Source organism: Streptomyces sp. NPDC002643 (genome assembly GCF_053592555.1).
Window position 1 is genome coordinate 57,672 of sequence record NZ_JBSFVY010000008.1, and the last position, 230,686, is coordinate 288,357.

Sequence of the window (230,686 nt, forward strand, 5' to 3'; positions counted from 1 at the left end):
CCGCTCCCCCGGCCGCGGTCGGCTCCGGCCGCTCGGCCACGGAGGTGATCTGCTCGGCGGTCATCCCACCTGCTCCTTCCCGCGCTTGAGCTGCTCGTTCATGGCCGAGTTGAGGCGCCCGGCGAGGGTGTCGACGGATATCTGGCCGGTCATCGCCGGCGGGGCGTACTGGTTGAACAGGGCCTCGAACGCGTCCGCCGTGGCGTACGGCGTGAAGGCGATCACCGAGAAGTGCGCCAGCTCGGCCTCCTGCACCTCCAGCGCCCGTTTCTGGTAGTCCTCCTTGGCCGGCATCAGGGGCCGCAGCGACTTCAGGGTCGGGATGCCCCAGCCGCCGGACGCGCGGGCCTTGGCCGGCGCCTCGCCGAAGAACCACTCGAAGACCCGCCACGCGGCGTCCTTGTTGCGCGCCTTCTTCGGCATCCACAGGCCGGTGCCGGCTTGGCAGGGGCTGATCCTCGGGCCGCCCTCGAAGATTGGGGCGGGGGCGAGGCGTGACACCTCCGCCAGCTTCGGGTCGGAGTTGATCAGGCCGCCGAGCCAGTAGCCGCTGCCCGACATGGCCATCCGGTTCGCCGTGTAGGTGGGGCCGTCCCAGGTGTTGGGGTCGGGCTGGATGGCGCTCGGCCCGACCCTGGTCCCGCAGTAGTCGATGTACCAGCCCAGAGCCTTGCGGGCCTCGGGGGCGGTGAAGTCGACGCGCGTGTAGTCGTCGGTGAAGAGGCTGCCGCCGGCCGCCGCCGTGAGGCTCGCGAGGAGGCTCGCCTTCATCACGCCGTTGTAGCTGCCGCCGAAGACGGTCGTCTGGCCGTTCTTGCGCTGGGTGAGGCGCTTGGCGTTCTCCAGCCACTCCTCGTAGGTGACCGGTTCCGTCTCCGGGGGCAGATCGACGCCCGCCTTGTCGAAGAGGGAGGTGTTGTACCAGTACATCGAGTCCTGGGAGAAGTCCTTCGCCATGCCGAAGCGCGGGCCCTTGCCCTGGGTCCGGCCGTCGTAGCGCCACAGGTCGTTGGCCGGGTCCAGGTCGGACAGCCTGAGGACACCGCTCCGGGCGAAGTACGGATCGAGGTCCTCCATCAGGTCCCGCGCCGCGAAGTACGGGGCGTCGATGGCGCCGACGCCGCGCACCAGGTCGGGCGGGTTGCCGGTGGTCATCATCGCGATCAGCTTGGTGACGTCGTACCTCACCAGGACGATCTTGATGCCGAGGTCCTTGTACGCCTGCTTCACGTCGTCATCGGTCAGCTCCCCGGACTTGACCATCACGGTGACGGTCTCGCCGGAGCCGCTGACCCCGCTGGAGACCTGGAGGGCGCAGCCGCTCAGGGCGGCCCCGCCCGCCGCGATGCCTCCGGCGGAGAGCGCGAGAAAACGGCGGCGACTCATGGGAGCACCGGCAAGGGTGTGCACTGGGACGCCTCACCTTCCGCGGCGGCCGGTTCTGGCCAAGCCCTGGGGCCCTGGCTGAAACAACCGGTTTCTATCGTTGGACGGGGCAGAGCTTGTTCCTGTCGGCAAACGACGTCAAGAGGCTGGGCCAATTTTCGAAAACTCCGAGTAACACGCAGGACATGGCCGAGTGGGGTGATCCACGACACCCACGGCGGTAAGTCCGCAGGTCAGACAACCGGTTGCCGAAGCGGAGGTCGAGGCGGGACCGAAGCCGGACATCGGCGCGGAGTCAGTAACCGATTACGCCATGCTCTACGCATCACACACGGTTTCTTCGGAAGTGCTTCACAATCAGGCGGCCGACTCCTCCGGTCACCTTCTGGCCAGTCTCCGCCCGATACGGCCGCGACCTGCGCGTTTCCCATCGGTGCGAAACGGGGAGCCTTCGATGCCATCCGATCACGACGATTGACCGGCCCTCGTCTGCGGATCTACGGTAGAAGACGTTTTCTTAAGTTGCTGCTGCAGCTCCTGCTCGTAGCCGCTCGGTAGCCGCCTCGTAGCCGCTCTTCGGCTGCGCTGCGGCCGGTGGGCGGCCGACGGGCGGCTGCTCGGTGGCGACAAGCGGTGACCGACCGTCGTCACCGCTGCCGTAACCACTGCCGTAACCACTGTCACAACCGCTGCCGTAACCGTTGCCGTGCAGGGCCCGAAGCGTTCATCGCCGTCGTCCCCCTCAGCGCACCCAGGAGAGTCATGACCAGCGCCCAGTCGCCGCGCGCCGTGTTCGCCATGGATTCGGTGCATCTGCCCCTGCTGTTCCCGCCGCCGCTCATGGCCCGGCTGCGGCAGGTGGCCGACATCGACCCGGAGTTCGTCGTACGGGACTTCACCGATCCCGCCGCCGCCCGGGCGCTGGCCGGGGCCGAGGTGCTGATCACCGGCTGGGGCTGCCCGCATCTGGACGAGGGGGTCCTGGCGGTGGCGCCCCGGCTGCGCCATGTCCTGCATGCCGCGGGCTCGGTCCGCGCGCTGGTCGGCGAGGCCCTGTGGCAGCACGGGGTCACCGTCTCCAGCGCGGTCGCCGGCAACGCGCTGCCGGTCGCCGAGTACACGCTGGCGATGATCCTGCTGGCCGGGAAGGAGACGTTCGACCAGCGCGAACGCTTCCGGAAGACCCATGCGTACCCCTCCCCCGCCGAGACCGCGGCCATCGGCAACGTCGGCCGCCGGATCGGCATCATCGGGGCGTCACGGGTGGGACGCCGGCTGCTGGAACTCCTCCGCCCGTTCGACTTCGCGGTCTCCTTGTACGACCCGTACGTCGACCCGGCGGACGCGGCGGCGCTGGGCGCCGAACCGATGGCGCTGGACGACCTGTTGCGCACCTCCGACATCGTGAGCCTGCACGCGCCGGACATTCCCGAGACGTACCGCATGCTCGACCGGGGCCGGTTGGCGCTGATCCGGGACGGCGGCGTCCTCATCAACACATCCCGGGGCGCCCTGGTCGACCCGGACGCCCTCACGGACGAACTGCTCTCCGGCCGCCTGAAGGCGATCCTCGACGTGACGGAGCCGGAACCGCTGCCGGCCGGTTCCCCGCTCTACAACCTGCCGAACGTGTTTCTGACCCCGCACATCGCGGGGTCACTGGGCAATGAGCTGGAGCGGTTGGGGCGGACGGTTGTGGAGGAGTTGGAGCGGTTGGCTGTGGGGGAGCCGATGGGGCATGAGGTGCGGCATACGGATTTGGCGCGGGTGGCCTGAGGGGGGTTGGTGGGCGGCCCGCGGGCGTCGGCCGCCGGGCGGCTTGGCAGCGCGACGGCCCGGCGGCCCGGCGGCCCAGGGATCGGGGCCGGGAGCCTGAGGGAGTTGGAGGGCAAGGGGCCCAGAGCCCTGAGGACTAGGAGGCCAGGGCCCAAGGCCCGTCGGCCGGGGGCCGGGAGGCCGAGGGCCAGCAGCCCAGGGCCGGGAGGCCGAGGGAGTTGGACGGCAAGGGGCCCAGGGTCTGAGGACCAGGAGGCCAGAGCCCAAGGCCCGTCGGCCGGGGGCCTGGACTGGCGGCCTAGGAGCCGGGGGGCCGCAGGGGGCTAGCCGCCGGGCGGCCCGGCAGCCCGGCAGACCGGCAGCCCAGGGACTCGGTATCTGTCCGGGTGACGTTTTGTCCTCGCCCCCGCCGCCCCTACCCGTCCCATCCCCAGGGGCTGCGCCCCTTCGACCCGCTCGGGGGACTTGGGGGCAGTTCTTTGGCTGCGGGTGGGTGGGGGCTGGTCGCGCAGTTCCCCGCGCCCCTTTTTTTCGGGCCTACGGCCCTCAAAAGATCGGCTTGGGGCCGTGCAGGACAGCGCTGCGGCGCGTGCACACTGACCTGCGGCGCGTGAATATGGCCTGCGCGGCGCGAACAGGGACCTGCGGCGCGTGAATGCGGGCCCGGGGCCGGAACCCGAGTGCCAAGAGCCCAGGGGCCCGACAGGCCGAGGCCCGACAAGCCGACGCCCGACAGGCCGAGGAGGCTGGTTGGGCGAGGGGGCTGGTTGGGCGAGGGGGCTGGTTGGGCGAGGGGGCTCGGGACGCTGAGGGTCAAGAGGCCAGGGTCCGGTGGCCTGGGGACCGGGGGGCTAGGGATCGGCGGCCCGGGGAACCGGGACCCTGGGGATGCCCAGGGGCCCGCATCGCGATTTTGGGTTGCCGGTGCCTCCGCGTCCCGGCAGCCTCTTCGCATGATCGAGTTGCAGGTGTTGACGCCGGAGGACTGGCCTCGGTGGCGTGAGTTGAGGTTGGCCGCGCTCGCGCAGGCCCCGTACGCGTTCGGGTCCAAGCTCGCCGACTGGCAGGGGGACGGGGACAGGGAGCAGCGTTGGCGGGACCGGCTGAGCATCCCCGGGTCGCGGAACTTCATCGCCGTACTCGACGGCAGACCGGTGGGCATGGCCAGCGGGGTGCCGGGCGCGGACACCGGCGTCGGTGAGCTGATCTCGCTGTGGGTGAGCGAGGAGGCACGGGGCCGGGGTGTGGGGGATCACCTGGTGAGGAGCGTCGTGCGGTGGGCCGTGGAGAGGGCGGCGGACAGCCTGCGGCTCACCGTCGCTCCCGCCAACGAGCACGCGCTCGCGCTGTACCGCCGACACGGTTTCGAGAAGGCCGAGCAGTCCGGCGACCCGCTGTCGGCCGGGGGGAGAGAACTCGTCATGGTGAAGAGGCTCTGATCGGAGCGAGCTGACGGCTCGGCACCAGCAGCGTCCCCCCTTCCCCTTGGCCCACCAGGTGGTGGCCGCGCGGGGGCGCACCGTACGCAATGGCCCGTGGAGTCGAGTGGGCGTGCTCACGGGTGCTCACCGCGCGGTGCGCCGGCTACTCCCCGGCGCCCGGTACGTCCCACCCCGCGAGGTCCTTCACCCAGATGTCCGCCGTGGTGTCCGACGGCGCCCGCCAGTCCCCGCGAGGCGACAGTGAACCGCCGGCGAGGACCTTCGGGCCGTTCGGCATGGCGGAGCGTTTGAACTGGGAGAAGCCGAAGAAGCGGCGGCAGAAGTTCTCCAGCCAGTGCCGGATCACCGGCAGGTCGTACTCCGTGCGCTCGCTCTCCGGGAAGCCGGGCGGCCAGGCGCCGGTCGACGCGTCCCGCCAGGCGTGCCAGGCCAGGAAGGCGATCTTCGACGGACGGAAGCCATGGCGCAGCACATGGAAGAGCGTGAAGTCGTGCAGCGCGTACGGGCCGATCTTGGACTCGGTGGACTGGAGCTCCTCGCCGGGCACCAGCTCGGGGCTGATCTCGGTGTCGAGGATCGCCGCCAGCGTCTCGTTCGTGTCGGCCCCGAACTGATCGCTGCTGATCACCCACCGGATGAGGTGCTGGATCAGGGTCTTCGGCACTCCGGAGTTGACGTTGTAGTGGCTCATCTGGTCGCCGACGCCGTAGGTGCACCAGCCGAGGGCCAGCTCGGAGAGGTCGCCGGTGCCGAGGACGATCCCGCCGCGCTGGTTGGCGAGCCGGAAGAGGTAGTCGGTGCGCAGGCCGGCCTGGACGTTCTCGAAGGTGACGTCGTACACCGGCTCGCCGGAGGAGAAGGGGTGGTCGATCTCCTGGAGCATCAAGCGGGCGGTCGGTGTGATGTCCAGCTCGGCCGCCGTCACCCCGAGCGAGGCCATCAGCTTGTGGGCGTTGCCCTTGGTGTGCTCGCCGGTCGCGAAGCCGGGCAGGGTGAAGGCGAGGATGTCGCCGCGCGGCCGTCCCGCCCGGTCCATGGCCCTGGCCGCGACGATCAGCGCGTGCGTGGAGTCCAGGCCACCGGAGACCCCGATGACGATCTTCGGGTCGCCGATCGCGGACATACGCCGCTGAAGGCCCGCGACCTGGATGTTGTACGCCTCGTAGCAGTCCTGGGCGAGGCGGGCGGGGTCGGCCGGTACGAACGGGAACCTCTCGACCCGGCGCCGCAGTCCCAGGTCGGCCGTGGGCGCGTCCAGTGTGAACGACACCTCGCGATAGCCGTTCGTCCGCGCCGCGTGGGTTCGGCGGTTGTCGTCGAAGGTGCCCATCCGCGCCCGCGCCTGCCGCAGCAGGTCCAGGTCGACATCGGCCACCGCGTACTGGTCGTCCTGGGGGAAGCGGTCCGTCTCGGCGAGCAGGGTGCCGTTCTCGTAGATCATGGTCTGGCCGTCCCAGGACAGGTCGGTCGTCGACTCGCCCAGTCCGGCCGCCGCGTAGACGTACGCGGCGAGGCAGCGCGCGGACGCCGACTGGCACAGCAGCCGCCGCTCCTCCGCCCGGCCCACGGTGATGGGGCTGCCGGAGAGGTTGACCAGCACGGTCGCCCCGGCGAGCGCCGCCTCCGCGCTCGGCGGCACCGGCACCCACATGTCCTCGCAGATCTCGGCGTGCACGACGAGACCGGGGACGTCCTGCGCCGCGAACAGCAGATCCGGCCCGAACGGTACGGTCGCGCCGGCGACCCGGATCGTGCCGCCCCGCTCGTCGTCTCCGGCGGCGATCTGCCGCTTCTCGTAGAACTCGCGGTAGTTCGGCAGATACGACTTGGGGGCGACCCCGAGGACGCGGCCCCGGTGGACGACCACCGCGCAGTTGTAGATCCGGTGGCGGTGGCGCAGCGGAGCGCCCATCACGATGACCGGCAGCAGTTCGGCCGACCCTGCGACCACGGTCCGCACGGCCGCCTCGACCTCGTCGAGCAGCGTGTCCTGGAGGAGCAGGTCCTCGATCGAGTAGCCGGACAGGCACAGCTCGGGGAAGACCGCGATGGCGACCCCGTCCTCCGCGCAGCGGCGGGCCTGCGTCAGCACGGCCTCCGCGTTGACGGACGGGTCGGCGATCGCCGCGTGGCCGGTGCACGCGGCGACCCGCGCGAAGCCGTGCTGATAGATCGACCTGAAGTTCACGATGTGCTGACCGGCCTTTCGAAGATGTCTCCCGTACCCACAGTCGCACGGGTCCGGCCCACGCCCCCACGACCGGTCCCGCTCACGCCCGGACGCTTGTCCCGCTCACGCCCGTACGACGTTCCCGCTCACACCTTCGATCGCGGGCACCCGGTGTCCACCGTCGTCCGCGACGCCTTCGTCCGTCCCCGTGGGGCTCAGCGTATCCGCAAGGGCACACATCATGATCATGCCGAGTCGGGTCGACTACGCCGCTGAGGGCCGTGGACCGGACTGGCCCGGCTCGGTCCTGTGTCACGTCATTCGGGGATCAGTTCCTGGATCAACGCTCGGACGCGTTGTTCGATCGCGTCGCGGATGGGGCGTACCGCCGCTACGCCCTGGCCCGCCGGGTCGTCGAGTTGCCAGTCGAGGTAGCGCTTGCCGGGGAAGACGGGGCAGGTGTCGCCGCAGCCCATGGTGATCACGACGTCGGAGGCCTGGACGGCCTCGGTCGTGAGGATCTTCGGGGTTCGGGCGGAGATGTCGATGCCGACCTCGTGCATGGCCTCGACCACGGCCGGGTTGACGGTGTCGGCGGGGGCGGAACCGGCGGAGCGGACCTCGACGCGGTCGTCCGTGAGGTGGGTGAGGAAGGCGGCGGCCATCTGGGAGCGCCCGGCGTTGTGGACGCAGACGAACAGGACGGAAGGGCGGCGCGGGGCCGAGGCCGGAGAGGGCGAGGGTGCGGTCACGGTGGGTGTCTTTCGGTGGGTTCAGCTGGTGGTGGCCAGGCCGGGTTCGGTGTCGGGGGCAGTGGGTTGGGTGGGGCTGGGGGCGGCGGATCGTACGGTGCTGCGGGCCGGGCGGCCGAAGAGCACGGCGGCCAGGGCCGCGCCGACGGCGGCTCCCGTCAGTTGGGCGGCGATGAACGGGGCGACCGAGGCGGGGGCTATGCCGGCGAAGGTGTCGGTGAAGGCTCGGCCGATGGTGACGGCCGGGTTCGCGAAGGACGTGGACGAGGTGAACCAGTAGGCGGCGCCGATGTAGGAGGCCACCGCAGGTGGGGCGAGTGCGGCGCGGCCGGTCCGGTCGAGGCCGAGGATCAGCAGGATCAGACCGGCCGTGGCGACGACCTCGCCCAGCCACAGGTGACCGCCGGACCGGTCGTGCGTGGAGAACCGCACCAGCGGCTCGGCGAACATCGCGTCGGCCAGGATCGCGCCGCCGATCGCCCCGGCGATCTGGGCGGGCAGGTACGCGGCGACATCACGCGGGGTCGGGCCGTCGGGACCACGGCGGCCGGTGAACCACGCGGCGAGGGTGACGACCGGGTTGAAGTGGGCACCGGAGACGGGCCCGAGCAGAACGATCAGCACACCCAGGCCGAAGACGGTGGCGAGGGAGTTGGCGAGCAGTTGTACGCCGACATCGCGGGACAGGGCCGTGGCCTGGATGCCGGAGCCGACCACCACCGTCACCAGCAGCCCGGTCCCGATCGCTTCGGCGGCGACTCGGCGACCGAGGGAGGCGCTCATACGCGGGCCCCGGCGGATCGCGTGGACTGTGGGGATTGCGGGGACCGCGAGGTGGTCAGGAACCCGGCGAGCCGGTCCAGGACGCCGGGCCGCAGCCAGTAGTAGACCCACGTTCCCCGGCGTTCGCAGTCGATGAGTCCGGCCTGGCGCAGGAGCTTGAGGTGGTGGGAGATCGTCGGCTGGGAGAGGTCGAAGGCGGGGGTCAGCTCACAGACACAGACCTCGCCGCCCTCCCCTCGCGAGGCGATCATCGACATCAGCCGCAGCCGGACCGGGTCGCCGAGGGCCTTGAACACCTTCGCCAGCTCGGTCGCCTGATCCTCGTCCAGGGGGGCGGTGGACAGGCCGGGGCAGCATGCGGCGTCGTCCTGGCCGATCACCTCAAGCACCTCAAGCACCTCAAGCTCTTGTTTCGACATACTTCTATGTTGACGTTCTTCGATTCAAGGCGCAAGGTTGAAGCCGGGAAGCTGAATCGAAGAACGTCAATACAGGTAGGAGTGAGTGAGTCATGAGCGACCAGTCCATCGCCCTGCGGGAGACCGTCCGCCGGCGGTACGCGGCAGCGGCACTGAAGGTCACCGAGGGCACGAAGGGCACCGAGGGGACGCAGGGAACCGGCGGGGGCGGCGGCGTCTGTTGCGGGCCGCAGCCGGTCGAGGTCGACGAGAGCTTTGGTGCCACGCTGTACACCGCCGAGGAGCGCGACACATTGCCCGTCGAGGCCGTCGCCGCATCCCTCGGCTGCGGCAACCCCACCGCCGTGGCCGAGCTGCGCGAGGGCGAGCGTGTCCTCGACCTCGGTTCCGGCGGCGGCATCGACGTCCTGCTCTCCGCCCGCCGCGTCGGGCCGGGCGGCAGGGCGTACGGGCTGGACATGACCGAGGAGATGCTCGCCCTCGCCCTGGCCAACGCGGCGAAGGCCGGCGCGACGAACGTGGAGTTCCTCAAGGGCACGATCGAGGCGATCCCGCTGCCGGCGAACACCATCGACGTCGTCATCTCCAACTGCGTGATCAACCTGTCCGTCGACAAGCCCGCCGTCTTCGCCGAGACCTTCCGCGTCCTCAGGCCCGGCGGCCGGATCGGCGTCACCGACGTCGTCGCCGATGACAGCCTCACCGCCGAACAGCGCGCCGAGCGCGGCGACTACGTCGGCTGTATCGCCGGCGCCCTGTCCTTCGCCGAGTACCGCGCGGGTCTGGCGTCCGCCGGCTTCACGGACGTCGAGATCACCCCGACCCTCCCCCACTCTCGGCTCCGCTCAAGCGGGGGGACCCCCATCGTGGCCGACGGCATGCACTCCGCCGTCGTCCGCGCCACAAAGCCCACCACCACGGCAGCCGCCGCCGCTGCCGCGGCCACGGGGTCATCCTGTTGTTCGATCCGACCCTCGGGAAGCTACGTTGTCACTTCGCCGTAGCCATTGCGGGAGGCCCGTCCCGTCAGCCGACCAAGCGTCACGGACAAGGGGTTGAACTTGGATTTACAGGACACGCAGGGCACGGCCAAGAAGCTGCGGGCCATCAGCGACGAGCTGTCGGACCGTTTCTACGAGCGTGCCGACGTCGTACGCACGCTGCTGGTGACGCTGCTGGCCGGTCAGCATTCGCTGGTGCTCGGCCCGCCCGGGACGGCGAAGTCCGAGATGGCCCGGGAGCTCACGGGGCGGATCGAGGGGGCGGCCTACTGGGAGATCCTCCTGTCGAAGTTCACCGCGCCGACGAGGATGTTCGGCCCCATCGACGTCGCCGCGCTGGCCCGGGGCGAGTACCGCCAGGTGTACGACGGCCGCGCCACCACCGCGCACATCGCGTTCATCGACGAGATCTTCAAGTGCTCCACGGCCGCGCTGAACGAGACGCTGGGCTTCCTCAACGAGCGGATCTACCACCCCGAGAACGGCGGCGAGCCGATCCGCTGCCCCCTGATCGGGGCCATCACGGCGAGCAACGAGCTGCCCAGCGGGGAGGATTCGGCCGCGATCTACGACCGGCTGCTGGTGCGGATCGAGGTCGGATACCTGGAGGACCCCTCGAACTTCGCCGCGCTGGTCCGCTCCGCCGTCAGCCGCCCGGCACCGCCGACACGGACCACCGTCGAGCTGGCCGCGTTGCGGCACGCCGTGACCGAGGCCGTCCCGGCCGTGGACGTCCCCGAGGGAATCGTGGACGCGGTGTGCACGCTGCGGGCCGCCCTGCGCCGCAAGGAACTCGTCGCCTCCGACCGCCGCTGGCGGCAGGCGGTGGGCCTGCTCCAGGCGTCCGCGTACCTCGACGGCCGCCCGGCGGTCACCGAGACCGACCTGTCGGTGCTGACCCATGTGCTGTGGGACTCGCCCGCCGAACGCCCGACCGTCGAACGCGAGGTGCTGCACCTGGTCAACCCCGACGCCAAGGAGGCTCTCGACCTGGCCGACACCATCGACGAGCTGGAGGCCCAACTCGACGCCATGGCCGGACAGTCCCGCGAGGCGCTGAGCGAGTGGGTCATCAAGAAGGCCCACAACCAGCTCGCCATGGCGGGGAAGCGACTGGAGCGGCTGCGCCAGGAGGCGGCGAGCGCCGGCCGTTCCACCGCCGCCATCGACCGGGTCACCGGCCGCCAGCGCGCCGTCCGCGCCCGCGTTCTCACCGAGGCCCTCGGCGTGGACGCGAGCACGGTCCAGGCCCAGCTCTGAACACCGGCGGGACAGAAACATGGACGCGGACGCCGAGACGAACGCCAACGCGGACGCCGAGACGGACGCCGAACCGAGCGCCGAAACGGACGCCGACGCGGGCACCGAGTCGGACAGGGCGCCGCGCGGGCTGGACGAGCTGGCGGGCCGGGCCGGGAGGTGGCTGGGACTGTCCACCACCGCCCCCGAGCGGCACACGGCAGCCGTGGTCGCGGACCGGTTCGACCGGATCACCTGGCGCGACACGTACGAACAGTCGGCCGGACTGCGCGATCTGGCCGAGGAGCTGAACAGGCGCTACGACTACGCGCCCGGCCTCACCGCCGCCTTCGCACCCGGCCTCGCCACCGACCTCACCACCAGTCCCGCCACCGGCCCCACCACCGGCCCCACCACCAGCCCCACCACCGATCTCCTGACCGACGTGTTCCTGGCTGCCTACAAAGCCGGCCCCCGGTTGCGCGAGCGCGCGGACATGGACCCCTCCCGGCTGGTCAACCACCTGGTCATCACCTCACTGATGGAGTCACCGGAGTTCACCGAGCTGCGCCGGGAGACGGCCGGCGACCCCTACGCCGCCGCCATGGCCGTACTCGCCCAGGCCTCCGCGCTGCGCCGCATGCTGGAGCGCTCCCAGCTCGCCCGGGAACAGGCCGAGCGGGCGAAGCACGCGCAACAGACCGCCGAGGACGCGGCCACAGCCGTGACCGAGGCACTCCGACAAGCCGCCGACGCCACCCACACCAACCACCCCGCCCACGCCCCCGACACCCCCGACGCCCCCGACAAGGGAGGCACGCCCCCGCCCCCGGCCGCCGCCGACGCCGTACAACAGGCCATCGAGGCCGCCGAGTCCTCCGACGCCGCCGCGCGCCAGGCCGCCCAGGCCGCCGCGCGAGCCCTCACGACCGCGGCCCCCGGTATCCGCACCGCCGCGCGGACCGCGACGGCGAAGGCCACCGAGGCCGTCCGGCAGGAGGCCGCGCTGATGCGCGCATGGGGCGTCGCTCCCGGCGAGCTGGAGCGGATGCCGTTCCACCGGCGTGCCCGGCTCGCCGAGCGGCTGCGCACCGGCCGGCTCGCACAGTGGGCCGAGCTGATCGGCCGCTTCCGGCAGATGGCCGACGGCGCGCGCGCCCGGAAAGTGGAGAACGCCACCGGGGAACTGGTCGGCGTCACCCTCGGCGACGACCTCTCCCGTGTCATCCCCTCCGAGCTGGCGAATCTCGGCCTGCCTGAGCTGCGTGCCGTGTTCGCCGTGCGATACGCCGCCGGGGAGCTGATGCTCTACGACAGCCAGGGCGAGCAGAGCACCGGGCGGGGCGCCGTCATCGCGTGCGTGGACACCTCGCACTCCATGTACGAGGCGGGGCCCGGCGGGGTCACCCGGGAGGCGTGGGCCAAAGCGTGTGCCCTGGCGCTGCTGGACCAGGCCCGCCACGCGGGGCGTGACTTCGTCGGCATCCTGTTCTCCGCCCCCGGCAAGCTCCAGGTCTTCCGCTTCCCGGCCGACGAGCCCGCCGCCATCGCCCGGGTGCTGGACTTCGCGGAGACCTTCCTCGGCGGTGGGACCAGCTACCAGACGCCGCTGTCGGCGGCCGGGGAACTGCTGGAGGAGGAGTTCAACGACGCCGCCCGTATGCGCGGCGACATCGTGATGATCACGGACGACGACTGCGGTGTCACCGAGACGTGGATGCGCGGCTGGAACGAGGCCAAGCACCGGTTGGGCTTCCGGGTCTTCGGCGTGGCGGTCGGCGCCCCACGCGTCGCCGAGGCCGACTCGGTCCTTCGGGCGTTGTGCGACAACCTCCGCTCCATCGAGGACCTGACCGACGTCCACGCCGCCGCCGACCTCTTCCGCGTGATCTGAGCGCCGCACGGCAGCGTCCCACAGCAGCGCCACACGGCAGCGCGCCGCGGCAGCGCGCCGGACTCCGAGGAACGGCCCGGCGCGGAAGCCGGTACCGCCACGAGTACAGAAACCGGTACCGCCACAACTCCATCCCCCATGGCACCCAGGCCCCGCTCAACGACGAACCCACGTAAGCGTTTTCACCCCCGTGAGCCCTCGCGGGCCACTCCCCCGCGCCGACCTCCCCCCGGCACCCACACCCCTCTGACCTGCGCATCCACACCCCGCCGCCGGTCACCCCACGCCGCACCTCCCCGCAACCCACCGGACAAGCCCGCGTAACAATTTCTCTTCTCACCCTTGCGTGAGCCGATCAGGCCACCTACGTTTCATAGCAACCGTTTACTACGCCTTACCGCAGGGGTCCGAGACGCCGAGCTGACGGTACGCCTCGCTCGCTGTCGCCCCACCGAGCCGCCCCTCGATCCTCCCGCTTCCGCGCTCGTCTCTGTCTCGAAGGATGACCGTCGATGAACTCCATCAGCCCCCGGAGAAGGTTCGCCCGTATCGCCGTCGCGGGTATCGCGCTGACCGGTCTGCTCTCCGCGTGCGGCGGAAACGACTCCGGTGACGACGGGGCCTCGGCCTCCGGCCCGGTCACCCTGCCCTTCTGGGGCTGGGCCAACGGCCAGGAGAACCTGGTCAAGATGTTCAACGCCTCCCACAAGGACGTCCAGCTCAAGTACACCAAGGTCACCGACCAGCTGACCATGCAGAAGCAGCTCAGCAACGCGGTGAAGGCGGGCAACGCACCCTGTCTGGTGCAGAACACCGCCGAGTATGTGACGACCTGGGTCTCGCAGGGCGCCCTCGCCGACATCACCGAGTACGTGGGTGACAGCAAGGACAAGTTCAACGCCGGCGCCTGGGCCGGTGTCCAGGTGCAGGGCAAGGTCTACGGCGTGCCCACCAGCTCCGCGCCCGCGTTCACGATCTACCGCACCGACATCTTCAAGAAGTACGGGCTCGAAGCCCCCGCGACCTGGGACGACTTCATCGCCGCGGGCAAGGAGCTGAAGAAGCACGACGTCTATGTCACCAACTACGCCGGTGAGGACCCGAGCACCCTGGAGGTGCTCGCGATGCAGGCCGGGGCGCACTGGTACGCCATCGACGGCGACTCCTGGAAGGTGAACTTCCAGGACGAGGGCAGCCTCAAGGCCGCCGAGGTGATCCAGCAGATCATCGACAACGACCTCAACTCCAAGCTGTCCTTCGCCGACTACGCGGCCGTGCAGCGCAACTACGACAAGGGCGGCACCGCCACCCGGCAGATCTCCACCTGGCAGATGTCCGGCATGGTGCAGAACTTCACCGACTCCCTCGGCCAGTGGGCGCTCGCCCCGTGGCCGACGTACAAGGGCGAGGCGGCGAAGACCCCGGCCGGTACCAACCAGAGCGGTGGCATGAACCTGGTCACCGAGCAGTGCAAGTACAAGGAGCAGGCCGCCGAGGCCGCGCTGTGGCTGTCCACGGACACCGGCGCCGTGAAGTCGATGGCGAGCCCGGAGACCGGCAGCGGTGTGATGCCGGGTCTGGCCGACAGCGACGCGTATGTCGCCGAGGCGATCTCCGACAAGCTGCTCGGTGACAACTACGAGCCGGCCAAGAAGATCGTCACGGACAGCCTCGGTACCGTCACCACCGACTGGGTCTTCGGCCCGAACTGGACGGCGATGTTCACCGAGCTGCAGAGCCAGTGGGGCAAGGTCGTCAGCAAGGAGCAGAAGGTCACCGACCTGCTCGCCCACATGCAGAAGTGGACGGTCGACGACCTGAAGTCCCGCGGTATCAACGTCAAGGGCTGAGGCATCTTTCGATGATTCGCTCCCAGCGCTGGAAGGGTGCCGCGTTCACGGTGCCCTTCCAGCTCGGATTCGTCTTCCTCTATCTGCTGCCCATCGGGTACGCCGTCTACGAGTCGCTGTTCCAGGAGAAGCAGTCCGGGCTCGGCCTCGGCGGCGCCACGCGCGAGTTCTCCGGACTGGACAACTACCAGCAGGGACTGACCGACTCGGCGTTCATGGGCTCGATCCTGCGCGTGGTGCTCTTCGCCTGTGTGCAGATCCCGTTCATGCTGCTCGTCAGCCTCGTACTCGCGCTGCTGCTGGACGCGGTCACCGCGAAGGCCGCCGGCCGCTTCCGGATCGTGCTGCTGGTGCCGTACATGATCCCGGGTGTCGTCGCGGCGATCGTGTGGATCAACCTCTACAGCCCCGAGGTCGGCCCGCTCACCCCGCTCGGTGACTTCTTCGGGTTCGACTGGAACTTCTTCGCGCCCTCGATGGTGTGGCCGTCCATCGGCAATCTGCTCACCTGGCACGGCATCGGCTACAACATGGTGATCATCTACTCGGCGCTCCAGGGCGTGCCCCGTGAGCTGTTCGAGGCCGCCCGGCTGGACGGCGCCTCCGAGGCCCGGATCGCCCTGAGCATCAAGATCCCGTTCGTACGGGGCGCCCTGGTCCTGACCGGTCTCCTGTCGATCATCCAGATGCTGCAGATCTTCAACGAGCCGGCGCTGTTCCGGCGCATCACCCCGGAGACCGTGGACGACAGCTTCACCCCGATCATGATCATCTACAACCAGGCGTTCAACGCGGCCAACTACCACTACGCCGCCGCCCTCTCGGTGCTCCTCGCCCTGATCCTCGGCATCGCCTCCTTCCTCTTCTACCGGCTGACCTCGAAGGAGGTCGACTGATGGCCACGACGACCACCACCGACTCCCCCAAGAAATCCGGGAAATCCTCAGGGTCCGGCGCGCCTCCCGTACGGCGGATCACCCGTGCCGACACCTCCTCGCGCGGGCGCGGCGGCCAGCGGTTCATCCTGCTGGGGCTGATCCTGGCCAGCGTCTACAGCCTGTTCCCGGTGTGGTGGCTGATCGTCGCCTCCACCAAGGACCGGGTCGGGCTGTACCAGAGCAACGGCATGTGGTTCTCCGGCATGCACCTGTGGGACAACCTGCATCAGCTGTTCACCTACGAGGACGGCATCTTCCTGCGCTGGACGGCCAACTCGTTCCTGTACTCCGGTGTCGGCTCCCTCGGTGGCACGCTCGTCGCCCTGGCCACCGGCTACGGTCTGGCCCGCTTCGACTTCCCCGGCCGCAATGTGGTCTTCGCGGCCGTGGTGGGCTCCTTCCTGATCCCGATCGCGCTGCTCACGCTGCCGCTGTATCTGATGTTCTCGGAGATCGGCCTGGTCGACACCCCCTGGGCCATGCTGATCCCCTGTCTGATCAACCCCTTCAGCGTGTATCTGGCGAAGGTCTACACCGAGGCGACCATCCCCTTCGAACTCCTCGAAGCGGCACGTCTCGACGGCGCCGGCGAGCTGCGGATCTTCTTCAGCATCGTGCTGCGGATGATGACCACGGGTGGCGCGACGGTCTTCCTGCTGGCCTTCGTCAACACCTGGAACGCCTTCTTCCTCCCGCTGACCGTGCTGCGCGGCGAGGAGAACTGGACGCTCAACCTCGGTCTTTACAACTGGACCGGCAAGACCCTGGAGTCCGGCATCGACGTGACCAGTCTGGTCCTGACGGGCGCCCTGCTCTCCATCGTCCCGATGGCGATCATGATGACCGCCATGCGCCGCTACTGGCGCACCGGCGTCACCCTGGGAGCGCTGAAGTGACCGTCCACCGCACAACGCCGCCGGGAGCCCTGGGAGTTCGCCCGTGACCGTGGCCCACAACCCCGTCATCAGGGGCTTCGCCCCGGACCCCTCGCTGATCCGCGTCGGGGAGTGGTACTACGTCGCGACCAGTTCGTTCGAGTGGTTCCCGACGATCCCGTTGTACCGGTCCAAGGACCTGGCGAGCTGGGAGTACGCCGGTCATGTCCGCGGCGCGGTCCCGGGCGGCTCGCTCGCCGGGGTCCCGGACTCGGCCGGCATCTGGGCCCCATCCCTGAGCTGGGACGGGGAGCGCTTCTGGGTGGTCTACGCGATCGTCCGCTCGGTCGGCACCCGCCACTTCGATCTTGATGTGTACATCAGTACGGCCACGAAGATCAACGGCGATGGCGATGGCGATTGGACCGTTCCCGTACGTGTCGCGAGCCATGGCTTCGACCCGGCGCTCTTCCACCACGAGGGCCGCCTGTATCTCCTCAACATGCAGAGCGACCACCGCCCCGGCGGCAAGCGCTTCGACGGCATCGTGCTCACCGAATTGGACCGTTCCACCCTGCGTCCGCTCGGCGAGACCCATCTCCTGCTCCAGCACGACAAGTTGATCGAGGGCCCGAAGCTGCTGGTCCGCGACGGCTGGTTCTACCTGGTGCTGGCGGAGGGCGGCACCGGTTTCGAGCACGGGGTGCGGGTCGCCCGCAGCCGTGCGCTGACCGGCCCGTACGAGCTGGACGAGCTGCCGCTGCTGACCACCCGCGACGATCCGAAGGTGCCGCTGCAGAAGGCCGGGCACGCCGAGCTGGTCCAAACCCCCGGCGGCGACTGGTACTTGAGCCATCTCACCGCCCGCCCCCTCCGCACCGAGCACGGTATGCGCTGCCCGCTGGGCCGGGAGACCGCCGTCCAGGCGGTGACCTGGGACGAGGAGGGCTGGCCCCGGCTGCGGCAGGGGGGTTGGCATCCGCTGGTCGACGTGGAGGTGCCCACGGTGGCCGGGGCGGCACCGGCATCCGTGGCGAGCGGGAGCGCGCCCGACGCCGAGCCCACCTCACCCTCACCCTCACCCTCACCCTCACCCTCGCCCTCGCCCGCGCCCTCGCCCGCGCCCGCGCCCGCCTCTTCGCCGGCCGAAGGCGGTGGCTCGCTGTCCTGGCCCTGGAGCAGTCTGCGCGCCGAGGTCGACGCCTCCTGGGCCGACGCGGCCGTACGCCCGGGCTGGGTCCGGTTGCGTGGGCGGCAGGGCCCGGAATCCCTGTGGAACCAGAGCCTGTTGGCGCAGCGGCTGACCGAGCACCGGGCGGAGGTGGAGGTGACGGTCGAGGCGAACCCCCGGTCGTTCGCCGAGGCCGCCGGTCTGCTGCTCTGGTACAACACCTCGTCGTACATCGCCCTCGATCTGACCTGGGCCGAGCCCGAGGGGGAGCCTCAGCGCGGCCAGCAGTGGAGGGGCGGGGGACGTACGGTCCTCAGCCTGGTGGAGCGCGACGAGGAAGGCGCACGGCAGGTGGCCCTGGTCGAGGTCGCTCCGGGTGAGCCGATCGCGCTGGGGGCGACGGTCGACGGACCGGAAGCCCGCTTCTGGTACGTACGCGACACCGGCGAGCGCACGCCCGTCGGTCCGCCCCTGGACTTCACCCGCCTCTCCGACGACTACGGCGGAAAGCTCCGTTTCACGGGCGCGTTCGCGGGCGTCCACGCCCAGGATCTGGTGAACGCGGGCTTCACCGCGGACTTCGGAGGGTTCAGGTTGGCGCATCCCGACGCCGGATCGGAGCCTGTCGACCCGTCCCACCACTGAGAACGCGACCGGCCCGGCCTTGTTCGAAGTTTCGAAAGTTTAGGCCGGGGGGCGTCCTTTGATTCTCAGCTTCTTCCTGCCGCGTTGAGTTGCCCTTACCGTAGGAAGCGCTTGCTATTCGAAAATTTCACGGCCCTCGGGACGGGGCCTGGGAAATGGAGTCGCGATGGTGCGTGGCGGGAGCGCGACGGCCGGGCCGACGCTGGCGGTGGTGGCACGGGAGGCCGGGGTGTCCGTGCCGACGGCCTCCAAGGTGGTCAACGGCCGGGAGGACGTCGCCCCGGAGACCAGGCGCCGGGTCACCGAGGCACTGGACCGGCTCGGCTATGTCCGCAGACCCAGGTTCGAGGCGTCGAGGACACCGCGCATGGTCGATCTGGTGGTGCACTCGCTGGGCAGCTCCTGGTCGGGCGCGGTGCTGCACGGGGTCGAACAGGCCGCGCACGACGCCGGTCTGGAGGTGGTCGTCTCGGCCGGGCTCACCCGGACCCGGGGCTCCCGCCCCGAGCGCGGCTGGTTCGAGAAGCTGACCGCGCGGGGCTCGGCGGGTGTGCTGTTCAATCTGGCCGAGCTGTCCCCCGCCCAGTACTCCTGGCTGGCCCAGCACCGTATCCCGTTCGTGCTGATCGACCCGGTGCTGGAGCCGCCGCCGGGTGTGGTGTCGGTGGGCGCGGCCAACTGGCAGGGCGGACTGACCGCCACCGAGCATCTGCTGGCCCTCGGGCACGAGCGGGTGGCGGTGATCGCCGGGTACCGGCGGAAGATGTGCAGCAGCGCGCGGGTCGCCGGATACCGCTCGGCCCTGACGGCCGCAGGTGTCCCGTACCGGTCGGAGTACGTCCGCTACGGCAACTTCATGGAGAGCACCGCGCACAACCGGATGCTCCAGCTCCTCGACCTGCCCGAGCCGCCCACCGCCGTCTTCGTCTGCTCGGACAAGATGGCGCTCGGTGTGTACGAGGCGCTTGCCGAGCGGGGGCTGAGGGTGCCGGACGACATCAGTGTGGTCGGCTTCGACGACCTCCCGGAGGCCCGCTGGGCGACCCCGGCGCTGACCACGGTCCGCCAGCCCCTCTCCGAGATGGCCTCCACCGCGCTGCGTCTCCTGGTCCGCATGATGGAGGGCGACCAACCGGAGGGCACACGCACGGAGTTGTCGACGCGGTTGGTGGAACGGGCGAGCACGGGGGCGCTGCGCTCGGCCTGAGCGTGTGACAGATGAGGCTGGAGGTCAGCTCGAACGGCGGCTGCGTGCTCTGGACGACCGTGTCGAAGCCCACCGCCTCGCCGTACGCGAGGTGCGGTGACACCATGCAACGGGGACACGCCCCTCGATGGTTGCGCGCTGTCCGCACGTCCCCGTGGCTTCTACCTGTCCTGTCCCCCCGAGGTCGGTGCGCCCTAGTCTTGGTGCCATGGCGATCAATGACGCGGTCCTGGCGTGTCACGACGGTGCGGAAGTCGCCGGGATGCTGGAGGAGTTGTGTGACGTGTACGCGGATGCGTACGGCGTCGAGCGGGGTGAGGGGAAGACGGCCGCGTTTCGCCGCCGGGCGGAGAAGCAGTTCTCGCGCCCCGGCTTCGCCCTGGTGGCGGCGCGCGACCGGGGCCGTCTGATCGGCTTCGTCTTCGGCTACCTCCTTCCGGCCGGGGATACGCACTGGTGGGGTGGGGTGCAGCCGAAGCCGTCAGCGGAGTTTCTGGCGGAGACCGGGTCGCGGACGTGGGTGCTGTCGGAAATCGAGGTACGGCGGGAGTGGCAGGGCAAGGGGATGGGCCGGGCACTGCATGACGCGGTGCTCGGTGCGCGAGACGCGGAGCGGGCCACGCTGGCGACGGGCCCGGATGCTCCGGCCCAGGCGATATACGAGTCCTGGGGGTGGCGGCGGGTGGGCCGGATTCCCGGAGACGAGGGCGACTATTACTCTGCCTACGACTTGTTCGTGCTGCCGCTGCCGGTCAGCCGGTAGTGGGCGAGCAGGTCGTCGAGCTTGCGGACGGCCCGGGTCCGCTGCCAGGGGGTAAGGGCAGTGCGAAGACCGGCGATGCGCTCGGTGATGCGCGGGGAGCGGTTGACGCCGGAGATGCGGGCGATGTCGCCGACGATGGCGCTGGCCTCGGCAATGTCGCCGTGCTGAAGGTGGGCCTGGCTCTGCATCGCGAGGGTGTGCGCGTAGTTGTGCACGTTGGTCGGGTCAATCATCGGAAGAGAGGTGCGGGCGGCGGCCAGCGCCTTCTCGGGGGCGCCGAGGACGAGGGCGCATTCCGCCTTGGTGCCCCAGTAGAACGACTCGTCGTAGAAGTACCACCAGGAGGCGAGCGGGAGCCCGGCGGCCATGTCGCGTACGGCGTCGTGTTCCTGTGCGAGGGCGCGGTGGGCCTTGTCGTGCTGCTGGGCGGCGGCGAAGGCGCGTGCGGCGACATCGGCGGCGTAGCCGCGGGCGGCCGGGCTGTCGGTCTGGGCGGCCCAGGCCTGGGCGGCGATGGCGTGGTCGATGCCTACGCGGGGCTTGCTCTGCCAGGTGGCCAGCTGGCTCATGGTGCACAGGACGTAAGTGACGAGTTCCGTGTTCTCGGCGTCGTGGGCGGCGGTGCGGGCGTCGTCGTAGTAGTACTGGGCGGCCCGGTAGTCGCCGAGGTTGTACAGCTGCCAGCCGGCCATCTGGCTGAGCTCGGCGTACACGGTCAGTACACGGGGGCGGAGGGCTTCGCGGGCGCCGGGGAGGAAGCCGGCGACGACCTGTCGCTGGGCGAGAACGGTCTGAAGAGCGATCTGCGGGCCGAGGACATCGCCCTGGCGGCGATAGTGCTGGAGAACGCGTTCGGCATGGGCGATGGTGGCCAGGTCCAAGCGACGCGGGTCATCGAGGACGGCTGCGATGCGATCGCGTTCGTCGGCGTCGGCGATGTCGAGGAGCGGAGCTGCGGCGGCCACGGTGAGCGCCGTGCTGATCTTCAGCAGAAGCTCGCGGCGGTCGAGCCCGGGGTTGGCCTGCTGAACCCACATGATCAATGCCTGTGCCAGTTCGTCGAAACGGAGGTCGTGCAGCCGGTGGACCAGGGTGCTGGCCAACTGTGAGGTGAGCAAGAGCGGTTCGGCGGCCAGGGCGTCCGGGAAGACGGCCTCGGCTGTCGATACGGCCGGCGAGCCGGGTGCGCGGTCCCCGGGAATCGGCAGTGCCTCTGACGACACGTGCCCGTAGTGGGGAAGGTCGGCCAGCAGGTCCGCCACGGAACATTCGTAGAGCTGGGCGAGCCGGTCCAAGGTGTCGAGCGATGGAGCATGTCCGGTGCTGGCGGGCCACAGCTCCCAGGTGGAGATGTTCTTGAAGGTCTTGGGGTCGTCCGGCCAGCGCCGGTTCCAACTTTCGGCGACTTCGCGCTGGCTGAGGCCGCGAGCCAGCCGGGGCGCTGCGCGGGCGTTGACCCGGTAGCGGTGCCGGATGGCGATCGCCACCTCGGTCCAGCTCTTGCCCGCCGCGCGCAGTTCCATGGCGAACTGTGATTGTTCCTGCCTGCGGCTGCGGGGTTGCGCTGTCACTGAGGCACCTCTCGGTCGTGCGGTGGATCACGCTCTCATCAGCACGGTAGCTGGTGGCGAGGTGCGTCAACATGCCTGCGTTCTTTCCCGGTTGAACCGGGAGATCATGGCCGTCACTTGGTGGTTCGGCGGGATGGTCCGGGCTGCCGGGATGGCGCGACCCTGGGACCCCGCTTCATCGGCGAACTTGTTCCATCGGTTCGTGTGGTGTCGCTCGTTCCTGCTGCCGCGCCTCGGGGTGATGCACCGCCATGCACCTGACTACCCGCTCTGATTCGGCCCTGACACGGGCTGGTTCCCCCGCCGCATCGGCTCCAGCACTTTCGATAACGATCACTGAGGACAAGGCGCTGGTCGCCGAGGTGCGCCGCTCCGTACGGGAAGCGTTGATGACCTGGAACGCAGGCGAGATCGCTGACGACATGTCGGTGGTGACGTCCGAGTTGGTCTCCAATGCCCTCAGCCATGCCGAGGGGAAGGTCTCCGTTCGGCTGTGGGTCGATGAGGGGCAGGCGCTGCTGGAGGTCGATGACGGCTCCACGCTGTGGCATGCACCACGCCCGGTCCGCAGGGAAGCCGAATCGGGTCGAGGCTTGCTGTTGGTGGCGGCCCTGGCCTCAAACTGGGGCTGGAGACTGCGAGGGCGGAGCGGAAAGACCGTGTGGGCATCGCTCGCACTGCCCGCTGGACGTCGGGCATGAGGGCGACGTCCAACCGCGACGAACCGGTGACCGCTGTGGGCACACAGGCAGGGTTCTGGTGCGAATGTCTGCTGGCCCGCACAGAGTCGAACAGCACAGTACTTGTCGGCTCCTTCGATGCCCCCACTGCTCGCGACGCCGTCCGCTGGATTCGCATCGCCGTGCGCATGTTGGTCTCCTTGGCCGATGAGGTCGAGGCCGAGCCGGTCCACGAGTGGCTGCTGTTCGGTTCGCGTCCCACCGCTGCCGCGCTGGAGTGCGGCAAGCCTTTCGCCGTCACTCTGCGGCACGAGCAAGTGCAACTGACCTGGAGTGCGCGGCCCGTGCGGTTCCTGCCACTGGCCCACCGCTTTGGCCATGCGCTGCCGTCATGCGCCTTGGAGTGGGCCCAGCCCGCAGCGTTGCGGGCAGCCCTGACGGCTTCAGAGAACACCGCCCCGTCCGCAAGCCGCTGAGCGGCCCTCCTGATACGAAGGAGCGATTCGTGAGCACAGCCGCAGTACATACGTCGCCAGGACCCGTCCCGGGAGTGGACGAGGTCTTCGCCTACGCCCGCGACGCGATCGGCTCGGCCGCTGCCGAGCTGTGGGCCGGCGCCCACATGGAGCCGACCGCGCACGTCCCGAGCATCACCGGCTACGTGCAGCGCGTCCGCGTGGACGGGCGGGAGTTGTACGCCAAGTACTCGTTGCTGGGGATGTCTCTGGTGTCCGTTCTGCGCGGCGTTGCCGGTGACTGGGGCGCTGTGCGGCACGCTCAGGCTCTGTACGTGCGGCGACCGGACGCACTGCCTGTGCGGGAGGCGGCGCAGCTGCGGCTGCTGGCCGACCTGGGGCGGCCTCGGGTGTGCGAGGTCGCCGGGCTGGCTCGCGGAGTGCTGTTCACCACGCCCGTAGCCGGACCGAATCTGGCCGCTCTGCTGTTTCGGGACCCGGCGAGCACGGCCGCATTGTTCGAGTCTGTCTTCACCGACCTGCACCGGCTGCACCACTCGCACACCACACAGCGGCTCGAACCCATGGGGATGATTTCCGAGCGGAGTGTGACGGCCACGTTCCAGCGGAAGTTCAATGGCATCAGTGGCCAGACCTATCTGAGCCGTCTCGGTGCCGAGCGGTGCACCGAGGCCGAACGGGCCGATGTGGTCGCGCTGCTGCGGGCGGTCGTCGCCCGGTTGCATCGGACGCGTCCGCTGACACTCGTGCCGGGCCATGCCGTGCTCACATACGGCGATCTCAAGCCAGAGCACCTGGTGTTCCCCGACGGACCTGACGGACGGCCGGTCCTGATCGACCCCGGGCTGCTGCGGGCCAGTGCCTCGGTTGACGCCGCCAAGCTGACCAGCCGCACCGTGCTCCTGCTCGCCACCGCCCGCCCCGGCATCGCTGCCGTCGAGCAGATCGTGCACGGGCTCGAAGCGTTCGCCGAGCGACGGATGCGGCCGATGGCGCCCAAGGGGGCCCGCTTGTGGCTGCGCGAGCTGCTGATCGTATGGTTGATGGACACCGTCAACATCCTCGCGACGTTCCTGTCCGCCCCGGCAGCGCTGCCGCTGCCGGCGTGGGGGCGATCACTGGCCGAGCGGGCCGTGGCGGTGTGCGTCATGGCCGACCGCGTCAGCACCGCTCTGGGCAGTGGGCTGGACGTGCGCAGCGTGTGGGACACCGCGCTGGCCCAGGCCAAGGAGTTGGCCGAATGACTCGGCCCGCCACCGTGGACGCGATCGGTCTGGTCGGGGCCGGGGCAGTCGGTCAGGCCGTGGCCACCGCGCTGTGCACGACCGGGTTCTGTCGCCGCCTGGTCATCGCCGGCCGTACCGCGGAGCAGGCCACCGCCCTGGCTGCCGATATCGACGACATGCGACAGGCCACGAACTCGACGCTCCGCCCCTACCCGAGCCATGTGGCCCATCTTGTCGACTGCCGTGCGGTGGTTGTCGCTGTGCGGGCGTCCTTCGACAACACCCGCCGCACCGACGTCCGTATGGGTGGCACGCTCGCGAACGCGCCCATCATCGGTCGGCTGGCCACCGCGCTGCGCGGCTACTCGGGCACCGTACTGATGGTGACCAACCCGGTCGACCTGATGACCCGGCTGTTCGCCGAACTCTCCGGCTGCGAGCAGGTGTTCGGCATCGGCTCGAACCTGGACAGCGCTCGCTACCGAGCCTCCCTCGCACGGCACCTCCAAGTCCCGGCCGGCACGGTGACCGGACACGTGATCGGCGAGCACGGCGACGCCGCCGTGGTGTGCGCGTCTTCGACGACCGTCAACGGCCGGCACGTCCCACTACCGCTCAAGCAACTCCGCGACGAGCTTGCCGCCCGGGCCGGGCAGATCAGCTCCGGCATCGGCCGCACCCGCTCCGGGCCCGCCGGTGCCGTGCTCTCCGCCCTGCGCAAGACGCTCGCTGTGGACGACGGAATCGAGGAGCTGTCCGCTCCGTACGGGGGCGGCTGGTTGGGAATTCCGTTGCGCTTCACCCAGGGACGGCCCGTAGCGTGCCTGCCCTCCCTCGACGCGGCCGAACAACGACAGTTCACGGCGGCCGACATCAAGCTCCGCAACGCCTACCAGGCCTTGCGGTCTCTGCCCGAGCTGGAATCTCCCGCCGACGAAAGGACTTCATGAACACCCTCACCGCCACGCGGCTGCTCGCCGCCGACGTCAACATCACGATGGTCGGCAACACCCCTGCGGTCACCGACTACGCGCGCCGCTACTTCGGCCCCTGGTGGAACGCCTTCGAGGTACCGCCGGAGAGTGTGTGCGCCGCCCCGGTGGTCTTCGCCGACGTCGACGCCGGCCAGTACGCCGCGCTCCAGGCTCTGGTAAATGCCTGCCCCCACGAGGAGACCACATACGCCAAGGCGGCCACACTGGTGGCCCGCGACGCCGAGGGCACCGTCACCGCTGTGAGCCCCACCCAGAAACTGGCCTACCGGCACGAGCCCGCCACCGGTCGGCTGTCCGTGGTCGGTACCCGGAGCGAGCCGGTGGCTCTGGCCGCCGCGCGGATCGCCCGCGACGCCATGCGCGGCATGCTGCTGCGGGACGGCTGGACGCTGCTGCACGCCTCCGCCGTGACCGACAACTGCCGTACCGTACTCACCTTCGGCCAGAAGGGCGCCGGCAAGACCACCACCGCCCTCGCCCTGGCAAATCTGGGCTGGCGACTACTGGCCAACGACCGGATCTTCGTCCGGCCGGACGAAGCCGGGCGGCTGGACGTCCTGCCCTGGCCATCGGCGGCCGCGATCGGCCTCGGCCTGCTTGACGCGCTGGGCTGGTACGACGTCGTCCGCGAGCGCCTCCGAGCCGGAGAGTCCCTGCACCCCACCCAGCACCCCCAGGTCACCGACGCCGTTCTGGCCGGGCGGCGAGAACCGCTGTGGGAGCCCGGCGGCAAGCGTGAGCGCAAGGCTCAGGTCTACCCCGACCAGTTCGCCGACTGGTTCGGCCTGAAGCTGGCCACAAGCGGCCTCGCCCAAGCCGTACTGTTCCCGCGTATCCAGTACGACACCGCCCCGGCCGTCGAGGACTGCCACCGCACGTTCGGCGACGCCGACTTCATGCACGGCGCGACCGAGGACCGCTACCTCGACATCCTCGGCCTCGCGCCGTCCGGGGGCGGCGGCAGCGGCAACGCCCGTCAGACCGTCACCGACCGCCTCACCAAGCTCCGCCGGCACACCGTGGTCCTCGGCCACGATCTTGCGGCCAATGCCGCCTTCCTCCACCAGTTGCTCAGCGAGTAACCCCAGGGCGTGGTCCGCCAAGGCCGACTGTCCGGGCGGACCACGGCGGCGTCACTGCGGCTGCTCAGGGTGTCCCGGCCCCATCCGTCCCTCGCGAAACTTTCGGTCCTTGGGGCCAGGCGGGACTCGAACATAGGCTCGTATCATGTCACTCACGTCCAACCCCCGCATCCTCGTGTACTCCCGTACGACCGGCTACCGTCACGACTCCATCCCGGCCGGCGTCGCCGCCGTGCGCACGCTCGGCTTCGACGTCGATGCCTCCGAGGACCCGGCGGTCTTCGAGGGTCCGCTCGACGCGTACGCGGCGGTCGTGTTCCTGTCCACCAGCGGGGAAGTGCTCACCGGCGCCGGGCGGGAGCGGCTGCGGGTGTATGTGGAGGAGGGTGGCGGTTTCGCGGGGGTGCACGCGGCGGCCTGTACCGAGTACGAATGGCCTTACTACGGCGAGCTGTTGGGCGCGCGGTTCGCCCGGCACCCCGAGTACCAGCCCGGCAAGGCGCTCGTCGAGGACCGGGAGCATCCGGCGACGCGGCATCTGCCGCCCGTGTGGGAGTTCACCGACGAGTGGTACGACTTCCGCGCCAACCCCCGAGGAGCGGTCCAAGTTCTGGCGTGCGCGGACGAATCGTCGTACGAGGGCGGGGAGATGGGTGAGGACCATCCCTTGGTGTGGTGCAGGGAGCAGGGTGCCGGGCGGGTGTTCTACACCGCGCTCGGGCACGCGGCCGAGGCGTACGAGGACCCGGACTTCCTGGCGCATCTGCGCGGCGGGATCGCCTGGGTGGCGCGCGAAGGTCTCTGAGGTCGTCGGCGGATCGTGAAAGCATCGGCGGTGGCGGGGAGTTGACCTCGCCGTGGTGTGGTGTGGAACGGTCCATGTCGGGTGCGGACGAGACGAGTGGAGTGCGGGGCACATGACGCGAGTACTGGTCATCGGCGGCGGAATCGCGGGGTCGGCGTCGGCGCTGGCGCTGCACAAGGCGGGGTTCGATGTCGAGGTGTACGAGGCTCATCCGGACACCGCCGAAGACGTCGGGGCGTTTCTGACGCTGGCGAGCAACGGGATGCGGGCCCTCGGGCAGATCGACGCCACGGCCGCGGTCACCGCGATCGGGTTCCCGCTGACATCGATCAGGGTCCTGGACGCCGACGGCACCGAGGCGGCCCGCGCGCCGATGGGCGAGGCCCACGACCCGCTGCTGAACTTCCGCTGTCTGCGCCGGGGCGAACTCAACGCGGCGCTCCAGGCGGAGGCCGTACGCCGAGGCATCCCCGTACGGCACGGCGCCCGGCTGACCCGGGTGGACGACCATGACGGCGACGGCGTGACCGTCCACTTCGACGGCGGCGGCACGGCATCGGGCGATCTGCTCCTCGGCGCCGACGGCCTCAACTCCACGGTCCGGCGTACGGTCGCGCCCGGCGCGGTGCCAGAGTACGCGGGCCAGCGGGTCTTCTACGGCTACACCACCGGGGTCGCTCCGGCCGGGGAGAGCGACTGTTTCACCATGGTCCGGGGCAGCGGGGCCGCCTTCGGCTTCGCGTGCTCGCCGGACGGGGAGACGTACTGGTTCGCGCGGGTCATGGGCGAGGCGCTGTCCGCGGAGGAGATCGCCGGGGGCGGGGCGGCCGACTGGCGTGAGCTGCTGCTCCCCCTCCTGCGCAAGGACGGCACTCCCGCCGCCGATATCGTCGCGGCCACGGACGGGCAGCTGATGGTCACCAACGCCACCGAGCTGCCGGTCGGCATGGTGTGGCGCTCCGGCCGTGCCCTGGTCCTCGGGGACGCCGCCCACGCCGCGTCGCCGGCCACCGGGCAGGGCGCGGCCATGGCCCTGGAGGACGCGGTCGTCCTGGCCAAGTGCCTGAGGGACCTGCCGGACCCCGACACGGCGCTCACCCGCTACGAGTCGCTTCGCCGAGCCCGGGTGGAGCACAACATCACGGCGAGCGGCGCCCTGTCGCGCGGCACCGCCGCCCAGTCCGACTCCTCGGGCCGCCCGACCGGCAAGACCCGGCCGGGCGAGGACACACTGACCGGGCTGCTGGACTGGGGGACGCCCGTCGGGGAGGGGTGACACGGCCCTGCGTACGACTGGCGGACGGCATCGGCTGCTCCCCTGCCGGTACCGCTCAGCCACCGCCCCCGGCTACGGCGTACCGCCCGGCTGCCCCGTGCCCTCCGGGCCGAACGCCGTCATGAAGCGGTCGCGGAACTTGTCCATGCGCCAGACCGGGGTGTCATCGGCGGGCTGGAGACCGTCCGCCCACCCCCAGTCGGCGATCCTGTCGAAGACCTCGGGGTCCTGGGCGACGATCGAGACCGGTACGTCGTGGACGGGGTCGTCGCCGGTGACCGTCTTGTTGGGCTGGTGGTCGCCGAGGAAGATCAGCACGGTGTCCTTCTTCTTGCCGTACTTCGCCATGAAGTCGACGAGGCTGGTCACCGAGTACTCGATGGACTTGCGGTACTCGTCCCTGACGTCCAAGGGGTTCTCCCAGACCTCCTTGGGGTCCTTGCCCTCGGCCTTCTGGAGGTCGTGGTAGACCGTGCCGTCGCCGATCTCGTCCTCGGGAATCGTGCTGGGGATCGGCGCCCAGGGGTTGTGGCTGGAGGTCAGGATGATCTCCGCCATCATCGGCCCCCGGTCCGCCTTGCCGTGCTCCAACTCCTCGAAGGCCTTGAGGGTGTACTGGTCGGGCATGGTGGACCAGCTGAACTTCGGGCCCTGGTAGCCGAGTTCGTCGGAGTCGTAGATGTGGTCCAGGCCGAAGTACTTGCCCTCCGGCCAGGCCATCTGCGTCCCCGGCACGATGCCGACCGTGCGCCAGGCCCCGGTACGGCGGAACGCCTCGGTGAGGGTGAGCCGGTCGCCGGCGACGAGATGGGCGTACCGCGACTGGTTCTTGATCCACAGCCCGGACAGGAATGTGGAGTGCCCGAGCCAGCTGCCGGCGCCGGTGATGGGCGAGCGCAGCCAACCGCTCTTCGCCGTGAACCCCGCCTCCTCCAACTCCGCGGTCCGCTCCGCGAGGGTCCCGCTGAGCGGCTTCCCCATCTGCGGGTCGTCGAGCGCGGAACGGCCGTAGCTCTCGATGAAGGTGATCAGTACGTCCTTGCCGCGCAGCCCGGTCAGCAGCTGGTCCGGCGGTACGTCCGCGAAGGCGTCGACGGCGGCCTGCTTCTCGAAGGCCTCCCCGTCCTTCAGGCCGTCCCGCACGGACTCGATACGGTTCTCCACGAGGGTCGCGGCGCTGCGGGAGGCGACCGGGACGCCGGCGATCTCCAGGGTCAGGGTCGAGCAGGTGATCCAGGCGGTGCCGAGAACGAGGAGCGTACGGCTCGCGAGGGGGCGGTGGCTCTCCATCAGCCGGCTGATCCGTGCGACCGCCCAGATCATCAGGACGGGCAGCGCGAGGGCCAGCGCCACGACGCCGACCGTCGCCGCCAGCGCCATCGTGCCGCCGAGCGAGTCCTTCATGAACGACTGCGCGTCGTCCAGCAGAATCCAGTCCAGCACCAGGTCGAAGGGGCGGTCGAGGGTCCAGTACGACCCGAGGTCCAGCACCTTGACGATCATCAACAGCCCGAGCAGCACACCGACGACGACCACGGCCACACGCCGCGCCCTCGGCCGCAGGACCAGCAACAGGGCCCCGACGAGAATCCCTTCCGCCGGTATCCGCAGCAGCCGCCCCACTTCGAAGTCGGTCATGTCATTGGGCATGAGCAACGCGAACACGACGAGCGCGATGGCCAGTCCGGTGGCGCTCCGGGTGAGTACGGAGGCGAGCCGGGGGTGCATGGCTCCCACATCGACCGTGGCTTCGGCCTTGGCCTCGGGCTCGGCCTCGGGCTCGGGCTCGGCCTCGGTCGCCTCCGCTGTCGGCCTCGGTGGGCCGGAGGGCTCGTCGTCGTCCGGGGCCTCGGTCGGGCCCGGAAGCTGCGGAGAGCGTATGTGCGACAACCCGAAGGTCCTTCCCTGTGGAGCAAATGCGAAGCTCGGTGCTACTGGTGCGACTGGTGTCGCTGGTGGTGCGACGAAGAGGTTCGAGGGGCGGCGGAAACGCCGGCCCACCCGTACGGCCGCCACTACGCGTACGGTCCCATGACGCCCGTCGTTCACCCGCACCAGGGTCCTTGCCACCGCTTGACCGAACCGTGGGGAATCCGTTGGCACGCCCCATAGGGTCGTACGACGAGCGGTGAACGGGTGTCGACCGTCGAATGGGGGAGCCCATGCCGGAGCCGGAGATCGAGCTGATCGAACTGTCGGACGGAGTCATCGAGTACCGGGACACCGGGGGCGAGGGGCCGGTGCTGGTGTTCGGGCACGGTGTGCCGATGGACGGGGAGCAGTGGCGGAAGGTGGTGCCGCTGTTGAAGGGGTACCGGTGTGTGCTGCCGACGCTGCCGCTCGGGGGCCATCGGCGGCCGATGCGGCCCGGCGCCGATCTGTCCCATCGTGGAGTGGCCCGGCTGCTGGGCGAGTTCGTCGAACGGCTGGGGCTGGACGATGTCACGCTCGTGCTCAATGACTGGGGCGGCGGCCAGTTCCTGGTGCTGGAGGACGAGGGGCGGCGGCGGGTCGCGCGGATGGTGCTGGTGGCCTGCGAGGCGTTCGACAACTTCCCGCCGGGACCGGCCAAGGCGATGGCGACCGTGTGCCGGGTACCGGGTGGGGTCCGGCTGTTGATGTGGCTGATGCGGGTGCCGGCGTTCCGGCACAACCGCAAGGGCTATGGCGGGATGAGTCTGCGGGGGATTCCGGACGACGTCCTGGACGCCTGGTTCGCACCGGCGACCCGCAGCAGGGCCGTCCGCCGGGACTTCGCCGCGTTCGCCACCTCGGCGCCCGGCCGGGAGACCTTGCTCGCCTGGAGCGAGGGCCTGCGCGCGTACGACCGCCCCGTACTGGTGGTCTGGGCGACCGAGGACCCGCTGATGCCGCGCGAACACGGGCCCCGCCTGGCCGGTCTCTACCCTCGGGGCCGCCTCGTGGAGATCTCCGACTCCTCCACCCTCGTCCCCGAGGACCAGCCCGAACGCCTCGCCGAGGTCATCGTCGACTTCCTGAGGGACACCGGGGCGAAGCCGGCCCGCCACAACGGCTGAGCGGCCGGGGAACACGCCCCCGGGGGCACCTCAACCCGACGCCCCCACCTCGTTGTTCGGGGCCCCGTCACCGTACCGGGGCAGATCACCGCGTTCGAGCGGTATGCCGTGGGCAGGTGACCCGACCTCGCCGTCGCCCGGTGGCGGGAACTTGCCATCGCCCGGTGGCGGGAACTTGCCGCCGGGGCCGGGCGGGAGCAGGCCGGCCAGTTCGGCGTCGGACGGGGGACGGGCGGCGAGGGCGGCGGTGCGCAGGGCCGCGCGGTCGACCATGCTGGTGACGGCGCTGATCCGGAGCACATGGCCCCGCGCCGGTACGGCGTACTCGTGCTGCCCCGCCGAGGTGCGGTACCAGGTGTCTCCGTCCCGCTCGCAGCTGACCCGCCCACCCGCGCCCTGGCCGATCGGCTGCTCCGGGCAGCTCTCGGCGGTCATGGTGCCCCGGTCGACCAGGAGCAGCAGTTGGGCGCTGTTCCGGCGGGACCAGTAGGCGGAGGAGAAGCCGTCGTCGCCGTACACGCCGATGGACTGGCGGGCGAGGACGAAGCCGGGGGCCTCGGTGACGTAGACCAGGCCGGGGGCGAAGCCCAGTCGCTCGGCGCGGGCGTGGAGTTCGGCCCGGTCGGGGGCGGCTGCCAGGGGTTCGCGGCCCGTGGCGACGACTTTCTCGGTCCCGCAGGCCGTCAACGGCAACGACAGCAATGCCAGAGGGAGCAGCATGCGCGCGGTACGGAACATGGCCACATTTTGCCGCACAGATGTTCCACAGGTGAGCCAAAGAGTCCATTCTCACGCTCGGTGGCCGCGTCGGTGCCCGCTCGCCGCCGCCTCCGCGCCCGCCGGCTGCCCGCTCGCCGCTCACGCCGGTGCCCGCCGGCCGGCCGCCCGGTGTCCGATTCCTTCAAGACCGGCCCTCCCCGCCCCTCCTACGGTGGCCGTATGACTCCACGACTCGATGCGATCGGCATGGTGGCCTCGGACATGGCCGCCTCCGTCACCTTCTACCGCCGCCTCGGCTTCGCCTTCCCGGAGGGTGCCGAGAGCCTGCCGCACGCCGAGGCCGAGCTGCCCGGCGGGTTGCGGCTGCTGCTGGACACCGAGGAGACCGTACGGTCCTTCCACCCCGCGTATGTACGGGGGAAGGGCGGCGGCGCGGGGCTGGCCCTGCTGTGCGACAGCCCGGCCGAAGTCGACTCGGTGTACGAGGAGTTGACCGCCGCCGGGTACCACGGGGAGCTGAAGCCGTGGGACGCGGTGTGGGGCCAGCGGTACGCCGTCGTACTCGACCCCGACGGCAACGGGGTCGACCTCTTCGCCCCGCTACCGTCCGCCGCCGAGTAGTTCGCCGAGCGGAAGTCCCGCCAACTCCCGTACGTCACGGGCCAGATGGGCCTGGTCGGCGTATCCGGCCCGGGTGGCGGTCTCGGCGTACGCCACGCCGTCCCGGGCCAGGGCGAGCGCCCGCCGCAGCCGCAGTACCCGGGCGAGCGTCTTGGGTCCGTACCCGAACGCGGCGAGCGATCTGCGGTGCAACTGCCGGGCGCCGAGCCCCAGTTCATCGGCGGTGGCGGCCACGGACCGTCCGGCGTCCAGCGCGAGGACGACACCGCGCAGCAAGGGGTCGGGGGGCTCGGGCAGTTCCCCCGCCCGCTCCAGAGCCACCTGTTCGAGCCCGTCGGCCGGGTCGTCCGCCGCGTTCACCCGGGCGGTGAGCCGCCGTACGAGCGGGGCCGGCCAGAGATCGTTCAGCTCCACCCGCCGGTCGCGCAGTTCGTGGGCGGGCACGCCGAGGAGGGTGGGCGCGGTGCCGGGGTAGAAGCGGACTCCGGCCCACCGGCTCGGTTCGCCCTCGGTGAGGTGCGCCCGGGTGTCGGGGCCGGCGACCAGCAGCCGTCCGTCGTGCCAGAGCAGATCCATGCATCCGTCGGGCAGGACCCGTGCCGTACCGGCGGCGCGGGACGGCGTATTGGTCCACACCACAGCCCCGGACAGCCTGGACGGCCTTTCGGCGTACATGGGAACGAGGCTACGCCTGTGGCCGCCGGGCGCATGTCGCGCTGTGCGGCAGTGGCCGCCGGGCGCATCTCGCGCTGGGCGGCGCGGCCCCTACTCCTCCCCCTTCTTCACGGGTGACCGCAGTCTCGACGTCACGTCCTCCGGGGGCAGGAAGCGGGACCAGCGCTCCGGGAACTCCGAGGGCATGTCCGGGTCCTCGGGGTCGTGGGAGCGGGCGGCGGCCGCCCGGGCGACGTACTCGGCGGCCTGTTCCTCGCGGAGGCGTTCGTTGGCGGCGCGGGCGGCGGCGGTGGCGGCGGCCGGCCAGACCCGGTCGATGGCCGCGTTGACGGCGGCGCCGACCAGCACGGCGAAGGCCGAGACCCCGATCCAGAGCAGGACGGCCACCGCCGCGGCCAACGAGCCGTAGATCGTGGCGCCTTCGATGGTGCTGGTGAGGTAGATACGGAGCAGGAAGCTGCCCAGCACCCACATGCCCAGGGCCACCAGCGCGCCGGGGACGTCCTCGACCCAGGGGGAACGGACGGGGACGGACACGTGGTACAGGGTCGTCAGGAAGACGATCGACAGCACGATCACGACCGGCCAGTACAGGACTTGGACGACCGTCGCCGACCAGGGGACGATCCGGACGACCGCGTCCGGGCCGGCGACCATCAGCGGCAGGGCGATCGAGCCGATGAGCAGGGCCACGAGGAACAGCAGGAACGCCATCAGCCGGGTCTTGACGATGCCCCGGACGCCGTCGAGACCGTACATGACGGTGATGGTGTCGATGAAGACGTTCACCGCGCGGGAGCCGGACCACAGGGCGAACAGGAACCCTATGGAGATGACATCGGGCCTGCCGCCCTTCATCACATCGTCCAGGATGGGCTGCGCGATCTGGCGGACGCCCTTGTCGGAGAGGACCGTACGGGAGGCCTCCAGGAGGTTGGCCTCCAGGCTGGCGATGGTGTCGGCGCCGGTCCAGTCGTCGACGTAGCCGAGCAGGCCGATCATGCTGAGCAGCAGCGGGGGCACGGAGAGCAGGGTGAAGAACGCCGCCTCCGCCGCGAGGCCCAGGATGCGGTACTCGATGCAGGAGTTGACGGTGTCCTTCAGGAGCAGCCAGGCGGTCCTGCGCTTGGAGACGTTCCGGTAGAGGGCACGCGCACGGTGGAGGCGCCCGTGCGGGCTCTCGGATTGTTGAGGTGACTGGCTTGCTGACTGCACGCCCTAAAGGTATCCGCCTGTGGCTGACCTCCTCACCTCCCGGTCCCGCCCACCGAGACGCCGGCCACGCGGCCCGCCCGTGCCGCAGGCTCCCCTCCGGTCGCGTCACGGGGCAGAAAGCGTGGAGAAACCCAGCAGAAATCAAAGGTGATTCCGAATCGCCTTTTCTGTCATGAACGTGCTGGCCGAATCATTCGAGGACGGAAAGCGGAACGGCCCCGCGCGCTTGCACCCGCCCTTGGGAAAGTTCCCCGCTGAAGCGGGCCAGGGGACGAGGTCCGACAGGTCGGAAGAGATCGGAAAAGGGGCGGGAAAGCGTCAATTAACCGATCTCCCTTGACCTGTTCCCGAATGTACCGAAAGAATCCGATTGCATTCTGCGGCGCCCACCTCGACCAGGACCGGACGCGGCATCCATCGGGGGATTTCACCAGGCTCCGACCAGGCCTGATCGATTCCGCCACAGCTGTCACGGCCCTCCGTCCCCGCTCTCCCTCCCTGCCCTCCCTCCCCGCCCCATCTGCCCTTCCACCCTCTTTTCTCCTGTCATTCCGCGCGCCGTCCCGTTCACCCCCGGGCGCCTTCCATCGCAATACCGTCGCGGAGAAATTCAATGACACTGCCAGTACCACGACACGTGGCGGAAAAACCGGGTGAGGTCCAGGGGGCCGAACCGGACGCGGCGGAAGCGTACACCGCCACCGAGCAACTCCTCGCCGAAGTTCTGGCCGACGTCACCCATATCGAACAAGTGCCCGTCGACGGTCATTTCTTCGAGGATCTGGGTGCCAACTCCCTTACGATGGCGCATTTCTGCGCCCGCGTCAGGAAACACCCCGATCTGCCGTCGGTGACCATTCGGGACATCTACCGCCACCCCACACTCCGGGGCCTCGCGGCGGCGCTCGCCGAGGCGCCCGCCCCGTCACCCGCGCCCCCCGTTCCGGTCGAGCCGCCCGCCCCGGGCAGCACACCCCGGTATCTCCTGTGCGGGGCGGCGCAATCGCTCCTGTTCATGGGGCACTGTCTGCTCTTCGCCTTCGCCTCCATCCGCGGCTACGAGTGGATCGCGGACGGCTCGGGAATCGTCGAGGTCTATCTGCGCTCGGCCGTCTTCGGCGGACTCGGCCTCCTCACGCTCTGCCTGCTTCCGGTGATCGCCAAATGGCTGCTCATCGGGCGCTGGAAACCCGTGGAGTTCCCGGTATGGGGACCGGCCTATCTGAGGTTCTGGCTGGTCAAAGCACTGTTGCGGACCAGCCCCATGATCCTGTTCGTCGGCAACCCGCTGTACGTGCTCTACCTCCGGGCCCTCGGCGCCCGGATCGGGCCCGGCGTGACGATCCTCAGCCGCCATGTCCCGGTCTGCACCGACCTGCTGACCATCGGCGCGGGCACACTGATCCGCAAGGACGCCTATTTCCTGGGCTACCGGCCGCGCGCCGGCCGTATCCGCACCGGCCCGGTCACCCTGGGCCGGGACGTGTTCGTCGGCGAGCACACCGTCCTCGACATCGGCACCACCCTGGGCGACGGCTCCCAGCTGGGCCACTCCTCCGCCCTGCGTACCGGCGACACGGTCCCGGCCGGCCAGAGCTGGCACGGCTCCCCCGCCAGGCGCACCCACATCGACCACCTACGCGTCGGCCCCCTCCCCTGCGGCCCGCTCCGACGGGCCGGATACGGGATCACCACCCTGCTCCAGACCTTCCTGCTGTACATACCGCTCTCCGTCGGCGGCACCTATCTGCTGCTCGCCGCCGCCCCCGAACTCGACGTCCTGCTCGACCCGGCGGCCCAGCACATCGACTCGGCCCGCTTCTACGCCGAGGCACTGGCCCTGTCCGTGGTGCTGTTCCTCGCCACGGTCGTCATCGGCGCCGTCTGTGCCCTGGGCCTGCCCCGGCTGCTGAGCCCGCTGATCAAGCCGGACCGCGTCTATCCGCTGTACGGCTTCCACTACGGGGTGCACCGGGCGATCGTCCGACTGACCAACATCAAGTTCTTCACATGGCTGTGCGGCGACAGCTCGTACATCGTCCCGTACCTCAAGGCCCTCGGATACGACCTGGGGCGGGTGGAGCAGACCGGGTCGAACTTCGGTACGGACGTCCAGCACGAGTCGCCGTATCTGTCGGCGGTCGGCAGCGGCACGATGGTCGCGGACGGGCTGTCGATGATGAACGCCGACTACTCCGGGACCTCGTTCCGGGTCTCCCGCACGGAGATCGGCGGGCACAACTTCCTCGGCAACTTCATCGCCTACCCGGTGGGCGGGCGCACCGGCGAGAACTGTCTGCTGGCGACCAAGGTGCTGGTCCCCCTCGACGGAGAGATCCGCGAAGGGGTCGGACTGCTCGGCTCACCGCCGTTCGAGATCCCGCGCTCGGTGGAACGCGACAGCCGCTTCGACCACTTGCGCGAGGGCGAGGAACTGCACCGCCGACTGACCGCGAAGAACCGCTACAACCTGCGCTCGATGGGGATCTTCCTCTTCCTGCGCTGGCTGCACACCTTCACCCTCACCGTGCTCGGCTTCGCCGCCTACGACGTCTACGGCCACTACGACGGCGTCGGCTTCCTCGCGCTCGCCGCGATCCCGCTCACCGCGATGCTCTTCACGGTGGCGTACTACGTCCTCATCGAGCGGATCATGACCCGCTTCCGGCCGCTGGAGCCGACCCTGTGCTCCATCTACGACCCGCTCTTCTGGCATCAGGAGCGCATGTGGAAGCTGCCGGACCACTATCTGGAACTCCTCAACGGCACCCCGTACAAGAGCCTGGTCTGGCGGCTGACGGGGGTGCGGATCGGGCGGCGGGTCTTCGACGACGGGGTGTACATCACCGAGCGGACGCTCACCGCGATCGGGGACGACTGCACGCTGGCCGCCGGCAGCAAGATCCAGAGCCATTCGCAGGAGGACGGCACCTACAAGTCCGACCACATCACGATCGGCGCGGGCTGCACGCTCGGCGTCGGGGCGCTCGTCCACTACGGCGTGACCATGGGCGACGGCGCCGAGCTGGCTCCCGACTCCTTCCTGATGAAGGGCGAGGAGATGCCCCCGCACGCGCGATGGGGCGGGAACCCGGCCACGGAAACCACCGGAGAACGGTGAATCGGGGGAAGACGATGGATCAGTTGGAGACGGGTGGCAGCCGTGCCCGCATGACTGCGGGCGGCGCTACCGGCAATGCGACGGGCTCCGCTGCCCGGGAGTTCTGGCGCGGGGTGCTCACCGCCGGAGGGCGGGCCTCGGTGCCGAGGTGGAGCGCCGATCCGGCGAAGGGGGTGGGTACGTACGAAGTGGCCCTGCCCGACGGGGTGTTGACCTCATCGGACAGTGCTCAGAGGCTGCTCGCGGCCCATGCGCGGGTGCTCGCCGCGCTGTCCGGGGAGCGCGAGGTCACCGTCGGCTGGTCCCGGGACGGGCGGCCGCTGCCGTGCCGGATCACGACCGCACCCGGCGAGACCTGGCACGACCTGCTGCTCCACACCCACCGGGTGACCTCGCGGGCCCTCTCCCACGCCGAGTTCCCGGTGGACGTACTGCGGCGCGAACTCGGCCTCGACGGGCCGCCCTTCGAGACGGTGCTCGACACCACCGGCACGGACGGCGACCTCGACGAGGACGTGGTCCTGCGGGTGGGAACGGTGTACGGCGACGACGGGCCCGCGCTGCGGCTGCGGTACCGCACGGAGGTCCTGGACGAGAGCGGGGCCGCCCGGATCGCCGGGTACCACGTCACCGCGCTCACCGGGCTCGCCATGGAGCCGGAGGCCGAGTACGGGCGGCAGAACCTGCTGTCCGACGACGAACTCCGCCTGCAGATCGACGGATTGGCGGGCCCGGAGCGTGAACTGCCCGACCGCCGGGTGCACGAGCTGTTCGAGCAGCGGGTCGTAGCCCACCCGGAGGCGGTCGCGGCCGTCCATGGTGACCGGGAGTGGACGTACCGGGAACTCAACTCCCGTGCCAATCAGCTCAGTCGGGCCCTGCTCGTACGCGGGCTCGGCCGTGAGGGCGTGGTCGCCGTGGTGACCGAGCGGAACCTCGACTGGATGGCCGCCGTCCTCGCGGTGTTCAAGGCGGGCGGGGTCTATCTGCCGATCGAGCCGCACTTCCCGGCCGAGCGCATCGCCCGCGCCCTCACCCGCGCCGGCTGCGAGCTGGTCCTCACCGAGGAGGGCAGCACGACCAGCCTCGACGAGGCGCTGGCTTCGTCCGAACTGAGCGGCGTGCAGCGGTTGTCGGTGGGGGACGCGTACGACGAGGCGCACGCCGACTCCGACCTCGGCATGGAGATCGGGCCGGAGCGGCTCGCCTACATCTACTTCACCTCCGGGTCGACGGGCGAGCCCAAGGGCGCGATGTGCGAGCACGCCGGCATGGTCAACCATCTCCACGCCAAGCTCGACGACCTCGACATCGGCGAGGGTGACGTCGTCGCCCAGACCGCCCCGCAGTGCTTCGACATCTCCCTGTGGCAGCTGCTGGCCGCGCCCCTGGTCGGCGGGCGGACGCTGCTGGTGGAGCAGGAGGTGATCCTCGACGTCGGCCGGTTCGTGGACCGGATCGCCGAGGGCCGGGTGAATGTGCTCCAGGTGGTGCCGTCGTATCTGGAGGCGGTCCTTGCCCACTTGGAGCAACGGCCCTGTGAACTGCGGGCGCTGCGAGGGGTGTCCGTCACCGGGGAGGCGCTGAAGCGGGAGCTGGCCGAGCGCTGGTTCGCCACCATGCCGACGATTCCGCTGGTCAACGCCTACGGTCTGACGGAGACCTCGGACGACACCAACCACGAGGTGATGCACCGGGCACCGGAGGGCGACCGGGTGCCGCTCGGCCGGCCCATCGGCAACGTCCGCGTGTACGTCGTCGACGAGCACCTCGCGCTGGTGCCGCTGGGCGCCCCCGGGGAGATCGTCTTCTCCGGGGTGTGCGTCGGCCGGGGGTACGTCAACGATCCCGAGCGGACCCGGCCGGCCTTCACCACCGACCCCTACCGGCCCGGTGAGCGGCTGTACCGCAGCGGTGACCAGGGGCGTTGGCGGCCCGACGGCAAGCTGGAGTTCCTGGGGCGCCGAGACACCCAGGTCAAGGTGCGGGGCTTCCGCATCGAGATCGGCGAGGTCGAGAACGCGCTGCTCCGGGTGGACGGTGTGCGGGACGGGGCGGTCGTGGTCGTCCACGGGGACCGGCTGGTCGCCTTCCACTCCGGGCGCCCCCTCGATGGTGAGGCGCTGCGGGAGCGGCTGGCCGTCTCGCTTCCGGAGTACATGGTGCCGTCGGTGTTCCACTGGCGCGAGAGCCTGCCGCTGACCGCCAACGGCAAGACCGACCGGCGCTCGCTCACCGCGCTGGCGGAACGACTGGACGCCGAGGAGGGCGAGTCGGGGGCCCGCCCGGTCACACCGACCGAGGAGCGGCTGGCGACCGTGTGGGCCGAGATCCTCGGCGTGCCCCGGACCCGGATCGGCCGCCACGACCACTTCTTCGACCGGGGCGGCACCTCCCTGTCCGCCGTGAAGCTCGCCATCGCCCTGGACCGGGCGGTGTCTCTGAAGGACGTGGCCGGACATCCGGTCCTGGCCGATCTGGCGGCGCTGCTCGACACGAGGGCGTCGGGGGCGGGGGCCGACGGGGCCACCGCCGGGGACGCCGGTACGGGACGAGCCACCGGCCTCGACACGCGCACGAACACCGAACGGAGGGCGTCGTCATGAGTTTCCTCAGCCGCCGCGGCTTCACCGGCCGCCGCCGGAAGGACCAGCCGACACCGGAGCAGGCCGCACCGGAGGCCGCCGCGCCGGAGGCGCGGTCGACGCCGACCGCCCCGTACGCGGAGGGTGTCGAGGTGGCCCGTGACCGGCCGCCGCTGCTGCCCGTCTCCCCCGGCACCGATCCGGTCCGCTGGGCCGCCGACCACCGCAACGCCCTGCGGGCGGTCGTCGCCGAGCACGGCGCGGTCCTCGTCCGGGGGCTCGGCCTCAGGGACGCGGACCAGGTCGGCGCGGTCTTCCGGCAGCTGACCGACGACCTGATGAGCGAGCACGAGGCCTTCGCGCCCCGCCGCGCCCACGGGGACGGCCTGTACTCCTCGACGGCCTGGCCGGCGAACCAACCGATGTGCATGCACCACGAGTTGAGCTACCGCGTGGAGTTCCCCGGCCTGCTGCTCCTCGCCTGTCTCAAGGCCCCCGAGGAGGGCGGGGCGACGGGCATCGCCGACGCCGAGGCCGTACTCGCGGCGCTGCCGCCCACGCTCGCCAAGCGATTCGAACGGGACGGCTGGCTGCTGACCCGCTCATACAACGAGGAGATCGGCGCCTCGGTCGCCGAGACCTTCGGCACCGACGACCGGACCGTCGTCGAGGCCTACTGCCGGGCCCACGCCATCGACTTCGCCTGGCAGCCCGACGGCACCCTGCGCACCCGGCAGCACCGCTCCGCCGTACTGCGCCACCCGGTGACCGGCCGCCGCTGCTGGTTCAACCAGATCGCGTTCCTCAGCGAGTGGACCATGGACCCCGAGGTCCGCGAGTACCTGGTGGAGCTGTACGGCCCTGACGGGCTGCCCTTCAACACCTGTTACGGCGACGGCCGGCCCATCGGCGAGGACGTGGTCGGGACCCTCAACGAGATCTACGAGGCCCACACGGTCCGCGAGCCCTGGCAGGCCGGTGACCTGATGCTCGTCGACAACATCCGCTGCGCCCACGACCGCGAACCCTTCGAGGGGCCGCGCGAGGTGCTGGTGGGCCTGGCCGACCCCGTACGGCTGACCGGCGATGTCGCCGAGAACTCCGGCACGGGCGGCACGAGGAACGCCAACCGGCGGGACTCCGACACGAAGGACGAGGTGAGCTTCGCATGACCGAGGTTCCGGGTTTCGCCGTGATCTCCGGCGCCCAGGTGCAGGGAGCCCTCAGGGGCCGTGAGCGGGAGATCGTCGAACTGGTCGAGTCGGCCTATCTGTTGCACGGCGCCGGGGACACGGGCGACACCGTCAACCCGCCGTCGTACTTCCTCCGCTTCCCCGACCGTCCATCCTCGCGGATCATCGCACTGCCCGCCTCGCTGGGCGGGAAGTTCCAGGTGGACGGCCTGAAGTGGATCTCCAGCTTCCCGGAGAACACGGCGAGCGGGCTGCCGCGCGCCTCCGCCGTGCTGATCCTCAACGACCATGCCACCGGCTATCCGTTCGCGTGTCTGGAGGCCTCGGTCATCAGCGCGACCCGCACGGCGGCGTCGGCGGTGCTGGCGGCGGACCGGCTGAGCGCGGGCCGGGAGCCCTCGGTGCCCCGTCCCACCCGGGTCGGCTTCATCGGCACCGGTCTGATCGCCCGCTACATCCACACCTACCTCGCGGCGACCGGCTGGTCCTTCGAGGAGGTCGGGGTGCACGATCTGTCCGCCGACAGCGCGGCCGGCTTCCAGGGCTATCTGGAACGGTCCAAAGCCGGGGGGCGCGTGACCGTGCACGACAGCGCCGAGGGGCTGATCCGGGCGAGCGACCTGGTGGTCTTCGCGACCATCGCGGGCGAACCGCATGTGCGCGAGCCCAAGTGGTTCGCGCACCACCCGCTCGTCCTGCATGTCTCGTTGCGCGATCTGGCCCCCGAGGTGCTGCTCGCGTCGGCGAACTTCGTCGACGACGTCGAGCACTGCCTCAAGGCCGCCACCTCACCGCATCTGACCGAACAGCTCACCGGCGGACGGGACTTCCTCGATGGAACGCTCCACGACGTCCTCACCGGCCGGGCGACCGTGCCCACGGACCGTCCGGTGATCTTCTCGCCCTTCGGCCTCGGGGTCCTCGACCTCGCGGTCGGCGGCTTTGTCCACGACGAGGTGGCCCGCTCGGGCGGGCTGCGGATCGTGGACGACTTCTTCCACGAACTGCGCCGCCACGGCTGACCGGCCGGACGCAGTCGCACTTTGCACAACCAGGGGGGCCGCAGTGCCAGTCATATCCGTTCCCACGGACTTCAACGAGGAGGAGCTGTACGTCGACCTGCGACCGGTCGTCGGCCACAAGCTCTTCCTGAAGTGCGAGGGTTTCAACTTCGCCGGCTCGATCAAACTCAAGGCCGCGACCGAGATGGTGCGGGCCGCCGAACGGGACGGACGGCTCCGGCCGGGCTCGACCCTCGTCGAGTCCTCGTCCGGCAATCTCGGCGTGGCGCTGAGCATGATCGCGGCGAGCCGGGGCTACCGGTTCCTGTGCGTGACCGACGCCCGCTGCAACCCGGCGGCCGAGCACCTGATGGAGGCGCTGGGCAGCCGGGTGCACATCATCACCGAACCGGACCCGATCGGCGGCTTCCTCGGCGCGCGGCTCGCGTACGTCCGCGCGCTGTGCGCCGCCGACGAGCGGTACGTCTGGCTCGACCAGTACACCAACCAGGCCAACTGGCGGGCGCACTACCGCACCACCGCGCCCGCCGTCGCCCGGCAGTTCCCGCGTCTCGACGTGCTGTTCGTGGGGGTCGGCACCTCGGGGACGCTGATGGGCTGCGCCCAGTGGTTCTGGGAGCACCGGCGGCGGGTGCGGATCGTGGCGGTGGACAGTGTGGGCTCGGTGGCCTTCGGCGGGGTTCCGGGCCGCCGGATCATCCCGGGCCTGGGCACCAGCGTCACCCCGCCGCTGCTCGACGCGTCGTACGTGGACGACGTGGTCCGCGTCGAGGAGGCCGACACCGTACGGGCCTGCCATCTGCTGGCCCGGCGCGGCTTCCTCTTCGGGGGCTCCACCGGCACGGTCGTCAGCGGCGCCGTCGACTGGCTGACCCACGACGGCAACACCGACATCACCGCCGTGGCCATCGCCCCCGACCTCGGCGAACGCTACCTGGACACCATCTACCGGCCCGGCTGGGCCCTGGAGCAGTACGGGGAGGCATTCCTGGGTAGCGAAGAACTGGGCAGCACGGGCGAACTCGGCACGGGCGAGCTGGCGGCGCCCGTCTGAGACCCTCTGAGACCCCGACCCGGACCCACGAGCGAGGGGCCCGCCCCGTCAAGGGGCGGCGCCCCGGCAAGGGGCGGCGCCCCGGCAAGGGGCGGCGCCCCGGCACGGCGACGGTTCCACCCTGTTTGAACCGTTCCAAATCCACTTCGCCGTATGCGAACGAGCCGTAGACCGCACCCTCCTGACCTGGCCTGGTGATGACCGTCGCTGCCCCAGATCCCGCCCCCACGGTCGACAGCCGTCTGCCCTCCCTGACCGGCTACCGCTTCCCCCTGGCCTTCATGGTCCTCTTCTGCCATGCCTTCTACGCCGCCCAGGTGTTCGACTCCGACCCGCTGAACGACCCCATGGCACTGACCGTTCCCCTCGCGGCGACGGCGGTGTCGTCCTTCTTCGTCCTCAGCGGATTCGTGCTGACCTGGTCCGCGCGGCCCGGGGACCATGCCCGCGCGTTCTGGCGGCGCCGCGCGGTGAAGATCCTGCCGAACCACGTCGTCACATGGGCCGTCACCGTCGTCTTCCTGCTCACCGCCGGCACCGCCTCACCCGTCCTCGGCGCCACGGCGGACATCCCGTCCGACAAGGCGATCGCCAACCTGTTTCTGCTGCAGACCTGGGTGCCACGACTGGACTACGCCCTCAGCGTCAATGTCGTGAGCTGGTCGATCTCCTGCGAGGCCTTCTTCTACCTCGTCTTTCCCTTGCTGCTGCCCGTCTTCCGGAGAATCCCCCGGCACCGTCTGCGGCCATGGGCGGGCGCAGTCGCCGCTCTGATCGTGCTCGCACCCGCCTCGACCCATCTGATGCGGGGACCCGACGCGGACATGGTGGTCCCCCTCTCCGACGCGCAGTTGTGGCTCGTCTACGTCTTTCCCCCGGTACGTCTGCTGGAGTTCGCGCTGGGCATCGTCCTGGCCCGGCTCGTGCGGACAGGGCAGTGGCCCGACCTGCCCTTCAGGAAGGTGGCCGTACTGCCGGTCTGCGTCCTCCTGTGCACGCCGTTCCTGCCGGCCGCCTATCTGTTCGGCGCGGCGACGGCCATTCCCATGGCGCTCGTGATCCCCACCCTGGCCACCGCCGACCTCGCGGGGCGCGGCCGACGGCTCCGGAGCCCCCTCATGACCGCCCTCGGCAACTCCTCCTTCGCCCTCTACCTGATCCACTACCCCGTACTCATCGTCGCCCGGACCATGGTCGGAGCCGATCACCGCTTCGCCTGGTGGACCGGAACCCTGCTGCTCCTGGGCGTGATGGGCGTCTGCCAGGTACTCGCCTGGTGGCTCTACCGGTACGTCGAAACCCCTTGCGTGCGTCGTTTCGCACGCGCGGCCCCGACACCGTCAACGGCTCCTCTGCCCCGCACCGGCGAAGCATGACCGGGCCGTGCGACGCCGACGGCAGAGCGGCGATCAGCGATCGGCCGATCGGCCGATCGGCGTCACGGTCGTCCCGGCGGGAAGAAGCCCTCCCCTCCCCGGAAGAGGGAGGATGTCAGACATGGCAGGCAGCACTCACGAAGTGACCAATCAGGCTCCACCCCTGGTGGGGTACGACGTGTTCGACAGCGACCGGGCCCTGACCGAGGCGGTCGAACGGCATCTGGCGCCGGAACTGCTGGACGAGGCGCGCGCGGAGTTGTCGGCACTGGGCCGCTCGGCCGGATCGGTCCAGGTGCAGGGGTGGGCCAGGCTCGCCGACGAGAACCCGCCGAAGCTGCGCACCCACGACCGTTACGGCAACCGGATCGACGAAGTCGACTTCCATCCCTCCTGGCACCGGCTGCTCGGCAAGGGCGTCTCGGCCGGCCTCACCGCCGCCTGGGCCCGCCCCGGCGGACAGGTACGCCGCGCCGCCGCCTTCCTCATCTGGAACCAGGTCGACGCCGGCACCTGCTGCCCCCTGTCCATGACCCACGCCGCCGTCCCCGCCCTGCGCACCGACCCGGCCCTCGCCGCCGAGTGGGAGCCCCGGCTGACGTCCACCATGTACGACCTCGGGCTGCGCCCGGCCGCCGAGAAGGCCGGCGTGCTCTTCGGGATGGGCATGACGGAGAAGCAGGGCGGCAGCGACGTACGGGCCAACAGGACCGAGGCACGACCGCTCGCGGAGGACGGCACATACCTGCTCACGGGGCACAAGTGGTTCTGCTCGGCGCCGATGTCGGACGCCTTCCTGGTGCTGGCGCGGGCACCGGGTGGGCTGACGTGTTTTCTGGTGCCGCGTGTGCTGGCCGACGGCACCCGGAACGTGTTCCGCATCCAGCGCCTCAAGGACAAGCTGGGCAATCGGTCGAACGCCTCCGCCGAGGTCGAGTTCGACGACACCTGGGCCCGCCGGGTCGGGGACGAGGGCCAGGGAGTGCGGACGATCATCGAGATGGTGTCCGCGACCCGGGTGGACTGCGCGCTGGGCGCGGCCGGCCTGATGCGACAGGCGGTGGCCCAGGCCGTACACCACTGCGCGTACCGCGAGGCCTTCGGCGGCAAGCTGATCGACAAGCCGCTGATGCGCAATGTGCTGGCCGATCTGGCGGTGGAGTCGGAGGCGGCGACGGTGCTGGCCATGCGGGTGGCGGCGGGGGGCGAAAACGAAGGTTCGCTTTGGTCGGGGCCGGAAAACGAACGTTCGCTTTCGCGGCCCGCCGCATCAGGTGCCGCCGCCGACGGCCCGGCTGCCGAAAACGAACGTTCATTCCGGCCCGCATCCGAAAACGAACGTTCGTTTTTGCGCCTCGCCATCCCCCTGGCCAAATACCTGATCACCAAACGCTGCACCCCCACCATCACCGAAGCCTCCGAATGCCTCGGCGGCAACGGCTACGTCGAGGACTCCGGTATGCCCCGGCTGTTGCGCGAGTCGCCGCTCAACTCCATCTGGGAAGGCGCCGGGAACATCCAGGCCCTCGATGTGCTGCGTGCCCTGCGACGCGAACCGCAGGCGTTCGACGCGTACTTGCGGGAAGTCGGCAAGGCCCGGGGCGCCGATCACCGTCTGGACGGCGCGATCAAGAACCTGCTCACCGATCTCGCCGACCTGGACGGTATCGAGGCCCGCGCCCGCCGCTTGGCCGAGCGCATGGCCCTCGTCCTCCAGGGCTCCCTCATGGTCCAGTACGCGCCGCCGGCCGTGGCCGACGCGTTCTGCGCGTCGCGGCTGGGCGGTGACTGGGGTACGACGTTCGGGACTCTCCCCCATGGGCTGGACCTGGCGTCGGTGGTGGAGCGGGCCCGTCCGGTCGCTTGAGCGGTGTTTTGAGCCGACCTCCGTATGGCCGAATCGCCGCCTTGCCGGCCGGGGCGACCTCTTTCGGGTGGTGCGGTACGGAGGTGGTGCTGCGCCGACACGGCACCACCTCCGCATCCCTGGCCCCTGGGAACGGAGCGCTCGCGCCGTACTGGACGGCGCTGAACAAGTTTCAAGGAGCCGAGGGCCGTTCGCCAGAGTTGCAGGGGGTTGCAACCGGTCTCCGCTCTGTGGCCGGAGTGTGGCCCTCCGTGGCCGAAGAGCGGCAGACTCTGAAGCCCGCAGTCAACACCGGTCAACGCGGGTCCGGACTTTCCACGGCCGACAGGGGCCCGGAAGGGACGGTTCTGCAGGGAGGAACGAGTGCCGCACTCGTCGAGGGAAATCACGCGGCTCACCACCACGGACGCCGCGCGGGCGGCGCGGCTGCTCGGCGAGATGCGCGCCTCGGCGCTCGCCGGCCGGGGTCCGAAACCCGCTCCGCGTCCGGCGATCCGGGAGTCCTGGGGCCGTATGCTGCACAGCGGTATCGACCCGGACCACGACTTCCGTTCCGATCTGCTCAGCCAGGAGGAGGTGGAGCGCCGCCGTCAGACGTCCCGGCTGAGGCATGTACTGCCGGTGCTGCGCGAGGGGTTGCTGTCCCTGGCGGACACCACCCGGCACATCATGATGGTGGCGGACGCGGATGCCAGGGTGCTGTGGCGGGAGGGCAGTGCGGGGGTGCTCCGCAAGGCGGACGGTCAGGGGCTCGGTATCGGTGCGGACTGGCGTGAGGAGGTCGTCGGCACGAACGGTGTGGGTACGCCGTTGGTGTCCCGTCGTCCCGTCCAGGTCTTCTCCGCCGAGCACTTCGTGCGCACCCTGCACTCCTGGACCTGTACCGGCGCCCCCATCACGGACCCGCGCGATGGCACGCTGCTGGGCGCGGTGGACATCAGCGGCCCGTTGGAGACGCTGCATCCCTCCACTCTGGCGCTGGTCGACTCGGTCGCCAAACTCGCCCAGGCCCATCTGCGCGAGCTGCATCTGACCTCGTTGGAGCAACTGCGGGCGGTGGCGGCGCCGGTGCTGGCCCGCCTGACCGGGCGCGCGCTGGCCGTGGACAGGGACGGCTGGACGGCGGCGGTCACCGGTATGCCGTACGCGAACCGTGTGGCGCTGCCCAAGTCGCCGGCCCCGGGCCGCTGTTGGCTTCCGGCGCTGGGTCTGTGCACGGTCGAGCCCCTCCCCGGGGGCTGGCTGATACGTCCCTCCGCGGATGCGGCGCCCGCCCCGACCGCCACCCGCATCACCCTCGATGTCTCCCTGCCGCGTCGCTGGACGGTCGCCGTCTCCGGGAGCGCGGGGTCCTGGACGCATGAACTCACCCCGCGTCACGCGGAGTTGCTGTATCTCCTCGCCCTGCACCGCTCGGGCCGCAGCGCCTCGGCGCTGGCCGACGACATGTTCGGCGACCCGGCGCGTACGGTCACCGTCCGCGCCGAGATGTCCCGTGTACGCCGCTATCTGGGCCCCTTCCTGGATCATCGCCCGTACCGGTTCACGGAGCGGGCCGATGTGGAAGTGCTGCTGCCGGAGAGCCCGTTGGACCTGCTGCCGCACTCGGTGGCGCCGGGGGTGGTGCGGACCAGGGGGCTCAGCGGGGCGTCGGAGCGGTTCCGCCCAGACGGTCGGTGAGGGCCTGGGCCGTCGCGATGACCTGGCGTCCGATCTCCGCGAGGCGGTCGTGGGTGACCCGGGAGGCGGGGCCGGAGATGCTCACGGCGGTGACGACGGTTCCGCTGTGGTTGAAGGCGGGGGCGGCCACGCAGCGGATGTCGCGTTCGTTCTCCACGTCGTCGACGGCGTAGCCGCGTTCGCGGATGCGGGCGAGTTCGGCGTGGAGTTCCTCGGGTGAGGTGAGGGTGGCGGGGGTGCGGGCGGGCATACCGGCCGCCATCACCGCGTCGAGGACGTCCTCGGGGGCGTGGGCGAGGAAGGCCTTGCCGGTGGCGGTGCAGTAGGCGGGCTGGCGTCCGCCGACGCGGGAGTGCATCCGTACGGCTTGGGGGCTCTCGACCTTGTCGATGTAGACGATCTCGGGCATGTCGAAGCTGACGAGGTGGACCGCTTCGCGTACGTCCTGGGCGAGTTGGTGCAGCAGCGGGGAGGCCGTGCGGCGGATGTCGAGGCGTTCCAGGTAGAGCTGGCCGAGCAGGGCGTTCTGGGGGCCGAGGCGGTAGTGGCCGCTCTCCGGGTCCTGGTCCACGAGCCGTTCCGCGCGCAGGGGGGCGATCAGGCGCAGCACGGTGCTCTTGCTCATGCTCAGACCGGTGGCGAGGTCGGTGAGCGAGGTGCCGTGGGGGTGGCTGTCGTCCGCCGCGAGATACATCAGGATGCTCAGCGCTCGCCGCAGGGACGAGGAGGAGTTCCGTCGGGGCTCGGGGGCATCGGGGGTGCCGGGAGTGTCAGGGGTCACGGAGCGCACCCTAACATACTGCATTGCAAAATGGAATGTTACATATTGAAATCCGCCGTTGACGAGGATCGGGCGCCGGGCTAGCTTCTGCGCAACGCAATGCGAAACGGTGTTCTGCACTGCAAAACATCCCTCCCAAACCCTCCCGGAAGGGAATGCTTGTGATGAGATTTCGTCACGGTACTCGCAATCTGATGGCGATTTGTATCGGTGTGACCGCCGTCGCAGCGCTTTCCGCGTGCACCTCGACCAGCGCCACCACCTCGACCGCCGACCAGCAGTCCTCGACGCTCCAGAGCGTCATCAAGCGCGGCACGCTGAACGTCGCGAGCTGTCTGACGTTCCCGCCGTTCGGCTCGATGGACAAGGACAACAAGCCGCAGGGCTTCGACGTCGACGTCGCCACCGCGATGGCCGAGGCCCTCGGCGTCAAGGTCAAGATCGTCGACACGACCTCCGCCAACCGCATCCCCAACCTGCAGACCAAGAAGGTCGACGCGGTGGTCTGCAACTTCACCACCACCGCCGAGCGGGCCAAGCAGGTCTCCTTCAGCGACCCCTACATCGTCGCGGGCGAGGTGATGCTGGTGAAGAAGGACAGCGGCATCTCCACGCTCGACGACCTCTCCGGCAAGACGGTCGCCGTCACCAAGGGCTCCACCAACGGCGACGCCGTCAAGGCGGGCAACCCCGAGGCGGAGATCCAGGAGTACGACACCTCCGCCGCCGCCGTCCTCGCGGTCAAGCAGGGCCAGGCCGACGCCATGGTCGAGGACTCCAACTTCCTCAACTTCCAGGCCAAGTCGGACTCCTCCCTCAAGGTCACCAAGGACTCCGTGGTGCCGCTGGAGTACAACGCCATCGGCCTCCCGCAGGGCGATGCCACCTGGCTGCAGTGGGTCAACACCTGGCTGCGGGAGTTCAACACCTCCGGACAGGCCGACGCCCTCTACAAGAAGTGGTTCGGCGTGGACCGCGTCTACCCGCTCACCCCGTCCTACTGAGCCCCGGTCGGGCGGCGGCCGCCCCCGCCGCCGCCCGTGGAGGAGTCCCATGTTCGTCGACTGGAGCTACGCCCTCCGGGACTGGCCCACCTATCTCGACGCCGCCTGGCTGTCGCTGAAACTCTCCCTGGAGGCCTTCGCGCTCGCCTTCGTCCTCGGTCTGCTGGGCGCCCTGGCCCGCAGGTCCCGCCACTGGGTGCTGCGCGCCCCCGCCGCGGTCTATGTCGAGGTCATCCGCAACACCCCGGTACTGCTGCAGATGTTCGTCGCCTACTTCGCGCTGCCGTCCGCCGGACTCAGGCTGAGCCCCGTGCAGGCGGGCGTGCTCGCGCTCGGCGTCAACGTCGGCGCGTACCTCACCGAGATCTTCCGGGCCGGCATCCAGGCCGTACCGCGCGGCCAGCGCGAGGCCGCCCGCGTCCTGGCCCTCGGCCCCGCCCGCACCTTCGCCCATGTCGTACTGCCGCAGGCCCTGCGCAATGTCTACCCGGCGGTCGTGAACCAGCTGGTCCAGATCATCCTGGGCTCCTCGCTGCTGTCCGCCATCTCCGTGCCCGAACTGACCGGCACGGCCATGGTCATCAACTCCCGCACCCTGCTGACCGTGCAGGTCTTCGGGATCGCCGCCGTGCTCTATCTGATCCTCACCAACGCGGTCGTCCTCGTGGCCGGGCTGATCGGGCGGGTCGCGTTCAAGCCGCCGCTGCGGCCCACCGCGCCGCCCGGCCCACTGAGCGCCGTACGCCGTCTGCTGCGGGTCCGTCCCACCGGTCCCGCGGGTCCGGCTGGTCCCGCAGACCCCATAGGTCCCGTCGGTCCCGTGCAGGGCCCCGTCCGGAAGGAGGCCTGAGCCGATGGACTGGTCGGTCATCTGGTCCAACCGTGAGCTGTATGTCTCCGGGTTGTGGGCCACCGTGCTGCTGTCGCTCGCCGCGATCGCCACCGGCACCCTCCTCGGGCTGGTCGTCGCCGCGATCCGCTCCAGCCGCGTCCCCGTCGTCACCCAGCTGGCCCGTGCCTATCTGGAGGTCTTCCGGGGCACCCCGCTGCTGATCCAGATGCTGTTCATCTACTTCGGCGCGGCCTATCTGAGCGGGTTCGGCATCACCATCTTCGGCGCGGCCCTGCTCGCGCTCACCCTCTACCAGGGCGCCTATATCGCGGAGATCTTCCGGGCCGGTATCGAGGCGGTGCCGCGCGGGCAGTGGGAGGCGGCGCGGGTGCTGGGGCTGACCCGGGTCCGCACCTTCGTGAGCGTGATCCTGCCGCAGACCCGCGCGATCGTCCTTCCGCCGCTGGTCGGCCAGTACCTCTCCCTGATCAAGGACACCTCCATCGCCGTCGTCATCGGCTATGTCGAACTGGTCCGCCAGGGGCAGGCCGTCATCGACCGCGTGGGCGACCCGGCGACCTCCTACATCGCCGTCGCCGCCCTCTACTTCGTCATCTGCTATCCGCTGTCGCTGCTCGTGCGGCACATGGAGCGAAAGGCTGTCACCGCATGATGATCACCGACCCCGCCGCGCAGCAGAAGGCGGTGACCGGTTCGCGGATCTCCCTGTCCGGCGTGCACAAGCGGTTCGGCGATCTGGAGGTCCTGAGGGGCGTCGACATCGAGGTGGAGCCCGGTGAGGTCGTCGTCCTGATCGGGGCCAGCGGCTCCGGCAAGAGCACCCTGCTGCGCATCATGTGCGACCTGGAGCGGGCCGACGGCGGCGAGGTGTGGGTGGGCGGCGTCCCCCTGCACGACCGCAAGCGGGCCCCGGAGATCTTCGGGCATGTCGGCATGGTCTTCCAGCAGTTCAACCTCTTCCCCCACAGGACCGCGCTCGGCAATGTCACCCTCGCCCTGCTGAAGGTGCGCAAACTCTCCCGTACGGAGGCGGAGGAGCGCGGCCGGGCCGCTCTGGAACGGGTCGGGCTCGCCGACAAGGCCGACTCGTACCCGGCGCAGCTCTCCGGCGGCCAGCAGCAACGCGTCGCCATCGCCCGCGCGTTGGCCATGGACCCGGCGATCATGTTCTTCGACGAGCCGACGTCCGCCCTCGACCCGGAGCTGGTCGGCGAGGTCACCGGAGTCATGCGGTCGCTCGCGGAGGACGGGATGACCATGGTCGTCGTCACCCATGAGATGCGCTTCGCCAAGGACACCGCCGACCGCGTGGTGTTCATGGACGGCGGTGTGGTCCTCGAACAGGGCCCGCCCGAGCAGGTCTTCGGCAGCCCCGCCGAACAGCGCACCCAGCAGTTCCTGCACCGGGTCCTGGACACGTGAGGGGACACGGAACGGGAGGCGCGGCCGGACGCGGGGCCGGACGCGCGGCGGAACGTGCGGCGGAACCCGTGACGGGACAGGTGAGCGGTCCCCGGCCGGACGTGGTGTGCGTCGGCGAGACCATGGCCGTGCTCGGCCCGTCGGACGCCCGCCCCCTCGCCCGTCAGAAGACGCTCACGCTCACCGTGGGCGGCGCGGAGTCCAATGTGGCCTGCGCCCTGGTGGCCCTGGGACATCGCACCGCCTGGCTGGGACGGGTGGGCGACGACCCGCTCGGCCGGCGCGTCCTCGACGACCTGACCGGCCGAGGGGTCGACGTCTCAGCCGTCGAGACGGACCCCGAGCGGCCCACCGGCGTCTACTTCAAGGACCCCGGCCCCGACGGCACCGGCACGTACTACTACCGCCGGGACTCGGCGGCGGCCGCCATGGGCCCCGGCCTGGCGAAGCTCCCGCTGCTCCGACGGGCCCGTGTGCTGCATCTGTCCGGCATCACCCCCGCCCTGTCGGACAGTTGCGCCGAGCTGGTCACCGACCTCGTGAGCCGCCGGGCCGCCCCCGGGCCGCTCATCTCCTTCGACGTCAACCACCGCCCGGCCCTGTGGCGGCACCGGCCGGGTGAAGCGGCGCCCGTTCTGCTGGAGTTGGCGCGCGGCGCCGACCTCGTGTTCGTCGGACGCGACGAGGCCGAGTCCCTGTGGGGCACCCGCACCGCCGCGGAGGTACGCGATCTGCTGGGCCCCGGACCGGCGTTGGTCGTCAAGGACGCCGGGCACGGGGCGACGGCGTACGGCACCGACGGCGAGGTGACCTTCGTACCGACCCCCGCAGGTCAGGTCGTCGAACGCGTCGGAGCCGGTGACGCCTTCGCCGCCGGCTGTCTCGCGGCACTCCTCGAACACCGCACCACCGCCGACGGACTGCGCCTCGGCCATCGGCTCGCCGCCGCGGCACTCCGCACCCACGAGGACGTCCCCACCGCCTTCTCCCGCGACGCCCTCCTTCCTCCCCCGTGAACGGAGCCCCCCTTCGGCGCACAGAGCCCCCTTCGGTGAACGGAGCGTGGCTCCGAGGTGAGGGATCTCCCTGTAATTGACGAGTCAGCGGGGTGGCACGGTGCGCGCTGACGTAGCATCGGTCGCAGGCTGCCCCATCTGCCCCGCCGTCAAGATCGTGATCCCGGTGGGCAGTTGGTCGGCGCCACCCTGGGAGGTTGGTTGTGATGAAGCACCGCGGCAGGCACCGTCGACGCAGACGAGGGCGTGCGCTGCGCGCCTCCCTGGCGGGGACCGCGCTGGCGCTCACGGCGGCGGCCACGCTCATCAGCACCTCGCAGGCGGCGGGAGGGGACACACCGGGCGCGCTGTCGGCCCTCTCCTCGGCCGGTGATCTGCGCGGGCTCCAGCTCCGTGAGACCCTCACCGACACCACCGCCCTGGACACGCTGGCCGCCGAGACGGGCGGCGCGGTCGGCCTCGACGAGGTGCTGCGCAGCGCGAACCACGCGATGCGCTCCGAGAACGACTGCTTCGCCACCGAGAAGGCCAACCTCCCCGTCGCTCCCACGGCCTCCCGGGCCTACTGCTGGGAGTCCGCCGACGCCGTCAATGACAAGTGGGCGCCCCGTTCCGTCACCACCTCCCGGAACAACCAGGTCATCGTGTCCGGTTGGACCCACACCGGCGTCGAGAGCCCCTCCCTCGGCGATGACACGGCCACCGACGGCACCACCGCCACCACCGCGAGCGCCACGGACGGCCACGGCGCCGACGACCGGGGGCTGACCCGCGTCGCCTTCGTCGACGCCCGTGATACGGCGAGCCCGACCTACCGCTGGGTACTCCTCGTCGTCCCCACGGCGGACGGCAAGAACTTCGAAGGGCTGCGCGCCCGGCTCGGCGGCATGGCCTGGTACGAGGACAAGCTGATCGTCACCGCGCGGGGCACGGACGCCGCCGACAAACGGGACGACTCCCTCTACGTCTTCGACCTGTCCCGCTTCCTGCGCGCCGACGTCACCGACAGCCCCGCCATCGGCGAGGTCGACGACGGCTGGTCGGCCCACCACTACCGCTACGCCCTGCCGGCCGTCGCCTCCTACAGCCCCGCCTCCGGCCGTGGCTGTGACGCACGCGACAGCGACGGTGTGCCGTGCTTCGGTTCGCTCTCCCTCGACCGCACGTCCGGGACGCCCGGTCTCGTCGCGAGCGAGCACGTCGAGCCGAGCCGTGAGCAGCCCGCCCGGATCTGGTGGTACGGCCTCGACACCACCGCCGAGCGCGCCGGGCTGCTCACCAACTCCCGGCGCCAGGGGTACGTCGACGCCACCGAGGCGTACCGGACCGAGGCGGCCGGGGTCGAGGGTGTCCTCTCCCACAAGGGCGAGTGGTACGTCGCACAGGCCGCCGAGGACGCCGACAGGCCGGGCACGCTGTGGCGGCAGGACGAGGACGGGGCGAAGTCCGCCCAGTGCGCGGCGGACAAGCCGGGCTTCGAGTCGGACCTCAAGACACACGCCTGCTGGGGGCACGACTCGGCCTCCCTCGCCTACTCCCCGGAGACCGGCGAGGTCTGGACGCTCACCGACCCCATCCCGGAGCGGGTGCTGTTCGCGGTGAAGCTGTCGGACATCGAGGACACGCTGGACTGACGGCCGCGAAGGAGGGGCGGGCAGCACGGTCGGCCGGAACGCTCCCTTCGCCCCCACGCGGCCGCGTCCAAGGTCAGCTCGCCCTTGGCCCCCACCGGCCCCTCATGATTCCCTGGCCCCATGAGCAGCAGCGCCGTCACCACATGGTCCCTGGAGCAGACGTCCCCGGGCGACCTCCTTCCCGCCGCCGCCCCGGACGGGGACGTCCGGGTCGTCCGTTCCGAGGTGCCCTCCCCCGAGTTCAGCCGGTTCCTGTACGCCTCCGTCGGCCAGGACATCCGATGGGTGGACCGGCTGTCGTGGTCGTACGCCCGGTGGCAGGAGTTTCTGGCGCGGCCCGGTGTGGAGACCTGGGTCGCCTACGACCGGGGGACGCCGGCCGGGTATGTGGAGTTCGAGCCGCAGGACGAGGGGGTCGTGGAGATCGGGTACTTCGGGCTGATCCCGGCGTTCCGGGGGCGGCGCATCGGCGGGCATCTGCTGTCGTACGGGACGGCACGCGCCTGGGACCTCGCCGAGCGGTGGCCGTCGCTGTCGCCGACCAAGCGGGTGTGGCTGCACACCTGCACGCGTGACGGCGAGCACGCGATGGCGAACTACCAGCGGCGCGGGTTCAAGCTGTTCGACACGAAGGTGACGGAGGAGACGGATGTGGTGTCGCCCGGACCGTGGCCCGGAGCGGGTGCGCCCATGGCGACGCCCGCCCCATGAGCCGCGTCACGCCGACCCCATGACCCACATCACACCGTCTCGCGATACGAGACAACCTTGTCCGACATATGGATGACGGTGGACTGAGTCTAAAGAGGCGTGCCACGCTTCCGTCATGTCTGGAACTGGAATTGCCTTGGTGAGTCGGCGGCATGTCGACCTCGGCCGCATGTCCAGCGCCATCTGTCCGGTGAGCTGACGCCCCAGCCGCGAGGGGTCCGACGACCCCGGGCAGCAGCGCCGCACACTCCCCTTCTGTTTCAGCCCGCGCAACGAAGCGCGCGCGTCGCAAGCCGCACGTACGCCCTCCGGGGCTCCCGTATGCGCAGGTCAGAGCCAAGCTTCCACGCCTGTCCCGAAGGACGTACACACCATGGCCGCCACCCCGCAGAACTCCGCCACGCCCCGCCGCAAGGTGAGCCGTCACCGTGGCGAAGGACAGTGGGCCGCCGGACATTTCACCCCGCTGAACGGCAACGAGCAGTTCAAGAAGGACGATGACGGTCTCAATGTGCGGACACGCATTGAGACGATCTACTCGAAGCGCGGCTTCGACTCGATCGACCCCAACGACCTTCGCGGCCGGATGCGCTGGTGGGGTCTCTACACCCAGCGCAAGCCCGGGATCGACGGCGGCAAGACCGCGATCCTGGAGCCGGAGGAGCTGGACGACAAGTACTTCATGCTGCGGGTGCGGATCGACGGCGGTCGGCTGACCACCGCGCAGCTGCGGGTGATCGGTGAGATCTCGCAGGAGTTCGCCCGGGGCACGGCCGACATCACCGACCGGCAGAACATCCAGTACCACTGGATTCGGGTCGAGGACATGCCCGAGATCTGGGAGCGGCTGGAGGCCGTCGGACTGTCGACGACCGAGGCCTGCGGTGACACCCCCCGTGTGATCATCGGCTCGCCCGTCGCCGGAATCGCCGCCGACGAGATCATCGACGGCACCTCCGCGATGGACGAGATCCAGCGCCGGATCATCGGCAACAAGGCGTTCTCGAACCTGCCCCGCAAGTTCAAGTCCGCGATCTCCGGCTCCCCGCTGCTGGACGTGGCGCACGAGATCAACGACATCGCGTTCGTCGGTGTCCGCCACCCCGAGCACGGCCCCGGCTTCGACGTCTGGGTCGGCGGCGGTCTCTCCACCAACCCCAAGATCGGGCAGCGCCTCGGCACCTGGGTCCCGCTGGACGAGGTCGCGGACGTCTACGAGGGTGTCATCTCGATCTTCCGCGACTACGGCTACCGGCGGCTGCGCACCCGCGCCCGCCTGAAGTTCCTGCTCGCCGACTGGGGTACGGAGAAGTTCCGCCAGGTCCTGGAGGACGAGTACCTGGGGCGCAAGCTGATCGACGGGCCCGCCCCCGACCAGCCGGTGGAGCGGTGGCGCGACCACGTCGGTGTGCACCGGCAGAACGACGGCCGCTACTACGTCGGGTTCGCGCCCCGCGTCGGCCGTGTCGACGGCACCACCCTCACCAAGATCGCGGACCTCGCCGAGGCCCATGGCTCGGGCCGGGTCCGTACCACCGTCGAGCAGAAGATGATCGTGCTCGATGTCACCGAGGAGCAGGTCGACTCGCTGGTCGAGGGCCTGGAGGCGCTGGACCTCACGGTCAAGCCGTCCCCGTTCCGGCGCGGCACCATGGCCTGTACCGGGATCGAGTACTGCAAGCTCGCCATCGTCGAGACCAAGGCGCGCGGCGCCTCGCTGATCGATGAACTGGAGCGCCGTGTCCCGGACTTCGACGAGCCGATCACCATCAACATCAACGGCTGCCCGAACGCCTGTGCGCGTATCCAGGTGGCGGACATCGGTCTCAAGGGGCAGCTCGTCCTGAACGACGCCGGCGAGCAGGTCGAGGGCTTCCAGGTGCACCTCGGCGGCGCGCTCGGTCTGGAGGCCGGGTTCGGTCGCAAGGTGCGCGGTCTGAAGGTCACCTCCGAGGAACTGCCCGACTATGTCGAGCGGGTGCTCAAGCGGTTCCAGGAGGAGCGCGAGGACGGCGAGCGCTTCGCCACGTGGGTCGCCCGCGCCAGCGAGGAGTCCCTCTCATGAGCGAGCGAGCGGCCCCCTTCTACTGCCCCTACTGCGGTGACGAGGACCTGCGCCCGAACGAAGAAGCACACGGCGCGTGGGAATGCGGAGCCTGCAATCGAGCCTTCCAGTTGAAGTTCCTCGGGCTGCTGGCCCGGGGTGTGAGCCGTAGGAGCGCGCCGGTGACGGGAGGCCGAGCGCGCGGAGGCCCCGACGAAGGAGGGGCTGAGCACGGTCGGGCTCCCGTCACCGGCTTTGGCGCTCCGGAGGCGAACACCCAAGAAAAGAGGAGCCTTCAGCGAGCCGACAGCGGAGGGGATCACATATGACGACCGTTCAGGCGGATGACGATACGTCCGCGCCGCTGAGCGAGGAGAACGACCCGAACGACCCCGAGGCGGCCGAGCGCGCGAGGCTCAAGGCGCTCGCCGAGCAGGCCGGCCGGGACCTCGAAGACGCCTCGGCCCTTGAGATCCTCCAGTGGGCCGTGGACACCTTCGGCAAGCGTTTCTGCGTGACCTCCTCCATGGAGGACGCCGTGGTGGCCCATCTCGCCTCCCGGGCCCGGCCCGGCGTGGACGTGGTGTTCCTCGACACCGGCTACCACTTCCCCGAGACGATCGGCACCCGTGACGCGGTCGAGGCCGTGATGGATGTGAACGTGATCACGATCACACCGCGTCAGACGGTCGCCGAGCAGGATGCCGAGTACGGTCCCAAGCTGCATGACCGCGACCCGGACCTGTGCTGCTTCCTGCGCAAGGTCAAGCCGCTCGAACAGGGCCTGACCCGGTTCGACGCATGGGCGACCGGCCTGCGCCGCGACGACTCCGAGTCCCGGGCGAACACCCCGGTGGTGGGCTGGGACGAGAAGCGTGGCAAGGTGAAGATCTCCCCGATAGCGCGTTGGACGCAGGACGACGTGGACGCCTACGTCGCCGAGCACGGAGTGCTCACCAACCCCCTGCTCATGGACGGTTACACGTCCGTGGGCTGTGCCCCCTGCACCCGACGGGTGGCCCCGGGCGAGGACGTGCGCGCCGGCCGCTGGGCGGGCCGTGCCAAGACCGAGTGCGGACTGCACCTGTGACCGCCATCACTGTGCCTGTGACGAACCAGGAGAACCAAGTGACGACCGGAGCCACCGTCTGGCTCACGGGTCTGCCGAGCGCCGGCAAGACCACCATCGCGTACGAGCTCGCGGGCCGACTGCGCGAGGAAGGCCACCTCGTCGAGGTGCTCGACGGCGACGAGATCCGTGAGTTCCTCACCGCCGACCTCGGCTTCAGCCGCGGCGACCGGCACACCAATGTGCAGCGCATCGGCTTCCTCGCCGACATGCTCGCCCGTAACGGCGTCAAGGCGCTGGTGCCGGTGATCGCGCCCTACGCCGACAGCCGTGAGGCGGTGCGCAAGCGCCACGACGCGAGCGGCACCGCCTACGTCGAGGTGCATGTGGCCACGCCGGTCGAGGTGTGCTCCGTACGCGATGTGAAGGGGCTGTACGCCAAGCAGGCCGCCGGTGAGATCTCCGGGCTGACCGGGGTCGACGACCCGTACGAGGCTCCGGCCGACCCGGATCTGCGGATCGAGTCGCAGGACCAGACGGTTCAGGAGTCGGCGGCGCTGGTCCACAAGCTGCTCACGGAGAGGGGTCTGGCATGACGACGACCGTCGCGTCCGTCCCCGGGACGACCACCCCGTACTCCCTCTCCCATCTGGACGCCCTGGAGTCCGAGGCGGTCCATATCTTCCGTGAGGTGGCGGGCGAGTTCGAGCGGCCGGTGATTCTCTTCTCCGGCGGCAAGGACTCCATCGTCATGCTGCACCTGGCGCTGAAGGCGTTCGCCCCGGCGGCGATCCCCTTCTCGCTGCTGCACGTGGACACGGGCCACAACTTCCCCGAGGTCATCGAGTACCGCGACCGCACGGTGGCCAAGCACGGCCTGCGGCTGCATGTCGCCTCCGTGCAGGACTACATCGACCGGGGTGTGCTGAAGGAGCGTCCGGACGGGACCCGTAACCCTCTCCAGACCCTCCCGCTCACCGAGAAGATCCAGTCGGAGAAGTTCGACGCGGTCTTCGGCGGTGGTCGCCGGGACGAGGAGAAGGCCCGTGCCAAGGAGCGGGTGTTCTCGCTCCGGGACGAGTTCTCGCAGTGGGACCCGCGCCGTCAGCGCCCCGAGCTGTGGAACCTGTACAACGGCCGGCACGCCCCCGGCGAGCACGTCCGCGTGTTCCCGCTCTCCAACTGGACCGAGCTGGACGTGTGGCAGTACATCGCCCGCGAGGGCATCGAGCTGCCGGAGATCTACTTCGCGCACGAGCGTGATGTGTTCCTGCGCGCCGGTATGTGGCTGACCGCGGGCGAGTGGGGCGGCCCGAAGGACGGCGAGAGTGTCGAGAAGCGGCTCATCCGCTACCGGACCGTCGGTGACATGTCCTGCACCGGTGCCGTCGACTCCGACGCGGTGACGCTGGACCAGGTCATCACCGAGATCGCCGCGTCCCGGCTGACCGAGCGGGGTGCGACCCGCGCCGACGACAAGCTGTCGGAGGCCGCGATGGAAGACCGTAAGCGCGAGGGGTACTTCTAGACATGAGCACGCTCTCCGCCGAGGAGCTCTCGGCCACCACCCTGCTGCGGTTCGCCACCGCCGGTTCCGTCGACGACGGCAAGTCCACGCTGGTCGGACGGCTGCTGCACGACTCCAAGTCGGTTCTCACCGACCAGCTGGAGGCCGTGGAGCGGGCGTCGGCCAGCCGTGGCCAGGAGGGTCCGGACCTCGCGCTGCTCACCGACGGTCTGCGGGCCGAGCGGGAGCAGGGCATCACCATCGACGTGGCGTACCGCTACTTCGCCACGGCGAAGCGCCGGTTCATCCTCGCCGACACCCCCGGGCATGTGCAGTACACCCGCAACATGGTCACGGGCGCGTCGACGGCCGAGCTGACGGTGATCCTGGTCGACGCCCGCAACGGTGTCGTCGAGCAGACCCGCCGCCACGCCGCGATCGCCGCCCTGCTGCGCGTCCCGCACGTGGTGCTGGCCGTCAACAAGATGGACCTCGTCGGCTACGCGGAGCAGGTCTTCGCGACCATCGCCGAGGAGTTCACGGCGTACGCCACCGAGCTGGGCGTCCCCGAGGTCACCGCGATCCCGATCTCGGCCCTTGAGGGCGACAACGTGGTGGAGCCCTCCGCCCACATGGACTGGTACGGCGGCCCGACGGTCCTGGAGCACCTGGAGACCGTGCCGGTCGCCCACGACCTGGCGCACTGCCACGCCCGCCTCCCCGTGCAGTTCGTGATCCGTCCGCAGACCGCCGAGCACCCGGACTACCGGGGGTACGCGGGTCAGATCGCGGCCGGTACGTTCCGGGTCGGCGACCCGGTGACGGTGCTGCCGTCGGGTCGTACGACGAAGGTCACGGGCATCGACCTGTTGGGCAAGCCGGTCGAGGCGGCCTACACCCCGCAGTCCGTGACGCTCCTTCTTGAGGACGACATCGACATCTCGCGCGGCGATCTGATCGTGCCGAGCAAGGACGCGCCCGCGACCACGCAGGACATCGAGGCGACGGTCTGCCACGTGGCCGACCAGCCGCTCACGGTGGGCCACCGGGTCCTGCTGAAGCACGGCACCCGCACGGTCAAGGCGATCGTCAAGGACATCCCGTCCCGCCTCACCCTCGACGACCTGTCCCTGCACCCGCACCCGGGACAGCTCGTCGCCAACGACATCGGCCGGGTCAAGGTCCGCACCGCCGAGGCGCTGCCGGTCGACTCATACGCCGACTCGCGCCGCACCGGTTCGTTCATCCTGATCGACCCGGCGGACGGTACGACGCTGACCGCCGGCATGGTCGGCGAGTCGTTCGCCTCTCCGGAGCCCGTCAAGGACGAGGCCGAGGACGACGGGTGGGACTTCTGACATGAACCCCCTGGGTTTCTACGGGACGTTCGCGAAGGAGGGCGGCCGCGTCGGCAGCGGCGCCCTCGGCAGCGGACAGGGCGGGGTGGCCCGATGTGCGCGATGACGTACGCGCACTGCCTGCGCGCCCTGTCCCCCCACCCGACGTCCCGGTTGCGACGAAGACCGTATTACTGACCCCCCGGCCACGCCCCGAAAGGCCGTGACCGCCGGGCCAACGAGAGGAACACCTCCCGTGCCTGCCATCCGCTCCGCCGCATTCCGGCGCACTTTCGCGGCCATCGCAACGCTTCCCCTCCTCACCCTGGCCGCCTGCGGCTACGGCTCCGAGTCCACGGACGCCAAGACCGACCAGGTCGCCGCCGGGGCCGAGAAGATCGACGGTCTCGACTCCGTCAACATCGGCTACTTCGGCAACCTCACCCATGGCACCGCGCTCGTCGGTATCCAGAAGGGCTTCTTCCAGAAGGAGCTCGGCGGTACCGAGGCGAAGTACACGACCTTCAACGCCGGCCCCTCCGAGATCGAGGCCCTCAACGGCGGCTCCATCGACATCGGCTGGATCGGCCCCTCCCCCGCGATCAACGGCTACACCAAGGCGGACGGCGCCAATCTGCGCATCATCGGCGGTTCCGCGTCCGGCGGTGTGAAGCTCGTCGTCAACCCCGACAAGATCAAGTCCCTGAAGGACGTCAAGGGCAAGAAGATCGCCACCCCGCAGCTCGGCAACACGCAGGACGTGGCGTTCCTCAACTGGATCGCGGAGCAGGGCTGGAAGGTCGACCCGCAGACCGGCAAGGGCGATGTGTCCGTGGTCCGCACCGAGAACTCCGTCGCCCCGGACGCCTACAAGTCCGGTGCCATCGACGGCGCCTGGGTGCCGGAGCCGACCGCGTCCAAGCTGGTCGCCGAGGGCGCGAAGGTGCTCCTCGACGAGGCGGACCTGTGGCCGGACAAGAAGTTCGTGATCACGAACATCATCGTGCGGCAGGCGTTCCTGAAGGAGCACCCGGACGTCGTCGAGGCCGTGCTGCGCGCCTCGGTGAAGACCAACGCGTACATCGGGTCCAACCCGGACGAGGCCAAGGCCGCGGCGAACGCCCAGCTCAAGGCGGACTCCGGCAAGGAGCTTCCGGCAGATGTACTCGACCCGGCGTGGGAGTCCATCCAGTTCACCGACGACCCGCTGGCGTCCACCCTGCAGACCGAGGCGGACCACGCGGTCAAGGCCGGTCTGCTGGAGGAGCCGAAGCTGGACGGCATCTACGACCTGTCGCTGCTGAACAAGGTCCTCAAGGCCGACGGTGATCCCGAGGTCGACGACGCCGGGCTCGGCGTCGAGTAACCGCACAGTCCGATGAGTTCCCAGGAGGTGACGACCATGGCCACCGCACTCGCCAAGGCCGCCGACGGCACGGCGACGGCGACGCACGCCGCCCGTATCGAGCACGTATCGAAGTCCTTCGCCGGGCCCGCCGGGCAGCAGCTCGTCCTGGACGACATCACCCTCGATGTCGCTCCGGGCGAGTTCGTCACCCTCCTGGGTGCCTCGGGCTGCGGCAAGTCCACCCTGCTCAACCTGGTCGCGGGGCTGGACGAGCCGACCGCGGGCAGCATCACGACCGACGGGCGCCCGGCCCTGATGTTCCAGGAGCACGCCCTGTTCCCGTGGCTGACCGCGGGCAAGAACGTCGAACTCGCCCTGAAGCTCAGGGGAGTTCCGAAGACCGAGCGGCGCGAGCGCACCGAGGAACTGCTCGGCCTGGTCCGGCTCAAGGGCGCCTACGGCAAGCGTGTCCACGAGCTGTCCGGCGGTATGCGCCAGCGGGTCGCGCTGGCCCGCGCGCTGGCGCAGGAGAGCAAGCTGCTGCTGATGGACGAGCCGTTCGCCGCGCTCGACGCCATCACCCGCGATGTCCTGCACGACGAACTGACCCGCATCTGGAGCGAGACCCAGCTGTCGGTGCTGTTCGTTACGCACAACGTGCGCGAGGCGGTACGGCTCGCCGAGCGCGTCGTGCTGCTGTCCTCGCGCCCCGGCCGGGTGGCCCGCGAGTGGACGGTGGGCATTCCCCAGCCGCGCCGTATCGAGGACACCGCGGTGGCGGAGCTGTCCGTCGAGATCACCGAAGAACTGCGTAGGGAGATCCGCCGCCATGGCCAGCACTGAGACCAAGGCCGACGGGCCCCTGAAGGACACCGAGGACGTCAAGGACTCCGACGACCTCGCCGGTCTTGAGGCCGGCCTGGACGCGCTGGACTCCGTACAGACCGGTCGTCCGCCGCTTCGCCAGGTCCTCGTCCAGAAGGTGCTGCCGCCGATCATCGCGGTCGCCCTGACGCTCGCGGTGTGGCAGCTCCTCGTCTGGGCGGAGGTCGCCCCGGCCTACAAGCTGCCCGCGCCGTCCGAGGTGTGGGCCGAGGTCGAGAACGCCTGGTTGCAGGGCACCCTCCTCGACTACATCTGGACCAGCGTCTCCCGAGGTCTGCTCGGCTTCCTCGCGGCGCTGGCGATCGGCACCCCGCTGGGTCTGCTGGTGGCCCGGGTCCGGCTCGTCCGCGCGGCGCTCGGTCCGATCCTCTCCGGTCTGCAGTCGCTGCCGTCGGTGGCGTGGGTGCCGCCCGCGGTGGTCTGGCTGGGTCTGGAGCCGTCGGTGATGTACACGGTGATCCTGCTCGGCGCGGTCCCCTCGATCGCCAACGGGCTGGTGTCCGGCATCGACCAGGTGCCGCCGCTGTTCCTGAGGGCGGGCCGTACCCTGGGCGCGACCGGGCTCAAGGGCACCTGGCACATCGTGATGCCGGCCGCGCTGCCCGGCTATGTCGCCGGTCTCAAGCAGGGCTGGGCCTTCTCCTGGCGCTCCCTGATGGCCGCCGAGATCATCGCCAAGGCCCCCGACATCGGCGCCGGCCTCGGCCAGCTCCTGGAGGCGGGCCGCACCAACAGCAGCATGCCCCAGGTGTTCCTGGCCATCTTCCTCATCCTGATCGTCGGCATCGCCATCGACCTGCTGATCTTCAGCCCGCTGGAGCGGTGGGTGCTGCGCAGCCGGGGCCTGCTGGTGAGCCGCTGATCCGGTGCGCCCAGTCGGAGAACCCGGCGGTTCGCCGCCGAACCACTGAAAGAGAGCCGAAGGAGCCCCTGGACCTCCATGAGCCGTAGCCCCGTTCTCCTCGTCATCGCCCATGGCAGCCGTGATCCCCGGCATGCCGCCACCGTGCACGCCCTGGTGCGGCGGGTGCGGGCGATGCGACCGGGGCTGCGCGTGGAGACCGGCTTCCTCGACTTCAACATCCCGTCCGTGCGGGGGGTACTGGAGTCGCTGGCGGCGGAGGGCGTGCGGGACGTGGTGGCCCTGCCCCTCCTCCTCACCCGCGCCTTCCACGCGAAGGCGGACATCCCGGCGGTGCTGCGGGCCGCCCCGCCACAGCTGCGCATCCGCCAGGCGGAGGTCCTCGGCCCCTCTCCCCTTCTCCTGGCCGCCCTCGAACGGCGGTTGTACGAGGCGGGGTTGAGCCCCGCCGACAAGTCCTCGACCGGGGTCGTACTGGCCTCGGCGGGGTCCACCGACCCGGAGGCGATCGCGGTGATCGCCGACATCGCGCGGGAGTGGTGGCACACCGGTTGGTGCGCCGTGCGACCCGCGTTCGCCTCCGCGTCCCTTCCCCGCACGGAGGACGCCGTACGGGAACTGCGGGCGCTCGGCTGCGACCGCGTGGCCGTCGCCCCGTACGTCCTGGCCCCCGGCTTCCTCCCGGACCGCATCGCCCGGGGCGCGGCGGAGGCGGACGTACTGGCCGACGTCCTGGGCCCGGCACCGGAGGTGGCGGGGCTGCTGCTGCGCCGGTACGACGAGGCGTCACGGCGGGTGCTGTTGGCCGCCGGGGTCGGGGCCTGACCGCGTCCTCAGCGGACGACCAGCGGGCGGAACGCGTCCCGTACATCGGACGTGGACTCCTGAACGAAGTCGTCCGGCGGCGGACCCGAGTCGTCATCGTCGTAGCCGTACTCGTAGTACGTGACCGACGGCGGGCAGCGGGAGCCGGCGATCTGGATCTCGCGGTCGGTGACGAGCTTGCCGGTGGCCAGTTCATAGACCTTCACCGGCATCGCGATCTTGTGGAAGGTCACGTCGGTGACGGAGCCGGAGCCGTACTCGTACGGGCAGGTCCGGACGGCGGAGCCGTAGGTGCCGTCGCCGACGCAGACGACCAGGACGGCGTCCTCGGGACCGTCCGCCTTCCAGGAGTCGGGGAGCCGGCCGGCGTACTCGTCGTCGCCGGGGAACAGCGCGCGGTTGACGCCCTGGCCCAGGGGTGCGGCGCCGCTGTACCTCACCGGGTGGGAGCAGTACTCGGGCTGCTCGTAGTCCTCGGACGCGAGCAGCCGGCGTACGGTGTCCAGCTCGATGTTCCGCGTCGCCTTCTCGACTCCCTGGCCGGCCCTGCTCGTCAGGTCGTCGTCCGGGTACTGGTCGAGGAGCCGCTCGTAGTGCGCCCGGGCGTCCTTCCACTCGCTCCCCCGCATGAGGTCGTCACCGCATCCGACGAGGGCGGCGGGTGCGGCCCGCTGAGCCGTGGCGGCGGACCGGTCCAGCAGGTCGTCTCCGAGCCCGCGGTCCCTGAGCCAGTCGATGACGGTGACGGCGGCGCAGGCGTCGGCGGTGGGCAGGTCGCCGACGAACTCGTCCAGGGTCGCTTCGACCGCTTTCTCGTTGCCGGGTCGGGCGAGGATCGAGGCGAGCGTGCGGAAGCCCCGCCCCAGGGCGGCGGTGTCGCCGACCAGTGCGACGTTCAACTCGCCCTCGGCCACCTCCAGCCGGCCGCAGGTGCGTACGGCCTCGTCGCCGGCGGCGGTCGACGGGGCGTCGGCGAGCCGGTGCCCGAACCCCACCCGGCCCTGCGCGCGGGCCACTTCCGCGCAGTCGCCGCGCTCGCGGGCCCCGGTGACACTCCGTTCGATCCCGGCCGCTTCGATCCTCAGGAATCCCATGGCCAGCAGCACCGGCAGTGTGACGCCCAGAGCGACCAGCCGCTGCCCGAGCCTGCCGCCCCGGGCCCCGGCGCCTCGGCCCCCGGCACCTCGGCGGGCCAGGAACCAGCCGTGGACGGTGACAGCCTCCCACCACACCACCATCGCGATCTCGTACGACGGCGAGGCGGTCGAGGCGATCCGGACGACGAGGACGAGCGTGACGGTCACGGCCGCGACGGCGAACCCGCGCCGCCGCAGGATCAGATAGCCGACGCCGAGCAGAGAGGCATTCCCCAGGGCGACGGCCGAAGGGTCGTACGTGCTCCTGGTCCCGGCGGGCACGGGCTCCGGTACGACAGGCAGGGCATGCGTCGGGTCGTTCATCCTGGTCCCCCGGTCGCAGAACGGCTCTGGCGCCCGGATGATGCGCCCGATCCGCCGGGACCCCTCCCGACCCGACCCGGATCACGCCGCGGCCGTGACACCCCTCCACACCGTTTCCGGCGCTCCAGGAGAGGGTCAGCGCGGGGGAGGAGTTCCTGCGGATTTCCCGCCCAGGCGCGGGTCCCGGCCGCTCGCTCCCAAGGCCCTGTCGAATGCGAGGGCCTCGGCCGGCACCGGGATCGGTTCGGCGAAGCCGTCGTACTGGCGGTAGAGGGCGGCGTGCGCTTGGACGACGTCGAGGACGAGGTGGGAGGCGGCGTCGGAGAGGTGGATGCGCCGGCCCGTGGAGACGGCGACGTCCCAGCCGTGGACCGCCATCTCCTTGACGATCATTCCGGCGAGGTCGATGGCGGGCAGCGACCCGCCGCCGAGGTCGACCTCGCCCTCCCACACCGCCGGGTCCGCCCAGGCGGCCACCGCGCGGTCGAGTTGGGCGGCGTACGCCTCGGCCCAGTCCGGGTCGGCGGTGAAGTCGCGCGTGGCCAGGTCCTCGGGGAGGGGCTTGCGCAGGGCGCGGTGTTCGAGGCCGTGGGAGGTGTAGAGCACCCAGTGGTTGACCAGGGCGCGGACGTCCCAGCCGGGGCAGTGGGTGGGCAGGGAGAGGTGGTCCACCGTGACTCCGCGGGCGATGCGGGCCGCCTCGGTGGCGCATTCGATCATGTACGGGTGGATGTCGTTCATCTGCATGCCGGTCACGCTAGGGACGACACCCGCACCGCCTCTTGAACAAACGCGACAGTTCCGGGTCGAGGGCGGCGCCGCCCGGTGTCGGGCGGCGCCGCTTGTCATGCGGTGCGATACCTGTCAGCCGCAGATGGGGTGGCACGTGGGGCTGTCGGTGATGTCCAGGCCCGCGAGGTCTTCCAGGGTGTCGTCCTCAAGGGAGATGCCGCCGGCCGGGTTCTCGTCACCAGTGAATGCGATACGGATGTAGGTCTCGTTCATTTCTCCACCTCTTTCTCTGTGTTTCTCGGTTTTCGGTTTTCCATTTCTTGCAACCACCGAAGCCGTTCAGGGACGGCTTCGGCGGGTCTTGGGGGGAACTCGTCTCGGCGGCTGCATCCGCAGAATCGACGGAACCCGGTCGGGGTGGGCCAGATGAAGGAGTTGGTAACCGATACCGGCCATCCCCGGCATCAGGCCCACCGCCGCGCTGCCGGACCGCAGGCCGCAGCGCCAGCCGCCGCGGCGGGCGTCGTCCAGGACGGCGGCGATCAACTGCTCCGGCCGGACGGGGAGTTGTGCCGTTCGCCCCGCCACCGCGAGGAGTTCGACATTGCCCAGGTCGCCATGGCAGATGGTGTGGTTGCCCACGCCGAGACAGCCGTCCCCGTCGACGCCGGCCATGACCCGCCAGGTCGCGCGCAGGGCGGTGGCGAGGTCCGTCTCCACGGTCGTACGCAGTTGTTCGGGCAGGCCGCAGGAGAGCATCTCGTGGCGGGCCAGGCCGATGCCCGGGGCGCCGTGGCACCAGGCGTGGGTCGACCGTGCCCTCATGTGGTCCGGCAGGGCGCGCAGATCACGCCAGTTGCCGAGGTCGGGGTCGTAGAGGGAGTTCTCGTGGCGGAGCGCGGCCTCGATGGTGTCCGCGTAGCGATGGCCGGGGCTGATCCGGTGCAGTCGAGCGAGGGCGAGGGCGATGCCGGCCGTGCCGTGGGCCATTCCTGCGAGCGGGGTCCCGCGTACGGCGGGGGCGGGCCAGCCGCAGCCGTGCTCGGTGCTGACCCGGCCGTCGATCAGCGTGTCCGCGCAGGACCGTGCGATCGGGAGCGCCCCGGCCTCCGGCAGCACCTCGTGCACCGCCAGCAGGGTCAGCAGCAGCCCGGCGTTGCCCGCCACCACGTCATGGGCCTTGTCGTACGGAAGGAGTCGTTCCAGCACCGGCAGCGCCTCGGTGACCGGCGCGAACAGTGCGCTGTCGCCCAGGACTCGACCGGCGTGCAGAAGGAAGTTGACCGCTCCCGCGGCCTCCCCGAAGTAGCCCGTCCCCTTGCCGGGGAACGTGCCCGACGGGGACCGTCCGACGGAATCGCCGGCGGACCTGTGGAAGCCCAGCCCTGCCGGCAAACCCCCGTATCTCTCGGCGAACTCCCCCAATCGCGCCGCCGTCGCCCCCGCGACCAGCCTCGCCCGCTCCCGCCACAGCGGCCGGTCCGTCTCGGCGGCCAAGTACGTCAGGAACATGCCGATTCCGGGAAGCCCCTGGTAGAGGTCATGGCCCGCCGGTTCGATACGCCAGTGGTTCTCGTCGGCCCACGACAGCCCCGGCCAGCCGATCCGGTCACCGTCCCGCAGGGCCGCGTTCATCAGCCGCAGACCGATCTCCTCGGCGCACTCCACGAGTTCGTCGCCCGACACCCCGTGCGACGGGACCGGCCTGAGTTCGGGGGCGGCCGGCCTGGGACGCAGGGAGGCCTGCGCGATGTCGTACGAGGTCTCCATCATGCGGAGCTGGAAGGCGAGGTCGGTGTCGCTCATGCGGTGGACGCGGTCGCGTACGGCGTCGATCGGGGGCGCGGGGAGTACGTCCGCGACGCGGTCGCCGTTGTCGAGCCAGACGTCCCGTGAGCCGGGGCGGGTCGTGAACAACGGGATGTCCCCGGCGCGCAGCGCACGGATCTCGGCGGCCATCAGCGGGTAGCGGGTCGGGCCGTCGTGCAGGCCCTGGCAGAGGCGGGCCAGGGAACGGTCCCGGTCGAGCGCGTCGCGGAGGAAGTCGGGATGCGTGCTTTCCTCCAGGAGCCGTGCGTAGGTGCGGGTCGGCCGGAGGATCAGCCGGGTCCGTGAACCGAGGAAGCCGTCGATCAGGCCGCCGGCGCGCAGCAGTTCCGGGCGGTCCGCCCGTATCCGCTCATAGGCGAAGACAAAGCCTTCGATCACCTGTTCGCGATGGGCCAGCGGGTCCAGTGGTGTGCCGTCGGCGAGCCGGGGGCGGTTGGCGGCGCCCGGATGGGTGATGTGTCTGCGGACGATCCGCATCTCGTCGGTGTTCGCGGCCTCCACGACGGCGACCGGGGCCGCGCTGGACACCGTCTCGGCCGCCGCGATCCCGCTCATGTCGACCAGGTGGAACCGGTCGCTCTCCTCGTCCCGCACCATCAGCGGCTTCGGCAGCAGCCCCACGGAGAGCACCGACGACTCCAGCGCCTCGGCGGCGGGGTCCGCGTGGCTCGCCGGCCCGCGCCCGGCTGCTGCCCCCACCCCCGTAGGCGGATGCCCGCCGGCCCGTCCCGGTCCCGTACGGGACTCCGCCGGCCTCGTGTGGAACAGCGCCTCCAGGTCGATCGCCACCGGGCTCTCCCCCGCGGCGATCACGTTCTCCAGATGGAAGTCCGTGGCGCCGAGGCTGTGCAGCAGGGCGAGCAGCGCGCCGGTGCGCCAGTAGAACGCGCTGACCTCGTCGGCGTCGGCGCACGCCTCGTGGGCGATGAACTCGACCCAGCCGTGGTCACGCCGGTCGAGCACCCTCGGCATCCGCAGCCGATGCGGCGGGCGATGGCCGTCGAACCATTCCAGATATCGGTTGAAGGCCAGATCGATGTCGAGGGACCGGGGTTTGTGGACGACCCGGGCGTCCGCGAACCGGACCACCGCGACCGAACGGCCGCCCCGATGGGTGTCCCCGGCACCGAAGTCGACCGCCTCGACCGCCCCCGGCCGCTTCCCGTCCCACACCGTCTCCACCAGCGCGGAGAAGTCGGTCAGCAGCCGCGTGGCGAACTCCACCCGCGCCGCCCGCCAGGTGTTCAGCAGGTCCACCTGGTGCCGGGCGAGCACGGGGTACGCCCGCCACAGCCCGAGCGCGTACTCCGGGTCGCACAGCAGCCGCCGGAAGTCGCGGAGCCGGTCCTCCGGGCTGTCGCCCACCAGCCGACCGGCCACCCGCGCCACGTTCAGTTCGAGTACGCACATACGCCGGACGCCGAGTCCGAGGGCGCGCAACGGCAGGGAGTCGGCGAGCAGTTCGGGCAGCGCGGCGAGTTCCGGGACCGCCGCGATCCGTTCCGCCAGCGGTGCGAGATCCCTCAGCAGAGCGGTACGGGCATGGGTCAGCAGGGGCCTGCTCAGTTCGAGAAACCCCAGGTCGTCCGGCAACGAGCCGCTCCGGTCAGCGGCAGGGGCGGTGGCCCCGGCCCCGGCCCCGGCCCCGGCCCCGGCGTGATGCTCCCGCCACGCCTCCGTGAAGTCGTACGTCCACTCCGGCCGCTCGCCCGACCGCTTCCGCAGTGCCTCCCGGTCCTCGCCGAGCAGGGCGGTCAGTTCGGCCGCGCCCACCCCGAACGGGGACAGCGCGGCATCGACCTCGATGGGTGTACCGCGAAACGGCACCATGCGCTTCCAGCCGTCGAACCGCGTCCGTCCGGCCTCCCCGTCGATGCCCTCCGGCGGTATGCGCCCGCAGGCCCGCTCGGGTACGTACGCGGCCAGCTCCCAAGGGACACCGAGCACGTCGGGCGCGACCACGGGATCGGCCGCCGACGACGAATCAATCACCGGAGCTCCAAGTCACGGGGTGGGGAAACACGGGGGTGGGGTAAACAGGGAATGGCAGAACACCGGGGCCGGTGCCGGGGGAAAGGGGAATTCACACCTCGACGGTCGACATCTCGACGGTCTCGACGGTCTCGACGGTCTCGACGGTCTCGACGAATACGCAGACACAACGGAATTCGCCGGCACGGAAGCTCGTGAGGGAATTCCCGGAGGGGGGTGGGGGGTGTTGTGGGGGAAAGGGAACGACGGAACTAGAGCGCGAAAGTCAGGGGGCGCTCTCGACGGCTCGACAACTCACTGCGGCATGACGATCAGTAGAACACCGGGCCTTGGAACTTTCAATGACTCCCCGGACGGGCAATCACTTTTCGGCCAGCTACCGAGGAGTTCTACTTCCGGGTCGTTCAAAACACCACCCAACAACTTGGGAGGGAATGGTGAAAAGAAACAGTGACCGTCAGCTTCCGGTGAGCTCCGCCAGCTTCGCGACCGTGTTCCAGTTGCGGGACGTGGCGATCAGGCCCTTGAGGAGGCGTGGCTTGGACAGGGCCTCCGCCAGCTTGGAGCGGCCGAGGCCGTCGGGGGCGTAGAGGTAGAGCGCCCGGTCGCCGAGGCTGAACTCCTCGGGGAGGAAGGCCTGCCGGTCGAGTCCCGCGAAGCGGTCCGCGTCGACCGGCTGGGAGAAGTAGGTGACGTGCAACTGCTTGCCCTCCAACTCCGTGGCCGGATAAGGGCAGTCCCGGCGTACGGCCTCCAGATAGGCGTGGTCGCGGACGAGGACGTCGACCGTGAAGCCGAAGCGCTGCTCGATGGCCGCCGTGATGTCCGCCGCCAGGGAGTCCTCGTCGCCGGTGTCGGTGGTGAAGACCGCGTTGCCGCTCTGGAGGTAGGTGGCCACCGCGTCGTGGCCGAGGCCCGTCAGCAGGGCACGGAGGTCGGCCATCGGCACCTTCTTGCTGCCACCCACGTTGATCCCGCGCAACAGCGCCGCGTACGTCGTCATACGGCCACCCTAGGTCGCCGCCGTCGGCGGTGAGGTCAGGCGGCCTTCGCGATCGTGTCCCGGTCGAAGGAGTCGAGGGTGCGGGCGAAGTCGCGGGTCGACAGCAGCAGCTTGTAGACGATGGCCAGTTCGAAGACGAGCAGCAGGGCGCCCGAGACGATGGTCGCCGCCATCACCGAGTCGATGAGCGGGCCGATCATGAAGACGCCCATCTGGAACTCGATACCGCTGATCAGATGGGGGCGGATGCGGTGGCGCACCAGGAATGACCGGATGCGCAGATAGGCGGGGAAGCGGCGGCGGAACTCCTGGTGCAGATCGATGACCTGGGCCACGGTCTGCGGCGCGTCCGACGGGGTCTCTCCGGTCGCCTGCCGTGCGCCGTCCGCCGTCGTGTGAGCGGCGGTGGCCCGGACGTCCTGTTCGATGTCGGCCTCGGGGTTCTCCCTGAGGAGGTCCTCCATGAAGGCGAGTTCGCGTTCGTTCTCGGCGCGGCGGGCGGCTCTCATCCGGGCCTTGATCTGCTTGCGCATGGTGTGGCGGACCTTGAAGGTCTCCAGGGAGTTGATGTAGCGGAGCGCGTCGCAGCCGATGACGGCGGCGGCGAGCCAGATGTAGAAGGTCTCGCCCGTGCGGTGGTACTGCCCGGCCATCAGGGCCACCGCACACGCCGCCACCCTGATCCGGTCGAAGACGAAGTCGAGCCAGGCGCCGAACACCGAGCCCTGGCCGGTGAGCCGGGCGACCTTTCCGTCCATGCAGTCCAGGACGAAGCTCAGGTGGTAGACGACGGCGCCGGCGATCAGCCAGCGCCAGTCACCCAGGGCGAAGAAGCCGGCCGAGACGAGGCCCAGCACAAAGGCCCCCCAGGTCAGCTGGTTGGGCGTGATCCTCGTGTACATGGCGGTGAGCCGCACCAGCGGTGTGGCGACCGGGTCGACGAGCATCACGGTCCACCAGGCGTCGCGCTTCTTCTCGGTGACGCGGCGCACCTCTGCGAGGTCGGGTATGTCTCGGCGCATGGGGCGATTTCCTGGCATGAGGAGGGAGTTCACCCCCAGGTTGGGAGCCGTTCACCTGATGTACAAGATGTGCCGAGTGCAACCTTTGGGAGGGGGTAACGGTCGTACCCGGCAACAGGATCGATGGAGTTTCCGCGCCCCGGTCGACGAGATCTCCGCCCGCCTCCGTCCTTCGCCCGGCCCTCCGCGCGGCTCGGCCCTTCTCCCGGCTCGGGCCCTCCGCCCACCCCGCCCCTGTCTACCGCCGCCCCTCCGTCTACGGCCGTCCCTCGGGCAGCTCCGCCTCGATCAGGTCGGCGGCCCGTCGGGTGCCGCCCTCCCCCGCCATCCCCTCCTGGATCTCCTTGAGCCGACGGGCCACCTCGGGGTCGTCGACCAGGGCGAGGACGGCCTCGCGCAGGGTTTCGGCGGTGGCCTCCTCCATGGGCAGATGGCGGGCCACCCCGAGGCCCTGGAGCACATCGGCGTTGCCGAACTGGTCGGCGGCCTGCGGTACGGCGACCATCGGTGTGGCGGTCGCGAGGCCCTCCTGGCTGCCGCCCGCGCCCGCGTGGGTGATGAACGCGTCGGCCTGCTTGAGGATCGCCAACTGCGGCACCCAGTCCCGTACTTCCACCTGGGCGGGGATCTCGCCCAGCTCGGCCGGGTCGACGTGCCTGCCGACCTGGAGGACCATGTGCCAGCCCGGCAGATCGCCGAACGCCTTGACGCACTCGCGGTAGAAGGCGGGCTGCTTGGTGAAGGCGGAGCCGAGGGAGACGAGGAGGACCTTGTCCGCGTCGGCCGGGCGCTGCCAACCGCCTTGCGCCGCGCGGTCGCCCTGGCAGGCGCCGACGAAGGTGTACACGCTCGCGTCGACCCGGTCGGCGTTCCACTGGAGGGCCTTGGGGATGAGGACGAGCGAGCGAGCGGGCCGGCCGCCGAAGGAGTCGGGGTCCTGGTCGATCCCGTTCTCGTCCAGCCATGCCTGGAAGCGGGCGTAGTACGCCTTGCCGCGCTCGGTCTTCTTCGGCTCGGCCCACATGGGCTCGGCGACCTCCTCCTCGTAGCCGTCCCAGGCGACCATGTGCGGGGAGAGCGAGATCGCCCCGACGCCCCAGCGGTGAGCGAGGACCCGGGCCGGGTAGGAGGCGGTGTCGTGCAGCACGAGGTCGGGCTCGTCCCCCTCGTACGCCTCGATGAGCTGCGGCAGGGCCTGGATCGCGTCGTCGAGGAACGGCTCCACGTTGTCGAGCAGGGTGCTCCCCCATGCCTCCGGGTCGGCGTCGGGGCCGGGCAGCGTGGAGTGCCAGGGCTTCGGCTCGGCGCCGGTCTCCGCGACCTTCTCGGCGAAGGCCGGCGGGATCGCGTACGTGACGCGGTGCCCGCGCGCGACCAGCTCCCGGATCACTTCGAGGCTGGGGTTCACGTGGCCGTGGGCGGCGATGGAGAACATGGCGATGTGGGAGGTCATGACTCGACCGTAAGCGAGACGAGACGTCTCGTGCAACTTATTTCCACCGAGCCGCCACCGTCCGCCCTGACCGCGAGTCCCCGCGAACCCGCACGCCCCCCGAGGGCTCGCGCTCATCTCTGATAGCGGGCCAGCACCAGATTCCCGTCCTCCTCCAGCCGCTCGCGCAGCTCGTCGAGGTCGATCGCCCCGCTGTAGTACTCCTGGAGGGCGGGGGTCGCGACCTTGTCCTTCCACTCCGGGTATCCGCGTACGGACTGGGCGGGCGCGGAGCGGAGGTGTTCGGCGAGTGCCGTGCCGGTGGCCCAGTCGTCCTTCGTCGTATGCAGGGCGGGGTCCTTCAGGGCCTCCGTGCCGGTGGGCAGCATCCAGTCGCCCAGGGCCAGCCGGACCATGTTCTTCGGCCGCAGCAGGAAGTCGACGAACTCGGCGGCCTCCTTCTTGTGCGGGCTGTCCTCGGCGATGGAGAGCGTCTGCGGGCTGACCCCCTGGGTGAGCCCGTCGGCACCGGCGGGGGCGGGCAGCACCTGCCAGTCGAAGCCCTCGGGTGCCTGCTGGACTATCTGCTGCCGGTACGAGAACCCGAGCGGGACCATGGCGTACCGGCCGCCGAAGAAGCCGGGCAGGGTGTCGGAGCCGCCCATGCCGAGCGTGGTGCTCGACGCGGAACCGTCGACGTTCACCTCGTCGTGCACGGTCCTCGGTACGACCGCGTCACCGTCGTCGAAGCGGACCTCGACCTTGCCGTCGCCGCTCCGGTGGAACAGCTGCCCACCCGCCGACAGCGACAGATTCAGCGTGGCCGACACCGGCTCCTTGAGCGGCCAGGCGACGCCGTACGTGCCGTCGCCGCTCAACTCCCGTGCGACCGACCGGAACTCCTCCCAGGTCCAGGGGTCGTCGGGCGTCGGAACCCGCACCCCGGACTCCCTCAGCCACTTCGCGTTGGCGATCAGCACCCTCGGCTCCTGGAGGAACGGCACGCCGTAGACGCCGTCGCCGAACGTGGTCGTCTCCCAACTGCGCTGCGGGATATCGGACTTGAGCCGCTCGGGCAGCAGTTCGCTCAGCTCGGCCAGATAGCCGCCGTACGCGAAGTCCGCGAGATCGTCGGAGGCGTCATGGATGATGTCCGGCGCCTCACCGCCCTCGAAGGAGGTGAGCAACTGGTCGTGGACGCTCTCCCAAGTGCCCTGGACGTACTCGACCTTGACACGCGGATGCGTGGCGTTCCACTCCTCCACCAGCTCCTTGTTGACGGCGACGGACTCCTCCTGCCAGGCGAGCGACTGGAAACGGAGGGTGATCCGGCCGTCGGAGGAACCGTCGTCGTCGCCGGTGCAACCGGTGAGCAGCAGGCCGAACAACACCAGGGCCGTGAGGAATCGTCCGCTCATCAGCTCTTCACCGCCCCGGCGAGCATGCCGCCCGTGATCCGCTTCTGGATGATCGCGAAGACGACCAGTGAGGGCAGGGTCGCGAGGAACGCGGCGGCGGCCAGCGGGCCCAGATCGGCGACGCCCTCCGCGCCGATGAAGTGGGTGAGGATAACCGGCAGGGTCTGTTTCTCCGGGGTCTTGAGCAGGACGAGCGCGAAGAAGAACTCGTTCCACGCGGTGATGAACGCGAACAGCGCGGTCGCCACGATGCCGGGTGCCAGCAGCGGCGCGGTCACCGACACCAGCGTCCGCACCCGCCCGGCCCCGTCGACCGCGGCGGCCTCCTCCAACTCGGCGGGCACGGCCCGTACGTACCCCACGAGCATCCACAGCGCGAAAGGCAGCGACCACACCACGTACACCATCACCAGGCCCGGCACGGAGTTGATCAGCCGCAGGTTCTTCAGCACCAGGAACAGCGGGATGATCACCAGGACGAACGGGAACGCCTGGCTGACCACCACCCATCCGGTCGCCATCCGCGACAGCGTCGTACGGTGGCGGGCCATGACATATGCCATCGGGGTCGCGATCAGTACGGCGACCACGGCCGCGCCGACCGCCGCGACCAGGGAGTTCAGCGCGGCCTCCAGCAGGGGCTGTTCGTCGAAGGCCTGCCGGAAGTTGGCGAGGGTGGGGTCCTTGGGAATCCAGGTCGGGTGGAGGCTGCCCAGTTCGCGGGCGGGTTTGAAGGCGGTCGAGATCAGCCAGAGGAACGGGAACGCGAGGAAGACGAGATAGGCGACCAGGGCGAGGTACTGTCCGGCGCGGGTGACCCTGCTGGTCCTCATGCCTCGTCACCGCCCCGCCGCAACCGGCCGACGAGAAGGACCGCGAGGACGATCGAGATCACCGCGACCATCACACACCCCATCGCCGCCGCGTACCCGAACTGCCCGTAGCGGAAGGCCTCCTCGTACGCGAAGAGCATCGGCAGCCGGGTGCGCCCGCCGGGGCCGCCGTTGGTGAGGACGTAGACCAGGGCGAAGGAGTTGAAGTTCCAGATGAGGTTGAGGGCGGTGATGGCGAGGGCGACGGGCTTGAGGGCGGGCCAGGTGACCGTGCGGAAGCGGCGCCAGGCGCCCGCGCCGTCCATCGCGGCGGCCTCGTGGAGTTCGCGCGGGGTGTTCTGCAGTCCGGCGAGGAGGGCGACCGTGGTCTGGGGCATGCCCGCCCAGACGCCGACCACTATGACGGCGGGCAGCGCGGTGGCGAGGCCGCTCAGCCAGTCGCGACCGTCGCCCAGGCCCAGATCGCGGAGGGTTTCGTTGAGGATGCCCGCGTCCGGGTTGTAGACCAGCCGCCACATGATGCCGACGACCACCTCGGGCATGGCCCACGGCACGATGGCGAGCGCCCGCGCCAGCCAGCGCAGCCGTAACCGCTCGTTGAGCAGCAGGGCGAGGCCGAGCGCGAGCAGGAACTGCGGCACGGTCACCCCGACCGCCCAGAGCAGCCCGATCCGGAACGAGTCCCAGAACAAGGTGTCCTGCGCCAGGTCCCGGAAGTTCAGGCCACCGATCCACTGGGTGGGCTCGGTCCGCCCGGACTGGGCGTCGGTGAACGCCAGCGCGATCCCGTAGAGCAGGGGGCCGACGCTCAGCACCAGGATCGGGATCAGGGCGGGCAGGACGAGGAACCATGCGCCGTGGTCGAGAAGGCGCCCCTCCCGGCCCGCAGCCGGCGCGCGTCGCCGCTTCGCCGGTCGCGGGCCCTTCGGCGGCGCGGTCGCCAGGGTCATGCGGCGGACTCCCTCGGGAAGATGGCGCGACTTGCGGCGGTGTGGCCGCCGATGCGGCCTCCGTCATGGTGCTGAGGGCATGAGGGGTCGTCAAGGCACCGCGCACATCGTCCGACCTGTGCGAATGCGAGACTGGCCGATGTATGGCGTGAACCTGACGCCCCGCCGGGGGCGTCGGTCGTACGGACCCGGTCGGACACGGAGGCGAAGGATGGACGAGGCACGGGCGCGGGAGGCCCTGGACGCGGCCGGTGTGCTGCCCGGTACGGCCGGGGACGCGACGCTGCTCGCGCTCGGTGAGAACGCGGTGTTCGCCGCCGGAGACCTGGTGGTCAAGGTGGGGCGGGACGCCGAACTCCTCGACCGGGCACGCCGGGAACTGCGCATCGCGGGCTGGCTCGCGGAGGCCGGCGTACCCGCGGTACGGGCCGCCGGGCCGGAGCCGCTGCTCGTGGAGGGGCACCCGGTGACGGTGTGGCACCGGCTGCCCGATCCCGTCCGCCCGGCCGGGGCGCGTGATGTGGCCGAACTGCTGCGGCTGGTGCATGCGCTGCCCTCCCCTCCTTTCGCACTGCCTCGTCGTGATTTGTTGGGTGGTGTCGAGCGGTGGCTGCGGCTCGCCGGGGACGCGATCGATCCGGCGGACGCGGCGTACTTGCGTGCGCGGCGGGACGGCTTCGCCACGGCCGCCGCCGCGCTGGCCCCACGGCTACCGGCCGGGCCGATCCATGGGGACGCGCTGCCGCGCAATGTGTATGTCGGGGCGGAGGGTCCCGTGTTGGTCGACCTGGAGACCTTCTCCGACGACTTCCGTGAACACGACCTGGTCGTCATGGCCCTGTCCCACGACCGCTATGGGCTGCCGGACGAGGAGTACGACGCGTTCGTCGAGGCGTACGGGTGGGATGTGCGGGAGTGGGAGGGGTGTGCGGTGCTCCGGGGTGCTCGGGAGACGGCCAGCTGTGCGTGGGTCGCCCAGCACGCCCCCAGCAATCCGAAGGCATTGGCCGAGTTCGAGAGGAGGGTGGCTTCGCTGCGGGAGGGCGATGAGACGGTGAGGTGGTACCCGTTCTAGGGCTACTGCGCCCGTGATGGGGCGAAGCCCCAAAAAGGGGCGCGGGGAACTGCGCGACCAGCCCCCACCGACCCGCAGTCGGCGACGGACAGTGGGCCTACGGGGCGTCCCCAGCGGCACGACTGCCCGCGGCCAGGACGGCTGTTCAGACCGTCTCGTCGGCCAGCTCCCGCAACGGCCACACCCCGTCCACCACCGCGTCCGCGTTGCCCTTGCGCCGCAGGAAGCTCTGGAAGTCGGCCGCCCACTCGGCGTACCAGTCGATCTGGCGGCGGTGCAGCTCGGCCGGGCCGAGGGCGGCGACCTTCGGATGGCGTTCGGCTATCGCGTGAGCGACGCGGGCGGCGGCGAGCGCGTCCGCCGAGGCGTCGTGCGCGGCATGCAAGGAGACGCCGTACTCGGCGCAGACCGCTTCGAGGTTCCGCTTCCCCCGCCGGTAGCGGTCTATGGAGCGGTCGATCGTGTACGGGTCGATGACCGGTGCCGGGTCCAGGCCGCCCAAACGGTCGCGGAGGGACGGCAGGCCATGGCGGCGCAGCTCCGCCGAGAGCAGGGTCAGATCGAAGGCCGCGTTGTACGCCACGACCGGAACGCCCGTCTTCCAGTAGCCGACGAGGACCTCGGCGATGGCGTCGGCGACCTCGTCGGCCGGTCTGCCCTCGGCCGTCGCACGGGCGTTGGTGATGCCGTGCACGGCGACCGCGTCGGCCGGGATCTCCACCCCCGGATCGGCCAGCCACTCCCGGTGTCCGACCGGCTCCCCGTCCCTGACCTCTATCACCGCGCCGGTGACGATGCGTGCCTCGCGCGGGTCCGTCCCGGTCGTCTCCAGGTCGAAGCCGATCAGCAACTGCCGGTGCCAACCCATGCTGGCCCCCCTTCTCGGTGGTGCGTTCCCCCAGTGACCACCACCCTCCCATGAGCCACTGACAATCCGACGACCGCATTCCGCTTATGGGGGCGTACCGGGGCCTTCGCGCCGCGGCACTCGGGCGCACCGGCGCTCACGGCCAGGACGCGTCCACGCTCATGACACCGGCCGTGAGTCCGCCCAGGCCACCTCGAACTCCTCCCGGTATGTATCGAAGAGCCCGACTTCGCCGTTCTCGTGTGCCTTGAGGACGCGGTTGCCGCCGCCGCGCAGGACCAGCACCGGCGCTTCCATGCCACGCGTACGCCGGAGATAGGTCTGGACGACCGCGATGCCGTCCGAGCCGTCGCCGTCGACCAGGTAGGCGGTGAAGCGGGGGGTCTCGTCGAAGACCTGGATCTCGAAGGCGCCGGGGTCGCGCAGCCGGGAGCGGACCCGGCGCATATGCAGGATGTTCATCTCGACCGCGCGGCTCAACTCCCCTCGCTTTATGCCGAGTTCGCGTTCGCGTCGTTTCACCGCGCTGGAGGCGGGGTTGAGGAAGAGCAGCCGTACCCGGCAGCCGGACTCGGCGAGTCGTACGAGCCGTCGCCCGGAGAAGTTCTGCACGAGAAGATTGAGGCCTATGCCGATGGCGTCGAGGCGGCGGGCGCCGCCGAAGAGGTCCTCGGCGGGGAACTGCCGCAGCAGCCGCACCCGGTCGGAGTGGACGCCGACGACGTCCGCGTACCGGTCGCCGACGAGGTCCTCGACGGCGTCGACGGGCAGCCGGCGGGCGGAGGGGACGTCGCTGCCCGCGCCGAGGATCTCCAGCAGTCTGGCCGAGGCGCGCTCGGCCTGGGCGAGGACGGTCTCGGAGAGGGCGCGGTTGCGGGAGACGACGTTCCGGGTGACCTCCAGCTCGTCCAGGGCCAGCTCCACATCGCGCCGTTCGTCGACGTACGGCTCGAAGCAGGGCCAGTGCTGGATCATCAGTTCGCGCAGCTGGGGCAGGGTGAGGAAGCTGAGGACGTTGTCGTCGGCGGGGTCGAGGAGATAGCCCTTGCGGCGGCTGACCTCGCGTACCGCGACGGCCCGCTGCACCCACTCCTGTCCGGCCGGGCCGGCGGCGGCGACCACCCAGTCGTCGCCGTGGACGGGCTCGTAGATGGGCCGCAGCACGGCGGCCACGACGGCGCGCAGCCGCTGCTCCACCAGGTTCAGCCAGATGTAGGCGCGGCCGGCCCGCTGGGCGCGGGTGCGCACTTCGAGCCAGGCGTCGGCGTTCCAGTCCAGTTCCGGACCGATGGCTCCCCGTTCCATCGGCCGTGCCAGGGACACCGCGCCGGGTGGGACATCTGTGGAGTTCCCCTCGTGACCCGTGTCGCCCGCGTCACCAGGAGGCAGCTCCAGCCCTCCCGAGCCCACCCACGCACCGCCTTCCGCTCCCCCGGGTTCACCCCTACTCAACGATCAAGGAAGGGTACTCCGGGAGCGGGTTTCGACGCAGCCTGATGGACAGGTCGTTTCTCAACCACCGCATGGGACTTGATCCTTCCGGTTTGCTGCCGCGTCGGGAGCGGTCCGGAACGGTCTCTTCGCCGCCGTGTCGGGAGCGGTCCTGAGTGATCTCTTTCATGGCGGGGTGGTTCCATCACTTTGGGGGAGACTCCCCTCGGAGTCGTCCCCGATCGCGCGCGACAACTGGAAGAGTCGTATCCATGCAGGTCTGGCCTGGGCAGGCGTATCCACTCGGCGCGACGTACGACGGCGCCGGTACCAACTTCGCGGTCTTCTCGGAGGCCGCTGACCGAGTCGAGCTGTGTCTGCTCGACGACGACGGCTCCGAGACGGCGGTGGAGCTGCGCGAGACGGACGCGTTCGTACGGCACGCCTATCTGCCCGGGGTGATGCCCGGGCAGCGCTACGGCTTCCGTGTGCACGGCCCGTACGCGCCGGAGCGCGGGCTGCGCTGCAACTCCGCGAAGCTGCTCCTCGACCCGTACGCGCGTGCCATCAGCGGATCGGTGAAGTGGGGTGAGGAGGTGTACGGCTATCACTTCGGGTCGCCCGACAAGCGCAACGACCTGGACTCGGCGCCCCACATGATGACCTCGGTCGTGGTGAACCCCTACTTCGACTGGGGCGACGACCGGCGGCCCCGCACCGAGTACCACCACACCGTGATCTACGAGGCCCATGTCAAGGGCCTCACCATGCGCCACCCCGGCCTCCCCGAGGAACTGCGCGGTACGTACGCGGCCCTCGCCCACCCCGCGATCATCGAACACCTCACCGAACTGGGCGTGACGGCACTGGAGCTGATGCCCGTACACCAGTTCGTGAACGACCACCGTCTGGTCGACCTGGGCCTCGCCAACTACTGGGGCTACAACACGATCGGTTTCTTCGCCCCGCACAACGCGTACGCGTCCTGGGGCGACCGGGGGCAGCAGGTCCTGGAGTTCAAGTCGGCGGTACGGGCGCTGCACGAGGCAGGGATCGAGGTCATCCTCGACGTGGTCTACAACCACACGGCGGAAGGCAACCATCTGGGGCCGACCCTCTCCTTCAAGGGCATCGACAACCCCTCGTACTACCGGCTCACCGACGACCGCCGCTACTACATGGACACCACCGGCACCGGGAACTCGCTGCTCATGCGGTCCCCGCACGTCCTTCAGCTGATCATGGACTCGCTGCGGTACTGGGTGACCGAGATGCATGTGGACGGGTTCCGCTTCGATCTCGCGGCCACGCTGGCGCGGCAGTTCCACGAGGTGGACCGGCTGTCGTCGTTCTTCGACCTCGTCCAGCAGGACCCGGTGGTCTCCCAGGTGAAGCTGATCGCCGAGCCGTGGGACGTGGGCGAGGGCGGCTACCAGGTGGGCAACTTCCCGCCGCTGTGGACCGAGTGGAACGGCAAGTACCGGGACACGGTCCGGGATCTGTGGCGGGGCGAGCGGCGCGCGGTCGCGGAGTTCGCGTCCCGGCTGACCGGCTCGTCCGACCTCTACCAGGACGACGGCCGCCGCCCGCTCGCCTCCATCAACTTCGTGACCTGCCACGACGGGTTCACCCTGCACGACCTCGTCTCGTACAACGACAAGCACAACCTGGCCAACGGTGAGGACAACCGGGACGGCGAGAGCCACAACCGGTCCTGGAACTGCGGCGCCGAGGGCGACACCGACGACGAGGGCGTGCTCGCGCTGCGGCGGCGTCAGATGCGGAACTTCATCGCTACCCTGATGCTCTCCCAGGGCGTGCCGATGATCAGCCATGGTGATGAGTTCGCCCGTACTCAGCGGGGGAACAACAACGCCTACTGTCAGGACAATGAGCTGGCCTGGGTGCGGTGGCCTGCGGACGGCTCCGCCGACGGGGCCGATGGGTACGGCGATCTGTTGGACTTCACGCGCGCGATGGTGTGGCTGCGGAGGGACCATCCCGTCTTCCGGCGGCGGCGCTTCTTCCACGGGCGGCCGGTGGAGGGTACCCATGACGAGCTGTCGGACATCGCCTGGTTCACGCCGGAGGGTGCGGAGATGACCCAGCGGGACTGGGACCAGGCCGCGGCGTCCGCCCTCTCCGTGTTCCTCAACGGCAACGCGATCTCCGAGCCGGGGCCTCGGGGGGAGCGCATCGCCGACGACTCGTTTCTGCTGATGTTCAACGCGTCGCCCAGGACGTTGGAGTTCGTGGTGCCGGTCAATCATGGGCGGTCGTGGGAGGTTGTGGTGGATACGGGGAGGGAGGGGGGTGGTTTCGACGGTGGGGTCAAGGTGGGGGCCGGGGAGCGGGTGGGGTTGGTGGATCGGAGTCTTGTTGTGCTTCGGCGCCCTGCGTAACGGGGGTGCGCTGATCGCCGTGGGGGCTTCTGTTAGTTGCTGGCAGCAGGCCGTATGTGGTTGCTCGCGCCCACGCGGCGGAGCCGCACATCGATACAGCCCCGCGCCCCTAAAGACTGCGTGCCCTTGCGTGTCAGGGCGCTCCAAGCGCAGTGAGGCGGGTACGTAGGTCTGCATGACGCCTGTTGTGCCCTCCTCCACCTATCGGCTTCAGCTTCAGCCCGGCTTTCCCTTTTCCGCCGCCTCCGCCGCCGTCCCCTACATCGCCTCCCTCGGGGTTTCCCACCTCCACCTCTCCCCTGTCCTGGAGGCCGTGCCCGGGTCGGCGCACGGCTATGACGTCGTCGATCACGGGCGGGTGCGGGCGGAACTCGGCGGTGAGGAAGGGCTTCGGGCGCTGTCCCGGACCGCTCGGGAACACGGGCTCGGGCTCATCCTCGACATCGTGCCCAATCACATGGCCATGGCTCCCCGCTACAACCGGGCGCTGTGGGGGGTGCTGAGGGACGGGCCCGAGTCGGCGTACGCGCGGTGGTTCGACATCGACTGGGACGTGCACGGTGGGCGGGTGCTGCTGCCTGTGTTGGGTGGGCCGGTGGGGCAGGAGGCCGATCAGTTCGTCGTCGACGGGAAGGAGCTGCGGTACTACGACCACACCTTTCCCCTGCGGGAGGGCACCGAGAAGCTGCCGTTGCCTCAGCTGCTGGATGCCCAGTGGTATCGGCTCGCGTGGTGGCGGCTGGCGCGTACCGAGGTGAACTATCGGCGGTTCTTCAGCATTTCCGAGTTGATCGGGGTGCGGGTGGAGGAGCCGGAGGTGTTCGAGGCGACGCATGCGAAGGTGCTTCGGCTGCTGGAGGAGGGGGTGATCGACGGGCTGCGGGTCGACCATCCCGACGGGCTCGCCGATCCGGACGCGTATCTGCGGCGGCTGTACGAGGGCAGTGGGGGGCGGTGGACCGTCGTCGAGAAGATCCTCGCGGACGGGGAGGCGCTTCCCGCGGGGTGGCCGGTCGCGGGGACCACCGGGTACGACGCGCTGCGGCAGGTGGACGGGGTGTTCGTGGACCCCGCCGGGGCCGGGGAACTGCTCGGGCAGTACCGGCGGTTCGCCGCCGCGCGGTCGGACCGGGGCGGGCACTGGGAGTCGACCGTGCGACGGGCCGCCCATCGGGTGCTCTCGCACGAACTGGCCACCGAGGTGGAACGGCTCGTCCGGGTGGCACATCGGCTGTGCGCGCGCTCCCCCGAGCTGGCTTTGCGCGACCGCGCGCCCTGGGCGCTGCGTACCGCGCTGTGCGAGCTGCTCGTACGGATGGAGGTGTATCGGCCGTACGCCTCCCAGGACGCCTCGCTCGTCGTCACCGAGGCCGCCTCGGCCGAGGCGCGTACGGCGTTCGCGGTGCCCGAGGAGGCGCGGGCGGTGGATGTGGTGCGGGATCTGGTGCTGGGGCGGTACGGGGACGGGCCGGAGCAGGTCGAGTTCCGGGTGCGGTTCGCTCAGACGTCGTCGGCGCTCAGGGCCAAGTCGGTGGAGGACACGGCGTTCTACCGGTATGTGCCGTTGCTGTCCGCGAACGAGGTGGGCGGGAACCCCGGGCAGCCGGCCGTGACACCCGCCGGCTTCCACGCGTACTGTGCGCGGCTGCAGCGGAACTGGCCGGTGGCGGGAACGGTCCTGTCGACGCATGACACCAAGCGCAGCGCGGATGTGCGGGCGGCGATCGCCGTGCTCGGTGAGTGTCCTGAGCGGTGGGCCGATGTGCTGGCCGAGGTGACCCGGGACGGGGCCGGGGTGCCCGATCCGCAGCTGGCGTGGGCGGCCTGGCAGACGGCGTTCGGGCTCGGCCCCGCGGACGAGGAACGACTCCAGGGGGCCCTGCTCAAGCATGTCCGGGAGGCCGGGCTGCACACCTCCTGGACCGAGCAGAACCCGGCGTACGAGCGGGCCGTGGCCGACTTCGTCGCCCGGGGGCCGGCGGTGGACACCCGGGTGTCGGAAGGGCTGCGGGGGGAGCTGGAGCCCCATGTGCGGGCGAATGTGCTGGGTGCGGCCCTGGTCCAGCTGACCATGCCGGGGGTTCCGGATGTCTATCAGGGAACGGAGGACGAGTACCGGGCGCTGGTGGACCCGGACAATCGACGGCCCTTCGCACCTCAGGACTCGGCGTCGGCGAAGTTCCGGCTCACGGTGGCGGCGTTGCGGCTGCGTCGGCGGCGGCCGGAGGTCTTCGGGGACACGGCGACGTACGTCCCGCTGACGGCCGAGGGGGAACGGGCCGCGCACTGTGTGGCGTTCGTACGGTCGGGTGAGGTGATCACGGCGGTCACGCGGTTGTCGCTGCGGCTCGCGGAGGCGGGCGGCTGGGGGGACACCGAGGTGGAGCTGCCCGCCGGGCGATGGGCTGAAGTGCTGGGCGGGCAGCGGGAGTTCGGCGGGCGGGTGCGGTTGGCGGAGCTTTTCGCGGAGCTGCCGGTCGCGCTGCTGGAGAGGATCGACGCCGGGCAGCCGTGAGGGGAGCGGGGTTTCGCCTCCAGGGCGAAAGACCGTGCTCTGACCGGCAGGTTTGGCAGTGGAGTAAGCGGCTTGTACGGCTGTCGCGCTCGGGTGGCGAAAACCAAGCCGTCGGGGTCTACCGCCGGGCTGGCGGGAAGTCAGGTCTGTGGAGCTTGCGTAAGACCATGGGCGGCACACCGTCCTTTCGCCGGTAACCCCGGGTGGCTGCGGGCTGTGAAGCAGAAAGGTCAACCCGTGAGGGAAGAATCCCCTGCTTCGGCTGGGGGAGAGGTCAATCCCGGTGCATCGGCACGGCGGGCTCCGAACTCCATGGCGGCTCAACCGCATGGGGTTCGGCGCCGGAATCGCTGACGCCTCTCTCCCCGCTGTCCCGCTCGGCGGCCAGCTCGAACGCGGCGAGGACCACGCGGGACTGGTACTGGGCCTGGTGGAGGACCGGTATCCAGCGGGCGCGGTAGCCGTCGCGGTAGTCGGCGCACCAGGTGTCCATGAGGTGGTCCAGTTCGGGCAGCGCGCCCGCGGGGTCGTGCCCGGAGCGGGTGATGAGCTGGTGGAGGAGGCCGGCGGTGCGCAGAGCGACACGGCGGCCGGAGATGCCGAGGGTGGTGAGGCGGGCGGTGTCGAGCGGGGGCAGGGGGCGGGCGGCGCCGTCGTGGACGTCGGGGTCCCAGGAGTCGGCGAGACCGGGGCCGACCAGTAAATAGTCGTCGACCGGGGCGAGGAGGCGGGCCGCGTCGGGGGCGTCGCTCACATGGGGGCGTATCCGGGCGAGGATGTCTTCGAGGAGCCGGGTGTCGTGGCGGAGGGCGCGGCTGACCGTGCGCAGTACGGCCTCGGGGTCGGGGCTCGGGGAGCCGTCCTCCACCGCGCTCACTCCCCACATGGGTGCCTCGACTACGGCGGTGACCGTGCCGTAGCGGTGCGGGTGGTACCAGGTGGACTCGACGGCGGCCTCGGTGAGCGCGGCGGCGAGGTCGCCCCGGCGCGGGGGCGGGATGCGGTAGACGGCGGGGCCGAGGCGGGGCCAGTACAGGGTGTCGTACGGGCCGAGTTCGCGGGGTATGCCGAGTCGGGCGGCGATGGTGGCCATCCGCTGGGCGAGGGCGGGCAGTTCACGGGTGAGTTCGACGAAGCCGCCGCCGACGTCGACGCCGTGCAGGGAGCACTGGAAGAAGGGGCGCAGCTCGTCCTGGAGGGCGAGCAGGGCGCGGGTCTCCGGGAGGACGGCTTTGGCGGCGCCGTCGGGGAGCCACTCGGGTTGTTCGAGGAAGCCGGGGCGGAAGAAGTGCCGGAAGTAGTGGCCGAGGGTGTACGGGCCGGACAGCCAGCCCTCGTTGCGGCGGGAGCCGTCGGGGTCGAGACAGAGCAGCAGGTTCCAGGTGGTGTCGGCGTCGTCGGTGAACCGGGGGTCGGCCAGGGTCTGTTGGGCGAGGCGGAGGACGGTGGCGCCGCCCACGGGTTCGTTGGCGTGCGGGCCGGCGACGATCAGGGCGTGGCGACTGCCGTGGCCTATGGACAGCAGCCACATCGGGGTGCCTGCCCGTGAGGTGCCCACCCGACGCAGTCGGGCGCGGTGCGGATGTCGGGCGACGAGTGTCGCGGCGCGTGCGGACAGCTCGTCCACGGTCGGGTAGCGGAGAAGTGGCGGCAGGGCACACCTCCCCTGTGTGATGCCGTCGGTTCACCTGATGTGCCTGGTGTACGCACAGTCAGTCATGGCCGAGAAGCCACGTCAACACCTTTGAATGAAAGGGCAGTTGACAAACTCGCTGGGTCATTCCCAGGCCAGAGCTTTGCGGTGGGGGTGTTCGATGGTTCATTCGGAGGAGAGGCGGAACGCCATACGGCCGAAACTCACCTGGTCGCCGTCGCGGACGACGGCCGCGCCGATGACGCGGCGGCCGTTGACGGTGGTGCCGTTGGTGGAGCCGAGGTCGCGCAGAATCCACATGCCGCCCTGTCTGCTCAGCTCGGCGTGGACACGGGAGACCGTCTCGTGGCTGAGTCGGAGGCCGTTCGCCGGATCGCGGCCGATGCGCAGGGCGTGGCCGCTCGCCGGGTGCGGCAGCTGGAGCTTGGGCAGCCGCTCGGCCTGCCAGGCGCGGCGGAGCTTCACCCCGAAGCCGGAGATCGCGCCGACCGTGCCGAGCACCAGTCGGGACCAGCGCTTCTCGGCGGGCAGATCGGCGATGAGCACGGCGAGTTCGTCGGAGCGGCGGGCGGTCAGCGCCAGCTCCATCCGGCGGATGAACGTGTCGTGGGAGAGCCGGCCCAGGGCGACGCCGTCACGGAGCGCCCTCAGCGCGCGGTCGCGCTCCGCGTCCGACAGCCGCGCGGGGTACGTGTGGAACTCGAAAGACGACGTCACGCAGGTGATTGTCGGTCAGTGGGCGCGGGGTGTCCAGAAAACGCGTAAACGGTGACCATCTGCGGACACTCGGGTGCACAGTGCGCCGTACGTGCGGCAAAAGCCGTGTTCCGAGGGCGAATTGATCTCGGCTGGCGCACGATGGGCGGAGTGACTCCTGACGACCCCCGGCAGCCGAGGGAGAACCTTCCGTGCAGTTCGAGGTGTGGGCACCGCAGGCCGACCGTATGACGCTCCACTGCGCGGGTGTCGCGCGGGCCATGGAGCGCGATCCGGAGCGGGAGGACTGGTGGACGGCCGAGGCGGAGGCGCAGGACGGGACGCGCTACGGGTTCGCGGTGGACGACGGTCCCGTGCTGCCCGATCCGCGCTCGCGCCGCCAGCCGGACGGCCCGGACGGGCTGAGCGCGGTCGTCGACCACGGGCGGTACGCGTGGCGGACACCGTGGGCGGGGCGCGGGCTGCCGGGCGCCGTGCTGTACGAGTTGCACGTGGGCACGTACACGCCCGGGGGCACCCTGGACGCGGCGGCCGAGCGGCTCGCTCATCTCGTCGAACTGGGCGTCAGCCACGTCCAGTTGATGCCGGTGTGCCCGTTCCCCGGGACACACGGCTGGGGCTACGAGGGGGTCTCCCCGTGGGCCGTGCACGAGCCGTACGGCGGCCCCGAGGCCCTGAAGCGGTTCGTGGACGCGGCGCACGAGCGGGGCCTCGGCGTCGTCCTCGACGTGGTCCACAACCACCTCGGCCCCTCCGGCAACTACCTCCCGGTCTTCGGCCCCTACTTCACCGAACGCCACCACACGCCCTGGGGCGCCGCCGTGAACCTGGACGCGCCCGGTTCGGACGAGGTGCGGGCGTACTTCATCGGCAGCGCGCTGGCCTGGCTGCGGGAGTACCGGCTCGACGGGCTGCGTCTGGACGCGGTGCACGCGCTGCGGGACACCCGTGCCGTCCACTTCCTGGAGGAGCTGTCCACGGCCGTGGACGGGCTCGCCGCCGAGGTGGGGCGGCCGCTCTTCCTCATCGCCGAGTCCGATCTCAACGACCCCCGGCTCGTCACCTCCCGCGACCGGGGCGGTCTCGGGCTGCACGCCCAGTGGAACGACGACTTCCACCACACCCTGCACACCACGCTGACCGGTGAGTCGCGGGGCTACTACGAGGACTTCGCGCGGGCCGGGCTCGCGGGCCTGGCGAAGACCTTGACCGGCGGCTTCTTCCACGACGGTACGTACTCGTCGTTCCGGGGGCGCCGCCATGGCCGCCCCCTGGACCGTACGCGGGTCTCCGCGCACCGGCTGCTGGGCTACACCCAGACCCACGACCAGGTGGGCAACCGCGCCCAGGGCGACCGCCTGTCGGCGACCCTCTCCCCCGGTCTGCTGGCATGTGCGGCCACCCTGATGCTGACGGGCCCGTTCACTCCCATGCTCTTCATGGGCGAGGAGTGGGCGGCGGGCACCCCCTGGCAGTTCTTCACGGACCACACCGATCCGGAGCTGGCCGAGGCGGTGCGGCGGGGGCGGCGGCGGGAGTTCGCGGCGCACGGCTGGGCCGAGGAGGACGTGCCGGACCCGCAGGACCCCGCCACCCGTGAGCGGTCCTGCCTCGACTGGTCCGAGCCCAGCCGCTCACCGCACGCCCGGGTCCTCGCCTGGTACCGCGAACTCATCGCCCTGCGCCGGGCCCTGCCCGACCTCTCCGATCCCGACCTCTCCGACGTCAAGGCCGCCTACGACGAGAGCGGCCGCTGGGTCGCCTTCCGGCGGGGGGATGTACGGGTGGCGGTGAATCTGGGCCGGGAGCCCGCCGAGATCCCTCTGGGGGTGCCGGGGGCGAGGGTGCTGGCGGCCTGGGAGCCGGTCGAACCACCTGGGTCGGACGGGGTGTTGAGGCTGGACGGGGAGGGGTGCGTGGTGCTGACGGGGGTATGAGGGCGCCCGGGGCTTGGGCTGGGCGGGGGTGGGTTTCGCTTACCAGCGCTGACAGGGTGCCGCTCTCTTTGGGATGGGTGCCGCCCCAGCGGCACGATTGCCCGCAGCTACGTGAGCGAGTAAGCGGGGTCGCGCCCCGTAAGGGGCGCGGGGAACTGCGCGATCAGCCACACACAACCCGCAGTCGCCCTACTACGCACACCCCCGAGCTACTGGGCGCGCCCTCAATCCTCCCCCCGCAAATCCGTCACCCGCTCCAGCAGGATCGCGTCCCACGCGCGTCTCAACCGCTCCCGCAGGGCAGGCAGGCGGGCGGCGCCCCCGCTCTTCACCGCCTCCGCGAGAGCGACAACCGTGTCGCAGCGGGCCAGCCACAACCCCCGCAGACAGGGCCGCGGCCCATACCCGGCGAGCGTGGCGGAGCGTACCGCCGCCGGGGAGCCGATCGCGGCGGCCAGGGCCGCGATGTCCTCCGCCGGGTCACCGACGACCGCCTGGGCCCAGCCCAGAACACCCCGCACCCGGCCGTCGGCACTCACCACAAGGTGCTCGCCCCGCAGATCGTGATGGACCAACACGGCGGCCGAAGCGGCCAGTTGGGCCACGTTCGCGGACGTCAGCTGCCCCAGCCGCGTCGCGTCGAACTCGTCCGCGTCGGCGAAGCCGCGCGCAGCGCGCCCGGCGGTGGCTCGCAGCGCCTCCAGCGACCGCGACGCGAGCCGGGGCACACCGAGCGCCTCGGCCTGTCGTAGCGGCACCTCGCGCAGCCCGGCGAGGAGGCCCGCCAGATCCGCCTCGCCCAGCGCGGAGACATGGTGGGTCGGCGCGGTGCTCCCGGGAATCCTGGTGTCGAGCGTGCAGACGAGTCCGCCGGACCACTCGCCGTGCGCGACGCTCACCGGGACGGCGACGCCGACATGCGGCCGGACCAGGTCGCGCAGCCGCAGTTCGCGCCGCTGCCGTACGGTCGCCGGGTGGTCGGGGGCGAGGCGCAGCACATGCCGGTTGCCGACCCACCAGGTGTCCGCCCCGCCCTCCCCGCCCACGGGCCGCACCTCCGGGCCCTCACCGCCACCGGGGCCTCCGTCGCCGGACTTCATCAAGGAACGCACAAGTCGGCGGACGGTGTCCGCGGTGGGGGTCGGTGCCTGGGTCATGGTCGCGCCGTCGTCCGGAGGGTTGTTCGAGTTCGGGGGCTCCTGGTGGTGGTCGGTCCACTCCTCAGTCCACTATCGCCATCTCGCGCGGAGTGTTGTTGAGGCGTCGGCCGCCGTCCTCGGTCACCGTCACGATGTCCTCGATGCGCACCCCGAAGCGGCCGGGCAGATAGACGCCGGGTTCGACGGAGAAGCACATGCCGGGGACCAGGGGGCGTTCCTCGCCCTCGACCATGTACGGCGGTTCGTGGGTGGTGACGCCGATGCCGTGGCCGGTGCGGTGGATGAACCGGTCGCCGTAGCCGGCCTCGGTGATGACGGCTCGGGCGGCCCGGTCGACGTCCTGGCAGGCGGCGCCCGGCCGTACCGCGCGGAACCCGGCCTCCTGCGCGGCCCGTACGAGGTCGTGGACCTCGCGCTCCTCGGGGTCCGGTTCGCCGACGTGGACGGTGCGGGAGGTGTCGGAGCCGTAGCCGTCCTTGAGGCCGCCGAAGTCGAGGACGACCATGTCGCCGCGCCGGACGATCCGGTCGCCGGCCTCGTGGTGCGGGTTGGCGCCGTTGGGCCCGGAGGCGACGATGGTGAAGTCGACCTGGGAGTGGCCGGAGCCGCGCAGCAGCGCGGCGAGATCGGCGGCGATGTCGGACTCCGGGCGCCCTGCGAAGCGGACCTCGCGGATCTGCTCGTACGCGGCGTCGGCGGCGGCGCCCGCGGCGGCCATCCGCTCCAGTTCGGCGGTGTCCTTGACGGCCCGCAGCATCGGCAGGCTCTCGCCGATCCCGACGTACGCCGTGTCCGGCAGCCGCCGCTGCAGGGCCAGCAGATGCAGGGCCCAGGTGTTGTCGCTGACGCCGAACCGGCCGCGTGGGCCGAGGACGGAGACGGCCGCCCCGTACGGGTCCTCGGCGTCCGTCCAGTCCCGCAGGGTCAGCGCGGGGCCGCCGGGTGCCTCGGCGGCGTCCGGGGCCTCCAGGGCGGGCACGACCAGCACGGGGTCACCGCCCTCGCGCAGCACCAGCAGGGTGAGCCGTTCGGTCTCCGGGGGCCGGTGGCCGGTCAGCCACACCAGGTCCGGGCCGGGTGCCACCAGCAGCCCGTCGAGGCCCGCCTCCGCCGCTGCCCGTGCCGCCCGCCGCATCCGGGCCCGGTAGTCGTCGGTGGTGAAGGGCGCCGTCATCCATGCCTCCGCGTGCTCGGAGTTCCCTGGGGCTACGGGGAGCATCCTGCCCCTCCGCCGCAGCCCACGCGACCCGATTGCGCTCCACCGTCAACCGTCGTGGACGCATCCGCTCCCGCGCGCCGCCGCGCCCCACCCTCAGACTAACGGCTGTGGATTGCCCATCCATTAAAGCTAATGCTTAGATACGGTCGTTCCATTAATGACTCAGGCATACCGGCAAGCGGGCCAAGGGGAGGCGTGCGGCGATGCTCGTACTCGCGCACATCAGCGATCTGCATCTGGACGGGACCGAACGGGCGACCCGGCGGGCCGAACGCGTACGGGATCTGCTGTGGGCGCTGCCGGGGCGGGTGGACGCGCTGCTGGTGACCGGGGACATCGCGGACCATGGCGCGGAGGACGAGTACGAGGAGGCCGCGCGCCTCCTCGGTCTGCGTGACGGCGACGCTCCGTTCCCGGTGCTCACCTGTCCCGGCAACCACGACAGCCGGCCGGCCTACCGCAAGGCGCTGCTGGGGGAGCCCGCCTCCGACGCCCCGGTCAACAGCGTGCGGGTCTTCGAGGGCGGGGCGGTGCTGATGTGCGACTCCAGCGTTCCGGGGCGGGACGAGGGCGAGCTGGACGCGCAGACGTACGCCTGGATCGAGGAGACCCTCGACGACCTCGACGGCGACCGGCCCGCGCTGCTCGCCTTCCACCATCCGCCGGTCGCCCTGCACCATCCTCTGCCGGACAAGTACCGGCTGGGCCGGCCGGCCGCGCTGGCCCGGCTGTTGCGGCGGCGGCCGGAGATCGCGGGGCTCGTCACCGGGCACGCGCACACCCCGGCCGCGACCGTCTTCGCCGAGCGGCCGCTCGTCGTGGGGCCGGGGGTGACCTGGACCCTGCGGCTGCCCTGGGAGGGCGAGCAGGTCGCGGACCGTGAGGCACCGCCCGGGCTCGCCTTCCATGTGCTGGACGGTGAGGGCCGGCTGACGAGCCACTTCAGGGTGGCGGCGTAGGCACTTCGGGGCGGCCCGCGCACAACTGGTGTGTGAACCGCCCCGGGCCGCGTGTCAGCCGACGTGAGCCGGTGCGAAGGGAACAGCGGGAGCGCAGGGCGCGGGGGTGAAGCGGAGGGGCAGGGCCGGGGGGCGGTCGGGGAGGAAGCCGTGGGCCCGGCGGGCCAGGAAGTCGGGCTTGTAGCGGTCGACCCGCTGATGCCAGTTGAGGATGCCGGACAGCCAGTTCTCCAGGTCGGTCACATAGCCGGCCATGATGGCGCGGGCCTCGTCCGACAGCTCGAAGTCGTCGTAGACGACGGGCAGTTCATGGGCGACGACATGCTCGAACTGCTTCATGCGCTGGGTCATCAGATCGTGGACGACGCCGAGCGCGGTCGGGTAGTCGCAGCCGAAGAAGTTCTGCACGACGAGGATCGCGTTGTGGACCTCGCCCTCGTACTCGATCTCCTTCTGGTAGGAGAAGACGTCGTTGAGGAGGCAGGCGTAGTCGATCGCCGCGTTCTCCAGGGAGCGGACCGGGCCGGTGCGGTAGACCTCGGGCGGGATCTGCGGGCCGTGGCCCATGCGGCACAGGCTCAGGGTGAGGTCGGAGCCGAAGGTGGAGCGGCGCATCTCCAGATAGTCGATGGGGTCGGGGACGCGGTGGTGGAGCTGGTTCGCCACCTCCCACACCCAGCTCTCGGTCATCGTGTCGACCGATGCCTTGAAGGTGCGCCGCTGGTCGGGGGTCATGGTGGCCGTCGTACGCGCCCATAGGTCGATCAGTCCCCGCTCCATGCCGTTGACCGGGGCGGGGACCTCCTCCCCCTCGATCGGCATGCACGCGGAGAGGCGTGCCGTGGTCAGTCGGGCGGCGGCCACGTCGCGGCGCTGGCCGAAGACGAGGGGGTAGTAGTCGTCGCCGTAGGTGCCCCAGGCCAGCCAGTGGGCGCTGAGGTCGAGGGCCTCGGGGGTGGCGTCGGGGTCGAGACCGGCGGAGCAGAGCGGGAGGTCATAGGCGGCGAGCTTCTCCTCGTCCCAGACGCCTTCGCTCAGCATGCCCATGCGGTGCATCCAGGCGGTGAGGCGGGGGCGGGAGGCGTCCAGGTGCGGGCAGAGCTCCACCTTGAACGGCATGTGGAAGTCGGGCAGCAGGGACGGTCCGACCTTCTGGTACGGCACATGGGTGTGGGCCCGCAGCCGTTCCGCGGCGGCGGAGGCGAGGAGGGCGCCCATGTCGCCGGCGGACGTACCGATGCCGCCCTGGGCGAGGAGCGCCGGGCCGGAGAGGATCGCGCCGCCGAAGTCGAGCGGGCCGCGCGCGCCCGCGGCGCCCTTGTTCATATAGCGGCTCGACCGCATGTGCCACTCATGGCCCCCGGACTGCCAGTCCTGCAGTCCCTTCGTGTACGCCGCGACGGCCGCGATCTCGGCCGGGGTGAGGCCGTTCTCCAGCGCGACCGCCGGGACCTCGGTGAGCGCCGTGTGCTCGAACTGGTGGAGCCGGGAGGTGAGGATGTCGTTGACCGTCTCGGCGGCCTGCTGCGTACCGCAGTCGAAGAACGTCTCCAGCACCAGTACGCCGTTGCTGTTCTCCCCCTCGTCCTCGACCTCCCGCTGGTACGAGAACAGGTCGTTGCGCAGATGGACGGCGTCGGAGAAGGTCTCCATGAGGACGCGCAGCGGGCGGGACTCGGCGACGGAGGCGGGCACCTCGGCCGTCGCGTACTCCACGAGACCGGCCGACCAGGGGGCGCCGCCGACCTTCCTGCGCATCTCGATGTACTCGACCGGGTTGGCGATCCTCCCCTCGTTGATGTTGGACAGCTCCCACATCGACTCGTTCAGCAGATGCTCCGTCGCCACGGAGAAACGGCGGCGCCAGTCCAGCGACATCGACGGCACGGTACGCGCCCAGAGATCGGCGAGGCCCGCCTCCACCGGGTTCCGCGGTTCCGGAACGGGGGTCGACAGGTCGAGAGGCATGAAAAGGGGGAGGCGGTCCAGGTGGGCCTTGCCGCCGGCGCGGTCCTGGGTGCGCTTGAACAGTTCGAGGAAGTGGTCGTCGAAGAAGAAGACCCAGACGTACCAGTCGGTGATCAGGGAGAGCGCCGGGCCGTCGCAGTCGGGGTGGGTGTACGCGCACAGCAGGCCGTAGTCATGTGCCTCCAGGTCCGCCTGGTCCCAGACACCGGAGCCCTCCAACATGCCCATGTCCGAGGCCCATTGGGTGGAGTGGGCCCTGGCCTCTTCCAGATGGGGGTTCAGGCGGGCCGGATACGGCATGTAGAAGTGCGGGAGTTCGAACGGCTGCGTCATGGCCGGGCCCTACCCGGGGCACGCCGTGCGCATCCGAATGGGGGCACATGATCACACCATCGTGTGACGGTGGAGCGTAACCGCGCACACGACGGCTCGGCCCGTCCTCAGACCCTGAGTTGGATCAGGGCACGGGTTCCGCTGGTGCGCCAGCTGTGGCCCTCCGCCTCGTCCAGGGCGGCTTCGGTCTGCGGGGTGAGGCCGGTGACGACGTCCGACTTGAGGGTGCGCAGGGCGGCGACCGGGCCCGGGAAGTACCGCACGGTCGAGGTGAAGGGGGTGGTGGGTGGGTGGAGTCGGTCGCCCACCAGACGGCGGTAGTTGAGGTCGCCCTTCAGCACCGTGAGGTCGGCCCCGGCGAAGTCGGCACGCAGATCGTCCGGCATGTCCGCATACGGCAGCGGGGAGCAGGAGAAGGGGTGGGCGCGGAGCGTCAGCCGGCCTTCGGCGAGGGCCCTGCCGAGGCGGGTGCCAGCTTCGCCCGCTTCCGTCTTCGCCGTCGTCAGGTGGTGTACCGCGTCCAGGGTGTCCGCCGTCGTCGCGTCCGAGACGAAGTACGGGTACGGCTTCAGGTGCAGCAGCGCGCGGTCGAAGTGGCCGTGGGCGAGGAGGTGGTCGATGAGGAGGAGGTCGGGGATCAGTTCGCGGCCCGCGTTGTCGGCGACCAGGCAGAGGACGCCCTTGTCCGCGCGGGAATCGCCCGACAGCAGGGAGAGCAGCGCCTCGCTGTCGTCCGCGACCAGGGGCGAGTCGGCGGCGCCGCTCTCGTCGTCCTTCTGGATGCGGAAGCCGAGGTCGGCCCGGTTGCCCCAGAGGGAGCCGTGGAGGAGGGACCTGAGGCGGTCGGGCGGGGGTTGTTCGGCGAGGGTGTCGAGGGCGGTCAGCTCGGCGGTCGCCTCGGGGGTGTCCAGTTCGGCCAGTTTGAAGGGGCGGAAGGGATCGATGCCCTGCCAGGGGCCGGGGGTGAAGTAGTCGACCGCGTGGAGGAGTTGACGGTAGAAGCAGCTCTCGGCCACGAGGAAGGGGAGGTCGAACCAGGAGCGGCCGGCGTGGCGGCGTACGTTCCAGGTGTCCCACCAGGGATCGTCGGCCGGCGGTCGCAGCACGCCCTCGGTGGCGTTCCTCAGCAACTGGTCCAGGGCACGGCGCTGTTCGGGGCCGTAGGGGGTCGCCTCCTTGACCTTGTGGATCAGGGCGGGGTGGCGTTCGGCGAGGACGCTGTGCGGGAACGAGGCGGGGTCCGAGCCGTCGATCACGGGTGCCGTGGTGTCAGACATGGCCGTGGGTTCCTCCGGGGGCGGTGGGTGCCTGTGGGGGGAGGGCCACGTCCTTGGCCTTCTTGTCGAGTTGATCGCCGTAACCGGCCTCGGTCCAGACGTACTTCTTGAACTGCTCCGGCGTCAGCGGGCCCGGCCAGGGGCTGCCGCCGGGGTAGAAGACCGAGCCGCACGAGGAGCAGTGGTGGGCGGGGCGCCAGAGGCGATCGGCGCGTTCCCGGCCCGCTTTGACCACATCACGTTCACGGCGCTCGCCTCGGATCACCGCGAGCGTCCCGATGAACAGCACCACGGCGAGGAGGGAACCGCCGATCGTGTAGGCCGGTTTGTCGTTCTGGACACCGCTGTACGCGAAATAGACACCGATACCGGTCAGCACCATGCCTTCGAGGAAGTGCGTGACACTGTCCGACGCCGCGTGCGCGCCCGGCGACTTCAGCAACCGGTCGGTGAGCCCGCTCCGCCGGGACTCCGGGTCGGCGCAGGTGTCGGGGACGCTGCGCACGGCCGGGCCCGCCGCGCCGCAGCCGGGGCAGACGGGCGTGTTCGGGGCGGGGGGAGGCGGACCGAAGCCCGCCGCTTGGCCATACCCCTGCCCGTACCCCGCCTGCGGCGCCTGCCCGCTCGGGCCGTACCCGGCCGGCTGTCCATACCCCGCAGGGCCGTATCCCTCTGGGTTCCCCGTGTTCTCCATCGACATACGCATACGCTAACGCCGGCCGGACACACGTGCGCCGGCGGCCGACCGATGCCCGCTCGCATCGATCGGCCGCCGGCAGTGGGGGGTGGCGGTCAGTACGGCCGTCGGCTCAGAAGGTGAGCTTCCAGCTGTTGAGACGGCCGGTGTCGGCGGACGCCACGTCCTGGACGCGCAGCTTCCAGGTGCCGTTGGCGGTCTCGGTGGAGGCGTTCACCGTGTACGTGGTGTTCACGTTGTCGGCGGAGTCCGAGGAGCTGGAGGCCTTCAGACGGTAGGTCGAGCCGTCGGGGGCCACCAGGTCCAGGACCAGGTCACCGCGGTAGGTGTGGGTGATGTCCACGCCGACCTGGAGGGTCGAGGGCGCGTTGCCGGTGCGGCCGGTGACGGAGATCGAGGACTCGATCGCCGAGCCGTTGTCCGGGATGGAGACCGCGGTGGTGTTGGTGAAGGTGGTGCCCCCCGTGGAGCCCCCGTCGGAGCCCCCGGTCACCGCCTGCACCGTCTTGGCCGCGTCGGCGAGGCCCGCGCCGCAGCCACCGGAGCAAGTGCCGGGCAGAGTACGCGAGTTGGCCTTGATCGCGGACTCGATCTGGGCCGGGGTCAGCGAGGAGTCCGCCGACTCCAGCAGCGCGGCGAGGCCCGCGATGTGCGGGGCGGCCATGCTGGTGCCCTGGTAGTAGCTGTACGTCTCGCTGCCCGGGCCGGCGGTGCCGGTGTTCAGCGTGGACAGGATGCCGTTGGCGGTGGTGGTCCGGGTCTCGCCGCCGGGTGCGGCGATGTCGACGACCGAGCCGTAGTTGGAGTAGTAGGTCCGGGAGCCGGCGCGGTTGGTCGCCGCCACCGAGATCACGTTGTTGCAGCTGGCCGGCGAGTAATCGGCCGCGTTGGCGTTGCTGTTGCCCGCCGCGACGACGACCGTGGTGCCGCGGTTGACGGCCGCGTTGATCGCGCTCTGGGTCGCGGAGGTGCAGGCGCCGCCGCCACCGAGGCTCATGTTGATGACCTTGGCGACATTGGTGTTGGCGGGCACACCGGAGACGGTGCCGCCGGACGCCCAGGTGATCGCGTCGATGATGTCGGAGTCGTAGCCGCCGCACTTGCCGAGCACGCGCACCGGGGAGATCTTGGCGCCGTAGGCGATACCGGCGACGCCCTTGCTGTTGTTGGTGGCGGCGGCGATGGTGCCGGCGACGTGGGTGCCGTGCCAGGAGGAGGTGGTGGCCGTCCAGCCGTCACCGCACTCGTCGTCCGCGGTCCAGTCGCCGGGGTCGGCCGGGTTGCTGTCGCGGCCGTTGCCGTCGTTGGAGACGGCGGTGTCGACGATGAAGTCGTAGCCGCCGACGATGTTCGCGGCGAGGTCCGAGTGGGAGACGTAACCGGTGTCGATGACGGCGACCGTCACCCCGGTGCCGGTCACCTTGTCCCAGGCGCCCGGCACGTTCATGCCGGCCGTGGACTCGAAGAGGTCCCACTGCTTGGAGTACTCGGTGTCGTTCGGCGTGGCCAGCGGCTTGTTCAGGCGGTCCGGTACGACATAGGCGACCTGCGGGTCGGCCTGGTACTCGGCGATGACATCGGCGACGTCCGTCTTGGTCAGGTCCTCGCCCAGGTCGACCAGGGCGGCACCGCTGCCGAGGCGGCGCTCGAAGTCCAGGGTCTCCCCGGCCTCCTTGCCCTTGGCGGCGGCGTCGGCGTCGGCGGCCGAGTTCGACTTGGCCTCGGCGGCACCGGACTTGTAGCCGACGATCAGCCGCTCGGCGACGGTGCCGGGGGCGGCCTCGGTGGCGCCCGCCACGGCGGTGTCGGTCTTGGCGGCGGGGGTCTGGGCGACGGCGACCGAGGAGGTCATGCCCGCCACCAGGGCGACGGAGACCGCGGCGACGGATATGAGCTTCCGTCCGGCGGAACGGGATATGGAGGTACGCAAGGGCTTCGCCTTTCGTGGCCTGCTCATGTCAGGGGAGGAGCGGGCGATGAATCGCTTCTTCGGATTCGCTTGTTCGAATCGCTTCTTCGTCGAAGCGGCGGGGGGTCCAGAAAGGGTGTGACGCGAAGGGCCGGCCGAGCGCGAGCTGTCGATCAGGGGTTACCTGTGGTTCAGCTGTGCGAGCACACTAGGCAAAGCGCAGGTCATGGGGATACGGGGAAAACCCTTGACCCCCTGGGGAACTCCCCTATCCCGCCCGGGAGTCGGGCCGGATGTAACGCTTCGCCGGGTTTGCCGAAGCGTTGAACACCGCGCCGCCGCGTCCCGTACGACACCGGTGACCCCACACCCCGCACCCCGATGGATCGGACGTACCGGATATGCACCGGACACACCGCCTGTCCGCCCAGCACGTCGCGATGGCCGCCGCGGTCGCCGCCCTCGCGCCTCCGCTGCTCGCCGCCCCGGCCCTGGCGCACGGCGCACCCACCGATCCGGTGAGCCGGGTCTCGGCGTGCTCGCCCGAGGGCGGCGACCGGGCCGGGTCGGCGGCGTGCCGGGCGGCGACCGCGGCGAACGGCGCGCCCTTCACCGCGTGGGACAACCTGCGCGTCGCGGGGGTGAACGGGCGGGACCGACAGGTCGTACCGGACGGGCAGTTGTGCAGCGGAGGACTCGCGCCCTACAAGGGGCTGGACCTGGCCCGCACCGACTGGCCCTCGACCGATCTCTCCCCCGGCGCCACGCTGAAGCTGACGTACCGGTCGACGATCCCGCACACCGGGACCTTCAAGCTGTTCCTCACCAAGCCGGGATACGACCCCACGAAGCCGCTGAAGTGGTCCGATCTGCCCGAGAAGCCGTTCGCCTCGGTCACCGACCCACCGCTGCGGAACGGGTCGTACACGTTTTCGGCGAAGCTGCCCGCCGATCGGTCCGGGCGCCATGTGCTGTACACGATCTGGCAGAACACGAGCACCGTCGATACGTACTACTCGTGCTCGGACGTGGTGTTCCCGACCGGGGAGTCGGGCAACTCCGGTGCCGGTGAGGGAAGTTCGCTGGAGGGCCGCCAGGAGGACGAGAAGGACGAGGGGACCGGGGGCGCCGAGGAGACCGGGCAGCCGGAGGGGGCGGGCAAGTCCCGGGAGGCCGGGGAGGCGGGCGCGGACACGGACGCTTCGCCGACCCCGTCGGAGTCCACCGGCGTACGCGACGAGTCGGGGGCGGAGATCGACGGGGACCCGGTGGCGTCCTCCGGCGACGACGACGGCGCCTCCGTACCGCTGGTCGCGGGCGGTGCCACGGCGTTGGTGCTCGCCGCGGTCACCGCCCTCTCCCTGCGGGTCCGCAGGCGCCGCCCCCGTATCGGTGACTGACCGGGGCGGGCCGATCGGCCGCCGCCGATCGCCCCGCCCCGCCCAACTCATCTGTGATTGCTCAACTCACCTGTGGTTCAGGTCAGTTGACGTAGACCGCAGCCCCGCCCTGGTTGGCGTCCGTCACGGGCGCGTACTTGGCCGTGAAGTAGCCGGTGCTGAAGCACAGGGACGAGCCGGAGGTCCGGGTGAAGGGCTGCGCGGCGAAGGAGATGCTGTTGTCCGTGTCGCTGGCCGTGCCGGTGATGCTGGCCGCCTGGTAGACGCAGTTGATGCTGCCCAGCAGGGTGCTCAGCACGACGGTGGTCTGCAGGACCGAGCCCTCCGCGGGCAGGACCGTGACGACGTCGTCGGAGGTCACGGTCGTGGTGTAGGGCAGGTTGTTGACGGTGATGCTGGTGACGCCGGTGACACCGAGGACATTGCTGGTGCAACTACCAAAGGTGTGGGCCGTGACCGACTCGGTGGCCGTACCGGGCGCGGTCGGGTTGTCGGTCACCGTGGCGCTGAAGGTCGACTGGGCGCAGGAGATGCCGCTCGTGCCGGTGGCGCTGGAGTAGAAGGTGCCGGCCGTACCCGAGGCGAGCGAGGCGTTGAGGACGTCGCCGACCGCGACCGCGTCACCGGCCGGGCCGCCGGTGGTGAGCACGGTGTCGGCGGCGGAGGCGGGGCTGACGGCCGCCACCATGAAGGCGGCGGTGGTCGCGGCGAGGGCAATCAGGGAACGCGTACGCATGGGGGTGCCTCTTCTCAGGAAGTGAGGGCGGTGAGTGACAGCCCTCGGCTGGTGCGGGCTGTGATGAATGCGCGAAGGGACATCGTTCGCGCGGGGGAACGCGGTCGATGTCGAACGCGCGGAACAGCCGCTGTCGATCCGTGACACGCCTTCTCCGTACGTGACGGATCGACAGCGACGACGACCGGGGTGCGGGCACGGCCCAGTGGAGGGGAAGGCGGCCGTGCCCGTACCGCGGCGAGGGGTGGTGCTGCGTTGGGCCGCGCGGCGCGTTCAGGTGTGTCACCCGCTCATGTCGACGGACACGAGCTCGGGACGGTGACAAGCGCCGCGCGTCGGATTCGGCGCCACGAATCCGTTGGGGGAAACCCGGGAGAGTTGTAGACCTGCCAAAGAGCCAACGTCAAGGCGTTGTAAGGAAGTTGAGCGATCACGGCGGGGTTGTGGGCATCAAAACCAAAGGTGAGCAACGTTCAACTTCCTGGAAGGTTTCACAGGTGCGGCACAATCAACATCCTTTTGCCACAAGCGCCTTGACCCTCGAATGTAACCACGGGTAACTTCCGGCATGGCTACTGCGACGTAGCGCTAGCAAGCCGGTCGCACCACGGGAGGTGCGCCCCCGCGTCCACGTCGCGAACCGCTGTCCGCGCCAGGACAACGTGCCGTTGAAGCCCCATCTGCGATATCTGCAATGACTTGGAAGTCCAGGGAGCACACATGGCCTCGTCCTCGGACGCCACGGCGTCCACCAATGAAAGACCCGAGGGTTCCGCGCCGGGGAGACGCGGACGGGTCCGCCTGAAGCGGGCCGCCGTGATGGCGGTGCCGGCCACGGCGGTCGCCGCGGGTCTGATGATCCTCACCGCGCAGGGCGCCCTCGGCGTCCAGTTCGCCATCTCCGGTATGCCGTTCGTGATCACCGCGGACAAGCTGGAGGGTCAGGGCTTCGCCCAGTTCGGCGCCCTCGACCACATGATCGAGAACAGCCCCAACGAGGGCGACACCGGCGGCCAGGTCCTGGTCGTCACCTCGGTGGTCAAGAGCGGCAAGCTCACCTCGCTGTGCCAGAGCGTCGACCTCGGCGGCATCAAGCTGGTCCTCACCGCCGGCGGTGACGGCACCCCGGTGACCGTCAAGGACCTGACAATCGACTCCGACGACATCAAGGGCGACGCGGCCTTCAACAACATCGAGATCGGCCGTGACTCCAGCACCTTCGACAAGGTCAACGAGCGTGGGGCGCCGGGTGTCTACGGCCAGCAGGCGGACACGGTCACCATCACCGACCTCTACCAGCGCAACTACGCCTCCACCGCCGCCGTCTTCAAGCTCCCCGACCTGCACATGAGGTTCCAGAGCGAGGGCTGCGACGAATGAACCGCTTCCGGGACTGGAGAGGACAACGACCCTTCGTGGGTGGGCTGCTGCTGTTCCTCGGCGGCGGCGAGATCCTGTTGACGATGAAGGCGCCGCTGCCGGTCATGCTGCACATCGGCATGCAGGGCGTGGCGGGGTATCTGCTGCCGTCCCTGATGATGGTGTGCGGCCTGCTGATCCTCTTCAGCCCCGGACAGCGCCTGTTCTACTCCATCCTCGGCATCCTGCTCTCCCTGGGCACATGGCTGACCTCCAACATGGGGGGTTTCGTCGTGGGCCTGCTGCTGGGAGCGGTGGGCAGCACGCTGACGTTCGGGTGGCTGCCGGATCAGGAGCCTAGGGTGAGCCGGCGGGAACGGAAGAAGGCTGCGGCTGGCGCCGGCTCTGCCGCCGTTGCGTCTGAGGGTGCGGGGGGTTGAGGTCGGCCACAAGGGGGGTTGCGAGAGGGTGACCGCGTCTTCACATCAGTGGTCAGACCCTGAGAGCCGCAGGATGTAGTGCCGAATGTGCGGTGGCATCTTTTCAGGCAGCTGCCCCCCGGCAGTGAGGCGCAGTTCCTGGCCTTCACCGACGACGAGTTCGCTCTCCTCACCGTCCCAGGAGCCGAGGAACACATGGGGTGGGGCCTTGCCGGGCTCGTATGCGGCGACCGTGACCTCTTCGATCGGGTCCGGGGTGATACCTCCCGAAGCTGGAGCAGCACGTCGCGACGGCTGTTCATGATCACCGCAACGCATCCGGGTGTCTTCTTCGGGGGCATCAGCCACAGCGGTGGTTCCTCCGCAGAGACACAACGACGGCGCCCCCACCGCAGCCGCAGCGGTGGGGGCGCCGTCGTTGCCGCCCTACGAGTCCGCAGCGGTGTCGGCGTTCTCGCGTGCCGCGCGCTCGTACCCGTATGCCAGGTGACGCTGCCATTGAGCGGGCGTGTCGGGGCAGATGCGGTCCAGGGCGACGAAGCGGGCCACGATCGTGGCGCACACCTCGTTGTGCACGTCGGTAGCAACGGCGTTGGTGACGCCGTTCGTGCCCCAGCCGCGAGAGCGCCGGCGCATGTGGTTCTCCCGTCGTGTCGCTGACGGCCCGCCCGGCTGGGTCAGGCCGTGGGGTGTTGTACGGGGCGGCCGAGTTGGTGCACGGTCCAGCCGGAGGCGGTCCATACGGCTGTGTCGACGGCCGTGCGTACGTCGACCAGGACTTGGCGGCGTACCGCTCGGGCCGCGGTCGCGGGAAGGGCGGTGTCCTTGGTGAACTCGGGCCATTCGGTGGCCAGGACGACGATGTCGGCGCCGTCGAGCGCGGTGTGGATGTCCTCGGCGTAGGTGTACTCGGGATGCATGTGCCGTGCGGCGGTGACCGACTCGGGGTCGTAAATGACGGTGCGGGCGGCCGAGGAGTGCAGGAGACCGGCCAGGCGCAGGGCGGGGCTGTTGCGTACATCGCTGGTGCCCGCCTTGAAGGAGGCGCCGAGGACGGCGATCGTCGCGGTGTCGAGCGGCCCGCCGTGGGCTTTCTCGACCAGGTCGCGGGCGGCGTCCATCCGGGCGTGGTTGACGTTCTCCACCGCGTTCAGCAGGTCTGCGGCGCCGGTGGCTCCGATCTCCCCGACGCGGTGGGTGAAGGCGGCGACATCCTTGGGCAGACAGCCGCCGCCGTAGCCGATGCCCGGCCGCATGCCGCCGTGGCCGATGCGGGGGTCGATGCCGATGCCGTACGCCACGGTGGCGACGTCGGCGCCGGTGATCTCGCAGACCTCCGCCATCGCGTTGATGTAACTGATCTTGGTGGACAGGAACGCGTTCGCCGCGCTCTTGAGGACTTCGGCCGTGGCCGGATCGGTGACGATCAACTCGGCGTCGCCACGGGCCAGGATCGGTGCGTACACCTCGCGTACGGCCTTCTCCGCCGCCGGGGAGGTCAGGCCCGCGACGATGCGGTCGGGGTACAGGGAGTCCTCGACGGCATGGCCCTCGCGCAGGAACTCGGGGTTCCAGACGAGGTCGACTCCGGCAGATCCGGCGTGCTCGGTGATGATCTCCTGGAGACGGGCGACGGTGCCGACAGTCACCGTGCTCTTGCCGACGATGGTGGCCGGGCGTCGCAGCAGTGGCGCCAGGGCGCGTACGGCTCCGACGACCTGGCCGACGTCGTATCCCCGGCCGTCGGCCCGCAGCGGGGTTCCGACCGCGATGAAGTGGAGGTCGGCGAACTCGGCGGCCTCGTTCAGGCTGGTGGTGAACCGCAGGCGCCCTGTGGGGACATGCCGCTCAAGCAGTTCGTCGAGGCCCTTCTCGTAGAAGTGGCCCCGGCCGCTCTGGAGCTTCTTGACGGTCTCAGGGTTGAGTTCGACGCCGATGACGTCGTGGCCGAGCTCGGCCATCGCGGCGGCGTGCGGGGCACCGAGGTGCCCGCATCCGATCACCGAAACGCGCATTGCTGTCCCTTGGTGTGGGTGGTTGCCGTGGGGCGCACAGGGAGTGCGCCCCACGACGCTATCGCCCCTGGATCAGGGGGAGTTGAGCTTTGGCCACGGCCGGTCAGAGGGTGAGGTCGAGGAGGCCGCACAGCGCCGTCAGGGCGGGAATGGCCTCCGACCGGACGACAACGAGCAGGGCCAAGTGGGCGGCCATCGCCGGCCTACGACCCGACCTCGAACGCAACCGCGCACTGACCTACATGAGGGTGCACATGCTTCTGAACGACTTCACCACCCGACTCACCACCGTAGCGCCACGCAACTCCGAGACCACCGCATGGCTTGAGCACCGGAGGGCAACCGCATGAGCGGCACGATCACCTACCGCAGGACGAGCGACGTAGCCGAGGTGCGGCAGCTCATCCTCGACATCCACGTGGAGGTGCGCGGTGAATTCGGGCTGATGGACCGGCCGTTCTACCACCGCGAGCGGTTCGACGAGCGGCTGACGGTGTACTCCTGCCGCCCTGGCTGGGAAGCCGTCGTCGGATACCACGGCGACGAACCGATCGGGTACGTCTTCGCCGTGCCGCTCGGCGAGAACACCGCCTGGTGGTCGGCGGAGCAGGAACCGCTCCCCGACGAGTACGTGCGGGAAGACGGCAGGCGAACCCTCGCACTCAACGAGATCCTCGTCCGCCGGCCATGGCGCGGCGCCCACGGCCAGGGCGCCGCACGGGCCCTGCACGAGGAACTGCTGGCGCGGCGCCAGGAGCAGCGGGTCACCCTGCTGGTCAACCCCGCTCTCTCCGACGGACGCCTCAAAGCCGTCTACGAGTCCTGGGGATACAGGCAGGTCGGCCGTCAGCAACCCTTCGACGACTCGCCGGTCTTCGCCTCGATGATGCGGGCCCCGCTTCACCAGTAGCGGGAGCTACGCTCCAGGGCCGCGTCTACCCGGGCCTCGCTCCCGGAGGCGGCGTCGGCAGGTCATTCCCGAATCGCCCTGCGGCGTTTGACCCCGAGCCAAAGGCCCACTCCCATAGGCGCCGCCGGGCAACTCACAACCCTGCGGTCACAGCCGCCGCGGTCAAGGCCGAGCGCAGTGTGTCGGTGTCCGTCCAGTAGCGGTCGTGGGAGAGCGGGACGCGCCAGTAGAGGCCGGGGCCGGCGGTGCGGCGCAGGGGTGGGACCGCCACGTGGGAGCCCGCGCCGAGGATCTGGACCTCGGGCAGTTGCCAGTTCATGGCGTCGCCGGGTGGGACCAGCCAGTACATGATTCCGCCGAAGCCGTCCTTGATGACGGCGCCGGACGCGTCTCCCAGCGACTTCAGGGTGGGCGTTCCAAGGGCTATCGGTACACGGACGGCGTTCCACCAGCGTCCGGCCGGCACGGTGCGTACTTCGGGGCTGTACGAACACATCCAGCGCGGGGCCCTGCTGACAGTCATGGCACTCACCGGCTCTTCATGGGGGGGGTGGGGCCGATCCTAGGAGCCGGTTCAGGACTCAACTTTCGAGTACGCGCAGGGAAGTTGTTCCCGTACGCAATGCGCGTCCCGTGATCTCGCCCGTGGACGCTACCGGGGCGTAGCGTGACCGGGCTTCTACGTAGTGCTGTTGGACTTACTCATTTCGATCGCACCTTTCGATCGCACTCGATTCGATCGCATTCGAACTCGTTCTACCAGGAGTGACTGATGGTCAACCCCAGCCCCATAGTGATCGACGCGTCCGGGCGTGACATCCACGGGGAGGCCGCCCGAATCCGCGAGGTGGGGCCCGCGACCCGGGTGCTGCTGCCGGGGCCGCACAACGTCGAGGCCTGGGCGGTGAGCAGTACGGATCTGCTCAAGCGGCTGCTGACCGACCCCCGGGTGTCGAAGGACCCGCGGCAGCACTGGCCTCGGTTCGTGGCCGGTGAGATCACCCCGGAATGGCCGCTGTTCACCTGGGTCGCCGTGCAGAACATGTTCACCGCGTACGGCGGCGACCACAAACGGCTGCGGACCCTGGTCGCCAAGGCGTTCACGGCACGTCGTACCAACGCGCTCAGGCCGCGTATCGAGGAGATCACCAAGGGGCTGCTCGACCGGATCGAGGAGCGCTTCGAGCGGGGTGAGACGGTCGATCTGCGGGAGGAGCTGTGCTACCCGCTGCCGATCCAGGTGATCAGCGAGCTGTTCGGGCTGCCCGAGGAACGCGGCGCCCTGCTGCGGGAGTTGGTCGACCGGATCTTCGACACCTCCGCCGACCCGGGTGAGATGAACGCGGCCTACGAGCGGCTGTACGGGGTGCTGACCGAACTCGTCGCCGCCAAGCGGGAGACGCCCGGCGACGACCTCACCACCGGGCTGATCTCCTCCCGCGACGAGGACGACACCCGGCTCAGCGAGCAGGAGCTGCTGGACACCCTGGTGCTGATGATCAGCGCCGGGCACGAGACCACGGTCAACCTCCTCGACCAGGCCGTCCACGCCCTGCTGACCAACCCCGACCAGCTCGCCCATGTCCGTGAGGGCCGGGCGGGCTGGGACGACGTCATCGAGGAGACGCTGCGCGTCGAGGCGCCGGTGGCGAGTCTGCCGCTGCGGTACGCGGTGGAGGACCTGGACCTCGCCGAGTTCGGCGGGCCGGAGGGCGTGGTCATCGCCAAGGGCGAGGCGATCCTCGCCGCGTACGCCGCCGCCGGGCGCGACCCCGAGCGGCACGGGAAGGACGCCGATGTCTTCGACGTCACCCGTGCCGACAAGGAGCATCTGGCCTTCGGCCACGGGGCACACCTGTGCCTGGGGGCACCGCTGGGCCGGATGGAGGCCCGGGTGGCGCTGCCCGCGCTCTTCGAGCGGTTCCCGTCGCTGCGACTGGCCTCGACGGGCGAGGAGTTGGGCTACGTGGAGTCGTTCATCTCCAACGGCCACCACCGCCTGCCCGTCCAGCGAGGCTGACCTCCTCCGCTACACGCCGCCGCGCCACCAGGACAGCAGCCGGGCCCAGCCGCTCCTTCGGCGGGTGGGCTCCGGCGCGGGCCTCGGGGCCGGAGCCGGGCGGCCGTACGGCCCCGCCGCAGCCGCCCTGTCCTCGGTGGCGCCGACCACGGGGGCCGGTGGGAAGGTCACCGGCAGGGCGGCGAGCGCCCGGTGGAACGGGCCGGGGCGCCACAGCAACTCCTCGGCCGGTACGGCGAGTTCGACGTCCGGCAGCCGGTCGAGGAGTTTCTCCACGGCGACCGTGGCGATCAGCCGGGCCTCGCTCTGCACGGGGCAGGTGTGCGGGCCCGCGCTCCACGCCAGATGCGCGCGGTTGCCGGCCCGCCGGTCGGCCTCCAGGGTGGGGTCGGTGTTGGCGGCGGCCATGGACACCACCACCGGGCAGCCCTCCTTGAGCAGGGCGCCCTCGTACATCACGTCCCGTTTGGGGTAGTGCACGGCGTAGTTGGCGAGCGGTGGGTCGTTCCACAGGACCTCGTCGAGGGCGTCCTCGACGGGGAGGCTGCCGCCGGAGAGGTCGCCGGCGAAGCGGTCGTCGGAGAGCAGCAGCCGGAGCGCGTTGGCGATCAGGTTCTGCTGGGGTTCGGTGCCGCCGCCCATCAGTACGACGAGGGTGTGGATCATCTCCTCGTCGGAGAGCTTCGCCGGGTGCTGGGTGAGCCAGGAGGTGACGTCCGGGCCGGGCTCGCGTCGCTTCAGTCCGACCAGGTCGACGAGTGTGCTGGTGAGGAGTTCGTCGGCCTTCTTGGCCTCGACGCCGTCGAAGATCCCGGACATGCCCTCGACCAGCTTCACCCCGTAGTCGGGCGGGCAGCCGAAGAGGTGGTTGAACACCAGCAGCGGGATGACCTGGGCGTACTCACCGAGCAGATCGGCCTTGCCGGTGGGGGCGAAGCGGTCGATGAGGGTGTCGGCGCTGCGTTCGACGTAGTCGCGCAGGGTGCCCGGCTCGACGCGGGCCATGCTGTCGTCGATGGCGCCGCGCAGCCGCCGGTGCTCCTCGCCGTCGGTGAACAGCGCGTTGGGCCGGAAGTACATCATCGGCGCCACCGGGCTGTCGGCGGGCACGGTGCCGTCCGCGAGGTCCTTCCAGCGCCGGGAGTCCTTGGAGAAGACCTCGGTGCTGCGCAGGACGTGCAGGGCGGCCTCGTACGAGGTGACGAGGGTGGCCCGGACGCCGGGGTACAGCTCGACGGGTGCGGTGGGCCCCAGCTCGCGCAGCCGGTCGTAGACGGCGCCGGGGTCGGCGGCGTACTCGGGGCCGTACAGGGGTTCGTGGGCCGGGCAGCCCGGGGGCGGGCCGGACGGCGTTTCGGTGCTCACGCGTGCTCCAGTTGGGCTTTGCGGCTCAGCAGATACTCGACGAGGGAGATCAGGGCCCGGGTGGAGGAGGCCTTGTCGCGGGCGTCGCAGCGTACGAGGGGGGTCTCGGGCAGCAGGTCGAGGGCTTCGCGGACCTCGTCCAGCTCGTACACGGGGGCGCCGTCGAAGTCGTTGACGGCGACGGCGTACGGCAGGTCCAGCTCCTCCAGGACGCCCATGACGTCGAAGGAGTGGCTCAGGCGCCGGGTGTCGGCGAGGACCAGCGCGCCGAGGGCGCCGCGGGTCATGTCCTGCCAGAGCTTGGTGAAGCGCTGCTGTCCGGGGGTGCCGAACAGGTACAGCACCAGGGAGTCGTTGAGGGTGAGCCGGCCGAAGTCGAGGGCGACCGTGGTGGTGGTCTTGTCGCGGGTGTGGGCGAGGTCGTCGACGAGGGCGCCGGCCTGGGTCATGACCTCCTCGGTGCGCAGCGGGCGGATCTCGGAGAGCGTGCCGACGAACGTGGTCTTGCCGACGGCGAAGTGGCCGACGACGAGCAGCTTGGCCGCCGTCCTGACCGTCGACCGCAGATAGACGTCGCCGTCAGAGGAGGGCGCGGAGCCCATCGAGGACCTCCTGGAGGATTCGGGCGTCGGACGGCCGGGCGGCCGGGATCGGGGCGCGGGTGACGATGTGGCCGCTGTCCATGAGGTCGGCGATCAGCACCTTGGTGACGCTGACCGGCAGTTCCAGATGGCCCGCCACCTCGGCCAGGGACAGGGCGCCGCCCCGGCACAGCTCCATGACCCGGCGTTTTTCCGGGTTGAGTCCGGTCAGCGGCAGATCGGTGGTGGCGATCAGCAGGGTGACCAGGTCCAGGGTGTTGCGGGTCGGGTGGGAGCGGCCGTCGGTGACGACGTACGACCGCACCAGGCGTCCCTCGGGCCGGCGCCGGGGTGTCATGCGCGGCTGCCGGTGTCCTGGCGGGCCGGGCTGGTCAACTCCTTGCCGAGCCGGTCGACCAGCTTGTGCATGCGGTACGTCACCGCCTCCATGTCGACCTCTTCGCCGGTGGAGACCGCGAGGTAGGCGCCCTCGCCGGCGGCGACCAGGAAGACATAGCCGTGGCCGAACTCGATGAGGGTCTGCCGCCAGGGGCTCTCGGCGGGGCCGCAGAACTCGGCGGTGCTGCGGCTGATGGACTGGAGGCCTGACAGGCCCGCGGCGAGGCGTTCGGCGTCGTCGCGGTCGATGTCGGCGGAGTGGGCGCGGAGCATGCCGTCGGCGGAGAGCAGGATCGCGTGCCGCGCCTCGGGGACCTTCAGCACGTCGTCGAGCATCCAGCCCAGCTCGTTGGTCATGGGCTCGATCATGCGTGGGGGGTCCCTTCGTCTTCGGGGTCGGTGGTCTCGGGGGACGCTGTGATGTCGAGCGGTTCGTCGTCGAGGATGCGTCCGGCGGCCCGGCCGAAGCGGGTGCCCCGGGCGAAGGCGCCCATGATGCGGGCGTTCTCCTCGGGTGTGCGGCCGGAGGGTTCGGCGGTGGGTTCCGGCTCGGGGGCGATGGTCCGGGTAACGGTGCGACGGCGGCGTTTGGGCAGCCCGCCCTCGGTGGTGGCCCCGGTGGTGTGGTCGGCGTCGGCCGGGACACGGGCGGGCGGGATGACGCTCAGGGGTGTGGATTCGACGGGTGCCTCCGGGCGTGCGGGCTCCAGTTGGGTGAGGAGCGCGGCCGGCAGGAACGCCACGGCGCGGACACCGCCGTAGGGCGAGCGGGTGTCGATGGAGACGTTGAACCCGTAGCGCTTGGCGAGCACTCCGATGACGGCGAAGCCGAACTGGGGCGGGTCGTCGAGGCGGGTGACGTCCACCGCGGCGCGTCCGCTGAGGAGCCCGGCGGCGCGTTCGACGGCCTTGCCCTCCATGCCGACGCCGGCGTCGTCGACGATGACGCAGGCTCCGTTGTGCACGGCCTGGACGGTGACCTCGACGTTGGTGCCCGGCTGGGAGTGGCGGGCCGCGTTGTCGAGGAGTTCGGCGATCGCGAGGACGACCGGTTCGACGGCGCGGCTCTCGACGGCGAGTTCGACCTGTCCGTTGACGCGGATGCGGCGGTAGTCGCGGATACGGGAGGTGGCGCCGCGCACGACCTCGACGAGGGGTGAGGTGGAGCGCTGGCGGCCGGGCCAGGAGCCGCAGAGTACGGCGATGGCCTGGGCGCGGCGGCCGAACTGGGCGTTGGTGTGGTCGACTTCGAGGAGGTCGCGCAGCACGTCGGGGTCGTCGTGCCGGTCCTGCATCTCGGAGATGGAGACCTGCTGTTCGTTGGCGAGGGCCTGGATGGAGCGCATGGACGCCTTGAGGGCGGCCTTGGCGGAGTGGTCGGCGCGGGCCTGGGCGTGTTCGACGGCGCCGGAGAAGCGGGTCAGTACCTCGTCGAGGTTCTTGCCGAACTCCGTTCCGACGAGCCGGGTGTCGAGCGGGCCGACGCCGGGAAGGCTGCGCCCGGGGTGGTCGGCGAGGGCCGGCAGCCGGACCGCGACCAGATGCCTCAGCTCCTCCTCACGGGCCCGCACCCCGTCGGCCAGTTCACCGCTGCGTCGGCGCTGCCGCCGGGTGATCCCGTGCTGGCGCACCAGGAGTACGGCGGTGACGAGCAGGGCCACGGCCAGGGTCCAGGTCACCGGCGGCGGTATCTGATCGGTCATGAAAGTCCACGAGTCCTTACGTCCTCAAGTCCCGGAACGTCCTCAAGTCCCGAAGCTCTGGGCGTGAGTTGACGGAGCGCCCGACAATAGCGGCGCGACCGGGTGGGCACTTTCCGTGACGCGAACGGAAGTTGTCACAGGACGCATGAGTGACGCAAGAGAAGGATGCGAAACAGGACTCTCCCCCTGGCATATTCGGCCACATCCGACCACCCGGCATGGCAACCGCTTGCCACGCTAGGGTGCTCCCCATCGGCAAACCGAACAGTAACTGGCTTCGATCAAGCAGACGTTGAAGCTTTGAGCGGCAGACACCGTAAGAGGTCACAAGCAAGCAGTCGGAATCCGACCTGGGGAGGAAAGGCGTTGCCCGCGGGAAGTTACATCGTTGAGGCGCTGGACACGGAGGACGTGGAGCAGCGCGAACGAGCCGACTTCTGGACCGAGAACATCGGCTCGTACCAGGCCCGGATGGGGTTCCGCTACGCCCACCAGGAGAACTTCCTCGGCGAGACCGTCCGTCAGCGCAGTGACCACTACCAGTTGGTCAAGTACCGCTCGGACGCCATCGAGTACACCCGCACCCTGCGCCAGGTCCGCCAGGACCCCGACGAGGACTACCGCCTCCTCTTACCCGTCGGCGGGAACATCGTGCTGCGCCAGGAGGGCGAGGAGGCGAGGCTGACCCGTGGCAGCGGTGCGCTGGTCACGTTCGCGGCGCCCTTCCAGTGTCTGCAGAGCGACGACATCGACGCGTTCATCTTCACCATCCCGGCCCGCGAGGTCGACGGCCGGCTGGGCGCGAAGTCCCCCGTCGCCGCCGGGCTGGATCTGACCCGGGGTCTCGGCCGGATCGTCGGTTCGATGCTGACGAGCCTGCACGAGGAGCGCGACCACCTCAGCGAGCCCGAGTTCAACGCCGTCTCCGACCGCGTGGTGGAACTGATCTGCATGCTCGCCGTCGGCGACGACCGCCCGGACGTCCCCGGCCAGCTGGGCGAGGTCGAGGCGATGGTCCGCCGCTATGTGCGCGAGCACGTGGCCGACCCCCATCTCACGGGGACGACGGTCGCCCGCGCCCTCGGCTGGTCGCTGCGCCAGATACAACTGGCCCTGCAGCACGCCGGGACGACCCCGCGCGAGCTGATCCGCGAGGAGCGGCTGCGGCTGGTCCGCGACCGGCTGCTGTGCGGGGAGTGCGAGCACATGACGATCACCGACCTGGCGTACGCCTCCGGGTTCTCCTCGGCGAGCGCCCTCAGCACGGCCTTTCGACGACGCTACGGAGTGAGCCCGAGGGAGCTGCGGCAGAGCGTGCGCTGAACTCGGCCACCGCTTCACGGAAAATCGGGCTCGACGGAACGCCGTTGAGCACCCTCTCACTCCGAGGGCCCCTCCAGGTTCCGTTGAAGTCTAAAGCTTAGTCAAAGCATAGCCGGATTTCGCCCCTCACCGAGCGGGGCCACCCCTCCCCCGGCTCCGGTGGCCCCGCCGTCGGCCTCCTCAAGCGCCAACGGCCGTTCCGAACGTGAATGTTGCCGGGATTCCTCGTGGACGCTCTGTGCACCCGATCCACTGTCACGAGCAACTCCCCGCCATGACAGGCGAGTTGACGCTGCCCACCAGCGCCGCGCGCTCGCGTGGACCGTACACCCCCGCACCCCGCCCAAGTGGCCGGATCAAGGCCCCCGCACGGCCGGAAACCCCAGGTGGCCCGGCGGGCCCGGCCTTGATTTCACAAGCGCCACGGCACCCGGCCGCAGGTGTGAAGAACTGGTGGCGCACCTCTCGCGCGACAGACGGTAGAAAGACGTCCGGTCCCTCGCCACGGTTGACGGCGCTTCAGGTCAGAGCCCTCTCCGAGCGACCAGGACTGCTGGTCAGATAGTTGACGTTCTTCGCTACTCTGTCGCGTACTGGCTGATCGAGAGGACTCCGATGCCTGAACCCCCACCCTTCGCAGCGACCCCGGATCACGGTCGGCCGGAACCGACGACGCCCACGCCTCGTCACCGCCACGCGAGCACCGGGGGCTCCGAAACCTCGGGTTCACGTGGGTCCTCCGCGATCCGCCCGAAGCTCACCCGTCTCGCCGTCCTCCCGACCGCGCTGATGGCCGGAATCGGCACCGCCGTCACCGGCACCGTGCTGCGCCTCCAGGACGGCACCGCCGACGCGGCGACCTGGGGCGTCCTGGCCGGCGGCGCCGTGCTCGGCTGTGGCTGCATAGCCGGGGCCGCGATGGCGGCCAAGAAGCAGGCCAAGGAGGAGGCGCGGCACGTCGAATCGCTCCGCCAGGCCATCAGCACCGGCAACTGGGCCCTCGACGAGGACCTCACCCGTCTCAAGCGGGGCGAACAACTCGCCACCCGTGGCTTCACCTACCAGGCGCCCCGCGCCGAAGACCCGCACCAGCAGCTGGAGTACGAGATCGTCTCCGCCCAGCACCGGGCGCGCGAGGCCCTCGTCTGGGCGGCGAGCTACTTCCAGGCCGCCTCCGACGACAGCAGCGACAAGGTCGAGGTCTTCGTCAATCTGGCCCGCCGGCTGCAGTCCCTCGTCCACCGCACCATCCGTGAACTCGACGACCTGGAGAACCAGGTCGAGGACCCGGACCTGCTGCGCCGGGTGTTCGGCATCGACCATCTCGCCACCCGTATCCGCCGTCACGCGGAGAACCTCGCGGTGCTCGGCGGCGCGGTCTCCCGCCGCCAGTGGACCAACCCCGTCACCCTGACCGAGGTGCTGCGCTCCTCCATCGCCGAGGTCGAGCAGTACTCCCGGGTCAAACTGGTGCCGCCGATCGAGGGCACCCTGCGCGGCCACGCCGTCGCCGACGTCATCCACCTGCTCGCCGAACTGGTCGAGAACGCCACCATGTTCTCCCACCCGGACACCCAGGTCCTGCTGCGCTCCCGCCGGGTGACCGCCGGTATCGCCATCGAGGTCGAGGACCGCGGCCTCGGCATCCCGCAGGAGGACCAGGACCGGATCAACGCGCTCCTCGCCGACCCGGTCCGCATCGACGTCGCCAAACTCTTGGCCGACGGCCGTATCGGCCTGTTCGTGGTGTCGTCGCTGGCCCGCCGGCACGGCATCGCGGTCCAGCTGCAGTCCAACATCTACGGCGGGGTCCAGGCGGTCCTCGTCCTCCCGCAGGGGCTCCTCGGCGACGACGCGGGCCGGGCCGCCCCGGCCCAGGCCCCGGCCCCGGCCCCGGCGCAGACGCAGGCCCAGGTGCCGCCCTCCGCCGTACCCCGCCCGGTGCAGACCACCGCGCCCGTCTGGGACAACTCGCTCCCGTCGGGCCCGCCCGCCCCGGTGGGCCGGCACACGGGTCCGCCGCCCTCCCCCGTCGGCGGCCCCTCCGGCGTTCCACAGCGGCCGGCCCCCGCACCCATGGCTCCGGCCGCCCGGTACGAGACGCCGAGGGGCGCGGAGATACGGGCCGAGCAGCACCACGGCGGTTACGACCGGCCGAGCGCCGTATCCGGTGGGGGCGGCCCGGCGGAGCGGCCGACGCTGCCGAAGCGCAGGGCGATGGAGCATCTGGCCCCGCAGCTGCGCGGCGGGCCCGCCCCGCGCCCCGAGACCACCGACCAGGACCTGAACTTCAGCCCCGGCCTCCTGGCCGGAATCAATCGAGGCTTCGGTCTCGCCGGCGCGACCTCCGACGTGATCCCCGTCGACGACTCGCGCTGGGCCTCGCCCCAACCGCAAGGAGAAGAACCCCACTATGGTGAGCGATAGCCACCCCACCGGACAGAACATCGACTGGCTGCTGGAGAACCTGAAGAAGACCGTCCCCGGTACCCGCCAGGTGTTGTTGCTCTCCTCCGACGGGCTGAGCAAGGCGCATGTGGATCTGCACGGCGACGACGCCGACCGGCTGGCCGCGATAGCCTCCGGGCTCAACTCCCTGGGCCGTTCCTTCGGCCACGACCGGGTGCTGGGCAACGGCGGAACGGTTCGCCAGGTCATCGTGGAGCTGCACAACGGCATCCTCATCGTGGCCTCCGCCGGCCATGGCGCGGTGCTCGCGGTCACCGCGGACTCCTCGACCCACACCGAGACCCTCGGCTACGAGATGGGCATGCTGATCCGGGCCGTCCAGCCGTTCCTCGCCACGCCCTCCAGGCGTCCGACCTCCGCGCCCTCCCGCGCGGGGATGTGACGCGATGACGGACGAGTTGTTCCTGGACGAGGAGGCCGGACGCTTAGTCCGACCCTTCACCGTCGCAGGCGGGCGCACTCGGCCCTCGACCGATCTCGATCTGCTCACCCTGGTGATGGCGACCGGCGTCGTGCCGCCCATCGACCTCGGCCCCGACCACGAGTTGGCGCTCACCCTGTGCGCCCGCCCCGTGCCGGTGGTCGAGGTGGCGGCCCGGATGAACCTTCCGGTCACCGTCACCAAAATTCTCCTGTCCGACCTTGTGCAGCACGAGGCGCTCACCGCACGGGCGCCCCGTGCCGTTGAGGCGGCCACCGCCGCCAACCGAGAAGTATTGGAGGCGGTCCTCGATGGCCTACGCGCACGGCTCTGACCCCTTCCCGACCGCGCTGAAGATCCTCGTGGCGGGGGGCTTCGGCGTGGGCAAGACCACGTTCGTGGGAGCGGTCAGCGAGATCGCGCCCCTGAGCACCGAGGAAGTCATCACCACGGCCAGTGCCCGCACGGACAGTCTCGACGGGGTGGAGGACAAGTCCACCACCACCGTGGCCATGGACTTCGGCCGGATCACCCTCGACTCGAAGCATGTGCTGTATCTGTTCGGCACCCCCGGGCAGGAACGATTCTGGTTTATGTGGGACGAGTTGTCCGACGGGGCGCTCGGCGCGGTGGTCCTCGCCGACACCCGCAGGCTGGAGGACTGCTTCCCGGCGGTGGACTTCTTCGAGGTCCGTGGGATTCCGTTCGTCGTGGGGGTGAACGAGTTCGACGGGGCGTACCGGTACACCGCGGAGGAGGTCCGGGACGCCATCGGGCTGAAGTCCAACGCGCCGATCGTGTTCTGCGACGCCCGGCACTGCAGCTCCGGCACCGGCGTCCTCGTGGAACTCCTGCAGCATCTGCTCCGGATGACCCCCGACGTGCCGATGCCGCAGCCACCGGCGCTGCGCTGATCCATACTCGACCCAGCCGACATCGAACGGAGTTCTCATGCACAGCACCGGCCCTTTTCCCGCTTACGAGCCACCGCTGGACCGCCTGCTCCTGACCCCCGAGGACCCGGCCGCCCCGCAGCGGACCGCCCGCCTCGCCCAACTCGGGCTGAACACCGCCCGGGTGGAGTTCGACGAGTTCGCGCGGCGGCTGGCCCTGGAGCTGGAGGCGCCGTTCGCGATGGTCAACTTCATCGATGACAAGCGGCAGTTCTTCGCGGGGCTGTACACCCCCGAGGCCGGTCCGGTGAACGTGTCGCAGCGCGCGGTGAACGACAGCGCTCCCTCGGTGGGCCGGGAGATGGGCCTGGACCACGGCTTCTGCCCGCACACCGTGAAGCGGACCACGGCGCTGGTGCTGGACGATGTCTGCGACTATCCGCGGTTCGCGGGGAATCCGGTGGTGGACGAGATCGGTATCCGGTCCTACATGGGCGCGCCGCTGGTCGATCCGCTGGCGGGGTTCAATCTCGGCACGATCTGCGTGGTGGACACCGACTCCCGTACGTGGGGGCGGCAGCGGTTGGAGATCATCAAGCATATGGCGCAGGAGATGTCCGACACGATTCGGGCCATCGGCGGCGATCACTAGGGCCCGTGGGGAGAGTTGTTCGTCTGCTGCGCCGTCGTGGCTTGTCGCGCCCGCGCGGCGAAGCCGCATATCAAAACACCGCCCCGCGCCCCTAAAGAAGGGGCGCGGCAGAACATCGGCGGCTTTGACCGGTCCCGTCAGACCAGTTGGCCTATGGGGCGCTTGGTTTTCCGGGATTCCTTCTGCGGGGGCTCCGGCTGGCGGGGGACGGCCGAGACGGAGTCGGGCTGCGCGGAGTCGGGCTGCGGGGCCGTGCGGACCACGTGGGAGAGACGTTCCGACCACTCGCCGCGGTTGGTGCCGAGGGCGAACTCGCCGAGCCTGAGGGCCTGGATCTCGGAGGTGCCGGCGGGCGCGTAGATGTGGAACGCGTCGCGCAGATAGCGCTCCACCGGGCGGTCGGTGAGCAGACCGGCGCCGGCGAACATCTTCATCGCCGCCTGGGCGGACTCGATGGAGGACTCGACGTTGAACAGCTTCGCCGCCATCAACTCGGCGTCGCAGGGCCGCCCTTCGTCCAGGAGATGGGCGGCGAGATAGGCACTCTGGCGGGCCAGGGTGAGGCGTTGCAGCATCCGGCCCAGCTCGATCTTGATGTTGGGGATCTCGCCGAGCGGCTTGCCGTAGCGCTGGGTCTCGCGGCAGTACCGGGAGGTCTCCTCGAAGACGGCCTGGTGGATGCCGAGGGAGACCGCGGTGAGGTTGAGCCGGCCGTAGAGCACGGACGAGGAGTACGCGACGGCGAGGCCGTCCCCCTCCTCGCCGAGCCGGTTCGCGGCCGGGACCCGGCAGTTGTCGAAGATCAGCTCGCCGAAGCTGAAGCCGTGCAGGCCCATGGAGGGGACCTGCGGGGCCAGCGAGAAGCCGGGCCGGTCGGACTCGACCAGAAAGGCCGTCAGGCCCTTGTTGCCGGGGCCGGTGCGGACGATGACCCCGTGCAGATCGCCGACGTGGCTGTTGCCGACGAACACCTTGCGGCCGTTGAGGACGTAGTCGTCGCCGTCGCGCACGGCCGAGCTCTCCATCCCGGCGACATGGCCCCCCGACCCCGGCTCGGTGACGGCGATGGTCGGCAGGATCTCGCCACGGGCGATCCTGGGCAGCCAGTGGCGTTTCTGGGTCTCGTTCCCGAAGTGGATGATCTTGGCGACACCCAGCTGGGACGCCTGGACCATCGCGCCCATCGCGCCGCTGACACGGGCGAGTTCCTCGATGATGACGGTCTTCGCGAGATGGCCTGATCCCATACCACCGTGAACGGGGTCGATCGTGGCCCCGATCCAGCCCTGTTGGGCGATCCGGCGGGAGAGGTCGACGAGTGCGGTCCGGGATGCCTCCATGTCCGGTATCAGGGGGCGTACCACGCGCTCCGCGAACTCGCGTACGCGTTGCCGCAGATCCTCATGGTCCTGAGTGGTGAAGACGTGATTCACGTCAAGCCCTTCTCCGTGCTTCCCCGCGCCAGGGGAAGACGCGGAGGCTGTACGTCGGGCTGGGGTTCCGATGGGTACCTGGCCGACGTGCAACATGGTCTACAAATCAACCTGTGACGCCAAGATCGTTTAAACGGTTTGGCTGAAATTTAAACGGTTGAAATTTGCTCTGGATTGTGAGAAACACAAGACCCTCTGTCCACATGTTGATACCTTCGCGACCGAAGTTGAGCGCTTACTCCCATCCGACAGCGAGTAGCAGGCTACCCGGCCACCAGGCGACCACCACCCCAGGGCCCGCTTCCCGTATGGGGCTCCGTCAGATACCAGACGAACGCAGCACACGCGGAGGTTTAAACGGCGCGATGATGGCTTTCGGCCATGCGCGAGAGCATCGGAAGTGGTCGACTTGTGGCGATTCTGTTGGGTCTCTGTGTCGATAAATCGCCTTCCCTGGAGGGGAGTCGGAAGGGTGCCCATGGACACCGACGCCGACCGCACGCCGGTCGGCGGCAGGGATCGCCCGGCGATTCGGGGCACTTGACCGCACCCGCTCCCAATCCCTCCCGTCCGGCGGGAAGTTGCGGACGGGGGTTACTGACGACGGGGCTCGGCGCCTGATAGCGTTCCCTCCGGCCGCTGACACTTGACGACGGCGCGTCAAGTCGATGTGCGGGGAGGCGCCGGGCGGTTCCCCGCTTCCCGGCGTGCCAGGGCCGTCATCCCGACCACCGTCCACCGGGCCCCCTCTGTTGAGCACGGACGGAGCCGAGCACGCCACGGGGGCGCATATGAGCACCGGAACCGACGCCGAGAACGCGAGCGGAGCGGGCACCCCGGGGACACCCGGCGCCCCGAGCGGTCTCCCCCGGCGCAACCGAGCCGCACCACCACCGCCGTCGCCGCGCCGCGAGAAGACGCCGGAGGCCTCGCACGACACCGACGACCTCGCCGGCATCGAGGACACCCTCAGCCCGGAGGCCCTGGCCCGCGCCATGACGGCGATCCACCTGGGCTCCATGCGGGCCCGTCTGAGCAAACCGGACGAGCCGGACGAGAGCGATACGCGACCGGCGCCGACAGCGGCGTCGGCGAAGGGCACCCGGTCCGCTCCCCCGCCGACGGCGACAGCGGCCGGCGGCACGGACCAGCGCGCGGCACCGGGACCGGACCAGCCCCGGTGCGCGGCCAGGGTGTCGGCTGACCGACCGCCGCCCCGGCCCCCTAGGACTCGGCGTGACCCCCTGACGCCGACCGACTGTGAGGAACAATCAGGAAATGACTGAGCAGGTACCCCCCGGCCCCCAACTGGACTGGCTCCTGGACGGGCTCGTCGAGCGGATACCCGAGATCCACTGCGCCATCGTGCTGTCCGGGGACGGCCTCCTCATCGGCAAGTCGAAGGACATCCGCTTCGACGACGCGGAGCATCTGTCCGCCGTCGGCTCCGGCATGTACAGCCTGGCCCGCGGTGTCGCCCGCCACTTCCACGGCGGTGAGGTCCAGCAGACCGTCATCCAGATGGAACGGGCCTTTCTCTTCGTCACCGCCGCCGGCCGGGGCGCCCGTCTCGCCGCGATCGCCTCGGAGGAGGTGGACGTCGGCATGATGGCGTTCGAGATGGGGACCCTGGTCAAGCAGGTCGGCAAGTATCTGAGCGCGGCGCCCCGTTCGGAGACCCCGACCGACTACGTGCAGGACGTATGAGCGCATGAACCGCGACGGCGCGACGGCGTACCGGCCGGTCGTTCCCACCGCCCTGAAGATCCTCGTCTCGGGGGGCTTCGGCGTCGGCAAGACCACCCTGGTCGGCTCGGTGAGCGAGGTCGAACCGCTGCGGACGGAGGAGCAGTTCACCGAGGCGAGCATGGGCGTGGACGATCTCACCGGCATCGAGCGGAAGACCTCGACCACGGTCGCCCTGGACTTCGGCCGCATCACCATCTCCCGTGATCTGGTGCTCTATCTCTTCGGTACGCCCGGCCAGGAGCGCTTCTGGTTCATGTGGGACGGACTGGCGACGGGCGCCCTGGGCGCGGTGGTCCTCGCCGACCCCCGGCGCCTCGACGCCTCCTTCGCCGCGATCGACTTCTTCGAGTCCCGGGACATCCCCTTCGCGGTCGGCGTCAACTGCTTCGACGGCCGGCGCGAGGTGGGCGCCGAGCAGATCCGCAAGGCGATGGACCTGGCCCCCGCCGTCCCGGTCGTCCTCTGCGACGTACGCGAACGCCAGTCCAGCAAGGACGTCCTGCTGGCGGTGCTGGGCGCGGCCCGCCGCAAGATGGAGGCCAGACTGGTGGCGGCGGGCCTGCGTCCGGGCTGACCGGGGGCTACCGGCCGGAGGTGTCGGTCGGCCGACGGCCGGCGGTGGTTCCGCCCTCCAACTCGGCGGCCCGGCCGAGGAGTTCATCGCGCCCGATCGCGTCCGTACGGGTCGACGGCACCGTGCAGGCGTACGCGCCCGCGATGGCGCCGTACAGGGCGCGGCGGTGCGGCGGCTGTCCGGTGAGCCGGCCGAAGAGATAGCCGGCGGCGAAGGCGTCCCGGCGCCGTTGGAGTCCACGACGGGGGCGGGCGGGGCGACCGGCGGGATGTGATGGACCTGCCCGTCGAAACGAGGTGGTACGCGCCGCGCGCCCCGTCCGTGGCGACGACGACCCGGGCCCGGCCGCGCTCGACGACACGGCGCATGGTCTTCTCCGGGTCGGCGAGCGCGGTGGCGGAGAGGAAGACCAGGTCGGCGTTGTACGCGAAGGGCTCGTGGTACGGGTTGACGCCGTCCCAGTCGTGCAGATCGGTCGAGATCGTCACGTCCGACTCGCGCAGCACGGGCAGTGCGGCGGCGCAGGGCGAGCTGATCGAGACATGGGCGTGATGGCTGACGGCGGCGAGGGCCCGTACGGTCTCCTCCGGCAGTACGTCCCCCTCCTCGCCCCGGCTGCTGTCGTAGAGGGAGCAGCGCCGTCCGTCCGGGCCGACCAGGTTCACCGCGCGCCGGGTGCCGCTGGGGAGGTCGTTTCCGAGGAGGTCCAGGTGGTGGGTCCGCAGGCCCAGGCTGTGCGCGGCCACGGCCAGGAAGTCGCCGGTCTGTCCGGCCCTGGTCTCGATGGCCGGCACCAGATGCCCGTCCGCGAACGGCAGCGGCAACTCAGGGACGTAGACGATCGCGGCGACCCCCGCCCCGCCCAGTACCAGCACATCGATCTCGGACTCGCCGCGCACCTTGCCTCCGTCGGTGGGAGAACAACGCCGGGGGCACCCTATGCGGAACGGGCACCTGGGGCCCGTGACAGGAACGGCGAGCCGCTCGCGACCGCCGGTGAACAGCGGTCGCGAGCGGGCGGGGTGGGATTCGGCCTCAGCCGAAGAGGTTGAAGGAGTTGAGGCCGGTGGCGCCCTTCGTCGCGGTGGCGAAGGTGCCGTTGCCGTTGCCCTTGTGGAGCCAGAGGGCCCCGGAGCCGGTCCGGGTCACGAGATCGGCCCTGCCGTCGCCGTTCACGTCGCCGACGGCCGCCAGTGCTGTGGCCGGCTTGAACACGGTCTTGCTGACCAGCTTGCGGCTGCCGAAGGTGAAGGTGCCGGTGGTGCTGCCCGGGTGGAGGTACAGCGCGCCCGCCGAGGTACGGCCCACGAGGTCGGGGCGTCCGTCGCCGGTGAGATCTCCGTGGGCGACGACCTGGCTGTACGTCGTCCAGCCCGCGCCGAGCTTGACCCGCGCTCCGAAGCCGCCCTTGCCGTTGCCCGGGTAGCGCCACAGGGTGCCGCCGGAGTCCACGGTGACCAGGTCGGGCAGGGCGTCGCCGCTGACGTCACCGGGGGCCAGGATCTGCCGGGCGCCCTTCCAGCCGGTGGCGATACGGGTGTTGACCCAGCTGCCGGAGACCTTGTGCCGCCAGTACACGGTCCCGGCCGTGTTCCGCACCACGTAGTCGAGGACGCCGTCACGGTTCAGGTCGCTCTGCGCCACCCTGTTGTAGCCGCCCCAGCCGCTCCCCGCCGAGGCGCGGGTCTTCAGGGTGGCGCCCTGGTAGGCGTACGCGGTGCCGCCGCTGGACTTGCGGGCGAACAGATCGGCCCGGCCGTCACCGGAGAAGTCGGTGTCGAAGATCCTCGGCTGCGTGGCCCCCGCGTAGGAGCTGGTCTGCGTGAACACCGGGTAGGTGCCCTTCACTCCGCACCACTGCTCACTGGTGGTGACGTTCCAGGAGAACACGCCCACGATCCGGCCCTTGACGACGAGCGGTGCCCCGGCGTCGCTCATACAGGCCGTCGTCGTGGTGGCGTCGTCACCGGTGGCGGCGCGACCGGCGCAGGTCATCGCCGACTCGACGAACCCGTCCTTGCCGCCGAGCGCGGTCTTGAGCGCGGAGTCGCAGGTGGCGTCCGACTGCATCGGCAGGGTCGCCGTTTTCAGCACCGCCGACTCACCCGACCCGTACTGGGCCGTACCGGTCACGCCCCAGCCGTGGACGCTCGCCTCGGTGCCGGCCGCGTACAGCGAGGTGTCACTGGCGGCGGCCATCCTGAGGGTCGTGTACGGCAGTGTGCCGTTGAGGGTGAGTACGGCCATGTCGTGGGTGACACCGGACGGCCGGTAGGAGGGGTGCACCCACTGGCGCTTGATCCCGATCCGGGTGGCGGAGTCGAGGTCCGCCCAGTTCGCCGTGCCACCCAGGATCACGGCCTTGTCCCGGTTGGTCAGGTCACGGCCGTACACGCACTGGGCGGCCGTCAGCACCTTGTTGGGCGCGATCAGCGTGCCGTTGCAGAACCACAGCACGTCGGAGCCGTCCAGATAGAAGAGCTGGACCATGTACGGGGCCTTGGCGAAGGTGGTCTCGGAACCGCCCACGATCATGGGGGTCCGCGCGGGCGAGGAGGAGCCGGTGCCGTTCTCGGCGGCGGACGCGCGGACACTCAGGTCCACCGCCGCGTCACCCGGGGCGGACGTGGGGGTCGTGACGGACTCGGCGGACGCGGGGGCGGCCGTCAGACCGGTGCCGACGAGCCCGAGCGCGACGGCGGCCGTGGCGAGGGACCGGCGTATGCGAGGGCGCCACGAACCGTGATGCTGCTGGGGGTGAATCACCCGACCTCCTGGTGGAGAAGCAGAGAGATGGGAAAGCGGCGGCCCATGCTAGCCACAGTGATTCATGGTGATTTGTTCCCCAAGTGGTGGACGTCGACGGCCGGTTGGGCGGGGCAGGGTCAACCGCTGGCAGGGGGTCTGGCCTGCGACAACGCCTCTGCGGGCGGGCGTTCGCGCCGGGGGCGGAGAGGGCGGCGAGGAGAACGCCGGACGGGCCCCGGACGCACCCTCGCCCCGAAGAGCAGTAACGCGATTACGTAGGACTACCGACAGACGATGGCGAGCCCGGCCCCGAAAACGACAATGCCGGGCGCCCTCTCGACGGAGAGGGCGCCCGGCGGAAGTCGACCGGACCCGGCGGATCGCGGAAGTCGGCGGCCCCTAGGGGAACGACATGGCCGTCGGAGGGACCGGCGCGGCGGTGTTCCGGCCCTCCGACGGCAGTTCTGCCCAGACGACGCGACCGGACCGTTGTGGGGTGTCTCCGACCCCCCAGTCGCTGCTGAGCATCCCGACCAGCATGAGCCCACGCCCGTTCTGGTCGTCTGGTCCCGGCCGGCGCCGGGTGGGCTGTGCGTCGCCACCGCTCTGGTCCTCGACCTCGATACGGAGCCGCTGCCCTGTCATCTGCAGTCGGCACACGATCCATTCGCTCGTCGTGTGCGTCAACGCGTTGGTGACCAGCTCGGAGGTGATCAGCAGCACATCCTCGCGGGTCTCGGCACTCACCCCCCACTCGTCGAGCAGCTCGCGCACGGTACGACGCGCCTCGCCCGCCGAGGCCGGGGTCGCGGGCAGTCCGAACACGCCCGCTCTGTGCGGCACGTACACCGCTGGTTCGAAGGGTGGACACAGGGCCGGAACGAGCCGGTCCGAGGACTGGGGGAGCGTGGGCGGTGCCATCGCCGTATGCCTTTCGTGGGCGACTCGCTGGCGGGGTGGTGCCGGTGCCACGGTCGCCTCGCCATTCGCCGCGAGCGTCGTGCTGCCCGCGGCGAACGGCGCTGAGTCGCGACCCCATCTCCCCCAACGCGGTCGCGTGGTCCCAGCGTTCACCGAAGCCGTGACGATACGTCCACTGTGACATCAGCGAACAACACCTCGCAACCAGCAAGTTGAAATTTGCAATTCGTGCGGAGCAGGATGCCTCCGTTCACGCCAAGATCGTGCGAGACTGCGCTCGCGGAGCACGCTTCCGCACGCCAACACACAGCTTTCGCAAGTAAGTTCGACCAACCTGCCGTGCTCGGTGAGCGGGGAAGGAGGTGGGTGTGACCGCGGAGACCGACTGGGGCGGCGCCCCCTCCGTCCTGCGCATGATCCTCGGCAGACAGTTGGAGGAGCTGCGCACCCGCGCCGGGCTGACGTTCGAGCAGGCCGGCGAGGCGATCGGGGTGAGCCACTCCACGATCCGCCGCATGGAGGCCGCCAAGGTCGCCCGGCTCCGCCTCCCCGACGTCGAGAAACTGCTCCAGATCTACGGCGTACGGGAGCAGGAGGAGATAGAGACCTTCCTGAAGTCGGTCCGCGAGGCCAACAAACGGGGCTGGTGGCACACCTACCGCGATGTGCTGCCGGACTGGTTCGCGGCCTACCTCAGCCTGGAGCAGGCGGCGCTCCAGATCCGCGCGTACGAGCCGCAGTTCGTGCACGGACTGCTGCAGACCGAGGACTACGCGCGCGCTCTGCTGAGGTCGGGCAATCCGCACGCCTCGACCGAGGCGACCGACCGCATGGTGGCGCTGCGCATGCGACGTCAGGAACTGCTGAGCCGTGAGCAACCGCCACGGCTGTGGGTGGTGATGGACGAGACGGTGCTCAGATGGCCGGTCGGCGGACCGGACGTGATGCGCGCCCAGATCGACCATCTGATCGAGGTGAACCGGCTGCCGCAGGTGACGCTGCAGCTGATGCCTTTCCAGAACGGCCCGCATCCGGCGATGCGGGCGGGGGCGTTCCATCTCTTCCGGTTCAAGGCACCCGAGTTGCCGGACATCGTCTACCTCAATGGTCTGGTGGGCGCCGTGTATCTCGACAAGACGGACGACGTCGTCGTCTATCGCGAGGCTCTGGACCGGCTGGGCGCGCAGTCCGCGCCCGCCCGCAAGACCGAGGCCGTCCTCGGCGCAATTCGCAAGGAGCTCTGACGTGCACCACCGCATATCCCGCATAACCCATGGAGTACTCAACGACGTTCGCAACGGCATGCCCGCCCGCGACCTCGGCGCCCAGGACTGGCACCGGCCGTGGAGCGACGACGCGGGCGGTGCCTGCGTCGAGGTGAAGAAGCTGGCCGACGGAAGGGTCGCCGTACGCCAGTCCACCGACCCCGACGGCCCCGCACTGGTCTTCACCCCGTACGAGATGACGAGCTTCCTTTCGGGGGTGAAGGCCGGCCGCGCCGACTTCCTGCTCTGACCTCATGCGTACGACCGCTTGCTATGCACCGACTGCTGTGTTACCGCCTGAACTGCCTGGACCGGCCGAACTGTTGGAACTGGCCGAACAGACTGACCTGGCCGAACTGGCCTACTGACCACACGACTTGATGGGAGGGGCGGCGTGCCCGACAACGGATGGCCTGCCGACCGGATCGACACCGAGCACGCGCATTCCGCGCGGATCTACGACTACATCCTCGGCGGCAAGGACTACTACCCGGCCGACAAGGAGGCCGGTGACGCGATGGCGCAGGAGTGGCCGGCGCTGCCGACCCATATGCGCGCCAACCGCGACTGGATGAACCGCGCGGTGCGCTGGCTCGCGGAGAAGGGCGGGATGCGCCAGTTCCTCGACATCGGCACCGGCATCCCCACCTCGCCCAACCTGCACGAGATAGCCCAGTCCGTGGCCCCCGAGTCACGGGTGGTCTACGTGGACAACGACCCGATCGTCCTCACCCTGTCCCAGGGGCTGCTGGCCAGCACGCCCGAGGGCAAGACGGCGTACATCGAGGCCGACTTCCAGGACCCGGACGCCGTCCTCAACTCGGCGGAGTTCCAGGAGACCCTGGACCTGACCAAGCCGGTCGCGCTGACCGTCATCGCGATCGTCCACTTCGTGCTGGACGAGGACGACGCGGTCGGCATCGTCCGCCGGCTCCTCGAACCCCTCCCCTCGGGCAGCTATCTGGCGATGACCATCGGCACCGCCGAGTTCGCCCCGGAGGAGGTGGGCCGCGTCGCCCGCGAGTACGCCGCGCGCGACATGCCGATGCGACTGCGCACCATCGACGAGGCCCATGAGTTCTTCGAGGGCCTGGAGATGGTCGAGCCCGGCATCGTCCAGGTCCACAAGTGGCACCCGGACGGCACGGGCGAGCAGAACATCCGCGACGAGGACATCGCGATGTACGGCGCCATCGCCAGAAAGCCGTGACTTAGGGTGCTCCCCGCGCCCCTTAAAAGCCCGGGGTGCCCCCAGGTCTTTTAGGGGCGCGGGGCTGTGTCGGATGTGCGGCTACCGCCGCGTGGGCGCGACCAGCCACGACGACGCAGCATACGCCCAAGAACCGTCGCGGCACCCCCAACGGCGCACGACCTACCGCACCGGCCCCGTACTGTCACGAACGATCAGCTCAACAGGGATGACCGGGTCCCTCTCCACGGAGTCACCCGTGGCCCCCGGCCCATCCAACTGCGCCACAAGCAAGCGCAGCGCCCTCGTGCCGATCGAGGAGAAGTCCGTACGAATCGTGGTGAGCGGCGGCAGCAGATGCGCGGCTTCGGGGATGTCGTCGTAGCCGACCACGCTGACGTCGTCCGGGACCCGGCGGCCGGCCTCGTGCAGGGCGCGCAGCAGCCCGAGGGCCATCTGGTCGTTGGAGACGAAGACGGCGGTGACGTCGGGCTCGGCGGCCAGCCGTCGGCCCAGCTCGTAACCGGAGTCGGCGCTCCAGTCCCCCACGAGGGGTTCATGGACGGGCGCTCCCGCCTCGACGAGGGTCTCACGCCAACTGGCCGCGCGGCGGTCGGCGGAGGTCCAGCCGGTGGGACCGGCGATATGCCGGACGGTGGCGTGGCCGAGGCTCAGCAGATGCCCGGTGGCGAGCCGGGCGCCCGCGCGGAAGTCGGACGTCACCACCGGGGTGTCGTCGCCGAGGCCGTTGTCCAGCATGACGAGCGGGGTGTCGAGGCGGGCCTCGGCGAGGGCCGTGGCCACGGCGCGCTGCGGGGCGATCGCGATGACCCCGTCCGCGCCCTCCGCCGACAGCCGGTCCACCGCCTGGACGACCGTGTCCCGGTCCGCGGTGTCCAGGGCGATGGAACTGACCAGATAGCCCGCCTCCTGGGCCGCCGTGTTGATCGCGATGAGCGTCGACGCCGGACCGTAGCGTGCCGCGTCGAACGAGATCACGCCCAGCATCCGCGTACGACCGCTGGCCAGCGAACGCGCGCTCCGGCTGGGCCGGTACCCGAGCGTCCGCATGGCCTCCAGCACGGCCTCACGGGTCTCGGCCCGCACCGCCGGGTTGTCGTTCAGCACCCGCGACACGGTCTGCTTCGACACCCCCGCCAGCCGGGCCACGTCATCCATCACGGGCCGCGCCCCGGCGAAGTTGCGCCGACTACGCCCACCGGCCACGCCACCGGAACCGGGACCGCCCGGTCCGGCGGCGGGTCCGGCGGCGGGTCCGGTGGCGGCGGGCACGTCTCGACCCGTGGTGCTTCGGGACATGCGGCTGCTTCCTTCGTCGAACGGGACCGGGCGGGACCGGGCTGACCTGTTGCCGCCTATCGTGTCAGGGCTTGACCGGCCCCAGGTCGGGTGTGTCCGTCAGTTCGGCGCGGGAGCTGGTCGTCGCGTTCAGTTCGAGCAGGACCAGCTCATTGGTGCCGGGGCGCAGGACCGGGGCCGGGATGTAGAGGGTGCGCTGGGGGCCCCGGTTCCAGTAGCGGCCCAGGTGGAAGCCGTTGACCCAGGCCTGGCCCTTGGTCCAGCCGGGCAGGGAGAGGAAGGTGTCGGCCGGGGTGTCGACCTCGAAGGTGCCCCGGTGGAAGGCGGGCACGGTCACCGGGGCCGGGTCGGCCGGGCCGAAGGGGACCTCGGACAGATCGGTCAGCGGCAGCCGGTGGGCGTCCCAGCCCGGCAGAGCGGTGCCGTTGAAGGTGACGGGGCCGAGCAGGCCCTTGGGGGCGCCGATGCGGGGGCCGTAGTTGACGCCGCCCATGTTCTCGACCAGCACCTCCAGCGTGGCACCGGCCCGCGGCACCCGCAGCGGCAGCGTCTCGTCGTGGCGTTCGCGCTCCAGTACGCCCACGGGGGCGCCGTCCACGAAGACCTGGGCGCGGTCGCCGACACCGCCGGAGAAGTGCAGCAGACCGTCGCCCGCCTCGGGGAGGATCGTGCGGTAGAGGACATAGCCCCAGCGCTGGCCCAACTCCTCCATGGTGACCGGGTGTTCGCTGCGGACCACGGCTTCGCCGACGCGGGTGGCGTACGGCAGCAGGGGTGCCCGGTGCGTCAACTCCACGGCGATGCCCGAGAGTCTGGGTCCGGGCGCCGGGGCCGGCTCCTGCGGTACCGGGGCGTGGCGGGCGATCACCTCGCGGAAGGCGTGGTACTTGGGGCCGGGGTCGCCGGACTCGGTGAGGGCGGCGTCGTAGTCGTAGGAGGTGACGATCGGCGCGTAGCACTGGTCGTGGTTGGCGCCGTTGGTGAAGCCGAAGTTGGTGCCGCCGTGGAACATGTAGATATTGACGGAGGCGCCCGCCGCGAGCAGCCGGTCCAGGTCGGCGGCGGCGTCCTCGTGGCCGCGTACGTGGTGCTCCTCGCCCCAGTGGTCGAACCAGCCGATCCAGAACTCCGAGCACATCAGCGGCCCTTCGGGCATATGGGCCCGCAGCGCCCGCAGCGATTCCTCGACCCTGCCGCCGAAGGTGGCCGTGGACAGCACACCGGGCAGGGACCCGGCGGCCAGATGGTGCCCGGAGTTCGCCTGGTCGCAGGTGAAGAGAAGCTCCTCGATGCCCCGTGAACGCAGCGCCTGGTGGACGTGCTTGAGGTAGGCGGTGTCGTCGCCGTACGCCCCGTACTCGTTCTCCACCTGGACGGCGATGACCGGACCGCCGTTCGCCGCCATGTACGGCAGCAGCGGGGGCAGCAGGATGTCGAGGTAGCGGTCGAGGGCGTCGGTGAAGCGGGGGTCGCTGGAGCGGAGCCGGATGTCGGGGTCCGTGGTGAGCCAGGAGGGCAGACCGCCGCCGTCCCACTCGGCGCAGATGTACGGTCCGGGCCGGAGCAGGACGTGCAGTCCCTCCTCCTTGGCGAGGCCCAGATAGCGGGGCAGGTCGAGCAGCCCGTCGAGGACGAGTGGGCTGTCCGGATCGGGCTGGTGGAGGTTCCAGGGGACGTACGTCTCCACCGTGTTCAGGCCCATCAGCCGGGCCTTGCACAGTCGGTCGGCCCACAGGTCGGGGTGAATCCGGAAGTAGTGCATCGCCCCGGAGATGATCCGGAACGGCTCGCCGTGGAGCAGAAAGCTGTCGGAGGTCGTGGTGAGAGCGGGAGTACGCATGGCGGGTTCCTTCGGCTCTGGGACGGGGGGACAGGGGTGGGCGCGCGACGGCGTCACGGGGACACGGTCACCAAGGGCCGCTCACGGTGACGGGGAGCCGGATCGTGTGGCCTTGATCAGCCACAGGGTGGCCAGCAGGCAGACCGCCGAGACGGCGCACAGCAGCAGCGGTACGGCCCGTACGCCGGACCACTCGATGGCCTTGCCCAGTGCCGGGCCGGCCGCCACTCCCCCGGCCATCGACGCGGCGATCACCAGCGCTCCGGCACGGCGGGCCCTGGGGGCGGTCTCGTTCAGCCACGGCAGTCCGGTGGGGAAGATCGGCGCGATGAACAGGCCAACACCGGCGTACGCGTACGGGGCGAGCCAGGGGATCACGGCCAGCAGGAGGCAGACGGTCATCCCGGCGCACGACACGGTGATGATCGTCCGGGGTGAGTACCGCAGGGCGATCGGGGCGACCAGGAAGCGGCCGACGGTCATCATCAGCCAGTACACGGACGTGGCGGTGGCGGCGGCCCCGGCACCGTAGCCGACGGTCTCCAGATGGGTGGGCTCCCAGCCTCCGACGCCCGCCTCGATGCCGACGTGCAGGACGTAGAGGGCGACGAAGACGGCGAGCACGGAGCCGAGACTCCGCCCGACGGCCGAACCGGCGGGCGTGTCAGGGGTGTCGGCCTGGGCTGTGGTGCCCCCCGGCCCCCGGTCCCGCACCCCCCGCAGGAACAGCACCAACGGCAGATTGGCGGCGGCGAAGGCGAGGAAGACCGCCGGATAGTGCTCGGAGCCGACCGCCGCGATCAGGGCGGGGCCGAGGATCGCTCCGATGCCGAAGTGGGCGTTGAGGATGTTGAGCATCGCCGTCGAGCGGTGGCCGAAGCCGGTGGCGAAGAGCTGGTTGAGGCCGTAGTCGATACCGCCGAAGCCGAGGCCGGCGAGGAGCGCGGCGGCGAGGGCGAGGGGCCAGTCCGGGGCGAGGGCGAAGCCGGCCGCGCCGAGGGCCATCAGAACGTACGAGGTGCCGAGGATCGCGCGGTTGCCGAGGCGGCCGTAGAGCCGGTCGAAGAGCAGCACACCGCCGACCCCGCCGACGAAGTGCGCGCTCAGGCCCAGTCCGGCGGCCGACGGCGACAGCGCGAACTCCTCGCGGAAGGCCGGGATGGCGGGGCCGTAGAGCGACTGGAGTACGCCGATCAGTACGAAGCCGACGCACGAGGCGACCACGGCGGCGGGGCTGAACACCCTTGTGGGGGCGGCGGGTTGAGGGTGGTGGACCTGTTGTGCGGTCGGCAGGTCGGGCACGCGGACTCCACCTCTTCGTGGCAGGGGGACCCTCGAAGTGTTACCGGTAACATCATGGGCGTCAAGATCCCGGCGAGCTGTTGTGGCCGCGGCTGGTGAACGTCGGCCGTGGACGGCGGGGACGCGAGGGCCGGGAGGGGTCCCGGCAGAGGGCGGTTAGAAATGCCGCGCGGTTACTTTCCTCTGCGGACAGGAGTCCAACCGATGACTACGGGTATGCGCCGGCGGACCACGACCACCGCCCTGACGCTGACCATGGCCGGCACGCTGGGCCTCGGCCTGATGGCCCCGGCCGCGAACGCCGCCAACGGCCCCTGCTACGACGGCCGGTGCAAGACCACCGTGACCAAGGGCAAGACCATCAAGGTCAACAGCAAGAAGTTCGGCTTCGGCAAGTTCAAGACGGAGAGCGTCAAGTCCGGGATGGTGAAGTTCTCGGCCGTCTCCGGCAACGTCTACCTCGGCGGCGGCACCAGCCCCGGCGGCACGGTCAAGCTCAACAACCTGAAGATCTGGGTGAAGTCGGTCTCGGGCGGCAAGGCCAAGATCCAGCTGTTCCCGACGAAGTACTGACGTCCGAGCGGTAGCGCCTTCGCGCGATGCCGGAGGGCCGGAGCAGAGGCACTCGCCTCCGCTCCGGCCCTCGCGTGTGGACGGAGGGGCAAGTGGGCGGGGCGCGGCGTGGGTTGACCTTGACCTTGGGTCAGGGTTCAGACTCGTCGCACATCCACTGCCGTGAGACGAGGAATGACCATGGATGAGTCCCTCCACTCCGTTTCGGACGACAGCGCCGGAAGACCGCCGATCTCCCGGAGAGCGGCGGTCACATGGGCGGCCACGCTGCTGGCCGGGGTGGCCGCACCCGGCGTGGCCACCGCTAGCAGCGGAACCGGAGCCGTGCCGAAGGCCGCCGCGGGACGGACCGCCACCGGGCGAGGTCGCCGGGAATCGCAGGGGTCCCGCCCTGATTTACAGGAGGCCCTCCAGGACGTCGTCGATCTCGGTTTCGCCGGAGTGCACATGCGGGTGCACGACGAGCGGGGCGCGTGGGTCGGCAGCGCCGGAGTGCGGAAGCTCGGCGCGAGCGCGAAACCGCCGACGAACGGCGCGTTCTGGGTGGGCAGCGTCACCAAGACCTTCACGGCGACCCTGGTGCTGCAGCTGGTGGCCGAGGGCCGGATCGGGCTGGACGCCCCGGTCGCCGACCGGCTGCCCCGGCTCGGGCTGGACCCTCGGATCACCACGCGGATGCTGCTGCAGCACACCAGCGGGCTGTTCAACTACACCGGGGAGTACTACGACGACGGGACGGTCGTGCCGGGCATCCCCGCCACGGGCAAGGAGTGGGTGGACAACCGGTTCCGCAGCTACCGTCCGGAGGAGCTGGTACGGCTGGCGCTGTCCAAGCCGGCGCGGTTCGAGCCGGGCACGGACTGGAGCTACTCCAACACCAACTACACGCTGGCGCGGCTGCTGATCGAGAAGGTCACCGGCCGCTCGTACGCCGAGGAAACGCGACGGCGGCTCCTTGGGCCGCTCGGGCTGCGCGGCACCCTGGTGCCGGGCAACCGGACGGAGCTGCCCGGCCCGCACGCCCATGGCTACTACCGCTACCAGGACGCCGGTGAGTGGAAGGTGGTCGACGTCGCCCGCCAGAACCTCTCCCTGCTGTCCGGCGCCGGTGACATGATCTCGACCACGGCGGACCTCCACACGTTCTTCTCCGCGCTGCAGGGCGGCAGGCTCCTGCCGGACGCGCTGCTGGCCGAGATGCGGACACCGCACCCCCAGAGCGGCGACTTCCGCTACGGCCTCGGACTGTTCGTCCAGGATCTGGGCGCGGAGTGCGGCGGCACGGTCTTCCACCACAACGGCAGCCCTCCGGGCGGCTACGGGGCGCTGATGTACAGCACGCCGGACGGCCGCAAGACCATGACCGCCTCGCTGACCACCGGGGACGCGCCGATCCTCCCGCAGGTGGAGTTCCCGAAGGCGTTGGACGGGCTCCTGAAGGCGGTGTTCTGCGGCGGTGGCAGCTGACGGGGAGGCGACCGGCGGCGTCACGACGGGGCAGACGGGGCAGGGGGCGTTCGCCGGCGTCACGATCGGGCAGGCGGCGGCGTTCGCCGGCGTCACGGTGAAGACCGTCCGGCACTACCACAAGCACGGGCTGATCGACGAACCACCTCGCGACGGCTCGGGCTACCGACGGTACGGATCGGCCGACCTGCTGCGGCTGGTCCAGGTCCGGACGCTGGCCGCCGCCGGCGTGCCGCTGGCCGAGGTCGGAGGTCTGCTGGACGCCGACGCCGAGGAGTTCGCCACGGCGCTCACGGACGTCGAACGACGGCTCACCGACCGCATCGACGAACTGATCGCCCGGCGGGGCACCCTGCGCCGACTCGCCGACGGCGACCGGCTCCTGCTGCCCGGCCGCGCTCTCGCCGTCCTGGACCGGTTCGCCGGCCTCGGCTTCGACCCCGAGTACGTGGGCGTCCAACGCGAAGCGCTGGTGCTGGCCAGGGCCCTGGCACCCGAGGTCTACGACAGCTTCCTGACCCAGCTCGAACACCGTCTCGACGACCCGGAGTATGTCGAGTTGACGCAGCGCTGCTGGGAGGCCGAGACCTGGCAGCCGGACGACCCCCGGATCGACGAGCTGGCGTCCGCCCTGGCCGACCATCTGCTGGCCGACCGTGAGCTGCTGACGATGCCGACGGGCTTCCGGGCGCGGTCCGACTCCGCCACCCGGTACCGGCTGATCAACTCCCACCGGGCGGAACAACTGCCGACCTCGGCACGGTTGACCGCGCTGGTCGAGACGAAGCTGCGCGCGGCGGGCCTCGACGTCCCGCCGCCATGACGCCTCGTACCCCGGCTCGTACCCCGGCGCACGACCTGTGCGCCGGGGTACGAGCGGGTCCCGGCCGGGAGGGGCCGACCCGTTGCGAGCGGTGGTGTTCTCGCCGCAGGGGCTCTCCCGTAGGGACGCTCCCGGCCGCCAACTCCCGCCGAAGGACGGGCCCTTGTCCTGATCCCCTCTTGCGATCACGCGTGCGAAATGTACGGTGAAGCTCCGCCGAGACGATCAGAACCGGGGGTCCCATGCCACGTACGGCTGTCGTCATCGGTGCGAGCATGGCGGGCATGCTGGCCGCCGCCGCGCTGGCCCGGTTCGCCGACGAGGTGGTCGTGGTGGAGCGCGACGAACTCCCCGACTCGCCCCGACCCCGCAAGGGCCTCCCCCAGGGCCGCCACGCCCATGTCCTCCTGCCCAGCGGCCGTGACGCCATCGAGGACCTGGTGCCGGGCGGCGGTGTCCGCAAACGGCTGCTGGCGGCCGGGGCCACCGAACGCGGTCTGACGGCCGACCTGGTGACACTGGGCCAACAGGGCTGGTTCCGGCGCTCACGCCACCACGGGACGCATCCCCTGCTCGTCGGCAGCCGCGAGTTGCTCGACTGGACCGTACGGGACGCCGTCCTCGCGAGCACCACCCGTATCCGTGTCCGCAGGGCCTCGGCGGCGGGTCTGCTGGGCTCGGCCCGCCGTGTCACCGGCGTCCGTGTCGTCGACGCCGATCACCGGGGCGGGTTCCAGGGCCAGGAGACGGATCTGCGCGCCGAGTTGGTGGTGGACGCGAGCGGGCGCGGCACGCGTGTCGAGCACTGGCTCGCCGAACTGGGCGTCACCGGCGTCCCCACGGAGATCGTCGACGCGGGGCTCGTCTACGCCAGCCGCCTCTTCCGCACCCCCGAGGGCGCCGGCGCCTTCCCTCCCACGCAGATCACCGCGGACCCGAGGGGCGGCAGGCCCGGTCGTGCGGGGCTGCTCCTGCCGATCGAGGGCGGCCGCTGGCTGGTCAGTCTCGGCGGCACACGCGGCGCCGAACCCACCGGCTCCGCCGACGACTTCGTACCCTTCGCCCTGGGCCTGCGCCATCGGCTCCTGGGTGAACTCATCTCCGGCGCACAGCCGTTGAGCGAGGTCGTCCTCAGCCGCAGCACCCGCAACGAGCGCCGGTACTTCGAGAAGGCCGAGGTGTGGCCCGAGGGGCTGATCGCCCTCGGGGACGCCGTCGCGACGTACAACCCGGTCTACGGTCAGGGCATGTCGGTGGCCGCCCTCGGCGCCCGCGAACTGCGCCGGGAACTGGAGCGGACCGGCAGGAGCGGCAGGACCGGTATCGACGCGCCGGGGCTCGCCCGCCGGGTGCAGCGGGCCGCGGCGAAGGTGGTGAACGCCGCCTGGATGATGTCCGTCGGCCAGGACCAGTGGTTCCCCGGTGTCCGGGGCAAGTCGCCCACCCTCGCGGACCGTCTGCTGGCGGGCTACACCGGCCGGATGGGGCGCGTCGCCACCGGTTCGTACCGGGTCTCGGCCGCGATGTGCGAGGTCACCACCCTCCAGGCGGACGCCCTAGGCCTGCTCCGCCCGTCCCTTCTCGTGTCCACCCTCCTGGGCCCGGTCCTGCCGCCACTCTCGGGCCCCCCGCTCACCCCACGGGAACGGGACATCCTCCGCTCCCTCGGCGCCCCCACGGCCGACCCGCACTGAAGTCCACCCGCCATCGGGCACGGCGGCACCACAGGCCGTCGGGCACGGCGGGTATTCGGCCCGGCCCCACACCACCGGACGTCAGGCGCGGCGGTATTCGGCCCGGCCGCACCACCGGCCGTCAGGCACGGTCGTACTCGGCCCGGCTCCGGCTCCGGCTCCGGCTCCGCGCGTCCCTGACGATCGGCGAGCGCAGAGCCCGGGAAACACAGGCCAGGTCAATGGTGACGGTGACGCGGTCCTCCTCGTCCCCCTGTGCACCGCGCCGTGCCTTAGCTCCCGCCGCCGAGGCGGCGACCTGACGCTCGACGGCCGTGACGACCATGACGGCGTCGGCGACGGCCGCGGCCTCCACACCGGTGACGCCCCGAGCCAGGGCCGCGCGGCCGGCCTCGTCCCGCACCCGGGCGTCGAAGTGGGGACGGCAGATCACCAGCCGGTCCGCGATATAGGTCTGACGCTGGGTCAGCCGCAGCCGAAGATCGGGCTTCCACGACAGCGGCAGCGACAACGGCAGCGGATGGGCGGCTCCCCGGACCGGCTCCATGGCCCGGGCGAGCCGTCCGAGGCGCCAGTAGCGGACCGCGTCCTCCCCGCGCCGCCCGGCCAACGGGATGAGGAACCCGACGGCCACCAGTACGGCGCTGGGCGCGGTCACCCCGATCGCGACAGCGATGAGGAAGTCCCAGTCCGCCCCGGCCCATCGCGCGACCACGGCGGCGGCCACGGCCGGATCGTAGACGCCGTAGTGCAGCAGATAGCCGGTCGCGAGGACCCGCAGCCCGATGCGCAGGGTGCCCCGCACCTCGTGCGACCAGCGCAGACAGAGCCTGCTTGCCGTGGCGGAGGCGACGGTGTGGGCGACGAGATAGAGGACGATCATCTCGCGGATGTACGGGGTGGTGGCGTAGTACGTGTCGAAGTCGCGCCGGCGCTCCACCGGGGTGTCCCCGAGGGCGAACAGGACGGCGATCAGGGCGCAGACGACGCCGTAGGCGACGATGGTGACGCGGGTCAGCCGCCGGGTCCGGGCCGGGCGGGGGTCGCCGCGCCAGTGCAGAACGAGCACGATCGAGGCGCCGGAGAAGACGGTCAGCAGGATGTAGATCAGCAGGACGGCGAGATTGGTGACCCCCGTGATCTCGCGGAGGGCGATGATCGCGCCCTCGGCCGTGAGCAGCAGGACGCCCCCGCCGCCGAGGAGCAGCGCGCAGATCGAGGCGAGCAGCGGGTCCCGGCCCCTCGCCCGGACCAGGGACGGCAGTTTCAGCAGGCCGGCCAGAAGCAGCAGACCGCCGGAGACATGGAAGACGAAGTCGCTCATCGGGGGCGCACAGCCTTCAGCGGACCTTTCGTTCTCAGCGTGCCCCCGTCAAGTGATCGCCACCGTACCGTGGTCGACGAGCCCGGGGCGACGGCGTCCACGTCCCGAACCCGTTGACGAGCGGCCCGCGGCTACCGGCTCTGTGCCCGCTCGGCCCGCACCGCGCCCTCGACGATTCCCGCGCGTACGGCACGGGACATCCGGATGAGCGAGGGCTGACCGGTGTCCAGCGGTGAGCTTCTCCCGGTCAACCCGGCGATGACGTCGAGGGCGGCACCGTCCAGGACGGCCGCCTCGATGCGCGGGGAGTGGTCGCGGGTCGACAGCGCGGCGACGGCCACCATGGCGGCGTCGGCGATGGCCTCGGCCTCGCTCCGCCCGGCGCCCTTGGAGAGCGCCTGCCGATAGGCCCGCTCCCGCACCCCCTCGTCGAAGTGGACGGAGACGTCCTTGAGGCCGTCGCGGATGGCCGTCGTCCGGTGGGTGAGCCGGAGTTCGACATCGCCGAGGGAACGCCAGGACAGCACGGTCCGCCGCTTGCCGCCGGAGCCGACGAGCCGGAACAGCGGGCCGAGCCGGAGGAAGGCGACGAGGCTGTCGATACGCGGCCCGAGCAGCGGCATGATGTAGCCGATCGCGGTGAGGGTGGCCCCCACGGTGACGAGGATCGGTGCGAGCCTGCTGCTCAGCGCATCCCACTCGTGCCCGCTCCAACGCCCCACGACGGCCGCCATCTTGACGACGCCGTACGCGCTGGTGCACAGCCATCCCAGAGCGAGCACGACCAGCGTCCGCCGGGTCCAGCCGCTGATCTGGAGGGTCCAGCGCCAGCACAGGACGGTGGTGGTGAGGGCCGCGGCCAGATGGGCCAGCAGATAGAGGACGATCATCTCGCGGATGTACGGGGTGGTGGCGTAGTACGTGTCGAAGTCGACGCGCCGCTCGACGGGGGCGTCACCGACGGCGAAGAGAACGCTCTGGGCGGCTATCACGACGGCGTAGGTGATCAGCCAGATGTGGCAGACCCGGCGTACCCGGTCCGGGCTGTCGGCGCCGCGCCAGTGGACGATCAGGACGAGGGAGGCGGCGGAGAAGGCGTTCACGGCCCCGTAGATGACACAGGCCGCGGCGTTGGGCGCCCCGATGACGCCGTTGATGAGGCCGACGGTGGGCGGGGCGCCGAGGGCGAAGCAGAGGCCGGCGAGGAAGATCACGGCGCAGAACGCGCGCTTGAGCGGGTCGCGGCGGTGGTGCCAGAGGTCGGGGAGCTGGGCCGCGAATCCGGTCCACAGGACCGCGGCCGCCAGGTAGTAGACCAGTCCGTTCACGTCAGGCCCACGGGCCCTGGCCGAGGGACTTCTCTATGCGCCCGCTGACCTTGAGGAGGTCCGGGCGCCGCAGATAGCCCCGCATCGCGGTGGCGAACTCCAGCCCGAACCGCTCGGCCTCCGCCTCCTGCTCCGCGTGGAAGTCCGTGCGGCCGGCGTAGGCGATCGCTCCGGCGGCCCACCCGGCCTCGGACGCGGCCGACAGCACGTCCGCCGTGCCTTCGACGGCCGACAGCGCGTCCAACGTGCCTTCCACGGCCGACAGCGATTCCACCGCGCGTTCCACGGCGTCGCCCCGTATGGAACGGGAGCGTGCCGAGGCAGGGCCCGCCAGGGTGAGGGCACCGCGGTGGCCCTCCATCATGTGCCAGACCTCATGGCCCCAGATCACCAGGGCGTGCTCGACATCGGCGGCGTCGTCGCGGATGGCCAGCAGATCCATCTCGGCCAGTTCCACCCACACCCCGCTGGCCGTGTTGGGCGGAAACCGCGTCCACCTCAGTACGACCGGCCGCCCCCGAAGACCGCTGACCACCCGGCACAGCGGATCGAAGACCCCGTCATCGCCGTCGCGCGGTGCCGTACGGGCCAGGCCGGCGACCAACCGGGCGCTCAGCCGCCGCATCCTCCGCTCGGTCCGACCCCTCAACACCGCGAACCCCGACCCTCTGCTCCAAGGAGGGCGCCCCGTGGCCGCCCCCCACCAGTAGCCACACAGTCAACACCGGCAACTACCGCTCGGGAAAGGAAAAGTGAGACACACACCCAAGCCGGTGATCACCTGTCCGAGCCGGTGGTTCACCCTCCCGAGCCGGTGGTGGTCACGCCTCGTCCGCCGTCAACCGCAGCGAGATGCTGTTGATGCAGTACCGCTGGTCGGTCGGCGTCGCATACCCCTCACCCTCGAACACATGCCCGAGATGCGACCCGCACCGCGCACACCGGACCTCGGTCCGCACCATCCCGTGCGACCGGTCCTCCAGCAGCTCCACCGCGTCGCTGTCCTTCGGGTCGTAGAAGGACGGCCAGCCGCAGTGGGACTCGAACTTGGTGTCGGAGGTGAAGAGTTCGGCACCGCAGGCACGACAGGAGTAGACGCCCTTGGTCTTGGTGTTGGTGTACTCACCGACGAAGGCGGGCTCGGTGCCGGCCTGCCGCAGCACCGCGTACTCGGCCGGGGTCAGCTCCGCGCGCCACTGCTCGTCCGGCTTCTCGACGTCGTACGACATGAGCCTCAGCCCCTCAACTCGAATCAAATCGAATCAACTCGAAAGTCGGTCCAGGATCTTCGGGCCCAGGTCGGTCACATCGCCCGCGCCCATGGTGAGAACGAGATCACCGGCCTTCGCCATTCCCGCGACGGTGCCGGGCACCTCGTCCTTGTCGTGGACGGCGATGACCTCGGCCCCCGCGCCCCGGGCGGCGTCGATGATCAGCTCACTGGTCACCCCCGGAATCGGGTCCTCACGGGCCGGATAGATGTCGAGGACGACGGACGCGTCGGCGAGCGCCAGCGACTGCCCCATCTCCACGCCCAGCTCCTGCGTCCGGGAGAACAGATGCGGCTGGAACACCACGAGAATGCGCGCGTCCCCGGCCGCGGCCCGCATCGCCTCCAGATCGGCCGTCATCTCGGTCGGGTGATGCGCGTACGAGTCGATGACCTGCACCCCGGCGGCCTCGCCCTTGAGCTGCAGCCGCCGCTTCACCCCGGTGTACGCGGCCAGCGCGGGCGCCAGCTCGGACGCCGGCACGCCGAGCGCGACCCCGGCGGCCAGCGCGGCGACGGCGTTGTGCGCGTAGTGCCGCCCCGGCACGGACACGGCGAAGGTGATCTCCTCCCCGTCCAGCACCACGGTGACCTGGCTCTTCAGCCCCTGCGGAACGACGGCGGCGACCCGCACATCGGCATCGTCGCTCTCGCCGTAGGTGACGACCCGGAGGCCCTCACGCCCGATCCGCCCCGCCAGCTCCCGCGCCCCCTCGTGATCGGCGGAGATCACCAGCGTGCCACCGGGGACGATCTTCCCCGCGAACGTCTCGAAGGACTCGTAGATCTCGTCCATGGAGGCGTAGTTGGCGTGGTGGTCCAACTCGACGTTGAGGACGATGGCGACCTCGGGCGCGTACTTGTGGAAGCTGCGATCGCTTTCATCCGCCTCGGCGACGAAGATCTCCCCGTCCCCGTGCAGCGCGTTCGAGCCGGGCACGTCGAGATCCCCGCCGATGGCGTACGACGGCTTCAGCCCCAGCTCGCTCAGCGACACGGCGAGCATGGACGTGGTCGTGGTCTTCCCATGCGTCCCGGCGACGGCGATGGGCCGCAGCCCGTCCATCAGCCGGGCGAGCGCGTCCGACCGGTGGACGACGGGAATGCCCAGCTCGGCCGCGCGAGCCAGCTCGGGATTGTCGTCCCGGATCGCCGACGACACCACCACACAGGTCGCGTCATCGGCGAGATGCTCACCGGCATGCCCGATGTGCACGGTCGCCCCCAACGCCCGCAACGCCTCGGCCGTCTCCGACTCCTTGGCATCGCTCCCGGCCACCTTGGCCCCCCGCTGCGCCAGAATCTTCGCGATCCCGGACATCCCGGCCCCGCCGATCCCGATGAAGTGCGGCCGATCCATGGCGGCAGGCAGTCCGGGTGCCATGTGTGTTCTCCAAGCGACGGTACGAGGATGGGTCTCCAACCCACAGGGGGCGCCCCCACCCTATTCCCTGTGGCTACGGCTCAGGGGCCGCGCCCTGGATGGCGGCGCAGCCGCCTCCAAGGGGCGCGGGGCCGTATCTATTTGCGGCTCCGCCGCGTGGGCGCGACCAGCCACAACGCACCCGCACCCGACAAAACCAGGCACCCCAACGGCGCCCAGTCCCCCCTAATCGGAACTGTGCGAGAACAACTTCAAAACCGGCACCCCCACCTTGTGCCGAGCCCGAGAAGCCCAGTCCCGATGAAAGAACTCCTCCACGTAGTGGGGATCGGTCAGCACCAACACCTCATCGGCCCCCACTTCCTCCACCACCGACTTCAACGCATCCAGCGGATGGTCCTCGACCAGCCGCCCCACCGCCTCGCTCCCGGCCCCCCGCAACGCCCGCAAGGACACCTCAAGGGCCCGCTCCCCGACCTCCCGCGCCTCGGCCCCCTCCGGCATCTCGCTCTCACGCCTCGCCTCGTCCAGTTCCCCGAGGGCGAGGTCGTCGATGGCCCGCAACAGCCGGTCGGCCTGATTGCCGCGCGGCTGCAGCAGCACATGGAAGGAAGCCGGCTCCTCGCCGTGCAGGGTGGTGACGAACTCCACGTCCGCGGACGTCAGGGCCTTCTCGATCATCAAAACGCTCGTGAACGACACCGCAGGCGCCCTTCTCCTCGGAGGGCCCCTCGGGCCCTCACTCCTCAGGGTTCTAGTGTGCCCAGCGAAAGCTAAACGGAACGGCAGATTCCGCCCGCTTTCACGTACGACGGTAACGACCGAACAGGAACCCGGCCTCCTCCAACAGGGACACGAGTTCGAAGCGCTTGGGTACGGGCACCGAGGGGCCCCCGGCGATCCGCTGGGCGGTCCCCGCCGTGAGCATCGGCGACACGGTCAGACACAGCTCGTCGAGGACGTCGGCCGCGATGAGCTGACCCAGCAGCCGGGGCCCGCCCTCGGAGAGCAGCCGGGTCAGACCGAGGTCGGCGAGCGCCCGTACGGCCCGGGCGGGGTCGACCCCCATACCGTCCCCGGCGACGACGACCCGGGCTCCGGCCCTCTCGGCGGCGGCGATCCGGTCGGGGGCCGCGGCGGCACCGGTCAGCACCAGCGTGGGCACGAGCGGCGAGGTGAACAGGGGCAGCGAGAAGTCCAGCTCCAGGCTCGCGCTGACCACGGCGACGGCGGGCGCGGGCCCCTGCCCGGCGGCCCGCCGGGCCTTAGCGAACGCCTCCCGGGCACGGGCCGGCCGGTACACCTCCTGGCGTACCGTTTCCGCGCCGACCAGGACGACATCCGCGAGCCCCCGCAGGGTCCCGAAGATCCGCATGTCGGTCTCGGTGGAAATGGGCCGCGACTTCCCACCGTGCTGAGCGGCCCCGTCCAGGGTGGACACCATGTTGGCCCTCAGCCAGACGCCCCCGCCGCCCTCGGGCGGCTCGGGATAGGCGTAAGCGGCCGCCAGCTCACCGAGACTCCACTCCCGGTCGGCGGCATCGGGCCCCTCACCTCGCCCGCCGCTCCCGCCGGTGTCCGGCCGGGCCGCTGTCTCTGCCGCTGTCTCTTCGGTCACAGGGAACAGGCGTCGCATGTCGTGCAGTGTGGCACGGCCCTTAGACTCGGTAACCGTGTCGTCGTCCTCCACCGCCGTGTCCGCTATCGCCCGTACAGCCGATATGGCCCCGCTGTCCCTGTGCGCGCGTGAGCCGCATGTCCCCGCGGACCGACTGGTCGCGGAGATGGTGCCACCGCCCCGCTTCGACGCGGTCCGCTTCGACACCTACATACCCGACCCGAACCAGCCCAGCCAGACCGAGGCGGTCGGCGTCCTGAGCGCCTTCGCGGCGGGCCTCGGCGGCGGGCACGCGAGCGGGGCGGCCGGAAAGCGACGCCTGTTCGGTTTCGGCAAAGCACCGAAGAAGGCCCCGACGGGCCCGCGCGGCGTCTACCTGGACGGCGGCTACGGCGTCGGCAAGACCCATCTGCTCGCCTCCCTCTGGCACGCGACCCCGGCCGAACCCGCCCTGAAGGCCTTCGGCACCTTCGTGGAGCTGACGAACCTCGTCGGCGCCCTCGGCTTCCAGAAGACGGTCCAGACGCTCTCCGGCCACCGTCTGCTCTGCATCGACGAGTTCGAGCTGGACGACCCGGGCGACACCGTCCTGGTGTCGACGCTGCTCGGCAAGCTCGTGGACGCGGGCGTCGCCCTCGCCGCCACCTCGAACACCCTGCCGGGCAAGCTCGGCGAGGGCCGCTTCGCGGCGGCCGACTTCCTGCGCGAGATCCAGGGCCTGTCCGCCCACTTCCGCACCCTGCGCATCGACGGCGAGGACTACCGCCACCGAGGTCTCCCCGAGGCCCCGGCGCCATACTCCGAGGAGGCGGTCACCAAGGCGGCGTACGCCACCGAGGGCGCCTCACTCGACGACTTCCCGCAACTCCTCGACCATCTGGCGAGGGTCCACCCGAGCCGCTACGGCGCGCTCACGGACGATCTGAGGGCGGTCTGCCTGACCGATGTCCAGCCGATCCCGGACCAGTCGACCGCGCTGCGGCTCGTGGTGCTCGCCGACCGGCTGTACGACCGCGAGGTCCCCGTCCTCGCCTCGGGGCTGCCCTTCGACCGGCTGTTCAGCGAGGAGATGCTGAACGGCGGCTACCGCAAGAAGTACTTCCGCGCGATCTCCCGTCTCACCGCTCTCGCCCGCGACGGCAAGCAGCTCATCGAGAACGGCGTGCACGGCGAGCACTGACCGCACCCACCCGGTTCACCCCGCAACCCCCCAGGTCAAGAGCCGAATCCGGCCAACCTGTCCGCACTTTCAGGCTCTCTTCAGCTCGAAACGTTAAGTTAACCCTGCAAACAACTTTGCAGGGTTAACGTGTTTCTTGACCAGTGATTGACCAACGGTTGACCAAGTAGATGGATCACCATGGGTGGTCGACGTGTCACGGTCAGCGATATGAGCACTGAACTGCCAGCGGGGAGGCTCAAGTTGTGCGGTACGACGACCAGGACCGTTCTGTCGACGCTCACCGCCGTCCTGCCCGCGCCGCAGTTCTTCGCTCCCGCCCATTCCTTCGCAACCGCGCACACGCTTGGTCATACCAAGGCCAAGGCCGAGCCCGGAAACACACTCACGGCGAAGCCGGTGGGTGATGTGCACCGCGCCGTCACCCACACCGTTCCCGGTGCGCCCGCGCACCCGCTGCTGGGGGAGAACACAGCGGCCGCGTACGCACCGGAACGGCCCTCGGCCCGGTACCCCCGGGCGTCGAGATCCCTGACGGCCCACACCCCGGCCGTTCACGAGGACTTCCGCCGCTGAGCGGAAGCACCTCTTCCCCTCACATCTGTCGTGCAAGCCCGACGCGCCATCGAGGCGCGCCAGGAGGAGTCACCACATCATGCAGCCCCTCATCGACAACGCCCGTTCGTTCGGACAACGCCCTGAGGAGTTCGCCAGGCTGGCCGAGGGCCAGTCCCCCGAGGTCCTGTTCATCACCTGCTCCGACTCACGGGTCGTCCCCGCCCTGATCACGGGCGCCCGCCCCGGCGAGCTGTTCGAACTGCGCACCGCCGGAAACATCGTCCCTCCCTACACCCCCGACCGCCCCTCCGGTGAGACGGCCACCATCGAGTACGCCGTGGAAGTCCTCGGCGTCACCGACATCGTCGTCTGCGGCCACTCCCACTGCGGCGCCGTCGGCGCCCTCGTCCGCGGCGACGACCTGGACGCCGTACCCGCCGTACGCGACTGGCTGGCCCACGCGACCCCCCGCCCCCACGGCCCGGTCGAGGACCCGGCCGTCGCCGCCGGCGTCCAGAACCACGTCCTCAGCCAGTTGCTGCGCCTGCGTTCCTACCCCTGTGTGGAGAAGCGCCTGGCGGCGGGCGAACTCCGGTTGCGCGGCTGGTACTACGAGGTCCACACCGGAGCCGTACGCGAACACCGTGCGGACACCGACAAGTTCGAGACGCTGTGAGCACGGGACCCGACGACATGACCGCAACGCAGTCCAAGTCCCCGTCCTCTTCGCCCTCCCCGTCCTCCCGTCCCCGGCCCTCGTTCCCCCACCTCAGGCAGGACTTCGCGGCCTCGCTCGTCGTCTTCCTGGTCGCCCTGCCGTTGTGTGTGGGCGTCGCCGTCGCCTCCGGGGTGCCGGCCGAACTCGGCCTGATCACCGGCATCGTGGGCGGTATCGTCACCGGGCTGCTGCCCGGCAGCAGCCTCCAGGTCTCCGGCCCGGCGGCCGGTCTGACCGTGCTGGTCTTCGAGGCGGTACGCCAGTTCGGCCTGCCCGCGCTGGGTGTCATCGTGCTCGCCGCAGGGCTCCTTCAACTCGCCATGGGCGGGCTGAAGTTGGGCCGCTGGTTCCGCGCGATATCCGTCTCGGTCGTCGAGGGCATGCTGGCCGGTATCGGACTCGTGATCATCGCGGGCCAGCTGTACGCGGCAGCCGGTCTGAAGGCCCCCGCCTCCGGCCTGGGCAAGATCGCCGGACTCCCCGGCGCCTTCATGGACGCCATGGCCTCCACCCCGGCCCTCGCCTCGCTGGCCCTGGGCGCGGGCACGGTGGTCGTCCTGGTGGTGTGGAAGCGTCTGCCGAGGAAGGTCCAGCTGGTCCCGGGCGCCCTCGCGGCGGTGGTCCTGGCCACGGCCGCCTCGCTGACCCTGGACCTGCCCGTGGGGACCGTCGAGGTCAAGGGCCTCCTGGAGTCCATCCAGCCCCCGGGACCGTCCGCCTTCGGCGAGCTGGCGGACGTGGCCGTGATCGGCACGATCCTCGCCTTCACGCTCATCGCCTCCGCCGAGAGCCTGTTCAGCGCGGCTGCCGTGGACCGGCTGCACGACGGGCCGCGCACCGAGTACGACAAGGAGCTGATGGCCCAGGGCGTCGGCAACACGGTGTGCGGTCTGCTGGGCGCACTGCCGATGACGGCGGTGATCGTCCGCAGCGCCGCGAACCTCCAGGCGGGGGCGAGGACCAAGGCGTCCCGGGTCCTGCACGGTGTGTGGCTGCTGCTCTTCGCCGCGCTCCTCCCGGGCGCGCTGGCCCTCATCCCGCTCCCGGCGCTGGCGGGCATCCTGGTCCACGCGGGCTGGAAGCTGATCCCGTTCCGTGAGGTCATCTCGCTGTGGCGGGCGCACCGGGGTGAGGCCCTGATCCTGATGACGACCGCGCTGGCGATCGTCGCGGTGAACATGTTCGAGGGCGTACTGATCGGTCTGGCCCTCTCGGTGGCCAAGACCGCCTGGGAGGCCTCGCACATCAAGCTGGAGGTCATCGACAAGGGCGCGGGCCCGATCCAGGCCCACCTCTCGGGCAACGCCACCTTCCTCCGCCTCCCCAAGATCCTGGACAACCTGGAGTCCCTCCCCCAGGACCGCCCCATCGAACTCCACCTCTCCGGCCTCCACCACCTCGACCACGCCTGCCGCACAGCCCTGGAAACCTGGGCAGAACGCCACAGCACGACGGGAACGGAGCCGGTGAAGATAACGGTCCCGGACCGGACCGGGGCAACCGCGGCAAGGCCCTGACACACGGCTGCCCGCAGCCACCCATCGGTGACCGCGGGCAGCCGCACCACCGGGCAACCTGCCGCCCGCCCGCTTCAGCCGCAGCCAACCGCACCGCCGGGGCACCAGCCCACCCGACAGCCGTCACCGCCGCGCAGTCCTCGCAGCCGCGGCCAACCGCGCCGCCGCGGCGACAGCCCACCCAGCAGCCGTCGCAACTGCGCACCCTCGCGCTCGTAGCCGCGGGCAACCGCGCCACTGAGGCGACAGCCCACCCAGCCGCGCCGTACCCAGCTACGGCCAATCGCGTCGCCGGGACGGCACCCACCCGACAGTCATCGCAGCCGCGCGCAACCGCGCTGCCGGGACGGCGCCCACCCGGCAGCCCTCGCAGCTGCGGGCAACCGCACCGCCGAGACGACAGCCCACCCAGCAGCCGTCACAACTGCGCACCCTCACGCTCGTAGCTGCGGGCAACCGCACCACTGAGGCGACAGCCCACCCAGCAGCCGTCACAACTGCGCACCCTCACGCTCGTAGCTGCGGGCAATCGTGCCGCTGGGGCGGCACGGGTGGGCGCAGCGGCACCCTGTCAGCGCCGGCAAGCGAGACCCACCCCCGGCCGGCCAACGCCCCCGGGCGCCGCACCACCCCACAGTCAGCACACCGCAGCACCCGGCAACCAACCTCGCCCCACCCCCCACACCGGGCATATCGTATGACCTACGGCAGTAAGGGACGGCTCGAAAGGGGGTCGTCATGATCGAAGCCCTGCTGGTGACAGCCGCAGCCGTCGGCTCCGCCGCCATCGTGTACACGGCGGCAGCCGCCCGCGTGGTCAAGCAATACGAACGCGGCGTGGTCCTCCGCCTGGGCCGCCTCCTCGACTCCCCCAGATCCCCCGGCTTCACCATGGTCATCCCCGGCATAGACCGCATCCACAAGGTCAACATGCAGATCGTGACGATGCCGATCCCGGCCCAGGAGGGCATCACACGGGACAACGTCACGGTCCGCGTGGACGCGGTGGTCTACTTCAAGGTCGTCGACGCCGCCAACGCGGTCATCCGGGTCGAGGACTACCGTTTCGCCGTCTCCCAGATGGCCCAGACCTCCCTCCGCTCGATCATCGGCAAGAGCGACCTGGACGACCTCCTCTCCAACCGCGAGAAGCTCAACCAGGGCCTGGAGCTGATGATCGACAGCCCGGCGGTGGAGTGGGGCGTCACCATCGACCGCGTCGAGATCAAGGACGTATCCCTCCCCGACACAATGAAGCGGTCCATGGCCCGCCAGGCCGAGGCCGACCGCGAGCGCCGCGCCCGGATCATCAACGCGGACGCGGAACTGCAGGCGTCGAAGAAGCTCGCCGAGGCCGCGAAGGAGATGGCCGACACCCCCTCCGCCCTCCAACTCCGGCTCCTCCAGACGGTGGTGGCCGTGGCCGCCGAGAAGAACTCCACCCTCGTCCTCCCCTTCCCGGTCGAACTGCTCAGGTTCCTGGAACGGGCCCAGGCGGGCCCACCGGACGAGGCCCCCCACACCCCGGAGGTCCCTCCCTCCCCCACCGGGCCGACAGAGTGACAGCCCGGCGACTCCACCGGCGGCCTCTACGCGCGTGGTTCACCCGGCCGTAACCACGTGATACACACAGACGGGTCACATCCTGTCCGCCAACAGGAAGGTCATACCGTGTCAGTGACCCGCCGTCAGGCCCTCGCCCGTACCGGTGCCGTGGGAGCCGGCATCGCGTTCACCGGAGCCCTGTCCGAACTCTTCGCGAGCGGAGCGACCGCGCGGAACGCCTTCGCGGACTCCGCCGCCGACGCCCATGCCGGCGAATCCGCCCCCGGCGCCCTCCATGGCCACGTCCCCGGCTACGGCCCCCTCCTCCCCGACCCCGAGGGCCTGCTGGACCTGCCGAAAGGTTTCCGCTATCGGGTGCTCTCCAGAGAGGGCGACCCCCTGCGCTCCGGTGAGGGCCGGGTGCCGAGCAACCACGACGGCATGGCCGCCTTCGCCGTACGCGCGAACGGCGACCGGCGCCGCCACAACGCCCGTGTCCACCTGGTCCGCAACCACGAGAACCGCCACAACGCCGCCATCCCGGTCCCGACCGTCGAGGGCCTCACCTACGACCCGATGGGCAAGGGCGGCTGTACGGCTCTGACGCTGGACGCGGACGGCGAAGTCCGCTCCGAACGGGTCGCCATCGCGGGCACCGCCGTCAACTGCGCGGGCGGCCCCACCCCTTGGGGAACCTGGCTGACCTGCGAGGAGACCGAGGACCGGGCGGGCACCAACGGCTACACCAAGGACCACGGCTTCATCTTCGAGGTGGACCCCTCGAACCCGCACCGCTCCGGCGCGGTCCCCCTCACAGCAATGGGCCGCTTCCAGCACGAAGCAATCGCGGTCGACCCGGCTCGCGGAATCGTCTACGAGACCGAGGACGCCTTCGAGACCCCCTTCGGCCTCTTCTACCGCTTCCTCCCCGACAAACCGAAGGGCGGCCTGGGCTCACTGCGCGCCGGAGGCCGCCTCCAGGCCATGCGCGTCCCCCGCGTCCCCGACCTCTCCCCGGTCCAGGTCCCCGGCACCCGCTTCGAGCACATCGAGTGGGTCGACGTCCCCGACCCGCTCGCCACCCACACCCCCATCCGCCACCAGGACTTCGGCCCGAAGGGCATCACCCACGCCCAGAAACTGGAGGGCTGCTACTGGGGCGGCCGCCGCGTCTACTTCGTCTCCTCCTTCGCCCGCAGCGCGGAGGGCTCGGCCGCCGACCACTTCGGCCAGATCTGGCGCTACGACCCCGACGACCGCAGCCTCACCCTGGTCATCGTCTTCGGCCCCGACACCGACGCCCGCCTCCCCGGCGACTCCCCCGACAACATCTGCCTGGCCCCCACCGGCGGCCTCATGGTCTGCGAGGACGGCAACGGCGCCCAACACGTCTACGGCGTCACCCGCAAGGCCGAGGTCTACCCGATGGCCCGCAACGCCCACACCCTCGGCACCCCGGACGACCCACAATGGGGCGAGTTCGCCGGAGTGACCTTCTCCCCCGACGGCACCACGATGTACCTCAACTGCTATACCCCGGGTACGACGTTCGCGGTGACGGGCCCCTGGCACCGCTGACCCGCGTTCGACCGCCGACGAGGGAATGGAGGCACATGAGAACACGTACGGTGAAGTTCGGCCTGTACACGGACGAGGAGGGCATGGCCTGGGTCGGAACCCTCCTCAGGGACGCCGTGGCAACCCGAAGCGCCCGCATCACCGAAACAACCGTCGCCCACACCCTCGTCGGCGGAATGCCCGCAGCCGAGATGTACGACCTCCTCGCGGACCAGTGGACCCACGAACACCCCGACCAGTCACCCGGCGACCGCGAACTGGTCGAGTTCCGCGTCCACTTGGCCTGCTCCCTACGAACCTGGCGAGCGATACGCAAAACAATGATCAGAACCCTGTGCCCGGAAGGCACCGCCCCACACACCTGCCGAGTCCCTTGGTTCGCGGCCTGACGACGAACCGGACATGGATGACCACCGCCCTCCCGGAGAACCGGAGAGAGCGCCTCCTCCGCACAGAGGCGGCCCTCGTCGATCATCTCGACCGGCAGGCGAGCGCCCGTTCAGGGTGAGCGGCGGTTGGTGAGGGCGCAGGCCGTGGTGGTGGCCAGGGCTGTGAGCAGTGCGGCGGTGGCCAGGGGCAGGACGGGGAGGGGGACGGTTCCGTGTTGGGAGCCGTCCACGAGGGCGCTGATCGCCGTGTTGGCCGGGGAGCCGGTGACCACCAGTGCCAGTAGCGCGCCGAGGAGCAGCGCGGGGACGGCCCGGCCGGGCGAGCGCAGCAGCGGCCAGTTCGTGAGCGCGCCCACCGCCGTGCCGAGCAGGGCGCAGGCGAGAGTGGCCACGAAGCCGGCGATGCCCGCGGGGACCGCCGCGATCCTGGTCTGGTGATCCGTGCCCGTCCAGTCGCTGATCGCCGTGACGAAGAGGGTGGCCGCGGTGCCGAGGAGCGCGGACGCCGACAACGCCACCAGCAGACAGGCCAGATGCGCCCGCCCCGGTCCGGCCGCCGCTCCCGTACAACTCCGGGCCGCCGGTGGCTCATTGGTCGCGCAGATCCGTACCAGCCAGGCGGCCACCGGCAACAGCGCGGCGGCCGAGTAGCCGAGCGAGTCCAGCACCGGCTGCCCGCTCTGCACCCCGATCCCGAGGAACGCGGCGTACAGGATGACCGGCGGCAACCACCGCTGCGACCGCAGCAACAGGGCCGCCTGATAACGAAGCAGCGCACTCATCGGGGCCCCTCCGCCTCCACTTCATCCAGCTCTTTCAGATCTTTCAGTTCTTCCGGTTCTTGCGGTTCTTTCAGGTCATTCAGGTCATTCAGGTCTTCCGCTTCTTCCAGTTCTTCCAGTTCTTCCAGTCGCGCCGCCCGTTCCACCGGGGTCCGCTCCTCCCGTGGGCCCACGCTCACCACATGCCACGGCGGCCGGGCGCCCAGCAGCGCTCTCAGCAGCGCGTCCGAGCGGGTCTCCGGGACGGCGAACCGGTGTACGCCCGAGTCGGTTTCCTCGACCTTGGTCGCGAACTTCCCTGCCTCGCCGGGTACTTGGGCGGCAGCCCGCGACGGCGCCCGCGCCTCCACGACGACCGAGGCGCCCTTCCCCTCCGCCGCCCCCGAACTCCCCCGCCCGTCACGGAGTTCGAGCGAACCCCCCGTCACGGCGTACACCGCGTCCGGCACCCCGGACAGCCTGCTTGGGTCATGGTCGACGAACACGACCGCGGACCCGGCGGCCGTGCGCTCGGCGACGACGCGCTCCAACTCCTCGCGGGCCTCGGCGTCGAGGCCGGTCCACGCCTCGTCGAGGACGAGCAACTCCGGTTCGGCGAGGAGCGCCTGGGCGACGGCGACCTTCTGACTGCTGCCCTTGGAGAGTTCCGCCATCGGCGTACGGGCGTACTCGGCGGCCCCGAACCGCTCCAGCCACTCCTCGGCGGCCTCGGCGGCGGCCGGGCGGTCCAGACCGTGCACGGCACCGAGGTGGGTGAGGTACTCGACGGCCGTGAACGGCAGCGCGGCCGGGAAGCGTTCGGGAACGTACGCGGTACGGGGGCGGCCGGAGATCCGGCCCACGGTGGGCACGTCGATCCCGGCGAGGACGCGCAGCAGCGTCGACTTGCCGGTGCCGTTCGCGCCCTCGACCCGGATCAGCGCGCCGGGGGCGATCTCCAGATCGACACCGCGCAGGACCCAGGGCCCGCGGAACCCGTACCGGCGGCCGACTCCCTCGATGCTCAGCAGTAACTCGCGTTCCATGCCGCCCATCCTCGTACATGGGCGTCCCGCGATCGCACGGGTGTACGGCCGTACTGTCGGCCGGAGCAGCAGGGATCTTCCGGCTGGCAGACTGGACGGGTGAGCAGCGACACCGAGCGCCCGAACCAGGACCCGAGCCCCACGCAGACACCGAACCCCGCCCGGACACCGAACCCCGCGCAGCCGCCGAGCCCTACGCGGACGCCGGGCGACAGCCCCTTCCGGCATGGGCGGAGCGCTCGGGACGAGGCGCCGCAGTTCGTGCTGCCGTTGGTGGTGCGGATCGAGAAGGCGGCTCCCCCGGCGCGTACGGACGCGTTGGAGACGGCGGCGCGGGCGGTGCTCGTGATGCTGGGCGACGCGCGGTCGCTGGGGGACGGGGAGTGGGCCGAGGCCATGCGGAGCTGGCAGGACGCACGGATCAGGAAGGTGGTCCGGCGGGCGCGCGGCGCGGAGTGGCGGCGGGCGGAAGCGCTCCCGGGTATCACGGTGACGGGAAAGTCGGCGGAGGTACGCGTCTTCCCGCCGATCCCTCTCGACGGCTGGCCGAAGGACCTGGCCCGTCTCCAGGTCTCCGGCACGGACCTCGACGACCCGGAGCCCCCGGCCGGGGCCGAGCCCTCCACACCGGTCATCTGGACCAACCCGGACCTCGGCATGTCCGCCGGCAAGGCGATGGCCCAGGTGGGGCACGGCGCCCACCTGGCCTGGCTGTCCCTCTCCGACGAGGCGCGCTCGGCCTGGCGCGACGCCGGTTTCCCGCTGGCCGTCCGCACCGCCGCCCCGGCCGACTGGGCCCGCCTCACCGCCTCCGGCCTCCCGCTGGTCCGGGACGCGGGCTTCACCGAAATCGCCCCCGGCAGCTGCACGGTGGTCGCCGACCACCCCGCCCTGCGCCCCTGAGACCACCGCCGCACGCCCTGACGGGGGGCGGGGCACGGCGCGCTCAACCCCCTCCCACCGGCCACCCCCACTCCTTTTCGGCCGACCCACCGCAAGCTTTCCGGTGACTGTGACACCCCGTTGAACACCGCCGCCGTCCCGTACGTACCTCCCTGCACTGGCCAAGCAACTGCCCCAACGACCAGTTGGCTTTACCCGGGAGGCTCATCTTGCAGCGTGTCAATGGCTCGGTCATCGCCAGCCTCGCGCTCGTCGTCACCATCGGAGCGCTGGCGTTCCCCGTGTGGTCCTACGCCGACCGCTCGGGCACCGCCCAGGCCAACATGGCGGCCACTACCGTCAACACTCAGTGGGGGCCGCTGACGGCGGCCGACCGGGACCTGATCATCAGGGTGCGGCTGGCCGGACTGTGGGAGCTGCCGGCCGCCGAGCAGGCGATGCAGCGCTCCAGCAGCCCGGAGGTGAAGGAGGCGGCGGACCATCTGATCGTCGGTCACAAGGACCTCGACGAGCGGGTGCGCAACGTGGCGACCCAGCTCGGCGTCGAACTGCCCAACGTACCCAACGCCCAGCAGCAGGCCTGGCTGCAGCAGATGACCAACGCCACCGACGACCAGTACGACCGGGTGTGGGCGAACCTGCTGCGCTCCGCCCACGGCAAGATCTTCCCCGCCATCGGCGCGGTGCGGAACATGACCGAGAACACGCTGGTCCGTCAGCTCGCCTCGGACACCAACCAGACCGTGCTCGACCACATCACCTTCCTGGAGGCGACCGGCCAGGTCGACTTCGACGCCATCGCCAACGGCACGATCTGACGCCGACCCCACGGCACGGTCCGGGCCCGTCGCAGCCGGCGGCGGGTTCCGGCCCCGCCGAGGCGGCTCACCCACTCCAGTACCAGTTCCGTCCCCAACGATCACAACGATCCGTTGGTTTCCTCCCGGAGGCTCTCTTGCGACGCTCCAAGGGCTCGCTCCTCGTCGCCGTGGCGATCGTCGGCACCGTCAGCGCCGTCGCCTACCCCGTGTTCTACTCGTACCCCAACCGCAACGCCGCGGCGGCCGCGGCCGTGCCCACCGGTGACACGGTGACCACGCAGTGGGGTCCGCTCACCCCCGCCGACCGCGACCTCATCATCCGGGTACGGCTCGCGGGCCTGTGGGAGGGGCCGGCCGGGCAACAGGCCCTGGAGCGGGCGTCCAGCCAGTCCGTCAAGGAGGCCGCCGACCATCTGATCGTCGGCCACGCCGACCTCGACAAGCGGGTCCGGATCATCGCGGCCAAACTAGGCGTCGAACTGCCCAACCAGCCGACCGCCGAGCAGCAGGGCTGGCTGGACCAGATGACCGCCGCCAAAACCGAGGCCGAGTACAACAAGACCTGGGCGAATCTGCTGCGGGCCGCGCACGGCAAGATCTTCCCGGCCATCGCCAGCGTCCGTAACTCCACCCGCAACACCCTGGTGCGTCAGCTGGCGTCCGACGCCAACCAGACCGTGCTGGACCACATCACGATCCTGGAGAAGACCGGCGAGGTCGACTTCGCGCAGATCGCCGACAACTCGGTCAGCGGCACCGCGAGCCCGACCGGCCCGCCGCCGCCGGAGCCCGGGGTCCAGCCGCCCGCCGCCCCCGCGGCGGAGCCCTCCACCAACCCCGACGTGAAGTCCACCCCGTCCCCGCAGGCCCCCGGTGTGGTCCCCACCGACCGCCCGGACCCGGAGGAGCTGAACGCCGACCAGGGGGTACCGCAGATCCAGTAGCCGCCGGGCGGGAGAAGGCCGCATACCGCCGGGCCGCATACCGCACCGGGGGCGGCCCACGGCTCAAAGCTCAAATGTTGCTCTGAAGGTGCCCTCCTCGGGGTTCGGCCCCGGTTTCCGGGGCCATGACTCCGTCGCGCCGGAACACAGGTCCGCGTCGAGGAGACGACAACACAGGGGTCCGTGCGATGCCGTGACCGACGTGACCGAGGAGGGGACGATGGGGACGATGGAGCAGGTCAGGAAGTTGAGGCTGGGGGCGGGCATCGGCTGGCGGCCCGAGATCGCCGACGCCGTCGAGCGTATGGCCGGACCGTCCGGCGGCGTCGACTGGGTCGAGGTCGTCGCCGAGAACGTCTGCCCCGGCCATGTCCCCGACGCGCTGCTGCGGCTGCGCGAGCGCGGGGTCACGGTCGTCCCCCATGGCGTCTCCCTGGGGCTCGGCGGCGCCGACCGCCCCGACGAGGGCCGGCTGAACTCCCTCGCCGAGCGCGTCCAGGCCCTGGGAGCGCCCCTCGTCACCGAGCACATCGCGTTCGTACGGGCCGGGGGCGCCCTCACCGCGTCGCCGGGGCTGGAGGCCGGGCATCTGCTCCCCGTCCCCCGCACCCGCGACGCCCTCGACGTGCTCTGCGAGAACGTCCGCGTCGCCCAGGACGCCCTGCCCGTCCCGCTCGCACTGGAGAACATCGCCGCCCTCATCAACTGGCCCGGCGAGGAGATGACCGAGGGCCAGTTCCTGTACGACCTCGTCGACCGCACCGGCGTACGGCTCCTCATCGATGTGGCGAACCTCCACACCAACCACGTCAACCGGGGCGAGGACCCCGCGAAGGCGCTCGACGAACTGCCGGTCGAGGCCATCGCGTACGTCCATGTCGCGGGCGGCTTCGAACGCGACGGCGTCTGGCACGACAGCCACGCCCACCCCGTCCCCCAGCAGGTCCTCGACATCCTCGCCGACCTCGTCTCCAGGGTCACCCCGCCGGGTGTCCTCCTGGAGCGCGACGAGAACTTCCCCGAGCCGGGCGAACTGGAGCGGGAGTTGGGGGCCATCAAGGGGGTCCTGGAGAAAGCCGAGGTACGGGATGCGCCGTCGGCGAAGCCGATGGGTGAGCCGGTGACCGAGGGCGCGGCCGCACACGAGACCGATGAGAGGGCCGAGGAGGAAGCCGGGACCGCGGCTCGGCAGCGGCTCGGGCTGGCGCAGGCGTCGTTGCTGTCGGCGCTGGTCGCGGGGACACCGGTGCCCGAGGGGTTCGACCGGGTGCGGCTCGGCGTCCAGGCGCGCGCCCTCGCCGCCAAGCGGGCGGACGTCGTGGCGAAGGTCGCGCCCGAACTCCCGGAGATCCTCGGCACGTCGTACCGCCCGGCGTTCCTGGCGTACGCCCAGGGCAACCCCATGACGGACGGTTACCGGCGTGACGCCCTCTCCTTCGCCGAGCACGTCCTGCTGGAGCAGGATCTGAAGAACGCCTCCGCCAAGCGCGCGCTGCGCGAGTGGTGGCTGGAGCGCTCCGGCCCGGCCCCGCTCTCCCGCCGCCCCACCGCCCGTCTCGCCCGCGCCACCCGCCGCGTACTGCTGCGCCGCTGAACGGGGGCGCGTACACGCGGTCGGCCCGACCCGCGTACGCGCCGTCAGGTGCCGTGTGCGACGGCCCGCCGCGCACCTCGGTGTGTTGCGAATAACAGAACCATTTCCCACAGCCGGGTTTCACGACCGATTCTCGGCTATTTCACAGCATGTGTCCTGCGCTTCTACGACCCCGCCCTGCCCGCTTTGTCCCGCATCAACCCTTCCTCCGCGTACGGCAGTTGCCCCGGACCCGGAAGTAACATGCCACCTGAAGCGAACCCGCACCCGAACCGCATGAGCGTGCGGTGCCGCGAGCAGGAGGCACCATGCGATCCATCAACCGCAGCGGAGGACTGGTCAATGGCACAGGGCTCATCGTCGCCGGGTTGACGGCCACCCTCATCGCGATGGTCTTCCCGATCTGGTCGTACGCGGACCGCTCCGGCACCGGTGTCTCCGCGCTGAACGCGTCCACGGTGACCACGCAGTACGGTCCGCTCTCCGGTCTGGACCGGGACTTCATCACCAAGGTGCGGCTGGCCGGGCTGTGGGAGCTGCCGGCCGGGCAGCAGGCCCAGACAAAGGGCACGACCCAGGCCGTGCGCGCCGCCGGCGACCATCTGATCGAGGGTCACACCTTCCTCGACGCCCGTGTCCGCAATGTCGCCGCGCGCCTCAGCCTGCCGCTGCCCAACCAGCCGAGCGACCAGCAGAAGGCATGGCTGGAGACGCTGAACACGGCTCAGGGCGAGAGTTACGACCGGGAGTTCGCCAATATCCTGCGCCAGGCCCACGGCAAGGTCTTCTCCCTTGTCGCCGAGGTCCGCGCCACGACCCGCAATTCCCTGGTCCGCGATCTCGCCGACGACGCCAACACCACGGTCCTGGACCACATCAGGGTGCTGGAGGCGACGGGGCTGGTCGACTACGACGCGATCGCGCGGGACGCCGCCGCCGCGAGCACCCCGCCGATGACCAACTCCCCCGCGCCGCCGGGTCCGTTGAACGACCCCGGGTCGCCGATTCCGGTCACCCCGTCCCCCACGCCCACGGCCTCCCCGTCGCCGACACCCACGGCGTCCCCGTCGCCGACGTACACGCTGCCGCCGGCTGCCCTCGGCCCACAGGAGTCATAAAGGGCACCCGGTGTGAAAAGAGCATCGGGAGGAATCACCGCGACACCACTCCCCTCGTCCTTTACTTCACCCCTTGTCGACCGAAGCATCCCTTTTGTTGCCGCCATGCACGGAGGGATTTGCCATGCGAGCTGCTGTTCTCTACGGAACCGTCGGGTCGGTGTTGCTGGCCGGGCTGGGGGCCGCCCCTGCCAGAGGGGACACCCGGATCGCCGCCGCCGAGGTGTACGGCGTCTCCGTCGCCGCCGTGCGGGCCGAGGTCGAAGGAATCCGGTTCGGTGAGTGCCCGGCCGTGGAACAGCTGCCCGAGGGGTTCCAGTGCGGGACCGTCGAGGTGCCGTTGGACTACGCGCGGCCCGACGGGAAGCAGATCCCCCTGACCGTCAGCCGCGTCAGGGCCACCGGGAAGGACCCGAAGGGGAAGAAGGTCGCCCGCCAAGGAGCCCTCGTCTTCAACCCGGGTGGCCCCGGGGCCTCCGGCATGTTCTTCCCGTTCGTCGGGTTCCTGCCGGAGTGGAAGCGGATCGGGGCCGCGTACGACCTGGTCGGATACGCCCCCCGAGGCGTCGGACGATCGGCGCCCCTGTCCTGCGAGGACCCCGGAAAACTCCACCGGGGGCCCACGCTCGCGCCCACGCACCCCTCGGAGTCGTACAAGAGGGAGCGGATCGCCCGCGCCAAGGCCTACGCCCGCGGCTGCGCCCGGCGCGGCGGCCAGGCGCTGCGGCACTACCACTCGCTCAACAACGCCCGCGACCTGGACGTCCTGCGCGCCGCGCTCGGTGAGGACCGGCTGACGTTCATGGGGGCGTCGTACGGCACCTACCTGGGGGCCCTGTACGCCACGCTCTTCCCGTCCCATGTGCGGCGCATGGTCTTCGACTCCGCGGTGAACCCGGCCCCGCATCAGATCTGGTACCACAACAACCTCGACCAGTCGGCCGCCTTCGAGGGCCGCTGGGCGGACTTCCGGGCATGGGTCGCCAAGCACCACAAGGTGTACGGGCTGGGGAACACCGCCGAGAAGGTCCTGCGCGGCTATGAGCGCGCGGCGGCACGGCTGGCCACCGAGCCGGCCGGGGGCGTGGTCGGGCCGGGGCAGCTACAGGGCGCGTTCCTCCAGGCCGCGTACTACGACGACTACTGGCCGCAGCGGGCCCTCGCGCTCTCCGCCTATCTGAAGGGCGATCCGAAGCCGCTGGTCCAGCTGGCGGGGCCCAACCCCGAGGCCGCCGCCGAGCAGGAGAACACCAACGCCGTCTACACCGCCGTCGAGTGCAACGACGCGCCCTGGCCGACGGATTGGCGGGTCTGGGACCGCGACAACACGCGGCTCGCGCGGACCGCGCCGTTCGAGACGTGGGACAACGTGTGGATGAATCTGCCCTGCGCGTATTGGCTCGCGCCGCGTCAGCGGGCCCTTGATGTGCGGGTCGGGGTGGGTGGGCTGCCGCCCACGCTGATTCTTGCCGCTGAGCATGATGCGGCTACGCCGTATGCCGGGGCGGTTGAGTTGCAGCGGCGGCTTTCGGGATCGGTGCTTGTGACCGAGCGGGACTCGGGCAGCCATGGGGTCAGTGGTGGGGGGAACAAGTGTGTTAACGGGTACTTTGAGGCGTACCTGCTGGAAGGTCGGTTGCCTGGGCGGAGGGCTGCCTGTGCTGGGCGCCCGGAGCCTCGGCCGGAGTCTGCGCGGTCTGGGGGTGCGTCTTTGGGTGGTCGGGCGAGTGCGGGTTCGTCGTGGCTGGTCGCGCAGTTCCCCGCGCCCCTAAAAGTTGGGGGCGCGGGTCTGAGCCGGTGACCAACTGCTAGCTACGCCAGCCCTGCCACCAGCTCCGCCACCGACTTCCTCCTGCCCGTGTAGAACGGGACCTCTTCGCGGACGTGCATGCGGGCCTCCGATGCGCGCAGGTGGCGCATGAGGTCGACGATGCGGTAGAGGTCGTTGGCCTCGAAGGCGAGCATCCACTCGTAGTCGCCCAGCGAGAACGAGGCGACCGTGTTGGCGCGGACGTCCGGGAAGCCGCGGGCCATCTTGCCGTGGTCGGCGAGCATACGGCGGCGGTCCTCGTCGGGGAGGAGGTACCAGTCGTAGCTGCGGACGAAGGGGTACACGCTGACGTAGTCGCGGGGGGTCTCGTCCGCCAGGAACGCCGGGATGTGGGAGCGGTTGAACTCGGCGGGGCGGTGCAGCGCCATGTTCGACCACACCGGGGTGAGGGCGCGGCCCAGCCTGGTGCGGCGGAAGAGGTTGTACGCCTCCTGGAGCTGGTCGCTGGTCTCGGCGTGCCACCAGATCATGACGTCGGCGTCGGCGCGCAGGCCGGAGACGTCGTAGGTACCCCGGATGGTCACGTCCTTCGCGGCGAGCTGGTCGAACAGCTCCTGGACCTCGTCGGCGTAACCGGTGCGGTCCTCCGGCAGTACGTCCTTCAGCTTGAAGACGGACCACAGCGTGTAGCGGATGACCTCGTTGAGGTCCTTGGCCAGCTTGCCCTTGTTCGGGATACGGCCGGACTCGGTGGTGGGGGCGTCGTCGCTCATGGTTCCTATTCTCCCGCTCCGCCGTGGAGGCTCTGCACCGGGTTGGCGGTGAGCTCCTGCAGACGGCGCAGGTCCCCGTGGATCTGGTCGACGGCGGCCGCCGCGCTCGCGATACAGGCCGGGATGCCGACGCCGTCGTACGCCGCGCCGCAGACGGCGAGGCCGGGCAGCTCGGCCATGTGCTCACGGACGCGGGCCACGCGCGCGTGGTGGCCGACGGGGTACTGGGGCAGGCCGTCTGTCCAGCGGGTCACACGGGTCTCGACCGGGGTGGCCGTCAGACCCGTGGCCTCGCGGAGGTCGTGCCGCGAGACGTCGACCAGGTGGCTGTCGTCCTTCTCCAGGATCTCCGTCTCGCCGTAGCGGCCCATCGAGGTGCGCAGGACCAGCAGGTCGGGGTGGTGCTCGCCGACCCAGCCCCACTTCTGCGACGAGAACGTGGACGCCTTGATGGTGCGTCCGTCCACCGGCGGCACCAGGAAGCCGCTGCCCTCGGGGAGGGTGACGTCGACGCGGCGGTAGGCGAGGGTGACCAGGGCCATGGAGGCGTACTCCACGGCGGACAGCTCGGCGGCGGCCCCGGGGGCTTCGGCGCGCAGCAGCCCGGCGGCGACCGGGGCGGGGACGGCCACCACGACGGCGTCCGCGTGCAGCACCCGCTCACCGGCGACGACGCGCCAGCCGCCGGGCGTCTCGCGGCGCAGCTCGGTGACGGGGGTGCCGGTCAGGATCTCGGCGCCGCGCGCGCGTACCGACTCGGCGACGGCGAGCGGGAGTTGGCCGATGCCGCCCTCGATGCCCATGAAGACGGGGCCGGTCCGCCGGGCGGCCGCCGCGCGGGCCTGGATCTCGCGGACGGCCTCGGTGATCGAGGTGTGGGTGAGGGCGGCCTGGTAGAGCTGGGGGACGGCCGAGCGCATCGAGATGCGATACGCGTCGCCCGCGTAGACCCCGCCGAGCAGCGGCTCGACCAGCCGGTCCACGACCTCCCTGCCGAGGCGGGCGGCCACGTACTCCCCGACCGCGATGTCGTCGCCGACCTCGGTGCGGGGCAGCTCGGCGTCCCGCTCGATGCGGGCCAGGCCCTCGTCGGACAGCACCCCGGCGAGGGCGGACGCCGTGCCGGGGACGCCCATGACGTGCCCCTTCGGCATGGGCCGCAGCGCGCCGCGCGTCCACAGCGAGGCGGTGGCGGTGGCGGGCGGCTGGAGGTGGTCGGCGAGCCCGACCTCCTTGGCGAGGGCGACCGCCTCGGGGCGGCTGGCCAGCATGGACTCGGCGCCGAAGTCGGTGCGCGCGCCCGCGATCTCGCCGGGCAGCAGCTTGCCGCCGACCCGGTCCGATGCCTCCAGGACGGTCACGCGCGCATGTCTGTCCAGCAGCTTGTGCGCGGCGGCCAGCCCCGCGATACCCGCCCCGATGACGACGACATGCCCGGTGTCCGTACGTGATCCGCTCATGGACCAACCCTCTCAGACGTCACTGACAGTCACGTCGCCGGACCGGGTGGGCCAGGTGAGCACCCTGTGTGCCCCTGTGTGCTCCCTGTGCGGCATGTGGCCTCGCCGAGTCCCGACCGTGACCGCTTCGGGACCGTATCCGGCCAACGTTCGGGCGCCCTCCGGCGTCGAAGGAACGTCCGCAAGCAAGTGGGCACACCGTTCACGACTTCGGGGGGTACCCGCCGCCATGGCCGAAACACTCGTACGACGACGTTCCCGGCGAGACGCACTCCGTTCCCGACCGCGGCCCGCAGGCGCCCTGGCCGCCGTGTTCCTCGCCGCCGCGCTGGCGCTGACCGGATGCAGCGGCACCGACGACGCGAGCTCCCTGTCGGACAGCGGGGCCGACAGCAAGGCCGGCACCTCGGCCCGGCAGGAGGGCGCCCTCGACTCCGGCGCCGGAAAGGGCGAGGACGCCGACGCCCCGCCGCAGCTCGCCCCCAGCCACATCATCCGTACCGCCTCCCTGACCGTGCGGGTCAAGGACGTGCCCAAGGCGCTGGAGGAGGCCCGCACCACCACCGAGAGCGCGGGCGGGTTCGTCGGCGAGGAGTCCACGACCCGCGACGGCGACGGCCGCGAGCGCACCCGGGTCGTCCTGCGGGTGCCGACCGAGAAGTACGAGGAGGTCCTCACCGACCTGGAGGGCACCGGCAAGCTGCTCGAACGCAAGGCCAAGGCCGAGGACGTCACCGATCAGGTCGTCGACGTGGAGAGCCGTATCAAGACCCAGCAGGCGAGCGTGGCCCGTATCCGCGAGTTGATGGACCGGGCGACCAAGCTCAGCGATGTGGTCACCCTCGAAGGGGAGTTGAGCACCCGTCAGGCGGATCTGGAGGCCCTCCTCGCCCAGCAGGAGTCCCTGAAGGACCGTACGAGCCTCGCCACCATCACGCTCTCCCTCTCGGAGACCGCGGTGAAGAAGGCCGAAAAGGACGACGACCCCGGCTTCCTGGACGCCCTCGCGGGCGGCTGGAACGCGTTCGTGGCCGTCTTCCACTGGCTGGCCATGGCTCTCGCCGCCGTCCTCCCCTTCGCCGTGGCCGCCGCACTCGTGATCCTGCTGTGGCTCCGCCTGACCCGCGCTCGGCAGCCCCGCCCGGCGACCTCCGGCAGCGCTCTCCCGGCCATGGCTCCGGACAAGGACGAGAAAGGTGACAAGGGCGAGCAGGACGGGGCGGCCCGGGTGGACACGGAAGACTGAAATGCGGGGTGCCCGTAGCGTGTTCTCGTGAACATGAGCCGTAGCGCACGTACGTCCGAACGCCTGGTCGTCATCGGCGGCGACGCGGCGGGCATGTCCGCCGCGTCGCAGGCACGGCGCCTGCGGGGCCCCGACGACCTGGAGATCGTGGCGTTCGAACGCGGCCACTTCACCTCCTACTCGGCCTGCGGCATCCCGTACTGGGTGGGCGGCGACGTCGACGACCGGGACCTCCTCGTCGCCCGCTCGCCGGAGGAACACCGATCCCGTGCGATCGGCCTCCGGATGCGTACGGAGGTCGTGGAGATCGATGTCGAGGGTGCGCGTGTGCGCGCGCGGGACGTCGATTTCCGGCGCCGAGTCCTGGACGTCGTACGACGACCTCGTCATCGCGACCGGCGCGCACCCCATCCGTCCGCCCCTGCCGGGCGTCGACGCGCCCGGAGTGCACGGCGTGCAGACCCTGGACGACGGGCAGGCGCTCCTCGAAACGCTGGACGCCACCGAGGGCCGCCGGGCGGTGGTCGTGGGCGCGGGCTATATCGGCGTGGAGATGGCCGAGGCGCTGATCAACCGTGGCTACGAGGTCACGGTCGTCAACCGGGGCAGCGAGCCCATGTCCACTCTCGACCCGGACATGGGCCGCCTGGTGCACAAGGCCATGGAGGGCCTCGGCATCACCATGGTGAACGACGCCGAGGTCACCGCCTTCCGCACCGGCGACGACGGCCGGGTCCGCGCGGTCGTCACGGAGGACGCCGAGTACCCGGCGGACGTGGTGGTCCTGGGCATCGGCGTACGCCCCGAGACCACACTCGCGAAGGCGGCGGGCCTCCCCCTGGGCGACCACAACGGTCTCCTGACCGACCTCTCGATGCGGGTCCGGGGCCACGAGAACATCTGGGCGGGCGGCGACTGCGTGGAGGTCCTCGACCTGGTCTCCGGCCGCGAACGCCACATCCCGCTCGGCACCCACGCCAACAAGCACGGCCAGATCATCGGCGCCAACATCGGCGGCGGCTACGCCACGTTCCCCGGGGTCGTGGGCACGGCCGTCAGCAAGGTCTGCGACCTGGAGATCGCCCGCACCGGCCTCCGGGAGAAGGACGCCCAGCGCGCCGGGCTCCAGTACGTGACGGTCACGATCGAGTCGACAAGCCGGGCGGGCTACTACCCGGGCGCGGCCCCGATGACGGTCAAACTGCTCGCCGAACGCCGCACGGGCCGTCTGCTGGGGGCCCAGATCGTGGGCAAGGAGGGCGCGGGCAAACGCGTCGACATCGCGGCGGTGGCGTTGACGGCCGGCATGACGGTCGAACAGATGACGACTTTGGACTTGGGCTACGCCCCACCTTTCTCCCCGGTATGGGACCCGATCCTGGCAGCGGCGAGAAAGGCGGTGGCGGCGGTGAGATCGGGCAACTGATGGCGGGGCGCACCTTGACTCCCCAGGGGCGCGGGGAACTGCGCGACCAGCCACAACGAAGCGGCACCCGGCAACACACAGCACCCCTACGGCGAACCCCCGTCAACCCCCCACCCTCAAACAGCCGAAGTGTTCCCACTGATCCGATCAATCGCCTGCATAGCCTGATCGGCCGGAGGCCTCGGCGGCAGAGACGACACGGACGCCGAGGACGTGACGGCGGGCGCCGCCCCCGTCTGCGGCTTCGCATGCGCGGCCGCCGCCCGAACCGACCGCAACCGATGGCTGACGGCCTCGTCCAGCGTCACCGGCCGCTGCATACGCGCGGCGAGCCGCCCGGCCTCCTGGCCGAGCGCGGCGACGTCTTCCCAGGGCAGCCGCACCACCAGGGCGATCTCCGCCTCACCGTCCGGAGTGGCGTGCATCGAAGGAGTGACTCGGTCGTTCATCGCCTGTTCCTCACGTAGATCCGCGGTTGAGAAGTCATACGCACGACCGTGCGCGAGCGTTCACACCCTCTACGTGACGTATGCGGCGGGCGGGCCGGGCGCGGCGATGGCGTGGGGCGACGCTCCCCGGGTTTGCCGGTGAGCGGCAAACCCCGTGGCTCCCCTCGTCCAGCACCGGCAACTCCCCGCAGGGGTCGGCGTTTTCTAGCCTGTGATCCATACGCCGCCGATGTTCCTCAGGGAGGACTCCTCATGCCTGACCTTTCCGCTGAGGCGGTAACCGAGCGGCCGGCGGGGGACGACCTCTTCGATCCGCTCTCCAGCGACATGATCGCCGACCCGTATCCCGGTTACCGCCGGCTCCGTGAGCACGCTCCGGTGTACTGGCACGAGCAGTTGGGGTCCTGGCTGCTGACCCGGTTCGCGGACTGCCAGACGGTGCTGCGTGACGCGGAGCGGTTCGCGGCGGACTTCCGTCGGGTGGGGATACCCACGCCGGACACTCTGCTCAGTCTGCAGACCCTGGACCCGCCGGAGCAGACCCCGCTGCGCCATCTCGGCCTCAACACGCTGCGCGCCATGGACGTCGAGGGGTTCGCCGCCGAACTCGCGGTGCGGGCGGTCGCCGAGCTGTCGGCCTTGGCCGAGCGGGGTGAGTTCGACTTCGTGCGGGACTTCAGCGACGCGTTCACGCTGACGGCGATGACGACCCTGCTGAACGTGCCGGGACCGGCGGAGGACGAGACGTTCCACCGGCTCAACGCGGATCTCGACCGCAGCATGGACTCCGGTCTGGACCCCGATGCCGAGGCGGCGGGCATCCGGGCGCGGTCGCGGTTCAACGCGCTGGTGGAGTCCTGGCTCGCGAATCCGCCGAAGGAGGGTGTCATCGCCTACCTGGTGGAGCACGAGGCCGAGGGCGGGGTCCCGAGGGAGGTGCTGGTGAACTCGGTCCGGGCCTTCTTCCACGCCGGTTTCGAGGTGCCGAGCCGGTTCCTGTCCAACGCGGTCGCCGCGCTGCTGGACCAGCCGGACGCGTTCGCCGCGCTGCGGCGGGGCGCACCGATGGGACCGGCGGTCGAGGAGCTGATCCGCTTCGGCGGCCCGGTGCACGCGCTGAGCCGGGCCTGTACCGAGGACACCGTGATCGGGGGGACGACGATCCGCCGCGGCGAGATCGTGGTGGCGCTCATCGGCGCGGCGGACCGCGATCCTGAGCAGTTCCCCGACCCGGATGTGATCCGTCTCGATCGGGACCCCAATCCGCATCTCGGCTTCGGCCGCGGTTCGCACTCCTGCCTGGGTTCCATGATCGGCCGGGCCGAGGCGACGGCGGTGCTGTCGGCGGTGGTGCGCCACCTGCCCTCGCTCCGCCGCAACGGCCCCCCGGTTCCCCGGCCCCATGCCACGTTGCGCGGCTACCGCAGCCTGCCGGTGACGGTGCGCTGATCCGAACGAGGAGAAACCCGCAGATGAACGTGCAGATGAGTCAACAGACGAATCAGCAGACGAATCAGCAGACGAGTCAGCAGACGAGTCAGCAGACGAGTCAGCAGACGAACCGGCTGTCGACGGCGGACCGGGCGGCTCTCGACCCCGAGAGGGCATGTGCCCGGATCTTCAATTCGGCGATCGCCGCCGCCGCGATCAGTGCCGCCTGGGAAGTGGGCGTGTTCGACGAGCTTCGAAGCGTCGGACGGTTGGACATCGCCGAGTTCGCCGCCAAGCACGCCCTTGACGTGGGCGCCACGCGAGCGGTCTGCACGGCGCTCTCCAGCGCCGATGTGGTGTGCCGTGAAGGCGATCGGGTGACGCCGGGTCCCACCTTCGCCGAGGCCGACCGGACCAAGGGGTTCTTCTACTGGCTCACCCGCGGATACGGCGAGGTCTTCGGCAACCTTCCTCGGCTGCTCCGCACGGAGAACCGCTCCGGGGACTTCTACCGGCGTGACGCCGCCGCCATCGGCATCGCCTGCCGGCAGAACAACAAGGTCTTCTTCGATCCGGCGTTCAAGCCGGTGATCGCCTCGCTGGAGTTCTCCGCGATCGCGGACCTGGGGTGCGGCAGTGGTGAGCGCCTGATCGAGATCGCCCGGGAGCGGCCGGGTGTGCGCGGTGTGGGTATCGACCATTCGGCTCAGGTCCTCGAACTCGCCCAGGGCGAAGTGGACAAGGCCGGACTGACGGACCGGATCACTCTGACCCGGTCCGATGCGACCGTGCTGGACGAACGGGCGGAATTCACCGGAGTCGATCTGGTGACCTCGTTCATGATGGGCCATGACTTCTGGCCCCGGGATGAATGCGTCAGGTCGTTCCGGCGTATCCGCGAAGTGTTTCCCGATGTGCGGCACTTCCTCCTCGCGGACACCGCGCGTACCACCGCGTTCGCCGACCAGGAGATGCCGATCTTCAGTCTCGGTTTTGAGACGGCTCATGCGGCGATGGGGGTCTATCTACCCACCCTCGACGAATGGAACGACGTATTCGAGGAGTCGGGCTGGCGCTGCGCCGAACGTCATCTCATCGAGACTCCCGCGTCCAGCTTTATGTTCCATCTGGTGCCACGGCCGTAACCCGTGTTTCACGGTGAACTTCCGCGAATATTCTGGTGAATTCCCGCATTTCCGGTCGGGTGCCCACCGTCAGCCGGAACATCCCCTGGACCAAGGGGCCGTGCAGGGGCTGAACCAGGACCTGGGACTCGCGTAGCATCCGGACCGTTCGCGCGCAGTCGTCGGGCCGCACCAGCACAAAGTTGGCGGCTCCGGCGACAACCGGGACACCGATCTCTTCGAGGAATTCCAGAACCATCGGCTTGGTGTCCGACATGATCTCCTCGGTGTGCTCGCGCACTTCGTCCATGGCCTCCAACTGGGCCTCACCCGCGACGATCGCCAGCGCGTTGACATCGAACGGATTGCGCAGTTTGCGGATCTGCTCAAGGACTCCCGGGTCGGCGACGAGGTAGCCCAGCCGCAGTCCGGCCATGGCGAACGCCTTGGAGAAGGTGCGGAAAACGATCAGGTTGGGGTGCGACTCCACCCATGGGGCCACCGTCAAACCCGTGAACTCGTAGTAGGCCTCGTCGACGACCACCGGTGTGTCGGGGTACGCGGCGAGGATCTCCTGGATGAACAGGGTGTCCACCAAGGTCCCGGTCGGGTTGTTCGGATTGACGAAGACGATCAGATCCGGATCACGGCGGGCGGCGGCTCGGAACTCCGCGTACGGAAAGGACAGGTCCGGCGCGTGGGGGACCCCGTCCACCTGGGCGCCCAGCAGCCCGGCGACCCGCCGGAAGGGGATGAACTCGGGTGTCGCCACCAGCATTCTCTTCCCAGCGGACAGGAATGTGCGAAGCGTGATGTCGATCGCCTGGTCGGAACCGTTCGTCGGCAGTACGCACTCGGTGGGCACCTTGCAGTGCTCGGCGATCCTGGCCGTCAACCGCTCATCCGTCGGGTAGCGATGGAAGCCCGCACCGGAAACATGGGCGGAAAGGGCGGCGGCCACGGTGCCGGAGACCGGCCGACTGCTTTCGTTGCGGTCCAGCCTCAAGCAACGGGATCTGTCGATTCCGGTCGGGTCGGCCATCGACCAGGGCGCCGAATTCCGTACCCGCGAGTTGAATTCAAGACCGCTCACGGCACACCACCTCCAGCACCACTCTTAACCCCATTCGATGGAGGATTTCACCGCCGTGTGCCGGACACCGGCACACGAGGTCACCCGACCCACACCGCAGAAGGTACTCACGAAAGAGCAACCGGACTCCGAGGAGTACAAGGAGTGCAAGGTGGGTCAGTTGAAGCAGAACGATGTACTGAGTCAACTCGTCGAGCACTACGCGGGCATTGTGTTCGAGGCGGCGTTCCGGGACGAAGGGCCGTCCCGGGTCGAGCTGAAAGTCTGCCATTCCATGGCGTTGGAGGCTGCCGGCCAGGCAATTCCACTGCACCGGATCGTCGCCCGATGCAATGCCGAGAGCAATCGCATCTGGGCCGGTCTGCTCGCACCCGGAAAAGAGCGCGGCGACCCTGCCGTCCCGCCCAGGGAACCGGGGGCCGCCGACGGCGATCTCATCCGAGCGGCGTCCGAAGCCGCGCTCTCGGCGATCCTGGCCGGTCATGGGCAGGCCGCCTGGGCGGCGGCGGCAGAGGACGTCCGGCAACGCGACCGATTCCTCCATGAACTGTTCGCCGACCGTGTCGGTCTGCCCGATCTGCTCGCGCGAGGGGGGCAGTTGGGGCTTCAGCTCGGGGGCTGCAACCTGGTGATCGCCCTTGCCGCCGACGGACCGTCCGACGCGGCGGACCACGTCGTCCTGCGCCTGGAGCACGCGCTGCGCACACGGTTCACCGCCGACGGCTGCCTGGCGGGACGGTACGCGGACGGCGTGCTGGCGCTGATGACGGTGGAGTCACCGGAGTCCGCGCCGAGCACCGGGGCCGTACGCGACGCGGTGGCCGAGACGATGCGGCAGCGACCATGGCCGCACGCGCCCTGGCGGATCGGGATCGGTCGGCCGAGACCCGGCGTACACGGCATCCGGCTCTCCTGTGAAGAGGCCCTCGAAGCACTCGATGTCGCCCGGCGCACCGGCATCGACTCCCTCGGTCCCCGTGACTCCGGGCTGCTCATCCATCGGGTGCTCCACCGCGACCGGATGGCGATGGCGGAACTGATCCGCACGGTCCTCGTCCCGCTCACCGAGGCCCACCACGGCCCGGGGCCGATGCTGGACACGCTGGAGGCGTATTTCACCGCGGGCGGCATGATCACCCGGGCGGCACGGGCCCTCCACCTCAGCGTGCGGGCCGTCACCTACCGACTGGTCAAGATCAAGAACCTGACGCAGCACGACATCAACGTGCCGGAGCAGCGGTTCGCCCTGGAGGCGGCTCTGCGCGGGGCGCGGATACTGGACTGGCCGCGTCGGCCGTTACCCGAACTGTGAGCCCGGGTACGGCTCACCGCACCCGGGCGACAGGACAGGGGAGTCGGCTACGTGGCCGACTCCCCTGTCGATCTCTGTGGCTCTGTCGATCTCCGTGGCTCTGTCGCGATCTGCCGGTCTCTGTGGCTCTGTCGCGACCTGTCGCTGTCCCTCAATCAGTGCAGGTAACGCATTCGGCACCTCCCGGGTCTCCTGACCCGCCAAATATAGGTACGCCACCTCGTGCGGTTCAGGGTCCGCGGCCGGAAGAGAAACGAGGACGGATCTGCCGGAACTCAGCGCGCGGTCTGTGTGTGGACGTACTCCACGAGCCGGGTCAGGGCGTCCGGGTCGGTGCTGGGCATGACGCCGTGGCCGAGGTTGAAGACATGGCCCTCAAGGCCGGCGGCCGAGTCGAGGACCTCACGGGTCTTGGCCTCGACGGCCTCGGTGCCGGCGAACAGGACGGTCGGGTCGAGGTTGCCCTGGAGCGCCTTGCCGGGGCCGACGCGGCGGGCGGCCTCGTCGAGGGGGACACGCCAGTCGACGCCCACGACATCCGCGCCGGCCTCGCCCATCAGGCCCAGCAACTCACCGGTGCCGACACCGAAGTGGATGCGCGGGACCCCGTACGACTCCACCGCCCGGAAGACCTTCGCGGAGGCGGGGAGCACCGAGCGGCGGTAGTCCGCAGGGGAGAGGGCGCCGGCCCAGGAGTCGAACAGCTGGATGGCACTGGCGCCCGCCTCGATCTGCACCTTGAGGAAGGCTGCGGTGATCTCCGCGAGCCGGTCCAGCAGCTCGGCCCACAGCTCGGGGTCGCCGTACATCATCGCCTTGGCGTTCTCGTACGTCCGCGACGGGCCGCCCTCGACGAGATAGCTGGCGAGGGTGAAGGGGGCCCCGGCGAAGCCGATGAGCGGGGTCGCGCCGAGTTCGGCGGTGAGCAGCTTGATCGCCTCGGTGACGTACGAGACGTCGTCCGGGGTCAGATCGCGGAGCTGGGCGAGGTCGGCGCGGGTGCGGATGGGGTGCTCGACGACCGGGCCGACGCCGGGCTTGATGTCGAGGTCGATGCCGATGGCCTTGAGGGGGACGACGATGTCGCTGAAGTAGATCGCCGCGTCCACGTGGTGCCGACGGATCGGCTGGAGGGTGATCTCCGTGACCAGCTCGGGCCGCATGCACGACTCCAGCATGGGGATGCCCTCGCGCACCTTGAGGTACTCCGGCAGCGAACGCCCGGCCTGCCGCATGAACCACACCGGGGTGTGCGGCACGGGTTCCCGCCGACACGCCTTCAGGAAGGCGGAGTTGTACGTGGCGGTCAGCTGGTGGCCCGAGGGGCTGGCGTTGGCACTCACAGGGCAAAGTCTCGCACGGTCGGCTGACCGTCTCGGCCGGGGCTGTGGACAACCGGAAACCATATGTTTCCGGCCACCGCCGAGGGTCACCGACGGGGCCCGCGTTCGCTGAGCGCGATGCGACAGTGACCCAGCGCACGGGTGTCTTGCCCTGCGCCGAGGCCCGGTTCCCCTTAATGTTCCGGCATGGCTGCGGCTCAGGGACGACTGTCGGACGGCGCTGGCGGAATGGACGACGCGAAGGAGGGGGAGCGCGATGCGGTGGAGACGGCGCCGTTGCCGTTCCGCACCGCCGTCGACGCGCTGAGGGCCTCGCGGCTGCGGCCGGAGATCGAGATCGAGCAGGTACGACCGCCGCAGCGGCTCGCCCCGTACGCGTACGCGTTGGAGGCGGCCGTGGTCGAGGGCGACGAGGATCTGGCCGACGGCCGTCTCGTCCTGCTGCACGACCCCGCCGGACACGACGCCTGGCAGGGGGCCTTCCGGCTGGTGACGCTGGTCCGGGCGGAGTTGGAGCCCGAGATGGCGGCGGACCCCCTGCTGCCGGAGGTGTGCTGGTCCTGGCTGACCGGGGCGCTGCAGTCCCGTGGGCTGTCGTACGGCGAGGCGAGCGGGACGGTGACACGGGCGGGCTCGCACTACTTCGGGGGGCTGGCGAACCGGCCGGCCGTCTCGCAGATCGAGATCCGCGCGTCCTGGACGCCGAGGGAGATGCTGGGCGGGGTGCCGGACACGGCGGCGCATCTGGCGTCGTGGTGCGATCTGCTCGCGCAGGTGGCCGGGTTGCCGCCCACCGCGGACCCCGGGGACGCCGCGGTCGTCACACTGCCGCAGCGGCGGGGGCCGCAGTCCCGCTGATCGACCTGGCCGACCGAAGGACCGTTCGCCGCCCGGCGAGCGGTCCTTCTTCGTGTTGACGTCACCTTGATCCTCGGTGGGGACGCCACGCCGATCGAAACCATCACTTTGTCGATACGGCCACTTTCGGCCGCGTATCGACATGCTGCGACACCGTTCGATCTTTGGATGATCGAAGATGTGTCCGAATTGCACGTATTGTTACTCACCAAATCGTGATCATTCTCTAAAGGAGCATGGGTTTGGTGCCGAAGACCTCTGTGACCTTGAAAGCACGGTTCGTCCCGGCTTCAACCCCACGAGCCCAGCGAGCCGGCCCCCGTCCCGCACCCAGGAGGCCTGGTGTCCGTTCTCCTCGAGCAGCCCGCAAGCCTGGTCGCCTACCGTCCGAACAAGCCGACCGCGATGGTTGTTGTGGCCGACCCCCGTGTCCGGTCGACCGTCACACGCCATCTGTGGGCCCTCGGGGTCCGCGATGTCATCGAGGCCTCGTCCATCGCCGAGGCCCGTCCCCGCGTCGGCAACCCCCGTGACATCTGCGTCGCCGATGTCCATCTGCCGGACGGCTCCGGCCTGACCCTCCTCTCCGAGACCCGCGCGGCGGGCTGGCCCAACGGCCTCGCCCTCTCCGCCGCCGACGACATCGGCGCCGTACGCAACGCCCTCGCGGGCGGCGTCAAGGGATACGTCGTCACCGGTACGCGCACCAACATCGGACTGCCCACCCGTCCCGGCGCCGCGCCCATCGGTGCCGCCCGTATGCACCGCCGCCCCCCGGGTGCCCCGAGCCACCCGGGCGGCTACCGGGAGCTGTCGGGCCGTGAGGTCGAGGTGCTGCGACTGGTCGCGGAGGGCCAGTCGAACAAGGCGATCGGCGTCTCCATGGGCCTGTCCGCCCTCACCGTCAAGAGCCACCTCGCCCGGATCGCCCGCAAGCTCGGCACGGGCGACCGCGCCGGGATGGTGGCGGTGGCCCTGCGCACCGGGATCATCCACTAGGCATGGAACACCGCGCGTCCCCGGCGGACGGGGCGCGGTGAGCGAAGCGGGAGGGGCCGGGATCGCCCGTCGGTGCCCGGCCCCTCCCGGTTCGTCGGAAAGTTTCACTGACACGTGTGATACGTGTCTGGTTTACGACCCTCGAAGGCCCGTCGGCGGAACGTTCCGTCGGCGGGCCATGTCCATACACGGATACCCTTGACAGGTGACCGACGCCCAAGAGACCGCAGCAGACAGCCCACTGCGAACCACCGGAGGCGCCCCTCCGGACGATGGCGGATCTTCTGAAGCGGGGGCGCCGATCCCTCTGCTGGAGCCACGGGACGGCATCCCGGCGGTGATCGCCGACGAGGAGTCGCTCGCCCGGGTGGTCGCCGCGTTCGCGGCCGGCTCCGGCCCCGTCGCCGTCGACGCCGAGCGGGCGTCCGGGTACCGCTACGGTCAGCGCGCCTATCTCGTCCAGTTGCGTCGTGCGGGCGCGGGCACCGCGCTCGTCGACCCCATCGCCTGCCCCGATCTCTCCGGGCTCGGCGAGGCGCTGTCGGGGGTGGAGTGGGTCCTCCACGCGGCCACCCAGGATCTGCCCTGTCTGCGCGAGATAGACATGGTCCCCACCCGCATCTTCGACACCGAACTGGCCGGGCGCCTCGCCGGGTTTCCCCGTGTCGGGCTCGGCGCGATGGTCGAGAGCGTCCTCGGCTACGTCCTGGAGAAGGGGCACTCCGCCGTCGACTGGTCCACCCGGCCGCTGCCCGAGCCGTGGTTGCGCTATGCCGCGCTCGACGTGGAGCTTCTCGTCGATCTGCGGGACGCGCTGGAGAAGGAGCTGGACCGGCAGGGGAAGCTGGAGTGGGCGCTGCAGGAGTTCGAGGCGATCGCTGCCGCGCCGCCGGCCGAGCCGCGCAAGGACCCGTGGCGTCGTACGTCCGGGATGCACAAGGTGCGCCGGCGCCGGCAGATGGCGGTCGTGAAGGAGCTGTGGGAGGCCCGCGACCGGATCGCCCAGCGGCGGGATGTGTCGCCGGGCAAGGTGCTCAGCGACGCGGCGATCGTCGAGGCGGCGCTCGCTCTGCCGGGCAATGTGCACGCGCTGGCCGCGTTGAACGGGTACGGGCATCGGATGGGGCGGCGGCAGCTGGAGCAGTGGCAGGCCGCCGTGGAGCGGGCCAAGGCGCTGCCGGACGCGGCCCTTCCCGCGCATGGGCAGCCGGTGACCGGGCCGCCGCCGCCGAAGGCATGGGCCGACAAGGACCCCGCCGCCGCGGCGCGGCTGTCGGCCGCGCGGGCCGCGGTGTCGGCGCTCGCCGAGCAGGTGAACATGCCTCAGGAGAACGTGATCACGCCGGATACGGTGCGGCGTATTTGCTGGGAGCCGCCGCAAGGGGTTGATGCCGAGAGCGTGGGCGCTGCGCTGGCTGGGCATGGGGCTCGGGCTTGGCAGGTGGAGTTGGTTACGCCGGTGTTGGTAGGGGCGTTGGCTGCCGCCGCCAAGGTGAAGGGTGTTTAGGGCGCCTTGTCGCCGTAGGGGGTTTTGAAATTGTGGCGAGTGCGGGTGAGTTGTGGCTGGTCGCGCAGTTCCCCGCGCCCCTAAATGGGGCGGTGCTGCCGTCCTCGGCGTCTACGAGAACGCGGCGGAGCTACTGATCAGCCCAACTCGCCCCCTTCTGAAAACAACTCGGCGAAGCCGCTGCTCAACGCTGCCCTCGTGCCCTGGGCCGATTCATGTAACCGGCGGTAACATGGGGGTGTCGTGTGACGTTCGCCGCTCCATCCCTCAGGGGTGTGCAGCGCTGTTACTCGTAAGTAGCATGGGGATGAGCAAGCGCTCAGCGTCCCGCACCTCTGGAGGAGAGCCATCGTGCCTCGTACCGTCAGGGACGTCGTCTTCGTCGACGGCGTCCGTACCCCGTTCGGCAAGGCGGGCCCGAAGGGCATCTACCACGAGACCCGCGCCGACGACCTCGTCGTGAAGGCGATCCGGGAGCTGCTGCGCCGCAACCCCGGTCTGGAGCCGGCCAAGATCGACGAGGTCGCCGTCGCCGCGACCACACAGATCGGCGACCAGGGGCTCACCATCGGCCGTACGGCCGGCATCCTCGCCGGTCTGCCGCAGTCGGTGCCGGGCTACTCGATCGACCGTATGTGTGCCGGCGCCCTGACCGCCGTCACCACGGTCGCCGGTTCCGTCGCGTTCGGCGCGTACGACGTGGCCATCGCCGGTGGTGTGGAGCACATGGGCCGCCACCCGATGGGCGAGGGCGTGGACCCGAACCCCCGGTTCGTCAGCGAGAAGCTGGTCGACGAGTCGGCCCTTTTCATGGGCATGACCGCCGAGAACCTGCACGACCGCTACCCGACGATCACCAAGCAGCGCGCCGACGAGTACGCCGTGCGCTCGCAGGAGAAGGCCGCCAAGGCGTACGCCAACGGCAAGATCCAGCAGGACCTGGTGCCGATCTCTGTTCGGCGGACCAACCCTGAGGGCGGGGAGACCGGTTGGGGGCTCGTCACCGCCGATGAGCCGATGCGTCCGGGTACGACCATCGAGAACCTCGCCGGGCTGAAGACTCCGTTCCGTGTGCACGGGCGGGTCACCGCCGGTAACGCGGCCGGGCTCAACGACGGCGCCACCGCCTCGATCATCGCCTCCGAGGACTTCGCCCGCGCGAACGACCTCCCGGTGAAGATGCGCCTCGTCGCGTACTCCTTCGCGGGTGTCGAGCCGGAGGTCATGGGCTACGGTCCGATCCCGGCCACCGAGAAGGCGCTCGCCCAGGCGGGGCTGTCCATCGACGACATCGGCCTGTTCGAGATCAACGAGGCCTTCGCCGTCCAGGTGCTCGCCTTCCTGGAGCACTACGGCATCGCCGACGACGACGCCCGCGTCAACCAGTACGGCGGCGCCATCGCCTTCGGTCACCCGCTGGCCTCCTCCGGTGTGCGTCTGATGACGCAGTTGGCCCGCCAGTTCGAGGAGCAGCCGAACGTCCGCTACGGCCTGACGACCATGTGCGTCGGCTTCGGCATGGGCGCGACCGTCATCTGGGAGAACCCGCACTTCGAGGGGGACAAGTGAGCACCACCACCGAGCTTCTGAAGCAGGCCTCGGAGCTGTTCCCGGACGAGGTCGTGACGAGCGCGCACGTACGCCACCTCGACCTGCCGTTCGGCGCGGGCCGTTTCGCGCTGATCACCCTCGACAACGGCTTCGACCACACCAAGCCGACCACCTTCGGCCCGGCCTCGCTGGCGAACCTCAACACCGCCCTCGACCAGGTCGAGAAGGAGGCCGCGGCCGGCGAGATCGTCGGTGTCGGCATCACCGGCAAGCCGTTCATCTTCGCGGTCGGCGCCGACCTCAAGGGCGTGGAGATCCTCAAGGAGTACGACCACGCGCTCGCCATCGGCAAGGGCGGCCACGAGGTCTTCAAGCGCCTCGGCGGGCTCAACGTCCCGACCTTCGCGTACTACAACGGTGCCGCGATGGGCGGCGGTGTCGAGGTCGGGCTGCACTGCGAGTACCGGACCGTCAGCAAGGCGCTGCCCGCCTTCTCCCTCCCCGAGGTGTTCCTCGGGCTGGTCCCCGGCTGGGGCGGCTGCACGATCCTGCCGAACCTGATCGGCGCCGACAAGGCCGTCCAGGTCATCGTCGAGAACAGCCTCAACCAGAACAAGCAGCTCAAGGGCCAGCAGGTCTACGACCTCGGTATCGCCGACGCGATCTTCGAGGGCGCCGACTTCCTGGAGCAGTCGCTCATCTGGACGGCCCAGGTCGTCAAGGGTGACGTCGAGGTCGAGCGGCCCGTCATCGACCGCGGTGAGGGCTGGGACCAGGCCGTCGCCAAGGGCCGGTTCATCGCGGACGGCAAGGTGCAAGGGGCGGCCCCGGCCGCGTACCGGGCGCTGGACATCATCGCCGCCGCGAAGAACGGCGACCTCCAGCAGGGCTACGACGCCGAGGACGTCGCCCTCGCCGACCTGATCATGGGTGGCGAACTGCGCGCCGGTATCTACGCGTTCAACCTGGTGCAGAAGCGCGGCAAGCGCCCGGCCGGTGCGCCGGACAAGTCGCTGGCCCGTCCGGTCACCAAGGTGGGGGTCGTGGGCGCGGGCCTCATGGCCTCGCAGCTCGCGCTGCTGTTCCTGCGCCGCCTCGAAGTGCCGGTCGTGCTGACCGACATCGACCAGGAGCGCGTCGACAAGGGTGTGGGCTATGTCCACGCCGAGATCGACAAGCTGCTGCTCAAGGGCCGGATCAACCAGGACAAGGCCAACCGTCTGAAGGCCCTGGTCACCGGTGTGCTGGACAAGGCCGAGGGCTTCGCCGACGCGGACTTCGTCATCGAAGCCGTGTTCGAGGAGATCGGCGTCAAGCAGCAGGTGTTCGCGGAGGTCGAGGCGGTCGCCCCGGCGCACGCGATCCTCGCCACCAACACCTCGTCCCTCTCGGTCACCGAGATGGCGTCGAAGCTGAAGAACCCCGAGCGGGTCGTGGGCTTCCACTTCTTCAACCCGGTCGCGATCCTGCCGCTCCTTGAGATCGTCCGGGGCGAGGCGACGGACGACGCCTCGCTGGCCACGGCCTTCGCCGTCGCCAAGAAGCTGAAGAAGACCGCGGTTCTGGTGAAGGACGCCCCGGCGTTCGTCGTGAACCGCATCCTCACCCGCTTCATGGGCGAGATCCAGAACGTCATCGACGAGGGCACCCCGGTCGACGTGGCGGAGGAGGCGGTCGAGCCGCTGGGTCTGCCGATGTCGCCGCTGGTCCTGCTGGAGCTGGTCGGCCCGGCCATCGGTCTGCATGTCTCCGAGACCCTCAACCGCGCCTTCCCGGACCGCTTCAAGGTCTCCCCCAACCTCAAGGCGGTGGTCGAGGCCGGCAAGCGCGGCTTCTACGTCTACGACAGCGGGAAGCCGGAGCTGGACCCCGAGGTCGCCGCGCTGCTGAAGCAGGGCGACTCCGTCCTGGACGGCGAGCAGGTCCGCGCCCGCGTCCTCGACGCCGTCGCCCAGGAGATCGGGCTGATGCTCGACGAGGGTGTCGTCGCCGAGGCCCAGGACATCGACCTCTGCCTGATCACCGGCGCCGGCTGGCCCTTCCACCTGGGCGGCATCACGCCGTACCTGGACCGCGAGGGCGTTTCCGAGCGCGTCAACGGCAAGAAGTTCCTGGAGCCCGGGGTGGCTTCGGTTCCGGCGTGACAGTCGTACAGGTGTACGGCCTGATGGCCTTGCGGCCGTGAGGAGGGCCTTCGCTTTCGGGCGGGGCCCTCTTCTCATGCGTACGGTGCGACCTGGTTGAGGGTGAACCGCCCCGTCAGCAGCGCGTGGTCGGACTCGGGGTGCATAGCCGCGTCTCCATCCTCGGCCGTGAAGTGGTGTCGGTCGGCGAAGATGTAGTCGATCTTCCGGCCGTCGGCGGTGGGTTCCTGGTCGGCTTCGTCGGCCTCCACGAAACCCTCGGTGAGGTGGGCGAGCGCGAGGGCGGTCGGGGGCAGGTTCAGGTCTCCGGCGACGATCATCGGGGTGTCGTACGGGAAGCGGTTGGTGTCCGCCAACCAGGCCCGGATCTCGCGCAGTTGGCCGGGGGCCTTCGCATTGGTGTGGGCCGTGCACGCGATGAGGGGGCGGTCCTCGAACCGGGTGTCGGCGCACAGCAGTCCCCGGTGGACCTCGACCGTGCGGCCGCCGTTGGTGTAGGTCTCCCCCGCCGTGTCCGTGAAGCGGAGGTACGTCTGCCGGTCGTCGGGGACGTTCTCCCGGCTGAGCACGGCGGAGCCGAAGCGGCCGGTGGTGCTATTGCCGCCGCCGCAGGCCGGGACATTGTCCTGGGAGGAGGCGTAGGTGCCGTCCATCCGCCAGTCGGCCTCGGCGAGTTGCCGCTTGAGTTCGGCGTACTGGGTCAGACAGATCTCGTTGACGGTGACGATGTCCGCCTCGAAGCGCGACGCCTCCTCCACGAGACGGGCGATCGAGGTGCCCGGGCCCGAACCACCGGCGTTCCACGGGCACGCGGCCGCCGCGCCGCACAGGTTGTAGTGGACGACGCGGAGTTCACGGTCGCGCGGCTCCACTATGCTTTCCACGCCTCCCCGGCCCTCGTCCGGCAGTGCGACCAGCACCAGTGCCACCCCGAGGAGCACTCCCAGCAACACCGTCAGCACGATCGCCGCGGCGCCGCCCGGAAGTGCTCCCCGGCGCCTACCAGTCACCCGCGAACGGCCGGTGCTCGCAGACCGCGTCGCCGCACTCGTGGCGGGAGGCGCCGAGCATCCTGATCGGGCTGTTCTCCGGGATGCCGACCACCTTGAACGTCAGCGGGGTCGCCGGGGACTCGGTGGCGCCGAAGAGGGCGACGGCCTCGATGGTGTGGGTGCCGGGGCGCCAGGGGTGGGCGTGGGTGAAGGACCACTCCCCGTTGTCGTTGACGCCGGTGGCGCCGATGAGGATGCCGCGTTCGAGGAGGACGACCTTGGTGACCCCTCGCGCCACCTTGCCGGCGAAACGGGGGCGCGGACCGGCGAAGGCGCCCTCGGCGGGTGCGGTGATCAGCGGGGCCGGGACCTCGGTCTGGACGGTGAAGCGCTGTTCCAGCACGGGTGTGCAGCCGTCGGCGCGCAGGCCCACGACATGGACGACATGGTCGCCGCCGGTCCAGTTCACCGAGCGGCGCCAGATCCACTGGCCGGTGCTGCCGATGGCAGTGCCGCCGAGGTACTGGCCGTTCTCGAAGAACAGCAGGTAGTCCGTGCCGGGCGCGGCGGCGCCGGTGAACTTCACCATCGGGCCGGAGAGCCCGCCCATGGCCGGCTTGGAGACGACGGGGGCCTCGCCACTGCGCTGGGCGTAGTGCAGCGCCGACTCCGGGGCCTGGATGGTGAACTCGCCCGAGATCGCGGGCATCGTCGGCGGTTCCATCAGCGCCTGGACGTTCACCTCGGACTTGTCCAGCACCCCCAGGTGGCACAGCCCGGCGACCACGATACGGGCCACCTCGAAGGCGCCGGTGTGGCTGAGATGGGTGGAGTCGATGCTGCCGTCGGGGTGGAGGGGGTGCTCGCCCGCGTCGACCCAGCAGAAGTACTGGCGCAGGCGCATCGGGCCGATCTCGGCCCACAGTTCCGTCGTACGGCTGGTCAGGTCGACCAGTGGGGCGCCGAGTTCGCCCGCGACCTCGGTCATGGCGCGCGGGTAGTCGCCGATGGTGTTGAGGACCTCGCCGGTGGCGGCGAAGGCGTACCGGGCCATGGGGGTGACCAGGACGGGTACGCCGCCCTCCTGGTGGACGTGGGCGACGAAGAGGCGGAGGAGTTCCTTGTACTCGGGGATGGGTACGTACCGCGTGCCGTTGTGGATCATGTGGTCCACGCAGCCGAAGCCGATGAGGACGATGTCACCGCGCTTCATCCGGTTGAGCATCGCCGGGAAGCGCTCGGTGAAGTACTTGCGGGTGGTCATGGCGCTGCGGGCGTAGTTGGCGACCTCGACGGGGCCGACCAGCAGCTCCTCGATCTTCTGGCCCCAGCCCGCCATGGGCGCTTCGTCGTCGGTGCGCGGGGCGGGGACGGAGTCCCCGAGTACGAATATCGTCCGGTTCATTGGTCAACTGGTCCTAGCGATCGACGACGTTCATGGCCATGGCGCCCGAGGCCGAGCAGTACGGCCGTACCCACACCGGGCGGGCCGGGTGGATCACGGCGTACTCGGAGGGTTCGTCGCCCACCAGCGGCACGGGTGGGTAGGCGTACGCGCCCTTGACGTCGGGGAAGTCCTCCAGCAGATGACAGACGCGGATCTTGCTCCGGTCCGCCGGGTCGGGCTGGAGCCACCAGTCCCAGTCCTCCCAGCGCTCCAGGCGGTGGTCGACGACCCGGCGTACGGGCGCCTCGGCCCGGAAGCGGCGGCTGCCCAGCAGCTGGACGGGCACGGTGAAGTTGGCCGAGTGGCGGCCGCGTCGGCTGACGACGAAGAGCGCGCCCGGCCGCAGCAGCCGTTTGCCGCACAGCACGCCTTCGATCGCGATCCCGGTGTCGGTGACCTCCACGCGCACGCACTCGGCGTGGTCCTGGCGGAGCACGGTACGGAGCATGAGGCGGCCGTTGGGTTGCGCGTAGGGGAGGTTCCAGCCGACCGAGCCGGTCGGGGGGCGGGCGATCAGCCGGTCGCGGGCGTCGATGAGGGCGCGGGTGTCGCGGATGCCGGCCTTCATATGGACGGCGCCGGTCTTGGGGGCACGCATGGTGACCTGCCAGCGGCCGTCGCCGAGTTCGTCGAGCGCGCCGGGGGTGATGGCGGCCGTGTAGCGGGTGCCGCCGTTGTCGAGGGGCTTGCGTACGGTGCGCAGCGGGAGGTCGGGGAGGCGGTCGCCGTCGGAGGGCTTGTGGCGGAGCACGAACTGCCAGCGGTGGCGGCCCTCGCCGGGCCCGTCGGCGGAGAACCGCAGCCAGCCCGCGTCGTCCGCCGTCACATCCACGGTGGCCGCGCCCAGCGAGGTCGGGGGGACGACGGCGGGGGCCGCGTCGGCCTTCCGGGACCCGGCGGGCGCCTTGTACCCCTTGGCCCTGGCCGCGCGACGGCGGGCCCCGGCCTCGAACAGCTCGATGTAGCGGGCGGCGACGGCGGATGGGTCGTACCGGGAGGCGTTGCGCAGGGCGGCGGTGCCCATGGCCTGGCGCAGGGCGTCGTCGGCCATCAGGCGCCGTAGCCCCCAGGCGATGGCGTCGACGTCGCCGTTGGTCACGAGGAGGCCGTCCTCGCCGTCGGACAGGATCTCGCGGGGGCCCACCGGGCAGTCGGTGGAGACCACCGGGAGCCCGCAGCGCATGGCCTCGACCAGGGTCATGCCGAAGGACTCGGCGCTGGACGTGACCGCCGCGATCGAGCCCTTGGCCCACTCCGACTCGATCGGTGAGAAGCCGCCCATGAGCAACGCCCGGCCCGCGAGGCCCAGTTCGGTGATCAGGGCGCGGAGTTTGCCGGCCTCGCCGCCGTCGCCGTAGATGCGCAGCTGCCAGTCGGGGAACTCCTCGGCGAGCATGCCGAAGGCGCGGATCAGCAGGTCGTACCGCTTGATGTGGTGCATCCGCCCGGCGCTGACGACGACCTTGTGGGTGCAGTCGGAGGGCGGTACGACGGGCTGGGGCACGCTGTTGGGGATGCCGACGACTTCGAGGCCCGGGATCGGCGTGTTCTCCATGAAGGAGCGGGCGTCGGCCTCGGTGACCGTGGTGATGCCGTCGAGGCGCGGGTAGACGCGGGCCATCTCGGCGCGGACGGCGGGCGGGATGGCCAGGTGGGTCATGTGCTCCTGGGCCACGCGCAGGGCGCCGTCGCGGGTGTGGGCGGCGACGAAGAGGTTGAGGCTGGGCCGGGTGCCGACGACGACATCGGCGTCCGTCTTCCTCAGCTCACGGATGATGCGCTGGTCGGTGAAGCGGCTGTACTGCGCGTAGAACTCCTCCTGCCGCGGCACCACTTCGCTGGGCTCGTCGCTCCCGGCGGCCCCCCGGTCGCTCGACCCGGGCCGCAGGTCCACGAGCGCACGCACGGTCACCCTCGGCGAGATCTCGAACTTGGTGGCCGTCGTCCGCCGGAAGACCGACACGATCTCCACCTCGTGCCGGCCGGCGAGGGCCTCGGCGAGGTTGATGACCGTGCGGTTGGTGCCCCCGATGCCGTAGATGTTGTTGATCAGGAAGGAGATCTTCACCGGACCTCACGCTCCTTCCGCTCGAAGGGACTGGGCACGGGGTAGTAGGCGTCCAGGAAGCGGCGCAGCATCGCCGTCTGGCGGTCGACGTCATAGCCGTCGGAGAGGGTGTCGTTGATGCAGAACGCCTGCCGGTCACGGCGGGCCAGCAGGATGCCGAGCCGCCGCTGGATCTCGGGTCTGGCCAGGTCGAGATAGGCGAAGCCGATGTCGGACGGGACGGCGCGGCCGGTGAAGTAGGCGTAGTAGTGGTACAGCGACGACGGGATCGAGATGTCGTCGGCGCTGCGGAACCGGCTGTGCGAGGTCGCCCGGTGCGCGTCGGCGAAGTCCCGCTCGATCTCCGCGAGGACGCTGCGGCGCAGGGCGTACGGGGCGTGCCGGATCTTCTGCACGATGGCCGAGCCGAAGTTGTCCAGCAGCAGCCGGCGGTTGTTCTTGCCGGCCGCGTCGACCGGGCGGTCCCCGAGGGTGCGCTCCCAGCGGGGGACCTGGGAGGGCGAGAGGAACGTACGGGTCATGCCGTTGGACAGGAAGAACGTCTGCGGGGTGACGGGGCCGCCCAGGAACATGTCGTCGTTGAAGTAGAGGAAGTGCTCGGCGAGGCCGGGGATGTGGTGCAGTCGGCTCTCGATGGCGTGGGAGTTGAAGGTGGGCAGGGCGCTCGGGTCGTCGAAGATCTCGGAGTGGTCGACGACGGTGATGCGGGGGTGCCGGTCGACGAGCCAGGACGGGCGCTGCCGGTCGGTGACGACGTAGATGTGGCGGACCCAGGGGGCGTTCTGCTCCAGTGCGCGCAGCGAGTAGCGCAGTTCGTCGCGGCTGATGTAGCGGGCGGCGTTCGCGGACTCGGTGTGATAGCCGGAGTGCCCGTAGGCGGCCCGCCGGTGCTGCCAGGCGGGGTCGTTGCCGTCGACCCAGGTGTAGACGACGTCGACGGGGAAGCGCACGTCCTCCGGCAGCGGCTCGGCGCAGGGCGCGATGGTGCGCACCGAGCGGGTGCGGCGGGTGTGCAGGGCGGCGAAGCCGGTGAGCCGGCTGACGGGGACGGTGACGCGGGGCTCGGTGACGGAGACGTCCTCGGTGACCCGGTTGGGGCGGGGCGCGACCAGGCGGCCCTCCTCCGGACGCCAGAACTCGATGTCGCAGCCGTGCTCCAGGCCCAGCACCAGCGAACCCGCCGGGTCGCTCCACACCATGCCGACCCGCAGCACCCGGGCGTCCCCCGCGATGCGCCGCCCGGCCTTGGAGCCGCACAGCGCGGTACGGCCGACGGCGGCCTCGCCCCGGCAGGCGCTGACGTAGACGGGCCCGCTGTCGGAGCAGCGGTCCAGGACCTCGCGGACGCGGTCCCGGTCGGTCTCGGCGATGGCGAGGCAGGAGCGGAAGTCGGACTCGCCGCGGATCGCGAAGTAGTCGACGCCCGCCTGCTCCAGCAGGGTCACCACCAGTTCGAGGTTGGCCTCGCGCAGCCCGAGCGGTGACACCGTGGGCCGTACGAGGGCGATCCGCTCCCCGCGTCCGGCGAGCGCGGCGAGCCGCTCGCCCTCGCCGAACAGCTGCGGCCAGCGGCGACGGGCGCGGGCCGTGCGCAGCAGCCGGGAGCCCAGGGTGAACGACTGGAGGTGGCGCAGGAGTCCCTTGAGCGACATGCGCAGACGCAGCGGTACACGGCGTGCGATACGGCGGCGCAGGCCCGTGGGGACAAGGCTGCGATACGCCCCGACCAGGGCGGATGCCTCGGGGTTTCCTACGCTCACGACTGTTCGTCCGAACGTCTGTCCGACCGTCCGCCCGACCCCTTGTCCGACCGCTCGTCCGCCCTCTCGGCGTCCGGCTGCTCGAAGACGCTGGGCACGGGGTAGTAGCGGCGCAGGAAGTTCAGGACGGCCTCGGTGCCGCGCCCGCCGAGGGCCCTCGGGGCGCCCAGTCCGACGAACTGGAACTGCTGGCTGTCCCTGCGGACCAGCAGCCGCTCCAGATGGTTCGCGACACCGGGGTGTGCCGCGTGCAGTACGACGGTGGCCTCACCGGAGGGGTCGGCGAGCCCGGAGACCGTGCCGAAGTGGTGGAGCAGCCCGTCCATGGGGTGCGTGCCGAAGACGGCGGGGGCCGACTGCGTGTCCACCGGGGGCACGGGCGCGGTGCCCGACTCGGCGAGTCGCGCGAAGATCTCGCAGCTGTACGGCTGCGGGCCCTCCGCCCAGCCGTGCGCGGTGACCCGCCCGGTCGCCGCGTAGGCGGCCCGCGTCCAGGGCGCGAAGGACTCCTGCGCCGACCACGGGCCGCGGCGGGGCCGGGTCACTCCGTGCGGGGTGAAGTAGTCGAACGCCCGGACGGGCCGGCCGAGCAGAGCCCCCGGTCGCAGCAGCAGGAAGTGGTCGGCGACGTCGGGCAGTTGATGCAGCCGCCATTCCGCCCCCGGACGGGCGGGGACGACGCTGAGCCGCTCGTCCGCCCGGAGCCAGGCCGGTACGGGGGCCTGCGCGACCACATGGACGACATCGACCCAGGGCGCGTACTGATGCAGCGACCGCAGCGCGGCGCGCAGCAACTCCTCGCCCCAGGGCGTGGCGTACTGGTGGAGCAGGACCGCGTCGACCGGGAAGGTGATCTCCTCCAGCCTCGCGATGTCGAAGTTCTCCAGCGTGACCGTCGGCTCCATCGCGCCGTCGATGTCGAGGTAGCCGGAGAGCCGGTCGAGGCCGATCTCGATGCCGAGGGCGTCGCTGGGCGCGGCCCGCTGGACCCGGTTGGGGCGGGGGCCGATGACCCGCTCCTGGGGCAGATCGGTGTTGACGGTCCAGAACTCGATCTCGACACCCTGGTCCTCGCCGACCCACAGGTTCTCGGTGGGGTCGGTGCGCAGCCAGGTCAGCCGGATCACCCGGGCCTTGCCGAAGTGCTTCCACGCCTTCACATGGCTGCCGGGAATGTCCTTCGTGTCGCTGTTCGCGGGCGAGACGGACACCACGTAGCCGGTGTGCTCCTCCAACAACGCGCGTAGCGCCCTGCGGACCGCGCCCTTGTCCCGCTGCTCCACGGCGAGGCAGATCCGCCGGTCGTCGAGGGCGGGCACGGCGAACCACGGGATGTCGGCGGCGTCGAGGGCGTGGGTGACGAGGTTGTGGTCGAGGCGCCGGGCGAGGTCGACGGTCAGCCCGGAGTGGACGTGACCGATCCGGCCGTCGTGCGCCTTGGTCCGGCGCTCGGAGTGCCCGAACTCCGTCTTGCGCACCCGCCGCAGGGCACGCCGGTGCAGCCGGGCCTCGCGGCGGCCGAGGGCGGCGGCGAGCGAGCGCTTGACCTTGCGGCGCACCCGGCCGGGAACGGTGGTCGCGGCGACCGTACGCACCGGCTGGGGGACGAGGCGCTTGTAGACGTGGGCCGCGGAGCTCAACGACGTCGGGTCCGACACGTCATGAACTCCGTTTCATCTCTTGTAGGGGCCATTGATCGGGTGGGAGAGCCGCTCTTCGGTCGACCGCTCTTCGGTCGAGCGGCCCTGGTGGGGACCGTTCATCGCTCGTACGGGCTCGGGGTGGGGAAGTACGCGTTGAGGAAGCCGTCCAGCAGCTCCTGCTGGGCCTCGATGTCCTCCGGTGTGGAGAAGGCGTCGTTGAGGCAGAAGGTGTCCTGGTTCCTGCCGTCGAGCAGCCGTTGCAGCCGGTCGGCGAGGTCGGGCACCGCGAGCTGCAGATAGGTGAAGGGCATCGAGCCGGGCTGTCCGCGCCCGGTGAGCGCCGCGTAGTAGAGCGCGAAAGAAGACGTCGGCGAGAGGTCCGTCATCGCGCGGAAGCGACTGGCCGACGTACGCGCCCACGCCTCGGGGAAGTCCCGCTCGGCCTCCTCCATCGCCGAGCGGCGCAGGGCGTAGGGGATGTGCTCCATGGGCTGGGTGATGACCTTGCCGAATCGATCCAGCAGAAGGGCGCGGTTGTTCTTGCAGGCCGCGTCGACCGGGGTGTCGGTCTCGACGACCGGGCCCTGCGGGATGCGGTTGCGGGAGGGGAAGTAGCGGGCGGTGCCGGTCGGGGTGAAGAAGGCGTGCGGGGCGACCGGGCGGCCCATGAACATGTCGTCGTTGAAGTACAGGAAGTGCTCGGCGAGGCCCTCGATGTGGTGGAGCTGGCTCTCGATCGAGTGGGAGTTGAACGTCGGCAGGTCGGCCGGGTTGTGGAAGATCTCGCGGTGGGTGGCGATGCGCATCCCGGGGAGGTCCTCGCGCAGCCAGTCGGGGACCTGGTCGTCGGTGACGATGTAGATGTTGCGAATCCAGGGCGCGAACAGATGCAGCGACCGCACCGAGTAGCGCAGTTCGTCCCGGCTGATGAAGCGGGCGTCGCTCGCCGACTCCGCGTGGTACACCTCACCCTTGGCCTGCGCCTTGCGCCGCTGCCAGGCGGGGTCGTTGCCGTCGACCCAGGTGTAGACGGCGTCGACGGGGAAGTCGATGTCGTCGGCGCAGTTGACCAGGAACTCCGGCCGGGTGGCCAGCGCGGGCGCGAGGGCTTGCGGGGTCCAGTCCGACACGAACCGGCTGAAGAGCCTGGCGGCGCCGTAGACGTTCACGCCGTTCGCGCCGACCGCCCAGGTGGCCCGGTTGGCGCGGGGCGCGACCAGATGGTCGCCGTGCGGCTGCCAGAACTCGACGGCGCACCCGTACTCGTGGCCGAGCAGCAGATGCCGGCCGGGGTCGGTGCGGTACCAGCTGACCTGGAGCACCCGTGCCGTGTTGACCCCGCGCCAGGCCTTGGGGTCGCGGGAGGAGACGGGGCGGGCGGGCCGGGGCGCGTCCGGGTCGATCACGCTGAGGTGGCCGGGGTACTGGCCGAGGCCCCGGAAGACCGCGCCGAGGACCCGCTCGCGGTCCTGTTCGGCGACGGCGACGACGGTGCCGTGGTCGGAGGTGCCGCGTACGGCGAAGTACGGGACGCCGGCGGAGTCCAGGAGGGAGGTGAGCGCGTTGCGGTTGGCCTCGCGGGCCGCCAGCGGGGTCAGCTCGGGCTCGACGTACACGTCTCCGCGCTCGGCGGCGACCGCGGGGTTGGGCGTGTGGCCGGATTGCGGCGGTGCGACGACCGTGGAGGCCGGTCGGGGATGGCTGGAACCGCCCACAGCCCGTTGGACGGGGGGCTCGGACACGGTTGTCATGCGCGCTGCCCCTCACGGGCCGAACCAATCAGCGCCACAGCCAACCCCTCTTCCTTCCCGCCACGGCAGGACGCCGATGACGGGAGAGCCCCCGTACTGGTCACTCGCCTTCGTGCCCCCCGGCTCGAACCGTGACCACTTGCTCACCGACGACCTTGTCGGCTTTCTTCACATAAAAACTTTAACCTTGCACAGGTCTGGCACATCATCACGAGGTAATCGGCCAACTGTCAACAGCAGGCAAAAATGACAGAAAACACATAGCGAGTGTCATCGCCAACGAACTCCCGGTAACGGGCGAATGAACCAGGCGCCTCCGAACCCCTCCGGGGCTCGGTCTATAGTTCGGACACATTGCGACTTCTCGAACACTCGGGGCAGTCGCGCGGGCCCGGACCTCTCCCCCCACTCGTGCCCTCCCCAGTCGTACTCCCGGTATCGGGTCGTACTCCCGACACCGAGCCACGCAACGAGAGGACACCGAGGCGCATGACGCACGCCCTGACGGAGCCGGAACAGACCCCGAGATCCAGGCGTGCGCCGTCGAGCCGCCGGGCGAAGCCGGAGCGGGGGCGCCGGGTGTGGCGCTGGGTGCTGCTGGGTCTCGTCGTGGTCCTGCTGGCCGCCGGGGGCACCGGCTACTGGCTCTACAGCGATCTGAACGGCAACATCGACGGCGTCGACCTCGACAAGGCGATCGGCGACGACCGCCCCGAGAAGCTGCCGACCTCCGGTCAGAACATCCTGGTCCTCGGCTCCGACTCGCGCTCCGGCGCCAACGCCGACCTCGGCACCGGCAATGTCTCCGGCGCCCGCTCCGACACCGCGCTGGTGATGCACATACCCGAGGGCCGCACCGAGGCCGTCGCGATCAGCATCCCCCGCGACACCCTGGTGACCCGGCCCGAATGCACCAAGGCGGACGGCACCACGCTCGCCTCCGCCAAGCGTGTGATGTTCAACTCGGTCTACTCGGCGGCGGGCCCGGCCTGCGTCGTCAAGACCGTGGAGCAGATGTCCGGGGTCCGCATGGACCACTTCATGGAGATCGACTTCGCCGGCTTCAAGGGCCTGGTCGACGCGATCGGCGGCGTGACCGTCACCGTCGACGAGGCCATCCACGACGAGTCCAGCGGCCTCGACCTCGAAGCGGGCACCCACAGACTCGACGGCACCCAGTCCCTGGCCTTCGTCCGCACCCGGCACGGCGTCGGCGACGGCAGCGACCTAGGCCGTATCGGCCTCCAGCAGCAGTTCATGATCGCCCTGCTGAGCGAGATCAAGAAGCAGGACCTGCTGGGCAGCCCGACCAAGGCCTACAAGATCGCCGACAGCCTCACGGAGTCCCTCACCACCGACTCCGACCTCGACTCCCTCACCGCACTCGCCGACTTCGCCCAGAGCATGAACGGCGTCGACCCCGCCACCATGGAAACGATCATGCTCCCGGTCGAGTACGACAAGACCGACCCGAACCGGGTGGTGGCGGCGGAGCCGCAGGCGAGCACCCTGTGGAAGGCCCTACGCCAGGACAAGGAAATCCCGGAATCGGCGAAGAAGTCCCCGGCAACGGGGGGCACGACGGGCTGACGGGTGGCGGACATCTGTGTGGGGCGCGCTCGGGCAAGGGGGGCGCGCCTCGCGTCGTCGGGTCCAGGGGCGCCTCGTAGCCGCCGGGCACATTCAAGGGGCGCGGGGAACTGCGCGACCAGCCACGTATTACCCGCACCCGCCATCCCACCTCACATGGCAGACGCGTAAGCGAACAGTACGCAACCGCCGTCAAACCCGAACCGAAGGCGTCAACGCCAACCCACCCTCGTCATTCTGCCGAGCCACGTACAACCCCCCATCCCCCCCGATCACCCCGAGCACCACCCGCCCGTACCCATCCGCAACGAGCGCGGGGGCGCCAAGCCCCCGCTCCCCGGTCGGCGACCACCAGAGCCCCGCCTGCTCGTTCTCCGTACCGCACGCGGCCAGCATGACCTGCCCCTCAAGGTCCCGATGGGCCAGCACCGTGCAGTCGTACCCGTCCAACGGCACCCGCAGCACCGCGACGGGGTCCTCCGCCGGCGCTCCGCCGAGCGGAATCACCCAGCCCCCCGGCCGATGGGCGACAAGACCTCCGGTCGCCGGGTCGGCCCAGTAGTACGTGGCCCGGCCGGGCGCCGTCTCCAGCCCCACCACACTGCCGCCGACCACCGCGACCGGAATGGTGGGCGCCTGACGGAAGTCCGCACCGGGCTTGTCCTGGGTCCAGCGCATGACGAGGTTCTGGCCGCCGACCATCGCCTCGACATGGCCGGAGGCATGGCTGACCACGGCCATGGGTTCCTGCGCCAGGCTGCCCTTGAGGTCGGTCCACGGCCCCCACTTGCCGCTGGGCAGTTCCCGGCGGAGCATCACACCGCCACCGGCGTTGCGCGCGAAGACATGGACGGTGCCGTCCGCGCTGACCCCGCCGGTCGGCACCCCGAGGCGCGCGGCCTTCACCGCGTCCTTGTGCGGGTTGCCCAGCGAACGCCACTCACTGACCGGCCTGCCGGTCTGGTACTGGATGGCGTGCACGATGTCCACGGCGGGCGGGCCGTCGCCCTTGGGGATCTCCCGCCGGCCGAGGAAGTGCACATAGGTGTCGGCGCCCTGGACGATGTGGAGGTGGGTCAGATGGGGCGCGGGGAAGACCTCCGGCCCGGTCCACTGCTCACCCCCGGCCCGGGTCTGCGTCCAGCGCAGCAGACCCTCGCCGCCGCGCGCGTACGCCGTGAGCCTGCCGTCCTTGCCGAGGACGAGCCAGGAACCGGCGAGCGTCGAGACGGCCGAGTGCCGCTCGCCCCCGCCGTTCACCGAGGTGTTGGCCGCCGCCTTCTGGGCAGCGACGCGCCCGGATCTGGTCCCCATGACGTGACCTGCCCTTTCCATGATGCTCGGCGCGGCTCTCCGGCCGCCTTCTCGCACATGTACGCGGAAGGCCGAGCGCGTACATCATAGGGTGAACGTTTTACCAACCCCGAGTGACGGCGGGTGCGAGAGCCGTGGTGAGGCGCTGGAGCCAGTCCTTCGCGGTTCCCCGCACCGTGTGATGATCGGCACGGAACGCCGTCCAGTCCGCTTCGTCGCACCGGACCGCGTCCAGGCTGAAGCCGTCCGGTGCGGTACCCGAGAGGGAGCCGCGGACCACCTTCCGCAGGAGTCGCGGTGAGAGCCGGGTGCGGCTGTCCTCCGCCAGCAGGACGGCGTCGTACAGGTCCTTGCACCGGGGTCCGTCGTCGGACGCGGCGTCGGCGTACAGCCACAGCAGTTTCCAGGCCAGGGACAGTTCCCGGCTCGCCGTCCGTACGACCGACGGTGCGCCGCCGTCCGCGCGGGGCACCAGGTTCCACACCGGGGGATGCGGAAGCCTCTCGTCCAGGGCGAAGTCGAGCTGGACCTCGCCGCCGGGCCCTCCCTCGACCCGCCAGGGGATGAGCATCCGGACCCCGCCGGCTCCGTCCCCTCCGGTTTCGTCCCCGCCGTAGGAGTACCCCCAGCCGCGGTCCTGGCGGGCGGCGTCCGGATCGAGGACCACTCCCGGTGCCACCTCCGGCCGCCTGCGCACCAGTTCGAGCAGTTCGTCGTACGAGGGCATGGAGTCCGCCGGATCGGGTTCGCTGTCCCAGCGCAGCCCGTCCGGGGGAGTACGCGGTCGCAGCCCTCTTGTCTCGCACTCCTCCTCGGCGTCGGACCAGATCTCGTACCGGGCCGCGCCGTCGAGGGCTTCGGGCCAGTGCTGGACGAGGTCGACGCGGTCCACGTAGGGGTAGGGCTGGAGCGGATCGACGGGGGTGTTCAGTTCCGGTACGACCACGAAATCCAGGTCGGCGGGGTCACGTGCCCGGCTCCCGGCCCACGCGGGCATGACCATGCTCCCGCGCAGGACCAGGGTCTCGCTCCACGGGGCCCCGGCGATGAGTCCCAGCACATGGTCGAGTGCGGCACGGCGCGCGCCTTCGGTCGCCCCTCCCCCGAAATCCCCCACTGCCGCCCTCGTCATCGATCATGTGTCGCAATCAGGACTGTACGGCGCCCTCGGCCCGGCATGCGACCCTGTCCCCCATGACCGACGCACTCCTCGTGATCGTCGACGGCGCCAATGTCGTCGGCTCCGTACCGGACGGCTGGTGGCGCGACCGGCGCGGCGCGGCCGAACGCCTCCGGGACCGGCTCGCCCGGGACGGGGTGCCCGGCCGGGACGAGCCGGTGGAACTCGTCCTGGTCGTCGAGGGCGCGGCCCGTGGTGTGGAGTCCGTCCCCGGGGTGCGGGTGGAGTCCGCGCCGGGCAGCGGCGACGACCACATCGTCGAGCTGACCGCCGAACGCGGCGACCGCCCCTGCGCGGTCGTCACCGCCGACCGCGAACTGCGGCGCCGGGTCACGGAGTTGGGCGCGGAGGTGCTGGGCCCGAGAGCGGTACGGGGATAGAGGCCCCGGGTCTATCCCTGTCGGCCCCCGTCCTCCCCCTTCAGCACATCCCCCACGGTCGTCTCCTCGCCCCTGGCCAGTCGGCTGTGGGACTTGCTGTAGAGGAAGTAGATGATGAACCCGGCGACCATCCAGACGGCGAAGCGGACCCAGGTCTCGGCGGGGAGGTTGATCATCAGCCAGAGGGAGGCGGCGACCGAGAGGATCGGGATGACCGGGACCCAGGGGGTGCGGAAGGCGCGGTGCAGATCGGGGCGGGTCCTGCGGAGGATGATCACACCGATCGCCACGACCACGAACGCGAACAGGGTGCCGATGTTCACCAGGGCCGCGAGTTCGGTCAGCGGGGTGAAACCGGCGAGGATCGCGATGATCACACCGAGCAGGACGGTCGGCCGGTGCGGGGTCTTGAACCTCGGGTGGACATGGGAGAAGAAGCGCGGCAGCAGCCCGTCGCGGCTCATCGCGAAGAAGACCCGGGTCTGACCGAGCAGCAGGATCATGCACACCGTCGTCAGCCCGACCGCCGCGCCGAAGCTGATGAAGCCCGCGAACCAGGGATGCCCGGTGTCCTTGAAGGCGTCGGCGAGCGGGGCGTCGACGGACAGCTCGGTGTAGTGCTGCATCCCCGTGACGACGATCGACACGGCGACGTACAGCGTGGTGCAGATGAAGAGTGAGCCGAGGATGCCGCGCGGCATGTCGCGCTGCGGGTTGCGGGTCTCCTCGGCGGCGGTGGCGACGACGTCGAAGCCGATGAAGGCGAAGAACACCACCGAGGCGGCGGTGAAGATACCCATCACCCCGAAGTTGGAGGGCGCCCAGCCGAACATCAGCTGGATCAGCGGCGCTTGGAGGCTCTCCCCGGCCGGCACCTCCTGGGCCTTCGGGATGAACGGGTCGTAGTTGTCGCCGTCGATGAAGAAGGCGCCCGCGATGATCACGGTCAGGACGACGACCACCTTCACGGCGACGACGAGCGAGGTGATCCGCGCGGACAGCTTCATTCCGAGGACGAGGATGAAGGTGAGGACGAGGACCAGCGCGGCCGCGAGGATGTCGAACCCGAACTCCCCCGCGCCCTCCCGGCTGCCCAGGGCGTCGGGCATCTCCCAGCCCGCGTTGTCCATCAGCGACTGGATGTACCCCGACCAGCCGACGGCCACCACCGCCGTCCCCAGCGCGAACTCCAGCACCAGGTCCCACCCGATGATCCAGGCGGGCAGCTCACCGAGGGAGGCGTACGAGAACGTGTACGCGGACCCGGCGACCGGGACCGTGGAGGCGAACTCGGCGTAGCAGAGCGCGGCCAGCGCACAGACGAAACCGGCCGTGACGAACGCCAGGGCCACCGCGGGCCCGGCGTTGTTCTTGGCGACCGTCCCGGTGAGGACGAAGATGCCGGTGCCGATGATGACACCGACACCGAAGACCGTCAGATCCAGCGCGGACAGGGATTTCTTGAGCGCGTGTTCCGGTTCCTCGGTGTCGAGGATGGACTGCTCGACCTTCTTCGTCCTGAAGAGTGTGCTGCTCACAGGCGTACCTCCCGCGCTTGTCGTCCTCGACATGATCGAGAGGAGGTATGGCCCGTATGCCGGAACACGAGCGTTTTCATGCGAATGGGCCGGTTTCACCACCCTTTACGGTGGCGGAACCGGCCCATTCGGCCTTACCCGTACGTCAGTCGCGCCGACCCGGCGTCAGTCGCGCGCGGGCTCCGCCTCGGACGGGGTGTCGTCGAAGCGGCCGTCGAGCTTGGAGACGAGACCGGTGACCTGGCGGGCGATGTCGGGGGCGGTGAGCCCGATCTCGGCGAGGACCTCGGCGCGGGAGGCGTGGTCGAGGAAGCGCGGCGGGATGCCGAAGTCGCGCAGCGGGAGGTCGACGCCCGCGTCACGGAGGGCCTGTGCGATCGCCGAACCGACGCCGCCGACCCGGGAGTTGTCCTCGACGGTCACGACCACGCGGTGCTTCTCGGCGAGGGGGGCCATGTGCTCGTCGACGGGCTTGACCCAGCGGGGGTCGACGACGGTGGTGGTGATGCCCTGCTTGTCGAGCAGATCGGCGATCTCCAGGCACATCGGCGCGAGGGCACCGACGGAGACGAGGAGCACATCCGGGGTGTCCGTGCCCGGCTCGCGCAGGACGTCCATACCGCCGACGCGGCCCACGGCGGGTACGGCGGGGCCGACGGCGCCCTTGGAGAAACGGACCACGGTCGGCGCGTCCTTGACCTCCACGGCCTCCCGCAGCTGCGCCCGCACCTGGTCGGCGTCACGCGGCGCGGCGAGCCGGAGCCCGGGGACGACCTGGAGGATCGACATGTCCCACATGCCGTTGTGCGAGGCGCCGTCGGTACCGGTGACCCCGGCCCGGTCCAGTACGAAGGTCACACCGCACTTGTGGAGGGCGACATCCATCAGCACCTGGTCGAAGGCACGATTGAGGAATGTGGCATACACGGCGAACACAGGATGCAGACCACCCGTGGCGAGGCCCGCCGCGCTCACGGCACCGTGCTGCTCGGCGATACCGACGTCGTAGATCCGGTCCGGGAAGGTGTCCGCGAACTTCTTCAGGCCGACCGGCTGGAGCATGGCCGCCGTGATGGCGACGATGTCCCCGCGCTCATGACCGAGCTTGACCATCTCGTCGCCGAAGACGGAGGTCCAGTCGGCGCCGGATGCCTTGACGGGCAGTCCGGTGTCGGGGTGGATGGGGCCGATGCCGTGGAAGCGGTCCGCCTCGTCCTGGAGGGCGGGCTGGTAGCCGCGGCCCTTCTCGGTGAGGCAGTGCACGATGACCGGCCCGCCGAACCGCTTGGCCCGGGACAGCGCCGACTCCAGCGCCTCGATGTCGTGCCCGTCGATCGGCCCGACGTACTTCAGGCCGAGGTCCTCGAACATGCCCTGCGGGGCGATGAAGTCCTTCAGCCCCTTCTTCGCCCCGTGCAGGGTGTCGAAGAGCGGCTTGCCGACGACGGGGGTGCGGTCGAGGATGTCCTTGGTGCGGGCGAGGAAGCGCTCGTAGCCGTCGGTGGTCCGCAGTGTGGCCAGGTGGTTGGCGAGCCCGCCGATGGTCGGCGCGTACGACCGCTCGTTGTCGTTGACAACGATGACCAGCGGGCGGTCCGTGGCCTCGGCGATGTTGTTCAGCGCCTCCCAGGCCATACCGCCGGTGAGGGCACCGTCACCGATGACGGCGACGACATGGTCGTCGCGTTTGAGCACCTGGCTGGCTTTGGCGAGCCCGTCGGCCCACCCCAGGACCGTGGACGCGTGGCTGTTCTCGATGACGTCGTGCTCGGACTCGGCCTGCGAGGGGTAGCCGGACAGGCCGCCCTTCTGCTTCAGCTTGGAGAAGTCCTGGCGGCCGGTCAGCAGCTTGTGCACATAGGACTGGTGGCCTGTGTCCCACAGCACCTTGTCCTTCGGGGAGTCGAAGACCCGGTGCAGCGCGATGGTCAGCTCGACCACGCCGAGGTTCGGTCCGAGGTGACCGCCGGTCTTGGACACGGCCTCCACGAGGAAGGTCCGGATCTCCTCCGCGAGCTGCTCCAACTCCTCCAGGCTGAGCCGGTCCAGATCACGCGGTCCCCTGATGCGGGTCAGCAACGGCACCCGTGCCTCCTTGCGGTAGTGCGTTCCGAGCGTTTCCGGGCTCGACGAAGTCTAATGTTCCCGCCTCACAGCCAACGCCGGGCACACCCCAAAAGAGAAGCGCCCGGCATCGCATCCGATGCCGAGCACTCATCTGACAGGGGGCCAGTGCAGCCCGCCCTGAAGGGGCGCGGGGAACTGCGCGACCAGCCACAACCGACCGGCACCCGCAATCCGAATCGCACCTCCTACGGCGACTAGGCGCGCCCAGCGGCCTTCTGACTCTTCCGGGAGACGGAGTCGATGACAACCGCCCCCAAAAGCACCGCCCCAGTGATCATGTACTGAATCGACGTGTTCATGTTCAGCAGATCAAGCCCGGTCTGGATCGACTGGATGACCAGCATGCCCAGCAGCGCCGACCACACGGACCCACGCCCACCGAACAACGACGTACCACCGATAACGGCGGCGGCGATGGCCAGCATCAGAGTGTTACCGCCCCCGGCGGAGAGCGTCGCACTCGCGGTCTGACCGGCGAAGAACATACCGCCGATCGCCGCGAAGCCACCGGAGATGGCGAACACGGAGATCCGGATCATCGGCACGTTGATACCGGCACGGCGCGCCGCCTCGATGCCGCCGCCGACCGCGAAGACCTTGCGGCCGTAGGTCGTACGGCGCAGTACGAAGTCCACGATGACCAGCGCCGCGAGGAAGATCACCAGCGCGTTGGAGACACCGGCGGAGTTGTTGAGCACGGCGGCGGCGGCGAACGACGCCACGGCGAGCGCGCCGACGCGCAGCAGGATCTCGCCGGTCGGCCGGAACGGCACCCCCGCGGCCTTGCGGCGGCGCTGCTCGTTGAAGTTGCCGACGAGGGTCAGCGCCACACCGAGGCCGGCCAGGATGTACGCGCCGATGATGGCCTGGTCCATGAAGAAGGAGCTCTGGCCGAGCAGATGGACCGGACCGGTGTCGGACGGGATGTTGATCGTGCCGCTGTCGCCCAGCAGCCACAGCATCAGACCGTTCCAGCCGAGGAAGCCGGCCAGGGTCACGACGAACGCCGGTACCCCGATCCTGGCGAAGAACCAGCCGTGCAGCGCGCCGATGGCGATACCGGTGAGGATCGCGAGGACCAGCGACAGCCAGGCGTTCATCCCGTTGTTCACCACGAACACGGCGAACAGGGTGGAGGCGAGGCCGCTGACCGAGCCCACCGACAGATCGATCTCGCCGAGCAGCAGCACGAACACCAGGCCGATGGCGAGCATGCCGGTGGCCGACAGGAAGTAGCTGATGTTCGAGAGGTTGTCGGCGCTGAGGAAGCGGTCGTTCTGGAACTGGAAGATCGTCCAGATGACGATCAGTCCGATGACGACCGGCAGCGAGCCCAGCTCGCCGCCCTTCACCTTGCGCTTGAACTCGGTGACGTACCCCTTGAGGCCCTCTTCGCGGACCAGCAGCCGGGGGTCGACGACCGACACCGGCGCGGCCGTCGGGTCGTCGGCGGGGGCGACCGTGGTCTGCCCCTCGACGACGCCTTCACTCTTCTCGCTCTTGCTTACGTTCACGGTCTTCGACGTGTCGCTCACTTTGACGCCTCCGCGGTGCGCCGCTCCGCGCGACGGGTCACGGCGTTCTCCGTGGCACCGGTGATCGCGGCGATGATCTCTTCATGGCTGGTGTCCTTCACCGAGAAGGACCCGTTGTTCTTGCCCAGGCGCAGGACGGCGACGGTGTCCGCGACCGCCTTGACGTCGGCCATGTTGTGGCTGATGAGGATGACGGCGAGGTCGCGCTCGCGCAGCCGCTCGACCAGGTCGAGGACCTGCGCGGTCTGCTCGACACCGAGCGCGGCGGTCGGCTCGTCGAGGATGACCAGCTTGGGGTCGCCGATCAGGGCGCGGGCGATGGCGACGACCTGGCGCTGACCACCGGAGAGGCTCGCGATCGGGATGCGGACGCTCGGAATCCGGATGGAGAGCGTCGACAGCAGCTCGCGGGCCTTCTGCTCCATCGTCACCTCGTCGATGACGCCTCGGTGCAGCAGCTCACGGCCGAGGTAGAGGTTGCCCACGACATCGAGGTTGTCGCAGAGCGCGAGATCCTGGTAGACCGTCGCGACGCCGAGCCCCTGGGCGTCGTGCGGCTTGTTGATCTTCACCGGGTTGCCCTGCCACTCGATGACGCCGTCATCGATGGGGTGAACCCCCGCGATCGTCTTGACCAGGGTCGACTTCCCTGCGCCGTTGTCGCCCACCAGGGCGACCACTTCTCCGGCGTGGACCTCCAGCTCGACGTCGGTGAGTGCCTGGACCGCACCGAATCGCTTGGAGACTCCGCGCAACGCCAGCACGGGCGTAGCGGACACGTGAACCATCTCCTTCGCCGCCTGACCGGCGGGGATGCCGCGCTTGGGATCAGGCGCGGAGGATTGTGCGGGCCCCGTCGGTGTGGGGCCGACGCACAAGGCTTACAAGGTGAACATGCGTATATCGCTGCTCTTGGCAGCGGTTCCGTTGCTGCGGGGGCAGCGGTTCCGTCCGACGCCCGCCCCAGAAGCGGGGTCTGAGAGCGGGGCGGGCGTCGGACAGGCTGTGCGGGCCGGAGTCGGTTACTCCAGGCCGGCCTTCTTGCAGGCCGCGGCGTACTCGGCGGTGCAGATGTCGCTGACCTTGTACAGACCGTCCTTGACGACGGTGTCGTTGATGTTGTCGACGGTGACGGAGACCGGCGTCAGCAGCTTGGCGGGCACCTTGTCACCGGAACCGCTGGTCACCTCGGTGTCGGCCAGGGACTTGATGTCCTTGTCCTGAAGCAGGTTGACCGCGAGCTCGGCGGCGGTGTCGGCCTCCGGCTTGTAGGCCTTGTAGACCGTGGCGGACTGGGTGCCGGCGACGATCCGCTGGATGGCGGCGAGTTCGGCGTCCTGACCGGTCAGCGGGACGCTGATCTTCGCACCCTTGAGGGTGTTGGCGATGCCACCGGCCATGCCGTCGTTGGCGGCGTAGACGCCCGCGATGTTCTTGGCGCCCAGCTGCGTGATCGCGGCGGACATCTTCTGCGCGGCGACGGTGTCCTTCCACAGGCCGGACTGCTCGTAGGCGATGTCGACCTTGCCGTCGAGGACGCTGTGGGCGCCTTCCTTGAACTGGGCGGCGTTCGGGTCGGCGTCGTCACCGTTGATCATGACGACCTTGGACTTGGTGGTCGCCTTGTCGCCGAGGGCATCGAGCAGGGCCTGGCCCTGGAGCTCGCCGACCTTGACGTTGTCGAAGGAGACATAGGCCGAGACCGGGCCCTGGGCGAGACGGTCGTAGGCGACGACCTTGACGCCCTTGTCCACCGCGGACTGGATGGAGGACTTGATGGCGGCGGAGTCCTGGGCGGAGATCACGATGACCTTCACGCCCTTGGTGACCATGCTGCTCATCTGCTGCGCCTGCTTGGCAGGGTCGGCGGCGGCGTTCGCGTAGTCGACGGTGCAGTCGGAGCACAGCTCCTTGACCTTGTCCTCGAAGTAAGGCCGGTCGAACTTCTCGTAGCGCGCGGTGACGGTGTCCGGCAGGAGCAGACCGATGGACTTGCTGTCCGAGCCGCTGCCGCTACCGCTGTCCGAGTCGTTGTCGTCTCCGGCCTTGCCGCAGGCGGCGACGGTGAGCGCCAGCGAAACCGCGGTGGCGCCGATCACGACTCTACGCATCGTTGCGTTCATTTTGGGTTGTGCCTCCCTGACACGGGCCGCAGCGGTGCGGCCGAGGTGGCTGGAAGTCAACTCGGCCACACGTGCGACGTCAAGAAGTAAATGCTTAACGGCTTGGCAACGGCGCATTTCGTTCTCTAAGTGAAGACAGGAGTGGCACCGAAGAGGGTCCCGTCCAAAAGGGTTGAATCACCCATCTCGCTGAGCGCCAGCGCGAGGGCCCCGAGAACCTCCGCACGACCGCCGAGCGCCCCTGGCAACACCGAGAGTTGACGTGCGGCACTTGGGATCGCGTACCGGCCGACCGACTCCCTTATGGGCCCGAGCACCAGCTCTCCGGCTTCGGCGAGATCACCACCGAGGACCACGCGGCTCGGGTTCAACAGATTGCAAAGGTTGGCGACTCCACTTCCGATGTGACGACCGACGTCGGCGATCACCCGACGACAGCCCGGGTCCCCGTCCCTCGCCAACCGTACGACCCCTTCCATGGTCAAGTCGGTGCCGTGGCTGGACTGGAGGAGCGGCAGCACATAGCGCGCCGCCGCGAAGGTCTCCAGACAGCCGCGGTTGCCGCAGCGGCAGACCGGGCCGGACTCATCAAGAGTAATATGCCCGATTTCTCCCGCAGTGCCACCCGGGCCCCTGTAGATCTTGCCATCGATCACCAGTCCGGCACCAACGCCGCTGGACACCTTGATGTAGGCGAGGTCCCGCACCCCCTTTCCACTGCCCCAGACCAGCTCACCGAGGGCGCCGAGGTTGGCGTCGTTGTCCACGTGGACGGGCACCCCGAGGCGGGCGCGCATCTCGGCGGCGGGTCTGGTGCCGGTCCAGCCCGGGAGGATGGCGGTGGAGCCCAGCGTCCCCGACTCCACATCGATCGGGCCGGGCACACCGAGGCCCAGGCCGGCGATCTTCGTACGGTCCACGCCCGTGGCGTCGATCAGACGGTTGACCAACTCGTCCGCCCGGTCGAAGCCCTGGGTCGAGGAGGCGTCCACATCGAGGGGCTCGGCCTCCTCGGCGAGGACCTGGTGCGCGAGATTCCCGATCGCGACGCGCAAATGCGTGTGCCCGAAGTCCACACCGATCACGATCCCGGCGTCCCCGCTGAGCGAGACCGCGCGGGCCCGCCGGCCACCCGCCGAGGTGGGTGTGACCTCGACGGTTCCACCCTCCTTGAGTTCACGCACGATATTGGAGACCGTGGCCGCCGACAGGCCGGTCGTCCTCGCGATCTCCGCCTGCGTCAGCGAGCCGGCGAGCCGTACCGCCCGTACGACGCGTTCGAGATTTGCTCTGTGCAGCGACGACTGCGATCCCGGAGTCTCCATCGACTCATCCACTCCCGTCCCAGGCCGGGCGGCCCCCACGCCGCCCATGACCCAGGTCACACCAGCGGAACCCGGGTCACTTACAAGTTGTGAACTCCAAACTCCGCTGAACGGGTTACCGCAGTCAAGACCTTGAGGGAAACTCGGGTCACTGAATGACCACTAAATGTCACTCTGCGGCTACTTGGAGGCCCTGGGAAGGACGCGGGAAGCGCCTGGTGAGCGCGGGGAAACGGCAGGCCCGGGCTACTTCAGCGCCCCGGCGGTCAGCCCCTGCACCACCTGCCGCTGGAAGATGATGTACGCGGCCAGCACGGGCAGCATCGCCATCACCAGACCGGCGAAAAGTCCGGACCAGTCGCCCTTGTACCCCTGGCTGACGGCCAGCTGGACCAGGCCCTGGGTGAGGACGCGTTTGTCCGGGTCGGTGTTGAGGACCGTGGGCAGCATGTACTGGTTCCACTGGCCGAGGAAGTTGAAGATGCCCACGCTGATCAGGCCGGGCTTGGCCATGGGCAGCATGATCTGGAAGAACGTCCGGGTGTGCGAGGCCCCGTCGACGAAGGCCGCCTCCGCCACGGACGTCGGCAGCGTACGGAAGAACGCCGTCAGGAAGAACACGGTGAAGGGCAGCGAGTACGCGATGTAGACCAGGATCAGTCCGTGGATCGTGTTCAGCAGCCCCATGTTGTTGACGACATAGAACAGCGGGACCAGCGCGAGCATGATCGGGAAGCTCATGCCGCCGATGAACAGGAAGTAGATGAACCTGTTGCCCGGGAATTCGAACCGGGCCAGGACGTAGGCCGCCATGGAGCCCAGCACCAGTGTGCCGATGAGCGAACCCCCCACCACCAGAAGGGTGTTGAGGAAGTAGTCGCTCATATTGGCCTCGGTCCACGCCCGTGACCAGTTGTCGAAGTGCAGCCTGTCCGGCAGCGACCACGGCGAGGAGAAGATGGAGCGGTCGTCCTTGAAGGACGTCATCACCGCCCACACCAGCGGCATCACGACCATGATCGCCCAGATGACCAGTACGCCGTGCGAGAAGACATTGAGGGTGACGCCCTCCTTCTTCTCCTTCCGGGGCACCCCGTGGGCACCGTCGACCTTGGCGACGGGGGACCCGGACCCGGCGGGCACGGGTGCGGAGGTCTCGGTCGTCTTCATCAGCTCAGTACTCCAGCCGCTCGCGCCGGCCCAGCCGCATCAGCACGGCGGCGAAGGCCAGCGTGACGATGAGCAGGGCGACCCCGATCGTGGTGGCGTAGGCGGCCTGCCCGTCCCGGAACGCCTTCTGGTACACGTACAGGACCATGACGGTGGTCGAGTAGTCCGGTCCGCCGGGCCCGGTCGTCATGATCTGCACGACCGCGAACGCCTCGGCGCCGAGGGCGAGGATGCCCATGTAGATCCAGCCCGACTGCACGGTGTCCCACAGCAGCGGCAGGGTGACCTTGAAGAACGTGGTCGCGCGGCCGGCCCCGTCGAGCAGCGCCGCCTCGTACATCTCCGTCGGGATGGAGGCCATACCGGCGGAGAAGAGGACCACGAAGAAACCGACCGTGGACCAGACGAGGACCGCCATCACGGCCCACAGCGCGAGATCCGGATCGCCCAGCCACAACGGCTGGATGCCGTCCAGCCCGATACCGCGCAGGACCGAATTGATCGCGCCGCTGTCGGGGTTGTACGCGAAGGCGAACAACAGGGCCACGATCGCGATCGAGAGCACCTGGGGGAAGAAGTAGACGATTTTATAGAAGGCGGACCCGCGCACACCGGTGATCACGGGTCCGCCCCTGCGATGCCGTCCACCCACATTGATCATGAAGGCGAAGAACAGCGCCAGACTGATCGTCACCAGGGGCAGCACGATCGCGAACAGCAGGCTGTGCTGCAGCGATTTCCAGAAGATCTCGTCGTCGAGCATCCGGCGGTAATTGCCGAATCCGACCATCTTGAACTCGGGACTCAGACCGGTCCAGTCCGTGAACGAGTAGTAGATGGACTGGATGAACGGCCAGACGACGAAAAGCCCGTAGATCCCGAGGGGCACTGACAGGAACCCCACGATGAACCGGTATTTGCCGTGCTGCATCGCGTCACCGGTGCCTTTACTGGTGCTTGTAGTGCTTGATCGACGAGTCCTTGGCGGCGGCGTCGGCGAAGCCCTGGATCTTGTTGATGGCCTCGGCCGGGGTGAGCCGGCCGGCCATCATCTCGCCGAGTCCCGCCACACCGATCTGTTCCTTCTGCAGCTGCACGTACCAGTCCTGGAGCCGCGGGTTCACCACGTTGTCGCCGGCCAGTTCCAGCGCCGCGACGCCGGACTTGAGGCCGGGGGTGAGGGTGATGCCGTCGGTGCCGCCGTTGTACGCGGTCAGCGACTTGACCTTGCCGGTGAAGTTCTTCGACGACGCCTCGCTGAGCATGATGCGCAGCTGCTCCATGCCACCCGTGCCGTTCTTCGCCTTGGCCGGGACGACGAAGGGCTCGCCGCCGGAGGCCCAGATGGTGCCGAAGGGCAGCTTGTCGGAGGAGTCGAGGCCGGTGGGCGCGGAGACGGCGAGGTCGAAGTCGGACGGGATGACCTTCGCGGACTCGTTCTCCACCCAGGAGCCGTTGGGGATGAACAGTGCCTTGCCCTCGGCCCACGCGGTCTGCGACTGGATGTGGTCCAGGCCGGGGGTGCCCTTGAGGATGTAGCCCTTGGCGTAGAGCTCGTAGTAGGCGTCGAAGCAGGCCTTGACCGCCGGGTGCTTCCAGGCGTTCGGCTCCAGGTTGTCGATGGCGTCGAGGACCTCGACACCGCCGACCTTGCCGATCATCGGGTAGAGCGAGAAGGGGATGTAGTACGGGTACTTGCCGGCGTACGTCCAGCCGGCCATGCCCTTTTTCTTGGCCTTCTCGCACACCGCGAGCATCTGGTCCCAGGTCTCGGGGTACTGCTCGTCGAGCGAGTCCAGGGCCTTCTGGGAGTACCAGACGCCGTAGACCGTGTAGGCGTAGTACATGATCCAGACGGGGTCGCCGTCGAACTGGCCCATCTCCACGATGCCCGGGCGCAGGGTGTCGCGGACCTTCTTGTCCGGGTCGTCGTAGGACGGGGCGTCGAGGAGCGGAGTGAGGTCGGCGAGCTGGTTCTTGCCGACCAGGACGCCCATGTCCATCTGCTCGGCGCCGGAGTTGTCGATCAGGTCGGGCGGGGTGCCCTGGTTGAAGCGGGGCTGGAGGGTGGACTGGATCTTCTGGGTGGCGGAGAACTTCACGCTCGCCTCGGGGAAGTTCTGCTCGTAGATCTTCACGGCGTCCTCGGCGTACTCCTTGCCGAAGCCGCCGTCGAAGAGCACGAACTCCATCTGCGCGCCGTCGTTGACGCCGAGCGGGTTCTCAGCGGTCTTCTCGCCCGCCTCGGCCTTCTCCTCGCCGCCTCCGCCGCCACTGGCACAGGCCGACAGGAAGCTCATCGTGGGCACACCGATCAGGCCAAGGGCTGCCGAACGCCTGATCAGATCGCGGCGGCCGACACCGCCGGGAGCGGTGGTGCCGTTGCCCTCGGGGCCATGGTTCTCAGCGGTAGTGGTTCCCATGCTCAAGTCCTCGCCTTCTCCAGGACTCAGGCGGTGAACCGGATCGATCCTCCCGGCACCGCGGTCGGTTCAAGCTGGGGTCGTGCGTGAGGATTCAACAGGGGTGGGACGGCGTCCGCGTGTGTGACACGTTGGCGATCACCGGTAATTCCCCCCAGGTCGTGCCCGTCCACACCTGTGCGACCACTATGTGGACGCCGACAGGTATAGTCCACTTCCCGCCAGGGGGGCAAGATCGAATGCAAGGTTGGCCGTGGGTCTTTTCCTAGTTGAGACCTCTCGGAAATATGAGCGCCCTTGCGCCACCCGACCAGAAAATCCTCGCCATTCGCCCCGGATGGCGCCCTCAACACCCTTGACATCACCCGTCACTTGAACCACTACTGGTCCCTGCTTGACGCGTCGACAACGTTGTCCATTACTGATCTCTTCTCGATCACCTATTGATCGAAACCGGATCTGAACGGATCTGATCAGACCTAGGGAGGGTGCTCGCGCATGCGGGACGGGTGGCGGCACAGACGATGGCACGGTCGGGGTTCCACGGCGGCGCTGGGCGCCGCGTCGTTCGCACTGGTGATGGCCTCCCAGGGGGCGGCCGTCGCGTTACCGGATCGGCCCACGGCGGCGGAACGGGAGTTCGCCTCCTCGTTCGAGCCCGGTGAGCCGGCACCGGACTGGACCGACACGGTCGACACGGCACCCGACGGCACCCCACGGTCGTCCGGTGTCGACGGCGGCTACAGCAACGGCATCCCGGGCAACATCACCAACCGGGTGACCGGCCTGCGGGCCAGCGGGGAGAACCTCGGCGGCGGCGAGGTGAAGGAGAACCTCATCGACCTCGAACCCGCCACCAAGTGGCTCTCCTTCCAGCCCACCGGCTGGGTCGAGTTCGACCTCGACGAGCCCGCCAAGGTGGTCACCTACGCGCTGACCTCGGCGAACGACTTCGAGCCCCGCGACCCGAAGGACTGGACCCTGAAGGGCTCCACCGACGGCAAGGAGTGGAAGACCCTCGACACCCGCTCCGGGGAAACCTTCGAGGAGCGGTTCCAGACCAAGTCGTACGACATCCCCGGCGACGCGGTGGCCGAGTACCGGCACTTCCGGCTGGACATCACCAAGAACAACGGCGCCTCCACGATCGTCCAGCTCGCCGATGTGCAGTTCTCCGATGGCGGCGGCGAGGCTCCCGTACCGCCGGAGATGCTCTCGCACACCGACGGGGGGCCCAGCGGCTCCGCGACCGCGAAGGCGGGGGTCGGCTTCACCGGGACGCGGGCCCTGCGCTACGCGGGCCGGCACACGGCGGACGGCCGGGCGTACGCGTACAACAAGGTCTTCGACGTGGATGTGGCCGTGGAGCGGAACACGGAACTGGCGTACCGGATCTTCCCGTCGATGGCGGACCGCGATCTCGACTACGACGCCACCAATGTCTCGGTGGACCTGGTCTTCACCGACGGCACCTCGCTGAGTGAGCTGGGCGCCCTCGACCAGCATGGATTCCCGCTGTCGCCGCGTGGACAGGGCGCGGCGAAGGTCCTCTACGTCAACCAGTGGAACGACGTGGTGTCGAGGATCGGCTCGGTCGCGGCCGGCAAGACCGTGGACCGGGTGCTGGTCGCGTACGACTCCCCGAAGGGGCCGGCCCGGTTCCGCGGCTGGCTCGACGACGTGACGCTACGGGTACGCGCGCCCGAGCGGCCGAAGGCGCATCTCGCCGACCACGCGGTCACCACCCGGGGCACCAACTCCAGCGGCGGCTTCTCCCGGGGCAACAACTTCCCCGCGACGGCCGTACCCCATGGCTTCAACTTCTGGACGCCGGTCACCAACGCGGGCACCCTGAGATGGCTGTACGACTACCAGCGGGCCAACAACGACGACAACCTGCCGACGATCCAGGCGTTCAGCGCCAGCCATGAGCCGAGCCCCTGGATGGGCGACCGGCAGACCTTCCAGGTGATGCCGTCGGCCGCGTCCGGCACCCCGGATCTGGGTCCCACGGCGAGGGCGCTGGCGTTCCGGCACGAGAACGAGACGGCCCGGCCGTACTACTACGGGGTGCGCTTCGAGAACGGGATCAAGGCGGAGATGGCCCCGACGGACCACGCGGCGGCTCTGCGCTTCACCTATCCCGGCGACGACACGAGCGTGCTCTTCGACAATGTCACCGACCAGGCGGGGCTGACCCTCGACAAGGACGCGGGCGTCGTCACGGGCTTCTCGGATGTGAAGTCCGATCTGTCGGCGGGCGCGACCCGGCTCTTCGTCTACGGCGTCTTCGACGCACCCGTCACGGACGGCGACTCGGCCGGGGTGAAGGGCCACCTCCGCTTCGACGCGGGCACCGACCGCACGGTCACCCTGCGTCTGGCGACCTCCCTGATCAGTGTCGACCAGGCCAAGGACAATCTGCGTCAGGAGATCCCGGAGGGGACGGCCTTCGAGACCGTCAAGAACCGGGCGCGGGCACAGTGGGACCGCGTCCTCGGCAAGGTGGAGGTCGAGGGCGCCACCCCCGACCAGCTCACCACGCTCTACTCCAACCTCTACCGGCTGTACCTCTACCCCAACTCCGGCTTCGAGAAGGTCGGTTCGACGTACCGGTACGCCTCGCCCTTCTCCCCCATGACGGGCCAGGACACCCCCACCCACACCGGCGCGAAGATCGTCGACGGCAAGGTCTACGTCAACAACGGCTTCTGGGACACCTATCGGACCACATGGCCGGCCTACTCCTTCCTGACCCCCGGTCAGGCGGGCGAGATGGTCGACGGTTTCGTCCAGCAGTACAAGGACGGCGGCTGGACCTCGCGCTGGTCCTCCCCCGGGTACGCGGATCTGATGACGGGCACCTCGTCGGACGTGGCGTTCGCGGACGCATACGTCAAGGGCGTCGACTTCGACGCGAAGGCGGCGTACGAGGCGGCCGTCAAGAACGCCACGGTCGTCCCGCCGTCCTCGGGTGTCGGCCGCAAGGGCATGGCCACCTCGCCCTTCCTCGGCTACACCGGCACCGACACCCACGAGGGCCTGTCCTGGGCGCTGGAGGGGTATCTCAACGACTACGGCATCGCCCGTATGGGCCAGGCCCTGTACAAGAAGACCGGCGAGAAGCGCTACCGCGAGGAGTCGGCGTACTTCCTCGACAGGGCCCAGGACTACGTCCAGCTGTTCGACTCGAAGGCCGGCTTCTTCCAGGGCCGGGACGCCGACGGCGGCTGGCGGGTCGACTCGGAGAAGTACGACCCGCGTGTGTGGGGCCACGACTACACCGAGACCAACGGCTGGGGATACGCCTTCACCGCACCGCAGGACAGCAAGGGTCTGGCGAACCTCTACGGCGGCCGGTCCGGGCTCGCGGAGAAGCTGGACACCTACTTCTCCACCCCGGAGACCGCCTCACCCGACTTCATCGGCTCCTACCCCGGCGTCATCCATGAGATGACCGAGGCCCGTGACGTACGGATGGGCATGTACGGCCACTCCAACCAGGTCGCCCACCACGCGATCTACATGTACGACGCCGCAGGGCAGCCGTGGAAGGCGCAGGAGAAGGTCCGCGAGGTGCTCGCCCGTCTCTACACCGGCAGCTCGATCGGCCAGGGCTACCACGGTGACGAGGACAATGGCGAGCAGTCCGCCTGGTATCTGTTCTCCGCGCTCGGCTTCTATCCGCTGGTGATGGGCAGCGGCGAGTACGCCATCGGCTCCCCGCTGTTCACCAGGGCGACCGTCCATCTGGAGAACGGCCGGGACCTGGTGATCAAGGCCCCGAGGAACAGCGCGAAGAACGTCTACGTTCAAGGCTTGAAGGTGAACGGCAGGGCGTGGACGAAGACTTCGCTGCCCCACTCGCTGATCGCGAAGGGCGGGGTGCTGGAGTTCGACATGGGTCCGAAGCCGTCGAGGTGGGGCACGGGGGAGAGCGCGGCGCCCGTGTCGATCACGAAGAGCGACCGGGTGCCGTCGCCGCGCGCGGACGTGGTGGAGGGCGACGGGGAACTGTTCGACAACACCTCGTCGACGAGCGGGACGGTGACGACGGCCGAGCTGCCGATTGCCGCCGGGGCCAAGGCGGTTCAGTACACACTCACCTCCTCCGACCGCGCCGAGGCGCCGACCGGCTGGACCCTCCAGGGCTCGGCGGACGGCACCAGCTGGCAGACCCTGGACCGCCGCGCCGACGAGTCGTTCTCCTGGGACCGCCAGACCAGAGCGTTCTCGATCCCCGTCCCGCGTACGTACGAGCACTACCGTCTTGTCCTCGACGAGACGGCGACGCTGGCGGAGGTGGAGCTGCTGGCCTGAGACCCCTTGAGGCCCAGTCGGCCCTTCGGCAGCCCGGCGCGGCGAACAGTATGAACACAACCCCGTCCGGGCGGCCGTCGGGCCCAACTGACTTGACTCCGCGTCCCGTTGGGGCGATAGAGTCAAGCTCAGACCACTCGACAACGTTGTCCTGCTGTCGGTGATCGCCCCAGAGCCAATCCCCCATCGCGCCGGTCTCCCCCGTACCGGCCGCGGCTCGCGGACCGGGTGGGCACGCACCGCCCGCTCACCCGGTCCGCCCCGAGCGCACCGCCTTCAGGCCCGGTCGGAACTCAGCCGACCCGACAGGGCAGTGTCGTCGCCGAATCACCTCCCGAACCCTGGACCACATAGCCGAAGTTGGCGGTCTCCCCCGGGTCCAGTGCCCCGTTCCAGTCGGCGTTGTGGACCATCACGTCCTGGCCGGTGTAGGTGGGGCTGCCGTTCCAGAGGCTGTCGACCTGCTGGCCTGTCGGCAGTGTCCAGTTGACCATCCAGCCGAGCATCGGGACGTCACCGGTGTTGGTGACGACGACCTCGGACTGGTAGCCGTTCGTCCAACTGCCCGTCGTACGGCGGGTCGCCGAGCACTCGCCCGGTACCGGGTCGGTGGGGTTGCCCGGCTCCTTGATGCCGGTGACCTCGCCGTTGCCGCCGTCGAAGACGATGTCGGAGCAGGAGTAGAAGGTCTCCGCGCTGTCGGAGCGCTGCCAGACCATGTAGATGATGTGGCGGCCCGACTTGTTCGCCGGGAGCTGACCGCTCCAGGAGTAGTTGGCCTCGACCGTGCCCGGGCTGCCGTTCAGCGGCGGGTGGTCGACGCTCAGGAACGGCTGCTCCTCCATGTCGTCCCAGGTGAGCGTCTGGGTCGGGTCGAAGCCGTCCTTGGTGATGTAGACGTAGAACCAGCCCGGGTGCGCCGCCCACGCGTTGTACGAGAAGTCGACGGTCGCGCCGGAGGTGAGATGGGTCAACGGCCAGTCGGCGCTTGGGGTGTTGAACCCGGTGAAGTTGGTGTTGCCGCCGCTGCACAGCTCGCCGTCGGGGACGAAGCCCCGGGTGCGGCCGGCGCCGTCCGAGCGGAGCACCGAGAACCAGTTGTAGAACGGGGTCGTGCCGCTGACCTGCTGTGCGGCTCTGCAGGCCGGGTTGACCGGCTTGATCTCACCGGTGTCGGTCAGCCCGTCCTGCCAGCACAGGAAGGTGCGGCTGCCCGGCTTCATCGGGGTGCCGTGCGCCTCCGCCTTGCCGCTGCCCGCCGTGACGACCAGGCCGAGCGCCGGGATCGTGGTCACGAGGGCGAGCAGAACGAGAAGGAGTGCGCTGTGGCGTTTGGGCAGCCTTAATCGTGGGGTTGTCACGTGCATGACAAACGCTCCTTGAGTGTACGGCCTTGAGGAACGTGCGTGTGTACGGATGTATGTGTGCGGGTGAGTGGTGCGGGGTGGGAGCGGCTCAGGGGCTGCGGGTTCCGGTCCACCGCCACAATGGGAGCGCTCCCACCCCTACCTTCTTCGGAAGCTAGCGCTGCGCGGCGCGGTTGTAAACGGCTGACGCGGTGAGGGTCTCGCCGAGGGCGCTCGCCCAGGGCGGCGACAACCCCGCGGAGCGCGTGTACGACGCCGGGCGCCCGGCCTCAGCGGTGTTCGGCCCGGCGGCGGACGGAGCCGAGGAAGCGGCCGGTGAGTGCGGCGTGCGCACCCGGGCCGATGACGAGCAGGCGGTACAGAGCACCGGTCGGGCCCGGGAAGGCGGCCCTGGTCTCGGCACGCAGAACCGTCCCGTCGGGTCCGTTCGGCTCAAGGCGGAAGACCAGGGCGTACGTCGAGAAGCGGTGCCGCCCCCGAAGGACCAACTCCCGGTCCGGGATCGCCGACACCGCCCGGAACCCGGGGAACGTCGAGCCCTCGCCCGGCGGTCGCGGCCCGGACGCCGTACGGTCGGCGCATCCGACGATCCGGGCGTAACGGACCGATGCCGGCCGGGAGTAGGCGGCGTCCAGCGCTTCCCCGAGGGCCCGCCAGACGGTACCGGGGTCGGCCCGGATGACGACCCTGTGCTCGTCGACGAACGGCAGTGCGGCAACCCGCATCAGGACCAGCCCTCCATGTGCCCCGCGCCCCTGGCGGAGCACGACTCCGATTCCGCCGCGACGACGGGACGACGGGACCACCGGACGACCGGACGACGTAACGTCCCGACGGCGATCGGCCCCACCGGCGTATACCGGCGCTTCCCCTTCCTACACCGGCACCGAAGGCGCCGAAACCGTGTCGATGGAGGGTTGGCCGGCGGTGCCGAGCGGGGGCAGTTCGAGGGTGAACTCGGTGCGGCCCGGCTCGCTGGTGACGTCGATGCGGCCGGCGTGGGCGGAGATGATCGCGGCGGCTATGGCGAGGCCAAGGCCGGAGCCGCCCTGGTGGGGGCCGGTGCGGGAGCGGGAGGCGTCGGCTCGGGTGAAGCGTTCGAAGACGGAGGGGAGGAGGGCGGGAGGGATGCCGGGGCCGTCGTCGCGTACCCGGATCACACAGCGGTCCGCCGTGGACTCCACCGACGCCGTCACCGTCGTACCCGGCGGTGTGTGCACCCGTGCGTTGGCCAGGAGATTCGCCACCACCTGGTGCAGTCGGGCCTCGTCGCCGGTGACCAGGGCGGGGGTGTCGAGGAGCAGGGCCAGTTGCCAGTTGTGGTCCTCGCCCGCGGCCCTCGCGTCCCAGACCGCCTCCGCCACCAGCGCCGCCAGGTCCACCTCGGCAGACTCCAGCGGTCGGCCCTCGTCGAGGCGCGCGAGCAGCAGCAGGTCCTCCACCAGGCCCGTCATCCGCGCCGACTCCGCCGAGATGCGCCGCCACGCCATCGTCGGCTCGATCTTGTCCGTGCCCCGGTTCATGAGTTCCGCGTACCCGGCGATCGAGGCCAGCGGCGTACGGAGTTCATGGCTGGCGTCGGCGAGGAAGCGGCGCATCCGTTCCTCGCTGCGCTGGCGCTGGGCGAGGGACGCCTCGACGTGGTCGATCATGCGGTTGAGGGCGGCGCCGACCTGGCCGGCCTCGCTGCCGGGGTCCGTGTCGCGGTCGGGGACGCGGGTGAGGCCGGTGACCTCGCCCCGGTCCAGCGGGGAGCGGGAGACCTCGACGGCCGTCGCGGCGACCCGGCCCAGCGGACGGAGCTGACGTCGGATCACCACCGCGCAGGCACAGCCCGCGACGGTGAGGCCGACGCCCGCGACCACCGCCTCGACCACCACCAGACCGCTGATCATGTCCTGGACGTCGTCCATCGGCAGGCCGGTCAGGACGTACAGGCCCTCGTCGCTGAGGGCGGTGATCCGGTAGGTGCCGAGGCCGGGGACGGTCCGGGTGTGCGTGGCGCCGTCGGGCTCGACGCCGTCGAGGGCGGCCCGCTGCTCGGCGGTGAGACTCTCCGGATCGCCGCTCGCGCCGATGACCTCGGCGGAGGTGATGTTCCCGTCGCCGTCGAGCCGTGCGGCGAGCGTGCCGACGGCCTGGCCCTGCTCCCTGAGGAACGTCAGGTCGGTGTGGTTGCGCGGCCCGACGCTCACCCCGCCCAGACTGCGCTCGGCCGCGTCGGTGACCCGCTCGTCCAGGGCTCCCAGCAGCGAGGCCCGCTGCGCGAAGACCGTGGCCAGCGATATCGAGGCACACACGGCCACCAGCGTGGCGGAGATGAAGAAGAGCAGCCGCGCGCGCAGTGACCTGCTCCTGAGCAGACCGGTCATCTTCCGTCCTCCCCCGCCCGGATCGCGTATCCGAGTCCGCGCACCGTGTGGATCATCGGTGCCCTGCCCTTGTCGATCTTGCGGCGGAGGCTGGAGATATAGACCTCCACCAGGTTGCCGTCGCCGTCGAAGGAACTGCTCCAGACGTGGTCCAGGATCTGGGCCTTGCTCAGCACCTGCCGAGGATGGTCGAGCAGCAGGCCGAGCAGTTCGAACTCCTTGGCGGTGAGCCGGATCGGCGTACCGTCGCGACGCACCTCGCGGGTCTCCTCGGTGTAGACGAGATCCCCGAGGACGAGGGCGCCGTCGTCCGACGACGATCCGGGCTCCTCGACGCCGGACCGCCGCAGCAGTCCGCGCAGCCTGAGGACGACCTCCTCCAGCGAGAACGGCTTGGTGACGTAGTCGTCCGCGCCCGCCGAGAGCCCGTCGATACGGTGTTCGAGGGCGTCCCGGGCGGTCAGCATCAGCACCGGCAGCTTGGGGTTCTCGTAGCGCAGCCGGCGCAGTACCTGAACGCCGTCGATGTCGGGCAGCATGCCGTCGAGGACCACGGCGTGGGGGGCGCAGCCGCGCGCGGCCCTGAGCGCGCTGTAGCCGTCGGCCGCCGGGTAGGGTCGCCAGCCGGCCTCCGTGACGGCCACGGACAGCAGTTCGGTGAGCCCGGGTTCGTCGTCGACGATGAGGACGCGAACGCGGCCGTTGCGGGTCGTGGAGGTGCCAGCCATGTACGGATCGTGTCCCGGTTGGCTGTAGGAACACTGTGTTCCAGCTGAGGCAGGCCGATGACCTGCGGTTCCGGTGCCGCGGTCCACGGTTCTCCCCGCCGGACATGGCGAGGGCCGCACCCCCGGTCACTCCGGGGGTGCGGCCCTCGACTGCCGTACCGCTTCGCTTACTTGCGGAGCAGGTTGCGCAGCACGTACTGCATGATGCCGCCGTTGCGGTAGTAGTCGGCCTCACCGGGGGTGTCGATGCGGACGACCGCGTCGAACTCGACGCCCGTGTCGGTGGTGACCTTCACCGTGCTCGGGGTGGTGCCCTCGTTCAGCTCGGTGATGCCGCTGATGGAGAAGGTCTCCTCACCGGTCAGGCCGAGGGAGTCGGCGTTCTGGCCGGCCGGGAACTGCAGCGGCAGGACGCCCATGCCGATGAGGTTCGAGCGGTGGATGCGCTCGTACGACTCGGTGATGACGGCCTTGACGCCGAGCAGAGCCGTGCCCTTGGCCGCCCAGTCACGGGACGAGCCGGAGCCGTACTCCTTGCCGCCCAGGATGACCAGCGGGGTGCCGGCGGCCTGGTAGTTCTGCGAGGCGTCGTAGATGAAGGAGACGGGCGCGCCCTCGACGGTGAAGTCGCGGGTGTAGCCGCCCTCGGTGCCCGGCGCGATCTGGTTGCGCAGACGGATGTTGGCGAACGTGCCGCGGATCATGACCTCGTGGTTGCCTCGGCGCGAGCCGTAGGAGTTGAAGTCACGACGCTCCACACCGTGCTCGGTGAGGTACTTGCCGGCCGGGGTGTCGGCCTTGATGGCACCGGCGGGCGAGATGTGGTCGGTGGTGACCGAGTCGCCGAGCTTGGCGAGGACGCGGGCGCCGGAGATGTCGGTGACCGGGGCCGGCTCCATGCCCATGCCCTCGAAGTACGGGGGCTTGCGGACGTACGTCGACTGCGGGTCCCACTCGAAGGTGTTGCCGGTGGGGATCGACAGGGCCTGCCACTGGGCGTCGCCCGCGAAGACGTCGGAGTAGGACTTGGAGAACATGTCCTCGCCGATGGCGTTGGCCACGACGTCGTTGACCTCGGCCTCGGAGGGCCAGATGTCGGACAGGAAGACCGGCTTGCCGTCCTGGTCGGTGCCGAGGGCGTCCTTGGTGATGTCCACCTTCATGGAGCCCGCGATGGCGTACGCGACGACCAGCGGCGGGGAGGCCAGGTAGTTCATCTTGACGTCGGGGTTGATGCGGCCCTCGAAGTTCCGGTTGCCGGAGAGGACCGAAGTCACGGCCAGGTCGTGGTCGTTGACGGCCTTGGAGACCTCCTCCGGCAGCGGGCCGGAGTTGCCGATGCAGGTGGTGCAGCCGTAACCGACCAGGTTGAAGCCGACCTTGTCGAGGTACGGGGTGAGGCCCGCCTTGTCGAAGTAGTCGGTGACGACCTTGGAGCCGGGGGCGAGGGTGGTCTTGACCCACGGCTTGCGGGTCAGGCCCTTCTCCACCGCCTTCTTGGCCACCAGCGCGGCGGCGACCATGACGTACGGGTTGGAGGTGTTGGTGCAGGAGGTGATCGCGGCGACCGTGACGGCGCCGTGGTCGATCTCGTACGTCGAGCCGTCGGGGGCCGTGACCGTGGTCGGGCGGGTCGGCACACCGTTGGAGGTGGCCGGGGCGTCGGAGGCCGGGAAGGACTCCTTGCCCGCCTCCTCGTCCTCGGAGACGTAGTTGCGGACGTCCTGCGCGAACTGCTGCGCGGCGTTCGCGAGGACGATACGGTCCTGCGGGCGCTTCGGGCCGGCGATGGAGGGGACGACCGTGGCGAGGTCCAGCTCCAGCTTCTCGGAGAAGTCCGGCTCGGCGGCCGGGTCCAGCCAGAGGCCCTGCTCCTTGGCGTACGCCTCGACGAGCGCGACCTGCTGCTCGGAGCGGCCGGTGAGCTTGAGGTAGTTCAGGGTCTCGCCGTCGATCGGGAAGATGGCGGCGGTGGAGCCGAACTCCGGCGACATGTTGCCGATGGTGGCGCGGTTGGCGAGGCTCGTGGCGGCCACGCCCTCGCCGTAGAACTCGACGAACTTGCCGACCACACCGTGCCCCCGGAGCATCTCGGTGATGGTGAGCACGAGGTCGGTGGCGGTGGTGCCGGGCTGCAGCTCACCGGTGAGCTTGAAGCCGACGACGCGCGGGATGAGCATGGAGACCGGCTGGCCGAGCATCGCGGCCTCGGCCTCGATGCCGCCGACGCCCCAGCCCAGCACACCGAGGCCGTTGACCATGGTGGTGTGGGAGTCGGTGCCGACGAGGGTGTCCGGGTACGCCTGGCCGCCCCGCACCATGACCGTGCGCGCCAGGTGCTCGATGTTCACCTGGTGGACGATGCCGGTGCCGGGGGGTACGACCTTGAACTCGTCGAACGCGGTCTGGCCCCAGCGCAGGAACTGGTAGCGCTCCTTGTTGCGGCCGTACTCCAGCTCGACGTTCTGGGCGAAGGAGTCCGGGGTGCCGAACTTGTCGGCGATGACGGAGTGGTCGATGACCATCTCGGCCGGGGCCAGCGGGTTGATCTTCGCCGGGTCGCCACCGAGCTCCTTGACGGCCTCACGCATGGTGGCGAGGTCGACGACACAGGGGACACCGGTGAAGTCCTGCATGATCACGCGGGCCGGCGTGAACTGGATCTCCTGGCTGGGCTGGGCCTGCGAGTCCCAGTTGCCGAGGGCCCGGATGTGGTCGGCGGTGATGTTCGCGCCGTCCTCGGTACGGAGAAGGTTCTCCAGCAGCACCTTCAGGCTGTACGGAAGGCGAGCCGAGCCTTCCACCTTGTCCAGCCGGAAGATCTCGTACGACTCGTCGCCCACCTGCAGCGTGCTGCGGGCGTCGAAGCTGTTCGCCGACACGACAGTCTCCTTCATTCCATGTGCGCGTACCACCGCATCCTGCCGCCACGCCCCCTGGCCAATCCGCTAAGGTAAGGCTAAGTTAGGTAACCCTCACCCGGGGCGGCGACTGCGGTACGCCTCGGCAGATATCTCGATGTCGAGATAACTCTAGTACATGGGCCCCGGCAGGTCATGCCCAGGGCGCCTGTCGACCTGTCTCACTCCCACATGCTGAACGCAACCCCTGAGCCCTGCGCCTGATCGTGCAAGATCGGTGCGAGCCCCTCGACCGCCTGTGGCGCGGCGGGGAGGCGACACACCGAGCAGGTAAGGAAATGGCGTGTCCATCTGGGAAGCACTGGCCGTCCTCGCGGCCGGCATCGGCGCCGGCACGATCAACACCATCGTCGGCTCCGGCACCCTGATCACCTTCCCCGTGCTGCTCGCCACCGGGCTGCCGCCGATCACCGCCAATGTCTCCAACACCCTCGGCCTCGTCCCCGGCTCCATCAGCGGAGCCATCGGCTACCGCGCCGAACTGCGCGGACAGCGCCGCCGCACCATCATCCTCGGCCTCACCGCCGCCCTCGGCGGGCTCGGCGGCGCCGTCCTGCTGCTCACCCTGCCCTCCGAGTCCTTCGACACGATCGTCCCCGTACTGATCACCCTCGCGCTCGTCCTCGTACTGCTCCAGCCGCGCCTCACCAGAGCCGTACAGCGCCGCCGCGAGAACAACGGCACCACCGGCCGGCCCCACGGCGGCCCCGTCCTGCTGGTCGGACTGTTCCTCGCGAGCGGGTACGGCGGCTACTTCGGCGCCGCCCAGGGCGTCATATACCTCTCCCTCATGGGCCTGCTCCTCGACGAGGACCTGCAACGCGTCAACGCCGTCAAGAACGTCCTCGGAGGCATCGTCAACGGCATCGCCGCCTGCTTCTTCCTCTTCGTCGCCGAGTTCGACTGGCCGGCGGTCCTGCTGATCGCCGTGGGCTCCGCCCTCGGCGGGCAGATCGGCGCCAAGGTCGGCCGCCGCCTTCCACCCACCGCGCTCCGCGCCGTCATCGTCGCCGTCGGCGTCATCGCGGTCGTACAGCTCCTGGCGCGCTGACACAGGCTGCCCGACGAAGGACCGCTGTCCATCCCGGAGGTCATTCACGGTCGTCGCGGTCGACGGCTGGCCATTGGCCCTGTGGCCGCTGTCCGTTGGGCTGTGGCCGCTGTCCGTCGGTCGTTCGACGTCCGCACCCCCGATCGCCGTTCGGGGGACCCTTCCGTTACTCCTGTGGAGAGAAGTGGCATCCATCACACGGGCTTTCGGCTGCCGCCCGGGGCGCTTTCACCCACATGACCCACCCCGACTCAGAGTTCATCTCATATCTGAGATAGCCTCACGGCATGACCGACGACTACCTCGTACGCATCGGCAAGCTCATCCGTGACGCCCGGCAGCACCGGGGCTGGACCCAGTCGCAGTTGGCGGAGGCGCTCGGAACAAGTCAGAGCGCGGTGAACCGCATTGAGCGCGGAAACCAGAACATCAGCCTTGAGATGATCGCCCGCATCGGTGAAGCGCTGGACAGTGAGATCGTGTCACTGGGGTACGCGGGTCCGATGCATCTGCGGGTGGTCGGAGGGCGTCGGCTCTCCGGTTCGATCGATGTGAAGACCAGCAAGAACGCCTGTGTCGCGCTGCTGTGCGCCACCCTGCTGAACAAGGGGCGGACGGTACTGCGCCGGGTGGCGCGGATCGAGGAGGTGTACCGCCTGCTGGAGGTGCTCGGCTCCATCGGCGTCCGCACCCGCTGGATCAACGGCGGTGTCGACCTGGAGATCGTGCCGTCGGCCGAGCTGGACCTCCCCGCCATCGACGCGGAGGCGGCCCGCCGTACACGCTCCATCATCATGTTCCTCGGCCCGCTGCTGCACCGTATGGACCACTTCAAGCTGCCGTACGCCGGTGGCTGCGACCTCGGTACGCGGACCATCGAGCCGCATATGATCGCGCTGCGCCGGTTCGGGCTGGACATCACCGCCACCGAGGGGCTGTACCACGCGGAGGTCGACCGGTCCGTCGTACCCGGCCGCCCGATCGTGCTGACCGAGCGCGGCGACACGGTGACGGAGAACGCGCTGCTGGCCGCCGCCCGCCACGACGGCGTGACCGTCATCCGCAACGCCTCCTCCAACTACATGGTCCAGGACCTGTGCTTCTTCCTGGAGGCCCTCGGTGTACGGGTGGACGGCATCGGCACCACCACGCTGACCGTGCACGGCGTACCGCACATCGACACGGACGTCGACTACTCCCCTTCCGAGGACCCGGTCGAGGCGATGAGCCTGCTGGCCGCCGCCGTCGTCACCGAGTCGGAGCTGACGGTGTGCCGGGTGCCGATCGAGTTCCTGGAGATCGAGCTGGCGGTCCTGGAGGAGATGGGCCTCGACCACGACCGCTCCACGGAGTACTTCGCCGACAACGGCCGTACGCGCCTGGTGGACCTGACCGTCCGCCCCTCCAAGCTCCAGGCGCCGATCGACAAGATCCACCCGATGCCGTTCCCCGGCCTCAACATCGACAACGTGCCGTTCTTCGCGGCCATCGCCGCCGCCGCGCAGGGCAAGACCCTCATCCACGACTGGGTCTACGACAACCGCGCGATCTATCTCACCGACCTCAACCGCCTCGGCGGCCGCCTCCAACTCCTCGACCCCCACCGGGTCCTGGTGGAGGGCCCCACCCGCTGGCGGGCCGCCGAGATGATGTGCCCACCCGCCCTCCGCCCCGCCGTCGTCGTCCTCCTGGCGATGATGGCCGCCGAGGGCACCTCCGTCCTGCGCAACGTGTACGTCATCAACCGCGGCTACGAGGACCTCGCGGAGCGCCTGAATTCGGTGGGGGCGCAGATCGAGATCTTCCGGGACATCTGACCGACGGGCGCCGCCGCACCCCGTCTGACCCGCACTGTTGTAGGCCTGGAGGGGGTGCGGCAGCGCCGGAGGGACGTCTCTGGGACGTGGGCCGAGACCGGGCTCCCCTCGGCCGCGCGGGCTGCGCGAAGACCACGCCGATGGCTCACCCGCCTCCCCTGGTGGCCCGGCGAGCAGGATCAGGCCGGCATCCCGGGCTCGGCGAGACCGCTTTCGTAGGCGATGATGACCAGTTGGGCACGGTCGCGGGCGTTCAGCTTGGACAGGAGGCTGCTCACATGGGTCTTCACCGTGGGCAGGCTGATCACCAGGTGCTGGGCGATCTCGGCGTTCGACAGCCCATTCGCGATCAGGACGAGTACCTCTTGTTCCCGCTTGGTGAGCCCGACGAGCCGTGGAGCCGGCCGAACCGTTTCGCTGCCGCCGGAGAAGTTCTCGATGAGGCGGCGGGTGACGGTGGGTGCCAGGACACCCTCACCGGTGGCGATGACACGGATGCCTGCGACCAGGTCCGAGGGCGAGGCGTCCTTGAGCATGAAGCCGCTCGCGCCCGCCTGGAGGGCCGGGTAGACGTACTCGTCCATGTCGAACATCGTCAGGGCGAGTACCCGTACGCCGGCAATGGCCTCGTCGGAGCAGATCTCCCGGGTGGCCGCGATGCCGTCCATGACGGGCATGCGCAGATCCATCAGGACGACGTCCGGCTTGAGTTCCCGGGCGAGTTCCACGGCCCTCGCGCCATCACCCGCCTCGCCGACCGTCTCCATTCCCGGTGTCGAGTCGATGAGGACACGGAAGCTCCCGCGCAACAGCGCCTGATCGTCCGCGATCAGCACCCGGACCGCCTCAGCCATCCCGCATTCCTCGCCACTCATCGCAAACTGCCCATCGGGCCCTCGAAGACCGCGATTTTAGCAGCAGCGCCGGTTCCGCCCGCTCAACTCCCCTTGTTCTAAAGAGATTTGGGGTCCTCTCCTCTTGCGGCCGTCACGGCGGCGCCGTACGGCTCCGCGAGCCGGGCGAGGTCGGTGAGGATCTCCTTGGCCTCGACCGGGTCCGCCAGCCGCGGGCGGCCCCGGTGGTGGACCGGCCGGCCGAACCCCAGGTCGACCGGGTGGAGGCGGGCATCCACCAGAGCGCCGTCGTCGAAGGTGAGCACCGGCACGAGCGACTGCCGGTACCGGCGGTGCGGGGCGAACATCCGGCGGCCGTGGGCGCTGAGTTCGGCGAAGTAGCCGCCCGGGGTGAGCTGTTCACGGGCGGGGATCTTGGCGTAGTCCTCGGCCGGGACTCGGTCGGCGAGTTCGATCTGGCTGACGATGTTCCCCAGGCTGTAGAAGATCGGTTTCCCCCGGTGGAGCTCCACCCCGCGCAGTTGGTGCGGGCCGTGTCCGACCACGATGTCGGCGCCTTCGTCGATCATCCGGTGGGCGAACTCGCGGAGGAACTCACCGGGTGTCTCCGGTGTCGGCCCGGGCTCGTGGGAGTGCACGCTGACCAGGACGAGGTCCGCGCGGCGTCGGGCCTCGGCCCGCCGAGCCCGCAGCCCTGTCTCGCCGTCGATCTCCCGCAGTACGTCCATCTGTGCGGGCGTCACCCGCAGTGTCGCGCTGTGCCGCAGGGGGTTCAGCCCAGGGTCGGCCCGGCAGGTCCGGTGACGGGGCTGCGGACTCCTGCCCGGGCAGGAGCGTCGAGCTGCACGCGATCACGGCCAGGCTGCCGCCGGGACGGTCGACGTAGACCGGCCGGCGTGCGGCTGCGGGATCGGCGCCGATCCCGGCGAACGGGACGCCCTTCGCGCGCACGGGACGCCCTTCGCGCGCAGCAGGCGGATCGTCTTCCCCTCGAAGACGATCGAGGCGAGCGCCTGGTGCCGGGCCCGGTCCGCGTCGAGGGGTACGGGGGTCTCGCGGGCGGTGGTGGTGAGCAGTTCCCGGACGGCCGACACGGCGTCCGGTGTGGCCCAGGCGGGCATGCGGGGCGCGAACACCCAGCCGAAGTCGGGCTCGTCGAGCGGCGGTGGCGGGTCGCTGATGCGGGCGGCGACCGCGGCGATGTTCTGGGAGAACGTCGACCAGTCCGCGAGCGCGCGCACCGTGGCGGTCAACGACCAGCGGTTGGCCAGCCGATAGCGGTTGACCAGTTTCAGGCCGCCGACCGGGTGGGCGCGAGCAAGGGACCAGGCGCAGGCGGGCATCCGCCCGAACAGTTCGTCCCCGCCGAAGCCGGTCAGGTGCAGGGACGCGCCCTCGCCGGTGGCCCGTTCGGCCAGGTCCCGGATGTGTGCGGGCCCTGAGGCCCAGGTGGCGGGTCCTTCGGGGGCCAGGTTCGTGTACTCGTCGGTGTAGCCGACTTCCTGGAGGGCCGGGGGCTCGTAGATCGCGGACATGGTTCCTCCCAGAGGATCAGATCGCCCGGGCCGACCTGTTCGGCCCGTGACCTGTCTGGGAACCTACGGGGCGGCATGTCCCACGGGCATGGGGCAGATGCCTCGTGCCCGTCCCGTCACGCGTCCCACCGCCGGTGGCGCAGATAGCCGAGGGCCAGCGCGGCGACGGTCCACACGAGCAGCACGGCGAATCCGGTGAACGCGTCGTCCGCGTCGACCGTGAGCATCCGCGTGCCGGCCCGGTCGGGGAAGTACCGGACCATCTCCTTGGTCGCTCCGATGATGGACAGGATCTGCGATCCGGCGAGCACCATCGGGAGCAGGACGGCAAGCGGGATGACGGCGCCGCGAGCCGCCGCGGCCACACCGGCCGCGAACAGGCTCATCAGCGTCAGATAGACCACGGCGCCGGCGAGGGCACGGGGGACACCGCTCGCATCGATGCCGGCGCCGTGGGGTCCCAGGGCGAACTGTGTGAGCAGATAGCCCACGACCGTGACGGGGATCGCGACAGCCGCGGCGGCGGCAGCGGTGACGGCCACCTTCGCCGCGTAGAGCCGGCCCCGCCGGGGCACGGCGAGCAGCGAGACCCGCATCATGCCCGACGTGTACTCGCTGGAGACGATGAGCACGGCGAACACGATCAGGGCGAGCTGGCCGTAGAGGATGCCGTCCAGGCCCGCTTGCTCGGGGGTGAAGTCGTCGCGGAGTCCGGGGCTGTCGGCCTCGATCGCACCCCTCGCCGACCAGCCGCCCAGGGCTGCGATGAGGAGGCTGGTGGGCGCGAACAGCAGCAGGGCCACGAACGTACCGCGGACACCTCGCAGCTTGGTGAACTCGGCGCGTATGGCGGCGGCCGTCTCAGACATGGGTGGCGCTTCCTCCGTCGCCGATGAGCTTGAGGAAGGTGTCCTCAAGCGATCCCGTGTGGGTGCTCAGCTCTTCGAGCGAGAGACCGTTCACCGCGGCCAGCCGGTTGATCTCGGCCGGCGTCATGCCGTCGACTTCCAGGCTGCCGTCCTGTGCGAGGCGCGGCGAGACTCCCTTCCGTTCCAGTTCCTGGTGCAGGCGCATGGGTTCGGGGGTCCGCACGCGTACGTAGGTCCGTCCGTGGCGCTGTATGAAGTCCGACATGCTGGTCTCCGCGAGCAGCTGTCCGCGGCTGATGACGATCAGGTGGTCCGCGACCATGGACATCTCGGTCATCAGGTGGCTGGAGACGAGGACGGTCCGGCCCTCGGCGGCCATCGAGCGCAGCAGTTCGCGCAGCCACCGGATGCCTTCCGTGTCCAGGCCGTTGACCGGTTCGTCGAGCACCAGGACGGGCGGGTCGCCGAGCAGGGCCGCCGCCAGGCCGAGCCGCTGTCCCATGCCGAGCGAGAACGTGCCGATCCGCCGCCGGGCCGCTCCCGTCAGGCCGACCATCTCCAGGACCTCCGCGACGCGTTGCCGGGCGATCCGGTTGCTCTGCGCGAGCCAGCGCAGATGGTCGGTGGCGGTCAGGCCGCGGTGCGGGGCCGCCGTCTCCAGCAGGGCGCCGACCTGGCGGACGGGGTACTTCAGTTCGTGATAGGCGTGACCGCTGATGCGGGCGGACCCGGCGTCCGGGCGGGTGAGGCCGAGCATCATCCGCATCGTCGTGGACTTCCCGGCCCCGTTGGGACCCAGGAATCCGGTGACGGCTCCCGACCGCACCGTGAAGGTGAGGCTGTCCACGACGGTGGTGGGCCCGTACCGCTTCGTCAAGTTCTGGACGTCAATCACGTGACGAGTGTCGTCGGGCGCAGCTGCCGGGCACATCGGTCCGGAGTCGGGACTCCGGGGCGGGGCCGTGCGGGCCGAACCCATACTTGCGGATGAGTCCGGCCGCGTACGGCGATGAGTCCGGCTCAGCACGGCGATCAGTCCGGCCGCGTACGGCGATGAGTGCGGCTCAGCACGGCAGTGTCGCGAAGATCCGGAAGCCGCCGCCCGCGCGCGGTCCGGCGCTGAAGGCGCCCCCGTGGGCGGCGACCCGCTCCTTCATGCCGACCAGGCCCATGCCGCCGCCGGGCACGGCCGGCCGGTGTCCCGGACCGGGGCCCTCGTCGGTGACCTCGATCGTCAACGTGCCCTGTTCCGCGGTGAGACGGACCTGGCAGCGGGTGGGCGCGGCGTGTTTGACGACGTTGGTCAGCGCCTCTTGGACGATCCGGAACGCGGACAGCGCGACACCGTCGGGGGGTTCCTCCACGTACCGGGTCCGCAGGTCGACGCGTACCCCGGCCGCCCCGGTCGTGCTCACCAGGGCCGACAGGTCCGAAAGTCCCTGGATCGGCTGTAGGTCGCCCGCGCCGCTGTCCTGCTCGCGGCGCAGCACCTTGAGGGTGGCCCGCATGTCGCGCAGCGCCCGGCGGCTGACGTCCTCGATCACCGTCAGGGCCTCCCTCGCCTCCTCGGGGCGGGTGGCGATCACGTGGTTGGCGACTCCCGCCTTGATCGCGATCAGGCCCACGCTGTGGGTGACGACGTCGTGGATGTCGCGGGCGATGCGCAGGCGTTCCTCGGCCTTCGCCTGCTCGGCCGCGTGCTCGATGGCGCGCCGCAGGCCCTCCCGCCGTTCCCGGACGGCGACCCCTGTCGCCCAGGTGGCGCCGAGGACGAGCAGGGCGAACACGATCTGCACGGCTTTGCTGCCGCCCTGGTAGCCCTGTCCGCCGGACACCGTGATCAGGGTGGCGCCCACCGCACACAGTGCGGCGACGAGGACCACGGACAGTCCTGGCCGCTGTCTCCTGGTCGTTGCCACCGTGTAGAGGGCATACGCGGTGGCGAGGAACGGGGTCGGTCCGGCGCCGGCGGCCAGCGCCACGCAGGCGGCGGTCAGTACGAACCCGAAGACCGGGACAGGCCACAGCCGCCTTACGACCAGCGGCAGCGCGGTGCTCAGGGACAGCAGCCACACAGCGGTGCCGCTGACCTCGCCGCCGACGGCCGGCCGCAGCACCGACACCTGCGGGAGCAGGAGGAAGCAGAACGCGGCCAGCGCATCGAGCGTGAGCAGGCGTCGACGAGAGACAGCACCCATGTCCCGAACGTATGGGGCCGGTTCGATGCACGTCCAATACGGGCGTGAGCCCGGCGCATTTGCGGGTGTTGTGAAGTGCCTGTGACGCGAAGGCAACTGAACTCTTCTCACCCAGCGAATCTCCTGCGAATGAACGATGCACCGCCGAACCGGGGCTTCAACGTGCCCACGGCGAGTCTGTCCGCCCCGGGCCTCGGCGTCGTCCCGCTACAACTCCGCGGGCGGGAGGGGCTGTTCCTGGAGGAGCCGTTCACAGGACAGCCGTGGCCGTCCAGTCCCTCTCCACTGCCGCTGGAGTGATGTGCCCGACACTCGCGGCGGTATCTCGGAAAGGGGCCCTTCATGTCGGAATCAGGTGTCGTCAGGACACGGCACACGATCGAGGTGGCGGCCGAGCCCAAGGCCGTGTACGCGTTGATCGCGGCGGCGGAGGACTGGCCGCATGTCTTTCCGCCCACCGTGCACGTGGAGAGACTCGACGGGGACGACCGGTCGGAGCGACTGCGGATCTGGGCGTTCGCGAACGGGGAGGTGCGGTCCTGGACCTCCCGTCGCCAACTCGACCCCGGCGCACTGCGGGTGACGTTCCGTCAGGAGGTCTCGTCCGCGCCGGTCGCGTCGATGGGCGGCGAGTGGATCATCGAGGCCGCGCCGGGCGGCAGCAGTGTCGTACTGCTGCACGACTTCACCGTCGTCGACGACGATCCGGTGGCCCGCGCGTGGGTGGAGCAGGCCGTCGACACCAACAGCGGCTCCGAACTGGCCGCGCTGAAGACGGCGGCCGAGTCCCTGGCGGCGGAGCCGGGGGCGCTGCTGTCGTTCGCCGACCACGTCGACATCTCGGGGCCGAAGGAGGAGTTGAAGGAGCAGGTGTACGACTTCCTCTGGCGGGCCGACCTGTGGGAGGAGCGGCTTCCCCATGTGAACCGGCTCGTGCTGACCGAACCCGGCGAGGACGTGCAGACGGTCGAGATGGACACCCGTGCCGCCGACGGCTCGGTGCACACGACGAAGTCGGTACGGGTCGGTTTCGCCCCGGACCGGCTCGTGTACAAGCAGACGGAGGTACCGCCGCTGATGGCCGCCCACACGGGCCGGTGGACCATCGAGCCGACCCCGGACGGCGTGCGCGCCACCTCGCACCACACGGTCGTCCTGCGACTCGATCGGGTACGGGAGCTGCTGGGCCCGGACGCCACCCTCGACTCGGCCCGCGACCTCGTACGGGGTGCCCTCGGCAGGAACAGCACGGCCACCCTCACCCTGGCCAAGGAGGCCGCGGAGCGGGCCGCGTCCCGCTGACGGCCCGGCGAACGGCGAAGGCGGGGGCCCCGGAGATCCCGGGTCCCCGCCTTCCTCGTCGCGGTCAGCCGCCCGACAGGGCCGAGTTGACCAGGTCGACGAAGACCCGAGGGGTCTCGGCGCCGTCGAGGGTCTCGTCGGGGAGGGCGACCCCGTACTCACGGGTGATACGGCCGGCCACCTCCAGCAGGGCGAGGGAGTCGTAGCCGAGGTCCGTGAACGGCACGTCGGCGATGTCGCCACTGAGGTCGACGGCCTCGTCCTCCCCGGCGGACTCGCGCAGGATGCGGGTGAAATCGTCGATGCTCAGTGCCGTCAGACCGTTGGGGCTCATGGTGGGTTCCTTCCGTGTGGGGCGTACTCGTCGGTGGGGTCCGCCGGTCGAGCCGGTGGTTGTCCGTGGGTCTCCCGACTCCGGTGGCGGGGGGTTCAGTTCGTGGTGGTGACGACCGCGGCCGCGTTGAAGCCGCCCTCGCCGCGCGCGAGGACCAGCGCCGCGTCGCCGGTGAGCGGGCGGGCCTCACCGGTCACCAGGTCCACGGGGCAGTCGGCGGCGACGGAGGTGATGTGGGCGGTCGGCGGGACGCTGCCGTCGCGCAGGGCGAGCAGCGCGGAGACCAGGTCGAGCGCCGCCCCGCCCGCGTACAGGCGGCCGGTCTGCGCCTTCGGCACGGCCACGGGCACACCCCGGGGGCCGAACACCGCTGCCAGCGCGGCGGCCTCGGCGCGGTCCGCCCGGGGTACGCCGGCGGCGTCCGCGAGGACGACGGCGACGGCGTCCGGGGCGAGGTCCGCGTCGGCCAGGGCGGTACGGATCGCGCGCTCCAGGCCGTCGGCCTCCGGGTCGCCCGGATGCGGGTCGAACGTGGCCGCGTACCCGGCGAGTCGGCCGTACACCCGGGCCCCGCGCTCCTCGGCGGACACCGGGTCCTCCAGGACGAGGTAGGCGCCGCCCTCGCCCGGCACATGGCCCGAGGCGGCCTCGTCGAAGGGCAGATACGCCCGGTCCGGGCGGTCCTCGGTACTGAGACGACCGGAGGCGAGCTGTCCCGCGAGGCCGAGCGGGCACAGCGCGCCGTCGACGCCGCCCGCCAGCATCACCGTCGTGCCCTTGCGGATCTGGCGCCGCGCGTGCCCGATCGCGTCCAGCCCGCCGGCCTGGTCGGTGACGACGGCGCCGCTCGGGCCCTTCAATCCGTGCCGGATGGAGATCTGGCCGGTGTTGACGGCGTAGAACCAGGCGAAGGACTGGTAGGCGCTGACGAACTGGCCGCCCTTGCTCCACAGGTTCTGCAGTTCGCGCTGGCCGAACTCGAAGCCGCCCATCGACGAGGCCGAGGCGACACCGGCCGCGTACGGGGGCAGGGCGGCGAGGTCGAGTCCGCTGTCCTTCAGTGCCGCGTCCGCCGTGTACAGGGCGAGCCTGGTCATATGGTCGGTCTGCGGCAGCAGCCGGCTGGGGATGTGCTCGCCGGCCTCGAACCCGGGCACCTCGCCGGCGAGCCGCACCGGGTAGCCGGAGGCGTCGAACCGGGTGATCTCCGCGATACCGTTCGCGCCCTCGACGACGGCCGACCAGTGGGCGTCGGCTCCGAGCCCGGTGGGGGCGGCGACGCCGATGCCGGTGATCACGGGGCGGGTGGCGGTGGACGTCACGCCGCGCTCCTTTCGGGACGGGCGAGGACGACGGCGCTCTGGAAGCCGCCGAAGCCGCTGCCGACGCTGAGCACCGAGTCGACGCGGGCCTCGCGCGCGGTCAGGGGGACGTAGTCGAGATCGCACAGCGGGTCGGGCTCACGCAGGTTCGCCGTCGGCGGGATGAGGCCGTGCTCCATCGCGAGGACGCAGGCGACGAGTTCGAGCGCGCCGATCGCGCCGAGCGAGTGCCCGATCATCGACTTGATGGAGCTGACCGGGACCCGGCGGGCGTGCTCGCCGAGCGACTCCTTGAACGCGGCGGTCTCGTGCCGGTCGTTCTGTTTGGTGCTGGAGCCGTGCGCGTTGACGTAGTCGATCCGCTCCGGCGCGAGCCGCGCCTCCGCGAGGGCGACCCGGATCGCCTCGGCCATCTCCGCGCCGTCCGAGCGCAGACCGGTCATGTGGTAGGCGTTGCTGCGGGTGCCGAACCCGGCGACCTCGGCGTAGATCCGGGCGCCGCGGCTTCGCGCGTGCCCCAGTTCCTCCAGGATCAGCACGGCGGCGCCCTCGCCGAGGACGAGCCCGTTGCGGGTGTTGTCGAAGGGGCGGGAGGCGTGCTCCGGGTCGTCGTTGCGGGGTGTGGTCGCCTTGATGGCGTCGAAGCAGGCGAGCGTGATCGGGGAGATCGGCGCGTCGGTGCCGCCCGCGACGACGACGTCGGCGCTGCCCTCGCGGATCAGGTCGGCGCCGTGGCCGACGGCGTCGAGGCCCGAGGTGCAGCCGTCGGAGACGAGGCAGACGGGGCCCTTCGCACCGACCTCGCGGGCCAGTTCGGCGGCCAGTGAACTCGGGACGAAGTGGTCGTAGAGCCGGGGCACCGCGTACTCGTGATCGACGAGCCAGTGGGCGCCGCCGTCGCTGAGGACCACGTACTCGTCCTCCATCGACGTGGTGCAGCCCACCGCGCAGCCGAGCGACACCCCCGTGCTCACGGCCTGCGG

Annotated in this window: 192 protein-coding genes and 3 pseudogenes (2 of these 195 only partly in view); 101 read left to right on the plus strand and 94 right to left on the minus strand. The window is 70.2% G+C overall.

Features of this window, described 5'->3' with window-relative positions:
- Together ACWD4G_RS14230 and ACWD4G_RS14235 are read right to left on the minus strand one after the other, a co-directional pair.
- Window positions 1-64 carry the beginning of a carbohydrate ABC transporter permease gene (locus tag ACWD4G_RS14230; protein WP_451292984.1) on the minus strand. The gene continues 938 nt to the left of window position 1, outside the view, so the window shows 64 of its 1,002 coding nt (coding positions 1-64); its start codon is at window positions 62-64; the stop codon falls past the left edge of the window.
- Window positions 61-1,386 (minus strand): extracellular solute-binding protein, encoded by a 1,326-nt coding sequence (locus ACWD4G_RS14235; RefSeq protein ID WP_451292985.1) that lies wholly within the window; start codon window positions 1,384-1,386, stop codon window positions 61-63. Before ACWD4G_RS14235 ends, ACWD4G_RS14230 begins: the two co-directional genes overlap by 4 nt.
- Window positions 1,387-2,148: 762 nt before the next feature.
- On the opposite strand from ACWD4G_RS14235, the gene ACWD4G_RS14240 reads away from it, so the two are divergent.
- Window positions 2,149-3,162 carry a hydroxyacid dehydrogenase gene (locus ACWD4G_RS14240; RefSeq protein ID WP_451292986.1) on the plus strand — a complete coding sequence of 338 codons (1,014 nt, stop codon included), beginning with the start codon at window positions 2,149-2,151 and terminating at the stop codon, window positions 3,160-3,162.
- Between the two features lie 953 nt (window positions 3,163-4,115).
- Window positions 4,116-4,601, plus strand: coding sequence for an N-acetyltransferase family protein (locus tag ACWD4G_RS14245; protein WP_451292987.1), 486 nt, complete (start codon window positions 4,116-4,118; stop codon window positions 4,599-4,601).
- Between the two features lie 145 nt (window positions 4,602-4,746).
- Here the strand turns inward: ACWD4G_RS14245 and ACWD4G_RS14250 are convergent, their stop codons facing one another.
- From ACWD4G_RS14250 to ACWD4G_RS14265, 4 genes are all read right to left on the minus strand, one after another.
- Entirely contained in the window at window positions 4,747-6,792 is a 2,046-nt protein-coding gene (locus ACWD4G_RS14250; RefSeq protein ID WP_451292988.1) for an NAD(+) synthase, read from the minus strand.
- Between the two features lie 299 nt (window positions 6,793-7,091).
- Window positions 7,092-7,526 carry an arsenate reductase ArsC gene (locus tag ACWD4G_RS14255; protein ID WP_451292989.1) on the minus strand — a complete coding sequence of 145 codons (435 nt, stop codon included), beginning with the start codon at window positions 7,524-7,526 and terminating at the stop codon, window positions 7,092-7,094.
- 21 nt (window positions 7,527-7,547) lie between these two features.
- Window positions 7,548-8,309 carry an aquaporin gene (locus ACWD4G_RS14260; protein ID WP_451292990.1) on the minus strand — a complete coding sequence of 254 codons (762 nt, stop codon included), beginning with the start codon at window positions 8,307-8,309 and terminating at the stop codon, window positions 7,548-7,550.
- Window positions 8,306-8,728 carry an ArsR/SmtB family transcription factor gene (locus ACWD4G_RS14265; protein WP_451292991.1) on the minus strand — a complete coding sequence of 141 codons (423 nt, stop codon included), beginning with the start codon at window positions 8,726-8,728 and terminating at the stop codon, window positions 8,306-8,308. Before ACWD4G_RS14265 ends, ACWD4G_RS14260 begins: the two co-directional genes overlap by 4 nt.
- Before the next feature lie 92 nt (window positions 8,729-8,820).
- Between ACWD4G_RS14265 and arsM the strand changes: the two genes are divergently transcribed.
- From arsM to ACWD4G_RS14310, 9 genes are all read left to right on the plus strand, one after another.
- Window positions 8,821-9,732, plus strand: a complete 912-nt coding sequence (gene arsM, locus ACWD4G_RS14270) for an arsenite methyltransferase (RefSeq protein ID WP_451292992.1) — start codon at window positions 8,821-8,823, stop codon at window positions 9,730-9,732.
- A gap of 57 nt (window positions 9,733-9,789) precedes the next feature.
- On the plus strand, window positions 9,790-10,989 hold the full coding sequence (locus ACWD4G_RS14275; RefSeq protein WP_451292993.1) for an AAA family ATPase: 1,200 nt from the start codon (window positions 9,790-9,792) through the stop codon (window positions 10,987-10,989).
- Window positions 10,990-11,008: 19 nt separating this feature from the next.
- The gene (locus ACWD4G_RS14280; protein WP_451292994.1) at window positions 11,009-12,862 is read left to right on the plus strand and encodes a VWA domain-containing protein; all 1,854 of its coding nucleotides are present in this window, start codon (window positions 11,009-11,011) and stop codon (window positions 12,860-12,862) included.
- A 512-nt stretch (window positions 12,863-13,374) separates the two neighbouring features.
- Window positions 13,375-14,712: an ABC transporter substrate-binding protein gene (locus ACWD4G_RS14285; RefSeq protein ID WP_451292995.1), complete on the plus strand. Its 1,338-nt coding sequence runs from the start codon at window positions 13,375-13,377 to the stop codon at window positions 14,710-14,712.
- 11 nt (window positions 14,713-14,723) lie between these two features.
- Window positions 14,724-15,608 (plus strand): carbohydrate ABC transporter permease, encoded by an 885-nt coding sequence (locus tag ACWD4G_RS14290; RefSeq protein WP_451292996.1) that lies wholly within the window; start codon window positions 14,724-14,726, stop codon window positions 15,606-15,608.
- Window positions 15,608-16,546, plus strand: a complete 939-nt coding sequence (locus ACWD4G_RS14295; protein WP_451292997.1) for a carbohydrate ABC transporter permease — start codon at window positions 15,608-15,610, stop codon at window positions 16,544-16,546. The genes ACWD4G_RS14290 and ACWD4G_RS14295 overlap by 1 nt, the downstream gene beginning before the upstream one ends.
- Before the next feature lie 43 nt (window positions 16,547-16,589).
- The gene (locus ACWD4G_RS14300; protein ID WP_451292998.1) at window positions 16,590-18,341 is read left to right on the plus strand and encodes a family 43 glycosylhydrolase; all 1,752 of its coding nucleotides are present in this window, start codon (window positions 16,590-16,592) and stop codon (window positions 18,339-18,341) included.
- A gap of 166 nt (window positions 18,342-18,507) precedes the next feature.
- Window positions 18,508-19,548 carry a LacI family DNA-binding transcriptional regulator gene (locus tag ACWD4G_RS14305; protein ID WP_451292999.1) on the plus strand — a complete coding sequence of 347 codons (1,041 nt, stop codon included), beginning with the start codon at window positions 18,508-18,510 and terminating at the stop codon, window positions 19,546-19,548.
- A 208-nt stretch (window positions 19,549-19,756) separates the two neighbouring features.
- Window positions 19,757-20,311: a GNAT family N-acetyltransferase gene (locus ACWD4G_RS14310; RefSeq protein WP_451293000.1), complete on the plus strand. Its 555-nt coding sequence runs from the start codon at window positions 19,757-19,759 to the stop codon at window positions 20,309-20,311.
- On the opposite strand, the gene ACWD4G_RS14315 is transcribed toward ACWD4G_RS14310, so the two are convergent.
- Window positions 20,272-21,882, minus strand: coding sequence for a helix-turn-helix domain-containing protein (locus ACWD4G_RS14315; protein WP_451293001.1), 1,611 nt, complete (start codon window positions 21,880-21,882; stop codon window positions 20,272-20,274). The genes ACWD4G_RS14310 and ACWD4G_RS14315 overlap by 40 nt on opposite strands.
- A 251-nt stretch (window positions 21,883-22,133) precedes the next feature.
- Here ACWD4G_RS14315 and ACWD4G_RS14320 point away from each other — a divergent pair, with 251 nt between their 5' ends.
- The 7 genes from ACWD4G_RS14320 (at window position 22,134) to ACWD4G_RS14350 (ending at window position 28,422) form a co-directional block, all read left to right on the plus strand.
- A complete protein-coding gene (locus ACWD4G_RS14320; protein WP_451293002.1) occupies window positions 22,134-22,583 on the plus strand; it encodes an ATP-binding protein in 450 nt (149 codons plus the stop codon).
- On the plus strand, window positions 22,580-23,038 hold the full coding sequence (locus ACWD4G_RS14325; protein ID WP_451293003.1) for a hypothetical protein: 459 nt from the start codon (window positions 22,580-22,582) through the stop codon (window positions 23,036-23,038). The genes ACWD4G_RS14320 and ACWD4G_RS14325 overlap by 4 nt, the downstream gene beginning before the upstream one ends.
- Window positions 23,039-23,067: 29 nt before the next feature.
- Entirely contained in the window at window positions 23,068-24,282 is a 1,215-nt protein-coding gene (locus tag ACWD4G_RS14330; RefSeq protein WP_451293004.1) for a phosphotransferase, read from the plus strand.
- On the plus strand, window positions 24,279-25,214 hold the full coding sequence (locus tag ACWD4G_RS14335; protein WP_451293005.1) for a lactate/malate family dehydrogenase: 936 nt from the start codon (window positions 24,279-24,281) through the stop codon (window positions 25,212-25,214). The genes ACWD4G_RS14330 and ACWD4G_RS14335 overlap by 4 nt, the downstream gene beginning before the upstream one ends.
- A complete protein-coding gene (locus ACWD4G_RS14340; protein WP_451293006.1) occupies window positions 25,211-26,341 on the plus strand; it encodes a hypothetical protein in 1,131 nt (376 codons plus the stop codon). The genes ACWD4G_RS14335 and ACWD4G_RS14340 overlap by 4 nt, the downstream gene beginning before the upstream one ends.
- Before the next feature lie 145 nt (window positions 26,342-26,486).
- On the plus strand, window positions 26,487-27,146 hold the full coding sequence (locus ACWD4G_RS14345; protein ID WP_451293007.1) for a ThuA domain-containing protein: 660 nt from the start codon (window positions 26,487-26,489) through the stop codon (window positions 27,144-27,146).
- A gap of 112 nt (window positions 27,147-27,258) precedes the next feature.
- On the plus strand, window positions 27,259-28,422 hold the full coding sequence (locus ACWD4G_RS14350) for an FAD-dependent oxidoreductase (protein WP_451293009.1): 1,164 nt from the start codon (window positions 27,259-27,261) through the stop codon (window positions 28,420-28,422).
- A 72-nt stretch (window positions 28,423-28,494) separates the two neighbouring features.
- On the opposite strand, the gene ACWD4G_RS14355 is transcribed toward ACWD4G_RS14350, so the two are convergent.
- Complete coding sequence (locus tag ACWD4G_RS14355; RefSeq protein ID WP_451293011.1) at window positions 28,495-30,312, minus strand: sulfatase; 1,818 nt, start codon at window positions 30,310-30,312, stop codon at window positions 28,495-28,497.
- A gap of 272 nt (window positions 30,313-30,584) precedes the next feature.
- Here ACWD4G_RS14355 and ACWD4G_RS14360 point away from each other — a divergent pair, with 272 nt between their 5' ends.
- Complete coding sequence (locus ACWD4G_RS14360) at window positions 30,585-31,460, plus strand: alpha/beta fold hydrolase (RefSeq protein ID WP_451293013.1); 876 nt, start codon at window positions 30,585-30,587, stop codon at window positions 31,458-31,460.
- 30 nt (window positions 31,461-31,490) lie between these two features.
- On the opposite strand, the gene ACWD4G_RS14365 is transcribed toward ACWD4G_RS14360, so the two are convergent.
- Window positions 31,491-32,198 (minus strand): hypothetical protein, encoded by a 708-nt coding sequence (locus ACWD4G_RS14365; protein ID WP_451293015.1) that lies wholly within the window; start codon window positions 32,196-32,198, stop codon window positions 31,491-31,493.
- 201 nt (window positions 32,199-32,399) lie between these two features.
- On the opposite strand from ACWD4G_RS14365, the gene ACWD4G_RS14370 reads away from it, so the two are divergent.
- The gene (locus ACWD4G_RS14370) at window positions 32,400-32,801 is read left to right on the plus strand and encodes a VOC family protein (protein ID WP_451293017.1); all 402 of its coding nucleotides are present in this window, start codon (window positions 32,400-32,402) and stop codon (window positions 32,799-32,801) included.
- Here ACWD4G_RS14370 and ACWD4G_RS14375 read toward each other — a convergent pair.
- Entirely contained in the window at window positions 32,781-33,476 is a 696-nt protein-coding gene (locus ACWD4G_RS14375) for a DUF6597 domain-containing transcriptional factor (RefSeq protein WP_451293019.1), read from the minus strand. The genes ACWD4G_RS14370 and ACWD4G_RS14375 overlap by 21 nt on opposite strands.
- Before the next feature lie 90 nt (window positions 33,477-33,566).
- Complete coding sequence (locus ACWD4G_RS14380) at window positions 33,567-34,691, minus strand: YihY/virulence factor BrkB family protein (protein ID WP_451293021.1); 1,125 nt, start codon at window positions 34,689-34,691, stop codon at window positions 33,567-33,569.
- 613 nt (window positions 34,692-35,304) lie between these two features.
- On the opposite strand from ACWD4G_RS14380, the gene ACWD4G_RS14385 reads away from it, so the two are divergent.
- The 8 genes from ACWD4G_RS14385 to ACWD4G_RS14420 all read left to right on the plus strand — a co-directional run bounded on the left by ACWD4G_RS14385 (window position 35,305) and on the right by ACWD4G_RS14420 (window position 48,589).
- Window positions 35,305-37,812 (plus strand): Pls/PosA family non-ribosomal peptide synthetase, encoded by a 2,508-nt coding sequence (locus ACWD4G_RS14385; RefSeq protein ID WP_451293023.1) that lies wholly within the window; start codon window positions 35,305-35,307, stop codon window positions 37,810-37,812.
- Window positions 37,813-37,862: 50 nt separating this feature from the next.
- Window positions 37,863-40,418 (plus strand): non-ribosomal peptide synthetase, encoded by a 2,556-nt coding sequence (locus ACWD4G_RS14390; protein ID WP_451293432.1) that lies wholly within the window; start codon window positions 37,863-37,865, stop codon window positions 40,416-40,418.
- Window positions 40,415-41,569 (plus strand): TauD/TfdA family dioxygenase, encoded by a 1,155-nt coding sequence (locus ACWD4G_RS14395; RefSeq protein ID WP_451293025.1) that lies wholly within the window; start codon window positions 40,415-40,417, stop codon window positions 41,567-41,569. The genes ACWD4G_RS14390 and ACWD4G_RS14395 overlap by 4 nt, the downstream gene beginning before the upstream one ends.
- Complete coding sequence (gene sbnB / locus ACWD4G_RS14400) at window positions 41,566-42,612, plus strand: 2,3-diaminopropionate biosynthesis protein SbnB (protein WP_451293027.1); 1,047 nt, start codon at window positions 41,566-41,568, stop codon at window positions 42,610-42,612. Before ACWD4G_RS14395 ends, sbnB begins: the two co-directional genes overlap by 4 nt.
- 43 nt (window positions 42,613-42,655) lie before the next feature.
- Window positions 42,656-43,666, plus strand: coding sequence for a 2,3-diaminopropionate biosynthesis protein SbnA (gene sbnA / locus ACWD4G_RS14405; protein ID WP_451293029.1), 1,011 nt, complete (start codon window positions 42,656-42,658; stop codon window positions 43,664-43,666).
- Between the two features lie 197 nt (window positions 43,667-43,863).
- Entirely contained in the window at window positions 43,864-45,042 is a 1,179-nt protein-coding gene (locus ACWD4G_RS14410; RefSeq protein WP_451293031.1) for an acyltransferase family protein, read from the plus strand.
- Between the two features lie 121 nt (window positions 45,043-45,163).
- Complete coding sequence (locus ACWD4G_RS14415) at window positions 45,164-46,909, plus strand: acyl-CoA dehydrogenase family protein (protein WP_451293033.1); 1,746 nt, start codon at window positions 45,164-45,166, stop codon at window positions 46,907-46,909.
- A gap of 363 nt (window positions 46,910-47,272) precedes the next feature.
- Complete coding sequence (locus ACWD4G_RS14420) at window positions 47,273-48,589, plus strand: GAF domain-containing protein (protein ID WP_451293035.1); 1,317 nt, start codon at window positions 47,273-47,275, stop codon at window positions 48,587-48,589.
- Here the strand turns inward: ACWD4G_RS14420 and ACWD4G_RS14425 are convergent.
- Window positions 48,549-49,370, minus strand: a complete 822-nt coding sequence (locus ACWD4G_RS14425; RefSeq protein WP_451293037.1) for an IclR family transcriptional regulator — start codon at window positions 49,368-49,370, stop codon at window positions 48,549-48,551. The genes ACWD4G_RS14420 and ACWD4G_RS14425 overlap by 41 nt on opposite strands.
- Window positions 49,371-49,564: 194 nt before the next feature.
- Here ACWD4G_RS14425 and ACWD4G_RS14430 point away from each other — a divergent pair, with 194 nt between their 5' ends.
- The 17 genes from ACWD4G_RS14430 to ACWD4G_RS14510 all read left to right on the plus strand — a co-directional run bounded on the left by ACWD4G_RS14430 (window position 49,565) and on the right by ACWD4G_RS14510 (window position 65,887).
- Window positions 49,565-50,374 (plus strand): ABC transporter substrate-binding protein, encoded by an 810-nt coding sequence (locus tag ACWD4G_RS14430; RefSeq protein ID WP_451293039.1) that lies wholly within the window; start codon window positions 49,565-49,567, stop codon window positions 50,372-50,374.
- A gap of 49 nt (window positions 50,375-50,423) precedes the next feature.
- A complete protein-coding gene (locus ACWD4G_RS14435; RefSeq protein ID WP_451293041.1) occupies window positions 50,424-51,224 on the plus strand; it encodes an ABC transporter permease subunit in 801 nt (266 codons plus the stop codon).
- Window positions 51,225-51,228: 4 nt separating this feature from the next.
- A complete protein-coding gene (locus ACWD4G_RS14440) occupies window positions 51,229-51,879 on the plus strand; it encodes an amino acid ABC transporter permease (protein ID WP_451293043.1) in 651 nt (216 codons plus the stop codon).
- Window positions 51,879-52,649, plus strand: a complete 771-nt coding sequence (locus tag ACWD4G_RS14445; RefSeq protein WP_451293434.1) for an amino acid ABC transporter ATP-binding protein — start codon at window positions 51,879-51,881, stop codon at window positions 52,647-52,649. Before ACWD4G_RS14440 ends, ACWD4G_RS14445 begins: the two co-directional genes overlap by 1 nt.
- A gap of 68 nt (window positions 52,650-52,717) precedes the next feature.
- On the plus strand, window positions 52,718-53,665 hold the full coding sequence (locus ACWD4G_RS14450) for a sugar kinase (RefSeq protein WP_451293045.1): 948 nt from the start codon (window positions 52,718-52,720) through the stop codon (window positions 53,663-53,665).
- A 206-nt stretch (window positions 53,666-53,871) separates the two neighbouring features.
- Window positions 53,872-55,299: a hypothetical protein gene (locus tag ACWD4G_RS14455; protein ID WP_451293047.1), complete on the plus strand. Its 1,428-nt coding sequence runs from the start codon at window positions 53,872-53,874 to the stop codon at window positions 55,297-55,299.
- A gap of 120 nt (window positions 55,300-55,419) precedes the next feature.
- The gene (locus tag ACWD4G_RS14460) at window positions 55,420-56,010 is read left to right on the plus strand and encodes a GNAT family N-acetyltransferase (protein ID WP_451293049.1); all 591 of its coding nucleotides are present in this window, start codon (window positions 55,420-55,422) and stop codon (window positions 56,008-56,010) included.
- Window positions 56,011-56,125: 115 nt separating this feature from the next.
- The gene (locus ACWD4G_RS14465; RefSeq protein ID WP_309474722.1) at window positions 56,126-56,209 is read left to right on the plus strand and encodes a putative leader peptide; all 84 of its coding nucleotides are present in this window, start codon (window positions 56,126-56,128) and stop codon (window positions 56,207-56,209) included.
- A 174-nt stretch (window positions 56,210-56,383) separates the two neighbouring features.
- Window positions 56,384-58,075: a nitrite/sulfite reductase gene (locus tag ACWD4G_RS14470; RefSeq protein ID WP_451293051.1), complete on the plus strand. Its 1,692-nt coding sequence runs from the start codon at window positions 56,384-56,386 to the stop codon at window positions 58,073-58,075.
- A gap of 304 nt (window positions 58,076-58,379) precedes the next feature.
- Complete coding sequence (locus tag ACWD4G_RS14475; RefSeq protein ID WP_451293053.1) at window positions 58,380-59,144, plus strand: phosphoadenylyl-sulfate reductase; 765 nt, start codon at window positions 58,380-58,382, stop codon at window positions 59,142-59,144.
- Window positions 59,145-59,182: 38 nt separating this feature from the next.
- Window positions 59,183-59,719: an adenylyl-sulfate kinase gene (gene cysC / locus ACWD4G_RS14480; protein WP_451293055.1), complete on the plus strand. Its 537-nt coding sequence runs from the start codon at window positions 59,183-59,185 to the stop codon at window positions 59,717-59,719.
- Window positions 59,716-60,651 (plus strand): sulfate adenylyltransferase subunit CysD, encoded by a 936-nt coding sequence (cysD, locus tag ACWD4G_RS14485; protein WP_451293057.1) that lies wholly within the window; start codon window positions 59,716-59,718, stop codon window positions 60,649-60,651. Before cysC ends, cysD begins: the two co-directional genes overlap by 4 nt.
- 2 nt (window positions 60,652-60,653) lie before the next feature.
- Window positions 60,654-61,988, plus strand: a complete 1,335-nt coding sequence (locus tag ACWD4G_RS14490; protein ID WP_451293059.1) for a sulfate adenylyltransferase subunit 1 — start codon at window positions 60,654-60,656, stop codon at window positions 61,986-61,988.
- Between the two features lie 235 nt (window positions 61,989-62,223).
- The gene (locus tag ACWD4G_RS14495) at window positions 62,224-63,333 is read left to right on the plus strand and encodes an aliphatic sulfonate ABC transporter substrate-binding protein (protein ID WP_451293061.1); all 1,110 of its coding nucleotides are present in this window, start codon (window positions 62,224-62,226) and stop codon (window positions 63,331-63,333) included.
- 36 nt (window positions 63,334-63,369) lie between these two features.
- Entirely contained in the window at window positions 63,370-64,158 is a 789-nt protein-coding gene (locus tag ACWD4G_RS14500; protein WP_451293063.1) for an ABC transporter ATP-binding protein, read from the plus strand.
- Window positions 64,145-65,062, plus strand: coding sequence for an ABC transporter permease (locus ACWD4G_RS14505; protein WP_451293065.1), 918 nt, complete (start codon window positions 64,145-64,147; stop codon window positions 65,060-65,062). Before ACWD4G_RS14500 ends, ACWD4G_RS14505 begins: the two co-directional genes overlap by 14 nt.
- Before the next feature lie 78 nt (window positions 65,063-65,140).
- Entirely contained in the window at window positions 65,141-65,887 is a 747-nt protein-coding gene (locus ACWD4G_RS14510) for a sirohydrochlorin chelatase (RefSeq protein WP_451293067.1), read from the plus strand.
- An 8-nt stretch (window positions 65,888-65,895) separates the two neighbouring features.
- Here ACWD4G_RS14510 and ACWD4G_RS14515 read toward each other — a convergent pair whose 3' ends face one another.
- The 10 genes from ACWD4G_RS14515 to ACWD4G_RS14560 form a co-directional block, all read right to left on the minus strand.
- A complete protein-coding gene (locus ACWD4G_RS14515; RefSeq protein ID WP_451293069.1) occupies window positions 65,896-67,347 on the minus strand; it encodes a hypothetical protein in 1,452 nt (483 codons plus the stop codon).
- A 135-nt stretch (window positions 67,348-67,482) separates the two neighbouring features.
- Window positions 67,483-68,094, minus strand: a complete 612-nt coding sequence (locus tag ACWD4G_RS14520) for a TIGR03086 family metal-binding protein (RefSeq protein WP_451293071.1) — start codon at window positions 68,092-68,094, stop codon at window positions 67,483-67,485.
- Between the two features lie 117 nt (window positions 68,095-68,211).
- A complete protein-coding gene (locus ACWD4G_RS14525; protein ID WP_451293072.1) occupies window positions 68,212-68,352 on the minus strand; it encodes a hypothetical protein in 141 nt (46 codons plus the stop codon).
- Window positions 68,353-68,418: 66 nt separating this feature from the next.
- Window positions 68,419-71,901: a type 2 lanthipeptide synthetase LanM family protein gene (locus tag ACWD4G_RS14530; protein WP_451293074.1), complete on the minus strand. Its 3,483-nt coding sequence runs from the start codon at window positions 71,899-71,901 to the stop codon at window positions 68,419-68,421.
- 457 nt (window positions 71,902-72,358) lie between these two features.
- Window positions 72,359-72,904, minus strand: coding sequence for a DUF1697 domain-containing protein (locus ACWD4G_RS14535; protein WP_451293076.1), 546 nt, complete (start codon window positions 72,902-72,904; stop codon window positions 72,359-72,361).
- Window positions 72,905-72,939: 35 nt separating this feature from the next.
- Window positions 72,940-73,926 (minus strand): CDP-alcohol phosphatidyltransferase family protein, encoded by a 987-nt coding sequence (locus ACWD4G_RS14540; protein WP_451293078.1) that lies wholly within the window; start codon window positions 73,924-73,926, stop codon window positions 72,940-72,942.
- Between the two features lie 256 nt (window positions 73,927-74,182).
- Window positions 74,183-75,379, minus strand: a complete 1,197-nt coding sequence (gene mgt / locus ACWD4G_RS14545; protein ID WP_451293080.1) for a macrolide-inactivating glycosyltransferase — start codon at window positions 75,377-75,379, stop codon at window positions 74,183-74,185.
- 113 nt (window positions 75,380-75,492) lie between these two features.
- Window positions 75,493-76,776 carry an ABC transporter substrate-binding protein gene (locus tag ACWD4G_RS14550; RefSeq protein WP_451293082.1) on the minus strand — a complete coding sequence of 428 codons (1,284 nt, stop codon included), beginning with the start codon at window positions 76,774-76,776 and terminating at the stop codon, window positions 75,493-75,495.
- Complete coding sequence (locus ACWD4G_RS14555) at window positions 76,776-77,609, minus strand: carbohydrate ABC transporter permease (protein ID WP_451293084.1); 834 nt, start codon at window positions 77,607-77,609, stop codon at window positions 76,776-76,778. The genes ACWD4G_RS14550 and ACWD4G_RS14555 overlap by 1 nt, the downstream gene beginning before the upstream one ends.
- Window positions 77,606-78,559, minus strand: coding sequence for a carbohydrate ABC transporter permease (locus ACWD4G_RS14560; protein ID WP_451293086.1), 954 nt, complete (start codon window positions 78,557-78,559; stop codon window positions 77,606-77,608). The genes ACWD4G_RS14555 and ACWD4G_RS14560 overlap by 4 nt, the downstream gene beginning before the upstream one ends.
- 211 nt (window positions 78,560-78,770) lie before the next feature.
- Here ACWD4G_RS14560 and ACWD4G_RS14565 point away from each other — a divergent pair, with 211 nt between their 5' ends.
- The gene (locus ACWD4G_RS14565) at window positions 78,771-79,634 is read left to right on the plus strand and encodes a phosphotransferase enzyme family protein (protein ID WP_451293088.1); all 864 of its coding nucleotides are present in this window, start codon (window positions 78,771-78,773) and stop codon (window positions 79,632-79,634) included.
- A gap of 145 nt (window positions 79,635-79,779) precedes the next feature.
- Here ACWD4G_RS14565 and ACWD4G_RS14570 read toward each other — a convergent pair whose 3' ends face one another.
- Both ACWD4G_RS14570 and ACWD4G_RS14575 read right to left on the minus strand, forming a co-directional pair.
- Window positions 79,780-80,502, minus strand: a complete 723-nt coding sequence (locus tag ACWD4G_RS14570) for an exonuclease domain-containing protein (RefSeq protein WP_451293090.1) — start codon at window positions 80,500-80,502, stop codon at window positions 79,780-79,782.
- 159 nt (window positions 80,503-80,661) lie between these two features.
- Complete coding sequence (locus tag ACWD4G_RS14575) at window positions 80,662-81,912, minus strand: SAV2148 family HEPN domain-containing protein (RefSeq protein WP_451293092.1); 1,251 nt, start codon at window positions 81,910-81,912, stop codon at window positions 80,662-80,664.
- A gap of 293 nt (window positions 81,913-82,205) precedes the next feature.
- On the opposite strand from ACWD4G_RS14575, the gene glgX reads away from it, so the two are divergent.
- A complete protein-coding gene (glgX, locus tag ACWD4G_RS14580) occupies window positions 82,206-84,335 on the plus strand; it encodes a glycogen debranching protein GlgX (RefSeq protein ID WP_451293094.1) in 2,130 nt (709 codons plus the stop codon).
- Between the two features lie 175 nt (window positions 84,336-84,510).
- On the plus strand, window positions 84,511-86,850 hold the full coding sequence (gene treY / locus ACWD4G_RS14585) for a malto-oligosyltrehalose synthase (RefSeq protein ID WP_451293096.1): 2,340 nt from the start codon (window positions 84,511-84,513) through the stop codon (window positions 86,848-86,850).
- Between the two features lie 274 nt (window positions 86,851-87,124).
- On the opposite strand, the gene ACWD4G_RS14590 is transcribed toward treY, so the two are convergent.
- Window positions 87,125-88,477, minus strand: coding sequence for a M14 family zinc carboxypeptidase (locus ACWD4G_RS14590; RefSeq protein ID WP_451293098.1), 1,353 nt, complete (start codon window positions 88,475-88,477; stop codon window positions 87,125-87,127).
- A 192-nt stretch (window positions 88,478-88,669) separates the two neighbouring features.
- The gene (locus tag ACWD4G_RS14595) at window positions 88,670-89,221 is read right to left on the minus strand and encodes an FHA domain-containing protein (protein ID WP_451293100.1); all 552 of its coding nucleotides are present in this window, start codon (window positions 89,219-89,221) and stop codon (window positions 88,670-88,672) included.
- A 191-nt stretch (window positions 89,222-89,412) separates the two neighbouring features.
- Between ACWD4G_RS14595 and treZ the strand changes: the two genes are divergently transcribed.
- On the plus strand, window positions 89,413-91,158 hold the full coding sequence (treZ, locus tag ACWD4G_RS14600; protein WP_451293102.1) for a malto-oligosyltrehalose trehalohydrolase: 1,746 nt from the start codon (window positions 89,413-89,415) through the stop codon (window positions 91,156-91,158).
- A 224-nt stretch (window positions 91,159-91,382) separates the two neighbouring features.
- On the opposite strand, the gene ACWD4G_RS14605 is transcribed toward treZ, so the two are convergent.
- Window positions 91,383-92,315 (minus strand): aminoglycoside phosphotransferase family protein, encoded by a 933-nt coding sequence (locus ACWD4G_RS14605; protein ID WP_451293104.1) that lies wholly within the window; start codon window positions 92,313-92,315, stop codon window positions 91,383-91,385.
- Between the two features lie 64 nt (window positions 92,316-92,379).
- The gene (locus tag ACWD4G_RS14610; protein WP_451293106.1) at window positions 92,380-93,492 is read right to left on the minus strand and encodes a M24 family metallopeptidase; all 1,113 of its coding nucleotides are present in this window, start codon (window positions 93,490-93,492) and stop codon (window positions 92,380-92,382) included.
- A 248-nt stretch (window positions 93,493-93,740) separates the two neighbouring features.
- Here ACWD4G_RS14610 and ACWD4G_RS14615 point away from each other — a divergent pair, with 248 nt between their 5' ends.
- Window positions 93,741-94,496 carry a metallophosphoesterase gene (locus ACWD4G_RS14615; RefSeq protein ID WP_451293108.1) on the plus strand — a complete coding sequence of 252 codons (756 nt, stop codon included), beginning with the start codon at window positions 93,741-93,743 and terminating at the stop codon, window positions 94,494-94,496.
- Between the two features lie 54 nt (window positions 94,497-94,550).
- On the opposite strand, the gene cyc2 is transcribed toward ACWD4G_RS14615, so the two are convergent.
- The 4 genes from cyc2 to ACWD4G_RS14635 all read right to left on the minus strand — a co-directional run bounded on the left by cyc2 (window position 94,551) and on the right by ACWD4G_RS14635 (window position 100,701).
- Window positions 94,551-96,797, minus strand: coding sequence for a germacradienol/geosmin synthase Cyc2 (cyc2, locus tag ACWD4G_RS14620; RefSeq protein ID WP_451293110.1), 2,247 nt, complete (start codon window positions 96,795-96,797; stop codon window positions 94,551-94,553).
- Between the two features lie 107 nt (window positions 96,798-96,904).
- On the minus strand, window positions 96,905-98,074 hold the full coding sequence (locus ACWD4G_RS14625) for a damage-control phosphatase ARMT1 family protein (protein WP_451293112.1): 1,170 nt from the start codon (window positions 98,072-98,074) through the stop codon (window positions 96,905-96,907).
- Window positions 98,067-98,579 (minus strand): hypothetical protein, encoded by a 513-nt coding sequence (locus ACWD4G_RS14630; RefSeq protein ID WP_451293114.1) that lies wholly within the window; start codon window positions 98,577-98,579, stop codon window positions 98,067-98,069. Before ACWD4G_RS14630 ends, ACWD4G_RS14625 begins: the two co-directional genes overlap by 8 nt.
- A gap of 304 nt (window positions 98,580-98,883) precedes the next feature.
- The gene (locus ACWD4G_RS14635) at window positions 98,884-100,701 is read right to left on the minus strand and encodes a S8 family peptidase (protein ID WP_451293116.1); all 1,818 of its coding nucleotides are present in this window, start codon (window positions 100,699-100,701) and stop codon (window positions 98,884-98,886) included.
- 380 nt (window positions 100,702-101,081) lie between these two features.
- Here ACWD4G_RS14635 and ACWD4G_RS14640 point away from each other — a divergent pair, with 380 nt between their 5' ends.
- Window positions 101,082-102,080 carry a lytic polysaccharide monooxygenase auxiliary activity family 9 protein gene (locus ACWD4G_RS14640; protein WP_451293118.1) on the plus strand — a complete coding sequence of 333 codons (999 nt, stop codon included), beginning with the start codon at window positions 101,082-101,084 and terminating at the stop codon, window positions 102,078-102,080.
- Window positions 102,081-102,162: 82 nt separating this feature from the next.
- Here ACWD4G_RS14640 and ACWD4G_RS14645 read toward each other — a convergent pair whose 3' ends face one another.
- Window positions 102,163-102,816: a Tat pathway signal sequence domain protein gene (locus ACWD4G_RS14645; RefSeq protein ID WP_451293120.1), complete on the minus strand. Its 654-nt coding sequence runs from the start codon at window positions 102,814-102,816 to the stop codon at window positions 102,163-102,165.
- A 720-nt stretch (window positions 102,817-103,536) separates the two neighbouring features.
- Between ACWD4G_RS14645 and ACWD4G_RS14650 the strand changes: the two genes are divergently transcribed.
- Window positions 103,537-104,196 (plus strand): DUF6230 family protein, encoded by a 660-nt coding sequence (locus ACWD4G_RS14650; RefSeq protein WP_451293122.1) that lies wholly within the window; start codon window positions 103,537-103,539, stop codon window positions 104,194-104,196.
- Window positions 104,193-104,615 (plus strand): DUF6114 domain-containing protein, encoded by a 423-nt coding sequence (locus ACWD4G_RS14655; protein ID WP_451293124.1) that lies wholly within the window; start codon window positions 104,193-104,195, stop codon window positions 104,613-104,615. Before ACWD4G_RS14650 ends, ACWD4G_RS14655 begins: the two co-directional genes overlap by 4 nt.
- Window positions 104,616-104,660: 45 nt before the next feature.
- Here the strand turns inward: ACWD4G_RS14655 and ACWD4G_RS14660 are convergent, their stop codons facing one another.
- From ACWD4G_RS14660 to ACWD4G_RS14670, 3 genes are all read right to left on the minus strand, one after another.
- Window positions 104,661-104,963, minus strand: coding sequence for a hypothetical protein (locus tag ACWD4G_RS14660; RefSeq protein ID WP_451293126.1), 303 nt, complete (start codon window positions 104,961-104,963; stop codon window positions 104,661-104,663).
- Between the two features lie 78 nt (window positions 104,964-105,041).
- Window positions 105,042-105,251, minus strand: coding sequence for a hypothetical protein (locus ACWD4G_RS14665; RefSeq protein ID WP_451293128.1), 210 nt, complete (start codon window positions 105,249-105,251; stop codon window positions 105,042-105,044).
- A gap of 41 nt (window positions 105,252-105,292) precedes the next feature.
- Window positions 105,293-106,630 (minus strand): UDP-glucose dehydrogenase family protein, encoded by a 1,338-nt coding sequence (locus ACWD4G_RS14670; protein WP_451293130.1) that lies wholly within the window; start codon window positions 106,628-106,630, stop codon window positions 105,293-105,295.
- A 346-nt stretch (window positions 106,631-106,976) separates the two neighbouring features.
- On the opposite strand from ACWD4G_RS14670, the gene ACWD4G_RS14675 reads away from it, so the two are divergent.
- Window positions 106,977-107,540 carry an N-acetyltransferase gene (locus tag ACWD4G_RS14675; RefSeq protein WP_451293132.1) on the plus strand — a complete coding sequence of 188 codons (564 nt, stop codon included), beginning with the start codon at window positions 106,977-106,979 and terminating at the stop codon, window positions 107,538-107,540.
- Window positions 107,541-107,673: 133 nt separating this feature from the next.
- Here ACWD4G_RS14675 and ACWD4G_RS14680 read toward each other — a convergent pair whose 3' ends face one another.
- Window positions 107,674-108,063 carry a hypothetical protein gene (locus ACWD4G_RS14680; RefSeq protein WP_451293134.1) on the minus strand — a complete coding sequence of 130 codons (390 nt, stop codon included), beginning with the start codon at window positions 108,061-108,063 and terminating at the stop codon, window positions 107,674-107,676.
- Window positions 108,064-108,312: 249 nt separating this feature from the next.
- Here ACWD4G_RS14680 and ACWD4G_RS14685 point away from each other — a divergent pair, with 249 nt between their 5' ends.
- Window positions 108,313-109,560, plus strand: coding sequence for a cytochrome P450 family protein (locus ACWD4G_RS14685; RefSeq protein WP_451293136.1), 1,248 nt, complete (start codon window positions 108,313-108,315; stop codon window positions 109,558-109,560).
- A 9-nt stretch (window positions 109,561-109,569) separates the two neighbouring features.
- Here the strand turns inward: ACWD4G_RS14685 and ACWD4G_RS14690 are convergent, their stop codons facing one another.
- Genes ACWD4G_RS14690 through ACWD4G_RS14710 form a run of 5 tightly spaced genes read right to left on the minus strand, consistent with a single transcriptional unit; the run spans window position 109,570 to window position 113,608 of the window.
- Window positions 109,570-110,925 carry a cytochrome P450 gene (locus ACWD4G_RS14690; protein ID WP_451293138.1) on the minus strand — a complete coding sequence of 452 codons (1,356 nt, stop codon included), beginning with the start codon at window positions 110,923-110,925 and terminating at the stop codon, window positions 109,570-109,572.
- Complete coding sequence (locus ACWD4G_RS14695; protein ID WP_451293140.1) at window positions 110,922-111,527, minus strand: GTP-binding protein; 606 nt, start codon at window positions 111,525-111,527, stop codon at window positions 110,922-110,924. Before ACWD4G_RS14695 ends, ACWD4G_RS14690 begins: the two co-directional genes overlap by 4 nt.
- Window positions 111,505-111,864: a DUF742 domain-containing protein gene (locus ACWD4G_RS14700; RefSeq protein ID WP_451293142.1), complete on the minus strand. Its 360-nt coding sequence runs from the start codon at window positions 111,862-111,864 to the stop codon at window positions 111,505-111,507. Before ACWD4G_RS14700 ends, ACWD4G_RS14695 begins: the two co-directional genes overlap by 23 nt.
- Window positions 111,861-112,274: a roadblock/LC7 domain-containing protein gene (locus ACWD4G_RS14705; RefSeq protein ID WP_451293144.1), complete on the minus strand. Its 414-nt coding sequence runs from the start codon at window positions 112,272-112,274 to the stop codon at window positions 111,861-111,863. The genes ACWD4G_RS14700 and ACWD4G_RS14705 overlap by 4 nt, the downstream gene beginning before the upstream one ends.
- Window positions 112,271-113,608 (minus strand): ATP-binding protein, encoded by a 1,338-nt coding sequence (locus ACWD4G_RS14710; RefSeq protein WP_451293146.1) that lies wholly within the window; start codon window positions 113,606-113,608, stop codon window positions 112,271-112,273. Before ACWD4G_RS14710 ends, ACWD4G_RS14705 begins: the two co-directional genes overlap by 4 nt.
- 366 nt (window positions 113,609-113,974) lie before the next feature.
- Here ACWD4G_RS14710 and ACWD4G_RS14715 point away from each other — a divergent pair, with 366 nt between their 5' ends.
- The 6 genes from ACWD4G_RS14715 (at window position 113,975) to ACWD4G_RS14740 (ending at window position 119,366) form a co-directional block, all read left to right on the plus strand.
- Window positions 113,975-114,931, plus strand: a complete 957-nt coding sequence (locus ACWD4G_RS14715) for a helix-turn-helix domain-containing protein (protein ID WP_451293148.1) — start codon at window positions 113,975-113,977, stop codon at window positions 114,929-114,931.
- Window positions 114,932-115,546: 615 nt separating this feature from the next.
- On the plus strand, window positions 115,547-117,358 hold the full coding sequence (locus ACWD4G_RS14720) for a sensor histidine kinase (protein ID WP_451293150.1): 1,812 nt from the start codon (window positions 115,547-115,549) through the stop codon (window positions 117,356-117,358).
- Window positions 117,345-117,782, plus strand: coding sequence for a roadblock/LC7 domain-containing protein (locus ACWD4G_RS14725; protein WP_451293152.1), 438 nt, complete (start codon window positions 117,345-117,347; stop codon window positions 117,780-117,782). Before ACWD4G_RS14720 ends, ACWD4G_RS14725 begins: the two co-directional genes overlap by 14 nt.
- A gap of 4 nt (window positions 117,783-117,786) precedes the next feature.
- Window positions 117,787-118,155, plus strand: a complete 369-nt coding sequence (locus ACWD4G_RS14730) for a DUF742 domain-containing protein (RefSeq protein WP_451293154.1) — start codon at window positions 117,787-117,789, stop codon at window positions 118,153-118,155.
- A complete protein-coding gene (locus ACWD4G_RS14735) occupies window positions 118,133-118,735 on the plus strand; it encodes a GTP-binding protein (RefSeq protein WP_451293156.1) in 603 nt (200 codons plus the stop codon). Before ACWD4G_RS14730 ends, ACWD4G_RS14735 begins: the two co-directional genes overlap by 23 nt.
- A gap of 37 nt (window positions 118,736-118,772) precedes the next feature.
- A complete protein-coding gene (locus ACWD4G_RS14740; protein WP_451293158.1) occupies window positions 118,773-119,366 on the plus strand; it encodes a GAF domain-containing protein in 594 nt (197 codons plus the stop codon).
- Between the two features lie 137 nt (window positions 119,367-119,503).
- On the opposite strand, the gene ACWD4G_RS14745 is transcribed toward ACWD4G_RS14740, so the two are convergent.
- The gene (locus ACWD4G_RS14745; RefSeq protein ID WP_451293160.1) at window positions 119,504-120,799 is read right to left on the minus strand and encodes an acyl-CoA dehydrogenase family protein; all 1,296 of its coding nucleotides are present in this window, start codon (window positions 120,797-120,799) and stop codon (window positions 119,504-119,506) included.
- Window positions 120,800-121,590: 791 nt separating this feature from the next.
- Between ACWD4G_RS14745 and ACWD4G_RS14750 the strand changes: the two genes are divergently transcribed.
- Genes ACWD4G_RS14750 through ACWD4G_RS14760 form a run of 3 tightly spaced genes read left to right on the plus strand, consistent with a single transcriptional unit; the run spans window position 121,591 to window position 123,122 of the window.
- Window positions 121,591-122,085, plus strand: a complete 495-nt coding sequence (locus tag ACWD4G_RS14750; protein ID WP_451293162.1) for a hypothetical protein — start codon at window positions 121,591-121,593, stop codon at window positions 122,083-122,085.
- Entirely contained in the window at window positions 122,078-122,506 is a 429-nt protein-coding gene (locus tag ACWD4G_RS14755) for a roadblock/LC7 domain-containing protein (RefSeq protein ID WP_451293164.1), read from the plus strand. The genes ACWD4G_RS14750 and ACWD4G_RS14755 overlap by 8 nt, the downstream gene beginning before the upstream one ends.
- Window positions 122,507-122,510: 4 nt before the next feature.
- The gene (locus ACWD4G_RS14760; protein ID WP_451293165.1) at window positions 122,511-123,122 is read left to right on the plus strand and encodes a GTP-binding protein; all 612 of its coding nucleotides are present in this window, start codon (window positions 122,511-122,513) and stop codon (window positions 123,120-123,122) included.
- Window positions 123,123-123,129: 7 nt separating this feature from the next.
- On the opposite strand, the pseudogene ACWD4G_RS14765 reads toward ACWD4G_RS14760, so the two are convergent.
- From ACWD4G_RS14765 to ACWD4G_RS14775, 3 genes and pseudogenes are all read right to left on the minus strand, one after another.
- Window positions 123,130-124,021 (minus strand): annotated as a pseudogene (locus tag ACWD4G_RS14765) (PfkB family carbohydrate kinase).
- A 136-nt stretch (window positions 124,022-124,157) separates the two neighbouring features.
- Window positions 124,158-125,888, minus strand: a complete 1,731-nt coding sequence (locus tag ACWD4G_RS14770) for a trypsin-like serine protease (RefSeq protein WP_451293167.1) — start codon at window positions 125,886-125,888, stop codon at window positions 124,158-124,160.
- Window positions 125,889-126,269: 381 nt separating this feature from the next.
- Window positions 126,270-126,695, minus strand: coding sequence for an ATP-binding protein (locus ACWD4G_RS14775; RefSeq protein ID WP_451293169.1), 426 nt, complete (start codon window positions 126,693-126,695; stop codon window positions 126,270-126,272).
- Between the two features lie 464 nt (window positions 126,696-127,159).
- Between ACWD4G_RS14775 and ACWD4G_RS14780 the strand changes: the two genes are divergently transcribed.
- The 3 genes from ACWD4G_RS14780 (at window position 127,160) to ACWD4G_RS14790 (ending at window position 129,266) form a co-directional block, all read left to right on the plus strand.
- Window positions 127,160-128,035, plus strand: a complete 876-nt coding sequence (locus ACWD4G_RS14780; protein ID WP_451293171.1) for a helix-turn-helix domain-containing protein — start codon at window positions 127,160-127,162, stop codon at window positions 128,033-128,035.
- 58 nt (window positions 128,036-128,093) lie between these two features.
- The gene (locus ACWD4G_RS14785; protein ID WP_451293436.1) at window positions 128,094-128,306 is read left to right on the plus strand and encodes a DUF397 domain-containing protein; all 213 of its coding nucleotides are present in this window, start codon (window positions 128,094-128,096) and stop codon (window positions 128,304-128,306) included.
- 144 nt (window positions 128,307-128,450) lie between these two features.
- A complete protein-coding gene (locus ACWD4G_RS14790) occupies window positions 128,451-129,266 on the plus strand; it encodes an SAM-dependent methyltransferase (RefSeq protein ID WP_451293173.1) in 816 nt (271 codons plus the stop codon).
- Between the two features lie 162 nt (window positions 129,267-129,428).
- Here the strand turns inward: ACWD4G_RS14790 and ACWD4G_RS14795 are convergent, their stop codons facing one another.
- The 3 genes from ACWD4G_RS14795 to ACWD4G_RS14805 form a co-directional block, all read right to left on the minus strand.
- Entirely contained in the window at window positions 129,429-130,565 is a 1,137-nt protein-coding gene (locus ACWD4G_RS14795; RefSeq protein WP_451293175.1) for a LacI family DNA-binding transcriptional regulator, read from the minus strand.
- Window positions 130,566-130,629: 64 nt separating this feature from the next.
- Window positions 130,630-132,405 (minus strand): beta-galactosidase, encoded by a 1,776-nt coding sequence (locus tag ACWD4G_RS14800; RefSeq protein WP_451293177.1) that lies wholly within the window; start codon window positions 132,403-132,405, stop codon window positions 130,630-130,632.
- A gap of 81 nt (window positions 132,406-132,486) precedes the next feature.
- Window positions 132,487-133,707 carry an MFS transporter gene (locus ACWD4G_RS14805; RefSeq protein ID WP_451293179.1) on the minus strand — a complete coding sequence of 407 codons (1,221 nt, stop codon included), beginning with the start codon at window positions 133,705-133,707 and terminating at the stop codon, window positions 132,487-132,489.
- A gap of 204 nt (window positions 133,708-133,911) precedes the next feature.
- Between ACWD4G_RS14805 and ACWD4G_RS14810 the strand changes: the two genes are divergently transcribed.
- From ACWD4G_RS14810 to ACWD4G_RS14825, 4 genes are all read left to right on the plus strand, one after another.
- A complete protein-coding gene (locus ACWD4G_RS14810) occupies window positions 133,912-134,280 on the plus strand; it encodes a hypothetical protein (protein ID WP_451293181.1) in 369 nt (122 codons plus the stop codon).
- A gap of 180 nt (window positions 134,281-134,460) precedes the next feature.
- Complete coding sequence (locus ACWD4G_RS14815; protein WP_451293183.1) at window positions 134,461-135,747, plus strand: serine hydrolase domain-containing protein; 1,287 nt, start codon at window positions 134,461-134,463, stop codon at window positions 135,745-135,747.
- A complete protein-coding gene (locus ACWD4G_RS14820; RefSeq protein WP_451293185.1) occupies window positions 135,737-136,570 on the plus strand; it encodes a MerR family transcriptional regulator in 834 nt (277 codons plus the stop codon). The genes ACWD4G_RS14815 and ACWD4G_RS14820 overlap by 11 nt, the downstream gene beginning before the upstream one ends.
- 242 nt (window positions 136,571-136,812) lie before the next feature.
- The gene (locus ACWD4G_RS14825) at window positions 136,813-138,264 is read left to right on the plus strand and encodes a pyridine nucleotide-disulfide oxidoreductase (protein ID WP_451293187.1); all 1,452 of its coding nucleotides are present in this window, start codon (window positions 136,813-136,815) and stop codon (window positions 138,262-138,264) included.
- A gap of 121 nt (window positions 138,265-138,385) precedes the next feature.
- On the opposite strand, the gene ACWD4G_RS14830 is transcribed toward ACWD4G_RS14825, so the two are convergent.
- The 7 genes from ACWD4G_RS14830 to ACWD4G_RS14860 form a co-directional block, all read right to left on the minus strand.
- Window positions 138,386-139,588: a DUF6545 domain-containing protein gene (locus ACWD4G_RS14830; RefSeq protein WP_451293189.1), complete on the minus strand. Its 1,203-nt coding sequence runs from the start codon at window positions 139,586-139,588 to the stop codon at window positions 138,386-138,388.
- A 131-nt stretch (window positions 139,589-139,719) separates the two neighbouring features.
- Entirely contained in the window at window positions 139,720-140,916 is a 1,197-nt protein-coding gene (locus ACWD4G_RS14835) for an MAB_1171c family putative transporter (protein ID WP_451293191.1), read from the minus strand.
- A gap of 1 nt (window position 140,917) precedes the next feature.
- Entirely contained in the window at window positions 140,918-141,541 is a 624-nt protein-coding gene (locus ACWD4G_RS14840) for a hypothetical protein (RefSeq protein ID WP_451293193.1), read from the minus strand.
- 196 nt (window positions 141,542-141,737) lie between these two features.
- Window positions 141,738-142,145, minus strand: a complete 408-nt coding sequence (gene msrB, locus ACWD4G_RS14845; protein WP_451293195.1) for a peptide-methionine (R)-S-oxide reductase MsrB — start codon at window positions 142,143-142,145, stop codon at window positions 141,738-141,740.
- Window positions 142,146-142,178: 33 nt separating this feature from the next.
- On the minus strand, window positions 142,179-143,570 hold the full coding sequence (gene murC / locus ACWD4G_RS14850; RefSeq protein ID WP_451293197.1) for a UDP-N-acetylmuramate--L-alanine ligase: 1,392 nt from the start codon (window positions 143,568-143,570) through the stop codon (window positions 142,179-142,181).
- A gap of 225 nt (window positions 143,571-143,795) precedes the next feature.
- Window positions 143,796-144,251, minus strand: a complete 456-nt coding sequence (locus ACWD4G_RS14855; RefSeq protein ID WP_451293438.1) for an indole-3-glycerol phosphate synthase — start codon at window positions 144,249-144,251, stop codon at window positions 143,796-143,798.
- A 121-nt stretch (window positions 144,252-144,372) separates the two neighbouring features.
- Entirely contained in the window at window positions 144,373-145,206 is an 834-nt protein-coding gene (locus ACWD4G_RS14860) for a pyrimidine reductase family protein (protein WP_451293199.1), read from the minus strand.
- Window positions 145,207-145,291: 85 nt separating this feature from the next.
- Here ACWD4G_RS14860 and zapE point away from each other — a divergent pair, with 85 nt between their 5' ends.
- The 7 genes from zapE (at window position 145,292) to ACWD4G_RS14895 (ending at window position 152,673) form a co-directional block, all read left to right on the plus strand.
- Window positions 145,292-146,368 carry a cell division protein ZapE gene (gene zapE, locus ACWD4G_RS14865; RefSeq protein ID WP_451293440.1) on the plus strand — a complete coding sequence of 359 codons (1,077 nt, stop codon included), beginning with the start codon at window positions 145,292-145,294 and terminating at the stop codon, window positions 146,366-146,368.
- 210 nt (window positions 146,369-146,578) lie between these two features.
- Entirely contained in the window at window positions 146,579-146,944 is a 366-nt protein-coding gene (locus ACWD4G_RS14870) for a hypothetical protein (RefSeq protein ID WP_451293201.1), read from the plus strand.
- Between the two features lie 79 nt (window positions 146,945-147,023).
- A complete protein-coding gene (locus ACWD4G_RS14875; protein ID WP_451293203.1) occupies window positions 147,024-147,602 on the plus strand; it encodes a carbonic anhydrase in 579 nt (192 codons plus the stop codon).
- A gap of 17 nt (window positions 147,603-147,619) precedes the next feature.
- Window positions 147,620-149,161, plus strand: coding sequence for a SulP family inorganic anion transporter (locus ACWD4G_RS14880; protein ID WP_451293205.1), 1,542 nt, complete (start codon window positions 147,620-147,622; stop codon window positions 149,159-149,161).
- Window positions 149,162-149,899: 738 nt separating this feature from the next.
- On the plus strand, window positions 149,900-150,724 hold the full coding sequence (locus ACWD4G_RS14885; RefSeq protein WP_451293207.1) for a slipin family protein: 825 nt from the start codon (window positions 149,900-149,902) through the stop codon (window positions 150,722-150,724).
- A gap of 114 nt (window positions 150,725-150,838) precedes the next feature.
- Window positions 150,839-152,284 (plus strand): alkaline phosphatase PhoX, encoded by a 1,446-nt coding sequence (locus ACWD4G_RS14890; RefSeq protein WP_451293442.1) that lies wholly within the window; start codon window positions 150,839-150,841, stop codon window positions 152,282-152,284.
- Between the two features lie 35 nt (window positions 152,285-152,319).
- A complete protein-coding gene (locus ACWD4G_RS14895; RefSeq protein ID WP_451293209.1) occupies window positions 152,320-152,673 on the plus strand; it encodes a hypothetical protein in 354 nt (117 codons plus the stop codon).
- 110 nt (window positions 152,674-152,783) lie between these two features.
- Here ACWD4G_RS14895 and ACWD4G_RS14900 read toward each other — a convergent pair whose 3' ends face one another.
- Window positions 152,784-153,455, minus strand: coding sequence for an ABC transporter (locus tag ACWD4G_RS14900; RefSeq protein WP_451293211.1), 672 nt, complete (start codon window positions 153,453-153,455; stop codon window positions 152,784-152,786).
- On the minus strand, window positions 153,452-154,480 hold the full coding sequence (locus ACWD4G_RS14905; protein WP_451293213.1) for an ABC transporter ATP-binding protein: 1,029 nt from the start codon (window positions 154,478-154,480) through the stop codon (window positions 153,452-153,454). Before ACWD4G_RS14905 ends, ACWD4G_RS14900 begins: the two co-directional genes overlap by 4 nt.
- Window positions 154,481-154,579: 99 nt before the next feature.
- Here ACWD4G_RS14905 and ACWD4G_RS14910 point away from each other — a divergent pair, with 99 nt between their 5' ends.
- From ACWD4G_RS14910 to ACWD4G_RS14935, 6 genes are all read left to right on the plus strand, one after another.
- Entirely contained in the window at window positions 154,580-155,383 is an 804-nt protein-coding gene (locus ACWD4G_RS14910) for a peptidyl-tRNA hydrolase (RefSeq protein ID WP_451293215.1), read from the plus strand.
- Window positions 155,384-155,592: 209 nt separating this feature from the next.
- Window positions 155,593-156,201, plus strand: coding sequence for a DUF4142 domain-containing protein (locus tag ACWD4G_RS14915; RefSeq protein WP_451293217.1), 609 nt, complete (start codon window positions 155,593-155,595; stop codon window positions 156,199-156,201).
- Between the two features lie 137 nt (window positions 156,202-156,338).
- Window positions 156,339-157,148, plus strand: coding sequence for a DUF4142 domain-containing protein (locus ACWD4G_RS14920; protein WP_451293219.1), 810 nt, complete (start codon window positions 156,339-156,341; stop codon window positions 157,146-157,148).
- Window positions 157,149-157,377: 229 nt separating this feature from the next.
- Window positions 157,378-158,742 carry a DUF692 domain-containing protein gene (locus ACWD4G_RS14925; protein ID WP_451293444.1) on the plus strand — a complete coding sequence of 455 codons (1,365 nt, stop codon included), beginning with the start codon at window positions 157,378-157,380 and terminating at the stop codon, window positions 158,740-158,742.
- Window positions 158,743-159,050: 308 nt separating this feature from the next.
- Entirely contained in the window at window positions 159,051-159,860 is an 810-nt protein-coding gene (locus tag ACWD4G_RS14930; RefSeq protein WP_451293221.1) for a DUF4142 domain-containing protein, read from the plus strand.
- A gap of 124 nt (window positions 159,861-159,984) precedes the next feature.
- Entirely contained in the window at window positions 159,985-161,661 is a 1,677-nt protein-coding gene (locus ACWD4G_RS14935) for an alpha/beta hydrolase (RefSeq protein ID WP_451293223.1), read from the plus strand.
- An 11-nt stretch (window positions 161,662-161,672) separates the two neighbouring features.
- On the opposite strand, the gene hemQ is transcribed toward ACWD4G_RS14935, so the two are convergent.
- Window positions 161,673-162,404, minus strand: a complete 732-nt coding sequence (hemQ, locus tag ACWD4G_RS14940; protein WP_451293225.1) for a hydrogen peroxide-dependent heme synthase — start codon at window positions 162,402-162,404, stop codon at window positions 161,673-161,675.
- A 5-nt stretch (window positions 162,405-162,409) separates the two neighbouring features.
- Window positions 162,410-163,864 (minus strand): protoporphyrinogen oxidase, encoded by a 1,455-nt coding sequence (hemG, locus tag ACWD4G_RS14945; RefSeq protein WP_451293227.1) that lies wholly within the window; start codon window positions 163,862-163,864, stop codon window positions 162,410-162,412.
- Window positions 163,865-164,093: 229 nt separating this feature from the next.
- Between hemG and ACWD4G_RS14950 the strand changes: the two genes are divergently transcribed.
- Both ACWD4G_RS14950 and ACWD4G_RS14955 read left to right on the plus strand, forming a co-directional pair.
- A complete protein-coding gene (locus tag ACWD4G_RS14950; RefSeq protein ID WP_451293229.1) occupies window positions 164,094-165,110 on the plus strand; it encodes a DUF4349 domain-containing protein in 1,017 nt (338 codons plus the stop codon).
- Between the two features lie 33 nt (window positions 165,111-165,143).
- A pseudogene (locus ACWD4G_RS14955) lies at window positions 165,144-166,536 on the plus strand (FAD-dependent oxidoreductase).
- Between the two features lie 116 nt (window positions 166,537-166,652).
- Here the strand turns inward: ACWD4G_RS14955 and ACWD4G_RS14960 are convergent.
- On the minus strand, window positions 166,653-166,985 hold the full coding sequence (locus ACWD4G_RS14960; protein WP_451293231.1) for a hypothetical protein: 333 nt from the start codon (window positions 166,983-166,985) through the stop codon (window positions 166,653-166,655).
- 252 nt (window positions 166,986-167,237) lie between these two features.
- Between ACWD4G_RS14960 and ACWD4G_RS14965 the strand changes: the two genes are divergently transcribed.
- Entirely contained in the window at window positions 167,238-168,434 is a 1,197-nt protein-coding gene (locus ACWD4G_RS14965) for a cytochrome P450 (RefSeq protein WP_451293233.1), read from the plus strand.
- 35 nt (window positions 168,435-168,469) lie between these two features.
- Window positions 168,470-169,561, plus strand: a complete 1,092-nt coding sequence (locus tag ACWD4G_RS14970; protein WP_451293235.1) for a class I SAM-dependent methyltransferase — start codon at window positions 168,470-168,472, stop codon at window positions 169,559-169,561.
- Here the strand turns inward: ACWD4G_RS14970 and ACWD4G_RS14975 are convergent.
- Window positions 169,533-170,633: a pyridoxal phosphate-dependent aminotransferase gene (locus ACWD4G_RS14975; protein ID WP_451293237.1), complete on the minus strand. Its 1,101-nt coding sequence runs from the start codon at window positions 170,631-170,633 to the stop codon at window positions 169,533-169,535. The two genes, ACWD4G_RS14970 and ACWD4G_RS14975, sit on opposite strands and share 29 nt — an antisense overlap.
- Before the next feature lie 151 nt (window positions 170,634-170,784).
- Here ACWD4G_RS14975 and ACWD4G_RS14980 point away from each other — a divergent pair, with 151 nt between their 5' ends.
- A complete protein-coding gene (locus tag ACWD4G_RS14980) occupies window positions 170,785-171,945 on the plus strand; it encodes a PucR family transcriptional regulator (RefSeq protein ID WP_451293239.1) in 1,161 nt (386 codons plus the stop codon).
- Between the two features lie 275 nt (window positions 171,946-172,220).
- On the opposite strand, the gene hemE is transcribed toward ACWD4G_RS14980, so the two are convergent.
- Window positions 172,221-173,288, minus strand: coding sequence for a uroporphyrinogen decarboxylase (hemE, locus tag ACWD4G_RS14985; RefSeq protein WP_451293241.1), 1,068 nt, complete (start codon window positions 173,286-173,288; stop codon window positions 172,221-172,223).
- Between the two features lie 186 nt (window positions 173,289-173,474).
- Here hemE and ACWD4G_RS14990 point away from each other — a divergent pair, with 186 nt between their 5' ends.
- From ACWD4G_RS14990 to ACWD4G_RS15010, 5 genes are all read left to right on the plus strand, one after another.
- On the plus strand, window positions 173,475-174,146 hold the full coding sequence (locus tag ACWD4G_RS14990) for a DUF3000 domain-containing protein (RefSeq protein WP_451293243.1): 672 nt from the start codon (window positions 173,475-173,477) through the stop codon (window positions 174,144-174,146).
- Between the two features lie 342 nt (window positions 174,147-174,488).
- Complete coding sequence (locus ACWD4G_RS14995) at window positions 174,489-175,145, plus strand: LuxR C-terminal-related transcriptional regulator (RefSeq protein ID WP_451293245.1); 657 nt, start codon at window positions 174,489-174,491, stop codon at window positions 175,143-175,145.
- A 205-nt stretch (window positions 175,146-175,350) separates the two neighbouring features.
- Window positions 175,351-176,652: an HRDC domain-containing protein gene (locus ACWD4G_RS15000; protein ID WP_451293247.1), complete on the plus strand. Its 1,302-nt coding sequence runs from the start codon at window positions 175,351-175,353 to the stop codon at window positions 176,650-176,652.
- 351 nt (window positions 176,653-177,003) lie between these two features.
- Window positions 177,004-178,221 carry a thiolase family protein gene (locus ACWD4G_RS15005; RefSeq protein ID WP_451293249.1) on the plus strand — a complete coding sequence of 406 codons (1,218 nt, stop codon included), beginning with the start codon at window positions 177,004-177,006 and terminating at the stop codon, window positions 178,219-178,221.
- Window positions 178,218-180,347, plus strand: coding sequence for a 3-hydroxyacyl-CoA dehydrogenase NAD-binding domain-containing protein (locus ACWD4G_RS15010; RefSeq protein ID WP_451293251.1), 2,130 nt, complete (start codon window positions 178,218-178,220; stop codon window positions 180,345-180,347). The genes ACWD4G_RS15005 and ACWD4G_RS15010 overlap by 4 nt, the downstream gene beginning before the upstream one ends.
- Window positions 180,348-180,421: 74 nt before the next feature.
- On the opposite strand, the gene ACWD4G_RS15015 is transcribed toward ACWD4G_RS15010, so the two are convergent.
- The 6 genes from ACWD4G_RS15015 to ACWD4G_RS15040 all read right to left on the minus strand — a co-directional run bounded on the left by ACWD4G_RS15015 (window position 180,422) and on the right by ACWD4G_RS15040 (window position 190,008).
- Window positions 180,422-181,357, minus strand: a complete 936-nt coding sequence (locus ACWD4G_RS15015) for an endonuclease/exonuclease/phosphatase family protein (protein WP_451293253.1) — start codon at window positions 181,355-181,357, stop codon at window positions 180,422-180,424.
- The gene (locus ACWD4G_RS15020; RefSeq protein ID WP_451293255.1) at window positions 181,347-182,744 is read right to left on the minus strand and encodes a GDSL-type esterase/lipase family protein; all 1,398 of its coding nucleotides are present in this window, start codon (window positions 182,742-182,744) and stop codon (window positions 181,347-181,349) included. The genes ACWD4G_RS15015 and ACWD4G_RS15020 overlap by 11 nt, the downstream gene beginning before the upstream one ends.
- 13 nt (window positions 182,745-182,757) lie before the next feature.
- Window positions 182,758-184,854 (minus strand): glycosyltransferase family 4 protein, encoded by a 2,097-nt coding sequence (locus ACWD4G_RS15025; protein WP_451293257.1) that lies wholly within the window; start codon window positions 184,852-184,854, stop codon window positions 182,758-182,760.
- Window positions 184,851-186,614 carry a stealth family protein gene (locus ACWD4G_RS15030; protein WP_451293259.1) on the minus strand — a complete coding sequence of 588 codons (1,764 nt, stop codon included), beginning with the start codon at window positions 186,612-186,614 and terminating at the stop codon, window positions 184,851-184,853. Before ACWD4G_RS15030 ends, ACWD4G_RS15025 begins: the two co-directional genes overlap by 4 nt.
- The gene (locus tag ACWD4G_RS15035; protein ID WP_451293261.1) at window positions 186,611-188,272 is read right to left on the minus strand and encodes a sugar phosphotransferase; all 1,662 of its coding nucleotides are present in this window, start codon (window positions 188,270-188,272) and stop codon (window positions 186,611-186,613) included. The genes ACWD4G_RS15030 and ACWD4G_RS15035 overlap by 4 nt, the downstream gene beginning before the upstream one ends.
- A gap of 101 nt (window positions 188,273-188,373) precedes the next feature.
- Window positions 188,374-190,008 (minus strand): stealth family protein, encoded by a 1,635-nt coding sequence (locus tag ACWD4G_RS15040; protein WP_451293263.1) that lies wholly within the window; start codon window positions 190,006-190,008, stop codon window positions 188,374-188,376.
- 489 nt (window positions 190,009-190,497) lie between these two features.
- On the opposite strand from ACWD4G_RS15040, the gene ACWD4G_RS15045 reads away from it, so the two are divergent.
- The gene (locus ACWD4G_RS15045) at window positions 190,498-191,598 is read left to right on the plus strand and encodes an LCP family protein (protein WP_451293265.1); all 1,101 of its coding nucleotides are present in this window, start codon (window positions 190,498-190,500) and stop codon (window positions 191,596-191,598) included.
- A 192-nt stretch (window positions 191,599-191,790) separates the two neighbouring features.
- Here the strand turns inward: ACWD4G_RS15045 and ACWD4G_RS15050 are convergent, their stop codons facing one another.
- Both ACWD4G_RS15050 and ACWD4G_RS15055 read right to left on the minus strand, forming a co-directional pair.
- Window positions 191,791-192,912 (minus strand): hypothetical protein, encoded by a 1,122-nt coding sequence (locus ACWD4G_RS15050; RefSeq protein WP_451293267.1) that lies wholly within the window; start codon window positions 192,910-192,912, stop codon window positions 191,791-191,793.
- A 100-nt stretch (window positions 192,913-193,012) separates the two neighbouring features.
- Window positions 193,013-194,044, minus strand: coding sequence for a nucleotidyl transferase AbiEii/AbiGii toxin family protein (locus tag ACWD4G_RS15055; RefSeq protein ID WP_451293269.1), 1,032 nt, complete (start codon window positions 194,042-194,044; stop codon window positions 193,013-193,015).
- A gap of 62 nt (window positions 194,045-194,106) precedes the next feature.
- Here ACWD4G_RS15055 and ACWD4G_RS15060 point away from each other — a divergent pair, with 62 nt between their 5' ends.
- The gene (locus ACWD4G_RS15060) at window positions 194,107-194,472 is read left to right on the plus strand and encodes an NTP pyrophosphohydrolase (RefSeq protein ID WP_451293271.1); all 366 of its coding nucleotides are present in this window, start codon (window positions 194,107-194,109) and stop codon (window positions 194,470-194,472) included.
- An 11-nt stretch (window positions 194,473-194,483) separates the two neighbouring features.
- Here ACWD4G_RS15060 and ACWD4G_RS15065 read toward each other — a convergent pair whose 3' ends face one another.
- The 9 genes from ACWD4G_RS15065 to ngcE all read right to left on the minus strand — a co-directional run bounded on the left by ACWD4G_RS15065 (window position 194,484) and on the right by ngcE (window position 206,713).
- Entirely contained in the window at window positions 194,484-196,010 is a 1,527-nt protein-coding gene (locus ACWD4G_RS15065) for an amino acid permease (protein WP_451293273.1), read from the minus strand.
- A 165-nt stretch (window positions 196,011-196,175) separates the two neighbouring features.
- The gene (gene dxs / locus ACWD4G_RS15070; RefSeq protein WP_451293275.1) at window positions 196,176-198,095 is read right to left on the minus strand and encodes a 1-deoxy-D-xylulose-5-phosphate synthase; all 1,920 of its coding nucleotides are present in this window, start codon (window positions 198,093-198,095) and stop codon (window positions 196,176-196,178) included.
- A gap of 236 nt (window positions 198,096-198,331) precedes the next feature.
- On the minus strand, window positions 198,332-199,672 hold the full coding sequence (locus tag ACWD4G_RS15075) for a sugar ABC transporter permease (protein WP_451293277.1): 1,341 nt from the start codon (window positions 199,670-199,672) through the stop codon (window positions 198,332-198,334).
- Window positions 199,669-200,460 (minus strand): ATP-binding cassette domain-containing protein, encoded by a 792-nt coding sequence (locus ACWD4G_RS15080; RefSeq protein WP_451293279.1) that lies wholly within the window; start codon window positions 200,458-200,460, stop codon window positions 199,669-199,671. Before ACWD4G_RS15080 ends, ACWD4G_RS15075 begins: the two co-directional genes overlap by 4 nt.
- Before the next feature lie 234 nt (window positions 200,461-200,694).
- A complete protein-coding gene (locus tag ACWD4G_RS15085; RefSeq protein ID WP_451293281.1) occupies window positions 200,695-201,783 on the minus strand; it encodes a sugar ABC transporter substrate-binding protein in 1,089 nt (362 codons plus the stop codon).
- Window positions 201,784-201,920: 137 nt separating this feature from the next.
- The gene (locus ACWD4G_RS15090; protein WP_451293283.1) at window positions 201,921-203,120 is read right to left on the minus strand and encodes an ROK family transcriptional regulator; all 1,200 of its coding nucleotides are present in this window, start codon (window positions 203,118-203,120) and stop codon (window positions 201,921-201,923) included.
- Between the two features lie 246 nt (window positions 203,121-203,366).
- Window positions 203,367-204,290 carry a carbohydrate ABC transporter permease gene (locus ACWD4G_RS15095; protein WP_451293285.1) on the minus strand — a complete coding sequence of 308 codons (924 nt, stop codon included), beginning with the start codon at window positions 204,288-204,290 and terminating at the stop codon, window positions 203,367-203,369.
- 4 nt (window positions 204,291-204,294) lie between these two features.
- Entirely contained in the window at window positions 204,295-205,221 is a 927-nt protein-coding gene (locus ACWD4G_RS15100) for a carbohydrate ABC transporter permease (protein WP_451293287.1), read from the minus strand.
- Window positions 205,222-205,237: 16 nt separating this feature from the next.
- Window positions 205,238-206,713, minus strand: a complete 1,476-nt coding sequence (gene ngcE, locus ACWD4G_RS15105) for an N-acetylglucosamine/diacetylchitobiose ABC transporter substrate-binding protein (protein ID WP_451293289.1) — start codon at window positions 206,711-206,713, stop codon at window positions 205,238-205,240.
- 498 nt (window positions 206,714-207,211) lie between these two features.
- Between ngcE and ACWD4G_RS15110 the strand changes: the two genes are divergently transcribed.
- Window positions 207,212-211,033: a GH92 family glycosyl hydrolase gene (locus ACWD4G_RS15110; RefSeq protein WP_451293291.1), complete on the plus strand. Its 3,822-nt coding sequence runs from the start codon at window positions 207,212-207,214 to the stop codon at window positions 211,031-211,033.
- 293 nt (window positions 211,034-211,326) lie between these two features.
- Here ACWD4G_RS15110 and ACWD4G_RS15115 read toward each other — a convergent pair whose 3' ends face one another.
- The 5 genes from ACWD4G_RS15115 to acnA all read right to left on the minus strand — a co-directional run bounded on the left by ACWD4G_RS15115 (window position 211,327) and on the right by acnA (window position 218,382).
- A complete protein-coding gene (locus tag ACWD4G_RS15115) occupies window positions 211,327-212,400 on the minus strand; it encodes a lytic polysaccharide monooxygenase auxiliary activity family 9 protein (protein ID WP_451293293.1) in 1,074 nt (357 codons plus the stop codon).
- A gap of 269 nt (window positions 212,401-212,669) precedes the next feature.
- On the minus strand, window positions 212,670-213,125 hold the full coding sequence (locus ACWD4G_RS15120) for a hypothetical protein (RefSeq protein ID WP_451293295.1): 456 nt from the start codon (window positions 213,123-213,125) through the stop codon (window positions 212,670-212,672).
- A gap of 150 nt (window positions 213,126-213,275) precedes the next feature.
- Window positions 213,276-214,772, minus strand: a complete 1,497-nt coding sequence (locus tag ACWD4G_RS15125) for a sensor histidine kinase (protein ID WP_451293297.1) — start codon at window positions 214,770-214,772, stop codon at window positions 213,276-213,278.
- Window positions 214,769-215,500, minus strand: a complete 732-nt coding sequence (locus ACWD4G_RS15130) for a response regulator transcription factor (RefSeq protein WP_451293299.1) — start codon at window positions 215,498-215,500, stop codon at window positions 214,769-214,771. Before ACWD4G_RS15130 ends, ACWD4G_RS15125 begins: the two co-directional genes overlap by 4 nt.
- Window positions 215,501-215,667: 167 nt before the next feature.
- A complete protein-coding gene (gene acnA / locus ACWD4G_RS15135; protein ID WP_451293301.1) occupies window positions 215,668-218,382 on the minus strand; it encodes an aconitate hydratase AcnA in 2,715 nt (904 codons plus the stop codon).
- A gap of 322 nt (window positions 218,383-218,704) precedes the next feature.
- Here acnA and ACWD4G_RS15140 point away from each other — a divergent pair, with 322 nt between their 5' ends.
- Window positions 218,705-219,472, plus strand: coding sequence for a sulfite exporter TauE/SafE family protein (locus ACWD4G_RS15140; RefSeq protein WP_451293303.1), 768 nt, complete (start codon window positions 218,705-218,707; stop codon window positions 219,470-219,472).
- Between the two features lie 287 nt (window positions 219,473-219,759).
- Window positions 219,760-221,289: a helix-turn-helix domain-containing protein gene (locus ACWD4G_RS15145; protein ID WP_451293305.1), complete on the plus strand. Its 1,530-nt coding sequence runs from the start codon at window positions 219,760-219,762 to the stop codon at window positions 221,287-221,289.
- A gap of 179 nt (window positions 221,290-221,468) precedes the next feature.
- Here the strand turns inward: ACWD4G_RS15145 and ACWD4G_RS15150 are convergent, their stop codons facing one another.
- The 6 genes and pseudogenes from ACWD4G_RS15150 to ACWD4G_RS15175 all read right to left on the minus strand — a co-directional run bounded on the left by ACWD4G_RS15150 (window position 221,469) and on the right by ACWD4G_RS15175 (window position 226,745).
- On the minus strand, window positions 221,469-222,143 hold the full coding sequence (locus ACWD4G_RS15150; protein WP_451293308.1) for a response regulator: 675 nt from the start codon (window positions 222,141-222,143) through the stop codon (window positions 221,469-221,471).
- A 98-nt stretch (window positions 222,144-222,241) separates the two neighbouring features.
- Window positions 222,242-222,886, minus strand: a complete 645-nt coding sequence (locus ACWD4G_RS15155; protein ID WP_451293310.1) for a CapA family protein — start codon at window positions 222,884-222,886, stop codon at window positions 222,242-222,244.
- 231 nt (window positions 222,887-223,117) lie between these two features.
- Window positions 223,118-223,651: pseudogene (locus ACWD4G_RS15160) on the minus strand (lasso peptide isopeptide bond-forming cyclase); the annotation flags it as partial.
- Between the two features lie 143 nt (window positions 223,652-223,794).
- Window positions 223,795-224,547 carry an ABC transporter permease gene (locus ACWD4G_RS15165; protein WP_451293312.1) on the minus strand — a complete coding sequence of 251 codons (753 nt, stop codon included), beginning with the start codon at window positions 224,545-224,547 and terminating at the stop codon, window positions 223,795-223,797.
- Window positions 224,540-225,442: an ABC transporter ATP-binding protein gene (locus ACWD4G_RS15170; RefSeq protein ID WP_451293314.1), complete on the minus strand. Its 903-nt coding sequence runs from the start codon at window positions 225,440-225,442 to the stop codon at window positions 224,540-224,542. Before ACWD4G_RS15170 ends, ACWD4G_RS15165 begins: the two co-directional genes overlap by 8 nt.
- A gap of 169 nt (window positions 225,443-225,611) precedes the next feature.
- Window positions 225,612-226,745 (minus strand): sensor histidine kinase, encoded by a 1,134-nt coding sequence (locus ACWD4G_RS15175; protein WP_451293316.1) that lies wholly within the window; start codon window positions 226,743-226,745, stop codon window positions 225,612-225,614.
- Window positions 226,746-226,874: 129 nt separating this feature from the next.
- Between ACWD4G_RS15175 and ACWD4G_RS15180 the strand changes: the two genes are divergently transcribed.
- Both ACWD4G_RS15180 and ACWD4G_RS15185 read left to right on the plus strand, forming a co-directional pair.
- Window positions 226,875-227,045, plus strand: coding sequence for a hypothetical protein (locus ACWD4G_RS15180; protein WP_451293318.1), 171 nt, complete (start codon window positions 226,875-226,877; stop codon window positions 227,043-227,045).
- 42 nt (window positions 227,046-227,087) lie between these two features.
- Window positions 227,088-228,047 carry an aromatase/cyclase gene (locus ACWD4G_RS15185; protein WP_451293320.1) on the plus strand — a complete coding sequence of 320 codons (960 nt, stop codon included), beginning with the start codon at window positions 227,088-227,090 and terminating at the stop codon, window positions 228,045-228,047.
- 64 nt (window positions 228,048-228,111) lie between these two features.
- Here the strand turns inward: ACWD4G_RS15185 and ACWD4G_RS15190 are convergent, their stop codons facing one another.
- The 3 genes from ACWD4G_RS15190 to ACWD4G_RS15200 form a co-directional block, all read right to left on the minus strand.
- Window positions 228,112-228,381 (minus strand): acyl carrier protein, encoded by a 270-nt coding sequence (locus tag ACWD4G_RS15190; protein ID WP_451293322.1) that lies wholly within the window; start codon window positions 228,379-228,381, stop codon window positions 228,112-228,114.
- A 95-nt stretch (window positions 228,382-228,476) separates the two neighbouring features.
- Window positions 228,477-229,703, minus strand: a complete 1,227-nt coding sequence (locus tag ACWD4G_RS15195; protein WP_451293324.1) for a ketosynthase chain-length factor — start codon at window positions 229,701-229,703, stop codon at window positions 228,477-228,479.
- Window positions 229,700-230,686, minus strand: partial view of a beta-ketoacyl-[acyl-carrier-protein] synthase family protein gene (locus tag ACWD4G_RS15200; RefSeq protein WP_451293326.1) — the 3' portion only. Its footprint extends 282 nt past the window's final position; only the last 987 of its 1,269 coding nucleotides appear in the window; its start codon lies off the right edge, out of view; its stop codon occupies window positions 229,700-229,702. The genes ACWD4G_RS15195 and ACWD4G_RS15200 overlap by 4 nt, the downstream gene beginning before the upstream one ends.

Bases quoted from the DNA above. Each gene is read 5' to 3' on its own strand.
- ACWD4G_RS14235 (WP_451292985.1), bottom strand. From the start codon at position 1,386: ATGAGTCGCCGCCGTTTTCTCGCGCTCTCCGCCGGAGGCATCGCGGCG.
- ACWD4G_RS14240 (WP_451292986.1), top strand. From the start codon at position 2,149: ATGACCAGCGCCCAGTCGCCGCGCGCCGTGTTCGCCATGGATTCGGTG.
- ACWD4G_RS14245 (WP_451292987.1), top strand. From the start codon at position 4,116: ATGATCGAGTTGCAGGTGTTGACGCCGGAGGACTGGCCTCGGTGGCGT.
- ACWD4G_RS14260 (WP_451292990.1), bottom strand. From the start codon at position 8,309: ATGAGCGCCTCCCTCGGTCGCCGAGTCGCCGCCGAAGCGATCGGGACC.
- ACWD4G_RS14265 (WP_451292991.1), bottom strand. From the start codon at position 8,728: ATGTCGAAACAAGAGCTTGAGGTGCTTGAGGTGCTTGAGGTGATCGGC.
- arsM (WP_451292992.1), top strand. From the start codon at position 8,821: ATGAGCGACCAGTCCATCGCCCTGCGGGAGACCGTCCGCCGGCGGTAC.
- ACWD4G_RS14280 (WP_451292994.1), top strand. From the start codon at position 11,009: ATGGACGCGGACGCCGAGACGAACGCCAACGCGGACGCCGAGACGGAC.
- ACWD4G_RS14285 (WP_451292995.1), top strand. From the start codon at position 13,375: ATGAACTCCATCAGCCCCCGGAGAAGGTTCGCCCGTATCGCCGTCGCG.
- ACWD4G_RS14290 (WP_451292996.1), top strand. From the start codon at position 14,724: ATGATTCGCTCCCAGCGCTGGAAGGGTGCCGCGTTCACGGTGCCCTTC.
- ACWD4G_RS14295 (WP_451292997.1), top strand. From the start codon at position 15,608: ATGGCCACGACGACCACCACCGACTCCCCCAAGAAATCCGGGAAATCC.
- ACWD4G_RS14305 (WP_451292999.1), top strand. From the start codon at position 18,508: ATGGTGCGTGGCGGGAGCGCGACGGCCGGGCCGACGCTGGCGGTGGTG.
- ACWD4G_RS14310 (WP_451293000.1), top strand. From the start codon at position 19,757: ATGGCGATCAATGACGCGGTCCTGGCGTGTCACGACGGTGCGGAAGTC.
- ACWD4G_RS14320 (WP_451293002.1), top strand. From the start codon at position 22,134: ATGCACCTGACTACCCGCTCTGATTCGGCCCTGACACGGGCTGGTTCC.
- ACWD4G_RS14325 (WP_451293003.1), top strand. From the start codon at position 22,580: ATGAGGGCGACGTCCAACCGCGACGAACCGGTGACCGCTGTGGGCACA.
- ACWD4G_RS14335 (WP_451293005.1), top strand. From the start codon at position 24,279: ATGACTCGGCCCGCCACCGTGGACGCGATCGGTCTGGTCGGGGCCGGG.
- ACWD4G_RS14340 (WP_451293006.1), top strand. From the start codon at position 25,211: ATGAACACCCTCACCGCCACGCGGCTGCTCGCCGCCGACGTCAACATC.
- ACWD4G_RS14345 (WP_451293007.1), top strand. From the start codon at position 26,487: ATGTCACTCACGTCCAACCCCCGCATCCTCGTGTACTCCCGTACGACC.
- ACWD4G_RS14350 (WP_451293009.1), top strand. From the start codon at position 27,259: ATGACGCGAGTACTGGTCATCGGCGGCGGAATCGCGGGGTCGGCGTCG.
- ACWD4G_RS14360 (WP_451293013.1), top strand. From the start codon at position 30,585: ATGCCGGAGCCGGAGATCGAGCTGATCGAACTGTCGGACGGAGTCATC.
- ACWD4G_RS14365 (WP_451293015.1), bottom strand. From the start codon at position 32,198: ATGTTCCGTACCGCGCGCATGCTGCTCCCTCTGGCATTGCTGTCGTTG.
- ACWD4G_RS14370 (WP_451293017.1), top strand. From the start codon at position 32,400: ATGACTCCACGACTCGATGCGATCGGCATGGTGGCCTCGGACATGGCC.
- ACWD4G_RS14375 (WP_451293019.1), bottom strand. From the start codon at position 33,476: ATGTACGCCGAAAGGCCGTCCAGGCTGTCCGGGGCTGTGGTGTGGACC.
- ACWD4G_RS14385 (WP_451293023.1), top strand. From the start codon at position 35,305: ATGACACTGCCAGTACCACGACACGTGGCGGAAAAACCGGGTGAGGTC.
- ACWD4G_RS14390 (WP_451293432.1), top strand. From the start codon at position 37,863: ATGACTGCGGGCGGCGCTACCGGCAATGCGACGGGCTCCGCTGCCCGG.
- ACWD4G_RS14395 (WP_451293025.1), top strand. From the start codon at position 40,415: ATGAGTTTCCTCAGCCGCCGCGGCTTCACCGGCCGCCGCCGGAAGGAC.
- sbnB (WP_451293027.1), top strand. From the start codon at position 41,566: ATGACCGAGGTTCCGGGTTTCGCCGTGATCTCCGGCGCCCAGGTGCAG.
- ACWD4G_RS14410 (WP_451293031.1), top strand. From the start codon at position 43,864: ATGACCGTCGCTGCCCCAGATCCCGCCCCCACGGTCGACAGCCGTCTG.
- ACWD4G_RS14415 (WP_451293033.1), top strand. From the start codon at position 45,164: ATGGCAGGCAGCACTCACGAAGTGACCAATCAGGCTCCACCCCTGGTG.
- ACWD4G_RS14430 (WP_451293039.1), top strand. From the start codon at position 49,565: ATGGCGATTTGTATCGGTGTGACCGCCGTCGCAGCGCTTTCCGCGTGC.
- ACWD4G_RS14435 (WP_451293041.1), top strand. From the start codon at position 50,424: ATGTTCGTCGACTGGAGCTACGCCCTCCGGGACTGGCCCACCTATCTC.
- ACWD4G_RS14440 (WP_451293043.1), top strand. From the start codon at position 51,229: ATGGACTGGTCGGTCATCTGGTCCAACCGTGAGCTGTATGTCTCCGGG.
- ACWD4G_RS14445 (WP_451293434.1), top strand. From the start codon at position 51,879: ATGATCACCGACCCCGCCGCGCAGCAGAAGGCGGTGACCGGTTCGCGG.
- ACWD4G_RS14455 (WP_451293047.1), top strand. From the start codon at position 53,872: ATGAAGCACCGCGGCAGGCACCGTCGACGCAGACGAGGGCGTGCGCTG.
- ACWD4G_RS14460 (WP_451293049.1), top strand. From the start codon at position 55,420: ATGAGCAGCAGCGCCGTCACCACATGGTCCCTGGAGCAGACGTCCCCG.
- ACWD4G_RS14465 (WP_309474722.1), top strand. From the start codon at position 56,126: ATGTCTGGAACTGGAATTGCCTTGGTGAGTCGGCGGCATGTCGACCTC.
- ACWD4G_RS14470 (WP_451293051.1), top strand. From the start codon at position 56,384: ATGGCCGCCACCCCGCAGAACTCCGCCACGCCCCGCCGCAAGGTGAGC.
- ACWD4G_RS14475 (WP_451293053.1), top strand. From the start codon at position 58,380: ATGACGACCGTTCAGGCGGATGACGATACGTCCGCGCCGCTGAGCGAG.
- cysD (WP_451293057.1), top strand. From the start codon at position 59,716: ATGACGACGACCGTCGCGTCCGTCCCCGGGACGACCACCCCGTACTCC.
- ACWD4G_RS14490 (WP_451293059.1), top strand. From the start codon at position 60,654: ATGAGCACGCTCTCCGCCGAGGAGCTCTCGGCCACCACCCTGCTGCGG.
- ACWD4G_RS14500 (WP_451293063.1), top strand. From the start codon at position 63,370: ATGGCCACCGCACTCGCCAAGGCCGCCGACGGCACGGCGACGGCGACG.
- ACWD4G_RS14505 (WP_451293065.1), top strand. From the start codon at position 64,145: ATGGCCAGCACTGAGACCAAGGCCGACGGGCCCCTGAAGGACACCGAG.
- ACWD4G_RS14510 (WP_451293067.1), top strand. From the start codon at position 65,141: ATGAGCCGTAGCCCCGTTCTCCTCGTCATCGCCCATGGCAGCCGTGAT.
- ACWD4G_RS14515 (WP_451293069.1), bottom strand. From the start codon at position 67,347: ATGAACGACCCGACGCATGCCCTGCCTGTCGTACCGGAGCCCGTGCCC.
- ACWD4G_RS14520 (WP_451293071.1), bottom strand. From the start codon at position 68,094: ATGCAGATGAACGACATCCACCCGTACATGATCGAATGCGCCACCGAG.
- ACWD4G_RS14525 (WP_451293072.1), bottom strand. From the start codon at position 68,352: ATGAACGAGACCTACATCCGTATCGCATTCACTGGTGACGAGAACCCG.
- ACWD4G_RS14535 (WP_451293076.1), bottom strand. From the start codon at position 72,904: ATGACGACGTACGCGGCGCTGTTGCGCGGGATCAACGTGGGTGGCAGC.
- ACWD4G_RS14540 (WP_451293078.1), bottom strand. From the start codon at position 73,926: ATGCGCCGAGACATACCCGACCTCGCAGAGGTGCGCCGCGTCACCGAG.
- mgt (WP_451293080.1), bottom strand. From the start codon at position 75,379: ATGACCTCCCACATCGCCATGTTCTCCATCGCCGCCCACGGCCACGTG.
- ACWD4G_RS14550 (WP_451293082.1), bottom strand. From the start codon at position 76,776: ATGAGCGGACGATTCCTCACGGCCCTGGTGTTGTTCGGCCTGCTGCTC.
- ACWD4G_RS14555 (WP_451293084.1), bottom strand. From the start codon at position 77,609: ATGAGGACCAGCAGGGTCACCCGCGCCGGACAGTACCTCGCCCTGGTC.
- ACWD4G_RS14560 (WP_451293086.1), bottom strand. From the start codon at position 78,559: ATGACCCTGGCGACCGCGCCGCCGAAGGGCCCGCGACCGGCGAAGCGG.
- ACWD4G_RS14565 (WP_451293088.1), top strand. From the start codon at position 78,771: ATGGACGAGGCACGGGCGCGGGAGGCCCTGGACGCGGCCGGTGTGCTG.
- ACWD4G_RS14570 (WP_451293090.1), bottom strand. From the start codon at position 80,502: ATGGGTTGGCACCGGCAGTTGCTGATCGGCTTCGACCTGGAGACGACC.
- glgX (WP_451293094.1), top strand. From the start codon at position 82,206: ATGCAGGTCTGGCCTGGGCAGGCGTATCCACTCGGCGCGACGTACGAC.
- treY (WP_451293096.1), top strand. From the start codon at position 84,511: ATGACGCCTGTTGTGCCCTCCTCCACCTATCGGCTTCAGCTTCAGCCC.
- ACWD4G_RS14605 (WP_451293104.1), bottom strand. From the start codon at position 92,315: ATGACCCAGGCACCGACCCCCACCGCGGACACCGTCCGCCGACTTGTG.
- ACWD4G_RS14610 (WP_451293106.1), bottom strand. From the start codon at position 93,492: ATGACGGCGCCCTTCACCACCGACGACTACCGGGCCCGGATGCGGCGG.
- ACWD4G_RS14615 (WP_451293108.1), top strand. From the start codon at position 93,741: ATGCTCGTACTCGCGCACATCAGCGATCTGCATCTGGACGGGACCGAA.
- cyc2 (WP_451293110.1), bottom strand. From the start codon at position 96,797: ATGACGCAGCCGTTCGAACTCCCGCACTTCTACATGCCGTATCCGGCC.
- ACWD4G_RS14625 (WP_451293112.1), bottom strand. From the start codon at position 98,074: ATGTCTGACACCACGGCACCCGTGATCGACGGCTCGGACCCCGCCTCG.
- ACWD4G_RS14640 (WP_451293118.1), top strand. From the start codon at position 101,082: ATGCACCGGACACACCGCCTGTCCGCCCAGCACGTCGCGATGGCCGCC.
- ACWD4G_RS14645 (WP_451293120.1), bottom strand. From the start codon at position 102,816: ATGCGTACGCGTTCCCTGATTGCCCTCGCCGCGACCACCGCCGCCTTC.
- ACWD4G_RS14650 (WP_451293122.1), top strand. From the start codon at position 103,537: ATGGCCTCGTCCTCGGACGCCACGGCGTCCACCAATGAAAGACCCGAG.
- ACWD4G_RS14655 (WP_451293124.1), top strand. From the start codon at position 104,193: ATGAACCGCTTCCGGGACTGGAGAGGACAACGACCCTTCGTGGGTGGG.
- ACWD4G_RS14665 (WP_451293128.1), bottom strand. From the start codon at position 105,251: ATGCGCCGGCGCTCTCGCGGCTGGGGCACGAACGGCGTCACCAACGCC.
- ACWD4G_RS14670 (WP_451293130.1), bottom strand. From the start codon at position 106,630: ATGCGCGTTTCGGTGATCGGATGCGGGCACCTCGGTGCCCCGCACGCC.
- ACWD4G_RS14675 (WP_451293132.1), top strand. From the start codon at position 106,977: ATGAGCGGCACGATCACCTACCGCAGGACGAGCGACGTAGCCGAGGTG.
- ACWD4G_RS14680 (WP_451293134.1), bottom strand. From the start codon at position 108,063: ATGACTGTCAGCAGGGCCCCGCGCTGGATGTGTTCGTACAGCCCCGAA.
- ACWD4G_RS14685 (WP_451293136.1), top strand. From the start codon at position 108,313: ATGGTCAACCCCAGCCCCATAGTGATCGACGCGTCCGGGCGTGACATC.
- ACWD4G_RS14695 (WP_451293140.1), bottom strand. From the start codon at position 111,527: ATGGGCTCCGCGCCCTCCTCTGACGGCGACGTCTATCTGCGGTCGACG.
- ACWD4G_RS14700 (WP_451293142.1), bottom strand. From the start codon at position 111,864: ATGACACCCCGGCGCCGGCCCGAGGGACGCCTGGTGCGGTCGTACGTC.
- ACWD4G_RS14705 (WP_451293144.1), bottom strand. From the start codon at position 112,274: ATGATCGAGCCCATGACCAACGAGCTGGGCTGGATGCTCGACGACGTG.
- ACWD4G_RS14710 (WP_451293146.1), bottom strand. From the start codon at position 113,608: ATGACCGATCAGATACCGCCGCCGGTGACCTGGACCCTGGCCGTGGCC.
- ACWD4G_RS14720 (WP_451293150.1), top strand. From the start codon at position 115,547: ATGCCTGAACCCCCACCCTTCGCAGCGACCCCGGATCACGGTCGGCCG.
- ACWD4G_RS14725 (WP_451293152.1), top strand. From the start codon at position 117,345: ATGGTGAGCGATAGCCACCCCACCGGACAGAACATCGACTGGCTGCTG.
- ACWD4G_RS14730 (WP_451293154.1), top strand. From the start codon at position 117,787: ATGACGGACGAGTTGTTCCTGGACGAGGAGGCCGGACGCTTAGTCCGA.
- ACWD4G_RS14735 (WP_451293156.1), top strand. From the start codon at position 118,133: ATGGCCTACGCGCACGGCTCTGACCCCTTCCCGACCGCGCTGAAGATC.
- ACWD4G_RS14740 (WP_451293158.1), top strand. From the start codon at position 118,773: ATGCACAGCACCGGCCCTTTTCCCGCTTACGAGCCACCGCTGGACCGC.
- ACWD4G_RS14750 (WP_451293162.1), top strand. From the start codon at position 121,591: ATGAGCACCGGAACCGACGCCGAGAACGCGAGCGGAGCGGGCACCCCG.
- ACWD4G_RS14755 (WP_451293164.1), top strand. From the start codon at position 122,078: ATGACTGAGCAGGTACCCCCCGGCCCCCAACTGGACTGGCTCCTGGAC.
- ACWD4G_RS14760 (WP_451293165.1), top strand. From the start codon at position 122,511: ATGAACCGCGACGGCGCGACGGCGTACCGGCCGGTCGTTCCCACCGCC.
- ACWD4G_RS14785 (WP_451293436.1), top strand. From the start codon at position 128,094: ATGCCCGCCCGCGACCTCGGCGCCCAGGACTGGCACCGGCCGTGGAGC.
- ACWD4G_RS14795 (WP_451293175.1), bottom strand. From the start codon at position 130,565: ATGTCCCGAAGCACCACGGGTCGAGACGTGCCCGCCGCCACCGGACCC.
- ACWD4G_RS14800 (WP_451293177.1), bottom strand. From the start codon at position 132,405: ATGCGTACTCCCGCTCTCACCACGACCTCCGACAGCTTTCTGCTCCAC.
- ACWD4G_RS14810 (WP_451293181.1), top strand. From the start codon at position 133,912: ATGACTACGGGTATGCGCCGGCGGACCACGACCACCGCCCTGACGCTG.
- ACWD4G_RS14815 (WP_451293183.1), top strand. From the start codon at position 134,461: ATGGATGAGTCCCTCCACTCCGTTTCGGACGACAGCGCCGGAAGACCG.
- ACWD4G_RS14825 (WP_451293187.1), top strand. From the start codon at position 136,813: ATGCCACGTACGGCTGTCGTCATCGGTGCGAGCATGGCGGGCATGCTG.
- ACWD4G_RS14830 (WP_451293189.1), bottom strand. From the start codon at position 139,588: ATGAGCGACTTCGTCTTCCATGTCTCCGGCGGTCTGCTGCTTCTGGCC.
- ACWD4G_RS14840 (WP_451293193.1), bottom strand. From the start codon at position 141,541: ATGCGGCGGCTGAGCGCCCGGTTGGTCGCCGGCCTGGCCCGTACGGCA.
- msrB (WP_451293195.1), bottom strand. From the start codon at position 142,145: ATGTCGTACGACGTCGAGAAGCCGGACGAGCAGTGGCGCGCGGAGCTG.
- murC (WP_451293197.1), bottom strand. From the start codon at position 143,570: ATGGCACCCGGACTGCCTGCCGCCATGGATCGGCCGCACTTCATCGGG.
- ACWD4G_RS14855 (WP_451293438.1), bottom strand. From the start codon at position 144,251: ATGATCGAGAAGGCCCTGACGTCCGCGGACGTGGAGTTCGTCACCACC.
- ACWD4G_RS14860 (WP_451293199.1), bottom strand. From the start codon at position 145,206: ATGCGACGCCTGTTCCCTGTGACCGAAGAGACAGCGGCAGAGACAGCG.
- zapE (WP_451293440.1), top strand. From the start codon at position 145,292: ATGGCCCCGCTGTCCCTGTGCGCGCGTGAGCCGCATGTCCCCGCGGAC.
- ACWD4G_RS14870 (WP_451293201.1), top strand. From the start codon at position 146,579: ATGAGCACTGAACTGCCAGCGGGGAGGCTCAAGTTGTGCGGTACGACG.
- ACWD4G_RS14875 (WP_451293203.1), top strand. From the start codon at position 147,024: ATGCAGCCCCTCATCGACAACGCCCGTTCGTTCGGACAACGCCCTGAG.
- ACWD4G_RS14880 (WP_451293205.1), top strand. From the start codon at position 147,620: ATGACCGCAACGCAGTCCAAGTCCCCGTCCTCTTCGCCCTCCCCGTCC.
- ACWD4G_RS14885 (WP_451293207.1), top strand. From the start codon at position 149,900: ATGATCGAAGCCCTGCTGGTGACAGCCGCAGCCGTCGGCTCCGCCGCC.
- ACWD4G_RS14895 (WP_451293209.1), top strand. From the start codon at position 152,320: ATGAGAACACGTACGGTGAAGTTCGGCCTGTACACGGACGAGGAGGGC.
- ACWD4G_RS14900 (WP_451293211.1), bottom strand. From the start codon at position 153,455: ATGAGTGCGCTGCTTCGTTATCAGGCGGCCCTGTTGCTGCGGTCGCAG.
- ACWD4G_RS14905 (WP_451293213.1), bottom strand. From the start codon at position 154,480: ATGGAACGCGAGTTACTGCTGAGCATCGAGGGAGTCGGCCGCCGGTAC.
- ACWD4G_RS14925 (WP_451293444.1), top strand. From the start codon at position 157,378: ATGGAGCAGGTCAGGAAGTTGAGGCTGGGGGCGGGCATCGGCTGGCGG.
- ACWD4G_RS14930 (WP_451293221.1), top strand. From the start codon at position 159,051: ATGCGATCCATCAACCGCAGCGGAGGACTGGTCAATGGCACAGGGCTC.
- ACWD4G_RS14935 (WP_451293223.1), top strand. From the start codon at position 159,985: ATGCGAGCTGCTGTTCTCTACGGAACCGTCGGGTCGGTGTTGCTGGCC.
- hemQ (WP_451293225.1), bottom strand. From the start codon at position 162,404: ATGAGCGACGACGCCCCCACCACCGAGTCCGGCCGTATCCCGAACAAG.
- hemG (WP_451293227.1), bottom strand. From the start codon at position 163,864: ATGAGCGGATCACGTACGGACACCGGGCATGTCGTCGTCATCGGGGCG.
- ACWD4G_RS14950 (WP_451293229.1), top strand. From the start codon at position 164,094: ATGGCCGAAACACTCGTACGACGACGTTCCCGGCGAGACGCACTCCGT.
- ACWD4G_RS14960 (WP_451293231.1), bottom strand. From the start codon at position 166,985: ATGAACGACCGAGTCACTCCTTCGATGCACGCCACTCCGGACGGTGAG.
- ACWD4G_RS14965 (WP_451293233.1), top strand. From the start codon at position 167,238: ATGCCTGACCTTTCCGCTGAGGCGGTAACCGAGCGGCCGGCGGGGGAC.
- ACWD4G_RS14970 (WP_451293235.1), top strand. From the start codon at position 168,470: ATGAGTCAACAGACGAATCAGCAGACGAATCAGCAGACGAGTCAGCAG.
- ACWD4G_RS14990 (WP_451293243.1), top strand. From the start codon at position 173,475: ATGGCTGCGGCTCAGGGACGACTGTCGGACGGCGCTGGCGGAATGGAC.
- ACWD4G_RS15020 (WP_451293255.1), bottom strand. From the start codon at position 182,744: ATGAACCGGACGATATTCGTACTCGGGGACTCCGTCCCCGCCCCGCGC.
- ACWD4G_RS15040 (WP_451293263.1), bottom strand. From the start codon at position 190,008: ATGACAACCGTGTCCGAGCCCCCCGTCCAACGGGCTGTGGGCGGTTCC.
- ACWD4G_RS15045 (WP_451293265.1), top strand. From the start codon at position 190,498: ATGACGCACGCCCTGACGGAGCCGGAACAGACCCCGAGATCCAGGCGT.
- ACWD4G_RS15050 (WP_451293267.1), bottom strand. From the start codon at position 192,912: ATGGGGACCAGATCCGGGCGCGTCGCTGCCCAGAAGGCGGCGGCCAAC.
- ACWD4G_RS15055 (WP_451293269.1), bottom strand. From the start codon at position 194,044: ATGACGAGGGCGGCAGTGGGGGATTTCGGGGGAGGGGCGACCGAAGGC.
- ACWD4G_RS15060 (WP_451293271.1), top strand. From the start codon at position 194,107: ATGACCGACGCACTCCTCGTGATCGTCGACGGCGCCAATGTCGTCGGC.
- ACWD4G_RS15080 (WP_451293279.1), bottom strand. From the start codon at position 200,460: ATGGTTCACGTGTCCGCTACGCCCGTGCTGGCGTTGCGCGGAGTCTCC.
- ACWD4G_RS15085 (WP_451293281.1), bottom strand. From the start codon at position 201,783: ATGCGTAGAGTCGTGATCGGCGCCACCGCGGTTTCGCTGGCGCTCACC.
- ACWD4G_RS15090 (WP_451293283.1), bottom strand. From the start codon at position 203,120: ATGGAGACTCCGGGATCGCAGTCGTCGCTGCACAGAGCAAATCTCGAA.
- ACWD4G_RS15095 (WP_451293285.1), bottom strand. From the start codon at position 204,290: ATGAAGACGACCGAGACCTCCGCACCCGTGCCCGCCGGGTCCGGGTCC.
- ACWD4G_RS15100 (WP_451293287.1), bottom strand. From the start codon at position 205,221: ATGCAGCACGGCAAATACCGGTTCATCGTGGGGTTCCTGTCAGTGCCC.
- ngcE (WP_451293289.1), bottom strand. From the start codon at position 206,713: ATGGGAACCACTACCGCTGAGAACCATGGCCCCGAGGGCAACGGCACC.
- ACWD4G_RS15110 (WP_451293291.1), top strand. From the start codon at position 207,212: ATGCGGGACGGGTGGCGGCACAGACGATGGCACGGTCGGGGTTCCACG.
- ACWD4G_RS15115 (WP_451293293.1), bottom strand. From the start codon at position 212,400: ATGCACGTGACAACCCCACGATTAAGGCTGCCCAAACGCCACAGCGCA.
- ACWD4G_RS15120 (WP_451293295.1), bottom strand. From the start codon at position 213,125: ATGCGGGTTGCCGCACTGCCGTTCGTCGACGAGCACAGGGTCGTCATC.
- ACWD4G_RS15125 (WP_451293297.1), bottom strand. From the start codon at position 214,772: ATGACCGGTCTGCTCAGGAGCAGGTCACTGCGCGCGCGGCTGCTCTTC.
- ACWD4G_RS15130 (WP_451293299.1), bottom strand. From the start codon at position 215,500: ATGGCTGGCACCTCCACGACCCGCAACGGCCGCGTTCGCGTCCTCATC.
- ACWD4G_RS15145 (WP_451293305.1), top strand. From the start codon at position 219,760: ATGACCGACGACTACCTCGTACGCATCGGCAAGCTCATCCGTGACGCC.
- ACWD4G_RS15150 (WP_451293308.1), bottom strand. From the start codon at position 222,143: ATGGCTGAGGCGGTCCGGGTGCTGATCGCGGACGATCAGGCGCTGTTG.
- ACWD4G_RS15165 (WP_451293312.1), bottom strand. From the start codon at position 224,547: ATGTCTGAGACGGCCGCCGCCATACGCGCCGAGTTCACCAAGCTGCGA.
- ACWD4G_RS15175 (WP_451293316.1), bottom strand. From the start codon at position 226,745: ATGGGTGCTGTCTCTCGTCGACGCCTGCTCACGCTCGATGCGCTGGCC.
- ACWD4G_RS15180 (WP_451293318.1), top strand. From the start codon at position 226,875: ATGAACGATGCACCGCCGAACCGGGGCTTCAACGTGCCCACGGCGAGT.
- ACWD4G_RS15185 (WP_451293320.1), top strand. From the start codon at position 227,088: ATGTCGGAATCAGGTGTCGTCAGGACACGGCACACGATCGAGGTGGCG.
- ACWD4G_RS15190 (WP_451293322.1), bottom strand. From the start codon at position 228,381: ATGAGCCCCAACGGTCTGACGGCACTGAGCATCGACGATTTCACCCGC.